The sequence below is a fragment of the Enterococcus massiliensis genome (assembly GCF_001050095.1).
In the GTDB taxonomy this organism is placed as follows: Bacteria; Bacillota; Bacilli; order Lactobacillales; family Enterococcaceae; genus Enterococcus_C; species Enterococcus_C songbeiensis.
The window spans coordinates 171,407-402,092 of sequence record NZ_CVRN01000007.1 but is presented as its reverse complement, the minus strand read 5'-3'; the positions used below and the strand labels follow the sequence as shown (position 1 = coordinate 402,092).

229 protein-coding genes, 1 tRNA gene, 2 pseudogenes, 1 riboswitch and 4 other annotated features (2 of these 237 cut by a window edge) are annotated in these 230,686 nt (G+C 40.7%); of the genes and pseudogenes, 179 read left to right on the top strand and 53 right to left on the bottom strand.

What is annotated here, in order from left to right; translation table 11 throughout:
- A protein-coding gene (locus tag BN1875_RS09225; protein ID WP_048604559.1) for a hypothetical protein crosses the window boundary here: on the bottom strand, positions 1 to 506 show its 5' portion. It extends 268 nt beyond the left edge of the window; only the first 506 of its 774 coding nucleotides appear in the window; the start codon lies at positions 504 to 506; the stop codon falls past the left edge of the window.
- A 242-nt stretch (positions 507 to 748) separates the two neighbouring features.
- On the opposite strand from BN1875_RS09225, the gene BN1875_RS09220 reads away from it, so the two are divergent.
- The 14 genes from BN1875_RS09220 to pknB all read left to right on the top strand — a co-directional run bounded on the left by BN1875_RS09220 (position 749) and on the right by pknB (position 14,162).
- Positions 749 to 1,468, top strand: a complete 720-nt coding sequence (locus tag BN1875_RS09220; protein WP_048604558.1) for a class A sortase — start codon at positions 749 to 751, stop codon at positions 1,466 to 1,468.
- A 98-nt stretch (positions 1,469 to 1,566) separates the two neighbouring features.
- The gene (locus BN1875_RS13550; protein ID WP_082147274.1) at positions 1,567 to 2,037 is read left to right on the top strand and encodes a hypothetical protein; all 471 of its coding nucleotides are present in this window, start codon (positions 1,567 to 1,569) and stop codon (positions 2,035 to 2,037) included.
- Positions 1,959 to 3,218 carry a patatin-like phospholipase family protein gene (locus tag BN1875_RS09215; protein WP_082147273.1) on the top strand — a complete coding sequence of 420 codons (1,260 nt, stop codon included), beginning with the start codon at positions 1,959 to 1,961 and terminating at the stop codon, positions 3,216 to 3,218. Before BN1875_RS13550 ends, BN1875_RS09215 begins: the two co-directional genes overlap by 79 nt.
- A 3-nt stretch (positions 3,219 to 3,221) precedes the next feature.
- Complete coding sequence (locus BN1875_RS09210) at positions 3,222 to 3,440, top strand: YdbC family protein (protein ID WP_048604557.1); 219 nt, start codon at positions 3,222 to 3,224, stop codon at positions 3,438 to 3,440.
- 79 nt (positions 3,441 to 3,519) lie between these two features.
- Positions 3,520 to 4,404: a YicC/YloC family endoribonuclease gene (locus tag BN1875_RS09205; protein ID WP_048604556.1), complete on the top strand. Its 885-nt coding sequence runs from the start codon at positions 3,520 to 3,522 to the stop codon at positions 4,402 to 4,404.
- 56 nt (positions 4,405 to 4,460) lie between these two features.
- Positions 4,461 to 4,742 (top strand): hypothetical protein, encoded by a 282-nt coding sequence (locus BN1875_RS09200; RefSeq protein ID WP_048604555.1) that lies wholly within the window; start codon positions 4,461 to 4,463, stop codon positions 4,740 to 4,742.
- Between the two features lie 182 nt (positions 4,743 to 4,924).
- Positions 4,925 to 5,539 carry a guanylate kinase gene (gene gmk / locus BN1875_RS09195; protein ID WP_048604554.1) on the top strand — a complete coding sequence of 205 codons (615 nt, stop codon included), beginning with the start codon at positions 4,925 to 4,927 and terminating at the stop codon, positions 5,537 to 5,539.
- A gap of 4 nt (positions 5,540 to 5,543) precedes the next feature.
- Entirely contained in the window at positions 5,544 to 5,849 is a 306-nt protein-coding gene (gene rpoZ, locus BN1875_RS09190) for a DNA-directed RNA polymerase subunit omega (RefSeq protein ID WP_048604553.1), read from the top strand.
- 225 nt (positions 5,850 to 6,074) lie between these two features.
- The gene (priA, locus tag BN1875_RS09185) at positions 6,075 to 8,477 is read left to right on the top strand and encodes a primosomal protein N' (protein WP_048604552.1); all 2,403 of its coding nucleotides are present in this window, start codon (positions 6,075 to 6,077) and stop codon (positions 8,475 to 8,477) included.
- 11 nt (positions 8,478 to 8,488) lie between these two features.
- Positions 8,489 to 8,980 carry a peptide deformylase gene (def, locus tag BN1875_RS09180; protein WP_048604551.1) on the top strand — a complete coding sequence of 164 codons (492 nt, stop codon included), beginning with the start codon at positions 8,489 to 8,491 and terminating at the stop codon, positions 8,978 to 8,980.
- Positions 8,973 to 9,926, top strand: coding sequence for a methionyl-tRNA formyltransferase (gene fmt / locus BN1875_RS09175; RefSeq protein ID WP_048604550.1), 954 nt, complete (start codon positions 8,973 to 8,975; stop codon positions 9,924 to 9,926). Before def (BN1875_RS09180) ends, fmt begins: the two co-directional genes overlap by 8 nt.
- The gene (gene rsmB, locus BN1875_RS09170; protein WP_048604549.1) at positions 9,919 to 11,274 is read left to right on the top strand and encodes a 16S rRNA (cytosine(967)-C(5))-methyltransferase RsmB; all 1,356 of its coding nucleotides are present in this window, start codon (positions 9,919 to 9,921) and stop codon (positions 11,272 to 11,274) included. The genes fmt and rsmB overlap by 8 nt, the downstream gene beginning before the upstream one ends.
- A gap of 15 nt (positions 11,275 to 11,289) precedes the next feature.
- Positions 11,290 to 12,030 (top strand): Stp1/IreP family PP2C-type Ser/Thr phosphatase, encoded by a 741-nt coding sequence (locus tag BN1875_RS09165; RefSeq protein ID WP_048604548.1) that lies wholly within the window; start codon positions 11,290 to 11,292, stop codon positions 12,028 to 12,030.
- On the top strand, positions 12,027 to 14,162 hold the full coding sequence (gene pknB, locus BN1875_RS09160) for a Stk1 family PASTA domain-containing Ser/Thr kinase (RefSeq protein ID WP_048604547.1): 2,136 nt from the start codon (positions 12,027 to 12,029) through the stop codon (positions 14,160 to 14,162). The genes BN1875_RS09165 and pknB overlap by 4 nt, the downstream gene beginning before the upstream one ends.
- Positions 14,163 to 14,223: 61 nt before the next feature.
- Here the strand turns inward: pknB and BN1875_RS13840 are convergent.
- The 4 genes and pseudogenes from BN1875_RS13840 to BN1875_RS09140 all read right to left on the bottom strand — a co-directional run.
- Positions 14,224 to 14,502 (bottom strand): annotated as a pseudogene (locus BN1875_RS13840) (helix-turn-helix domain-containing protein); the annotation flags it as partial.
- 53 nt (positions 14,503 to 14,555) lie between these two features.
- A complete protein-coding gene (locus BN1875_RS09150) occupies positions 14,556 to 15,485 on the bottom strand; it encodes a cation efflux transmembrane domain-containing protein (RefSeq protein ID WP_048604545.1) in 930 nt (309 codons plus the stop codon).
- A 225-nt stretch (positions 15,486 to 15,710) separates the two neighbouring features.
- Entirely contained in the window at positions 15,711 to 16,307 is a 597-nt protein-coding gene (locus tag BN1875_RS09145) for a class I SAM-dependent DNA methyltransferase (RefSeq protein ID WP_048604544.1), read from the bottom strand.
- A gap of 33 nt (positions 16,308 to 16,340) precedes the next feature.
- On the bottom strand, positions 16,341 to 17,063 hold the full coding sequence (locus BN1875_RS09140) for a GntR family transcriptional regulator (RefSeq protein ID WP_048604543.1): 723 nt from the start codon (positions 17,061 to 17,063) through the stop codon (positions 16,341 to 16,343).
- A 134-nt stretch (positions 17,064 to 17,197) separates the two neighbouring features.
- Here BN1875_RS09140 and BN1875_RS09135 point away from each other — a divergent pair, with 134 nt between their 5' ends.
- The 11 genes from BN1875_RS09135 (at position 17,198) to gshAB (ending at position 34,245) form a co-directional block, all read left to right on the top strand.
- Positions 17,198 to 18,898 carry a class I mannose-6-phosphate isomerase gene (locus BN1875_RS09135; protein WP_048604542.1) on the top strand — a complete coding sequence of 567 codons (1,701 nt, stop codon included), beginning with the start codon at positions 17,198 to 17,200 and terminating at the stop codon, positions 18,896 to 18,898.
- An 11-nt stretch (positions 18,899 to 18,909) separates the two neighbouring features.
- The gene (locus BN1875_RS09130; RefSeq protein WP_048604541.1) at positions 18,910 to 19,809 is read left to right on the top strand and encodes an ROK family protein; all 900 of its coding nucleotides are present in this window, start codon (positions 18,910 to 18,912) and stop codon (positions 19,807 to 19,809) included.
- Positions 19,810 to 19,822: 13 nt separating this feature from the next.
- Positions 19,823 to 21,055: an ABC transporter substrate-binding protein gene (locus BN1875_RS09125; RefSeq protein ID WP_048604540.1), complete on the top strand. Its 1,233-nt coding sequence runs from the start codon at positions 19,823 to 19,825 to the stop codon at positions 21,053 to 21,055.
- 16 nt (positions 21,056 to 21,071) lie between these two features.
- Complete coding sequence (locus tag BN1875_RS09120; protein WP_048604539.1) at positions 21,072 to 21,992, top strand: carbohydrate ABC transporter permease; 921 nt, start codon at positions 21,072 to 21,074, stop codon at positions 21,990 to 21,992.
- Complete coding sequence (locus BN1875_RS09115; RefSeq protein ID WP_048604538.1) at positions 21,985 to 22,812, top strand: carbohydrate ABC transporter permease; 828 nt, start codon at positions 21,985 to 21,987, stop codon at positions 22,810 to 22,812. Before BN1875_RS09120 ends, BN1875_RS09115 begins: the two co-directional genes overlap by 8 nt.
- A gap of 24 nt (positions 22,813 to 22,836) precedes the next feature.
- Entirely contained in the window at positions 22,837 to 25,407 is a 2,571-nt protein-coding gene (locus BN1875_RS09110) for a glycoside hydrolase family 38 N-terminal domain-containing protein (protein ID WP_048604537.1), read from the top strand.
- A 178-nt stretch (positions 25,408 to 25,585) separates the two neighbouring features.
- Positions 25,586 to 26,272, top strand: coding sequence for a ribonuclease III (rnc, locus tag BN1875_RS09105; RefSeq protein ID WP_048604536.1), 687 nt, complete (start codon positions 25,586 to 25,588; stop codon positions 26,270 to 26,272).
- Positions 26,273 to 26,293: 21 nt separating this feature from the next.
- Entirely contained in the window at positions 26,294 to 29,881 is a 3,588-nt protein-coding gene (gene smc, locus BN1875_RS09100) for a chromosome segregation protein SMC (protein WP_048604535.1), read from the top strand.
- A complete protein-coding gene (locus BN1875_RS09095; RefSeq protein ID WP_048604534.1) occupies positions 29,882 to 30,712 on the top strand; it encodes a Cof-type HAD-IIB family hydrolase in 831 nt (276 codons plus the stop codon).
- A 15-nt stretch (positions 30,713 to 30,727) separates the two neighbouring features.
- Positions 30,728 to 31,735: a signal recognition particle-docking protein FtsY gene (gene ftsY / locus BN1875_RS09090; protein WP_048604533.1), complete on the top strand. Its 1,008-nt coding sequence runs from the start codon at positions 30,728 to 30,730 to the stop codon at positions 31,733 to 31,735.
- Positions 31,736 to 31,992: 257 nt separating this feature from the next.
- Complete coding sequence (gene gshAB / locus BN1875_RS09085) at positions 31,993 to 34,245, top strand: bifunctional glutamate--cysteine ligase GshA/glutathione synthetase GshB (protein ID WP_048604532.1); 2,253 nt, start codon at positions 31,993 to 31,995, stop codon at positions 34,243 to 34,245.
- A gap of 53 nt (positions 34,246 to 34,298) precedes the next feature.
- Here gshAB and BN1875_RS09080 read toward each other — a convergent pair whose 3' ends face one another.
- Both BN1875_RS09080 and BN1875_RS09075 read right to left on the bottom strand, forming a co-directional pair.
- The gene (locus BN1875_RS09080; RefSeq protein ID WP_048604531.1) at positions 34,299 to 34,706 is read right to left on the bottom strand and encodes a hypothetical protein; all 408 of its coding nucleotides are present in this window, start codon (positions 34,704 to 34,706) and stop codon (positions 34,299 to 34,301) included.
- A gap of 17 nt (positions 34,707 to 34,723) precedes the next feature.
- On the bottom strand, positions 34,724 to 35,173 hold the full coding sequence (locus BN1875_RS09075) for a YueI family protein (protein ID WP_048604530.1): 450 nt from the start codon (positions 35,171 to 35,173) through the stop codon (positions 34,724 to 34,726).
- Between the two features lie 139 nt (positions 35,174 to 35,312).
- Between BN1875_RS09075 and BN1875_RS09070 the strand changes: the two genes are divergently transcribed.
- The 4 genes from BN1875_RS09070 to BN1875_RS09055 are packed head-to-tail and all read left to right on the top strand — an operon-like array spanning position 35,313 to position 38,750.
- Positions 35,313 to 36,857 (top strand): amidohydrolase, encoded by a 1,545-nt coding sequence (locus tag BN1875_RS09070; RefSeq protein WP_048604529.1) that lies wholly within the window; start codon positions 35,313 to 35,315, stop codon positions 36,855 to 36,857.
- 6 nt (positions 36,858 to 36,863) lie between these two features.
- Positions 36,864 to 37,430 (top strand): GNAT family N-acetyltransferase, encoded by a 567-nt coding sequence (locus BN1875_RS09065; protein ID WP_048604528.1) that lies wholly within the window; start codon positions 36,864 to 36,866, stop codon positions 37,428 to 37,430.
- 48 nt (positions 37,431 to 37,478) lie between these two features.
- Positions 37,479 to 37,850: an iron-sulfur cluster biosynthesis family protein gene (locus BN1875_RS09060; protein WP_048604527.1), complete on the top strand. Its 372-nt coding sequence runs from the start codon at positions 37,479 to 37,481 to the stop codon at positions 37,848 to 37,850.
- Positions 37,851 to 37,853: 3 nt separating this feature from the next.
- A complete protein-coding gene (locus BN1875_RS09055; RefSeq protein ID WP_048604526.1) occupies positions 37,854 to 38,750 on the top strand; it encodes a metallophosphoesterase in 897 nt (298 codons plus the stop codon).
- 48 nt (positions 38,751 to 38,798) lie between these two features.
- On the opposite strand, the gene BN1875_RS09050 is transcribed toward BN1875_RS09055, so the two are convergent.
- On the bottom strand, positions 38,799 to 39,530 hold the full coding sequence (locus BN1875_RS09050; protein ID WP_048604525.1) for an MIP/aquaporin family protein: 732 nt from the start codon (positions 39,528 to 39,530) through the stop codon (positions 38,799 to 38,801).
- Between the two features lie 212 nt (positions 39,531 to 39,742).
- Here BN1875_RS09050 and BN1875_RS09045 point away from each other — a divergent pair, with 212 nt between their 5' ends.
- From BN1875_RS09045 to BN1875_RS09025, 5 genes are all read left to right on the top strand, one after another.
- A complete protein-coding gene (locus BN1875_RS09045) occupies positions 39,743 to 39,967 on the top strand; it encodes a DUF2829 domain-containing protein (protein ID WP_048604524.1) in 225 nt (74 codons plus the stop codon).
- On the top strand, positions 39,946 to 40,716 hold the full coding sequence (locus BN1875_RS09040; protein WP_390622595.1) for a 3-oxoacyl-ACP reductase: 771 nt from the start codon (positions 39,946 to 39,948) through the stop codon (positions 40,714 to 40,716). Before BN1875_RS09045 ends, BN1875_RS09040 begins: the two co-directional genes overlap by 22 nt.
- A 163-nt stretch (positions 40,717 to 40,879) precedes the next feature.
- On the top strand, positions 40,880 to 41,389 hold the full coding sequence (locus tag BN1875_RS09035) for a QueT transporter family protein (protein ID WP_048604522.1): 510 nt from the start codon (positions 40,880 to 40,882) through the stop codon (positions 41,387 to 41,389).
- 99 nt (positions 41,390 to 41,488) lie between these two features.
- The gene (locus BN1875_RS09030; protein WP_048605314.1) at positions 41,489 to 42,094 is read left to right on the top strand and encodes a DUF1054 domain-containing protein; all 606 of its coding nucleotides are present in this window, start codon (positions 41,489 to 41,491) and stop codon (positions 42,092 to 42,094) included.
- Between the two features lie 99 nt (positions 42,095 to 42,193).
- Entirely contained in the window at positions 42,194 to 42,466 is a 273-nt protein-coding gene (locus BN1875_RS09025) for an HU family DNA-binding protein (RefSeq protein WP_048604521.1), read from the top strand.
- A 54-nt stretch (positions 42,467 to 42,520) separates the two neighbouring features.
- On the opposite strand, the gene BN1875_RS09020 is transcribed toward BN1875_RS09025, so the two are convergent.
- Positions 42,521 to 43,066, bottom strand: a complete 546-nt coding sequence (locus tag BN1875_RS09020) for a biotin transporter BioY (RefSeq protein ID WP_048604520.1) — start codon at positions 43,064 to 43,066, stop codon at positions 42,521 to 42,523.
- A gap of 396 nt (positions 43,067 to 43,462) precedes the next feature.
- Here BN1875_RS09020 and BN1875_RS09010 point away from each other — a divergent pair, with 396 nt between their 5' ends.
- Positions 43,463 to 43,846: a hypothetical protein gene (locus BN1875_RS09010; RefSeq protein WP_048604518.1), complete on the top strand. Its 384-nt coding sequence runs from the start codon at positions 43,463 to 43,465 to the stop codon at positions 43,844 to 43,846.
- A gap of 69 nt (positions 43,847 to 43,915) precedes the next feature.
- On the opposite strand, the gene BN1875_RS09005 is transcribed toward BN1875_RS09010, so the two are convergent.
- Entirely contained in the window at positions 43,916 to 44,359 is a 444-nt protein-coding gene (locus BN1875_RS09005) for a DUF2798 domain-containing protein (protein ID WP_048604517.1), read from the bottom strand.
- 158 nt (positions 44,360 to 44,517) lie between these two features.
- Positions 44,518 to 45,123, bottom strand: coding sequence for a 30S ribosomal protein S4 (gene rpsD, locus BN1875_RS09000; RefSeq protein ID WP_048604516.1), 606 nt, complete (start codon positions 45,121 to 45,123; stop codon positions 44,518 to 44,520).
- A 253-nt stretch (positions 45,124 to 45,376) separates the two neighbouring features.
- Here rpsD and BN1875_RS08995 point away from each other — a divergent pair, with 253 nt between their 5' ends.
- From BN1875_RS08995 to pepT, 5 genes are all read left to right on the top strand, one after another.
- On the top strand, positions 45,377 to 46,015 hold the full coding sequence (locus tag BN1875_RS08995) for a DNA alkylation repair protein (RefSeq protein ID WP_048604515.1): 639 nt from the start codon (positions 45,377 to 45,379) through the stop codon (positions 46,013 to 46,015).
- 28 nt (positions 46,016 to 46,043) lie between these two features.
- Entirely contained in the window at positions 46,044 to 46,820 is a 777-nt protein-coding gene (locus BN1875_RS08990; protein ID WP_048604514.1) for a Cof-type HAD-IIB family hydrolase, read from the top strand.
- Between the two features lie 33 nt (positions 46,821 to 46,853).
- Positions 46,854 to 47,495 (top strand): hypothetical protein, encoded by a 642-nt coding sequence (locus tag BN1875_RS08985; protein WP_048604513.1) that lies wholly within the window; start codon positions 46,854 to 46,856, stop codon positions 47,493 to 47,495.
- 114 nt (positions 47,496 to 47,609) lie between these two features.
- Positions 47,610 to 48,032, top strand: coding sequence for a methylglyoxal synthase (gene mgsA / locus BN1875_RS08980; RefSeq protein WP_048604512.1), 423 nt, complete (start codon positions 47,610 to 47,612; stop codon positions 48,030 to 48,032).
- A gap of 73 nt (positions 48,033 to 48,105) precedes the next feature.
- Positions 48,106 to 49,329, top strand: coding sequence for a peptidase T (gene pepT, locus BN1875_RS08975; RefSeq protein ID WP_048604511.1), 1,224 nt, complete (start codon positions 48,106 to 48,108; stop codon positions 49,327 to 49,329).
- Between the two features lie 41 nt (positions 49,330 to 49,370).
- Here pepT and BN1875_RS13735 read toward each other — a convergent pair whose 3' ends face one another.
- Positions 49,371 to 49,532 carry a hypothetical protein gene (locus tag BN1875_RS13735; RefSeq protein ID WP_171000772.1) on the bottom strand — a complete coding sequence of 54 codons (162 nt, stop codon included), beginning with the start codon at positions 49,530 to 49,532 and terminating at the stop codon, positions 49,371 to 49,373.
- 114 nt (positions 49,533 to 49,646) lie between these two features.
- Positions 49,647 to 50,168 (bottom strand): signal peptidase I, encoded by a 522-nt coding sequence (lepB, locus tag BN1875_RS08970; RefSeq protein ID WP_048604510.1) that lies wholly within the window; start codon positions 50,166 to 50,168, stop codon positions 49,647 to 49,649.
- Positions 50,169 to 50,324: 156 nt separating this feature from the next.
- Here lepB and BN1875_RS08965 point away from each other — a divergent pair, with 156 nt between their 5' ends.
- Genes BN1875_RS08965 through msrB form a run of 6 tightly spaced genes read left to right on the top strand, consistent with a single transcriptional unit; the run spans position 50,325 to position 57,115 of the window.
- Positions 50,325 to 51,122, top strand: coding sequence for a TIGR00282 family metallophosphoesterase (locus tag BN1875_RS08965; protein WP_048604509.1), 798 nt, complete (start codon positions 50,325 to 50,327; stop codon positions 51,120 to 51,122).
- Between the two features lie 18 nt (positions 51,123 to 51,140).
- On the top strand, positions 51,141 to 51,527 hold the full coding sequence (locus BN1875_RS08960; RefSeq protein ID WP_048604508.1) for a YlbF family regulator: 387 nt from the start codon (positions 51,141 to 51,143) through the stop codon (positions 51,525 to 51,527).
- Positions 51,511 to 54,063, top strand: coding sequence for a DNA mismatch repair protein MutS (gene mutS / locus BN1875_RS08955; RefSeq protein ID WP_048604507.1), 2,553 nt, complete (start codon positions 51,511 to 51,513; stop codon positions 54,061 to 54,063). The genes BN1875_RS08960 and mutS overlap by 17 nt, the downstream gene beginning before the upstream one ends.
- A gap of 15 nt (positions 54,064 to 54,078) precedes the next feature.
- Positions 54,079 to 56,091 carry a DNA mismatch repair endonuclease MutL gene (mutL, locus tag BN1875_RS08950; RefSeq protein WP_048604506.1) on the top strand — a complete coding sequence of 671 codons (2,013 nt, stop codon included), beginning with the start codon at positions 54,079 to 54,081 and terminating at the stop codon, positions 56,089 to 56,091.
- Between the two features lie 3 nt (positions 56,092 to 56,094).
- Positions 56,095 to 56,649 carry a Maf family protein gene (locus tag BN1875_RS08945; RefSeq protein WP_048604505.1) on the top strand — a complete coding sequence of 185 codons (555 nt, stop codon included), beginning with the start codon at positions 56,095 to 56,097 and terminating at the stop codon, positions 56,647 to 56,649.
- A gap of 28 nt (positions 56,650 to 56,677) precedes the next feature.
- Positions 56,678 to 57,115 carry a peptide-methionine (R)-S-oxide reductase MsrB gene (msrB, locus tag BN1875_RS08940; protein ID WP_048604504.1) on the top strand — a complete coding sequence of 146 codons (438 nt, stop codon included), beginning with the start codon at positions 56,678 to 56,680 and terminating at the stop codon, positions 57,113 to 57,115.
- A gap of 129 nt (positions 57,116 to 57,244) precedes the next feature.
- Here msrB and BN1875_RS08935 read toward each other — a convergent pair whose 3' ends face one another.
- Complete coding sequence (locus tag BN1875_RS08935; RefSeq protein ID WP_048604503.1) at positions 57,245 to 58,132, bottom strand: LysR family transcriptional regulator; 888 nt, start codon at positions 58,130 to 58,132, stop codon at positions 57,245 to 57,247.
- A gap of 120 nt (positions 58,133 to 58,252) precedes the next feature.
- On the opposite strand from BN1875_RS08935, the gene BN1875_RS08930 reads away from it, so the two are divergent.
- The 8 genes from BN1875_RS08930 (at position 58,253) to BN1875_RS08895 (ending at position 64,092) form a co-directional block, all read left to right on the top strand.
- A complete protein-coding gene (locus tag BN1875_RS08930) occupies positions 58,253 to 58,816 on the top strand; it encodes a DapH/DapD/GlmU-related protein (protein WP_048604502.1) in 564 nt (187 codons plus the stop codon).
- A 73-nt stretch (positions 58,817 to 58,889) separates the two neighbouring features.
- Positions 58,890 to 59,636 carry an SDR family oxidoreductase gene (locus tag BN1875_RS08925; protein ID WP_048604501.1) on the top strand — a complete coding sequence of 249 codons (747 nt, stop codon included), beginning with the start codon at positions 58,890 to 58,892 and terminating at the stop codon, positions 59,634 to 59,636.
- 223 nt (positions 59,637 to 59,859) lie between these two features.
- Positions 59,860 to 60,450 (top strand): Holliday junction branch migration protein RuvA, encoded by a 591-nt coding sequence (ruvA, locus tag BN1875_RS08920; protein ID WP_048604500.1) that lies wholly within the window; start codon positions 59,860 to 59,862, stop codon positions 60,448 to 60,450.
- Between the two features lie 12 nt (positions 60,451 to 60,462).
- Positions 60,463 to 61,470 (top strand): Holliday junction branch migration DNA helicase RuvB, encoded by a 1,008-nt coding sequence (gene ruvB, locus BN1875_RS08915; protein WP_048604499.1) that lies wholly within the window; start codon positions 60,463 to 60,465, stop codon positions 61,468 to 61,470.
- 11 nt (positions 61,471 to 61,481) lie between these two features.
- Entirely contained in the window at positions 61,482 to 62,054 is a 573-nt protein-coding gene (locus BN1875_RS08910; RefSeq protein WP_048604498.1) for a TetR/AcrR family transcriptional regulator, read from the top strand.
- Complete coding sequence (locus BN1875_RS08905; RefSeq protein WP_261795778.1) at positions 62,051 to 62,518, top strand: low molecular weight protein-tyrosine-phosphatase; 468 nt, start codon at positions 62,051 to 62,053, stop codon at positions 62,516 to 62,518. The genes BN1875_RS08910 and BN1875_RS08905 overlap by 4 nt, the downstream gene beginning before the upstream one ends.
- A gap of 70 nt (positions 62,519 to 62,588) precedes the next feature.
- Complete coding sequence (locus BN1875_RS08900; protein WP_048604497.1) at positions 62,589 to 62,957, top strand: hypothetical protein; 369 nt, start codon at positions 62,589 to 62,591, stop codon at positions 62,955 to 62,957.
- A 112-nt stretch (positions 62,958 to 63,069) separates the two neighbouring features.
- Positions 63,070 to 64,092 (top strand): D-alanine--D-alanine ligase family protein, encoded by a 1,023-nt coding sequence (locus tag BN1875_RS08895; RefSeq protein WP_048604496.1) that lies wholly within the window; start codon positions 63,070 to 63,072, stop codon positions 64,090 to 64,092.
- Between the two features lie 135 nt (positions 64,093 to 64,227).
- Here BN1875_RS08895 and BN1875_RS08890 read toward each other — a convergent pair whose 3' ends face one another.
- Positions 64,228 to 64,806, bottom strand: a complete 579-nt coding sequence (locus BN1875_RS08890; protein ID WP_048604495.1) for a GNAT family N-acetyltransferase — start codon at positions 64,804 to 64,806, stop codon at positions 64,228 to 64,230.
- Positions 64,807 to 65,058: 252 nt separating this feature from the next.
- Here BN1875_RS08890 and BN1875_RS08885 point away from each other — a divergent pair, with 252 nt between their 5' ends.
- Positions 65,059 to 66,708, top strand: coding sequence for an ATP-binding cassette domain-containing protein (locus BN1875_RS08885; protein ID WP_069959641.1), 1,650 nt, complete (start codon positions 65,059 to 65,061; stop codon positions 66,706 to 66,708).
- A gap of 286 nt (positions 66,709 to 66,994) precedes the next feature.
- On the opposite strand, the gene ypfJ is transcribed toward BN1875_RS08885, so the two are convergent.
- From ypfJ to BN1875_RS08850, 7 genes are all read right to left on the bottom strand, one after another.
- On the bottom strand, positions 66,995 to 67,882 hold the full coding sequence (gene ypfJ, locus BN1875_RS08880; RefSeq protein WP_048604494.1) for a KPN_02809 family neutral zinc metallopeptidase: 888 nt from the start codon (positions 67,880 to 67,882) through the stop codon (positions 66,995 to 66,997).
- Positions 67,883 to 67,896: 14 nt separating this feature from the next.
- Positions 67,897 to 69,399 carry a helix-turn-helix domain-containing protein gene (locus tag BN1875_RS08875; protein ID WP_048604493.1) on the bottom strand — a complete coding sequence of 501 codons (1,503 nt, stop codon included), beginning with the start codon at positions 69,397 to 69,399 and terminating at the stop codon, positions 67,897 to 67,899.
- Positions 69,400 to 69,497: 98 nt separating this feature from the next.
- Positions 69,498 to 70,850: a branched-chain amino acid transport system II carrier protein gene (brnQ, locus tag BN1875_RS08870; RefSeq protein ID WP_048604492.1), complete on the bottom strand. Its 1,353-nt coding sequence runs from the start codon at positions 70,848 to 70,850 to the stop codon at positions 69,498 to 69,500.
- A 155-nt stretch (positions 70,851 to 71,005) separates the two neighbouring features.
- Complete coding sequence (locus tag BN1875_RS08865; protein WP_048604491.1) at positions 71,006 to 72,352, bottom strand: amino acid permease; 1,347 nt, start codon at positions 72,350 to 72,352, stop codon at positions 71,006 to 71,008.
- Positions 72,353 to 72,481: 129 nt separating this feature from the next.
- On the bottom strand, positions 72,482 to 73,225 hold the full coding sequence (locus BN1875_RS08860) for an amino acid ABC transporter ATP-binding protein (protein ID WP_048604490.1): 744 nt from the start codon (positions 73,223 to 73,225) through the stop codon (positions 72,482 to 72,484).
- A 64-nt stretch (positions 73,226 to 73,289) separates the two neighbouring features.
- On the bottom strand, positions 73,290 to 74,888 hold the full coding sequence (locus BN1875_RS08855) for an ABC transporter permease subunit (RefSeq protein ID WP_048604489.1): 1,599 nt from the start codon (positions 74,886 to 74,888) through the stop codon (positions 73,290 to 73,292).
- A gap of 135 nt (positions 74,889 to 75,023) precedes the next feature.
- Positions 75,024 to 75,197, bottom strand: a riboswitch (Lysine riboswitch).
- A gap of 215 nt (positions 75,198 to 75,412) precedes the next feature.
- Complete coding sequence (locus BN1875_RS08850; RefSeq protein ID WP_048604488.1) at positions 75,413 to 75,709, bottom strand: hypothetical protein; 297 nt, start codon at positions 75,707 to 75,709, stop codon at positions 75,413 to 75,415.
- Between the two features lie 161 nt (positions 75,710 to 75,870).
- Here BN1875_RS08850 and BN1875_RS08845 point away from each other — a divergent pair, with 161 nt between their 5' ends.
- The 5 genes from BN1875_RS08845 to BN1875_RS08825 all read left to right on the top strand — a co-directional run bounded on the left by BN1875_RS08845 (position 75,871) and on the right by BN1875_RS08825 (position 80,203).
- Positions 75,871 to 76,782, top strand: a complete 912-nt coding sequence (locus tag BN1875_RS08845; protein ID WP_048604487.1) for an EamA family transporter — start codon at positions 75,871 to 75,873, stop codon at positions 76,780 to 76,782.
- Between the two features lie 137 nt (positions 76,783 to 76,919).
- Complete coding sequence (locus BN1875_RS08840) at positions 76,920 to 78,023, top strand: PQQ-dependent sugar dehydrogenase (protein WP_048604486.1); 1,104 nt, start codon at positions 76,920 to 76,922, stop codon at positions 78,021 to 78,023.
- A 114-nt stretch (positions 78,024 to 78,137) separates the two neighbouring features.
- Positions 78,138 to 78,836, top strand: coding sequence for an NAD-dependent protein deacylase (locus BN1875_RS08835; RefSeq protein WP_048604485.1), 699 nt, complete (start codon positions 78,138 to 78,140; stop codon positions 78,834 to 78,836).
- Positions 78,837 to 78,849: 13 nt separating this feature from the next.
- The gene (locus BN1875_RS08830; RefSeq protein ID WP_048604484.1) at positions 78,850 to 79,686 is read left to right on the top strand and encodes a chorismate mutase; all 837 of its coding nucleotides are present in this window, start codon (positions 78,850 to 78,852) and stop codon (positions 79,684 to 79,686) included.
- A gap of 1 nt (position 79,687) precedes the next feature.
- Entirely contained in the window at positions 79,688 to 80,203 is a 516-nt protein-coding gene (locus BN1875_RS08825) for a transcription repressor NadR (RefSeq protein ID WP_048604483.1), read from the top strand.
- Between the two features lie 60 nt (positions 80,204 to 80,263).
- Here the strand turns inward: BN1875_RS08825 and def (BN1875_RS08820) are convergent, their stop codons facing one another.
- Entirely contained in the window at positions 80,264 to 80,827 is a 564-nt protein-coding gene (def, locus tag BN1875_RS08820; RefSeq protein ID WP_048604482.1) for a peptide deformylase, read from the bottom strand.
- A 218-nt stretch (positions 80,828 to 81,045) separates the two neighbouring features.
- Here def (BN1875_RS08820) and BN1875_RS08815 point away from each other — a divergent pair, with 218 nt between their 5' ends.
- The 7 genes from BN1875_RS08815 to BN1875_RS08785 all read left to right on the top strand — a co-directional run bounded on the left by BN1875_RS08815 (position 81,046) and on the right by BN1875_RS08785 (position 89,991).
- Positions 81,046 to 82,119 (top strand): DUF871 domain-containing protein, encoded by a 1,074-nt coding sequence (locus BN1875_RS08815; RefSeq protein ID WP_048604481.1) that lies wholly within the window; start codon positions 81,046 to 81,048, stop codon positions 82,117 to 82,119.
- The gene (gene murQ / locus BN1875_RS08810; RefSeq protein ID WP_048604480.1) at positions 82,106 to 83,011 is read left to right on the top strand and encodes an N-acetylmuramic acid 6-phosphate etherase; all 906 of its coding nucleotides are present in this window, start codon (positions 82,106 to 82,108) and stop codon (positions 83,009 to 83,011) included. Before BN1875_RS08815 ends, murQ begins: the two co-directional genes overlap by 14 nt.
- Positions 83,012 to 83,014: 3 nt before the next feature.
- Positions 83,015 to 84,967 carry a glucose PTS transporter subunit IIA gene (locus BN1875_RS08805; protein ID WP_048604479.1) on the top strand — a complete coding sequence of 651 codons (1,953 nt, stop codon included), beginning with the start codon at positions 83,015 to 83,017 and terminating at the stop codon, positions 84,965 to 84,967.
- Between the two features lie 203 nt (positions 84,968 to 85,170).
- Positions 85,171 to 86,022, top strand: a complete 852-nt coding sequence (locus BN1875_RS08800; protein WP_048604478.1) for a MurR/RpiR family transcriptional regulator — start codon at positions 85,171 to 85,173, stop codon at positions 86,020 to 86,022.
- 178 nt (positions 86,023 to 86,200) lie between these two features.
- Positions 86,201 to 86,470 (top strand): 30S ribosomal protein S15, encoded by a 270-nt coding sequence (gene rpsO / locus BN1875_RS08795; protein WP_048604477.1) that lies wholly within the window; start codon positions 86,201 to 86,203, stop codon positions 86,468 to 86,470.
- A gap of 220 nt (positions 86,471 to 86,690) precedes the next feature.
- Positions 86,691 to 88,805 (top strand): polyribonucleotide nucleotidyltransferase, encoded by a 2,115-nt coding sequence (pnp, locus tag BN1875_RS08790; RefSeq protein ID WP_048604476.1) that lies wholly within the window; start codon positions 86,691 to 86,693, stop codon positions 88,803 to 88,805.
- A 181-nt stretch (positions 88,806 to 88,986) separates the two neighbouring features.
- Positions 88,987 to 89,991 (top strand): helix-turn-helix domain-containing protein, encoded by a 1,005-nt coding sequence (locus BN1875_RS08785; RefSeq protein WP_048604475.1) that lies wholly within the window; start codon positions 88,987 to 88,989, stop codon positions 89,989 to 89,991.
- A gap of 54 nt (positions 89,992 to 90,045) precedes the next feature.
- Here BN1875_RS08785 and BN1875_RS08780 read toward each other — a convergent pair whose 3' ends face one another.
- The gene (locus tag BN1875_RS08780; RefSeq protein ID WP_048604474.1) at positions 90,046 to 90,363 is read right to left on the bottom strand and encodes a DUF960 domain-containing protein; all 318 of its coding nucleotides are present in this window, start codon (positions 90,361 to 90,363) and stop codon (positions 90,046 to 90,048) included.
- Between the two features lie 192 nt (positions 90,364 to 90,555).
- Complete coding sequence (locus tag BN1875_RS08775; RefSeq protein ID WP_048604473.1) at positions 90,556 to 91,170, bottom strand: 50S ribosomal protein L25/general stress protein Ctc; 615 nt, start codon at positions 91,168 to 91,170, stop codon at positions 90,556 to 90,558.
- Between the two features lie 294 nt (positions 91,171 to 91,464).
- Here BN1875_RS08775 and BN1875_RS08770 point away from each other — a divergent pair, with 294 nt between their 5' ends.
- The 9 genes from BN1875_RS08770 (at position 91,465) to BN1875_RS08730 (ending at position 99,512) form a co-directional block, all read left to right on the top strand.
- A complete protein-coding gene (locus BN1875_RS08770; protein WP_048604472.1) occupies positions 91,465 to 92,181 on the top strand; it encodes a 16S rRNA pseudouridine(516) synthase in 717 nt (238 codons plus the stop codon).
- Positions 92,182 to 92,193: 12 nt separating this feature from the next.
- Complete coding sequence (locus BN1875_RS08765; RefSeq protein ID WP_048604471.1) at positions 92,194 to 92,874, top strand: YjjG family noncanonical pyrimidine nucleotidase; 681 nt, start codon at positions 92,194 to 92,196, stop codon at positions 92,872 to 92,874.
- A 77-nt stretch (positions 92,875 to 92,951) separates the two neighbouring features.
- A complete protein-coding gene (gene udk, locus BN1875_RS08760; protein WP_048604470.1) occupies positions 92,952 to 93,575 on the top strand; it encodes a uridine kinase in 624 nt (207 codons plus the stop codon).
- 117 nt (positions 93,576 to 93,692) lie between these two features.
- Positions 93,693 to 94,538 carry a YitT family protein gene (locus tag BN1875_RS08755; protein ID WP_048604469.1) on the top strand — a complete coding sequence of 282 codons (846 nt, stop codon included), beginning with the start codon at positions 93,693 to 93,695 and terminating at the stop codon, positions 94,536 to 94,538.
- A gap of 11 nt (positions 94,539 to 94,549) precedes the next feature.
- Positions 94,550 to 95,269, top strand: a complete 720-nt coding sequence (locus tag BN1875_RS08750) for a GntR family transcriptional regulator, LSA1692 subfamily (RefSeq protein WP_048604468.1) — start codon at positions 94,550 to 94,552, stop codon at positions 95,267 to 95,269.
- Positions 95,270 to 95,287: 18 nt separating this feature from the next.
- On the top strand, positions 95,288 to 96,586 hold the full coding sequence (locus BN1875_RS08745; RefSeq protein ID WP_048604467.1) for a Sapep family Mn(2+)-dependent dipeptidase: 1,299 nt from the start codon (positions 95,288 to 95,290) through the stop codon (positions 96,584 to 96,586).
- 204 nt (positions 96,587 to 96,790) lie between these two features.
- Complete coding sequence (locus tag BN1875_RS08740; RefSeq protein ID WP_048604466.1) at positions 96,791 to 97,738, top strand: glycosylasparaginase; 948 nt, start codon at positions 96,791 to 96,793, stop codon at positions 97,736 to 97,738.
- Between the two features lie 57 nt (positions 97,739 to 97,795).
- Positions 97,796 to 98,410 carry a zinc-binding metallopeptidase family protein gene (locus tag BN1875_RS08735; RefSeq protein ID WP_082147270.1) on the top strand — a complete coding sequence of 205 codons (615 nt, stop codon included), beginning with the start codon at positions 97,796 to 97,798 and terminating at the stop codon, positions 98,408 to 98,410.
- 16 nt (positions 98,411 to 98,426) lie between these two features.
- Positions 98,427 to 99,512, top strand: a complete 1,086-nt coding sequence (locus BN1875_RS08730; protein WP_048604465.1) for a M42 family metallopeptidase — start codon at positions 98,427 to 98,429, stop codon at positions 99,510 to 99,512.
- A gap of 178 nt (positions 99,513 to 99,690) precedes the next feature.
- Here the strand turns inward: BN1875_RS08730 and BN1875_RS08725 are convergent, their stop codons facing one another.
- Entirely contained in the window at positions 99,691 to 100,536 is an 846-nt protein-coding gene (locus tag BN1875_RS08725; RefSeq protein ID WP_048604464.1) for a helix-turn-helix domain-containing protein, read from the bottom strand.
- 378 nt (positions 100,537 to 100,914) lie between these two features.
- Here BN1875_RS08725 and BN1875_RS08720 point away from each other — a divergent pair, with 378 nt between their 5' ends.
- On the top strand, positions 100,915 to 102,480 hold the full coding sequence (locus BN1875_RS08720; protein ID WP_048604463.1) for an ATP-binding cassette domain-containing protein: 1,566 nt from the start codon (positions 100,915 to 100,917) through the stop codon (positions 102,478 to 102,480).
- Between the two features lie 10 nt (positions 102,481 to 102,490).
- Here BN1875_RS08720 and BN1875_RS08715 read toward each other — a convergent pair whose 3' ends face one another.
- Positions 102,491 to 103,021: a hypothetical protein gene (locus BN1875_RS08715; protein ID WP_048604462.1), complete on the bottom strand. Its 531-nt coding sequence runs from the start codon at positions 103,019 to 103,021 to the stop codon at positions 102,491 to 102,493.
- Between the two features lie 53 nt (positions 103,022 to 103,074).
- Positions 103,075 to 103,419, bottom strand: a pseudogene (locus BN1875_RS08710) (transposase); the annotation flags it as partial.
- A 524-nt stretch (positions 103,420 to 103,943) separates the two neighbouring features.
- On the opposite strand from BN1875_RS08710, the gene BN1875_RS08705 reads away from it, so the two are divergent.
- The 4 genes from BN1875_RS08705 to BN1875_RS08690 all read left to right on the top strand — a co-directional run bounded on the left by BN1875_RS08705 (position 103,944) and on the right by BN1875_RS08690 (position 107,071).
- Positions 103,944 to 104,546, top strand: coding sequence for a TVP38/TMEM64 family protein (locus tag BN1875_RS08705; RefSeq protein ID WP_048604461.1), 603 nt, complete (start codon positions 103,944 to 103,946; stop codon positions 104,544 to 104,546).
- 75 nt (positions 104,547 to 104,621) lie between these two features.
- The gene (locus BN1875_RS08700) at positions 104,622 to 105,017 is read left to right on the top strand and encodes an OsmC family protein (protein ID WP_048604460.1); all 396 of its coding nucleotides are present in this window, start codon (positions 104,622 to 104,624) and stop codon (positions 105,015 to 105,017) included.
- A gap of 39 nt (positions 105,018 to 105,056) precedes the next feature.
- Positions 105,057 to 106,013, top strand: a complete 957-nt coding sequence (locus BN1875_RS08695; protein WP_048604459.1) for a Gfo/Idh/MocA family protein — start codon at positions 105,057 to 105,059, stop codon at positions 106,011 to 106,013.
- A gap of 296 nt (positions 106,014 to 106,309) precedes the next feature.
- A complete protein-coding gene (locus BN1875_RS08690; protein ID WP_048604458.1) occupies positions 106,310 to 107,071 on the top strand; it encodes a MurR/RpiR family transcriptional regulator in 762 nt (253 codons plus the stop codon).
- 49 nt (positions 107,072 to 107,120) lie between these two features.
- Here BN1875_RS08690 and BN1875_RS08685 read toward each other — a convergent pair whose 3' ends face one another.
- Complete coding sequence (locus tag BN1875_RS08685) at positions 107,121 to 108,443, bottom strand: 6-phospho-beta-glucosidase (RefSeq protein WP_048604457.1); 1,323 nt, start codon at positions 108,441 to 108,443, stop codon at positions 107,121 to 107,123.
- 325 nt (positions 108,444 to 108,768) lie between these two features.
- Between BN1875_RS08685 and BN1875_RS08680 the strand changes: the two genes are divergently transcribed.
- The 10 genes from BN1875_RS08680 (at position 108,769) to BN1875_RS08635 (ending at position 117,959) form a co-directional block, all read left to right on the top strand.
- Positions 108,769 to 110,094 carry a PTS sugar transporter subunit IIC gene (locus BN1875_RS08680; RefSeq protein WP_048604456.1) on the top strand — a complete coding sequence of 442 codons (1,326 nt, stop codon included), beginning with the start codon at positions 108,769 to 108,771 and terminating at the stop codon, positions 110,092 to 110,094.
- Positions 110,081 to 110,320 (top strand): hypothetical protein, encoded by a 240-nt coding sequence (locus tag BN1875_RS08675; RefSeq protein ID WP_048604455.1) that lies wholly within the window; start codon positions 110,081 to 110,083, stop codon positions 110,318 to 110,320. The genes BN1875_RS08680 and BN1875_RS08675 overlap by 14 nt, the downstream gene beginning before the upstream one ends.
- A gap of 108 nt (positions 110,321 to 110,428) precedes the next feature.
- Complete coding sequence (locus BN1875_RS08670) at positions 110,429 to 111,130, top strand: GntR family transcriptional regulator (RefSeq protein ID WP_048604454.1); 702 nt, start codon at positions 110,429 to 110,431, stop codon at positions 111,128 to 111,130.
- 124 nt (positions 111,131 to 111,254) lie between these two features.
- Positions 111,255 to 112,589 (top strand): PTS sugar transporter subunit IIC, encoded by a 1,335-nt coding sequence (locus BN1875_RS08665; protein ID WP_048604453.1) that lies wholly within the window; start codon positions 111,255 to 111,257, stop codon positions 112,587 to 112,589.
- 52 nt (positions 112,590 to 112,641) lie between these two features.
- Positions 112,642 to 112,899 carry a hypothetical protein gene (locus BN1875_RS08660; RefSeq protein ID WP_231586079.1) on the top strand — a complete coding sequence of 86 codons (258 nt, stop codon included), beginning with the start codon at positions 112,642 to 112,644 and terminating at the stop codon, positions 112,897 to 112,899.
- Entirely contained in the window at positions 112,896 to 113,984 is a 1,089-nt protein-coding gene (locus BN1875_RS08655; protein WP_048604451.1) for a DUF871 domain-containing protein, read from the top strand. The genes BN1875_RS08660 and BN1875_RS08655 overlap by 4 nt, the downstream gene beginning before the upstream one ends.
- Before the next feature lie 8 nt (positions 113,985 to 113,992).
- Positions 113,993 to 115,099, top strand: a complete 1,107-nt coding sequence (locus BN1875_RS08650) for an amidohydrolase/deacetylase family metallohydrolase (protein ID WP_048605309.1) — start codon at positions 113,993 to 113,995, stop codon at positions 115,097 to 115,099.
- The gene (locus BN1875_RS08645; protein ID WP_048604450.1) at positions 115,089 to 116,180 is read left to right on the top strand and encodes a DgaE family pyridoxal phosphate-dependent ammonia lyase; all 1,092 of its coding nucleotides are present in this window, start codon (positions 115,089 to 115,091) and stop codon (positions 116,178 to 116,180) included. The genes BN1875_RS08650 and BN1875_RS08645 overlap by 11 nt, the downstream gene beginning before the upstream one ends.
- A gap of 13 nt (positions 116,181 to 116,193) precedes the next feature.
- Positions 116,194 to 116,934: a 2-dehydro-3-deoxy-phosphogluconate aldolase gene (gene dagF, locus BN1875_RS08640; protein ID WP_048604449.1), complete on the top strand. Its 741-nt coding sequence runs from the start codon at positions 116,194 to 116,196 to the stop codon at positions 116,932 to 116,934.
- An 11-nt stretch (positions 116,935 to 116,945) separates the two neighbouring features.
- Positions 116,946 to 117,959 carry a sugar kinase gene (locus BN1875_RS08635; RefSeq protein WP_048604448.1) on the top strand — a complete coding sequence of 338 codons (1,014 nt, stop codon included), beginning with the start codon at positions 116,946 to 116,948 and terminating at the stop codon, positions 117,957 to 117,959.
- Between the two features lie 62 nt (positions 117,960 to 118,021).
- Here BN1875_RS08635 and BN1875_RS08630 read toward each other — a convergent pair whose 3' ends face one another.
- Entirely contained in the window at positions 118,022 to 119,329 is a 1,308-nt protein-coding gene (locus tag BN1875_RS08630) for a sensor histidine kinase (RefSeq protein ID WP_048604447.1), read from the bottom strand.
- A 10-nt stretch (positions 119,330 to 119,339) separates the two neighbouring features.
- Positions 119,340 to 120,017, bottom strand: coding sequence for a response regulator transcription factor (locus BN1875_RS08625; protein ID WP_048604446.1), 678 nt, complete (start codon positions 120,015 to 120,017; stop codon positions 119,340 to 119,342).
- Positions 120,018 to 120,255: 238 nt separating this feature from the next.
- On the opposite strand from BN1875_RS08625, the gene BN1875_RS08620 reads away from it, so the two are divergent.
- The 6 genes from BN1875_RS08620 (at position 120,256) to BN1875_RS08590 (ending at position 126,704) form a co-directional block, all read left to right on the top strand.
- Positions 120,256 to 121,752, top strand: a complete 1,497-nt coding sequence (locus BN1875_RS08620; RefSeq protein WP_048604445.1) for an ABC transporter permease — start codon at positions 120,256 to 120,258, stop codon at positions 121,750 to 121,752.
- Positions 121,753 to 122,169: 417 nt separating this feature from the next.
- Positions 122,170 to 122,835, top strand: a complete 666-nt coding sequence (locus tag BN1875_RS08615) for an ABC transporter ATP-binding protein (protein ID WP_048604444.1) — start codon at positions 122,170 to 122,172, stop codon at positions 122,833 to 122,835.
- Positions 122,836 to 122,935: 100 nt separating this feature from the next.
- Positions 122,936 to 123,439, top strand: a complete 504-nt coding sequence (locus BN1875_RS08610) for an RNA polymerase sigma factor (RefSeq protein WP_048604443.1) — start codon at positions 122,936 to 122,938, stop codon at positions 123,437 to 123,439.
- Positions 123,408 to 124,283 (top strand): sigma factor regulator N-terminal domain-containing protein, encoded by an 876-nt coding sequence (locus tag BN1875_RS08605; protein WP_048604442.1) that lies wholly within the window; start codon positions 123,408 to 123,410, stop codon positions 124,281 to 124,283. The genes BN1875_RS08610 and BN1875_RS08605 overlap by 32 nt, the downstream gene beginning before the upstream one ends.
- A gap of 50 nt (positions 124,284 to 124,333) precedes the next feature.
- Positions 124,334 to 124,780, top strand: a complete 447-nt coding sequence (locus BN1875_RS08600; RefSeq protein WP_048604441.1) for a YaiI/YqxD family protein — start codon at positions 124,334 to 124,336, stop codon at positions 124,778 to 124,780.
- A 148-nt stretch (positions 124,781 to 124,928) separates the two neighbouring features.
- Positions 124,929 to 126,704 carry an IS1182 family transposase gene (locus tag BN1875_RS08590; protein ID WP_390622593.1) on the top strand — a complete coding sequence of 592 codons (1,776 nt, stop codon included), beginning with the start codon at positions 124,929 to 124,931 and terminating at the stop codon, positions 126,702 to 126,704.
- Here BN1875_RS08590 and BN1875_RS08585 read toward each other — a convergent pair.
- Complete coding sequence (locus BN1875_RS08585; RefSeq protein WP_048604439.1) at positions 126,613 to 128,343, bottom strand: ABC1 kinase family protein; 1,731 nt, start codon at positions 128,341 to 128,343, stop codon at positions 126,613 to 126,615. The two genes, BN1875_RS08590 and BN1875_RS08585, sit on opposite strands and share 92 nt — an antisense overlap.
- Before the next feature lie 204 nt (positions 128,344 to 128,547).
- Between BN1875_RS08585 and BN1875_RS08580 the strand changes: the two genes are divergently transcribed.
- From BN1875_RS08580 to BN1875_RS08540, 9 genes are all read left to right on the top strand, one after another.
- Positions 128,548 to 129,630, top strand: a complete 1,083-nt coding sequence (locus BN1875_RS08580; protein ID WP_048604438.1) for a D-alanine--D-alanine ligase — start codon at positions 128,548 to 128,550, stop codon at positions 129,628 to 129,630.
- 80 nt (positions 129,631 to 129,710) lie between these two features.
- Positions 129,711 to 131,066: a UDP-N-acetylmuramoyl-tripeptide--D-alanyl-D-alanine ligase gene (locus BN1875_RS08575; protein ID WP_048604437.1), complete on the top strand. Its 1,356-nt coding sequence runs from the start codon at positions 129,711 to 129,713 to the stop codon at positions 131,064 to 131,066.
- A 410-nt stretch (positions 131,067 to 131,476) separates the two neighbouring features.
- The gene (cshA, locus tag BN1875_RS08570; RefSeq protein ID WP_048604436.1) at positions 131,477 to 133,003 is read left to right on the top strand and encodes a degradosome RNA helicase CshA; all 1,527 of its coding nucleotides are present in this window, start codon (positions 131,477 to 131,479) and stop codon (positions 133,001 to 133,003) included.
- 119 nt (positions 133,004 to 133,122) lie between these two features.
- Positions 133,123 to 133,473 (top strand): holo-ACP synthase, encoded by a 351-nt coding sequence (gene acpS, locus BN1875_RS08565; protein ID WP_048604435.1) that lies wholly within the window; start codon positions 133,123 to 133,125, stop codon positions 133,471 to 133,473.
- 15 nt (positions 133,474 to 133,488) lie between these two features.
- Positions 133,489 to 134,610: an alanine racemase gene (gene alr, locus BN1875_RS08560; protein ID WP_048604434.1), complete on the top strand. Its 1,122-nt coding sequence runs from the start codon at positions 133,489 to 133,491 to the stop codon at positions 134,608 to 134,610.
- A gap of 13 nt (positions 134,611 to 134,623) precedes the next feature.
- Positions 134,624 to 134,992: a type II toxin-antitoxin system PemK/MazF family toxin gene (locus tag BN1875_RS08555; protein WP_048604433.1), complete on the top strand. Its 369-nt coding sequence runs from the start codon at positions 134,624 to 134,626 to the stop codon at positions 134,990 to 134,992.
- A gap of 60 nt (positions 134,993 to 135,052) precedes the next feature.
- Positions 135,053 to 135,337, top strand: a complete 285-nt coding sequence (locus BN1875_RS08550; protein WP_048604432.1) for a DUF2500 family protein — start codon at positions 135,053 to 135,055, stop codon at positions 135,335 to 135,337.
- A gap of 223 nt (positions 135,338 to 135,560) precedes the next feature.
- Positions 135,561 to 138,266, top strand: a complete 2,706-nt coding sequence (locus BN1875_RS08545) for a YhgE/Pip domain-containing protein (protein ID WP_048604431.1) — start codon at positions 135,561 to 135,563, stop codon at positions 138,264 to 138,266.
- A 221-nt stretch (positions 138,267 to 138,487) separates the two neighbouring features.
- The gene (locus BN1875_RS08540; protein WP_048604430.1) at positions 138,488 to 140,311 is read left to right on the top strand and encodes an APC family permease; all 1,824 of its coding nucleotides are present in this window, start codon (positions 138,488 to 138,490) and stop codon (positions 140,309 to 140,311) included.
- Between the two features lie 51 nt (positions 140,312 to 140,362).
- On the opposite strand, the gene BN1875_RS08535 is transcribed toward BN1875_RS08540, so the two are convergent.
- The 4 genes from BN1875_RS08535 to BN1875_RS08520 are packed head-to-tail and all read right to left on the bottom strand — an operon-like array spanning position 140,363 to position 143,757.
- Positions 140,363 to 141,028, bottom strand: coding sequence for an ABC transporter permease (locus tag BN1875_RS08535; protein WP_048604429.1), 666 nt, complete (start codon positions 141,026 to 141,028; stop codon positions 140,363 to 140,365).
- A 4-nt stretch (positions 141,029 to 141,032) separates the two neighbouring features.
- On the bottom strand, positions 141,033 to 141,953 hold the full coding sequence (locus tag BN1875_RS08530; RefSeq protein ID WP_048604428.1) for an osmoprotectant ABC transporter substrate-binding protein: 921 nt from the start codon (positions 141,951 to 141,953) through the stop codon (positions 141,033 to 141,035).
- Positions 141,950 to 142,588, bottom strand: coding sequence for an ABC transporter permease (locus BN1875_RS08525; protein ID WP_048604427.1), 639 nt, complete (start codon positions 142,586 to 142,588; stop codon positions 141,950 to 141,952). The genes BN1875_RS08530 and BN1875_RS08525 overlap by 4 nt, the downstream gene beginning before the upstream one ends.
- Before the next feature lie 5 nt (positions 142,589 to 142,593).
- Positions 142,594 to 143,757 carry a betaine/proline/choline family ABC transporter ATP-binding protein gene (locus BN1875_RS08520; RefSeq protein WP_048604426.1) on the bottom strand — a complete coding sequence of 388 codons (1,164 nt, stop codon included), beginning with the start codon at positions 143,755 to 143,757 and terminating at the stop codon, positions 142,594 to 142,596.
- A gap of 317 nt (positions 143,758 to 144,074) precedes the next feature.
- Here BN1875_RS08520 and BN1875_RS08515 point away from each other — a divergent pair, with 317 nt between their 5' ends.
- The 4 genes from BN1875_RS08515 to BN1875_RS08500 all read left to right on the top strand — a co-directional run bounded on the left by BN1875_RS08515 (position 144,075) and on the right by BN1875_RS08500 (position 149,242).
- Complete coding sequence (locus BN1875_RS08515) at positions 144,075 to 145,721, top strand: peptide ABC transporter substrate-binding protein (protein WP_048604425.1); 1,647 nt, start codon at positions 144,075 to 144,077, stop codon at positions 145,719 to 145,721.
- 20 nt (positions 145,722 to 145,741) lie between these two features.
- Positions 145,742 to 146,812 (top strand): dipeptide epimerase, encoded by a 1,071-nt coding sequence (locus tag BN1875_RS08510; RefSeq protein WP_048604424.1) that lies wholly within the window; start codon positions 145,742 to 145,744, stop codon positions 146,810 to 146,812.
- Positions 146,813 to 146,827: 15 nt separating this feature from the next.
- Positions 146,828 to 147,712: a C40 family peptidase gene (locus tag BN1875_RS08505; protein WP_048604423.1), complete on the top strand. Its 885-nt coding sequence runs from the start codon at positions 146,828 to 146,830 to the stop codon at positions 147,710 to 147,712.
- Positions 147,713 to 147,767: 55 nt separating this feature from the next.
- Positions 147,768 to 148,011 (top strand) — a binding site (T-box leader).
- A gap of 145 nt (positions 148,012 to 148,156) precedes the next feature.
- The gene (locus BN1875_RS08500; protein ID WP_261795777.1) at positions 148,157 to 149,242 is read left to right on the top strand and encodes a 3-deoxy-7-phosphoheptulonate synthase; all 1,086 of its coding nucleotides are present in this window, start codon (positions 148,157 to 148,159) and stop codon (positions 149,240 to 149,242) included.
- Positions 149,243 to 149,348: 106 nt separating this feature from the next.
- On the opposite strand, the gene BN1875_RS08495 is transcribed toward BN1875_RS08500, so the two are convergent.
- Positions 149,349 to 150,236 carry a VOC family protein gene (locus tag BN1875_RS08495; RefSeq protein WP_048604421.1) on the bottom strand — a complete coding sequence of 296 codons (888 nt, stop codon included), beginning with the start codon at positions 150,234 to 150,236 and terminating at the stop codon, positions 149,349 to 149,351.
- 142 nt (positions 150,237 to 150,378) lie between these two features.
- Between BN1875_RS08495 and queA the strand changes: the two genes are divergently transcribed.
- The 11 genes from queA (at position 150,379) to BN1875_RS08440 (ending at position 161,535) form a co-directional block, all read left to right on the top strand.
- A complete protein-coding gene (gene queA, locus BN1875_RS08490) occupies positions 150,379 to 151,410 on the top strand; it encodes a tRNA preQ1(34) S-adenosylmethionine ribosyltransferase-isomerase QueA (protein WP_048605307.1) in 1,032 nt (343 codons plus the stop codon).
- Positions 151,411 to 151,891: 481 nt separating this feature from the next.
- Positions 151,892 to 153,034 carry a tRNA guanosine(34) transglycosylase Tgt gene (tgt, locus tag BN1875_RS08485; RefSeq protein ID WP_048604420.1) on the top strand — a complete coding sequence of 381 codons (1,143 nt, stop codon included), beginning with the start codon at positions 151,892 to 151,894 and terminating at the stop codon, positions 153,032 to 153,034.
- 82 nt (positions 153,035 to 153,116) lie between these two features.
- Positions 153,117 to 153,482: a preprotein translocase subunit YajC gene (gene yajC / locus BN1875_RS08480; protein ID WP_048604419.1), complete on the top strand. Its 366-nt coding sequence runs from the start codon at positions 153,117 to 153,119 to the stop codon at positions 153,480 to 153,482.
- A gap of 37 nt (positions 153,483 to 153,519) precedes the next feature.
- Positions 153,520 to 153,786 (top strand): post-transcriptional regulator, encoded by a 267-nt coding sequence (locus BN1875_RS08475; protein WP_048604418.1) that lies wholly within the window; start codon positions 153,520 to 153,522, stop codon positions 153,784 to 153,786.
- Between the two features lie 207 nt (positions 153,787 to 153,993).
- Entirely contained in the window at positions 153,994 to 156,588 is a 2,595-nt protein-coding gene (gene adhE, locus BN1875_RS08470; protein WP_048604417.1) for a bifunctional acetaldehyde-CoA/alcohol dehydrogenase, read from the top strand.
- A gap of 146 nt (positions 156,589 to 156,734) precedes the next feature.
- The gene (locus BN1875_RS08465; RefSeq protein ID WP_048604416.1) at positions 156,735 to 157,211 is read left to right on the top strand and encodes a hypothetical protein; all 477 of its coding nucleotides are present in this window, start codon (positions 156,735 to 156,737) and stop codon (positions 157,209 to 157,211) included.
- 110 nt (positions 157,212 to 157,321) lie between these two features.
- Entirely contained in the window at positions 157,322 to 158,089 is a 768-nt protein-coding gene (locus tag BN1875_RS08460) for an IclR family transcriptional regulator (protein ID WP_048604415.1), read from the top strand.
- Between the two features lie 101 nt (positions 158,090 to 158,190).
- Positions 158,191 to 158,838, top strand: coding sequence for a bifunctional 4-hydroxy-2-oxoglutarate aldolase/2-dehydro-3-deoxy-phosphogluconate aldolase (locus tag BN1875_RS08455; RefSeq protein ID WP_048604414.1), 648 nt, complete (start codon positions 158,191 to 158,193; stop codon positions 158,836 to 158,838).
- Entirely contained in the window at positions 158,839 to 159,846 is a 1,008-nt protein-coding gene (locus BN1875_RS08450; protein ID WP_048604413.1) for a sugar kinase, read from the top strand.
- 10 nt (positions 159,847 to 159,856) lie between these two features.
- Positions 159,857 to 160,699 carry a 5-dehydro-4-deoxy-D-glucuronate isomerase gene (gene kduI, locus BN1875_RS08445; RefSeq protein WP_048604412.1) on the top strand — a complete coding sequence of 281 codons (843 nt, stop codon included), beginning with the start codon at positions 159,857 to 159,859 and terminating at the stop codon, positions 160,697 to 160,699.
- A 32-nt stretch (positions 160,700 to 160,731) separates the two neighbouring features.
- Positions 160,732 to 161,535: a gluconate 5-dehydrogenase gene (locus BN1875_RS08440; protein WP_048604411.1), complete on the top strand. Its 804-nt coding sequence runs from the start codon at positions 160,732 to 160,734 to the stop codon at positions 161,533 to 161,535.
- A gap of 51 nt (positions 161,536 to 161,586) precedes the next feature.
- On the opposite strand, the gene fni is transcribed toward BN1875_RS08440, so the two are convergent.
- Genes fni through mvk form a run of 4 tightly spaced genes read right to left on the bottom strand, consistent with a single transcriptional unit; the run spans position 161,587 to position 165,619 of the window.
- Positions 161,587 to 162,624: a type 2 isopentenyl-diphosphate Delta-isomerase gene (fni, locus tag BN1875_RS08435; RefSeq protein ID WP_048604410.1), complete on the bottom strand. Its 1,038-nt coding sequence runs from the start codon at positions 162,622 to 162,624 to the stop codon at positions 161,587 to 161,589.
- The gene (locus BN1875_RS08430) at positions 162,608 to 163,705 is read right to left on the bottom strand and encodes a phosphomevalonate kinase (protein ID WP_048604409.1); all 1,098 of its coding nucleotides are present in this window, start codon (positions 163,703 to 163,705) and stop codon (positions 162,608 to 162,610) included. The genes fni and BN1875_RS08430 overlap by 17 nt, the downstream gene beginning before the upstream one ends.
- Positions 163,702 to 164,691, bottom strand: coding sequence for a diphosphomevalonate decarboxylase (gene mvaD / locus BN1875_RS08425; protein ID WP_048604408.1), 990 nt, complete (start codon positions 164,689 to 164,691; stop codon positions 163,702 to 163,704). The genes BN1875_RS08430 and mvaD overlap by 4 nt, the downstream gene beginning before the upstream one ends.
- Positions 164,684 to 165,619: a mevalonate kinase gene (gene mvk, locus BN1875_RS08420; RefSeq protein ID WP_048604407.1), complete on the bottom strand. Its 936-nt coding sequence runs from the start codon at positions 165,617 to 165,619 to the stop codon at positions 164,684 to 164,686. The genes mvaD and mvk overlap by 8 nt, the downstream gene beginning before the upstream one ends.
- Positions 165,620 to 165,888: 269 nt before the next feature.
- Between mvk and BN1875_RS08415 the strand changes: the two genes are divergently transcribed.
- Together BN1875_RS08415 and BN1875_RS08410 are read left to right on the top strand one after the other, a co-directional pair.
- Positions 165,889 to 166,548, top strand: a complete 660-nt coding sequence (locus BN1875_RS08415) for a deoxynucleoside kinase (RefSeq protein ID WP_048604406.1) — start codon at positions 165,889 to 165,891, stop codon at positions 166,546 to 166,548.
- A 105-nt stretch (positions 166,549 to 166,653) separates the two neighbouring features.
- Entirely contained in the window at positions 166,654 to 167,559 is a 906-nt protein-coding gene (locus BN1875_RS08410) for a magnesium transporter CorA family protein (protein WP_048604405.1), read from the top strand.
- Here the strand turns inward: BN1875_RS08410 and BN1875_RS08405 are convergent, their stop codons facing one another.
- A complete protein-coding gene (locus BN1875_RS08405) occupies positions 167,560 to 168,189 on the bottom strand; it encodes a pentapeptide repeat-containing protein (RefSeq protein ID WP_048604404.1) in 630 nt (209 codons plus the stop codon).
- A gap of 267 nt (positions 168,190 to 168,456) precedes the next feature.
- On the opposite strand from BN1875_RS08405, the gene nox reads away from it, so the two are divergent.
- From nox to arsC, 19 genes are all read left to right on the top strand, one after another.
- On the top strand, positions 168,457 to 169,788 hold the full coding sequence (gene nox / locus BN1875_RS08400; protein ID WP_048604403.1) for a H2O-forming NADH oxidase: 1,332 nt from the start codon (positions 168,457 to 168,459) through the stop codon (positions 169,786 to 169,788).
- 88 nt (positions 169,789 to 169,876) lie between these two features.
- Positions 169,877 to 170,398, top strand: coding sequence for a GNAT family N-acetyltransferase (locus BN1875_RS08395; RefSeq protein ID WP_048604402.1), 522 nt, complete (start codon positions 169,877 to 169,879; stop codon positions 170,396 to 170,398).
- Positions 170,399 to 170,469: 71 nt separating this feature from the next.
- Positions 170,470 to 170,591 (top strand) — a sequence feature (ribosomal protein L20 leader region).
- Between the two features lie 54 nt (positions 170,592 to 170,645).
- Complete coding sequence (gene infC / locus BN1875_RS08390; protein WP_048604401.1) at positions 170,646 to 171,167, top strand: translation initiation factor IF-3; 522 nt, start codon at positions 170,646 to 170,648, stop codon at positions 171,165 to 171,167.
- 109 nt (positions 171,168 to 171,276) lie between these two features.
- The gene (gene rpmI, locus BN1875_RS08385) at positions 171,277 to 171,477 is read left to right on the top strand and encodes a 50S ribosomal protein L35 (RefSeq protein WP_048604400.1); all 201 of its coding nucleotides are present in this window, start codon (positions 171,277 to 171,279) and stop codon (positions 171,475 to 171,477) included.
- 66 nt (positions 171,478 to 171,543) lie between these two features.
- Positions 171,544 to 171,903 (top strand): 50S ribosomal protein L20, encoded by a 360-nt coding sequence (rplT, locus tag BN1875_RS08380; protein WP_048604399.1) that lies wholly within the window; start codon positions 171,544 to 171,546, stop codon positions 171,901 to 171,903.
- Positions 171,904 to 172,109: 206 nt separating this feature from the next.
- Positions 172,110 to 173,147 carry an ROK family transcriptional regulator gene (locus BN1875_RS08375; RefSeq protein ID WP_048604398.1) on the top strand — a complete coding sequence of 346 codons (1,038 nt, stop codon included), beginning with the start codon at positions 172,110 to 172,112 and terminating at the stop codon, positions 173,145 to 173,147.
- Positions 173,148 to 173,164: 17 nt separating this feature from the next.
- Complete coding sequence (locus BN1875_RS08370) at positions 173,165 to 174,424, top strand: ABC transporter substrate-binding protein (protein WP_048604397.1); 1,260 nt, start codon at positions 173,165 to 173,167, stop codon at positions 174,422 to 174,424.
- A 24-nt stretch (positions 174,425 to 174,448) separates the two neighbouring features.
- Entirely contained in the window at positions 174,449 to 175,306 is an 858-nt protein-coding gene (locus BN1875_RS08365; protein ID WP_048604396.1) for a carbohydrate ABC transporter permease, read from the top strand.
- Between the two features lie 13 nt (positions 175,307 to 175,319).
- On the top strand, positions 175,320 to 176,138 hold the full coding sequence (locus tag BN1875_RS08360; RefSeq protein ID WP_048604395.1) for a carbohydrate ABC transporter permease: 819 nt from the start codon (positions 175,320 to 175,322) through the stop codon (positions 176,136 to 176,138).
- 17 nt (positions 176,139 to 176,155) lie between these two features.
- Positions 176,156 to 177,139, top strand: a complete 984-nt coding sequence (locus BN1875_RS08355) for a Gfo/Idh/MocA family protein (RefSeq protein WP_048604394.1) — start codon at positions 176,156 to 176,158, stop codon at positions 177,137 to 177,139.
- Between the two features lie 16 nt (positions 177,140 to 177,155).
- Entirely contained in the window at positions 177,156 to 178,151 is a 996-nt protein-coding gene (locus BN1875_RS08350; RefSeq protein ID WP_048604393.1) for a Gfo/Idh/MocA family protein, read from the top strand.
- Positions 178,152 to 178,182: 31 nt separating this feature from the next.
- On the top strand, positions 178,183 to 179,202 hold the full coding sequence (locus BN1875_RS08345) for a Gfo/Idh/MocA family protein (protein ID WP_048604392.1): 1,020 nt from the start codon (positions 178,183 to 178,185) through the stop codon (positions 179,200 to 179,202).
- Positions 179,186 to 180,337 (top strand): glycerate kinase family protein, encoded by a 1,152-nt coding sequence (locus tag BN1875_RS08340; RefSeq protein ID WP_048604391.1) that lies wholly within the window; start codon positions 179,186 to 179,188, stop codon positions 180,335 to 180,337. The genes BN1875_RS08345 and BN1875_RS08340 overlap by 17 nt, the downstream gene beginning before the upstream one ends.
- Positions 180,338 to 180,488: 151 nt before the next feature.
- A complete protein-coding gene (locus BN1875_RS08335; protein WP_197076052.1) occupies positions 180,489 to 181,190 on the top strand; it encodes an MBL fold metallo-hydrolase in 702 nt (233 codons plus the stop codon).
- Positions 181,165 to 181,743, top strand: a complete 579-nt coding sequence (locus tag BN1875_RS08330; RefSeq protein ID WP_048604389.1) for a TetR/AcrR family transcriptional regulator — start codon at positions 181,165 to 181,167, stop codon at positions 181,741 to 181,743. Before BN1875_RS08335 ends, BN1875_RS08330 begins: the two co-directional genes overlap by 26 nt.
- Before the next feature lie 16 nt (positions 181,744 to 181,759).
- Positions 181,760 to 182,500 (top strand): tRNA pseudouridine(38-40) synthase TruA, encoded by a 741-nt coding sequence (truA, locus tag BN1875_RS08325; protein WP_048604388.1) that lies wholly within the window; start codon positions 181,760 to 181,762, stop codon positions 182,498 to 182,500.
- A gap of 45 nt (positions 182,501 to 182,545) precedes the next feature.
- Positions 182,546 to 183,133: a nucleotidyltransferase family protein gene (locus BN1875_RS08320; RefSeq protein ID WP_069959640.1), complete on the top strand. Its 588-nt coding sequence runs from the start codon at positions 182,546 to 182,548 to the stop codon at positions 183,131 to 183,133.
- 142 nt (positions 183,134 to 183,275) lie between these two features.
- Complete coding sequence (locus BN1875_RS08315; protein ID WP_048604387.1) at positions 183,276 to 183,839, top strand: TMEM175 family protein; 564 nt, start codon at positions 183,276 to 183,278, stop codon at positions 183,837 to 183,839.
- A gap of 87 nt (positions 183,840 to 183,926) precedes the next feature.
- Positions 183,927 to 184,337 (top strand): arsenate reductase (thioredoxin), encoded by a 411-nt coding sequence (gene arsC / locus BN1875_RS08310; protein ID WP_048604386.1) that lies wholly within the window; start codon positions 183,927 to 183,929, stop codon positions 184,335 to 184,337.
- 40 nt (positions 184,338 to 184,377) lie between these two features.
- Here arsC and BN1875_RS08305 read toward each other — a convergent pair whose 3' ends face one another.
- Together BN1875_RS08305 and BN1875_RS08300 are read right to left on the bottom strand one after the other, a co-directional pair.
- Positions 184,378 to 185,991 (bottom strand): ABC transporter permease, encoded by a 1,614-nt coding sequence (locus BN1875_RS08305; RefSeq protein ID WP_048604385.1) that lies wholly within the window; start codon positions 185,989 to 185,991, stop codon positions 184,378 to 184,380.
- Positions 185,992 to 186,014: 23 nt separating this feature from the next.
- On the bottom strand, positions 186,015 to 186,896 hold the full coding sequence (locus tag BN1875_RS08300; protein WP_048604384.1) for an ABC transporter ATP-binding protein: 882 nt from the start codon (positions 186,894 to 186,896) through the stop codon (positions 186,015 to 186,017).
- Positions 186,897 to 187,217: 321 nt separating this feature from the next.
- On the opposite strand from BN1875_RS08300, the gene BN1875_RS08295 reads away from it, so the two are divergent.
- Positions 187,218 to 187,817: a TetR/AcrR family transcriptional regulator gene (locus tag BN1875_RS08295; RefSeq protein WP_048604383.1), complete on the top strand. Its 600-nt coding sequence runs from the start codon at positions 187,218 to 187,220 to the stop codon at positions 187,815 to 187,817.
- Positions 187,818 to 187,908: 91 nt separating this feature from the next.
- On the opposite strand, the gene BN1875_RS13730 is transcribed toward BN1875_RS08295, so the two are convergent.
- Both BN1875_RS13730 and BN1875_RS08290 read right to left on the bottom strand, forming a co-directional pair.
- Entirely contained in the window at positions 187,909 to 188,079 is a 171-nt protein-coding gene (locus BN1875_RS13730) for a hypothetical protein (RefSeq protein ID WP_171000770.1), read from the bottom strand.
- 127 nt (positions 188,080 to 188,206) lie between these two features.
- The gene (locus tag BN1875_RS08290; protein ID WP_048604382.1) at positions 188,207 to 188,632 is read right to left on the bottom strand and encodes an acyl-CoA thioesterase; all 426 of its coding nucleotides are present in this window, start codon (positions 188,630 to 188,632) and stop codon (positions 188,207 to 188,209) included.
- A gap of 160 nt (positions 188,633 to 188,792) precedes the next feature.
- Positions 188,793 to 189,003 (top strand) — a binding site (T-box leader).
- 109 nt (positions 189,004 to 189,112) lie between these two features.
- Here BN1875_RS08290 and hisS point away from each other — a divergent pair.
- From hisS to BN1875_RS08270, 4 genes are all read left to right on the top strand, one after another.
- Positions 189,113 to 190,411: a histidine--tRNA ligase gene (hisS, locus tag BN1875_RS08285; RefSeq protein ID WP_048604381.1), complete on the top strand. Its 1,299-nt coding sequence runs from the start codon at positions 189,113 to 189,115 to the stop codon at positions 190,409 to 190,411.
- Between the two features lie 54 nt (positions 190,412 to 190,465).
- Positions 190,466 to 192,238, top strand: coding sequence for an aspartate--tRNA ligase (gene aspS, locus BN1875_RS08280; RefSeq protein WP_048604380.1), 1,773 nt, complete (start codon positions 190,466 to 190,468; stop codon positions 192,236 to 192,238).
- 100 nt (positions 192,239 to 192,338) lie between these two features.
- Entirely contained in the window at positions 192,339 to 193,214 is an 876-nt protein-coding gene (locus tag BN1875_RS08275; protein ID WP_048604379.1) for a YitT family protein, read from the top strand.
- A gap of 228 nt (positions 193,215 to 193,442) precedes the next feature.
- Positions 193,443 to 195,305 (top strand): acyltransferase family protein, encoded by a 1,863-nt coding sequence (locus BN1875_RS08270; RefSeq protein WP_048604378.1) that lies wholly within the window; start codon positions 193,443 to 193,445, stop codon positions 195,303 to 195,305.
- Between the two features lie 60 nt (positions 195,306 to 195,365).
- Here the strand turns inward: BN1875_RS08270 and BN1875_RS08265 are convergent, their stop codons facing one another.
- Positions 195,366 to 196,190, bottom strand: a complete 825-nt coding sequence (locus BN1875_RS08265) for an NAD(P)H-hydrate dehydratase (protein ID WP_048604377.1) — start codon at positions 196,188 to 196,190, stop codon at positions 195,366 to 195,368.
- Positions 196,191 to 196,375: 185 nt separating this feature from the next.
- On the opposite strand from BN1875_RS08265, the gene pepV reads away from it, so the two are divergent.
- Positions 196,376 to 197,782, top strand: a complete 1,407-nt coding sequence (gene pepV, locus BN1875_RS08260) for a dipeptidase PepV (protein ID WP_048604376.1) — start codon at positions 196,376 to 196,378, stop codon at positions 197,780 to 197,782.
- Positions 197,783 to 197,849: 67 nt separating this feature from the next.
- On the opposite strand, the gene BN1875_RS08255 is transcribed toward pepV, so the two are convergent.
- Both BN1875_RS08255 and BN1875_RS08250 read right to left on the bottom strand, forming a co-directional pair.
- Entirely contained in the window at positions 197,850 to 198,191 is a 342-nt protein-coding gene (locus BN1875_RS08255) for an iron-sulfur cluster biosynthesis family protein (RefSeq protein WP_231586078.1), read from the bottom strand.
- A gap of 148 nt (positions 198,192 to 198,339) precedes the next feature.
- A complete protein-coding gene (locus tag BN1875_RS08250; RefSeq protein WP_048604375.1) occupies positions 198,340 to 198,681 on the bottom strand; it encodes a hypothetical protein in 342 nt (113 codons plus the stop codon).
- Between the two features lie 201 nt (positions 198,682 to 198,882).
- Between BN1875_RS08250 and pepA the strand changes: the two genes are divergently transcribed.
- From pepA to BN1875_RS08205, 9 genes are all read left to right on the top strand, one after another.
- Positions 198,883 to 199,959, top strand: coding sequence for a glutamyl aminopeptidase (pepA, locus tag BN1875_RS08245; RefSeq protein WP_048604374.1), 1,077 nt, complete (start codon positions 198,883 to 198,885; stop codon positions 199,957 to 199,959).
- Positions 199,960 to 200,191: 232 nt separating this feature from the next.
- Entirely contained in the window at positions 200,192 to 200,440 is a 249-nt protein-coding gene (locus BN1875_RS08240; RefSeq protein ID WP_048604373.1) for a GlsB/YeaQ/YmgE family stress response membrane protein, read from the top strand.
- A gap of 133 nt (positions 200,441 to 200,573) precedes the next feature.
- Positions 200,574 to 201,509 (top strand): NADP-dependent oxidoreductase, encoded by a 936-nt coding sequence (locus tag BN1875_RS08235; protein WP_048604372.1) that lies wholly within the window; start codon positions 200,574 to 200,576, stop codon positions 201,507 to 201,509.
- Positions 201,510 to 201,761: 252 nt separating this feature from the next.
- Positions 201,762 to 203,486 carry a putative basic amino acid antiporter YfcC gene (yfcC, locus tag BN1875_RS08230; RefSeq protein WP_048605304.1) on the top strand — a complete coding sequence of 575 codons (1,725 nt, stop codon included), beginning with the start codon at positions 201,762 to 201,764 and terminating at the stop codon, positions 203,484 to 203,486.
- A gap of 138 nt (positions 203,487 to 203,624) precedes the next feature.
- Complete coding sequence (locus BN1875_RS08225) at positions 203,625 to 203,855, top strand: DUF1858 domain-containing protein (RefSeq protein ID WP_048604371.1); 231 nt, start codon at positions 203,625 to 203,627, stop codon at positions 203,853 to 203,855.
- Positions 203,855 to 205,198 (top strand): DUF438 domain-containing protein, encoded by a 1,344-nt coding sequence (locus tag BN1875_RS08220; RefSeq protein WP_048605303.1) that lies wholly within the window; start codon positions 203,855 to 203,857, stop codon positions 205,196 to 205,198. Before BN1875_RS08225 ends, BN1875_RS08220 begins: the two co-directional genes overlap by 1 nt.
- 53 nt (positions 205,199 to 205,251) lie before the next feature.
- Entirely contained in the window at positions 205,252 to 206,247 is a 996-nt protein-coding gene (locus tag BN1875_RS08215) for an aldo/keto reductase (RefSeq protein ID WP_048604370.1), read from the top strand.
- Positions 206,248 to 206,362: 115 nt separating this feature from the next.
- Positions 206,363 to 206,965, top strand: coding sequence for an NAD(P)H-dependent oxidoreductase (locus tag BN1875_RS08210; protein WP_048604369.1), 603 nt, complete (start codon positions 206,363 to 206,365; stop codon positions 206,963 to 206,965).
- 3 nt (positions 206,966 to 206,968) lie between these two features.
- On the top strand, positions 206,969 to 208,627 hold the full coding sequence (locus BN1875_RS08205) for a peptide ABC transporter substrate-binding protein (protein WP_048604368.1): 1,659 nt from the start codon (positions 206,969 to 206,971) through the stop codon (positions 208,625 to 208,627).
- A gap of 41 nt (positions 208,628 to 208,668) precedes the next feature.
- Here the strand turns inward: BN1875_RS08205 and BN1875_RS08200 are convergent, their stop codons facing one another.
- Positions 208,669 to 209,397 (bottom strand): DUF554 domain-containing protein, encoded by a 729-nt coding sequence (locus BN1875_RS08200; protein WP_048604367.1) that lies wholly within the window; start codon positions 209,395 to 209,397, stop codon positions 208,669 to 208,671.
- 129 nt (positions 209,398 to 209,526) lie between these two features.
- Between BN1875_RS08200 and BN1875_RS08195 the strand changes: the two genes are divergently transcribed.
- From BN1875_RS08195 to lpdD, 4 genes are all read left to right on the top strand, one after another.
- A complete protein-coding gene (locus tag BN1875_RS08195) occupies positions 209,527 to 210,399 on the top strand; it encodes a LysR family transcriptional regulator (RefSeq protein WP_048604366.1) in 873 nt (290 codons plus the stop codon).
- A 100-nt stretch (positions 210,400 to 210,499) separates the two neighbouring features.
- Complete coding sequence (locus BN1875_RS08190) at positions 210,500 to 211,975, top strand: UbiD family decarboxylase (protein WP_048604365.1); 1,476 nt, start codon at positions 210,500 to 210,502, stop codon at positions 211,973 to 211,975.
- A gap of 62 nt (positions 211,976 to 212,037) precedes the next feature.
- Complete coding sequence (locus tag BN1875_RS08185; protein ID WP_048604364.1) at positions 212,038 to 212,604, top strand: UbiX family flavin prenyltransferase; 567 nt, start codon at positions 212,038 to 212,040, stop codon at positions 212,602 to 212,604.
- On the top strand, positions 212,597 to 213,010 hold the full coding sequence (gene lpdD / locus BN1875_RS08180) for a prenylated flavin chaperone LpdD (protein ID WP_048604363.1): 414 nt from the start codon (positions 212,597 to 212,599) through the stop codon (positions 213,008 to 213,010). Before BN1875_RS08185 ends, lpdD begins: the two co-directional genes overlap by 8 nt.
- A 48-nt stretch (positions 213,011 to 213,058) precedes the next feature.
- On the opposite strand, the gene BN1875_RS08175 is transcribed toward lpdD, so the two are convergent.
- Positions 213,059 to 213,454, bottom strand: a complete 396-nt coding sequence (locus tag BN1875_RS08175) for a GNAT family N-acetyltransferase (RefSeq protein WP_048604362.1) — start codon at positions 213,452 to 213,454, stop codon at positions 213,059 to 213,061.
- 231 nt (positions 213,455 to 213,685) lie between these two features.
- On the opposite strand from BN1875_RS08175, the gene BN1875_RS08170 reads away from it, so the two are divergent.
- The 6 genes from BN1875_RS08170 (at position 213,686) to upp (ending at position 219,145) form a co-directional block, all read left to right on the top strand.
- Entirely contained in the window at positions 213,686 to 214,696 is a 1,011-nt protein-coding gene (locus tag BN1875_RS08170) for a lipoate--protein ligase (RefSeq protein ID WP_048604361.1), read from the top strand.
- A 42-nt stretch (positions 214,697 to 214,738) separates the two neighbouring features.
- The gene (locus BN1875_RS08165) at positions 214,739 to 215,458 is read left to right on the top strand and encodes a methionine ABC transporter ATP-binding protein (RefSeq protein WP_048604360.1); all 720 of its coding nucleotides are present in this window, start codon (positions 214,739 to 214,741) and stop codon (positions 215,456 to 215,458) included.
- Positions 215,455 to 216,126, top strand: coding sequence for a methionine ABC transporter permease (locus BN1875_RS08160; protein WP_048604359.1), 672 nt, complete (start codon positions 215,455 to 215,457; stop codon positions 216,124 to 216,126). The genes BN1875_RS08165 and BN1875_RS08160 overlap by 4 nt, the downstream gene beginning before the upstream one ends.
- A gap of 75 nt (positions 216,127 to 216,201) precedes the next feature.
- Positions 216,202 to 217,017, top strand: a complete 816-nt coding sequence (locus tag BN1875_RS08155; protein ID WP_048604358.1) for a MetQ/NlpA family ABC transporter substrate-binding protein — start codon at positions 216,202 to 216,204, stop codon at positions 217,015 to 217,017.
- A 123-nt stretch (positions 217,018 to 217,140) separates the two neighbouring features.
- Complete coding sequence (gene glyA / locus BN1875_RS08150) at positions 217,141 to 218,379, top strand: serine hydroxymethyltransferase (protein WP_048604357.1); 1,239 nt, start codon at positions 217,141 to 217,143, stop codon at positions 218,377 to 218,379.
- Between the two features lie 136 nt (positions 218,380 to 218,515).
- Positions 218,516 to 219,145 (top strand): uracil phosphoribosyltransferase, encoded by a 630-nt coding sequence (upp, locus tag BN1875_RS08145; protein WP_048604356.1) that lies wholly within the window; start codon positions 218,516 to 218,518, stop codon positions 219,143 to 219,145.
- A 127-nt stretch (positions 219,146 to 219,272) separates the two neighbouring features.
- On the opposite strand, the gene BN1875_RS08140 is transcribed toward upp, so the two are convergent.
- Positions 219,273 to 219,345, bottom strand: a tRNA-Thr gene (locus BN1875_RS08140).
- Positions 219,346 to 219,482: 137 nt separating this feature from the next.
- Here BN1875_RS08140 and BN1875_RS08135 point away from each other — a divergent pair.
- The 12 genes from BN1875_RS08135 to sufB all read left to right on the top strand — a co-directional run bounded on the left by BN1875_RS08135 (position 219,483) and on the right by sufB (position 230,177).
- Complete coding sequence (locus BN1875_RS08135; protein WP_048604355.1) at positions 219,483 to 219,719, top strand: hypothetical protein; 237 nt, start codon at positions 219,483 to 219,485, stop codon at positions 219,717 to 219,719.
- Between the two features lie 177 nt (positions 219,720 to 219,896).
- Positions 219,897 to 221,081, top strand: coding sequence for an FtsW/RodA/SpoVE family cell cycle protein (locus BN1875_RS08130; RefSeq protein WP_048604354.1), 1,185 nt, complete (start codon positions 219,897 to 219,899; stop codon positions 221,079 to 221,081).
- Entirely contained in the window at positions 221,078 to 221,452 is a 375-nt protein-coding gene (locus tag BN1875_RS08125) for an arsenate reductase family protein (protein WP_048604353.1), read from the top strand. The genes BN1875_RS08130 and BN1875_RS08125 overlap by 4 nt, the downstream gene beginning before the upstream one ends.
- On the top strand, positions 221,434 to 221,772 hold the full coding sequence (locus BN1875_RS08120) for a glycine cleavage system H family protein (RefSeq protein WP_048604352.1): 339 nt from the start codon (positions 221,434 to 221,436) through the stop codon (positions 221,770 to 221,772). Before BN1875_RS08125 ends, BN1875_RS08120 begins: the two co-directional genes overlap by 19 nt.
- Before the next feature lie 59 nt (positions 221,773 to 221,831).
- Positions 221,832 to 222,086 (top strand) — a binding site (T-box leader).
- Between the two features lie 68 nt (positions 222,087 to 222,154).
- Positions 222,155 to 223,189: a methionine ABC transporter ATP-binding protein gene (locus tag BN1875_RS08115; RefSeq protein WP_048604351.1), complete on the top strand. Its 1,035-nt coding sequence runs from the start codon at positions 222,155 to 222,157 to the stop codon at positions 223,187 to 223,189.
- Positions 223,182 to 223,868, top strand: a complete 687-nt coding sequence (locus tag BN1875_RS08110; RefSeq protein ID WP_048604350.1) for a methionine ABC transporter permease — start codon at positions 223,182 to 223,184, stop codon at positions 223,866 to 223,868. Before BN1875_RS08115 ends, BN1875_RS08110 begins: the two co-directional genes overlap by 8 nt.
- Positions 223,869 to 223,888: 20 nt before the next feature.
- Positions 223,889 to 224,740, top strand: coding sequence for a MetQ/NlpA family ABC transporter substrate-binding protein (locus tag BN1875_RS08105; protein WP_048604349.1), 852 nt, complete (start codon positions 223,889 to 223,891; stop codon positions 224,738 to 224,740).
- Between the two features lie 188 nt (positions 224,741 to 224,928).
- A complete protein-coding gene (gene sufC / locus BN1875_RS08100) occupies positions 224,929 to 225,702 on the top strand; it encodes a Fe-S cluster assembly ATPase SufC (RefSeq protein WP_048604348.1) in 774 nt (257 codons plus the stop codon).
- Between the two features lie 13 nt (positions 225,703 to 225,715).
- On the top strand, positions 225,716 to 227,011 hold the full coding sequence (gene sufD / locus BN1875_RS08095; protein ID WP_048604347.1) for a Fe-S cluster assembly protein SufD: 1,296 nt from the start codon (positions 225,716 to 225,718) through the stop codon (positions 227,009 to 227,011).
- Positions 227,008 to 228,243: a cysteine desulfurase gene (locus BN1875_RS08090; RefSeq protein WP_048604346.1), complete on the top strand. Its 1,236-nt coding sequence runs from the start codon at positions 227,008 to 227,010 to the stop codon at positions 228,241 to 228,243. Before sufD ends, BN1875_RS08090 begins: the two co-directional genes overlap by 4 nt.
- Positions 228,230 to 228,712 carry a Fe-S cluster assembly sulfur transfer protein SufU gene (sufU, locus tag BN1875_RS08085; RefSeq protein ID WP_048604345.1) on the top strand — a complete coding sequence of 161 codons (483 nt, stop codon included), beginning with the start codon at positions 228,230 to 228,232 and terminating at the stop codon, positions 228,710 to 228,712. The genes BN1875_RS08090 and sufU overlap by 14 nt, the downstream gene beginning before the upstream one ends.
- Before the next feature lie 73 nt (positions 228,713 to 228,785).
- A complete protein-coding gene (sufB, locus tag BN1875_RS08080; protein ID WP_048604344.1) occupies positions 228,786 to 230,177 on the top strand; it encodes a Fe-S cluster assembly protein SufB in 1,392 nt (463 codons plus the stop codon).
- A gap of 95 nt (positions 230,178 to 230,272) precedes the next feature.
- Here sufB and BN1875_RS08075 read toward each other — a convergent pair whose 3' ends face one another.
- Positions 230,273 to 230,686, bottom strand: the end of a protein-coding gene (locus BN1875_RS08075; RefSeq protein ID WP_002301919.1) for a tyrosine-type recombinase/integrase. The gene runs 729 nt beyond the window's last position; the window shows 414 of its 1,143 coding nt (coding positions 730-1,143); the start codon falls outside the window, past its right edge — the gene reads right to left on this strand; its stop codon occupies positions 230,273 to 230,275.

Sequence of the window (230,686 nt, the reverse complement as noted above, 5' to 3'; positions counted from 1 at the left end):
TTGCGGAAAAAAGACCGTCGATCATTGATTCGTTCCAAAACAATCCGAGTCAGCTTGTCGGCCAAGATGCGATAAAATTCATCCAAATAGCGGTAATAAATCCGAGCTAAATCATCTTTGAGATCAAAGTAAACAAAATTATTTTGTAATTTATAAAAAAATGGGGAATGGAGGTGCGTCTTCATGTGACCAAAATACAACAATTCAGAAATTTCAAGAGGTGTCAGTTCCTTGATCATAGAACCGTCACTAAAATCGATCCATTTGATTTCTTCTTGCACCCGCCCGCGACTGATCGTCGTAAAAAAGTGATCAATTGCCTCACTGCCTCGCAAGACTTTCATACCGGTATGTGCTTCATATTCGCCATAGTCACTGGAGGGATCAAGCAGTAGGATATTCTTGGGTTGATGAACGATTCCGCGAGTGAAATCTGCGGTCGTAATTCCCCGTGACAAAACGGCGTTGCTGGTTGTGTCGATATGGACATAGACCATTTTTGTCATTTTCACCTACTCCTCCTTTTCACTGTGTGCTTTTATTTTACAACAAAGCCGCTATAAAAGCTTGTTTCTTTTCCTTTAAAATTTTATTACAAAAGGACAATTTTATGAAATTTTTCTTTTTTTGTTTTCATTTTTAATAAAAAAACAAATGATTGCTCCTTACTGGGAGAAACACGCTTAAGTAGGCTCTTAGTGGGAAAATATGATATAGTTAGCCTATCAAAAAAATGGAGCGTAAAAGGATGGCAAAGAAAAAAAAATCTCGTGTGAAAAATTGGCTGATCAATCTGCTTTTGGTTTTATTATTGGTCGTTGGTTTGGCACTGGTTTTCAGTAATCAGATCAAGAATTTTTTGATCAAGTCCAATGGAGAAAAGTATGCCGTTTCGGCGATGACGCAAAAAGAAGTGGAAAAAAATCTGGAGGCAGATGCGCCGTTTGATTTTGATGCGATCGAATCCGTTTCACCGGAAGCGGTCTTGCGGGCGCAATTCAGCAATAAACGGCTATCGGTGATTGGGGGAGTCGCTGTGCCGCGGGTCAAGGTCAATCTGCCAATTTTTAAAGGACTGTCGAATGAGGCGCTGTTGTGGGGAGCAGGTACTTTAGACCCTGCGCAAAAAATGGGAGAAGGCAACTACGCCCTTGCCAGTCACCGGGCATTGGAAGAAGGACTGCTGTTTCGCCCGTTGGAAGATGTCAAAGTCGGTGATATTTTTTATCTGACGGACTTGAGCAAGGTGTACACCTATAAAACCCAAATCAAAAAAACTGTCGCCCCAACAGCGGTGGAGTGGCTGGACATCATTCCCGGAAAAAAATTGGCAACATTGATTACTTGTAACGATGATACGGGCACCAATCGAATCGTTGTGCAGGGCGAATTACAAGAAATTACCCCCATTAATGAGGCGACCAAAGAAATGAAAGATGCCTTTAACTTAGAACAAAAAACCTATTGATTTGAATAACGGATGCGAATGAAACCTTTAAACAGTTTTCTTCGCATCTTTTTTCAGCTATCTGCTTTTTTGTTATACTGGAAAGGGGAGGGAATTTGATGATTATTGAACGAATTTATCCTTCAGAATTTATTGAATACCAAACAAATTTTCAGAAAAGTCAATTGGCGCTGCCTTTTTTTACGAGCCATTCTGCGGGACGGGCGGGCTTTTTACAGGCGGTCAAAGAGGGAACCGCTTGGCAAATCACCGTACAGCAGCATACCTTTTATTTAAGCGGCACCCTTCACGAAGAGGCATTGGTGGTGACCAATTTGTTGCAGCATCCGGCAGAAAAAGTGACTTGGCAGGAAACGTTTGACAGCATTGAAGTGTTTGCCAAAAAAAATTTCAGCAAACAAATCCAGTTGAAGGTCACAGTGGAAAAGACTTTGCAGCGTTGGTTAACGGTTTATGGCTATACCGTTGAAGGAAAAACACTCGTCAAACGTTGCCAGTATCATACTGCATTGGTTCTTGGCGGTGGGGTGCGCGGGGAGCTTATCAGATTGGCGTGTGGCAGGCATTAAAGGAACAAGGAGTTGCCATTCAATTGATTACCGGCACCTCTGTAGGGGCGCTGAATGGTGGATTGATTCTGCAAGGTGACAGTGAAGCGGCACGAAATCTTTGGTGGCAGATCAATACCGGCTCAGTGCTGCAATTTCCGGCGGCAGCGGCAGAAAGTCGCACCTTAGTGGCTTTGTTGAATCAGATTCGTTCATTGACTGCGACGGCTTTGCGGGAAAACGGAACAAGCACGGAGCCGTTAAGGCAGTTGATCCAGCAAAATTTTTCTCCAGAAAAAGACCAAGAACAAAAAATTCAGCTATACGTTTGTAGTACCCGATTGCCGGATTTTTTTGAGGTAGTGGTGCCCTTTGATTGGCAAAATTTGCCGGAAAGCTTGGATTGGCTGATTGCGTCGGCCTCTTTTTATCCGGCAATGAAGGCCAAGGAGATTGGCGGGCAACTATACATGGATGGCGGCTATCGGAATAATTTGCCGGTGGATGTGGCGCTTGCGCAAGGGGCAACGGAATGTATTCTGGTGGATGTGCAGGGACCGGGTTTTGTCAAAAAAACCACTGTCCCGCAATCTGTGGCAGTTATTGAACTGCATTCCCCATGGACGCTGGGCAGTTTTTTAGTGTTTGACGGGGATCGGTCCAAAAAAAATTATCAGTTAGGCTATTATGAGACCCAAAAGTATTTTGCGCGTTTTCAAGGCTACTGGTATACTTTTTTTAACGAAGAAAATCTGGAAAACGATTGGCAGCAGTTTTGCCAAAAAATCCGTAAAACGCAACCTCGACTGTGGCGCTTGATTAAAAGAAAAGAAACGTGGCAAAAAATGCGTAAGTTTTATCAGGGCAAGGTTACTTTTGAAACAGCCGGTCTGGCGCTGATGGAATGGATGGGTCTGCTGCTGTCTTTGGAGCCGGCACACGTTTATCGAAAAGCAGATTTTTGTCGGGCTTTGTTCACCGCTTTGGAAAAACAAGAGCCCCTTGAAGGTGTTTATTCGGTTCAAGAATGGCTGCGGATGTATCGGGAACGATTGATTGCTTGGTCAGAAGTCAATCAATTCATTTATTTTTACCGAATGTTCCGGGAACAAAGACAGGAGTTGCCGGTCCATTTATTGGAGCGGCTGCCGATTCCGCTGATTGCGGCAAGATTTTTGATGTATTTAGACGAAGGAGAATAAAACATGGCGCAAGAATTTAGTTACGAGATCGTAGAAGAAATCGCAGTTTTATCTGAGAATCCAAAAGGGTGGAGAAAAGAGCTGAATCTAGTCAGTTGGAACGGCCGTCCGCCAAAATTTGATTTGCGGGATTGGAGCCCGGAACATGAAAAGATGGGGAAAGGTGTCACCTTGAGCAACGAAGAATTTGATGCGTTGAAAAAAACAATTCAGGCAATGTAACGGTAAGCAGTCCTCTTCTTTAACCAACAGGAAAAGGGGAAATCTTTTAGTAAAAAATGAATACGAAGGAGCCTTGTCCATGAAAAGCATGACCGGTTTTGGTAAAGCAATCAGCGAATCGGACCAGTATCAAATCGAAGTAGAAATCAAAAGTGTCAACCACCGCTTTTTGGATATTCAGCTGCGCAGTCCTAAGCAACTGAACAGTTTTGAAGGAGCGATTCGGCAAAAGGTAAAGGAACATCTGCAAAGAGGACGGGTAGAAATTTACGTGACCCTGACCGAAAAAGGCGACACGGACAAAGAAATCCAAGTGCACTGGTCCTTGATCGAGCAACTGGTCAAAGAACTGCAGCAAGGCAGCAAAGAACGCTTTGGGGAAACGGATTTTTCACCGGCACGGTTGTTGGAAGAGTTGGCGGTGTTGCCGGATTTTGTCGAGGTCAAGCAAAAAAAGGCAGAAGATGAGTTGTTGGAATCGTTGGTTTTGCAGGCAATTGACCAAGCCTTGGCCGCAAATGTCCGCTCCCGCACAACGGAAGGGGAGCAATTACGGCAGGTGCTTGCGGCAAATGGTACCGAGTTGTCCAATCGATTAGCAGATTTAATGCAATTTTCAGCCGAATATGAAACGGATTTCCGAGGGCGATTTGAAAAGAAACTGCAGGAATATTTGGGAGAAAGTGTTGATCAGGAACGACTACTGACGGAAATGGTGTTACTGCTGGAACGCAGCGACATCCACGAAGAGATTGATCGTATGGCGATTCATTTGAAAAAATTTGCCGTTCTAGTCGCACAGGATATCCCGGTTGGCCGGGAGCTTGATTTTTTGATTCAAGAAATGAACCGAGAAATCAATACGATTGGTTCAAAATCCAGTCCGATTGAAATCAAAGAATTGGTCGTACAGATGAAAACAATCGTGGAAAAAATTCGTGAGCAAGTTCAAAATATTGAATAAAACCAGCTTTACTTTTATCAAAGAAGTTTAATGCGAAGAAAGAGGAGGAACAAAAAATGAAGTATTATGATGTGACATTTCAAGGATTAAGCGGTCGCGGAATCATCAAACGAACGGTTCCCTCTGAAAAAGATCCCTTTGATGCTTGGGAAGACGCCTGTGTGAAAATCACGGAGGATGAATTGCAGTTGCTGGTAAATGAGACGTATATCGTAGTCAAACGGCAATACCTTGCCCGTATTGATATCGAAGAAGTCAAAGACCCGATTGACGAAGCGATGGAGCGTAAAGACGAATTGACCAGTGTGATTAACGCCTTATCAAATATGGGTTTTTGATTATTGGTTGTTTGTCAAAAGATGGGAAGCTTGTTGGAAAAACAGGCTTCTCTCTTTTTGCCATTTTTTTAAAAGTGGCTTTTTGTGAGAAATACCGCTATAATAGTAAAGTAACTCTTGAAACTTACAGAAAAAAAGTGCAAAATAGACGTTAAGCAAATGATCAGTGAAAGGACGTCCCTATGTCAGACCGAGGTTTATTAATCGTATTATCCGGGCCTTCAGGTGTTGGAAAAGGCACTGTACGCAAAGCCATTTTTGAAAGCAAGGACAATGATTTTCACTATTCTGTTTCCATGACCACTCGCAAAATGCGAAAAGGGGAAGTAGAAGGTGTAGATTATTTTTTCCGTACAAGAGAAGAATTTGAAAAATTGATCGAATCAGGAGAGATGCTGGAGTACGCCGAGTATGTCGGTAATTACTATGGCACCCCGCTTTCCTATGTTCAAAAAACGCTGGATGACGGCAAAGATGTCTTTTTAGAAATCGAAGTCCAAGGCGCACAGCAAGTAAAAGAAAAAGTGCCGGATGGTGTGTTCATCTTTTTGACCCCACCAGATCTTCATGAATTGAAATCACGAATCGTCGGTCGGGGAACGGATGCACCGGATGTGATCGAAGAGCGCATGCAGGTGGCCAGAGAAGAAATCGAAATGATGGCGCTGTACGACTATGCCGTCGTTAATGACGAAGTACCAAAGGCTGTGGAACGAATCAAAAAGATCATTGAAAGCGAACATTATCGTGTTGATCGAGTAATCGGAAAATATATCAGAATGTTAAAGGAGATGTAGTCTTATGATGTTGAAACCTTCTATCGACTCATTGTTAAATCAAGTAAATTCCAAGTATTCCCTAGTAATCCTTGCCAGCAAACGAGCTCATGAATTAGATGCCGGCGGGCAAGCAACCTTGGACAGCTTCGATTCTGTTAAAAGTGTCGGACAAGCATTGGAAGAAATCGATGCAAGAACTGTTATCAGTGATCCTCATCCAGAAATCAAACGAGCACGTTTGAAAATGGAAAAGGAAGAAAAAGAAGCACAAAAAGATCGAAATCAAAAAGAACTGGAAGCACGGATTCGCGACGAACAAAAATTATAGACATTTTCAAGGTGAAAGCTGAAACTGGCTTTCATCTTTCTTTTTTGTGCAAAAAGGGAAATTAAGTTTTTATTTCAGCCGCGCCAAGCTACAGACAAAGGACCATTTCTCTAGTAAAATAGAGCAAGATACTTTGCGTGGACCAAGTTTTGGACGAGGAACAACTGCAAAAGCAAGAGTCAAAAAGCAAAGAAACATCACTAATTAACAAGGAGGGACCCATGCATGGAATTAGCGGAAGTCATTGTTGATGTACCAACGATGCAGACCGATCAACCATTTACCTATTACATTCCGGATGAACTAGCGGATGTCGTGACAGTGGGCATGCGTGTGGAAGTTCCATTTGGTAATGGCAATCGACATATTCAAGGCTTTGTAGTAAACAAAACCATCTCTGATCGTGTGGACTCGTTGAAACCCATCATTCGGGTTTTGGACTTGGCACCAGTTTTGAACACAGAGCTGTTGCAATTAGCCGATTATATGAAAGAAACGACATTTGCCTTTAAAATCACCTGCCTGCAAACGATGCTGCCTAGTGTTTTAAAGGCCTCTTATGAAAAGCAAATCGTTTTATTGGTGGAAGATAATGAAACAGCAAACTCTTTTTTTGGGGAAGAGAAGGTTATTTCGTGGTCAGCAGCAGAGGAAAAAGGTATTTTGCCGGCACTGATGCGCTTACGGGAAAAACAAATTGTTGATATCCAATATTTAGTCAAAAAGAAAAATAACGTCAAGACCAGACGAATGGTTCGCAGTTTGTTGGATCATAAAGAAGCGGCGGCTCATCAAACAACCTTGCGAAAAACCGCTGTTCGTCAGCATCAGTTGCTGACAGTTTTAGCGGAGCAAAAGGAATTACTTCCCGTCACCTTTTTTACGGAAGCTGGAATTTCGACCGCTCAATTAAATCAAGGACAAAAAAATCACTGGTTGGCATTTGAAGAAGTGGAAGAATACCGGGACCCCTTCAGCGACCATCAGTTTCAAAAAACGACAGCGTTACAACTAAATGCAGAACAAGAATACGCTGTTCAAGCGGTGCTGAGTGCTGAAGCACAAGGCGAAGCCAAAACTTTTTTGTTGGAAGGAATCACCGGTAGCGGAAAAACCGAGGTTTATCTGCAAACCATCGCTTCAGTATTGCAAAAAGGAAAGACGGCAATCATGCTGGTACCGGAAATCGCGTTGACGCCACAAATGGTTCACCGTTTCAAAAGTCGATTGGGAGATGCTGTTGCTGTTTTACACAGCGGTTTGTCGCAAGGAGAAAAGTATGATGAGTGGCGGAAAATTGAACGAGGAGAAGCCCAGGTTGTTGTGGGAGCTCGTTCAGCCGTTTTTGCTCCCCTAGAAAATATTGGTGTCATTATTGTGGATGAAGAGCATGAAGCTACCTACAAGCAGGAAGAAACCCCACGGTATCACGCGCGGGAATTAGCTATTTGGCGGGGAGATTACCATCATTGTCCCGTCATCTTGGGCAGTGCTACCCCATCATTGGAATCTCGGGCACGGGCGCAAAAAAAAGTCTACCAATTGTTAACTCTCACCCAGCGGGCAAATCCGGCAGCCAATCTTCCAACGGTTGAAGTGGTGGATATGCGGGAAGAATTTGCGAAGAAAAATACCAGCTCCTTTTCGCTGACGTTGAAGGAAAAAATCAACCAACGTTTGGCAAACCAAGAACAGGTGATCTTGCTATTGAATCGGCGAGGCTATTCTTCGTTTATCATGTGCCGGGATTGCGGCTTTGTTTTGCCTTGTCCGAACTGTGACATCTCGTTGACACTTCATATGGATACCAAGACCATGCGCTGTCACTATTGCGGGCACGAAGAACGAATTCCCCACCGCTGCCCAAATTGCGGCGAAGATCGGATTCGCTACTATGGAACCGGCACCCAAAAGGTGGAAGAAGAACTAAAAGATGTTTTTCCAACAGCAAGGATTTTGCGAATGGATGTCGATACGACTCGGCGCAAAGGCGCCCATGAGAAAATTTTAGCTGCTTTTGGTGAAAGAAAAGCCGATATTTTATTAGGTACTCAAATGATTGCGAAAGGATTGGATTTTCCGGAAGTGACTTTGGTGGGTGTCTTAAATGCAGACACCGCATTGAATCTGCCAGACTTTCGTTCCAGTGAACGGACATTCCAATTGTTGACGCAGGTGAGTGGTCGGGCAGGTCGCGCACAAAAGCCCGGTGAAGTAGTTATCCAGACTTTTAATCCAGAGCACTATGCAATCAAGCTGGCACAGGCTCAAGACTATGAAACTTTTTATCAGCAGGAAATGATCGTTCGTCATCGTGGCGGCTACCCGCCATTTTATTTCACGGTGAAACTTACCGCCAGTCATGAAGAAGAACAACAGGCGGCACAAAAGATGTTTCAAATCGCTCGGGAGATTCAGCAGACAGTTGGGAACCAAAGCATTCTGTTGGGACCAACTCCGGGAGCGATTCTGCGGGTGAAAAACCGCTACTACTACCAATTGATTATCAAGTACAAAAATGAACCCAAGCTAGCCCAAGCCTTGCAGAAGATTTTGACAGTCAGTCAGAAGGAACAACGACAAGGACTTTTGGTGACTATTGACAAAGAACCCCTACACTTTATTTAAAGGAGCAGTCCATGCGATACCCAATTATTCTTCAGCCGGATAAGCGGTTGAAGACCCCCTGTCAGCCAATTGAATCCATCACGGATGAGCTGGTAGATTTATTAGATGATCTTTATGAAACGATGGTGGCTCATGATGGTGTCGGCATTGCCGCACCTCAGATAGGAAAAACGATTCAAGTTGCTCTGGTGGAAGTCGAAGAAGGAGATTGTTTTGAACTAATCAATCCTCAAATCATTGAAAGCCACGGCACGACCATTGACGTAGAAGGCTGCCTGAGTATTCCCCATGTGTATGGAACCGTTGAGCGGGCAGCAGAGATCACTGTCCGTTATTACGATCGCGAAGGGGACGAGATGGAGGTCCAAGCCTTTGATTATTTGGCACGGGCGATGCAGCATGAAATCGATCATTTAAACGGAATTCTTTTTACGGAAAAAATGATCGACAAAATTCCTGAAAGTGAATTAGACCAATACATGGAGGAACATGAAAATGACTAAACTTGTATTTATGGGCACCCCCGCCTTTTCTGTACCGATTTTAGATGGTTTGGTGGCAGCGGGCTATGAAATTTTAGCGGTCGTTACCCAACCAGATCGTCCAGTCGGGCGCAAAAAAACCATCACACCGCCTCCCGTAAAAGAAGCGGCGTTAAGACACGGTATCCCAGTACTGCAGCCGGAAAAAATCTCCGGTTCACCGGAAATGGCGGAAATCGACCGCTTGCAGCCAGATCTAATCGTGACGGCAGCATTCGGACAATTTTTACCAGAAAAATTATTGCAGATCCCCCGCCTTGGTGCGATCAATGTTCATGCCTCTTTGCTGCCAAAATATCGTGGCGGGGCGCCAGTTCATTATGCCATCATCAATGGGGAAGAAAAAACTGGTGTGACAATCATGGAAATGATCAAAAAAATGGATGCCGGCGGAATTTATGCCCAAGCAGAAATTCCTATCAGTAAAACAGATGATGTGGGCTCAATGTTTGACAAATTAAGTCTCGTTGGTCGGGATCTTTTGTTGGAAACTTTGCCACAATTAATAGCCGGGAAACTGGAAAAAATCCCTCAAGAAGAAAGTCAGGTCACTTTCTCGCCAAATATCACTCGGGAACAAGAAGCCATTGATTGGCAAAAAACGGCACCCCAGATTGATCAGCAGGTTCGTGGGATGCGTCCGTGGCCGATTGCCTTTACTACTTTTGAAAATACCCGCTGGAAATTATGGCAAGTCACGCCTCTGGAAGAAACCACAGAAGCCGAAGCGGGAACGATTATCTATCGTGACAAAAAACAGCTTTGGATCGCCTGCGGGAAGCAGACGGTTTTAGCAATCAATGAGTTACAGCCAGCAGGAAAAGCCAAACAAACCATTCAGGCATTTTTAAATGGGGTAGGGCAAACCGCTACCGTCGGCAAGAAGGTAGGCGTTGTCAATGGCTAGAACCCCCAAAGTAAAACGTTCCGTTCGGTACACGGCATTGCAGATTTTAGAACGGGTGGAAAAAGGCGGCGCCTATTCCAATCTGCTAATCAATGAGGGCATCAAAAACGGTCGCTTGAATGAAAAAGATGGACGTTTATTGACAGAATTAGTCTACGGAACCATCAGCCGTCAGCTTTTATTGGATTTTTATTTAAAAAAATTTATCAAAGATGCAAAAAAAGTGGAGCCGTGGGTTCAACGTCTGCTGCGTCTATCTTTGTATCAAATGCTTTATCTGGATAAAGTGCCCAGCCATGCGATTTTAAATGAAGCAGTAGAAATCGCCAAAGCAAAAGGCAGTGTCGGGGTGAGCAAATTTATCAATGCTGTTTTACGAAATGTGCAGCGGCAGGGAGTCGCAGATATTTCTGAAATTTCTGACCCAATCCAACGCTTGGCGACAGAAATCAGTATGCCGAAATGCTTGACTCAAAAATTTGTGGCACAGCTGGGTGAAGAAGAAACCCGTCGTTTAGGTTTATCTTTATTTACCCCAAGTCATGTCAGTGCCCGAGTCGACCTGCGGAGAATTTCCAGAGAAGCGGTGTTGGAAAATTTGGCTGAAGAAGAAATCAACGCCAAAAACAGCGTGGTTTCTCCCTATGGCGTGGTTGCAGAAAAAGGCTATCTAGCAGGAAGTACTTTGTTTCATGAAGGATTGTTGACGGCACAAGATGAAAGCTCGATGCTGGTTGCCCCAGCTTTGCAATTGCAGCCTCACCACAAAGTATTGGACGCATGTGCGGCACCGGGAGGAAAAACAACCCATATTGCCACTTTTTTGGAACACGAACAGGGTGGAGAAGTAATTGCTTTGGATATTCACCAGCACAAGGTCCAATTGATTGAAGAAAATGCGCAACGTTTAGGTGTTGACGATGTAGTTGTAGGGGAAAAGATGGATGCACGGCAGGCCCATGAACAGTTCCCGCCGGAAAGTTTTGACCGGATTTTAGTGGATGCTCCTTGTTCTGGATTAGGGCTGATGCGCCGCAAACCGGATATTAAATACCATAAGAAACCGGAAGATTTTCTGCAGCTGCAAAAAATCCAACTGGCAATTTTGGCGAGTGTTTCCGGCACCTTGAAGAGGAACGGTATTTTGGTATATAGTACATGTACAGTAACAGAAGAAGAAAATCAGCAGGTAGTGGCTAAATTTTTGGCAGATCATCCTGAATTTGAGTCAATTCCTGTCGCTGTCAATGAGCTCGTTGGAGAGACACTTCAAGAAAATCTATTGACGATTTATCCGCAGCAATTTATGACGGACGGCTTTTTTATCAGCTGTCTTCGAAAAAAGTAACGAAAGGTGAACACAATGGAAATTCGATTTCGTAGTGATGTTGGTAAAAAGCGCAATACCAATCAAGATTACGCCGCCGTATTCAAAAATAAAGCTGGCTATACGTTGGCTTTGTTAGCGGACGGTATGGGTGGTCATTTGGCAGGGGATGTTGCTAGTAAACAAGCAGTCCACGAGTTAGGGGATGCTTGGGCACAGGGAAGCATTAAGGATTCTGATACCGCAGAAGAATGGCTGGTAGAAAAAATCCAAGCTGAAAATACCGCGATTTTTGAAAAAGGACAAGAAAATCCCCAAATGAATGGAATGGGCACTACTGTCGTAGCAGTTATTTTATTTGATGACCAGTTTACGTTAGGTCATGTCGGTGACAGCCGGGTCTATCTTTTCCGAGAGGGAGAATTGATCCAATTGACGGAAGATCATTCATTGGTCAACGAACTGGTGAAGTCTGGGGAGATTACCAAAGAAATGGCGGCAAATCATCCCCGTAGAAACGTATTGACCCGCTCTGTCGGCATGCCGGGAGAGGTCGAGGTAGATGTGGATACCCATTTCTTGGCAGTAGATGATTACCTGCTTTTGGCGTCAGATGGATTGACAAATATGGTCAGCGAGACAGAAATCACGGAGGTCTTGGCATCGGATTTAGTGCTGGATGAAAAAATCCAAGTGCTGATCGACAAAGCCAATGCAGTCGGTGGTGTCGACAATATTACGGTATTGTTGATTGAAATCGGAGGAGAACGCCCATGATTGAAATCGGCAAAAAACTAAGTGGACGATACCAAATTCTTGGAAATATCGGCAGTGGTGGAATGGCGAATGTTTATCTGGCCCACGATTTGATTTTGGATAGAGAAGTTGCAGTCAAGGTTTTGCGCTTTGACTTCCAAAATGATCAGACCGCGATTCGCCGTTTTCAACGAGAAGCGCTGGCAGCAACGGAGCTGGTCCACCCCAACATCGTCACGGTTTACGACGTTGGCGAAGAGGATGGAATGCAGTATCTTGTGATGGAATATGTCAAAGGAATGGATTTGAAACGCTATATTCAATCCCATTACCCGATTCCCTATTTAACCGTAGTAGAAATCATGCAGCAGATTTTGTCTGCAATTGCATTGGCTCATCAACACCGAATCATCCATCGGGATTTGAAGCCGCAAAATATTCTGATCAATGAAGACGGCGTGATCAAAATCGCCGATTTCGGGATTGCCATTGCACTCTCGGAAACCTCAATTACACAAACCAATACGATGTTGGGTTCAGTGCACTATCTTTCACCAGAGCAGGCACGGGGCAGTATGGCAACGAGTCAGTCGGATATCTATGCTATCGGAATCATTTTGTATGAAATGCTGACGGGAAATGTGCCATTTGATGGGGAATCCGCAGTGACCATCGCATTGAAGCATTTTCAAGAGGAAATTCCTTCTGTGAGAATGTATGATCCGAATATTCCTCAATCGTTGGAAAATGTTGTGTTGCATGCTACCGCCAAAGAACCGGCGGACCGCTATAAAAAAGCAGAAGAAATGAGTGCAGACTTAGATACCGTCTTGTCACCGGAACGATTGAATGAACCTCGTTGGCAGCCTCATGCAATGGCAGATGCTACACGAGTACTTACACCGATTTCTGATGAAATGCTCACGAAAGAACCGGAACCAAACATCGAAGAGCCACAAGAGAAACCATCGAAAGAATCAAAAAAACCAAAAAAACCGAAGAAGAAACGAAAATGGTTATTGGTTTTTCTCGTTCTATTGATTTTGGCATTAGCTGGCGGACTGGTAGCCTTTCTTTCCAGTGGTGGACAGCGGGAAATTGCTGTGCCGGATACAGTCGGTATTACTGAAGCAGCTGCACGGGAAAAACTGCGGGAAGTCGGCTTGACCCCGGCAACGGAAACCGAAGAAATTGCCAGTGATGAAGTTGCAGAAGGTCGAGTCGTCAAGACGGACCCAATCAGCGGGAATGTTGTGAAAAAAGGCACTGAAGTAACGATTTATTTGAGTTCCGGCAGTGAAACCATCGAAATGAAGGATTATGAGGACTGGACTTACGATGAGGCATTGACGGATTTAAAAAATCTGGATTTTCCTGAAAAGAACATCGAACCAAAATACGAATACAGTGATACAGTGGAAAAAGATAAAGTCATTCGCCAATCTCCAGAGGCCGGAGAAAAGGTGTCACCGAAAGAAGATTCGGTGACATTGGTCATCAGTCAAGGTGTAAAACCGGTGGAGATGCCGGACTTTGTCAGCCAAGTATACGGCTATTCGGATGCCGTTAGTGAGTTGACAACTTTGGGAATCGAAGAAGGGCAGATTCAGCAGGAGGAAGAATACAGCGATACGGTTGATGCAGGAATAATTATGGATCAATCACCTAATGCCGGCAGTGAAGTAATTCCGGGGCAAACGAAAATCACATTGACTGTGAGTCTTGGAAAAGAACCGCCAAAACCAATCAAAATGCCGGATTATGTTGGTTCTACGTATGAAAGCGCGGTAAGCAGTCTGGCTGCCAAGGGTATCTCAGACGATCAGATTACCCGCAAAGAAGAAGCCAGTGACAAAGTCGACGAAGGAAACATCATCAGTCAATCCCCTGATAAAAATGGCGAAGTCGTTATTGGCGATACGCAGATCATACTGACTGTCAGCAGCGGTTCCAATAAAGTCACGTTGGATGATATCAGTGGATATTCCAAGAGTGATGCTCGAACCTATTTGAGAGAGTTGGGTTTGAAATATACGGAATCGACCGAAGCAAGTTCAACTGTTGCCAAAGATCAAGTAATCCGAACAGAGCCGGCAAGCGGTTCTGTAGAAAAAGGATCCACAGTAAAAATTATTTATTCTTCAGGTTCGTAATAAAAAGTGAAGCAACAGTCGCATCAAGTGCGGTTGTTGCTTCACTTTTTTTGTTGAAGAATCACGGCTTCTGTTTTTTGTTCGCATGTTTTTGTTTTACAAAAGAAATGTAATCCAAAATGTCTTCCAGTTCTTCTTTTGTGGTATTTTCGTCGATTTGGCTGGCGATTTTTTTTTGCTTGTCAGAAAAGAAATCACTTGTTTGTTCTCGTCCCAACAAGTAATCAATGGACACGTCAAAATAGTCTGCTAAGGCAGTCAACGTTTCGCGGTCTGGGCTGCGATCTCCCCGTTCGTACCCCGAAATAGAAACCTTTGATACGTGGACGAGTTCTCCTAACTGCTGCTGTGTTCATTTTTTGATAGCTGGCAGTGAAAAGGATTTTTAGTCGATCAGTTTGCCTTTTCTTCTCCGATTGCCCAACGGACGTCGGCGGTAAAATTGACATTTAGCCAAAGCTTCCAATCAGCGGCGGCTGTCTCCACCAGTTGAAGAAGATTTTTTCGTAAATGATCCTGCTGAGTCACGGTATCCAAAAAGGAATCAGGCTGAATGATTACATCCAATTCAACGATCAATTGATTGCCGACTTTTGCAGTTCGTAAAAGGTAAGAGTCGATATCTTCTTTTTGTAGGCGGCTGTCGATCAGCTGGTGCAGTTTTTCCCGCAGAACTTTTTTTGGTGTAGCAGAAGTTAACTCCAAAATGGCTTTTTTCAGCTCTTGGATTGCTTTGAGGATAAAGGCAATAGTAATCAAGAGAGCAAAAATAGGGTCAATATACCTACCGATTGCAGACAGACCGACAAGGGAAAAAAGTTCAGACAAAAGAAAAGAGGAAAAAACTCCCAGACTAAAAAAGAAAGCAAAACGCCATTGTTCCATCTCTAATTTGAAAAAGGGATGGCTATTTTTTTGATTTTTGAAACGAGACCAAAAAGCAAAACAGTAGAGAGTTCCAAATAAGGAAAAAAATAAACCAACCGACAAATTAGCGGTAAGTGGGGGATGCAGCAGGGTATTGACCGCTCCCATGACACCGTAAAGCGAAATGACCAAAACAATGCTGTATTGGACAAAGATAATCAATGGCATCAAGGATTCCTTACCAAAAGGAAATTTGTCAAAATCTTGTTTCTCGATATATTTTGCAACGTAAAGTGTAATCAAGGACATGGCCACACCAATTAGCGTGTAACTACCATCTAAAAGCAAGACATTTGCCTGGGCGAGCAAGCCAAAGGCAAGGGCAAAGCTACCATATAAACTGCCAGCGACAATCGATTGCAGTAAAAATTTTTTGATGTTTTGTTTTTCAGACACGGGAACCTCTTTCTAAAAATGAATTAAATAACATATAACCATTTTGACATAGAAAAGGAAGCTTCGCAATATCTAAAATAGAATGAATAATCGGCTTTATTAAAAAACATAGTAAATAAAAATGATTTTGTTTTATAGAAGCTTCGGAAAGTTGTATTTATAGTAACCCTCCAAAGTTAGCTTTTTGGTCCAACTTTTTTTTGCGAGTCATTTCAACAACCTTTTTTATTTTACGGCTTCTGCCAAAAAGACAGATGCAGCTTGATTCATAAAGAGAGAATCATCCTGATGAAAAACATCGTATTGAATAGAGTGGAACCCAGTTGATTGCAGCTGGGTTTTTAATTCGTCCTGAGAAAAACCGTTATGAACTAGCGGATGCTGGATTGCTTCATTTTTTACAAAATCAACGATCAGCAAACGCCCGTTGTTTTCTAAAGTATCATAAAGTTTTTGTAAAATCTTCTTTGTGTCAGGAATATGAAGTAATACAAGAGAAACGAGAAGAATATCCGTTTTTACAGGACTGTTTTCTTTTGTTAGATCAATCGTTTGCGCTTGAACGTTAGGAAAACTTTGCTGTGCGAGCTTCTTTTTTGCAATGCTAGTCATCTTTTCGGAAGCATCTAAAAGCAGTAGTGAGTGGACTTGCTCTGTCAATTGTAATCCGACTAAGCCAGTCCCGCTGCCGTAGTCAATCATGGTTTTGTCTGTTGTTTCTTTCAAATTCTCTTTAACTTTTTTTGCAATTACATTAGCGAGTGCAATTCTGTCAGGTGTATCGTAGTTTTCTGCTATGTGATCAAAAATGGATTGGGTCATGGTATAACTCCTATCTTGTTTTTATTTATAGGGTTAGGCAGTAAAATCGATGAAGTATTTGTATTCACTGCCGATATAATAACATTCTGTGTATTCATAGAAATGGTGATGCGCATCTGAAGTAAAACGACATCTTCTTAGAATGGGTGTACTGCTGCTGACTTTTAGAATACTTGAAATTTCTTTTGTTGGAAGAATTGCTTCTACAACTTCACTATTATTCGTGATATTTATTCCCAGTGAATTCAAGTATTCATAAAATGACTCTTTGTAATTATTGATATCTAATGAAAAGAACTCTTCATATTTGAAATAAGTAATAAAGTACCCAATAGGTTTATTTTTGATGCCACGTAATCTTTTTAGAATGATAATTTTTTCGCCCGGTGAAATTTTTAGAAAGTTAGCGATCGTATAATCAGCATGTGAAACGATAACATTCACTTTTAAGGTCTCAATGCGGATACCTAATTCCAGCATTTCTTTAGTAAAGCTTTTGACAATTGTATAATTTTGACTATCATCAAGCAATTTTCTATGTTTGACAAAAGTACCTACAGCTTTTTTTCGAGTCAACAGATTTTCTCGGACTAATTCTTCAACGGCTTTTCTTATAGTGATTCGACTAACATGAAAAACATCGCAAAGTTCAAATTCTGTAGGGATTTTTTTTCCTTCACTCCATTTTCCGATGCGAATATTATGTCGCATTTCTTCAGCAATTTGAATGTATAATGGTTCAGCTGTAGTTCTCATATGCCCTCCTAATGTTATGACATTAACTGAAAATGTAGACGTATCAAGGTTTAAAAATGTACACATAATACTGTTGTAAGCGATTTACAATAGTATTATACTATTGTCATAACAAAGATACAAGGAGAAAAATTATGTATAGATTACGTCCTAATGTAGAAGTACCAACATCTTTAGAAGTAACAATTGGAGAGAAAGCAATTTTTTCTGAATTATTGAAAATGGGGCATAGAAAACGAATCGCCATTGAAACCTATCCAGGAGTAGACAAAAAAATTTTTATTGACGAAATCCAAACACACTACTCGGAGTATAAAGTGATTGATACTGATAATTTGTTTCTTTCAAAACAAAAGATTTTTACAATTATTCAGGATGATTTGACAGAAGATCAGTCTTTTGGTCGCTTTTCCCACAAGGATTTTAATGAGTTTTTTGATTTCAAAAAAATTAAAGAGCACCCCTTTCTTCAGTCGATAGATGAAAACGTTATCGTAATAGGCGTGGGAGCAGCCGATATTATTCACTATGATACCCTTATTTATGCAGATATCACACGTTGGGAGGTTCAACTAAGATATAAAAAAGGATTAAACAATTGGATGGGCTACAGAGAAGAAGGCTTCTCTGAGAAGTTGAAACGAGCGTATTATTTTGATTGGCCTGCAGGTGATTATAGAAGAAGTTATTTGTTAGACAAGAGTGAATATTATATTGATGCCACAGTTAGCGACAGACCTAAGTTGATTAGAACAGAAGATTTAAGAACGGCGGTCTTAACATTTACCAAACAACCATTTCGCTTGGTTCCTTATTTTGATCCGGGAATTTGGGGTGGAGATTGGATGCAGGAAAAATTTTCTGTTGGTCAAGATAAAATAAATCTTGCTTGGAGTTTTGATGGTGTCCCAGAGGAAAATAGTATTATTGCTAATATCAATGGTGTCGAAGTTGAAATGCCGGCTCAGGTCTTAGTGAATATGTATCCCGAAAAATTATTGGGCAATCGAGTGTTCGGTAGATACGGACGAGATTTTCCTATTAGATTTGATTTCTTGGATACAATGAATGGGCAAAATTTAAGTTTACAGGTTCATCCGACAATTGATTATGCCTATAGAAAATTTGGTGCCAAGTATACTCAAGATGAAAGTTACTATATTTTGGATTGTAAAGACGATGCTTGTGTGTATCTTGGAGTGAAGGATCAAACGGAGAGAGATGAGTTGGTTGCTTCCCTTGAGGCAGCACAAGAATCAGGGAGTTTTGATACGGAAAAATTCGTAAACAAGTTTCCGGTGAAAAAGCATGACCATTTGTTGATTCCGGCGGGAACGGTTCATTCAAGCGGAAGAAACTGTGTCGTTTTAGAAATCAGCTCTACACCAAATCGTTTCACTTTTAAACTATGGGATTGGGGAAGAACGGATTTAGACGGAAAGCCACGACCAATTGCTATTGATCATGGAAAACATGTTATCAATGAAAAGTTCGATGAAACATTTGCAAGAAAAGAACTATTTAATGCAATCACCATACTTCATGAAGAAGAAACTTTTACAGAAGAAAAAACAGGATTGCATGAATTAGAAGCTATCGAAACCCGTCGGCTGACATTTGATAAACCAATCCTTCAGTCAACAGCTGGTAGTGTCAATATGCTTAATTTGGTTGAAGGAGAGCGGATCATCATCACCTCACCAAAAGATGATTTTAAACCGTTTGAAGTTTTTTACGGGGAAACGTTCATTATCCCAGAGGCAATCAAGGAATTTATTCTCACTCCAGATGACGAGAATAAACCTTGCAAGGTAATGAAAGCGTACATTAGATAGAGGATGATTAGATGAAAAAAGTATCAATTTGCCTGGATGTTGGGGGAACCTATATCAAAGGAGCTTTATTTTCAACCGAGTTTGAAAATAAATATACAGAAATCCATTATTATCCAGCAAAATCAGAATTATCGAAGGAAAAAATAGTAGAAAATTTTGAGTATGTATTTTCAGATTTGCTTTTTAATTATGATGAGAATGACTGGTATGTAGAAAAGATCGCAGTAGCATTTCCAGGCCCCTTTGATTACGAGAATGGGATCAGTTTGATTAAAGGACTAGGAAAGTTTGCTTCGTTGTACAAGATCAATTTATTACAGGAATTCAAAAAAATACAACAAAAAGAAGAAAACAGAAAAATTAAGCACGCAATGATTTTTTTCAAAAATGATGCCGAAGCCTTTGCTTTTGGTGAGAATCATTATTCTGGGGTAAAAAAAGGCGCCTATTTTACGCTAGGAACTGGGTTAGGTTCCACCTTTATTGAAAATAAAAAAGTTGTTGCTGGTACAAAAGGGATACCTGAAATAGGTATGATTTATAATCAGCCATTTAAAGATAGCATTATTGATGATTATGTGTCAGCCAGAGGGTTAAAGAAGATTATTCAGCATTACTATTTCAATAATTTGACTGGAGCTGAATTATTTAAACAAGCAGAGGAAGACACTTCTGCTGCTTTAGAAGTTTTTAATGATTTTGGAAGTACGGTCGGAGAAGCAATCTCACCCTTTGTTTCAAGCTTCTGTCCAGATGAAATAGTGCTTGGCGGACAAATAAGCAAAAGTTTCAATTATTTTAAAGACTCACTGATTCATGTACTAGAAAAAGAAAATCAAAAAATCACAGTGAGAATCAGCGAAGATACGACGTTAAGGACACTGGAAGGTTTGTTTATTTTAGATAAATAGGAGGAAAAGAAGGATGAAAAACTTTACTAAACTTATTGTAGGAGTTTTAGGTGTATTGGCTTTAGCAGGTTGTGGTAGTTCCAATAGCAGCAAAGATCAGGTTGAGTTGACCGTCTGGGGAGATGCCGATAACCAAGCTATACAGGAAGAATCATTTACAAAAATAAATGAAGAGTTCATGAAGAAGAATCCAGATATTAAAATAAATTATCAATATTCAGGTACTTTAGATTCAATCAATGTGGCTCTTCAATCAGATTCATTACCGGATTTATTTTGGGTACAAGGAAATAAATCAACAAAAATGGAAGAAATGGCAAAAGAAGGCTATATTTTACCAATTGAAGATCAAAACTATGATCGTTTCCCACAAGAATCGATCGACTATGCAACGGTAAATGGAAAAGTTTATAGTTCGCTACCTTCCTTTATTTCGTATGTTACTTTCTATTACAATGTGGATCTATTTAAGAAATATGATATCAAGGTACCGACCACATGGGATGAATTTGATGCAGCAGCACAAAAGCTTGCGGAAACGGAAGTTACACCGATTGCACTTGGCGGAAATGGCGACTTTGATCGTTATTGGTATATTCAAGCAACAGTGGCAGCCTTGGCAAATAAAGATATTCTTAGCATAGTAGATGATAAAACAACTGCTTCTTTTGAAGAGTTGAAACAAACGTTTGATAATTTCTATAACTATAGTAAAGAAGGTATCTTTGGGAAAGATTTTGTCTCCACAGATGGAAATGGTGCTAAATTATTGTTTACGAACGGAAAAGCAGCGATTATTCCTGATGGTACATGGAATAGTAAAGCTTACTTTGAAAGTGGTCTAAATGTGGATACCTTTATTTTACCGGGGACGGATGGAAAGACCTATGCACAAAGTGGACCAAACAACATCAATACGTATGCTATTTCTAAGAAGACGAAACACCCTAAAGAAGCAACTAAATATATTGAATTTTTGAATAGTAAAGAAGCACAACAAATCATTGAAGATGCTACCGGAGAAGTTCCATTGCTTGATGATATCGATCCTAAAGATGAAAAAGTTTCAAAAATGGCTTCTTTTGATGAGGTTGGGGAGAATATTTATCATCGGTTGTCGCAGGTTGCTACTGAAACATCAAAACCTCAAGACTTGTTATTGACTTCAATCTTACCTGATTTAATGCAAGGAAAAATTACTCCAGATCAAGCGGTTGAATTATTAAAAGCAGAATTAGAAAAATAAACGAGGATGAACGACTATGAAACAAAAAAGATCATATTTATGGTTTATTGCTCCGGGATTTCTATTTTATTGTCTCTTTGTAATTTATCCAATTATTTCAGCAGCAAAGATCAGTTTTTTCAGATGGAACGGCATCGGAAAACAAGTATTTGTTGGATTGAATAACTACAAAGAGCTATTTTCTAATCCCGTGCTTCTAAACCAACTAGTAAATGCTCTAAAAAATAGTTTGATCATCTTTATTCTGACTATTTTAATCATGATACCCTTACAGATAATATTTGCTTATATGATTTATTCCAAAACTAGAGGACACAATGTTTTACGGACAGTTCTTTTTTCGCCGCAGTTTATTTCAACGCCTGTAATAGTCTTTCTATTCACGTTGTTACTGGATTCTAATATTGGTTTGGTAAATGAATTTCTAAATAAGATTGGTTTGAGCTTCTTAGCTCAACCTTGGTTGGGAATGCCCAGTATCGGCATTTATGTGATATGGTTAATGATTTCATGGGCCGGTTTTGGTGTAGGAATGATGTATTTTATCGCTGCAATGAATATGGTTTCTGAAGATAGTATCGAGGCTGCTTATATGGAAGGAGCTGGATATTGGAGAAGACTTTGGCTAATTGTTATTCCTCAAATCAAAAATACAATTTTGAACTTAGGGTTGATTTCATATATAACTGCTATGACTATTTTCGATTATAGTTACATTTTGGGCGGTGTTTCTGGTGGTGTTGATGGAAGTGTTGATGTTGTAAGTCTATTCTTCTATCGGATTGCCTTTGGAGACAACAATCCTTTGGGCGGAAATCTGTCAGAAAATTCTATGGGGATGGGTACGACGATTGCAGTAGTGCTGTTCTTGATTATTTTTGTAGTAGCAACCTTGCAAATGTATTTTGTAATGAGAAAGGATGAAAAAAATGGTTAAACACAAAGGAGTAGTTGAAAAAATTGTCAATGGTGTCATGTGGTTGGCTTCTGCGTTTATCATTTTTATATTGGGATACCTTCTCTACAATTCATTCCGGAATAAAGCCAATTTTATGACCAACACGATAGGACTACCTAAAGGATTTACTATTCAAAACTATATTAAGTTATTTGTTAATGATCATTTTGAAAAATATTTCTTTAACAGTCTTATTATTCTGTTTTTTTCAGTCATCCTACTTGTGCTTCTTTCATCTTTTGTCGCATACGGATTGGGAAGATATAGATTTAAAGGAAATCGATTTTTACGTGTTTTCTTTCTTGTAGGTATGATGTTCCCAGTCCAGTTAGGGATAGTTCCAATCTTTTTATTAATTAAAAATGTTGGATTGATGGACTCATATACAAGTGTAATTTTAATTTTGGGAACAGCGATCAGCATGCCTGTTTTGATGTTGACAGAATTTTTCAGTAAATTACCCGATGAACTCTATGAAGCTGCTACATTAGATGGTGCTGGCGAGTTGAAGATTTTTTGGAAAATTATGTTTCCGATGGCACGACCAGTTGTTTTCTCTGTATGTATTATTAGTTCAGTAAACATATGGAATCAATTTTTTATACCACTGATATTTTTACAAACGGATACTAAGAAAACAGTCCCACTCTTAGTTGTTAAGTATACAAATAATCTGTTTAATAATATGGATAGTGCATTGGCAGCATCAGTATTATCAACGATTCCCATCTTGATTATATTCGTAATTTTTTCTAGAAAAGTTCTTTCTGGTTTTATGAACGGAGCAGTTAAAGGATAAATAAGAATGGAGAAAAAATAAAGCATGAGTAAAATTAAAAAGATTTATTGCATTCATCACAGTCACTTTGACTTAGGCTATACGCATCCTCAAGAATTAATATTGGAACATCAAGAAGACTATATTTCTCAAGCAATTGAGTTATGTGAAAAGTATAAAGAGGAAGAACATCCTTTTCGGTGGACGATAGAAGCAACTTTGCCATTAGTAAATTGGCTAGCAGATGCAACAATAAAAGAAATTAATCAAGTAAAACAATTGGTTAAGAACAATTTGCTTTCGATTACTGCATTGCCTATGCATACAACCCCACTCAATGATGCCTTTCAATTAAAAAAATTGCTGGAATATAAAAAAGTGGTGGAAGACAAACTGGATTGTAAAATTACTACTGCGATCAATCATGACATTAATGGACAGGCGTGGTCTTTTGCGGATATATTACTGGATTCGGGTGTAGACTTTTATTTGACGGGAGAAAACATTCACTTTGGAGGAATTCCGTTTTCGAGACCGAAAGAATTCTATTGGGAAGCACCAAGTGGAAGAAAATTACTTAGTTTTTTAGGAGAACATTACTCTCTTTTTAGTCAATTTATGGAAACTGATAAACGAGACGTTTCTCTTATGAAGAGTGGACTCGAAAAATATATCGATCACCTTGATAAAAAAAACTACCAAAAGGATTTTGTTATTTTAACCGCAACAAATCCACCACTATTAGACAACAATTCACCCGACTTTGGTCTATTTGATCTAATAACTGAATTTAATAAAACGGTAGAAGAGTATCAAATTGAATTTATTACACCGGAGATGCTCAAGAAATTCTTATCAAGAACTGATGAAATTGAATCTGTAAAAGGTGATTGGACAGACTTCTGGAATTTTGGGGCAGGAAGCACACCATATGAAGTCAAATATAGTAAAGTAGCAAATCAAAATATTAAAAAAGCTAATTTGTTTGAGGCTTTTTCTAATAAGGTGACCAATCATTATCAACGAGTAAAAAAATCCGCATTATTGAATGCGCTGATCTACAATGAACATACTTGGGGTGCTGCGAATTCAGTGACAGATTCTTTTTCGTTGCAAGCTGTTATCGGCAAAAATAAAAAAGCTGGTTATTGTTTTGATGCTTTATCTCAAAGTGCATACATTCTCAATAAAATAGTTGACCAATACCACCATGTAGAGGACCAAAACGAGGAAATCAAATTTATCACGGCGACAAATACATCCTCCCATGTACAAGTTCAAGAAGCTAAAATACCTCAATATTTACTAGATAATACACCATACCTATCCTCTTTCAAATCAAATATCTATTTACATGGTGAAAAGGAATCGGAATATTTGTATGGTCCTTCACTGAAATTAGCACCGTATGAAACGATTGCGATTCCAGTGGATGAATTTAAGAAAAAAAGCTTAAAGAAAGAAATGGTTATTTCAACAGCTGAATATCAAACAAATCACTATAAACTGGTTGTTGATGGAAAAACCGGCTCAATTAAAAGCTTGTTCTCTAAAGATCTCAAAGAAGAGTTAGTTGACTCTAGCAAATATGGATTTTTCGATCTTGTTGTAGAAACAATTGATGAGACGAAAAACAAAGCAGAAAGAGCAACATTTTTCCCACGAGACATTGAGTTGGCAAACTATTCAATCAGTGTATGGAACCACCAGTGGGAGGGGAAGAGAGCATCTTTTATTGGAAAGACACAAACCTTTGCTTATCAATCAGATGGGAAACTTGTTGTAGAAACAATCCAAGATGGAGCACATCCAAGCATATCTTGGGTGAAAAGAAAAATAACGCTTAACGATTTTGATGGAACTGTTAAAATAAGCATGCGTATCAAGAGAAATTCTTATAGTGAACCAGTAGCGCATTATTTAACAATTCCTACGACACTACAAAAGAATTGGCAAGCTGTGTTTGAATCAGCAGATACTTTATATGAATTAGATGATGAACAATTAGGTGCTGTGAGCAAAGATTGGGTAACAATTGGTAATAGTGCAGCCTTTTATGATAAAAATAAAGGATTATACTTTGCGAGTTCAGATGCCCCATTAATGCAAGTGAATGGATTTTCTTTTGGAAGAGAAAGCAAGAGTATTGATAGAACGACTCATCCGCTATTCTTGTCTTGGTTGTATAACAATTACTGGGATACTAATTTTTCTGCCACAGATGATAATGAAATCGAACATGATTTTATAATCAAACCATTTACTAAATATATCAAAACAGAACAAATAGAATTAGGGGATGCTGCAAGTAATCCGATAGAATATTCTTGGTCGTCTACAGACGAGATTCCTCAACTACCATTGGAAGTCGACTGTACAAATGTAAGTATTCTGTCAGTTGAAAAGACATCAGAAGATTCTATCCAATTATTTATCAAAAATTATTCCAATCAATTGGGTAGTTTGGCGTTGTCTAATGTAACGAATAAGGTCAGTGAAATCTTTAAAACTGATTTAGCAGGCGAAGTGACTGAAAAAATTGATCTTTCAGAGACAGTTAATTTAGACGTTGCTCCAAACAGTTTTGGTTATTTTGAAATTAAAATAAAAAACTAATTAAACACCCTTTCAAAAAAGGTAGTTCTGCCATTTACCCGCAGACCTATCTTTTTTGTTTCGACGAGATAAGAAAGTTTTCCTTTAGACGGGGGAATTCTTTCTTGAAACATTTCCTAAATGGCGAAAAATCAGTATAATAGGAGAGTGTCGAATAAAAATCAAAGGACTGTGATTCATGGATAACCAGTTGACAACAGAACTAAAAGAAAAGTTCGGCATCGTTTTTCACGATGTCAATTTATTGGAACAAGCCTTTACCCATTCATCTTATGTGAATGAGCATCGTCATTTGCAATTGTCAGATAACGAACGTTTAGAATTTTTAGGCGACGCAGTATTGGAATTATTGGTTTCGCAATATCTTTATCGCGAATTGCCGCTGCCGGAAGGAAAGTTGACAAAATTACGGGCAGCCATCGTTCGGGAAGAAAGTTTGTCGCAATTTGCGCGGGAATGCAATTTTGATTCGTATATCAAATTAGGCAAGGGAGAAGAAATTTCCGGTGGGCGCACACGTCCTTCCTTGTTATGTGATCTATTTGAATCTTTTCTAGGTGCATTGTACTTGGATCAAGATTTGGAAACCGTAAAAAAATTCCTGGAAGTCGTAGTTTTTCCTAAAGTTCAAGCAGGTGCTTTTTCACATGAGATGGATTACAAAACGCGGTTGCAAGAAGTTCTTCAAAAATCAGGGGATGTCGTGATTGATTATCGTTTAATCAAAGAAGATGGTCCTGCTCACGAACGAATTTTTGGGACAGAAGTTTATTGTGACGGGAAATTAATTGGTCAAGGCCAAGGAAAATCAAAGAAATTAGCGGAACAAGATGCTGCAGCAAATGCTCTGGCACATCTTGGGTAAGGAAAGGAGCAGGAAGCTTTCGTGTATTTAAAGCGAATTGAAATTGCCGGATTCAAATCTTTTGCGGATCGAACAGCCATTGATTTTGAAAATAGTGTTACAGCCGTCGTCGGTCCGAATGGTAGCGGAAAAAGCAATATCACGGAAGCGATTCGCTGGGTTTTAGGAGAGCAATCTGCTAAAAGTTTACGGGGAGGAAAAATGCCGGATATTATTTTTGCCGGCTCCGATTCCCGTAAGCCGCTGAATTTTGCGGAAGTGACTGTCATTTTAGATAATAGTGATCACTATTTGCCGATGGATTATACGGAGATCAGCGTGACCCGCCGATTACGTCGAACGGGAGAAAGTGATTTTTTTATCAACAAACAAAGCTGCCGATTAAAGGATATCCAAGATTTATTTATGGATTCAGGATTGGGCAAGGAATCCTTTTCGATTATTTCACAAGGAAAGGTCGAAGCAATTTTCAGCAGCAAACCAGAGGATCGGCGGGGAATTTTTGAAGAAGCCGCCGGAGTCTTGAAATATAAGCAACGAAAGAAAAAAGCGGAACAGAAGTTGTTTGAAACCGAAGACAATCTTAGTCGGGTGCAAGACATCATCTATGAGCTGGAAGAACAACTGGCACCGTTGGCAGAACAAAGCCGCTCAGCCAAGGAATTTCTGCGTTTAAAAGCAGCACTGACGAAGGTAGATGTTGCCTTTACGGTAACAGAAATCAAGGAAAGCAAGGCAGACTGGGAGCAGGCAACTGAGGCGCTGGCAACAGTGGATCAAGAGCTTGACCATCTTGCCGCTGTTTTGAAAACGGGGGAAGAACAGGTTCAAGTACAGCGACGGAAACGGACACAATTGGACGAATGGTTAGAGGAAGCCAATCAGCAGTTACTGCATTTAACCGAAGCATTAAAACAAGCAGAGGGACAGCGGGAAGTTCTCCTTGAACGGTCAAAGCATACACAAAAGAGTTCACAGGAATACCAAACCGCTTTGGCGGAAAATCAAGAGCGCTTTGACCAACTGTCTGAAAGCAAGACGACCTTAATCCATCAGATGTCGGAAAAAAATCGGGAATTTCAGTTACTAGAAGAACAAACGTTGCAGATGCAAACGGAATTTGAGAAGTATCAGAAATCGACGAAGGAAGTCATCGAAGAATTACGCGGGCAGTATGTAGAAAAAATGCAGGAACATGCGAATGTCGGTAATGAATTGAAGCATTTAGAACGACAATATTTGCAAGAAACTGCGAAAAATCAGCAGGCGGTAAAAAAACAAGAACAACTGACGGCAACAATCGAAGAATTCCGTCAACAACAGCAACAAACACAGACCGCATTGCAGTCGGCGAAACAAACCCTGAAGGAGCAGCGCAGTCGATACCTTCAACTACAGGAAGCTGCTAAACAGTCCCAACAGCAATTTGCTGAGGAACAAAAAAAGATGTATCAGCTGATGAGCCAGTTACAACAGGCACGGGGGAAACAAAAGAGCCTGCAGGAGATTCAGGAAAGTTATGCAGGCTTTTATCAAGGCGTTCGCTACGTTCTGAAACATAAAGAACAACTTACTGGAATCGTGGGGGCGGTCGCGGAATTGATTGAGGTACCCACTGCGTATACCACAGCCATCGAAACGGCACTGGGTGGTGCGGCACAGCATATCGTTGTTGAAAAAGAAGCGGATGCCCGTAACGGAATCACGTTTTTAAAACAGCAACGAGGGGGTCGAGCGACCTTTTTACCGATGACGACGATTCAATCTCGTAAAGTTTCTGCGGCAGTGGAAAATCAAGCTGCCAGTGTCGCCGGTTATCTGGGGGTTGCCAGTGACTTGGTGCAGGTGTCGGATGAATTGCGAAAAATCTGCGAAAATTTGTTGGGGAGTGTACTGATTGCCGAAGATTTAGCCAGTGCAAATGCTTTGGCAAGAGCTGTTCATTATCGCTATCGGGTGGTGTCTTTGGAAGGAGACGTCATGAATGCCGGCGGGTCGATGACCGGGGGAACCAATAAAAAAGGGCAGAGCAGTTTATTTACCCAAACTAACGAATTGCAGCTTTTGATCGAGCAGGTCGCTAGTTTTGAACAACGACTGCAAACGACAGAAAAACAAGTGCAGCGTTTTGAAAAAAAAGCCAAGGAAAACCAAACTCAGGTGGAAGTTTTGCGGACGACAGGTGAAACGGCCCGTCTGAAGGAACAAGAACTGGAAAATCAAGTCCAAAACGTGACCCATGAATTGGCACGACTGGAAAAAGAACAAGCGGCATTTGCGTTTGAAAATCGTGAAATCCAGCTCTTTTTAGCCGAATATGAGGAACAAAAGACTGATTATCTGCAACGGCAAAAAGAAGTAGAAGCACAGCGCGAAGCCATCAATCAAGAAATCCAGCAGCTTAGTGCGCAAGAAGATCTGATTGAAGAAAAACGATTGGAAACCAGTCAAAAATTAGCCAAACTACGTGCTGAAATGGCAGTTGCTAAAGAACAGATTGCTCATCTTCGCCAACAGTTGGAAAGCAACGAGGAACGTCTTGGGGAAACCGAACAGCGGGAGAAAGTCTTAAAAAGTCAACTGCAAGCCTTGACGATGGATGTTTCCAGTCATGAAGTGACGGAAGAATCGCTGGACAAACAAGTCCAATCACTTCGAGAAAAAAGGGACGAAATTCAAACAGAACTGACGCAACGGCAACAAGACCGGCGATTGATTCAAGTGAAAATCAGCGAGACAGACGAAGAAATTAGTCAACAACATCAACTGCAAAAGCAACTTTTGTCACAAAAAACGCAGGCGGAAGTGAAGAAAAGCCGTTCCGATGTTTTATTGGACAATCTGCTGCATTATTTACAAGAGGAATACAGTTTGACCTTTGAAGCTGCAGCTGCTGCCTATCCAAGCTATTCTTTAGCGGAAAAAGCAAGCATCAAACAGGACATTAAACAATTAAAACAGGAAATCGAAGGGTTGGGACCAGTCAATCTCAACGCCATTGAGCAGTATCAGCAGGTTGCCGAACGTCATGAATTTTTGACCAGTCAGCGGGACGATCTTGTAGCGGCAAAGGATCAATTGTTTGATACGATGTCGGAAATGGATGAGGAAGTTAAAATCCGCTTTGCAGAGGTTTTTGCTGGTATTCGTCAAAAGTTCAAGGAAGTTTTTCCCAATATGTTTGGCGGCGGTCGGGCAGAGCTGTTGTTGACCGATCCGACTGATTTGTTGAATACCGGTATTGAGATTGAAGCTCAGCCTCCAGGGAAAAAATTGCAGAATCTAAGTCTGCTTTCCGGTGGCGAACGAGCGTTGACGGCAATTGCTTTGCTGTTTTCAATTATTCAGGTACGTCCAGTTCCGTTTTGTGTCTTGGATGAAGTGGAAGCGGCACTGGATGAGGCCAATGTCAATCGGTTTGGTCGCTACCTCAGTGAGTTTCAAAATGACACGCAGTTTATCGTGGTAACTCACCGTAAAGGAACGATGGAAGCTGCAAATGTGTTGTACGGAGTGACGATGCAAGAGTCTGGGGTTTCCCGGATCGTTTCGGTTCGGTTGGAAGAAGTCAATGAAGGCGGAAAAATCCAGCAAAAGGGAGTAAGTTAATTGATTAAATTGATCGCTATCGATTTAGATGGCACTTTATTGAATAATGAGAAAAAAATATCGGAAAAAAATCGGCGAATCTTGGCCCAAGCTAAAGCGCGGGGAATCAAAGTCGTGATTTGTACCGGACGGCCATTGCGGGCGATTCGTCCTTATTTGGAAGAATTGAATTTAAAGGATGCCGGAGATTACAGCATCACCTTTAACGGCGGGCTTGTCCAAAAAAATGATACCGGTGAAGTAATGGAAAAAGCGGCACTGCAACTAGCGGATGTGCAGCATTTAATCACTTTAGCAGAAAAATTGGATCTGTCTTTGGATGTGTTGTCGGATGAAATCGTCTTGAATTTACCGACATCCACAAACCATCCATCGATTTACGGTTCACTGAATCCGTTGTTGGATTGTCGTCCGTGTGAAATCGCCGATTTAACGGAAAATCGACTGTATAACAAAGCAGTCATTGCCTATCACCAAGAATTTTTAGATGAACAGATCAAAAAAATTCCGGCAGCTTTTCGGGAAGCCTATGAAATCATCAAAACCCGAAACAATTTGTTGGAATTCATGCCAAAGGGAATCACCAAAGCCTATGGAATTGCTTTGTTGGCAAAAGATTTGGGCATTCAACAAGCCGAAGTAATGGCGATTGGGGATGAAGAAAATGACTTGCCGATGATCCAGTATGCCGGCATCGGAGTGGCGATGGATAATGCGGTGCCAATCGTGAAAGAAGCGGCAACAATCGTCACAGCTTCCAACGAAGCCGACGGAGTTGCTTTAGCTATTGAAAATTATGTACTGAATAAAGCAGAAGAAATTTTATCCTAAAATAGGAGGGGTCTCATGGGATTTTTTGACAAGATCAAAAAAGCTTTTACCGGCGAAACGACAGAATCGGTGGAAGAGCAAGATGCGGTTCAGGAAAAATACGACAAAGGACTGGAAAAAAGCCGAAAAACCTTTGGCGAACGAATGAATGAACTGTTTGCCAATTTTCGGACAGTCGATGAGGATTTTTTTGAAGAATTAGAAGAGACGTTGATTGGTGCGGATGTCGGTTTTGAGACAGCCATCAAAATCAGCGAATCATTGCGGCAAGAAGTCAAGCTGCGGAATGCTAAGAAACCGGGAGAAATCCAAAATGCAATCATTGAAAAACTGGTTGATTTATATGAAGCAGAAGGTGTGAATGAAGTAAACGACCTGAATCTGCAGCCAGAAGGATTGACGGTCATGCTGTTTGTTGGTGTCAATGGCGTAGGGAAAACGACCAGCATCGGGAAATTGGCCCATCAATACAAGCAGGAAGGCAAAAAAGTGTTGCTGGCAGCAGCCGATACGTTTCGTGCCGGTGCGATCGATCAGCTGGTGGTCTGGGGAGAACGGGCCGATGTAGAAGTTGTCCGTGGAAAAGCCGGCGGTGATCCGGCAGCCGTTGTTTTTGACGCAATCAAAAAAGCTCAGGCACAGCAGGCGGATGTTTTGCTGGTAGATACAGCGGGACGTTTGCAAAACAAAATCAATCTGATGAATGAACTAGAAAAAATCAAACGGGTGATCCAACGGGAAATTCCGGAAGCCCCCCATGAAGTTTTGCTGGTGTTAGACGCCACCACGGGACAAAATGCGATGGTTCAAGCAAAGCAGTTTAAAGAAACCACCGATGTTACTGGACTGGTTTTGACTAAATTGGACGGAACCGCAAAAGGCGGCATCGTGTTGGCGATTCGTAATGAATTGCATCTGCCGGTCAAATTAGTTGGTCTGGGAGAAGGAATCGACGATTTAGAACCTTTTGATCCCAATGAATTTGTCGTTGGGCTGTTTAAAGGATTGTTGCAAGACGAATAAGCAGGACACTTTCTTTTCCAAGACGATTTTTCGTTGTTTGGAGAAGGAGGTGTTTTTTCATACCATTGCTTTTTCTATCAAAACACTGGGTTGCTCCTTTTTATTTTATGGTAGAATGGGAACAACTTAGATAAAAAAATCTTGAGCAATTCCGTTTTGTTTCTCGTTTTTTTCCTCTATACTGTGAGGGAATGTTCCCTTTGCACAGAAAAAATGAGCAGCGGTGAGCAAAAGAAGTCAGCGAAGGATGCAAATATATGAATTATCAACAACTATTAAAAAATGAATTCGTCCAACCCTACCTGCTTCAAGCACGGTTTGGTGTAGAAAAGGAAAGTCAGCGAATCGATCTAGAGGGAAATTTGGCAACGACCGACCATCCGCAAATCTTGGGTAATCGTTCGTATCATCCGTATATCCAAACTGATTTTGCTGAAACACAAATGGAGCTGATTACTCCGGTCGCTACGTCTTCCAGCGAATTGATGCGCTGGTTGGCAGCAATCCATGATGTCGCCTATCGTTCTATGTCTGAGATGCTTTGGCCTTTGAGTATGCCGCCAGCATTGCCGGAAAAAGAAGAAGCAATTATTTTGGCAAAACTGGATGCTTTTGAAGACGTGTTGTATCGCCGATATCTGGCAAAAGAATATGGTCGGCGCAAGCAAATGGTCAGCGGCATCCACTTCAATTTTGAATTTGCCGAAAAGCTGATTATGGCGCTTTTTGACCAGCAGACAGAAATCAGCGAATGTGAAGCGTTTAAGACGGAGTTGTATTTACGGGTAACCCGTAATTATTTGCGTTATCGTTGGCTGATTACTTATTTATACGGCGCATCGCCGGTAAGTGAAGCCCGTTATTTCCTAAAGGATGGTCCCAAAGAACCTGTTCGCAGTATTCGCAGCAGTGAGTATGGGTATACCAATCATGAGAATGTACAAGTTTCTTACAGTAGTTTGCCGACCTATTTAGAAAATATCGCGCAAATGGTGGAAGAAGGCAAACTTTCGGAGGAAAAAGAATTTTATGCACCGGTTCGTTTGCGTGGGGGAAAAAAAGTTGCCGATTTGAAAGAGACCGGTATTCGCTATATTGAATTGCGAAACATCGACCTAAATCCCTTTGCCCCTTATGGAATCGACCAGGAGCAGGTAGATTTTCTACACATTTTTATGCTTTTCATGTTGTGGAAGGAAGAAGAAAAAACTGCCGATGAATGGGTTGCAGAAGGCAATGAAAGAAATAATCGCGTCGCATTGGAACATCCCGCTTCGGCGACTGAATATTTGGCAGAAGGGCAACAGATTCTTTCTGAGATGAAACAAATGGCAGCGGCACTGCATTTACCGTTGAAGGCTGATTTTTTCCAATTTATGGAGGAAGCCCTGCAAGACCCTAGTCAAACACTGGCGGCAGCTTTGTACCATGCCAGCCAAGAAACATCACAAACGGCAGTAGCCACCGCTTTAGCAAAGCAAAACCATGAAAATGCCTGGAAAAAACCTTATCAGCTGGCAGGATTTCGACAAATGGAATTGTCTACACAAATTTTTATGTTTGATGGGATTCAAAAGGGAGTTCTCGTGGAAGTTTTAGACGAACAGGATCAATTTTTGAAGTTGCAGTTTGCCGAGCATGTGGAATATGTCAAAAATGCCAATATGACTAGCAAGGATCGCTATGTCGTTCCATTGATGATGGCTAATAAAACGGTGACGAAAAAAGTGTTGGCACAAGCCGGTTTTCGAGTGCCGGAGGGAGAAGAGTTCACGGAGAAGCAAGAAGCTTTGCGGGCCTATCCCCGTTTTGCCAAGCAAGGGATCGTAGTGAAGCCAAAATCGACGAATTACGGTTTGGGAATTTCGATTTTCAAAGACGGAGTCAGTGAAGAAGATTATGAGACGGCGGTTGCGATTGCTTTTGCGGAAGACCGCGCAATTTTAGTGGAGGAATTTTTGCCGGGAACAGAGTATCGTTTCTTTGTTTTAGATGGCAAAGTTCAGGGAATTATGCTGCGGGTACCCGCCAATATTGTGGGGAACGGTAAGCAAACCATCGCGGAATTGGTGGCAGAAAAAAATCGGGATCCATTGCGGGGGACGAATCACCGGGCACCGCTGGAATTAATCAAATTAGGAGAAGTCGAGAAGCTGATGTTAAAAGCGCAAGGCTACACCCCAGAGAGCATACCGGAAAAAGAGGTCGTGGTCTATCTGCGGGAAAACTCCAATGTTTCTACGGGTGGAGATTCCATCGATGTCACCGACGAATTTTCTAACGATTACAAACAAATCGCTGTAGCCGCCGTCAACGCACTGGGGGCGAAAATCAGCGGTATCGACCTAGTGATCCCAGATAAAACCCGTCCGGCAAATGAAAAGCAGGCTTACGGAATTATCGAAGCCAACTTTAATCCGGCGATGCATATGCACGTGTATCCTTATGCCGGTAAAGGACAACGGTTAACGCTGAAGGTTCTGAATTTTCTCTTTCCAGAAATAAATTAAAAAAAATCCTTTGTTAGGCGCCATTTCCAACCGGCGACTGACAAAGGATTTTTTTAAAATTCAAAACTTTTGATTTCAATGGTTTGCTTGGTTTCTTCCACTTCCAGACCAGTCAAGGATTCCCACCACTGCTTCATTTCTTTTTCATAAGTAGTTGGAAAATCATTGACGATCGCCAATAGACTTTTATGATTCAGCTGGGCGTAAGAAAAATTCAAAGCAAGGTTGTATTTCAGCTCCGTCAACAAGCTGTAATATTGAAACATCAGGTAATTCATTTCTTCCGGGTCTTCTTCTTGCAAAACTTTTGGTGCGCGGTCAAGCATGAAACCGAAGCTGCGCATCATGAAAGTAATTCCGTCCAAATGCTCTGAATCGATAGTAGAAACGTCTTTCAAAATATCAATGTGAGTATCAAGCGCTTTCAACAATTCTTCTTTTAAAACCGTATAGCTGGGCATACAAATTCCTCCTGACATTAGTGAAACAATTTTTTCCAAAAACTTTCTTTGTCGGGGTCTTCCGGCTCCGTTTCCTTCACGGGTTCTTCTGGGTATTTTTTCTCCACATCGATCTCTGGTTCATTGACCGCTTCTTTGGCGGTGAGCAGTAAACCGAAAGAGTCGGGCTTGTTGTCCACGTCATTGACGATCGTAAACTTGGCTTGATGTTTGGTTGCTAATTGGATGTATTCTCCTTGTAGAGTAGCCGGGAGTTGTCCATTTAAAAGAATCGTGACATCTTGGTGTTTGTCCAATTCAAGCACCAATTTTTCTTGGTTTGTTTTCTTTTTCATTTCGGCGATGGTCATGCTAAGGTAGCAGCGTTCACGAAAAGTTCCCATGTATTTGTGCTGTTCTTCGGGTTTGACTAAAGGTGCGCCATACCGTCCCTTATCTAAATGCTGTTGCAACTGATCTTCAGCCATTTTCTTCCCCCTCTCATTCAGATACTTTATTATACCATGATTTCCATCGGAGTTTAATGACAGAAATAAGGGATGAGACGTGAGTTTTTTTCTGCTTTCAGTATAATGAAAGAAAAAGCCAAGAAGGAGATTTTCTTTTATGCAGCTATTTATCAACGGCAAAATTTATCAAGAAGAAGGTTTTGTTTCAGCGATGATGGTGGGAAACGGGAAAGTGATCTGGCTGGGAAATCAGCCGGAAGCTGCGGCAGATGAAGTAATTGATCTGCAAGGAAAAACGGTTTTACCGAGTTTTTGGGATATCCACACGCACCCCCTTTGGCTCAGTGAAACCTTAAACGGGGTAGCATGCACACCGCCGAATGTGACTAGTATCAAGGCAATGATCGCTGCCTTAAAAGAGGCTTCCCCCAATCAAAGTGGCTGGATTGAAGGCTGGGGATATGACGAATCAAAATTAGCCGAAGGACGTACGCCAACTCGCCACGATTTGGATCAAGTCTCCTTGACACAGCCGGTCTATGTGATGCGTTCTGACTGCCATTCTTGTGTCGTCAATTCTGCAGCATTGCAGTTGGCGGGAATCACACAGGAAACACCGGAGCCGATTGGAGGCAAGATTGGGCGGTTTGCAGACGGCACGCCCAATGGGGTCATGATTGAAAATGGTGCTAGTCAATTGATCAAAAAAGTCAAAAATCAGGAGACGTTTGAGGCGGCAGTTGCTCGTACCTTACAGTTGGGCAGCCATTACCGGCAGCGGGGAATTGGTGTGATTTCCGATATGATCAGTTTACGCCAGCCGTTTGATTACGGTGAGATTTATAGTGAGGCGTGTCGTCAAGGCCTGCCACAAACAGTTTATTTGTATTATTCCTGGGATGAGGTGAAAAACGGAAACCTGCCGCAAGCTACCCATCCTCAGGTTCATGTGGCAGGAATCAAACTTTTTATGGACGGCACGATTTCCAACCAAACTGCCCATATGAAGGAACCCTTTAAAAATTCAGAAACGACTGGTTTTACCATCAACACGAAGGAAGATTTACTTACTGCCTATGATTTTGCCAAAGCCAATCATTGCCAAATTGCGATTCATGCGATGGGAGATGCTTCTCTTCAGTTGATTTTAGATACGTTAGGAAAAAAAGAACCTTGGCTTGCGATTCCTTCCGTTCGAATTGAACATGCCACGCTATTATCCGATGAACTATTGGCAGCATTTGCCAACGCAAAAATGAATTTTGCCTTTGTCACACAAATTATTTTTTTGTATGCAGAATATGCGTCTTATTCTCAAAACTTAGACACCAAACGGTTGGAGGAAACGTATCGGTTAAAGAGTATGAAAAAAAGCGGCATTCCAACCGCACTTTCTTCCGATGCTCCGGCAACTGCATGGCTGGCGCCGGATGATGTATTGACGAGTTTAACTGCGGCAGTGACCCGCAAAGGAGCAAAGGGTGAAGACTTAAATCAGGAGGAGCGTCTCTCTTTACGAGAAGCTCTGGGACTTTATACAACGGCTGCGGCAGCAATTGTTCCGACAACGGCCACTGGACAGCTGACAGTCGGACAATCGGCGGATTTCATTGTCTTATCCGAAGATATTTTTGAAGAAGCGGCGGAAAAATGGCCGGCTCTAACAGTCGAAGCATTGTATTTACAAGGAAAGCAGGTGTGAAAATTTATGGAACAAGAAGAAAATAGGGCATTGGTTTTTGCAGAGCATCAGGAAATAGTGACACCACGTCTGCGCCTGCGTCCAGTAACATTGGCAGATGCCCAAGACATGTTTGCCTATGCCGGTGACGAAGAAACCACTCGTTTTGTTTTTTTGGCCCACCAAACGCTTGTAGACACGAGAAAAGCCATTGCTACGTATTTTATGGCGGCTCCTTTTGGCAAATATGGCATTGAAGAACCTGGTTCGGGAAAATTGATTGGGACGATTGATCTGCGGGTCCAAAAAAGTGCCGCCGAACTTGGCTATGTACTGAACAAAACCTATTGGGGAAAAGGCTACGTGCCGGAAGCGGCGCAAGTATTGTTGAAATTAGGCTTTGAAGAAATGAATCTGGCACGGATTTTTGCTTTGCGGGATGTTCGGAATCAGGCGTCCAAGCGGGTGATGGAAAAAATTGGGATGAAGCAAGAAGGAGTCCTTGCCTCTGCCGGAATCCGTAAAGGGGAAATTCTGGATGTGGCGATTCACGCCATCACCCACGAGCGTTGGATGCAACAAGCCATCGTTTAACAGAAGTTTTCTAAATTTTTATTTGTGAAAAAGCAAAGGAGGAAGCGTATGATTTTACATTTAAGCAAAGAAGTTCAGAAAAAACTGACTGATAAAAAACAAGCCGGTGATCGGCTCTTTCTTGATTTTGAAGATGGAGAAGGACCGTTTGCCGCAACGGCTATCACTTGTCGTTTGGATGTCAGCTTTCGTTTTTTACTGGTGGCGCAAGGACACAGCAGTGATACGGCCATCTATGACGAACGATTGACGACTGAGATTGGGGAAATTTATTTTAAGCATTCCGCAGAAAAATATTTGGAACCAGAAGTCGAAGCTGTTTTTAATTCTGCCTATGGAACGATTCAGCTTAAAGGAAAAAGTGGTGTATTGGCAGATAATGTTCCGATCATTTCCGTCGATCAGAAGTTTGCAGGCTGAAAAATGGGAAAACTTGCCGTAATCAGTGACCTGCATGTAGATATCAATCGCCTGACCACCGAAGATTTGGAAAAAATTGCTGGGGTCCTGCAGGCTGCTCAAACCACTCGGGTACATTTTGCCGGCGATACCGCCAATCACATTCATGCGGCATTGGCCGTATTTGATTTTTTTCAACAACACTGGCAGACGACCTTTAATTGGGGCAATCATGAAATGGCAGATCTCTCAGAAAGCGGGATCGAAGAATTTGACGATGCACGCTTTTTGAATTTTCGAACACTGCCTCTTTCTGAAAATACTGTTCTTTTAGGGATGAATGGCTGGTACGATTACCAGTATGCAACAAATTTGGACCCACAAAAGATTTTGCGAATGAAGCGATTGTATTGGTATGACCGTATGATTCAGCGAAAAGCCAGCGATCCTGAGATTACGCAACAAATCATCACGCAATTGCGACAATCCTTGGATCAGTTGTCTCAACAAAAGAAACAAATTATTTTGGCGACTCATTTTGTGCCGCGACGGGAATTTATCGTTTATCAAACCAATCCTAGTTTTTCACGGTGGAATGCCCTGAATGCTTTTCTGGGTTCAGAAGCTATCGGGGAAGTTTTGGACCACTATCCAAATGTAAAACAAGTGATTTTTGGGCATACTCATCGGCGTTTTGCCGACAAAACGATTAATGGGATTGAATACAGTTGTCGTCCCTTTGGCTATTTCTATGAATGGCAGCTGACCCGACAGTTTATGTCGGAATACCAGTTGATTGATCAGATAAATCCCTTGAAATTTCGCGGGATTATTCGACAAAACCAGCCGCTTTTTGATGCATACAAAGAACAACATCTGGTAGAAGAAATTCAGCAGGCAATCACCTTTGTCCCCTACTAAAAAAGGCGTGAAAATCCGCAGATTTTCACGCCTTTTTCTAGCTAAATTTTATAAGAAGAGTGCTTTATAAAATAGAATTGCAACGATGCTGGCTAAAATCGGCGCAACAACGGGTACCCATGAATAGCTCCATTGGGAATCGCCTTTATTTTTCAAAGGCAGTAAAGCGTGAACCAAACGAGGACCGAAGTCACGAGCTGGGTTCAATCCGGGGCCAGTTGGTCCACCTAAGGAAGCAACCAGTGTCCAAACCAAGAAACCTAAAGCAAAGTGGGCTGTTCCCAAATTGTCTTGGAAGAAAGGTGCTTTCGTGATTCCGATGGCACCAAGAAACAAAATAAATGAACCAACAAATTCATTAACGAATCCGTTGAGTTTTGAACCAACACTATTGATTGTCGAGAAAGTTCCCAAAATGTGTTGAGGATTTTCTGTTTGATCGTAATACGGTTTGTAGCAGGCAACAATAATTAATTGACCAACAATGGCACCAAGTAATTGTGCGATGATATAAGGAACAACTTCTGCCCAAGGGAACATACCGGCTACGGCTAAACCAATCGAAAAAGCGGGATTGATGTGGTTTCCACTGATCGAACCGAACATCATAGCTGGAATCATAACCCCACAGCCATACCCTACAGCAATCAGCATCCAGTCACTGCCATATCCTTTTGTGCCTTTCAAGTCTACGTTTGCTACTGCACCATTTCCTAACATAATTAACAGAGCAGTTCCGACAAATTCCGCTGCCAGACGAGTCATTAATGAATAATCCAAAATATACTTCCTCCTAATATTTTTTGTCAGTGATGCAGAGCAATGCAATCAGTGCAAATAGAAAAAATCAAATGATCGCTCGGAAAACACCAAACATTACTATGTAACCAAAATTTCTGAAAATTTTCAAGTAGAAATACATTAAAATTGCAAATTGTTTTTTGTGAAGGGAAAAGGTATAGTGGGAACAAAGAAAAAAGGAGGAAAAAAAGATGACATTTGAAGAAATTTTACCCCAACTAAAAAAGGGAGCAAAAATCATCCGGGAAGGCTGGGGTGGTTTTGAATTATACGTGACATTCGTTGCCGGGGATGAATTTGAAGGACATCCAGTAACACCGTATCTATTGATTAAAACCTCAGATGAAGGTTTTTCAAGTTTTGCACCGACAGTTTGTGACATTTTAGCAGAGGATTGGAAGATCGTGACCCCATGAAGCCAAACGAATTTACCGGAAAAGTCGTTTTCGTAACGGGAGCAGCTTCAGGCATTGGTTTGGCACAGGCAAAAGCTTTTCTAACTGCCGGAGGAATCATTTTTGGTGTGGATAAAAAACCACTGGGAGCCGAATTAAAGGAAGAATTCCCCGCCACCTCGTTTTTTCTAATGGGTGATCTTGAAGAAGCCGAATTTTGCCGACAAGCTGTTGCGCAATGTCTGGAAAAATTTGGTCGGATTGATATCTTACTGAATACCGCCGGCGTCTTGGACGATTACCGTCCGCTGATGGAAACCGACGAAACACTATGGCGTCATATTTTAGGAACAAACCTGGATAGCATGTTCCATTTAACAAAAGCCGTTTTGCCGACGATGCTTGCCCGAAAAAATGGGACGATCATTAACATGGCTTCTATTGCCAGTCTTGTGGCTGGTGGTGGCGGAATTGCCTACACAACCTCTAAACATGCGATTGCCGGATTTACCAAGCAATTAGCGCTGGATTACGCAGCCAGCGGTATTCACGTCGCTGCAATCGCTCCTGGTGCAATTCAAACACCGATGAATGCAGCGGATTTTGCCGGTGAAGGAAAGATGGCCAAATGGGTCGCCGACGAAACACCAGTCAAACGCTGGGCACAGCCGGAAGAGGTTGCCAATCTAACCTTATTTTTGGCTAGTGAACAGGCTAGCTACCTTCAGGGAAATATCCTGCCGATCGATGGCGGCTGGCTGTTAAAATAAAAGAAGAAAAAAACAGCGAAGCCAATCTTTTTTGACAATCTGCTCTTGCCAGATGCGGTTTTTTGATTAAGATAAAAGATAGCGGAAATTTCCGCACTGCGGCACTTCAATCCTTTGGTCGCAGTTATTACCAAGTCATTGACTTGTAAAGGAGTGTCGAAAAATGAATAATCATGAAGTACGTTCAGCTTCCCGCTGGACCACGAAAGAAACTGCTAAGATGGCGCTGGTTGCCAGTTTATATGTGGTAGTCACGGTTTTTCTGGCAGTCATCAGTTTTGGTGCTGTACAAATTCGCTTATCAGAAATGTTTAACTATCTGGCGTTGTATAATAAGCGGTACATTTGGGCAGTAACCGTTGGCGTGGCAATCGCCAACATCGCTTCACCCAATGGATTGATCGATGTCGTGGTAGGGAGTGTCTGCACGCTTTTTGTGCTGTTGTTTAATCAATGGCTGACAAAGCGGATGAAATCAATGAAAAATAAAATGGTGGTCACAGCGCTGGTTTTTGCTGTCTCTATGTTTACCGTTGCCGGTCAGTTGACTATTTTATACCAAGCACCATTTTTCTATAATTGGCTGATCATCGGTTTAGGGGAATTGGTCTCCATGACGATTGGCGGGGTCATCATTCATTTTATCGGCAAACGAATCGACTTAACGAAATAAAATGTCACAGCTCATTTCGATTGAAGGATGAGCTGTTTTTTGTTGTCTGAAAAAGAAAAGACGACTACAATGATGGAAAAAGTAAAAGAGGGATGTTTGTTGTTCACGGAAAAAAGTTTTGCAGTTTTTACTATTGACGGGTTGGAGCCAAGAATGGCTGCTATTCGTGCAGAAATCCAACCGGTTTTTCATTCATTACAGGCTGAATTTCAGCCGATAATCGAGGAACGGATTCAAAAAGAGCTGTTTCTTCATATTGCCCAGCATCGCCGCCGAAGCGTGTACCCACCGGAAAGTACCTTGTCAGCGTTGAGTCAAAAAAAGCGGGGCTATAAAATGGAGCCCCATTTCCAATTAGGCATTTGTGAAGAGTATGTTTTCATGTGGCTGTCCTTGATTGATCAGCCACCGCAAAAAAGTGAAATGGCGGAAAAAATGTTGACGCATCATGAGCTGTTTGAAGAACTGCCAAAAGATAGCATCCTTAGCCCAAACCATATGGAAAATGCTGTGCTGCCGCTGGAAAGTACAACCTTGGAAAAAACCTTACGGCGCTTGCGGGATGTGAAAAAAGGGGAATTTCAAGTAGGGCGTGTGCTTCTAAAAGACAGTGAGCTGTGGCAACATCCGGAAGAAGCCAAGGCTTATATGCTAGAGAGTTATCTTGCTTTAGTCCCTCTGTACAATTTGTTAATGCAGGTGTGAAAAGGTTTTGATTGTAGTGTTTATAGGATTTTGATAGAATAAGAAGCAGGAGTTGCTAATGCACTTCAAAAAGTTATTTTCAATCAGGAGGAAAGTTACATGAATAAAGCAGATTTAATCGCAGCAGTAGCAGAAAAATCCGGATTAACGAAAAAAGACGCGACCGCCGCTGTAGGAGCTGTTCTTGAAACAGTTGAAACTTCTTTAAAAAACGGTGAAAGTGTTCAAATCATGGGATTTGGAACGTTTGAAGTACGTGACCGTGCCGCAAGAAAAGGCCGTAATCCACAAACTGGGGAAGAAATCACCATTCCAGCTTCAAAAAATCCAGCTTTCAAACCAGGCAAACAATTAAAAGAATCAGTGAACTAAAAACAAAAACCTGAAACCTAGCGGACGAAAAAACGTCTTTGGTTTCAGGTTTTTTTATTTATTCAAACGAAGCAAATAGCTGCTTAAACGGTTGTGGATCATGATGCCGATTCCCCCGGCTGCTACAGCTTTGATCACTCCCGGCAGTAAGAAAGGTACCATTCCGGCATTAAATGCTCCCAGCCAATTCATTTCTGTACTGAGCTTTAACCAGAGGGTACCAAAAAGCAGAGTGACGAAAGCCCCAAGAATATTTCCCAAGAAGCCCCCAAGGTAGGAATAGTGCATTTTTTCCACGAGCCATCCTGTCAGCAAACCGTTAAAAATAAAGCCAATCAAAAACCCTCCCGTGGGTCCAAACAGCACACCGATTCCGGCAGTTCCTCCCGCAAAAACCGGCAAGCCCAAAAGTCCCAATAGTAAATAAATCAACACTGCCCAGGTTCCGTTTTTTGCGCCTAAAATTGTCACGGTCAACCCCACAGCAAATGTTTGCAGGGTCATGGGAATCAGACCGAATGGAATTGTTATTGGCGATAATGCTGCGATAATGCCCGCAAAAATTGCGGCAGTGAGTTGTTCCCGTAAAGTGAATTGCATAAGTAATCCTTCTTTCGTTAACTTTTATTTTTTAGTTAGTTGACGTTCGTTAACGAAATTATATTATTTGGTTTACGAAATGTAAAGTTTTTTTCGTGTTTTTTGTAAAAATCGGTAAAAGGCTTTTTTTCTTTTGGATGCTTTGGTTAAGAAATTTTTGAAGATGTACCAAGGGAAAACCAAAAGCGTTGTTCTCGGCTGTACCCACTATCCGTTTTTAGCGCCGGAAATCAAACAGTATTTTTCTGATGAAGTGATAATCCACAGGGGGTATCAAGAAGTGGGGAGTCATCTGGAAATTATTTTACGGGAGAGTAATCAGCACCAGAAGACCCTATCATTTTTGGTCTGACGGCTTTCTTGCTATACTTTTAGTAAGAGATGGAGCAGAAAGGGGTGGGGAAGTTGCTTTTGCTGTATCGTTTGCTTTTGTTTGTCAATACGGGGATCAGCGGTTTTTTCTTATTTGATTCCTCAATAAAAATGGCGCAACCGTCAACCTTTAGTGAAAGAGCGTATCAGATTCAAATCTTGTTGCTGGTGGTGATGCTCTGCTTGTTTGTGGCAGGTACAATCATGAAAAAAGCACTTTCCTCCCGGGTCCTTTGGGGGATCGCCTATGTGGTGCTTTCCTTTTGGACGACGGAGATTATTTTTCACTGGTGGCATTATCCGGAATTTTGGCAATCTTCGTTGGTCCAGACAGTATTTTTTATTGCTGAGGTGCTGGTTTTTGCGGTTCTATGTAAAAATGATTTTGAAAAAAATTTTTTGTTGTAACCGTTGAGAACTTTATGTAAAGATGCCGTTTTGGCAGTGTCTGGTCAAAGAGACCAAACACTAAAAAAATTAAGCCGTTTGTATTTGTTGCAAGACTTTACGGGAAATTGGTCCGACGATAAGTAATTGTAGCGGCAGTGCAACAATGACATTCATTTTCCAGGCGGTCAAGTATTGGCTGAAAAGCTGTTCGTTGAGTCCGTTTTCCATTAAAATTCCGAATAAAGACATACAAGTGACCATGCCTAAAATCATCAAGGTAGAAATCGTCAGGATTAAAATCAGCTTTTTTTCAGGATTAATCGGTAAAGAAAAAGCGATTTTTTTCGCCAGTCCACCGACAACGAAAACATCCAAAATAAAAGCGACGATAAAACCGGGAATCAAGCCGATAAGTAGCTCCGTTAGTGTCAATGAATCATGCAGCCAAAGATTATAGATACTCATTCCTAAAACCATGAGAAAGCACATCATCGTGGTAAAAATAATTCCTTCTTTTTTGTTTGTTGGCAAGTAAATTCCTCCTTCAATTTTTGTTGCGAAGGTTAGCCTAACATATTTTAGCGTTTCTCGTAAGTTTTTTTTGAAAAAATGCGATGAAAATTTTCTGTTTTTTATTTCAAGATAAAAAAAGAGCAGCCTCGAGAGGTTGCTCTTTTTTGAAAAGACGCTTATCTGTTGTAGAATTCAACGACAAGGGCTTCATCGATGTCTGGGTACATTTCGTCGCGTTCTGGTAAACGAGTCAATGAACCTTCTAATTTTTCATCATCAAAGCTGATAAACGCTGGACGTCCAACGATTGCTTCAACAGCATCTTTGATTGTTGAGATATTTTTTGATTTTTCACGAACGGAGATCACTTGACCCACTTCAACGTGGTATGAAGGGATATCCACACGTTTGCCATCAACTAAGATATGACCATGGTTGACTAATTGACGTGCTTGACGACGAGTTGTTGCAAGACCTAGACGGTAAACAATATTGTCTAAACGTTGTTCTAGGTAGATCATGAAGTTAACACCATGTTTTCCTTCTTTGACCTTGCTTGCTTTAACGAACAAGTTGTTGAATTGGCGTTCGTTCATTCCGTACATATGACGAAGTTTTTGTTTTTCAGCTAATTGCAAGCCGTATTCAGATTTTTTGCCACGGCTGTTTGGTCCGTGTTGACCTGGTGCGTAAGGGCGACGTGCTAGTTCTTTACCAGTTCCTGACAAAGAGATACCTAGACGACGGGATATTTTCCATGATGGTCCAGTATAACGAGACATTAAAGATTCCTCCAATAAAATAGTTTTGGAGTAAAATAATCCGATGAAAAATTCATATTCGTGCAGTCCGTTCTTCAATCTTCACCTTTGCAGCCGCGGTTACACAATTGAACCATTCTGGCAACGAACTGGTGACGAGTTATTATCTTTCTGCTGCATTATTTTACACAAATGGTAGTATACTTTATTTAGACAGCTTATGTCAAGGAAGGCAGCGGAAAAACGCTGGAAAATAAGCAATGGAGGAATGAGCATGGAGCAAGTAATCTTTCCGAAAAACGAAGAAAATGCTATAGCAATGGCACAATATATGAAAAACCGGTTTCTTTTTGCCGGTGTACCAAAACCGCAACGGGCATTCCTGCAAAAATCGCTTCTAACTGCCAGCAAAAATTGGTCGGTAGAGGACGTTTTGGTGGAGATCACGACCTATTATCAAAAAGAGGAACGGGAATACCAGTATTTGGCAATCGATTTGGCACAAAAAAATGTCCGTCGATTTTCCTTTGAGGAATTGGAAAAACTGCTTGTTTTGACTGCGCAAAAGGAATGGTGGGACAGTATCGATTCCTGGCGAAAATTTTTTGGTACCTGGGTCTTGCAGTATCCGGAAAAACTGGAAGCGGTTTTCTTGTTGTTTGATCAGCAACCAGACTTTTGGCTGCGGCGAATCGCTATCACATTGCAGTTGCAATTCAAGGAAAAAACTGACCGAGAGCTGTTGAAAAAAGCCATTGAGTATGATATGAATACAGAAGAGTTCTTTATTCAAAAAGCCATTGGATGGGCATTAAGAGAGTACAGCAAAACGAATCCTGAATGGGTCCGACAGGTGCTTTTGAACCAGCACTTCAGCAAGTTGGCGACTCGAGAAGCTAGTAAGTATCTATAGAATAAGAAAGTGAGACGACACAACCCTTATGAAACGAAAACTTTTTGCTTTTGATATTGATGGGACCCTTCTTGACAATGAGAAGCAACCGCTGGACAGCACGATGGAAGCACTGGAAGAACTGCGAAAAGCCGGGCATTTGGTGACAATAGCCACTGGTAGAAGTCGGTTTCACGCTAAAGATGTGATTCGCGATCTTGGATTTACCAATTATGTTTTATGTAACGGTGCCGCCGCTTTTTTGGATCATCAACAAATTTATAAGAATCTTTTAAACCGTTCTGAATTGGATCAATTCGTAGAAGAAGCCAATCAATTGGCAATCGATACCGCCTTTATCAGTATGGATGTTGCGAAACGTTCCACATCAATTAATGTAGAGGTTATGGACGAAGCGATGAAATCCTTTGGGGCGACATTACCGGAATTGGATCAATTATTCGTAGAAGATCAAGAGGTTTATCAGGCACTGGCTTTTTATAGCCGACAATACGAAGGTTATTTTGATCAAAAATATCAAAAATTACGCTTCATTCGTTGGCATGAAAATTGTGTTGATGTTGTGCCGAAAAACGGTTCAAAAGCGGCAACGATTTTAAATGTTGCTAATCGTCTAGGGATTGATAGAGAAGATGTTGTCGCATTCGGTGATGGATTAAACGACCGGGAAATGTTGCGAGAATCCGGCTTAGGGATTGCGATGGGCAATGCCACTGCAGAAGTGCAGGCAGAAGCGGATTTTGTCACGGCATCAAATGAACAAGACGGTATTTGGAAAGCACTGAAAGAATTACATTTGCTATAAACTACCCCGTTAAGTTTTGAGAGGAGCTGTTTCATGGATTTTGTAAAAGAGGACTTTGACTATTATCGTCGTTCCATTCAACTGATGTACCAAGGATATTATCGGTTGCGTTTGAGTTTGCTGGCAGTTTGCGGACTGTTGTTGGCTGTCTATTCAGCAATCACAAGAGATAGCTTGTTGATAAATGGTTTTTTGTTGCTGATACTCATCGCTTTATTCGTTTATCTGGTACTTCAAAGCCGTAAATTTGATGAAATCTACGACGCTTTTTTAAGAAAAAATCAACCGGCTCAAATTTATCAGTTGGTGGAGGATGAATACAGCTACACCGCAAAAGAAACCGGACAAGAGGAAATACACATCAAGAAAGCCAAAGTTCGCAATTTTCCTTCCAGAAACAAACAGTTCACGCTGATGGTGGGCTTTGAAAAAGCATTTTTCTCCTCCCAACCACTACAAATGGTTTATTATGACATGTTGGAATTAACCTACGAAGAAAGTTTTCGTTTAAAACGAAACGGCTACAGTCGGCTTCCCCGTTTCTTGCGGCGTTTTTCTTTGACAAATATCAAAGGATCAATCACCGATTTGTTTCGTTTTATTTTTGGGAATATTTTCTTATTGTTTTTAGTCTATCGCCTGATTCGCTATTTGCTTGCACTGTTACGGATGTGACGAAAGCAAACTTGCGAAAAGGAAGTTGTAAAAGCGTAGTCGGATAATAATCTGGCTAGGCTTTTTTTGTTGTGTGTGATACCGTTAAGGAAAAGAAAGAGCGGAGGAAACGAGATGAAGATTGCATTGATTGCCCATGACCGCAAAAAGGACATGATGGTCAAGCTGACGACAGCATATCGGGAAATTTTAGTGAAGCATGAATTGTTTGCCACGGGAACGACCGGAAAACGAATTGAAGAGGCAACCGGCTTGCCGGTTCATCGCTTCAAATCTGGTCCATTGGGAGGAGATCAGCAGATTGGCGCGATGATTTCAGAAGATGCACTGGACATGGTGATTTTTTTGCGGGACCCATTAGCGGCACAACCCCACGAACCAGATGTGACGGCACTGATCCGCCTGTCGGATGTGTATGAAATTCCCTTAGCTACGAATATTGGCACCGCAGAAATTTTATTACGGGGACTAGATGCTGGTTTTGCTGATTTTCGTGACATTGTACACGAGCTGGAAGAAAAGCCGATTTCTTTTTGAAAAAGAAGTCGTCTTCCATGCATAGGGTGATTATTTTAATTTTAGAAACGCATTTTTAGAATAGGGTGAAAATATGTCAGAATTATTAACCGATTTTTTACGTTATGCCAAAATCAATACTCGTTCCGATGAAACCTCAACTACGATTCCTACGACGCCTGGTCAAGTTGATCTAGCATTGCTGTTGAAGGATCAATTACTCGACTTGGGGTTGGAACAGGTTGCCTATCACCCGAAGAATAGTTTTACCATCGGGGTTTTGAGAGGTGATCCGAAAAAAACAGCGGTAGGTTTTATTGCCCATGTGGACACCGCAGATTTTTCTGCGGAAAATAGTCAACCGCAAGTCCATGAAAATTATGATGGGCAGGATGTTGTCCTGAATGAGGGCAAGCAGATTGTGTTATCGGTCACGGAATTTCCTAATTTGTTGGATTATGTAGGAGAAACGTTGATCACAACTGACGGCACGACTCTTTTAGGAGCAGATGATAAAGCCGGGATCGCCGAAATCATTGACGGAATTCGATTGTTAAAACAGGTTCCAGCTGCTGAAAGAGGTGATGTCTGGGTGGCATTCGGTCCAGATGAAGAAATCGGTCGAGGAGCAGATTTGTTTGATCCTGACGATTTTCCGGTGGCGTTTGCCTATACTTTAGACAGTGGACGCGTAGGGCATTTTGAATATGAAACCTTCAATGCGGCAAAAATCGAAATTTTTATTGATGGCACGAGTGTTCATCCCGGAACAGCCTACCAGCAAATGGTCAATGCCATCAAAATTGGGGAGCAAATCGATCAACAACTGCCTCAAGCAGAAGTTCCGGAAAAAACACGGGAATATCAGGGCTTTTATTTGCTGAATAAATTTATCGGGGATATCAGTCATGCAGAGCTCCACTATATTATTCGGGACCATGATCGGGAAAAATTTGAAGCCCGCAAGCAAAGGATTTTGCAAATCATTACCGAACTTAATGAAGAATTGCAGCAGGAACGGATTAGCTATCGTTTGTTTGACCAATACTACAACATGCGGGAAATTATTGATCAAGATCCCCGCAGTGTCACCTATGCCAAACAAGCGATGGAAAATTTAAAAATTCCCATCAAGATCACTCCTTTTCGCGGGGGGACAGACGGCTCGAAAATTTCCTATAAAGGAATCCCAACACCGAACTTATTTACAGGGGGCGAAAATTTCCATGGGCAATATGAGTTCATTACCTTGGAAGCTATGGAAAAAGCCCGAGATACGATTGTTGAAATCGTTCGCCTGGCGAGCGGAGGGAAATAAAAAGCAGGCAGAAAAGGAAAATTCCTTTCTGCCTGCCATTTTTATTTTTTGACAGTCGACTCTTTGACAAATTTAAAATGCAGCGTTTTTCGCTCCGGCATGTTTTCTTTGTGCTCCTGCACTGCGGCCTTCACGATTTTTTCGCGTTTCTTTTTGTATTCGTTGATGCGACGTGCCAAAACTTCCTCGTTACTTTTTTTCATGAAGAATCCCTCCAGTTAGTTCTGATAATGCTTACAATGTTATTCTATCATGCTTTTACAACGAAGAAAACCGCTTTGTTTGTGATGGAATACACGATTGTAAATAATTCCGTGTTATTCTATCCCGCCGAAACGATCCAACGGCCACAAAACGATTCGAGCGACACCTTCAATCTCCTCCTTAGAAATCGCACCAATGTAACGGCTATCAGTGGAATTGGTTCGATTGTCGCCTAAAACGAAATAACTGTCCGCGGGAACTTCAAAAACAAAGTCCTCGGTAAATGTTTCACGAGTGGTTAAAACTTCTTCACTTAATTTTGGATCAAGGTATTCTTCGGTGTATTTTTTTCCGTCAATTACCAGCTGATCTTTTTGAATTTCCACCGTTTCTCCCGGCAGACCGATTACTCGCTTGATGTAATTCCGATCCTCATTTGGTGCATCGAAAACCACAATGTCGAATCGTTGGATATTGTCAGTATTTTTGGACATCAACAAGCGTTCATTATTGATTAGTGTCGGCAGCATAGATTTTCCTTGGACGATAATTGGAGTAATGATATAGTGACGGATCAATAGAATAGCGACAACAAATAACGCAAGCAATCCGATTCTTTTCAAAAATCGCGCCATAAGCCTCCTCCTTTTCGTTTGTTAATCTTATTCTAACCAAAATTCAATAAACTAGATAGCAAAGTGTCTTTTCCTTTGAAAAAGGAGGCGGGCTTTTTTTTCCACCCAAAAACAACTATAATAAGGAAAGATGTCAAAAAGAGAAGAGGAAAAATTGTGCGGGTATTGTTTATTGGGGATGTTGTCGGTGCTCTTGGCCGCAAAACCATTACAGAATATGTACCAAAATTAAAAAAGAAATACCGTCCGCAAGTCACGATCTGCAATGGAGAAAATGCAGCTTCTGGTCGGGGAATCACCGGGAAAATCTATAAAAAATTTTTACAAGATGGAATCGATGTCGTCACGATGGGAAATCATACGTGGGACAATCGGGATATTTTTGAATTTATCGGAGAAGCGAAAAAAATGATTCGACCAGCCAATTTTCCTGAAGAAGTACCGGGAATGGGGATGGTTTTTGTCAAGGTCAATCAAGTAGAGCTTGCGGTGATCAACCTGCAGGCACGAACCTTTATGGTGGCGTTGGATGATCCCTTTAGAAAAATCGATGAGCTGTTGGCAACGGCACGGGAACGAACATCCTTGATTTTTGTTGATTTCCATGGGGAAACAACAAGTGAAAAACAAGCGATGAGTTGGTATCTTGATGGACGTGTTTCAGCCGTCGTCGGAACCCATACCCATGTGCAAACCAATGATGCTCGAATTTTACCGCAAGGAACCGCCTATTTGACAGATGCAGGCATGACCGGTCCTTATGATGGTATCTTAGGCATGAAACGAGAACCCGTGATTGAACGATTTTTGACGACGTTGCCTCAGCGGTTTGAAGTAGTGGAAAGCGGCCGAACCATTTTATCCGGTTGCCTGATTGATATTGATGAAAGAACAGGCAAAGCAACTGCAATCCATACGATTCAAATCAGTGACGATCGACCATTTGACGAATAAGCGAATAGGATGAAAGCCATGGATGCATTAGAACGGGAACCAGAAGTAAAAGCAGCCCTTGAACAGTTAACAGAATTACTAGCTGCTCACGAAACAATCCGATCTTTCAAGCGGATCAAAGAAAAAATCGAAAAAAATCAGCATTTGCAAGAGTTGGAAGAAAAAATTAAAACCGCACAAAAAAAGGCCGTCAATTTTGCTCATTATGGAAAACCAGAAGCAGAAAAAGCTGCTATTGCTGCGGCAAATCGCTACACAGCAGAGTTTGAGGAACAGCCGCTAGTGATTGCTTATCGGGAAAAATTGTTGGAAGCCAACGATCTGCTGCATTTTGTGACGGATTCGTTGCAAAGACAAGTAAATGAAACAATCGAGGAGGAAAAACCGAATGCCTCAAAAGACTAAAAATACGCCTATGATGGAACAGTATTTGGCAATCAAGGCACAGTACCAGGATGCATTCCTTTTTTACCGCTTAGGGGATTTTTATGAAATGTTTTACGAGGATGCTATCAAAGCCGCACAAATTTTGGAATTGACTTTGACCAGCCGCAACCGTAATGCCGACGACCCCATTCCCATGTGCGGAGTTCCTTACCATGCTGCCCAAGGATACGTGGATACGTTGATCGAACAAGGCTATAAAGTCGCAATCTGTGAACAAGTCGAAGATCCCAAAACGGCTAAAGGGATGGTTAAGCGAGAAGTCATTCAATTGGTGACCCCCGGAACCGTTATGGAAAGCAAGGGGCTTTCGGCTAAGGACAATAATTTTTTGACGGCGCTGACCTTTACCGGTAAAGACTACGGATTTGCTTATGTGGATTTGAGTACCGGTGAACTAAAAGCCACCGTTTTAAAAGATGAAGAAGCCATCATTAATGAAGCTTCTGCGCTGCAAACCAAAGAAATCGTTTTTGGCAGTGAAATTTCAGATGAGCTGAAAAAACAATTGAAGGATCGATTGAACGTGGTTTTCTCCACGCAGGAAACCATTGAGGAAAATGCAGAATTTCAATTTTTGACCAGTGAACTGACTAATTCAGTGGAAAAAGAAGTGGCGGGAAAACTGCTGTGCTATTTATCCATCACTCAAAAGCGTAGTTTGGCACATTTGCAAAAAGCTGTGGACTATCAACCAGATCATTTTTTGAAGATGGATTATTATTCGAAATTTAATTTAGAACTGAGCCAATCAATTCGTACCGGAAAAAAACACGGCACCTTATTGTGGCTGTTGGATGAAACTAAGACGGCAATGGGGGGACGTTTGCTGAAACAATGGTTGGATCGACCCTTGATTCAAAAACAAGCAATCCTTGCCCGACAAGCAATGGTCGCTTCTCTGCTGAATAGTTATTTTGAACGGGCTGACCTGCAGGAAAATTTGACCAAGGTTTATGATTTGGAGCGTTTAGCTGGACGTGTGGCCTTTGGAAACGTCAACGGGCGGGATTTGATCCAATTAAAAACCTCTCTGCTGCAAGTTCCGCTGATTCGCGAATTGCTGACTGGAATCAATCAAGGGGAATGGAATGACCTGCTGGTAGATTTGGAACCGATGGAAGATCTAGTCCAATTGATTGAAGGTGCCATCAATGAAGAGGCACCGTTGCAGATTACAGAAGGCAATGTTATCAAGGACGGGTTCAATGAAACGCTTGACCAATACCGTTTAGCGATGAGAAACGGCAAACAATGGTTGGCGGAATTAGAAGCCAAAGAACGAGCAGAAACCGGCATCCGTAATTTGAAGGTCGGCTTCAATCGGGTGTTTGGGTATTATATCGAGATCACGAAGGCCAATTTAGGCAATTTAGCAGAAGGCCGCTATGAACGAAAGCAAACTTTGGCAAATGCCGAACGTTTTATCACACCGGAACTGAAAAAATTGGAAACGCAAATTTTAGAGGCCGAAGAAAAATCAGTTGATTTGGAGTATCAATTATTCTTAGAGGTGCGGGAACAAATCAAGCAGGCTATCGAACGACTGCAAACCTTGGCAAAATCCCTCAGCGCGGTGGATGTTCTGCAAAGTTTTGCGATGATCGCCGAACGCTACCAATATGTACAACCGACTTTTGGCAAAGAGCTGAAAATTTTAGAAGGTCGCCATCCCGTTGTGGAAAAAGTTTTGGGGCATCAAGAATACATCCCAAATTCCATCACGATGGATCAAGAAACCCTGATTTTACTGATTACCGGTCCAAATATGTCAGGGAAAAGCACCTATATGCGGCAATTGGCATTGACTGTCATCATGGCGCAAATGGGGTGTTTCGTCCCCGCAGAAACGGCAAAGTTGCCGATTTTTGACCGGATTTTCACCCGTATTGGCGCCAGTGATGATTTAATCGCTGGACAAAGTACTTTTATGGTGGAGATGATGGAGGCCAATCAAGCTTTGCGTCATGCAACACCGAACAGTTTAATTTTATTTGATGAATTGGGACGGGGAACAGCAACCTATGATGGTATGGCGTTGGCGCAAGCCATTATTGAATATATCCATAAAGAAGTGAAAGCCAAGACCTTATTCTCTACTCATTATCATGAATTGACGGTTCTGGATGAAGCCTTGCCTCAACTGCGCAACATCCATGTGGGAGCAGTTGAAAAAGATGGCGATGTGGTTTTCCTTCATAAAATGATGGAAGGACCTGCGGATAAAAGTTATGGTATCCACGTGGCAAAAATTGCCGGATTGCCGACAAACTTGCTGGAACGAGCTGCAACAATCTTAAAGGGATTAGAAGCAGATACACCAGCTGTCCTGCAAGCTCCTCCTGCTGTCACTGAAGAAATCGAGCAGATGTCCTTATTTAGCGAAGTTTCTACCAGTGAATTAGGTGTGATTGATACGGTGAAAAAATTGAATTTATTAGAAATGACCCCAATGGAAGCATTGAATACATTGTACGAGTTGCAGAAACGGATTTAGAAAGAAGGCGTATCTATGGGAAAAATCCAAGAATTATCTGAACGTCTTGCCAATCAGATTGCTGCAGGGGAAGTGGTGGAGCGCCCCGCATCGGTGGTTAAAGAATTAGTGGAAAATGCGCTAGATGCCGGCAGTACCCAAATTGATATTCTAATTGAAGAAGCAGGTCTGCGTAAAATTCAGGTGACAGATAACGGTGAAGGAATCGCTGATGATGATGTGGTGAATGCATTTAAACGACATGCCACCAGCAAAATCCACAATCGGGATGATTTATTCCGGATACGAACACTGGGTTTTCGTGGCGAAGCCTTGCCAAGTATTGCTTCCGTATCCGAAGTGACCGTCGAAACAGCGGTGCAAGGAACGGAACAAGGAACCTTGCTGAAATTAAAAGGCGGTGCTGTTGAATCCCATACTCCTTCTGCTTTGCGGCAAGGAACCAAGATTACTGTGGAAAACTTATTTTTTAATACGCCAGCGCGTTTGAAATATGTTAAAACGGTTCAAACGGAATTGGCGAATATTGGGGATATCGTCAATCGGTTGGCACTGAGCCACCCCTCTGTTGCATTTCGTTTGGTTCACGATGGTAATAAAATGTTGGCGACTGCCGGCAATGGCGATCTAAAACAGACCTTGGCGGGAATTTACGGCATTACTACGGCTAAAAAAATGTTGAAAATCCAAGCAGAAGATTTAGATTTTAAAATCGAAGGCTATGTTTCATTACCGGAAGTTACCCGGTCCAGTCGGAATTATTTGTCAACAATTATCAATGGCCGGTATATCAAAAATTTTGCACTGAACAAAGCCATCGTCGCAGGTTATGGCTCAAAATTAATGATTGGTCGTTTTCCTTTAGCAGTGATCGAGATCACGATGGACCCGCTATTGGTAGATGTCAATGTGCACCCAACCAAGCAGGAGGTCCGTTTATCAAAGGAAAAAGAATTGACAGAATTATTGAGCAAAGCCATCAATAATGCCTTGCGGGAAGAAAATCTAATCCCCAATGCAGCTGACAATTTAAGTTTTAAAAAGAAACAGACTCCTCAAGAAAAAACGGAACAGTTGGCGATGGATTTTGCTGAACCAAGAAACACTAAAGGTTTGTCTTACGATGCCACCAGTGGAAAATTTTTTGTGGAGGAAAGTTATCAACAGACTGTGGAAAACCCTGTGGATAATCTTGTGGATATTGGTGGAAAACCAGCACCAGTTTTTTCACAGGAATCTAAAAAGGATGAATTTGTGCCGTTGGAGTCAGACGTGGTCACAGAAAAACCAAATGCTGCCAATGTCGTATCGGACTTCTCCGAGGAAGAGATTCGGCTACATCCGGAATTTGATTTGGCCAATAAAGAATGTGAAACTTTGTTAGATAAAGTATTGGCTTCAGATGATCGTCCCACAGAACGTTTTCCACAATTGGATTATTTTGGTCAGATGCATGGAACCTATTTGTTTGCCCAAAGTGAGCAGGGATTGTACATCATCGACCAGCATGCGGCGCAAGAACGGATCAAATACGAATATTATCGGGAAAAAATTGGGGATGTCACCAATGATTTGCAGGAATTGCTGGTGCCTTTTGTTTTAGATTACCCCAACAGTGATGCGCTAAAGCTGAAGGAAAAAGCTGAACTGTTGGAAAATGTAGGGATTTATTTAGAAGAATTCGGCGCCAACAGCTTCATTGTTCGAGCTCATCCTGTATGGTATCCGAAAGGACAAGAAGAAGCGATTATTCGTGAAATGATCGATATGTTGCTGGTAACCGGCAGTGTCAGTGTCAAAAAATTCCGAGAAGCAACTGCAATCATGATGAGCTGTAAGCGATCCATCAAGGCCAATCATCATTTGAACGAGGCTCAAGCCCGCGTGTTGCTGCAGGATTTAGCGACCTGTGAAAATCCCTTTAACTGTCCCCATGGACGCCCGGTACTGATTCACTTCACTAACAGCGACATGGAAAAAATGTTTAAACGAATCCAAGATCCGCATAAAACGAAGGAGACGATGTAAAAAATGGCGATTATTTTAGCGTCGCAATCACCACGGCGAAAACAATTGCTTGCCCATATTGTCGATAATTTTACGGTTGAACCTGCCGACATTGACGAAACAGTTCACGAAAAGGATCAGCCAGAAGAATACGTCATGCGAATGGCAAAAACCAAAGCAAAAACCGTTGCAAAACAGCATGAGAATGATTTAGTGATTGCATGTGACACCATCGTAGTGGCCGGTGGGAAAATTTTAGGAAAACCCAAATCTCGGGAAGAAGCATTTGAGATGCTCAGTCTGATGAGCGGTCAAATGCATCATGTATATACGGCGGTGGTTTTGCGTAAAGGTCGGCAAATGCTCACCAAATTGGTTCCTGCCAAAGTTCTCTTTTTTGACTTGACGGATGCAGAGATTAATCAGTATCTCGATGAAGGAGATTACGTGGATAAAGCTGGTGCATATGGAATCCAAGGAAAAGCCGGGATGTTTGTAAAAAAGGTGGATGGCGATTACTATAGTATTGTGGGCTTTCCTGTAGGCGCAATTTATCAGATGATGAAGGAAATTAAGTAGGTTTGCTTCCACTAAAGGAGGATTTCCAATGGCAGAATATTCAAAAGAAGAATTGAAAAAGCAACTTTCACCAATGGCTTATGCAGTTACGCAAGAAAGCGCAACGGAACAGCCATTCACGGGAAAATACGATAATTTTTATGAAAAAGGCATTTACGTGGATATTATCAGCGGCAAACCGTTGTTTTCTTCTACCGAAAAATTTGATGCCGGCTGTGGCTGGCCTTCTTTCAGCAAGCCGATTCTTCGAAAAGAAATCAAAGAGAAAGCCGACTTTTCTCATGGAATGCACCGAGTTGAGGTTCGTAGTGATGAAGCGGATGCGCATTTAGGACATGTTTTTTCAGATGGACCGGAAGAAAAAGGCGGCTTGCGCTACTGCATCAACTCCGCCGCTTTGCGCTTTGTTCCGTTAGAGGAAATGGATCAACAAGGCTATAGTGAATACAAAGAATATGTGGAATAATAGGAAATAAAGCCCGCTTTTGAAAAGGGGCTTTATTTTTTTTGCTGACGATTGTTGAGCAGTAATCAAGCCAATCTTTCATTTTCTAAAAAGTTTGAACGTGATGGAGAAATAAAAGTTCTCCGCTAATTATACGTCAGTGTGTTGAATATTTTTTTGAATCGTTTCTAGAAATAGTTTGCTGACGTTGGGCAAGCTTCGGCTTTTACTCCAAATCAGAATATTGGGATCAGTTAATTGAGGTTCCAAAGGACGAAAGACGAGTCCGCTCTGTTGGGAGGTTTCGACTAAATTTTCATAGGTCAATGCCATGCAGGCACCGGTTTTAATCAACAAACTAGCGTTGAAAATCAGATTGTAGGTACCGATAAAATTAAACTGATCAAATAGTTCGTTGCTCCATTCTTTAAAAATCCCCCGCTGCTTTGCCTGCGCAGAAACAATTAAGGGGCGACCAATAAGATCAGCGGGAGAAATGGTTGAATGACGGGCAAGCGGTTCATCGGCTCGCATTAAGAGACCCCAACGATTTTCCTCAGGTAGAGTGAGAAAGTTATAGTTATCCAACTGTCGCCGTCCCATGATGACTCCAAATTCTAAAATACCACTATCTAATTGCGGTTCTATCAGGCTGGCATCTCCACTTCTTAGATTGATATGAATTTGGGGATATTTGTGAATGATCTGCTGAATTGTTTGCATGATGTAGGTCATGGCATGACTTTCACCAGAACCGATATCCAACGTTCCGCTAATGATGTCTTGCTTTTGTAAATTATATGTTGTCTTGTCAAACAAACGAATAATTTCTTGTGCACGTTCCAGTAGATAATAGCCTTCTTGAGTCAAGTTTACTTGGCGATGGCTCCGTTCAAACAGCTTAACATTTAATTCAGTTTCCAAATCGATAATTTGGCGGGATAAAGCTGGCTGTGACACATGCAGGGACTGTGCTGCGTGGGAAAAATTTTGTTCTTGTGCAATGGCGACAAAATAGCGAAGAACACGAATATCCATGGAACCACTCCTTTTTCCATAACTAATTATTATAGTAATTAATACATTATAAGTATTTAACATTAGTATAATTTCCCAGTATACTGTAGTCAATCAATAAATAAGAGATGAGGGAAGTCAATGAAGTCAAAGATGGACTTGGGGACTGCGGCGTATGATCAGGTTGAAGAAATCAACGAAATTAATCAACCGTTACTCCAACAATTAAATACCGGTACCCATGACCAAGCAGAGATTCGTGAGCGAATCAGCAAAATTACCAATGAGACGATTGATGGAACAACTGAAATTCGTTTGCCATTTTGGTCGGATTTTGGTCGCAATTTACACATTGGGAAGCATGTTTTCATTAATAGCCATTCAATGTTCACCGATTTAGGCGGTATTTTTATTGGCGATCATGTGTTGATTGGACCGAATGTTACGATCGCCTCTGTCAATCATCGAATAGAACCGGCAGAACGGCGGCATTTGGAATTGCAATCAGTGTATATCCATGAGAATGCATGGTTGGGGGCAAATGTCACAGTGACTCCAGGGGTGACGATCGGAGAGAATGCAATCGTCGCAGCCGGGGCAGTAGTGACGAACGATGTACCAGCAAATACGATTGTGGGTGGCGTTCCAGCCAGATTTATCAAAGGTATCAACTCTAATTATAAAGAACAACAGCCTTCCCAGTAATGTGACAACAAAGGTGTGACACATTTTTGGTGCTAAGCAAAATAATCATAGGTTCGAGAAAGGAATGTTTATTATGGCAATTCAAGACAAAGTAGTAGTAATCACAGGCGCATCATCAGGAATCGGAGAAGCAACGGCAAAATTATTAGCAAGCAAAGGAGCAAAAATTGTTCTGGGCGCTCGTCGTGAGGAAAAATTGCAAAAAATCGTTGAGGAAATCAAACAAGCAGGTGGCGAAGCTGTCTTTCGGGTCACCGACGTAACCAAACCAGCAGATAATGAAGCATTAGTTAATCTTGCAAAAGAAGCCTTTGGAAAAATTGATGTTATCTTTTTGAATGCCGGCTTGATGCCAAACTCACCGTTATCTGAATTGAAGACGGACGAATGGGATCAAATGGTGGACGTGAATATCAAAGGTGTTTTGAACGGGATCGCCGCTGTTTTACCAACCTTCAAAGGGCAAAAATCTGGGCATGTAATCACCACTTCTTCGGTTGCCGGGTTAAAAGCCTATCCTGGTGGCGCAGTTTACGGTGCCACAAAATGGGCTGTTCGAGATTTGATGGAAGTTTTGCGCATGGAATCAGCACAAGAAGGCAGCCATATCCGTACGGCAACGATTTATCCAGCCGCAATAAAAACGGAATTGTTAACGACGATCACCGATAAGGAAACAGAAAAAGGCATGTCCTCTCTTTATGAAACCTATCAAATTGGACCAGAAAGCGTTGCAAATATTGTTGCTTTTGCAATTGACCAACCAGAAGACACAAACGTTAATGAGTTCACCGTTGGACCTACCGATCAACCTTGGTAAAATGGGGCAACCAATTCCTTTGTTTCAAAAAGTTAGTAAGCACAAGTAAAAAAGTTCGGAGAATTTTTGCTGATTCTCCGAACTTTTTTGTCGGCTCAGCTTAAAAAATTTTCCGCTGATTTAGCTAAACTAGGCAGAGAAAGAGCCAATCATTTCTCTGCCTTTTTTGTCGATGAAAACTGTGATACAATAAGGGGAACATATGTACAGAAAGGGTTAGGGCATGTACGAATATATCATTGGACTTGTAACGGCGATCAATCCAGCTTATCTTGTATTGGAAACGCAGGGCATCGGCTATCAAATCGCATTGGGAAATCCCTATCGTTACAGCAGCAAAATGAATCAAGAAGTCAAAATTTATGTCCATCAAGTGATTCGGGAAGATGCGCATCTACTTTATGGTTTTGGCAAATTAGAAGAAAAACAATTATTTTTGCGCCTAATCAGCGTTTCTGGAATCGGACCGAAAAGTGCTTTGGCCATCATGGCAAATGAAGAGCACGATGGCATGATCGCAGCCATTGAATCTGGTGATGCTACGTATTTGACGAAGTTTCCCGGTGTTGGTAAAAAAACAGCGCAACAAATGATTTTGGATTTGAAGGGGAAATTGGGCGAATTGGCAGGAGAATTGCCGGCAATGCCGATTTTATCCGAGAATCAAGCCTTGGAAGAAGCTATGGCAGCTTTGTCTGCTTTGGGTTACAGTGAGAAAGAAACCAAGCGGGTAGAAAAATTATTGCCTGTTGATCCGCAAAAAACAACCGATGAATATTTGCGGGAAGCTCTAAAATTAATGATGAAAAAATAGGAGGAACGGTCAATGACAGACGAACGGATCGTTTCACCGGAAACGACAGAGACGGAAGAAATCCTCGAAAAATCGTTGCGACCACAATACCTTTCACAGTATATCGGTCAGGATAAGGTTAAAGAAGAGCTGCGTATTTATATTGAAGCGGCGAAAAATCGTGAAGAATCCCTCGATCATGTGCTACTTTATGGACCACCGGGATTAGGAAAAACCACGATGGCCATGGTGATTGCTAACGAAATGGGTGTCAATATCCGTACCACCAGCGGACCGGCTGTTGAAAAACCGGGAGATTTGGTGGCGATTTTAAATGAATTGGAACCGGGGGATTTATTGTTCATTGATGAAATCCATCGTTTGCCGCGAGTTGCAGAAGAAATGCTGTATTCGGCGATGGAGGATTTTTATGTGGATATCATGGTTGGACAGGGAACCACGGCTCACCCGGTTCATTTTCCTTTGCCACCCTTTACACTTGTGGGGGCGACGACTCGTGCCGGGATGCTTTCAGCGCCATTACGGGATCGCTTTGGAATTATTAGTCACATGGAATATTATCAAGAGCAGGATCTGCGGGAAATCGTGTTGCGTTCGGCGGATATTTTTCAAACAGAAATTGTTACAGAAGGTGCAATCGAAATCGCACGACGATCAAGGGGAACCCCGCGAATCGCCAACCGTTTGTTGAAGCGGGTTCGGGATTTTGCTCAAGTACAGGCCGATGGAGTGATTGACCGCTTGATTGCCGATCGGGCGTTGAGCTTGCTGCAGGTGGATAAAGCCGGCTTGGATTATGTTGATCAAAAATTGATCAAAACGATGATCGAAATTTATGGCGGCGGACCAGTGGGATTAAGCACCCTGTCTGTCAATATTGGAGAAGAAACGGAAACGGTCGAGGACATGTACGAACCCTATCTGATCCAAAAGGGATTTTTAAAGCGTACTCCCCGTGGGCGAATTGCCACTCATCTTGCCTATGAACATTTTGGCTATTCATATCAAATTTCAGATTGAGGAAGAGGCTTATGACAGAAGGAAATCAGACAAAACGGGCAATTGGACGAGCCTTAGTCGCTTTGACACAAACCAAGCCCTATGAAAAAATCAGCGTGCAAGATATCGCTAAAAAAGCAGAAATCAATCGCCAGACGTTTTACTATCATTTTTCCGACAAAGCAGAATTACTGCGTTGGATTTATCTGAACGATTCCTTAAAATATTTGACCTCAGCAGAATTGTCCATCGATAATTGGGAAGAACAGGCATTAAAAATGCTGAAAACAATGAAGGAAAAAAACGTGTTCTATCAAGTGACGACTGAGAAAAATCGAGATGTTTTGATCAAAGAATTTTCATTGATCGTAACGAAATTATTCCGCAAATTGTTTGAACAGGTAGATACAGAAGGTGTATTGACTGAAAAGGACAAAGATTTTTATGGCCGTTTTTTTTCCTACGGCTGTAGTGGCGTCCTGCTTGCTTGGATTTCCGGCGGGTACCAGGAATCACCTTTAGAAATCGCTACTCAACTTTTTCAACTGGCAAAAGATGTTGAGTTTTTCTCTTTTCGGATGTATCAAAAGGAGGAGATAGAGTGAAGGTTTTATTTGTCTGTTTAGGAAATATTTGTCGCTCGCCCATGGCAGAAGGACTGATGCGGCAACGGGCACAGGAAAAAGGAATCGAGCTGTTTGTTGATTCAGCAGCAACCAGCAGTTGGGAAGCGGGAAATCCGCCCCATGAAGGAACACAAAATATTTTGCGGCAAGCCGGTATCGATTTTTCAAAAATGCATGCCCGACAAATCACGGAGACAGATTTTCATACGTTTGATTTTATCATTGGAATGGATCAAAACAATCTTCGAGATCTGCAGAAAATTGCTCCCGCAGGTACAGAAAAGAAAATCCATTTATATTTGAGTGTCGTTCCCGACAAAAAAGCAATGGCCGTTCCTGATCCGTGGTATACCGGAGATTTTCAAGAAACCTACCAACTGCTAAAAGAAGGTCTGGATAGTTGGCTTGCCGTTTTGCAAGCTGAGCGAAACAGCAAGGCTTGAGTTTTAGCAGAAAATTATTTAGAATAGGCTTTACAAAAGCTGATTTGCTTGAAGCAGAAAGGGGTTTGCAATGGAAAAAAAATCGAAAATCAAAAAAATTCGTCAATTCGTTGCGCTTACTTCTAATACTTTACTCGATACATTTTTAAGTGATACTGCCGAGAATCGGCAACAAGAAAAAATCTCCGTAGAAATGCGGGATGCTATAAAAAAAGCAGCACGTCAGCACAGTCTGGTGGTTCTTCAAGTGGATAATCCCGATGCTGAACGAAAATTTGAAACAATCTCCGGCTGGTTGGTGGCTAAAAATAAAGATCGGCGACATTTGTTGATCAAATTACAAAAAGACAAGCAGCAGATTCGGATGGTTCCCTTAGAATCCGTTCGAAAAATCAGCATTCTTGCTCCAAATGGTCACCGAGAAAACATCTCCCGTTAAAAAAATAGTAGAAATCATCCTGAATCATTTCGTGGATGATTTTTTTGTTGGTAATTTTCTCAGTAAGAAAGTGGTAAAATAGGTGAAAGAAAAACAGAAATGAGGAAATAAAATGAATATAGTTGTATTGGCCGGCGGATTAAGTGATGAACGGGAAGTTTCTCTTTCTTCTGGAAGTCAGATTGCGAATGCATTGATGGCAAATGGTCACCAAGTAGTTTTGCTGGATGTGTACGAGGGAGCAGCAGATTGTAAAACCTTTGCCGAAGCCTTTGCGCAACACCGTATGGAAAAATATACGCATACAATCGATGAAAAAGCGCCAGATGTAGCTGAAATGAAAAAAATACAAGCTGATTTGGTAGGACCTAATGTGATTCCTATTTGTAAAACCAGTGATCTTGTTTTCCTGGCACTGCATGGAGGAATTGGAGAAAATGGACAGCTTCAAGCGTTATTCGATATGTATTCGATTGCGTATACTGGCTCCGGTTACAAAAGCAGCCTACTGGCAATGGATAAAAAGATTTCAAAAGAATTGCTAACGTATCATGGCATCAAAACTGCTCCTTGGCAAATACTTACGAAAGACAGTCCGGTTACAATCGATGGACCGGTGGTTGTCAAACCCAATGACAATGGTTCAAGTATCGGTGTTGAAATCGTAGAGAATCAGACGGATCTGGCGGATTCTTTGGCGGCGGCTTTTCAGTATTCAGAAACGGTTTTAGTGGAAGAAAAAATTGAAGGCAGAGAATTTTCCGTAGGCATTTTAGGGGAACAAGTTTTACCGATTATCGAGTTGATTCCCAAAGAAGGATTTTATGACTATAAAAATAAATACCAACAAGGCATGACTGAAGAAATTACACCAGCCGTTTTATCACCGGAGTTGACAGAAAAAATGCAGGCTTGTGCATGGCAAGTACATCAGCTGCTGGGACTTTCTGTTTATTCACGGGTGGATTTCATGTTGAGTCGTGAAAATGAAGTGTATGTGATTGAAGCCAATTCATTGCCGGGCATGACTCCACACAGTTTGCTTCCCCAAGAGGCTCAAGCTGCTGGAATTTCTTATCAAGAGCTATGCGAGAAAATCCTGCAGTTGTCGTTGGAGGGGGTTGGAAGAAATTAGCCGATAAGGGAGAACTTGTCGCTTTTGTTAGAATTGATTAAAGAAAAAAATGCTCAGGTCTAAATGTAGGAACCTCTAAATGGTAGATTTTTGGTCTAACTTTTGAGGGGCGTACAGAATAGCCGAGCATTTTTTTCAAAACTCCTGCCCATACAAACGCACTTCCTGTATGGATTCACAAATTGGAAGCAATGCTTGTTTATCGGTCAACGGTGCTTGAAAAAGATAATTATCCACATAGTAGGTTGGATTAAACGTTTCAGTCAATGGAAGGGAATAAGTATTTGGTTTTAAGCTGCATCGCAGATAGGTAGATTCTGGTAATAGTTGAAATTTTTGCTTGCGATAAAACGCATTCGCGGCAGGATCTTCCTGAGTCCATAATTCACAGTAATGAATATCCTGTTCCAGCATAAGTTGTCGAGCGGTATACCACAATTGTTGCGCAATTTTTCTTTGGCGGAATTCTGGAAGAACGCCCATATGCCAAATAACGCCACCCGCTTGGTTTTTATTTGTTTGTAAGGCAGAGTGCAATTCGATATCCAAAAAGCCTACAAGCTGCCCATCTTCTTCAGCCACCAGTTCAATAGCTTCCTTATACTGTTCTTTTTCCCATCGGATATCTGTGGCATAACTAGTATCAAAAAATGCTAGCAAACGACATTTTATCCATTCTTTTTCATCACTAGTCAGATAATTTCGAATAATCAAATTGTGCAACTCCTCTCTCTCTTATTTTAGCATATGGAACAAGCGGTAAAAGGAATAGGAAACTGCTTTTTAATCAATAATTAGTAAAAATCCGTGGATTTTAAGCTAGAAATCATAAGAAAAAATGATGGTTAAAAAGATTGAAACCGAATGCAAATGAACATATAATGAGACCATGTTCATTTGAATAATTATACGGAAAAATAAGTATTTAAGTTGTTTGAAGGTATTTTTTGGAAAGGAGGAATTTTATTGAAAAAATATTTTAAGCAATATAAATTATTGTCGGTCACATATTTTAGTTCTGCCATATTTGCTGCTTTTATGACAGTATGTATTGCTTTTGTCTATCAGTTTTTATCTGAAGCAGCAACGAAAGGGGACCTCAATCATTTTATAAAAATCTCTTTGCTGGCTATTGTTTATTTTATAGTAGAAGTTATTTCAGATTATTTGCCCCGACTAACATCCACTAAATTAGTCCAAACAATTATGGATGCTTTAAGAAATGATCTGACTACCCGTTATTTAGATGAAGACATTCTGAAGAGCATGAAAGAACCTTCTTCTTCAAGAATCGCTCATATGACAAATGATTTACAGATTTTGGAGACAAATTATCTTAGACAGATAGTGTTTTCAGTACAGGTAATTGGCGTGTTCATCATTGCATTTATTTCTTCTTTTATTGTAAACGGTCCTTTAGCAAGCGTCATGATTCTTTTAGCCTTTGTACCATTTTTCAGTCCACTACTAAGCAAACATGTCTTAAAAGGGAAACGTTCTTTTTGGCAAGACAATAAGAATACGTATTTAGCAAGGTATGAGGAATTCTCAAAAAATTTAGCTTATCTGAAAATAAGTAATGCTGCCTTTCGTTTTAAACATAAACTACAAATTACCAGTGGGAAAGTCAAAGATGCCGCTGTTGATTTTGAAGCATCTCAGGGAAAGACTTTCACCATCATCTATGGTCTTGGAAATATCGTCTATTCAGGAACTTGGATCGTCGGTGGTTTTTTTGTATTAAATAATCGAGCAACTTTACCAGAACTGATTGCGATGACTACGCTAATGGGAACAATAGCCGGACCGATTCAGGCTTTTTCCAATTGTTACACGGAAATTACTTCCAGTAAACCGATTGCAGATAGAATACTGAGTTTATTGAAAGAGGAGCAACAGCAGCAGGATAGGGACTATGAAGTTACAGGAATAGAAACGATTTTACTTGATAACATAACGTTTGATTACAATAAGGTGCCTATCATTAAGGATATAAGTTTTACCTTTGAAAAAGGAAAGACCTATGCAATAAAAGGACGCAGTGGAACAGGGAAAAGCACATTACTGGAAATAATCATGGGCATAAGAAAACCAAAAAGCGGCAGTGTTTTCGTCAATAATAGAAACATTGCTTCAATCAAGCAAGCAACAGTTTTTGGACAGATAGCGTATATTCCACAAAAAACAGCAATTTTTGAAGGAAGTATCCAAGAGAATGTTGCGCTCTTTCAAAATTTGGATGATGGACAATTTAAAGAAGCAATGAAAAAAACAAATCTTCAAAAGTATAGCGAAAACAAAGAGACCTATAAACTCGATATGGAAAATAAATTGAGTGGTGGGGAGGAACGCAGGCTAGATATTGCTAGAGGGATTTATACCGATGCAGATGTGTTTATTTTTGACGAACCCACATCTGGATTGGATTTGGAGAATGAAAATTTGATCTCCAAAATTATTAGTGGAATAAAGAATAAAATCGTCATTGTTGTCACACATTCAGAAAATGAACAATTTATTCAGTCATTTGATTATGTAGTAGAGTTACGGGATGCTCACTTGCAAATGATAACGGCTGATGAAGCAACCCACAAAAAAATACCCGTCAGTGGGTAGCTGACGGGAAAGGGAGTAAAAAATGAAAAAGTGTTTTGTTAGGGTTGTTTATTGGGATGAGTATAGATTAACCAAAAGATGTGAACAAATCGTGACGAAAATGTTTCAAAAAATAAAAATTTGTTTTTAATCAAAAAAATACCCGCCAGTGGGTAGCTGGCGGGAAGGAGTTAAAAATGAAAAAGTGTTAGTTAGGGTTGTTTGTTGGTATGCTTATATAGTAAGGAATAAATGTGAATAAATTGTGACGAAAGTCTTGGAAAGTTGTTAAGATTAGTTTAGAAATCTAAAGATCCAGATTGGCGGCAGAGAAGGTGTCGCCGTGTTCAAAATCACCGTACTGATAACCCCGTTCAAACCAAGCAACCCGTTGAGCAGATGTTCCGTGGGTAAAACTATCCGGCACAACATAGCCCTGTGCTTGTTTTTGCAAGGTATCATCTCCAATTTGGTTGGCAGCATACATCGCTTCTTCGATATCCCCTACTTCTAAAATCGGTTGCCCGTTATAGGTTTCTCCAGCAAGATATTTAGCAAAAGAACCGGCAAAATAATCGGCTTGCAATTCTTGACGGACACTGTATTTGTTGAATTCCGTTTCAGAAAGTTGCTGGCGCAATTTTTCGATTTGCTGTGTGATTCCTAACTCATACTGGACATGGTGTCCGACTTCATGGGCAATGACATAAGCCATGGCGAAATCACCGGAGGCTCCGAATTGATTGGCTAATTCATCTGCAAAACTTAAATCCAAATAAACTTTTTGATCGCCGGGACAATAAAAGGGACCGATGGCTGAGCTGGCTTGTCCACAAGCTGAGCGAACACTGCCGGAATATAAGACAAGGGTTGGGTTCGTATAGGAACGCCCACTTTCTGAAAAAGCAGCGGTCCAGTAATCTTCCAAGTGAGCAAAAACAACGGAAGCAAATTCAGAGGTTTCCGAATCAGCGGCAGGATCGGCTTGCTGAACAATCGTCGTGTCGTAATTTCCACCGGCACCTTCACCTTCGAGAATAGAACCGAGGTCAACGTTGCCGCCGGAAAAAAGCAGCGAGAAGATGACTAGAAGCAACATTCCAATACCTCCACCACCAAGAAGCTTTCCTGAAACTGGCGAGGAACTGCGGCGGTCTTCAACGTTTGAGCTGCGGCGATCGCCTTTCCAACGCATGTCATCACATCCTTTTAATGATTGATTGCAGAGCTTAGATTACGAAGTGTTTTATACAAAATAATAAATTGTTCGTCTTCTCCTGAATAATCCCATAAGAAAATGTTGATGTCTGGATAACTGTCTTTTAATAGCAAGGAAGAGCTGATAACAAGATCATAGGCGGATTTTTGCTGCCGATCATAGCGTTCGACGTCAACAAAATGCAGGTCCTCCAAAAATTGATACAATCCTTTGACCAGCAAGTAGTTGTGTTCTAGCGCAATACCTACTTTGACTTTTTTCGTGTGTTTTGCCCGATCATAGAAAGGAAGCAAGACATCTTTGAAAGCTTTGGTCATCAGTTCTTGTGTTTGTTCGGTGATATAGCCGGTTTCTGCGTTTTCATTTGTCGCTTTGTAGTCCGTAAAAAAGGCAGAGATTTTTTGTTCGATCTCCCGAATCGTGCCATCTTTTTTCCGTGGGGCAACCACTAGACGTTGGATGATTGGGAAGGGTTGTTTAAAAATGTAAAAAGCAAACGTAATGTTTATCAAGTTGCCCAAAATAATCGGCTGATCTAAAATCTGTGGCCGTTCGTTGAAAAAATTCTCTTTTGCAAAAGCAATGAAAGCAGTGACTAACGGATAAATTGGGTTTTCTCTTGTGGAAAAATCCTGGATTGTCTGCTGCAAAGTCGGATCATCTTCGCGGGTATAAAACGGCATAAAGTGAGCGAGAAAATAGATATAGCTGGTCTCTGCTTTGACTTGACGCGGTGCCAAGGAATCCCCAAAATGCTCTTTGAATTTTTTGAAATCATAATAAGGATTGTTCAACATCAAAAAATTATAGGCTTTGTCATACTTAACAAAATGTTTTTTTTCGATTCGAGAAAGGACGATTGCGGCAAAATAGCGCAGTTCCAATTGTCCCATGTACGTACGTGACAAAGGAAAGTAATTGCCGAAATCTTTGACCAAGGCATCGGCTTTTTTTTCAGAAATGGCAAAGGGCCAGTCTAATCCCCGTGCCCCCAGCCAGACGATATTAAACAAAGCCAACCGAACCAGCCGTTCATCGCCTACCATACTTGCTTCGGTGTAGGTGAAGCGGATGTTGAATTTTTTTAAATGACGTTTCAATTTGTCAATTTTACGAGAAACCGTTGACCGACTGGAGTGGTAACGGACACAAAAATCATCGATAGATGGATTTTCTTCGTTTAAAAAATAGAGAACAAATTGAAACGGAATCGAGCTTTTTAATAAATGATAGCGGTACTTATCGATGGTAAAGGATAGATTCAAACAATTCACTTTTCCGGCACCCACAAAAATCGACTGATAGTGAGGATCCAGCTCACTCAATTCTGCATCGATTTCTGTCAAGTCGATCACTGTTTGTTGGTAATTCAAGTTCATCTCCGTGGCAATTTGCGATACGGGATAGCTTGTCTGCCCCACCGACATCAGTTTTTTATATAATTGATATTTTAATAATGTGGTTGAATCCATTATTAATTCTTCGTACAACATAAAACACCCTCCTATGAACCTTACTCCCTACAAATATTGTACCGTTTTTTTTTATTTGCTGTCAGTTGAAAACCTCGCAAAATGATCAAATACTGCAATTAATTTTCTTTTTCTGACCGTTTTGTCAAACTCAAAAGAATTCCAAGGAGAAAGCCCAGTCCTGCTGGTAAGATCCAGCCCATTCCGATAGCGAAAAAAGGCAGGTAGTTTTCAGCGGCAGAAAGTAAAAATTGTACGAAGGAAGTTTCTTTGATTAATGCAGGAGAAGCATTCAGCCCATCCAAAATCGAAGCAATCAGCGTGAAAGCTGTTGTCATTTGATAAACGATTTGATGGTGCCCAAACAACGGACTCAACAAGGCGAGTAAAATCAAGGTCATCGCCAGCGGATAAATAAACATCAAGACCGGTGTGGAAAATTCAATGATCTTTGTTAAGCCAACATTGGCAAAAATGCCCGGTAAAATACTGGCAACTGCGATAAAAAGTTGATAGCTTCTACGGGGAAACAATTCGACAAAGGTTTCAGCAAAGGCGGTAATCAATCCAATTGCTGTTTTTAGACAAGCAGTGATTACAATCAACGCCAAGAGAAAACTTCCCGTTCGTCCCAGATAGTGATTGGCGATTTGCGCCAATGCCACACCGCCATTTTCACTAATAGGAAATTTTCCTAAACTCATGGTTCCCATGTACGCTAGCAAGGTATAGATGATTCCCATCAATAAAATACTGATGGAACCGGATTTTACTGTATCAATAGCAATCGTTGCCGGTTTTGTAACCCCCATCCCTTTGATAGTGGTAACGATAATAATCCCGAATGCCAAGGAAGCTAAGGCATCAAGGGTGTTGTAGCCTTGCGTAAAGCCGGTGAAAAAAGGATGAGTATCGTAAGAAACTGCGACGTCAGCAGAAGAGACCGTACCCATCGGGTTTAAAAAGGCGAACAACAATAGAATGCCCAGCAATAGTAAGAATAGGGGATTTAAAAATTTTCCTACGTAATCCAGCAATTTTGTTGGTTTGCGGGAAACCCACCAAGCCAGTGCAAAAAAGAGTAGACTGAATACCGCTAAAAAAAGAGTATGAGATTCCTGTGGGACAAACGGAGCGACTCCGATTTCAAACGAGGTGGTAGCCAGTCGAGGCAAAGCAAAAAAAGGACCGATTACAAGATAAAGCAAGATGGTAAAGACCATCGCATACTTTTTATTAATCCGGGTGGCTAAGTCATACAAGCCACTGCTTTGTGACATACCGATCGCCACGACACCAAGAAAAGGCAGTCCAATCCCAGTGATCAAAAAGCCCAAATTGGCAAAGAAAATATTCCCGCCGGCTTCTTGTCCCATGTGAACGGGAAAAATTAGATTTCCTGCACCAAAAAACAAACCAAACAGCATGGAACCGATGAATAAATAATCTTTAAACGTTAATTTTTTCTCCATTTTCTACCCCCTAAAAGAAATGTATTTCTCCAAAAATAGCAAAATTCTTCAATTTTCGCAAGAATTTTCTAAATTTTCTATACAAATAAGCGTTAATTAAACCCAAACTAAAAAGAACGCCTGAAATCATTTTAACAGATTTCAGACGCAAAGAGCTATTTCTTTTCGAATTTGAGGTAGTAGATACCTAGTAAAATAAGGAACCAGACTGGCGTGACCAGTGCGGCTAAACGGGTCTCCGGTGAAAGCAGCAAGACAACGAAAACAAAAAGCAAGAAGGCAAATATCAAAATATTGCTTAATGGATAAAACGGCATTTTGAAGGAATGATTCTTTTTGCCAATCATGCTGCGGCGATACTTCATGTGAGTAAAGACCAACACGCCCCAAACAAACAAGAAACATGTCGTGGCAATACTTGTTACGACCGTAAATACTTGATCCGGCATAAAAAAGTTTAATACTACGGCAACAAAAATTACCAATGCCGAGAAGAATAAAGCTTTTCCGGGAACTTTGTGGGTGGTCAACTTGGTGAAACTCTTAGGGGCACTGCCTTCTTGTGCTAAAGACAACAGCATCCGACCGGTACTGTAAATTGCGCTGTTACAGGCAGAAGCGGCGGCGCTCAAAACGACGACGTTGATCACCGTTGCAGCGACAGTGATTCCAATCTCAGAAAAAACTTCCACAAAAGGACTTTCGTTGGTTGCCAAACTATTCCATGGATAGATGGCCATAATTGCAAACAACGAACCAAGGTAAAAGAGAATAATCCGAATCGGGATATTATTGATGGCTTCCGGCAAAACTTTTTTAGGATTTTCCGTTTCTCCGGCAACTAACCCCACGAGTTCGATGCCCACGAAGGCAAAGGTCACCATTTGAAACGAAAGGATGAAGCCTTTTCCGCCTTTTGGAAACCAACCGCCGTGGCTCCAAAGATTTGAGACTTGAACCGGACCGGCAGAAGTTTGAAAGCGAGTCACGATCATGTAACCGCCGATTGCAATCAAGGCGATGATTGCCACGACTTTGATCAGGGCAAACCAAAATTCCAATTCACCGAATAACGAAACGGCAATCAGATTTAAGGAAAGGAGCAGAGCAAGGGCGATGATTTCCGGCAGCCATTGTGGAATTGTAGGGAACCAATACTGCACATAAAGGCCCATTGCAGTCAAATCCGCCATTGCAATCGAAATCCAGCAAAACCAATAAGTCCAGCCGGTGATAAAGGCCCATTTTTTTCCTAAATATTCAGCAACAAAATCTAAAAACGAGTGATTCTCTACATTTGAAAGCAGCAACTCTCCTAAAGCCCGCATAATCAAAAAACAAATTCCGCCGGTAATCATATAGGCAAATAAGATGGAGGGTCCCGCCAATTGAATCGATTTACCTGATCCTAAAAACAACCCGGTACCGATCGCTCCGCCAATCGAAATCAATTGGACGTGACGATTTTTCAGCCCGCGTTCTAATTCTTGTTTCTTTTCCATAGTTTTTTCATCCTAACATTTTGTCATACCTGCCATTTTAGCGAAATTTTCTGAAAATTTCAATCAGAATCGTGAATTCGTTAAAATCTACAAAAAAATCGGCTGATAGATAATCAGCCGATAAAATGGTTATCTTTCTTTTAATACCCGATGTAAAAATTCTTTGGTTCGTTCTTCTTTCGGATGAACAAAAATGTCTTCTGGCGTTCCTTCTTCGGCAATGACCCCTTTATCCATAAAGATCACTCGGTCAGAAACTTCTTTGGCAAAGCTCATTTCATGGGTCACAATCAGCATGGTCAATCCGGTGTGTGCCAAATCATCCATGGTTTTAAGAACTTCTCCCACCATTTCCGGATCAAGAGCAGAAGTCGGTTCATCAAAAAGCATAACATCCGGTTCCATTGACAGCGCGCGGGCGATTGCCACCCGTTGTTTTTGTCCACCAGAAAGCTGTGACGGACGAGCATCGACAAACCGTTCCATTCCGACTTTTTCCAAGTTTTCTAACGCTACTTGTCGCGCCGCAGATTTGTTTCTTTTCAATACAGTAGTTTGTCCGGACATACAGTTTTCCAGAACGTTCATATTATTGAATAAATTAAAGGATTGAAAAACCATCCCCAAATTTGTGCGGTATTTTGACAAGCTGTAATCTTTGCCTAAGACATTTTCTCCTTTATAAAGAATGTCGCCGCCAGTAGGTTTTTCCAGTAAATTGATGCAACGTAAAAGGGTAGATTTCCCGGAACCAGAAGAACCGATGATCGTTACTACTTCTCCTTTGTTGACTTTCAGATTGATATCTTTTAACACTTCATTTTCACCAAAGCTTTTTTGCAGGTGATTGATTTCGATAATTGTATTCGACATGTACTGCCTCCTCATTCTTAGGCAGAAAAGTTCAACCGATTTCTGCCGGTAATCTTGTCTCGCTTTATTTTTCTTGGGGAAGAACTTCTTCTTCATCTAATTGAACATAAGAAGCTGGACCATCGATCCGTTTTTCCACCAGACGCAAAATCCGAGTGATCGTAAAGGTCATCACAAGATAAATGATGCCGATAATCGTAAAGACTTGGAAGAATTGGAAGTTCGCACCTGAGGCGGAATTTCCTTGGAAGAACAGGTCAGCAACACCAATAACACTTAAAACGGAAGTATCTTTAATATTGATTACAAATTCATTTCCGGTTGCCGGTAAAATGTTTCGTAAAACTTGCGGCAAAACAACTTTGCTCATGGTTTGATTATGGGTCATTCCGATGGCTTGCGCCGCTTCAAACTGTCCTTCATCGACTGCGAAAATTCCTCCCCGAACGATTTCGGACATATAAGCACCAGTATTGACGGAAACGATCAGCAAAGCAGCAACGGTTTTGTTTAAATTCAAGCCAAAGGCCAATGCCAAACCGTAGAAGATAACCATTGCTTGTACCATCATGGGGGTTCCTCGGAAAATTTCAATGTAAAGAGACAATAGCCAGTTAACGATTTTTTGGAAAATAAAAGTCAGTTTATTTTCCGATTTCGGTACGGTCCGAAAAACGCCAATCAGCAAACCAATCGTTGTTCCAGCAATCGTACCAAACAGCGCTACGCCCAATGTTAATAGGGAGCCTCGTAAGAACAACATGCCGTATTGGCTGAGGATTTTTTTGAAATCTCCTAAAAGTCCCGCATCTTCTTCGCCTTCATCTGTAGCGGCAGGTTGATCTTTGATGGCTTGATCCATTGTTTCAATTCGAGTGGCTGAAGAAATTCCAGCTAAAATCCCGTTGACCTTTGCTACATCCGGATCGCCTTTACGCATTCCGACAGCGATTTGAACGTCTTCTGGATTGGTTTCAAATCCTTGTCCATCTTCAAACTCGATCATTTTCATTTTTTTATCAACACTCTCAGCGGTGATGCCTTCTGGACGTTCGCTGACATAGCCATCGATCACACCGGAGGATAAGGCAGTTCGCATGGCAGAAAAATTATCCATCGCCTGTTCTTTTTTAACATCAGGAATTTGATCGATCACATTGTAATGGAAAGTATTTAATTGGGCGGTCAGTGCTGCACCGGCAAAATCCTCGATACTTTTTGCGTCTGCATATTTGCTGTCAGCTTGCGTAACAATAACCAATTGAGACTCGTAATAGGGGTCCGTAAAATCAATTTCTTTTTTTCGTTCCGCTGTTGGAGACATTCCGGCGATGATTGCATCGATTTTTCCTGATTGTAGGGCAGGTGCTAAGCCATCCCATTTGATTTGTTGAATGACTAATTCTTTTCCTAATCCTTCAGCAACTTTTTTGGCAATTTGGACATCATAACCGCCTGCATAGGCTTGTTGCCCACTGATTTTCACTGCACCATTGGCATCCGTTTGCTGGGACCAGTTGAAGGGAGCATACCCTGCCTCCAACCCTACGCGAAATTCATTTTCAGGTGTTTTTTCATCTGCCAAAGCGGTTAAGGTTCCCCCTAATCCAATGATTGACAAAATGAACGCAAATAATACTGTTACCGAAACCTTTTTTTTCATAACTTTCTCCTTTTTTCCATTTTTTTGAACGAGATAAAGGGTATCAATTGCTGGCATCGTCGAAAAAAAAGACAGCCGTACCCTATGAAAAGGAACGGCTGTGGACTGACTGGTGATTAGTCGACAAGCCTCTCACAAAAACATAGCGCATCTTAGCAAGTTGCTAAGACAGTCCGCAAGCTATTGACTTGCGTCCCAACAAATAAACCAAGCAAAGATTTATTCATTTCGGCGATGTTCCCTAGTCCTGTTTCTGCGCATTTGCTTTGCTCCACAGGGGTAATGAACCTCGCGACCTCTACCTCAGTGAATGAGGCATCTCGTATTCAGTTGTTTCGTACACCTAAAAGACTACCCGAATAAAAAGGGCTTGTCAATCGATTTGCGTATAAAAACGCAAGAAATATTATAGTGATGGATGCTAATCCTTTGTCAGAATAGTTTCACATTGGTAGTATTGATAATTATGCATAAAAATTGTATATAAAAAACAAGCGAAACAAATCTTCCGCTTGTTCAAAAGTCTAAGCTGCTTTAGCTTTAGGTTCACGACCTAAAATTGCTTGAACAACAGTCAAACCGATCAATAATCCTAGAATCAAATAAATCAGGCTTGAATATTGTGTGATGCCCCAACCCCATGTACGATAAACGGCTAATGAGATCGCCAACACGATAGCTGCGATTACGTTGAACAAACCAAATGCCCAAAGATTGCCATTTTCTTTGCGAGCTAGATAAAAAATTGAAAAGAAGACGCTCAATGCTAACCAAGCGATACAAACAAGAATGATTGCCCAGTAAATAATAAATGGTACCATATAGATTCACCTCACTTTTATTCCATGGTCATTTTACCACGTTTTCCAAAGGGTGTCATGAGGGGATCGGTGAAACCTGCAAGAAGTTAAAAAATTGATTGACGATTTCGATGCTTTAGGATAGTTTTTAAGAGATAAATTGAAAAAAGGGAGTGTTTGGTATGTGGTTTGCTTCGGCGATCATTACGATTTTAGCGTGGGGGGCAGCAGATCTTTTCTACAAAAAAGGCAATCAGGAAGCAGATCGCCACAGTGCGATGAAAACCACGATCATGGTGGGGCTGGTTATGGGTCTGCACGTGCTGTTTTATTATGTGGTCTATCAAGGAATCAGCTATGATTGGAAAAATCTGTTGCTGTATTTGCCGGTTTCTGGCATGTATATTTTATCAATGGCAATCGGTTATTTCGGGTTGCGTTACATTGAAGTATCCATTTCTTCTCCTATCAGTAATTCTTCTGGTGCAGTGACTGCCGGATTGGGCTTTTTGATTATGGGCAATCGCATCAATGGTATTCAGTTGGCAGCAATTCTGTTGATATTGGTGGGGATTTTGTTACTGTCGATTTTTGAGAAGCAGCAAGATGATGCCGAATTGGTGGCAGAAGGGGTCCGTGTTGAGAAAAAATATCGGATCGGTGCGATTGCGATTTTGTTTCCCATTTTATACATGGTGATTGATGGACTGGGTACATTTTTAGACAGCTATTATTTGGAATACAAAAAAATCATGCCGGAAGATCAGGGTTTGATGAGTTACGAATTGACTTTCTTTATTGTTGCGCTCCTTTTATGGGGGTATTTGGAAATCGTGAAAAAAGAAAGTGTTCTTGTTTTTCGGGAGCGGGATAAGGGGATTGCGGCTTTGCTTGAAACGTTGGGCCAATTTTTTTATGTGGGAGCGATTTCCACCAAAGAGGCGGTTACTGTAGCACCTGTGATCTCAGCCTATGCCGTAGTTTCTATCCTTTTAGGTCGAATCTTTTTAAAAGAAAAATTAACTGCTAAGCATTATCTTGTGATTGCCGCAATTATGATTGGTATCATGATTTTAGGATTTTATGACGCCTGATAAAAAGAAATAGTTCTTCTGAAATAAGCCGTATCCAATGGGGGACGGCTTATTTAGGCAGAATCATTTACAGGAAAAAACGGCGATGGTAGGGTAGAAGAGAGACGTTGCGAAGCCAAAAAACGGGAGGAAGACGAATGAAAACAATCCTGCTAGTGGGTATTTTAGGCATAGTATTTCTAAGCGGCTGTAGCAATCAACCGACCCAAGAGTCAAGTTCTACGGAAATGACCAGTGACTCCTTGTCAACCGTACCTTCCACCACTGAGAGTGAAGAAATCACCGTTTTAGCAGAAAATTTGACGATTCCCTGGGCAATTGAAAAAAGCGGCGAAACATTTTATGTCTCCGAACGTGGCGGCACTATTGCAAAAATCACCGATGGAAAAGTAGAACGGCAAAAAGTGGATTTAGCCGAACCCTTGTCTGATGCAGCCGAAGCTGGCTTTATGGGATTTGTTTTGAGTGAAGATTTCGACGAATCACAAACGGCTTACGGATATTATACCTATGAAAATAGTGCAACCTTTAGTCGTGTGATTCAATTGAAACTGGAAGAGAATCAGTGGAAAGAAACAAATGTTCTTTTGGATCAAATTCCAGCAGGGAGTTTTCATCATGGTGGACGTTTAAAAATCGGTCCGGATAAAAAATTATACGCCACAGTCGGTGATGCGTTGGATGAAGAGCGTGCACAAGAGGAAACTTCATTGACGGGTAAAATTTTGCGGATGAATTTGGACGGATCGATTCCTGAAGACAATCCGTTTGCTGATTCCTATGTTTACAGCTATGGTCATCGTAACCCGCAAGGTCTGGCGTGGGGGGAAGATGGGCAAATGTACGCCAGTGAGCATGGTGATTCTGCCAATGACGAAATCAATGAGATTGAGGCTGGAAAAAATTATGGTTGGCCGGTGATCCAAGGAAATCAGACACAAACCGGAATGAGAAAGCCGTTGTTTACTTCCGGCAGTGACCAAACATGGGCACCTTCAGGAATGGCTTATCACGAAGACAATCTTTATGTAGCGGCGTTGCGGGGAACGGCCGTGTTGGAAGTGAATTCACCGGGCAAGAAGGTGACGGAACGTTTGACCGAGTACGGGCGCATTCGCGACATCTATATTATGGAGGACCAATTGTATTTTGTTACAAATAATTCTGACGGTAGAGGAACCCCGAATGAAAATGATGATCGCCTTGTGCAGGTTCCTTTGACGAGACTAGCTACTGAGTAACAAAGAACCAACTAAATGGAGAACCAAAAAGTCGGCAGAATTTTTGTCGATTTTTCTTTTTTTATCTGTATCTTTTTTTTAGAAACGGTATACTAAAAGAAGAGGTGATTCAAGATGGAGAGTCAGTTAGAACAGGCGGCAGAAAAGATCCGTCAAGCGAAAAAAATCACGTTTTTAACAGGTGCCGGTGTCTCCACGGCATCAGGGATTCCCGATTACCGTTCGCTGCAAGGGGTTTACCACGGGATGGAACGTCCGGAATATCTGTTGAGCCATGAATGCATGCTGCGGGAACCAGAAAAATTTTATCACTTTGTTTTACATCTCTATCATCCGGAGGCACAGCCAAATGTCATCCATCAAAAAATCACGGAACTAGAACAAACAAAAGAGGTATGGACAGTTTCGCAAAATATTGACGGGTTGCATCGCAAATCCGGCAGCCAAAAATTAGTCGATTTTCATGGAAGCCTGTATCACTGTTTTTGCCGAAAATGCGGTCAAACGGTGCCTTGGCAGGAGTATTTAAAATCAGATCGTCATGCAACTTGTGGCGGACAGCTTCGCCCAGATATTGTTTTGTATGGAGAAGGTTTTTCAGATGAGACCTTGCAGCAAGCAATTGACGCTGTTGCTAACGGGGAGTTGCTGGTGGTTGTAGGGACGACTTTTCAAGTACATCCTTTTTGCGACTTGATTCATTATCGTCAAAAAAATGCCGAGATTTTGGCAATCAATCAAACAAATTTAAGAATGGATGCCCCCTTTACCATGGTGAAAAGTACCGGTGAAGCGGTATTCCAGCTTATTTAATGGAGGAAACGAAATGAAAACAGAAAAAGAAAAAATGATTGCCGGCGAATTGTATTTTGCCGAAGATCCGGTATTGGTTACTGAACGAAAACATTCTCGGGAGCAAATGCATCTGATTAATCATGAATTAGATGGCGATATCCGCAGTCAATTATTGAAGGAAACGTTTGGCCATGTTGCAGGGAAAATCTACATGGAACCAACTGTTGCCTTTGATTATGGCTACAATATCTCAGTAGGAAAAAATTTCTACGCAAATTTTAATTGCACTTTGTTGGATATTTGCCCAATTACGATTGGGGATGCCTGCATGATTGGTCCTAATGTACAATTACTGACGGCTACCCATCCACTAGAACCGGTGAAACGCAACAGCGGACTGGAAAGCGGCAAGCCCATCACGTTGGGAAATAATGTGTGGCTTGGCGGCGGCGTGGTGATTATTCCCGGGGTGACGTTAGGTGACAATGTTGTTGTCGCAGCCGGCAGTGTCGTGACAAAATCATTTGGAGACAACGTGGTGCTGGGAGGGAATCCCGCTAAAGTTATCAAACGGATTGAAACAGAAAAAACGGAAGAACCTTTGACCATTCAACGAAAAAAAATTGATACCTTGGACCGCAAAATCGCCCAATTATTAGAAGAACGAATGGATGCGGTGGCAGAAATCGGCGCAATCAAAAAACAAACAAATACCAACGTGTTAGACAGCAAGCGAGAAGAAAAAGTGCTGGACAATGTGCGTCAAGCAGTCAACAACCCAGCTTATCGGGAAACTATCCAACATTCTTTTGAAGATATCATGAAACATTCCCGTGCATATCAGGCACAAATCAAAGGAGCTGAATGATTTGGAGGGAACTTTGCGGCGAGAAGAAATTTTGAAACAATTACAGGTAGCTGAAAAACCAATCAGCGCAAGTAAATTTGCTCAACAGTTCGGTGTCAGTCGTCAAATTATCGTAGGAGATGTCGCGCTGATGCGGGCAGCAGGGGCGGCGATTATTGCTACTGCCAGAGGATACAAATTTCAAAAAGAGGGAATCGGAAAAACGACTAAAATTGCCGTGCAGCACGATGCTTCTCAGATTCGTGAAGAATTTGAAACGATTTTGGCATTTGGTGGTGAAATCATCGATGTCATCGTGGAACATGAGCTTTACGGCGAATTAGTCGGTGGTCTTTACATTAAAAATGAAAAAGACATCGCTGATTTTCTCAAGAATTATCAAAAAACCAATGCCAGCCTGCTGTCTGAACTGACAAATGGTATCCATCTGCATACCATTTGCTATCAAAAAGAGGAAGATTTGGTCAAAATCAAACAGGCGTTGGCAGACAAAGGAATTTTATATCAGGAAAATTAAGTGAAAGCCAATATACGTAAAAAAGCTGCCGAATATTCGGCAGCTTTTTTGTTCTGTAGCTTATTCGATGACCAATACACCTTTTTCAATAGCGAAAGGATTTTTTTCGTTGATATGATCGTAAAACATTACACCGTTTAAATGATCGATTTCATGTTGAACAACGATTGCTTCGTAATTTTTCAACCGGATTTTTTGTTTTTCCCCTTTTTCGTTGGAATAGCTCACGGTTACACGGGCATGACGAACAACGTAGCCGGGCACCTCGCGATCCACGGACAGACAGCCTTCGCCATCTCCCAAACAAGCACTTTGGACCGAATGGCTCAAAATTTTAGGGTTGTACATGACGGCACTTAAAACAGGCTCGGAACTTTCTGGATCTTCTGATGGCACGTGCACCGCAATGATCCGTTTTGAAATATCCAGTTGTGGTGCGGCTAAACCGACCCCGCCCCGTAACGCCAATTCTTCTGCTTTTACTGGGTCTTGACTATTTTTCAAAAACTCCAGCATATCATGTCCTAATTGAATTTCTTCATCAGTAGGAGGTAAAGGGACTTCTTTTGCAACTTCTCGTAAAGTTGGATTACCTTCCCGAATAATATCATCCATTGTTATCATGTATCTTCCACCTCTAGGATTGTTTTCTTGATTATTGAATAGTTTAACACAAAATTTTTATGCAAGGCAAAACGTTATGAAAATCTTTACGGATTTTAAACGCTAGTGAAATGATATTTCATACATTTGTATAAATAATAGAAAAATCATTGCTTTTTTTGATGGGGTGAAGTATACTCTTTTTGTAAACGGTTGCCATAGAGAAAGGATCGAGAGATATGTTTGGTTTTTCTGTTTTTATGAATGAAGAATTAACACAAGAAATGTTTGATTATATTGAAGAAATGGCACAAGCAGGCTTTAAAGGAATCTTTACGTCCATGCACATTCCCGAAGATGATGCTGCCCATTATCGGCAACGTTTATCTGTTTTAGGAAGACAGGCAAAAAAACGACAACTGGACTTGATGGTAGACATTTCTGGAGAGGCTTTACAACGGGCAGGATTTTCTTTTGAGGGCATAGAAGAATTATTGGCGTTAGGTGTAACTGGGTTGCGTATGGATTATGCCATCAGCAATCATCAAATCGCAAAACTTTCTCATCAATTAAAGATATCGTTGAATGCCAGTACCGTTTCTAAGCAAGATATCGAAGAACTACAAGCAGAACAAGCAGATTTTACAAATTTAGAAGCATGGCATAACTATTATCCACGACCAGAAACAGGGTTGGAAAGACATTGGTTTGAGAAAAAAAATCAGTGGCTCAAGCAGGCTGGATTCACGGTGCAAGCCTTTGTACCCGGGGATGCGCACCTTCGCGGCCCGTTATTTGCCGGCTTACCAACTTTGGAAGAACACCGCTATCAACATCCTTTGGCCAGCGCCTTGGCGATGAAGTCAGTTGGTTCCGTTGATTTGATTTACATCGGGGATGGTGGGTTAACTCAAAAAACAAAGGAACAATTCAAACGGTTTCAAGAAGAGGAAACGATTTTATTGCATGTGGAAGATGCAGGGACGAATTATTTTAACTATATTTTAGGTGCTCATGAGAATCGGCGAGATGAAGCGCGAGATGTAATTCGCAGTGCAGATGCACGTTTTCGGGAAGTGCCATTGATAACCCAACAAAACACAGTGAAAAGAACCTGTGGCAGTGTGACTATTGATAATGATAAATATTTACGATATATGGGAGAAATTCAAATTTGCAAGAATGAATTGCCGCAAGATGAAAAAGTAAATGTTGTCGGTAGAATAATTCCCGAAGATTTACCACTGATCCAGCAAATCAAAGCTGGTACAAATTTTTATTTAGAAAGAGTAGATGACTATGGAAAAAATTAATTTAGATAATTTAACAACAGAACGAAGAAATCAAGAGACATTTGGTTTGGATGAAATGACGGTAGCGCAAGCTTGTCAAAAAATGAATGCAGAAGATCAGAAAGTTCCGTTAGCTGTTGAAAATGAATTAGCAAGTATTCAAGCAGTAGTTGAAGAAACCATCAAAGCCTTCAACAATGGGGGGCGACTGATTTATATGGGTGCCGGAACGAGTGGGCGGCTGGGAGTTTTAGATGCAGCCGAATGTGTGCCGACCTTTGGGGTTGATCCAAGTATGGTGGTCGGATTGATTGCCGGTGGAGAAAAAGCAATGACCTTAGCAGTCGAAGGGGCAGAAGATTCCAAAGAATTAGGTGGTGAAGATTTAAAAAATCTGGCACTTACGAAAAATGATTTGGTAATCGGGATTGCCGCTAGCGGCCGCACACCGTATGTGATCGGTGGGTTGGATTATGCAACGACTATCGGTGCAACAACAGCTACGATTTCCTGTAACAAAAATGCAGAAATTTCTAAACATGCCCAATTTCCTATTGAAGTAGATTGTGGACCGGAATTTCTAACTGGATCAACACGATTGAAATCAGGTACAGCCCAAAAACTGATCTTGAATATGATTTCGACAATCTCTATGATCGGTATCGGAAAAGTTTATAATAATCTGATGGTTGATGTGAAGCCGACAAATGAAAAATTGGTTGAACGCTCCAAACGAATCATTATGCAGGCGACAGAAGTTGATTATGACACGGCAGCAAAATATTTTGAAGCGGCAGAACAAGACGTTAAATTGGCAATTGTTATGATTTTAACCAACAGCAGTAAAACCGAAGCAGCAGCCAAACTGAAGGATGCCAACGGTTTTGTGAAAAAAACAATGGAAGGAGAATAAAAAATGGCAAAAGAAGAATTATCATTAGAAGAATTGGCAAAAGAAATTTATAAAGGTGTCGGCGGCATGGGGAACGTTGAAAATGTGACTCATTGTATGACTCGGGTCAGAATGTCAGTACGGGATCAATCTTTAGTCAATGATGAATCATTGAAAAAAATTCCTGGGGTTCTTGGTGTAGTGGATGATGAACAACTCCAAGTAATCATCGGACCAGGAAAAGTTAATAAAGTAGCAAAAGAGATGGCAGATCAGGCGGGTGTTCAATTAGGAGAAACAATCCCTGTTCATACCAGCGGAAAAGATGCAGTAAATGCCAAAGCAGCCGAAGTAAAAGCAGCTCAAAAAGCACGACAAAAGAAATCACCTATAAAAGCAATTTTAAAAGATATTTCTAATATATTCGTACCAATGATTCCAGCATTTGTTGGTGCTGGGTTAGTTGCTGGTATTGCTTCCATCTTGGCAAATAATGTCACTGCAGGAAATTTAGATGCAGCAACATGGCAACAATATATTGACGTGTTGAATATTTTGAAAAATGGGTTGTTTACTTATTTAGTTATCTATACTGGGATCAGCGCGGCACAGGTTTTTGGTGCGACACCTACCCTTGGTGGGGTAATTGGTGCCGTAGTTACATTGACCGGAATGAATCCAGAAGCACCCCTTACAAATTTGTTTACTGGACAACCATTGATTGCACAACAGGGCGGGATTTTAGGTGTAATCTTTGCAGTTTGGTTACTGGCACAATTGGAAAAACGTCTGCATCATATTGTACCAGAATCAATTGATATTATTGTGACACCAACTCTTTGTTTATTGATTATCGGATTAGCAGAAATTTTCTTGATTATGCCACTTGCTGGATTTATATCAAATAGTCTAGTTGGGGCAATTAATTGGGTCGTAGAAGTGGGTGGAGCGTTCTCTGGTTTTGTTTTGGGTGCAACCTTCTTACCATTGGTTATGTTTGGTTTGCATCAAATTTTGACACCAATTCATGTACAAATGATCGAAGCAACCGGTAGCACACAATTATTGCCAATTTTGGCAATGGCTGGTGCAGGACAAGTTGGTGCAGCCTTGGCATTGTGGATTCGCCTACGTAAAGATAAAGAATTGAGTGAAATGATTAAAGGTGCATTGCCAGTCGGAATTCTAGGAATCGGTGAACCATTGATTTATGGTGTGACACTCCCTCTAGGAAAACCGTTCATCACTGCTTGTATCGGTGGTGGTGTCGGTGGTGCGATTATCGGTGCAATCGGCAGTGTTGGTGCAATCGCCATCGGTCCTTCCGGTGTTGCCTTGGTTCCGTTAATTGCTGATGGCCGCTGGTGGGGATATGTTTTAGGTTTACTTGGTGCATATGTCGGTGGATTTATCGCTACTTATTTCTTTGGTATTCCTAAAGATAGACAAGCAGCAGTTGAAACAGTTGAAACAAATGAAAATAAAGCAAGTGAAAATGAAAAACCAGTAGTCTCTGCAGGAACAACCGAATTATTTGCTGTTGTTAAAGGTATTGTAAAACCAATCACAGAATCTACAGACAGCGTTTTTTCCCAAAAAATGATGGGCGATGGGTTTTTAGTAATACCGGAAAATGGAACGATTTATTCACCAGTTGAAGGTGTCGTTTCTTCCATTTTTCCAACAAAACATGCAGTTGGTATTCAAACAACAACTGGATTGGAAATTTTACTTCATATGGGTGTCAACACAGTGGAGTTAGAAGGAAAACCATTTGATATCAAAGTTTCTGAAGGGCAAAAAGTAACACCGACAACGATTATTGCTGAAGTAGATTTAGCAGCAATCAAACAAGCCGGCAAAGAAACCGATATGTTAGTGATTATTACCAATATGGATGCGGTAGCTAGCAATGTGCTGGAAACAACTGGATCGGCTGAACCTAACACTCCTGTTATGTCAGTAAAAACGGTATAAATAAAAGGTCAGTGATAGAAAGTAGTAAATAAAATAATCCGAACAATAGTCAGAAAAATTCCGAACAGTTGCACTATTGCAACAAGGGTCAGTACCCGTAGGAATCATCGCGCTATCGTCCGGGTTATTTCTTTTCTAATACAATTTTGTCAAAATATTTTATGCTATAATTAATGGAAAATAGACTGGAATAAGGTGAAGACATGAGTGTTATTTCTCGCATTGAAAGTATCCAAAGTGAGCTTTCTGCTTCAGAAAAAAAACTTTTTCATTATATCAAAAAAAATCCTGAAAAAGTCCCATCCATGACGGCAGAGCAGTTGGCGATGGCAACAAAAATCAGTGCACCAACCGTTGTCCGATTTACCAAAAAAATTGGGTATCAGAGTTTGACTGATTTCAAAATTCAATTATCGACAGAAATTCATCAACCGATCCATTCCACTGGATATTCAGACGTTGATCCAAATGAGTCAATCGAAATTTTGAAAGCGAAAATGAGTCACAATGCACAAATTACGATTCAAGAAACGGCAGATATCCTTAGTGAAGAAGTGTTACTAACAGCTATTTCACTGCTAGAAAAAAAAGAAAAAATCTTTTTAGCCGGAATCGGTGCTTCCGAATTGGTTGCAGAAGATATTTTGCAAAAATGGGGACGGATTGGTAAGACTGTACGGATTGAAAATGACTATAATAACTTGCTTCCCCACCTTATTAATAATCAAGAGAACTCAGTCTTGTGGTTGATTTCCAATTCTGGACTCACACCTGAGATTGTCCGCTATGCAGAGTATGCAAAAAAAATAAAAATTCCAGTTATTTCCTTAACGCGTTTTGGAAATAATCCATTATCTAAACTGGCAGACGTAGCCATTCAAGTTTCTCGTCCGAAAGAGACAGATCGGCGAAGTGCTGCCACCAATTCGATTATCGCTCATTTTTTAGCAGTGGATATTTTGTTTTATCTATTTATTAGTCGTAACAATGAAAACGCAGATAAAATTTATCGTTCTCGAGAAGTAATCAAAGAATTTCGGGAGGATTTTCTTTGAACCGCAGAATCCTACAATTCCCGTGAAAACAGATGAATACCAGCAAGAAAAACTTGCTTTTTTTCAACGAATCAAGTAAAGTAAACTTGTGTATTATGCACCACCTGTCACTTGGTTTGGCGAATCACCAACGCGATACTCAGTCATAGGGAGAATTTTTTAGGAAGAGGTGAAAAACATGGCAATTTCAAAAGAACGTAAAAATGAAATCATCAAACAATACGCCCGTCATGAAGGAGATACTGGTTCTCCAGAAGTACAAATCGCTGTATTGACTGAAGATATCAACCACTTGAATGAACACGCACGCGTTCATAAAAAAGACCACCATTCTTATCGTGGACTTATGAAAAAAGTTGGTCACCGTCGTAACTTGTTAGCTTACTTACGTAAAACTGACGTTCAACGTTACCGCGAACTGATCCAAGCTTTAGGATTACGTCGTTAATCAAAACGCTAAAAGTGAGATTCACACGAATCTCACTTTTTTTGCTACGAATTTGTTTTTTCGATTCTAGTCTGTGGTGAAGGACGGAATGAAAAATAACTACAAAAAAAGCATTCTGTGAATCGTGGTACGGCTTACTACTAACCAAATGAAAGAAGTGAAAGTGTCACTGTTTTCATTTGTTTAGTAGCAGCCCGCTGTTCACAGGGAAGGAGCATTTATGACAAAGCAAGTATTTAAAACAACTTGGGGCGGACGTCCCTTGGAAGTAGAAGTTGGTCAATTAGCCAAGCAGGCAAATGGTGCCGTATTAGTTCGTTATGGCGATACCGTCGTATTAAGTGCCGCTGTTTCCTCAAAAGAAGCAAAAGACACAGACTTTTTCCCACTGACAATCAACTATGAAGAAAAAATGTATGCTGTCGGTAAAATTCCTGGAGGATTTATCAAACGGGAAGGCCGCCCAAGCACAGAAGCAACATTGACTGCTCGTTTGATCGATCGTCCGATTCGACCAATGTTTGCCGAAGGATTTCGTAATGAAGTACAAGTAACTAATATCGTGATGAGCGTGGAACAAGATTGTTCTCCAGCGATGGCAGCGATGTTAGGGTCATCATTGGCATTATCAATTTCAGATATTCCTTTTGACGGACCAATCGCCGGCGTTGAAGTTGGTCGTGTGAACGGTGAATATATTTTGAACCCCACCGTTGAACAAGATGGCGTGTCAGATATCAATTTGACAGTTGCCGGAACGAAACAAGCCATCAATATGGTAGAATCCGGTGCACAAGAAGCTTCAGAAGAAGAAATGCTGGGAGCATTGCTCTTTGGCTTTGATGCTATCAAAGAATTGGTGGCTTTCCAAGAAGAAATCAAAGCAGCAGTCGGCAAAGAAAAAATGACAGTAACTTTACTACAAGTCGATGAACAATTGAAAAAAGATGTTTATGAAGTATATTACCCAATCATGAAAACTGCCGTACTGACAGAAGAAAAATTAGCACGGGAAGATGAAATTGAAAAGGTAAAAGAAACCGTCAAGGAAGTTTATGCCGAAAAATTTGCCGGTGATGAAAATGAAGGTCAATTAACAAAAGAAATCAAACAAATTGCGGAAGATCTTGAAAAAGATGTCGTTCGTGAATTGATTACGATTGATAAAATTCGTCCTGATGGCCGTAAATTGGATGAAATTCGAGCATTGGATTCTGAAGTCGGTTTATTGCCTCGGGTTCACGGATCAGGTCTCTTCACTCGTGGACAAACGCAAGCCCTGTCTTCTTGTACCTTAGCACCCCTTGGGGAACATCAAATTATTGATGGCTTAGGCGTTCAAGATTTCAAACGGTTTATCCATCATTACAATTTCCCACAATTTTCTGTTGGGTCAACCGGTCGTGCCGGTTCTCCAGGTCGTCGTGAAATTGGTCATGGTGCATTAGGTGAACGAGCATTGGCACAAGTGATTCCATCAGAAGAAGATTTCCCTTACACAATCCGTTTAGTTGCAGAAGTATTGGAATCAAATGGTTCCTCTTCACAAGCAAGTATCTGTGCGGGAACTTTGGCATTAATGGATGCAGGTGTCCCAATCAAAGCACCTGTAGCTGGTATTGCAATGGGACTTGTTTCCGATGGCGAAAATTATACGATTTTAACGGATATCCAAGGACTAGAGGACCATTTAGGCGACATGGACTTTAAGGTTGCCGGAACAAAAGACGGTATCACTGCGTTGCAAATGGATATCAAAATCCAAGGAATTACAGAACAAATCTTAAAAGAAGCTTTGGCACAAGCGAAAAAAGCTCGGATGGAAATTTTGGCACAATTAACATCAACTCTTGCTGAACCACGGAAAGAATTGAGCCAATACGCACCGAAAATCGAAATGATCCAAATCGAACCTGCCAAAATCAAAGATGTTATTGGTAAAGGCGGCGACACGATCAACGGAATCATTGAAGAAACAGGCGTTAAAATCGATATCGATCAAGAAGGAAATGTTTCGATCGCTTCAGCAGATGCTGAAATGATCAAAAAAGCCATCAAGATCATTGAAGATTTAACCAAAGAAATCAAAGTCGGTGAAGTTTACTTAGGTAAAGTTGTCCGCATTGAAAAATTTGGCGCTTTTGTCAACTTGATCAAAGGAAAAGACGGATTGGTTCACATTTCCCAATTGGCAAATGAACGGGTCAACAAAGTCGAAGACGTCGTGAAAGAAGGCGACGAAATCCTTGTGAAGGTAACAGAAATTGACAAGCAAGGACGGGTAAACCTTTCCCGCAAAGCATTGTTGAAGGAAGAAAATAAAGACGAGAAGTAAAATAGGAAAGAGATGGTGCAATCAAGTGCCATCTCTTTTTTTCTGTTTTCTTCTACCCTCCTACGCACTCCATCACCAAATCTGTGAAAGAAAAATTCCAAAAAATAGTCATCAGCATCCAAGATTTTGGAAAAAACCACGACTGTTATTATGGTATTTTTTTTTATGAGAGGTGAAAAAAATGTTTGACTGTTTATTAGAAGAAAGAGATCGGGTGTTAGTGAAAGTTTATCAAAAGTTGGCAGTGGAGAAAAAGTATTCTCTGGAAGATGCCGCCAGTGAGTGCCAGCATCCGGTCCGCTACATACGAGAAACTGTTAATGACTGGAGAGATAGTGGAAGTCATCTGCAAATCGGAATTGATGTGATAATCAAAAAAGAACATTTAGTGCTACAAAAGGCGACGGACTTTGATGACCGGTATTTTTTTGCCTTCTTACTCAAGCGGAGTATCAAAATACAGCTCTTAGAAAAATTATTGGAACATCCATCTTGGGGTGTGAGGGATCTTGAGAAGACGCTCTATCTGAGTCCAAAAATCATTCGCCGGCATTTTCATGAATTAGGCAAGCTGTTTAAATGGTACGGATTGACTGCCAGTTTTAAGAAACAGCCGGTTATTTGTGGCGCAGAGGCACAGCAACGTTTCTTTCGATTTCATATCCGGTTGCTGTTAGAACCACCAAAAATGCCAATCACGCCAGCTGCCTATTTTCAAATACTTGAAGAAATCAGTCGGAAACGGCGGCAACAAGGATATGCCATCGATCCAAACTGGTTTGATCGGAAGTTTATCAGCCAAATAAACGGGATTCCTGATTTTGAAATAAATGAACGAGGTTTTTGTTTTTTATGGCGGCAGTTGTTGGGAGTAGAAGAGATTTGGCCAATGGGAATCAGTGATGAATTGCTAGGTGAGCAAAAAATCTATCCTCTCGATCAGCGTTATTCGTCCCGGAGAATTCGACAAAAAATCCTGCAAGATATTTTTCGCTTGCATTTGTTGTGCTACTTATTCAAAGGACCGTGTATCCACCAGCTCGCCCCCTTAAAAACATCACAAAAAAATCAGCAATTACTGACAGCCCTCAACGAACTTCTACCCTATCACGCACAATTATTGGTGAATCATCCAGAATTAGAGCTCGCCTATGAGACGGTTTTTCAACAACACCTTGAAAAATGAATCACGATAATGCAGAACAAAAAAATTCCAGCCAATAACATGACTGGAATTTTTTTAATTTGTTTCACTAGGCAATAAAATTGTTTGTCTGGTGCCATCATCATAAGCAAAAATTTCTTTTGGCAGGTCGGATGAATAAGGAAACGGCAAATCGATATCCATTTCTACCTCACTATCTTCTTGTGAAAAATGCATCGTGACTTTGCCATTTTTATTGATTAAATCAAAGGCAATCAAGTTATTTAAAGGAATCACTCCTTTTAAATCTAAATCAATAATGAACCAAATACTATCGATCAGCTCGCCGGGCATACTGGAAACAACGCCTACGGAAGCGTAACGACTGCGATTACTATCAAAGACTTCATACATTGTCCTGACCTCCTTGTAACATTATCATACTTCTATTATAGAAGAAATGAAAAAATGTTGCTCATTTGAACACTTATTTTACGATTGAGCCGCCAAAAATGCAACTAAGGAGCCAAAAGAAATTGGGTCGTTAATTAAATTTTAATCAACGACCCAATTTCAGGTAAAAAGAGTTAAACTAGTTTTCGTTTGTTATTCTGCTTCTGTTGAACCGATGACTTCTGGTTCAGCTGCTTCAGCAGTATCGTCTTCAGAAACTTCTTGTGCTTCCGTGATAGAAAGAACTTGTTCATCTGCATCTGTGACGATTGTGTAATCTTCATGACTTGGCAATTCTGCAACAGTCAAGGTACTGCCGATTTCAAGTGGTGTCACGTCTACTTCGATACGTTCTGGTAATTTATCAGGGGTTGCAGAAACCACAACAGTGTATAATGTTTGGTTCAAGACGCCGCCTGCTTTCACACCGGCTGCTTCGCCGACAAGCAAGATTTCTGCTTCTACTTCAGTTACTTCAGACATGTTTACTGACAAGAATTCGATATGGGTCAAATGTCTGTTAAAAGTGTCTGCTTGTGTTTGTTTTACTAGAGTATTGACTGTTTTTCCATCTAACTCCATTTTGATTACTGCATTTGCGCCATGTTCCCGCAAAATCTTGTCTAAGTCACGCGCAACAACAGAAATCGGTGTGCTTTCCACTTGATAACCGTTTACTACTGCGGGGACTTTTCCTTCGTGACGCAATTGATTACGCAACGAACGGGGACGAACTTCTCTCTTACTTACTTCTAATGATACTGCCATAACTTAATTCCTCCTAAAATTTTTCTGTCTGACGACATTCATTTTAAAAGCAAATCTCGCTAGTCTGCACATTGAGTGGTACGTGAGAACACGCAAAAGGGTAGCCGAAATACAGCTACCCAAGAAAGTTTTGGTTCAACTTTTCTCCACCAGGTCATAACGCTGTGTAGAAGAACTTTATTTACTTTACTCTCTAACCATAGGACGAATAATGAATTAAGTCAAGGATTTCGCAGATTTTGTGTTTTGCTGAGAATAAATTCGCGCTATAATGTGTCAGAAAGGAAAAAAGCGATGCGTTTAGACAAATTGATTGAAAAAGAGCTGAAAACCAGCCGTAAAGAGATGAAGCGGCTTTTTTTACTGGGTAAAGTAAGCGTTGACGGTCAGATTCAACGACGGGAAGCCCGCAATGTGGACAGTGATCTCCATCAGATTTTAGTGGATGGCAAGTCATTGGCGACGGATGAGGCCTATTATTTGGTAAATAAACCACAGGGCATCGTAACAGCTAACCAGGATGCACAGCACCAGACAGTTTTGGATTTACTTGCTGAAGCTGATCGCCGAGAAAAATTAGCTGCAGTAGGACGTTTGGATCGTGATACGGAAGGTCTGGTTTTTTTGACGACAAACGGACAATTGGCTTACGAATTACTTCATCCGGTAAAAAAAGTGACAAAATGTTATGAAGCAACAGTCAATGGACGGGTGACACAGGAAGATCAGCAGGCATTTCAACAAGGCATCGTGTTTCATGACGGGACCATTTGCCAACCCGCAGAATTAACGATTCTTTTTGCTTCTGATGAAAAAAGTACCATTCGCTTGGCTATCCAAGAGGGAAAATTTCATCAAGTGAAAAAAATGTTTTTGGTTCGTGGAAAAAAAGTGGTCTTTTTAAAACGGACGGCGATTGGACCGCTACGGTTGCCTGAAACTCTCGCACTGGGAAAGTATCGTCGGTTGACCGTGGCAGAATTGCAACAATTGACCCCCTATTTTCGTTAAAAGGAGAAAAAAATGAAATATAAAAATTTATTGTTTGATGTAGATGACACGTTATTGGATTTTCAAGCGGCAGAAAATGAGGCGCTAAAGGCGTTGTTCCAAGAAGAAGGCTTGCAACTGACACCGGCGATCAAGACAAGCTACCAAGCATTGAACCATCAGCTATGGCAAGAATTTGAACAAGGCAAACGTCAGCGAGATGAAGTCGTCAATCAACGCTTCAGCCTGTTGTTTCAACAATTTGGCAAGCGAGTGGATGGGACAAAAATGGAAAGCCATTACCGTCAATTTCTCAATCAAGGACATCAACTGCTGGGAAACAGCCGGGAAATCATCGCTGATTTAGCAGATAAAGCAGAATTATATATCGTGACGAACGGGGTTTCTGCTACGCAATATCAACGGCTGACGGATGCAAAACTTTTGCCTTATTTCAAAAATGTATTTGTTTCTGAAGATACCGGCTTCCAAAAACCCATGAAGGAATATTTTGATTTTGTTTTTGAGCGAATCCCGCAATTTGAGAAAAAAGAAACCGTCATTATCGGTGATTCTTTGACTTCGGATATTGAAGGGGGGATTCAAGCCGGGATCGATACGATTTGGTTGAATCCTGCAAAAGCGGCGGCTTCCATTGCGCCGACGTATCAAATCAGCAAGCTGGATGAGATTTATACGATTTTAGCGGAATAGATTCACGAGAAAGCATAGTATTTTCTTGGATTTTCGCTATAATAATAGCTAGTATAAAATGAAAGAGGTTTTCTTTAATGACGAAAAACAAGCCGATTATAATAGGAGTGACTGGTGGCTCTGGCAGTGGTAAAACCAGTGTTAGCCGAGCAATCTTTAATAATTTTCCTAATCATTCCATTATGATGCTTGAACAAGATTCTTATTATAAGGATCAAAGCCATCTAGCGTTTGAAGAACGATTGAACACGAATTACGATCATCCCTTTGCTTTTGATACGGATTTGTTAATTGAACACTTAGAAAAATTATTAAAATATGAAGCAATTGAAAAACCCGTCTACGATTACGTTGCCCACACCCGCAGTACAGCAACAGTGATTCAAGAACCAAAAGAAGTGATTATTTTGGAAGGTATTTTGATTTTAGAAGATGAACGTTTGCGGAATTTGATGGATATTAAATTGTATGTCGATACTGACGATGATATCCGTATCATTCGCCGAATTAAGCGGGACATGGAGGAACGGGGACGGACGCTGGACTCTGTCATTGAACAATACCTTTCCGTGGTGAAACCCATGTACCATCAATTTATCGAACCGACAAAACGCTATGCAGATGTTATCGTTCCAGAAGGTGGCGAAAACCACGTGGCCATCGATTTGATTACGACAAAAGTTGCTACTTATCTGAAATAAAAAACGGAAATCAAAGAATTTTTCTTAGGAGAAATTTTTTGGTTTTTAATTTTGAAAAAAAGATGACAGTATATACTCAATAGTATATACTGTAAGCGTATTCTTTAGGAGGTCGTCATGAATCAACAAATTATTCATAAACTTGGGATTGCTGCTGCGTATGCTTTTTTATCCTCTGTCGCATTAAACTTTTTTTGGCTGCCAGGAAAAATCTATGCCAGCGGAATCACGGGACTTTCGCAATTGTTGTCGGAACTGTTAGCTGATCGACTGCAAATCACATTATCAATTCCAACACTTGTCTTACTTTTTAATCTACCATTGCTAGTAATAGCTTGGCGGAGGATCGACCGTTCCTTTACAATCTACACGATTTTTGCTGTTCTACTCACTTCCTTTATGATGAAAATCATTCCTGTGTATCCTTTGACGACTGACCCGGTTATTTGCGGGATTTTTGGTGGGGCACTGCATGGATTATCAGTAGGGTTGACATTAAATAGCGATTTTTCTACTGGTGGACTGGATATTATTGGTATACTAGTAAAAAAAGCGACGAAAAGAAGTATCGGTTCTTTTTTTATTGTCTTTAATATTTGTTTACAATTTTTTGCTGGATGGATCTATGGGTGGCAATATGCTTTTTACAGTGCATTGTCCTTTTTTATTAGCGGTCAGATGGTAGATTATGTGAACGCAAAGCAAAAACGGGTGCAGTTGATGATTGTAACAGAATCACCCATTGCATTGACTGCAAGTTTGCAGACTTCGATTCAACGAGGAATCACGGTCATCAATGATGTAGAAGGTGCCTTTGATCATCATGAAAAGAAATTATTGTTGCTGGTAATATCCCAACGAGAATTGAAAATGGTCAAACAACTGATTCATCAAGTCGATGAAAAAGCTTTTATCAGCATTGCACCGGGTGTTAGTACGAACCGAACTTTTTTTGAGTGGTAGGAGAGAACAAAATGAGAAATAAAACAATTTTTTTGACAATTGCCAACGAATTACAAAAACGAATCAATGACGGAACTTACGTGACCAGCCAAAAACTGCCCTCTGAGTATGATCTTGCCGCAGAATTTGGAGTTAGCCGGTTGACTGTTCGTAAAGCGATTGACAGCTTGATCGGTCAGAATATCTTGGTTAAGGAAAAAGGTAAGGGAACCTATGTGATGAAACAGCCAAAAATCCAAAGCGGCAGTGGTGGGTTGTATGGTTTTACAGAAGCGGCAAAACGACAAGGAAAACAGTCAAAAACGGAAATTCTGACCTGTGAAATCACAGAAAAACTGCCGGAAAAAGTGAAACAAGCTTTTGGAAAATATGCGAATGAAAAAGTGATTCATTTGGTTCGTCGCCGTTTTTTGGAGGAGGAACCAATGACAATCGAAAACATTTACGTTTTGCAGCGATATTTAAAGGATTCTTCCATTGAACAGCTAGAGGAAGGTTCTTTGTTTTCAGAAATCGAAAAAAATATTGAAATCGGCTACTCTCATCAAGAAGTTGCAGCGATCCTAGTGACAGAAGACATGAACAAATTGTTGGAGGTAGAGAAAGGACAGCCGCTGCTGTTGGTTCATTCTCTGACATATTCTCCTTCTGCAAAACCGATTTTGTATGATACATCTTTCTATCGAGCAGATAAATATACCTTCAAAAATACCCTACAACGAAAACACTAGAAGAAAAAGGTGAAAAAAATGGACGAAATCAAAACGATGGTGGAACAAAACTGGGAAGGTTTTTTGCAAGATCTCCAGCAGGTTATGCAGGTGCCCAGCGTAAAAGGTGAACCGAAAGAACAGGCACCTTACGGAATTTATCCTAGAAAAGTGTTGTCTTTGGTATTGGAAATGGCAGAAAATGATGGGTTTACGACAACGACTATCGATGATGCAATCGGCTATCTTCAATGGGGGGAAGGGTCAGAATATATCGGTATCTTAGGACATTTGGATGTGGTTTCTGCCGGTGAGGGCTGGGATTATCCTCCATTTGATTTGACGGAAGATGATGGGGTGCTTTATGGTCGGGGAATCTTAGATAATAAAGGCCCGATTATGAGTTGTTTTTATGGATTGAAATTGTTAAAGGATAGTGGTATTCAACCCAAAAAACCGGTGCGTATTATATTTGGAACGGACGAAGAAAGCGGTATGTCTGACGTTCCTCATTATTTAAAGTCAGAACAGCCACCAACATTTGGCTTCACCCCCGATTGCAAGTACCCGGTGGTCTATGGGGAGCGGGGGATTGTGAATGTGCGGATTACCACTGATTTTGAGAAGGGGGAATTAGCAAATCTGGGAGAATTTATTGGCGATCAAGCGCGGGATCACGTCCCGGATAAACTGTCGGTGTTGGTTGACGAAACAAAAATTTCGGTAGAAGGAGTACGGGCTCCTAGCAATGCACCTGAAATGGGAAAGAATGCAATCACATTATTGGCTCGTCGCTTAAAAACTAACCAACAGCTTTCTGTGAAAACGCGGGCGTATTTTGACTGGTTATTTACACATTTCCACGAACAGCATACCGGAGAAGGGATTGATTTAGCGTTGGAAGATGAAGATTCTGGTAAATTGATGTTGACACCGGTTATTCTTTCCAAAAACGAAAATCAGCTACAATTGGAAATTGCTTTTCGCTATCCGGTTTCTTTTCAGGAAGAAGAGATAGTTTCGGGAATCACCACAGTTATTCCTGCGCATTCGACAGTTGAAGTGGTTCGAAGTGTTCCCGGCATCAATTTAAATAAAGATCGTTCAGAAATTCGTTTACTGGGAAATATTTATCAAGAAATCACTGGAAACGATGGAACGCCTGTGACAACGACGGGTGGCACCTATGCGCGAAAATTACCGAATATTGTCGCCTTTGGCCCTTCTTTTCCCGGACAAAAAGGAATCGCTCATAATAAAAATGAATGGATGACAGTTGCGGATTTAAAAACCAATATGGAAATTTATATGCGTAGTATTCTTGCGTTGATTCAATGATAAATGGCGTTCATGGAAAAATTTTTCGATGGACGTCATTTTAGTATAGACATTATGGTATATACTATATATAATGCTAATGTAAGCGCTGCATACAAAAGATCTATTGTTTTATATTTAGTAAGAAAGCTGATAGGAATGGAATCCTAGCTGAGTATATTGACAGAAAGTGCAGTCCATTAAAACGAAAAAGGAGCTCATATTATGTGGGGAATTATTGCAACATGGCGGATGGCGCACGATGGTGTTTTGGCTGCCAAAAAATTATTGCTGGAAAAACAAACGGCAGGGGATGCCGTTGAAACGGCGATCAAAAAAGTAGAGGACTATCCCTACTATAAATCAGTGGGGTACGGCGGGTTGCCGAATGAAAAAGGAATTCTGGAAATGGATGCCGCTTTTATGGATGGCAATACGTTTGAAATCGGTGCCGTAGCCGGTATTGTAGACATTAAAAATCCTATCGCAGTCGCAAGAAAACTAAGCAAAGAAAAATTCAACAGTTTCCGAATCGGTGCAGGTGCATCGAACTATGCCAAAGAAGAAGGCTTTGAAGAAAAAGTGATGCTGACTGAACGGGCAAAAACGATTTGGGAAAAACGAGTAGAGGAGGTCACCAAAAATCATCTAAATCCTTATGATGGACATGATACGGTAGGAGTCGTTGCGTTGGATCAATTAGCAGGAATGGCTGCCGGAACTTCAAGCTCTGGTTTATTTATGAAAAAAAGCGGACGAGTCGGCGATTCTCCTCTTTCAGGTTCTGGATTTTATGTAGACAGTGAAATCGGCGGAGCTGCTGCAACTGGGTTAGGAGAGGATTTGATGAAAGGGTGTCTGTCCTATGAAATTGTTCGTTTGATGAGTGAAGGCTGCACACCGCAAGAAGCATGTGACCAAGCCGTATACGGATTTAGTGAGCGGTTAAAAAAACGATATGGAAAAGCTGGTGCCTTTTCTTTAATCGCATTGAATAAGGAGGGACAATGGGGCGTTGCCACAAATGTTGAATTTACATTCAGCGTCGCAACCGAAAAAACGGCAGCCGCAATTTTCATCGCACATCCCGGTGAAAATCAGACAACTGTGATTGAACCAATCACACAGGAATGGCTGGATGCGTATGAAAAACGAATCAAAGCACCGGTTTAGAAATGGTTGTAATTATTTTGTTATTTTTTAGAAAGAAGGGAAAAATATGTTTGGTAAATTAGAAGATGTTTTAATGCCGTTAGCAGTAAAACTAGGTCAAAAGGACATCTTTTTAGTCATAATTGGAATGGACGTATCAATGTCAGCCAAACTGTAGACATCCTAAAGCAAGTTAATCAACTGAAGGGTTCTCTGCCATTTGATCTTTATGTGGGCTGTACGGTTCAAGAACAAGTTGGTCTTCGAGGAGCACAGACCGCAACAAATCTTGTGCAACCAGATTTGGCAATTATTCTCGATACACAAAAGGAAATGAATTACCAAGAAATCAAAGAAAAATCAGGAACTATCGGGAGAGGTCTTTTATTAACCTATTACGATACAACTGTATTACCTAATCGGTATTTATTGCGATCAATGAAAGAAGCGTGTGAAGCACATGAAGTTTCTTATCAGCTTCATTATTCGTTGGAAGATTCTGATGCAGGTTGGATAAATAAATTGCGGACAGGCTGTCCCACGCTGCTGCTAGGATTATCTGTAAGAAATATGAATACACCAAGTCAGATTGTTTCATTGAAAGATTATCAAAGCCTAGTAAGAGGTCTTATGTTTTTCATTCAAGAATTAACTGTTGAGAAAATTCAAGCTTTTAAGGAAGAAAATAGATAGAAAAGGGGCTTGAAGAATGAAAATCAAGGATATTGATATTGAATTATTGAAAAATTTAAGTGAAGCAGACGGAATCGGCGGATGTGAAAAAGAAGTTTCGCGCATCGTAAGTAGCTATGGAAAACCCTTTTCCGATACGATCATGTATGATAATTTAGGCTCTGTCATTCTAAATAGAAAAGGAAATGGACCTAAAGTTATGTTGTCCTCACATATGGACGAAGTTGGTTTTATGGTTAAGAACATCACAAGTGAAGGATTTGTAGAACTATTGCCAATCGGTGGTTGGTGGGGACATGTAATGCCTGCACAAGAAATGCGTGTCACGACTATCACAGGTGAAAAATTTGTTGGAGTTGTTGGAAGTCGTGCGCCACACGGAATGTCTACAGAAGAAAAAGATCGAGTGATTTCAGCAAAAAATTTCTATCTGGATTTAGGTGTTGAAAATAGTGAAGCTGTTAAGAAGTTAGGAATCGATATCGGTGATATGGTAACACCCCATACGCAATTTCGCCAAATGAATAATCCCGATTATATCATGGGAAAAGCTTGGGATGATCGAGTTTGTGTTGGTGTTGGATTAGAGGTTTTAAAAAATCTAGCGTTTCTGTCATCTGAAGCAAATGTCTTTTTTGCAGCAAGTGTTCAAGAAGAAGTTGGCATTCGTGGTGCCAGAACTGCGACACACGTTATCAAACCGGATGTTGCGATTGCATTAGATGTGACAACGGCAGAAGATACTCCTTTTGATCAGGGGGGATTAACCCTTGGGGGAGGCTGTGTTCTATCTTTTTTAGATTCGTTGACCATTGCTAACCGTGGATTATTTGAAAAAATGGAGAAAATTGCCAAGCAAGAACAGCTGAATATTCGTTTTGATTTTATGACAGTAGGTGGGACAGATGCTTGTAATATTCATAAAGCGATGGATGGTGTCGTAACAATGACACTATCTATTCCAACAAGATACATGCATTCTTCTCGTTTGATTGTTCATCTGGAGGATTACCGGCAGACAATCCGTTTATTGACCAATTTTATCTGTTCATTAACTTATGAGGATCTTTCTCAGTTTAAAGAGGCGTTACATTCAAGATAAGAACCCTCTCATCACCCGTTCATCTTAAAAATGAACGGGTTTTTATTTTGTGCAACACGATGTGAAAAAGAAGTTTCGCGCATCGTAAGTGGCTATGGAACCCCTTTTCCGATACGGTCATGTATGACAATTTAAGCTCTGACATTGATTTAAAAGAGAGAAATTATTCAGAAATGAATTAATAAAATAAATTTTTTTCTTCCTGTATTAGATTTTCTAATTCTGTATCGGAAAATAGCTTACTGATTTGTAATCCTCTTTGAATTAATTCTTCGGAATGTTTAATCAACCCTTGTCTGGAAATTGATAATGCATAATAATCATATCTTTTTGTGTTTTTAGACAATATAAGGGCTTGAGTAATGGGTTTTTCTGCATAATGGTATTGTCCGTTCTGTAATAATAACAAAGATAGGTTTAAATAGATTGCGCATTTTAATGTTCTAGTTTCAGTAAAATTATCATATTTGTTTAGCTGTACAAGTAATTGATTTGCAATATGAGTTGCAGTTTCCAATGGAAATAGGTATAAACAACAATTTAATATTTTTATATCATCTAAACTCCAAAAAGAATATAGCTGTATCTCTTGCCAAATCTTTGAGATTTGTATTTTAGGAAGATAAGGTATTTCTTTTTTCGAATTATTATATAGCTCAATCTGAGAATCTAAGACTGGAATAACTAAATCAATTATCCGACTGTAGCTTTCCTTTTGAATCAAAATGCAATGATTACGAATAGAGTATAAAGTATCTATATTTTGATTTGAAAAAAGCGAAAAGAAATCTTTAATTATTTTATTCTTATTACTAAGTTCATATCCACGGCAAATATACATAAATTCATCAAAAGAGATATCAAGTCGATCTAATAATAAAATAAATGTCTCAGCAGAAGGGATTAGCTTGCCGTTTTCAAACTTTGAAAGCGTTGTTCTGGATATAATATTTTTACAAATTTTTGATTGAGTAATACCTTTACTTTTTCGTAATTCCCCAAAAAAAGAACCTAGGTTATCCATAATTAACCCTCCTTCAAAATAAAAATGTGATTATAGTTTACAAAATGATTTTTCCTCTGTCAACGTAAGATAATAACCTTACAAAAAGGGGACGTTAAACTATGTTTGATATTTTAACTGAATGGGTTATTGGTGGATAATTCTATTGAAGATGGTACCTGCGGTTTAATCATAGTATTACTAAACTATCTAAATCGACTCGAAAAAAATGATAATCATATTTATACGTATGCTCCGATTTTCAACAATATTGGATTAGATATAGGATATGGGATAAGTGGATTAACATATTTTTCAAAGGAGTTGTTGACTGCAATATCTACGGGGGAGCGTGATTAATTGAACAAGCATATGACTAGATATTTAAAGAGAGATCGTTTGAATAATTTTATTTATTGTGTCTATACGTTAGCTTTTACTATTTTCTTATCCTTATCAACGATTACAATGACATTCATGATTGATGCATTAGTAGCGTTTGATTTCGTACTAGTCGTCCAACGACTCGCCATTAATTTGGTAGTCATATCTGTTGCCTATACCTTCAGTTACTTACGAAATGTAAAAAAAGAGAGGTGCATCCAAAAAGCAATCTTCCATATCAAAATGGATATTTTAAAAAATTTGGAGGATGTTTCCTATACTGAATTTTACAAGAAGAATTATACTGACTATGCCGCTTGGCTGAGTACCGATGCGGCGATCATAGAAGACAAAGGATTCAGACAATTTTATGATGTAATTTATTGTATTTGTATGATCTTCAGTAGTTTTATCTCGCTAATTTTTTATAATGTTTGGTTTATTGTATTAAGTTTGGTTACTGCAGTCCTGATCGGCGTTATTTCTAAAAAATTCCAGACCAAAATGAATCAGCGGACCATGTATGTTTCCAAAGAAACTGAAAAAGCGGTCTCCAATTCGATCCAGCTGTTGAGAGGATTTGATATTCTCTTTTCTCTCAACAAACGGAAGCTATTGAGTCAATATTCTAGCGACAGTTTTCAACTGGTCCGAGAAGCAAAAACCGCCCAAGCGAAAACACTGCGAAAACTCTATTTCGCCCTTCAAATGTCACAGGTTGCCGGCGAGACTTCAGTGATGCTTCTTTCGGCATTTTTGGCTATCCAAAAGATCATCCCGGTAGGAAGTGTGGTCTCGACCACGACTCTTTCCGGCAATCTATACGACACGCTAGTCCAAGCAAATACCTTATTATCAGAGATTAAATCGATTGATCCAATTTTTGACAAAATCTTCCCTGAAAGACCGTTGCCTGTAAAAAATAATCATACAAGTAGCTTCACTTTTGAAAAAGAGATTCACTTGAAAAATCTGTCTTATACTTATGACAAGAATACGACGATTGCTTTCCCGGAAATGACCTTCAGAAGAGGCGGCAAATACGCGATTGTGGGTCAAAGCGGAAGCGGGAAAAGCACGTTGTTGAATCTCTTAGCGGGATTGATCAATGAATACAACGGAGAATTTTTAGTTGATGGTCAACAGAAGAAAGAACTAGATCCCAGCGTATATCGTGAAAATATTTCTTATATTACGCAAAATCCTTATCTTTTTAATCTGAGTATCAAAGAGAATCTGCTCTTGGAAGATGACTACAGCGAAGAAGATATGCTGAGTGCCGTCACCAGATCTTCTTTCCAAGAAGATCTTCAGACATTACCTTTAGGTCTGGATACGCCGATTAAAGCTGGCGGTGCTAACCTCAGCGGCGGCCAAGTACAGCGTCTTTCGATCGCCAGAAATTTTTTACGCCTGAAAAGCATCGTAGTCATTGATGAAGGAACTGCCCACTTGGATAGCAAAAAAGCAGTGGAGATTGAAGAATATTTGTTGAACAACACGGAGCGTACTGTGATTATGGTCACGCATCAACTAAGACCAGAAATCAGCCGCTTATTGGATAAAATTTATGAGCTTTAGTTTTATATTGTTAGCGGCAGTAACCGGAGGAGAAGAGTATCGTAGTTTTATTACGACATATTCTTCCAATTATTAGCGGATTATAATAAAGAATTCCCCAAATTAAGAATCTGATTTTTCTTCCTTGGTCTAATCCTTCAGCTATGATACCCCCTAATGACTTACCAGCGATGGTTAGTACGATTGCTATTGATGATCCAACCCAAGAAGCTGCGCTCTTGCCTATATATTTTATAATTTGTTTTTCTACAGCACGAGTAATATTTCTTCTATATGCTCTTAAAACACTGACTACAGCTGAAGTCGTTTTATATGTTGCACCAATTCCTATTGCAATCATTGCAACATCGATCGCTGTAGCAATATTCCCGACTTTATTATACCAATGTTTTCCAAGTCTTACCCAATTAGGATCTGCAGTAATGGGTAAAAAATTTTCTTCGTCAAACTCAATGACCTGTGTTACTTTATTACCATCAATTTTGTAGTAAGTCGGTACAGCGTTCCCTTCTGAATCTTTCGCCCAAGGTGCTTCTATCATGTCAGTTGGTATTCCTTCACTATCAACAATAAAAATTGATCCTGTACCAGCTGCTTTGTTTTCAACAATGGAACCGTTCCTTTTGCACGAAAGTTTCTCATCCAGTTGGCAATTAGCGTAGAATTATTCATCCCAAATTGATTTGCCACTTCACGATAGGACAGATCACTTGTTTGATAGAACTCTATCGCAGCCATCTTAAATTGAACAGAATAAGTTTGATTTTGTCGTTTTCTAAGGAGCCCTTCTTCACCGAATTCTAGGTAAGCGTTCATCCATCCGCGTAACTGTTCTTTTGATTTTACCCCATATTTCTTTGATAAATACAGCGTTCCACCTTTTCCCTCAAGATATTCTTGAACGATTTTCAACTTAAATTCAAAACTATATTTAACCATAAAAATACCGACCTCCAGAAGTTAGATTTTTGGTCTAACTTTTGGGGGTCGGTTCACATACTTGGTTTAATGGTCTTTTTTTGTTTTAATCATAATTTGGCGGATTATAATGGTACAATATAAAAATACATAATGAAAAAGGCACTCTTTGGACGTATTGACCAACTAGTATAGATAAAAAAACTGGAAAAAAGTGAGAATTTCTAGATGCGGTTTTAAAACAAAGTTGGAAGTGCGAAAAGATTTTGCTAGAATGTTGCTGAGTGAACAGGATGGATCAGTAAGTGAAATTGTTAAGTTTCAGGTGAATATCCTTCCAAAATTTGCCGCTTCGATGCCAAAAGGGTCATAATGGGGTCAAAAGAAAATTTTTTTTATTTTAAAAGCAATAACTGTTATTGTTACTTGATAATTGATAGATATAAGTAATGATTTATTTTAAAATATAGTGATTGGCTTGTTATTAAGAACAAGAATGACGCTGAACACTAGGTATACTAAGGATATCTTTTTAAGGGTGGTGTATGATGGAGGAAAATTCAAAACGAAACCGGCTATTTCAATGGCTGCCGATTATTGGGCTGCTCTTTTTCTTTGGTCTGGCGCTTTATGGGCGGCACGTGGGAATTTTTGATTCGGCACAATCGCTACAGGCCTTTATTGGGCGCTTTGGCAATTATGCTGTGCTGGTTTTTATTCTGTTACAATTGATTCAAGTAGTGATTCCGATTCTTCCCGGCGGTATCTCAACGGTAGCTGGAATGGTTATGTTCGGACCGCTTTTTGGTGTTATCTATAGTTATATTGGTCTGGTGATTGGGGAAATTATAGGCTTTTTATTGATACGCAAGTACGGCATCGAGGTGGCAAAACTTTTTTTGACTGCCAAAAAATTCAATCAATTTCAAAAAATATTGGATAATAATCAAAAAACCATCAAACGTTTTTTGGTTATTACCTTGCTGATTCCTTTTGCTCCGGATGATATTGTTTGCTTAGTCGCCGGTTTAACAACGATTTCATTTAAAGATTTTTTGAAAATCATTCTCTTTTTTAAACCATGGTCTATTGCTATCTATGGACTTTTGATGTTGTATTTGTTCCAACAAATTGAAGGTCTGCTCTGAGGAAAAGCAAAATTTTTGCTAAAATACGATGGCTTGTTATACTAAAGAAAATTTCTAGCAAAAAGGAGAAGCTATATGATCAAACGACATTTAGATTTAACTGCTGATGAGCAAGGGATGATTGGCACAAATCATAAAGGAAATCAGGTACGAATCGGACACGGAGAACAAGACATCAGTCCGGTTGAACTGCTGGCGACATCAATTTCCAGTTGTAGTTTTGGGGTGATGCGAATTATTTTAGAAAATCGCAAAATTACCTATGACGATCTGCGGGTGGATGTGGATTGGTTGATGGAGGATGAAAAACCGAATATTGTTCGCGAAGTCAATGTTCATTTTAAAATCAAGAATCCATCTACCGATATCGAGGTTTTGGGACGGGTTTTGAATCAAACAATCAAAAGCTGTACGGTAATCCAATCCGTCAAAGCAGCCATCAAAATTGATGAAAAATTATCGATTGTTTAGGTGAATTGCGCCGAACCAAAAAGAGTATAAGGAGAAAAGATGAGTATTCGATACGGTATCGTCAGTACAGCAAGGATCGTCCCTCGGTTTGTTGCCGGAGTTAAGGAAAGCCGTGAGGGGGAAGTGGCGGCGATTGCTGCTCGTGAATTAGAACGGGCCGAAAAAATGGCAAAGGAACTTGAAATTCCGACAGCCTACGGTAGCTATGAAGAATTGTTTCAGGATTCAACCATTGATATCGTCTATATTGCCACCTATAATAAAACCCATTATGAAATCTGCAAGCAGGCGTTGCTGCATGGAAAGCACGTTTTACTGGAAAAGCCTTTTACCTTGAAAGCCCAGGAAGCAAAAGAATTATTTCACTTAGCAAAAGAGCAACATGTTTTTTTGATGGAAGCACAAAAAGCGGTGTTCTTGCCGGTCATTCAAGAAGTGAAAAAACGAATCGAAAATGGTGAAATAGGAAAAATTCGTTTACTGCGGGCAACGATTTCTTCTCCTAATGCGGAGGAAATCTCATGGTTTTGGCGGTTGGCAGCAGGCGGTGGTGCTTTTCGCGGCTCCGGCAGCTATCCATTACAGGTGATGCAATTCTTATTAGGTACACTCACTAGCGAGGCAACAGGAACGGCTTCCTTTACACAAGAAACGGATTCTCAATGTGATGTAAGTGTTCGCTTTGGCAACGAAATTTTAGGCAATCTTTTTATTACCGTTGATTTTTTATTGCCAAACGAGTTGGTGATTTATGGGGATCAAGGCGTTATTCGGATTCCAAATTTCTGGAAATCTGCGGAAGCAACGATTGAACTATCGACTCATCATGAAAACTTTTCATTCCCACAAGAGAGTGAATTTGTTTTTGAAGTCGATCACGTCAATGAGTGTTTGAACAAAAAGCTGCTGACAAGTCCATGGATGACGGAAGAATTGACAGTACACACGGTGGCGACCATGGAAAATTTGTACAAAGAATGGACAGCTTTCCAGTAATCTGCAAAAAAGGGTAGTATCAAAAATAAATCTGTGTTACAGTAAGTGACATGCGATGAGCCGAAGCAGCTAGTTTACTAGCTCTTTCAAACAGCAGCACAGGAGTTTATCTCGCCTACCGGATTTGTAGGGTGCTGGAGTGGACTTTTGTGGAGAAGGAACACTCTGCCAGCAATGGTACTGGAGACAACGGAAGTAATATTCCGTTGTCTTTTTTTTGTAAAAACTTATCAAGTTTTCTTTTATGTGATAGATTAGAACTATAAAAAAGAGAAACGAGACGAGAAGGAAAAAGTATGCTGTTTTTAAATTACACACCAGAATTGAGTAACATTGATTTGGAAATCTATAAATATGTGGCGACACATTCCGATCAAGTGATCTATATGCGAATTCGGGATTTAGCACAAAATACCCATACCAGCACAGCAAGTATCCTGCGTTTTTGTCGGAAATTCGAATGTGAAGGATTTTCTGAATTTAAAATCAAATTACAGATATACAGAGAATCGTTGACGGAAGATACTGCTATCCATGCAGTAGATGAAAGTGCATTCATCAATTTTATTCATCGTACGAGTGAAAGTCAGTTTCAGGAGAAGATCCATGAAGCAGCCACGATTTTGGCTCAAAAGGAGCTGGTCCTCTTCATTGGTTCGGGCTCGTCGAATATTATTGCCGAATATGGTGCTTTGTATTTCTCTTCCATTTTCAACATGGCTTTTCGGATTGAAGATCCGGCCAATCATCCAATTGACTTTTTTAGTAAAACTATTGCAGAAAAGGTTTGTGTCATTGCACTTTCAGTTGGGGGAGAAACGAAGGATATTGTGGGGTATCTGAATCAGTTTATTGCAACGAGAAGTTCGATTATCTCAATCACAAATAGTGCAAATTCCACCGTTGCCCGCCTGTCAGATGTGAATTTGGCTTATTATATTTCAACAGAAAAAAGAGGCACCGCAGATATTACTTCGCAGGTTCCGGCGCTTTATACGATTGAATATTTAGCAAAGGAAGTTAGAAAAATCAAGCAACTGAAAAAAGAAAACAAATAGAAAATCCTCAAAAGCAGATCACTGGGATCGCTTTTGAGGATTTTGCTATTTAGTCTTTAAAAAAAGCGGGAAGATATTTTTTATGTGCCGTTAATAGTTCATCCATTACAGTTTTTGCGATATTTCCACTGGTGATCAAAGGATTTAATGTGAAGGCTTGAAGAAGTGTTCCGTAATCTCCAGTGACAGCTGCTTCAATCGTTAATTGTTCCATGGATTTCATCAGTTGCAACAATCCTCGTTCTTTTGGTGAAAAGCTGCCAAAGTTGAAAGGTACAGGACCATCCCCGGTGATCATGCAAGTTACTTCTACCGCACAATCGTCTGGAAGATCGGTGATTGTGCCGTTATTTTTTGTGCTGACGGTCATAAGGGTTCCTTTATTATTTGCGATAGCGTTGATGATTTCACAGGCAGCTTCACTGTATCTTGCACCGCCTCGTTCAGCTAGTTGTTGTGGTTTGTAGTCAAGTTTAGGATCCTTATACAGCTCAAATAGTTCTTTTTCGATTTGCTTTACTTTTTCGGCGCGGGTGCCGTTTTCTTTAAAACCTGTCAGTTCTTCTTGCAACATTTCGTCTGTCATATAGTAATACCGATGATAAGGACAAGGAATCATGTGTAAATTTGCGACTTGATCAAATAAAAGACTATTTTGTTTGATATTGGCAACAATTGTCTTCGCTTCGCCTTCGCCGTACATTTTTTTTAGTAATTCATCCGTGCGATCATTTCCGAATTGGTCGCGAACCGTATGCCAATGAAGGTGATTGATTCCGGCAAATTGAAAGAACAGGTTTTCTGCTTTTTCATTCAATAATTCGGATTCTTCTGCAACAGCATTGACAGGAATATTACATAAGCCAATAACTTTTTTCCAGTTACCGTAGCGTAAGACGGCTTCCGTCACCATTCCGGCAGGATTAGTAAAATTAATCAGCCAAGCATTTGGACATAATTTTTTCATGTCTTCAACGATTGACAAAATTACGGGCACTGTTCGTAAGGCTTTAAAAATTCCGCCAGCACCATTTGTTTCCTGACCAATCATTCCATGACTTAATGGAATTCGTTCATCCAAAACACGGGCATCAAGAAGACCAACCCGAAGTTGCGTCGTAACAAAATCCGCATCTTTCAAAGCTTCCTTGCGATCAAGGGTAAGATGTACCGTACAATCAATCCCAGCTGCTTTGACCATTCTTTTTGCCATTTCACCCACAATTTCAAGTTTTTCTTTGCCATCTTCAATATCCACCAGCCAAATTTCTTTTACTGGTAACTCGTGGTAACGATTGATGAATCCCTCGATTAATTCTGGTGTATAGCTTGATCCGCCACCAATAGTAACGATCTTTATTCCATTTTTCATACATAGGCCTCCAAGTTTTTTGATAGTTTTAGTATAGTCCGAATTTTTATTAGTGAAATCCTTTTAATAAAAACGGTTACAAGAAAAAGAAACGGTTATTTGTAACTGAAATAAAACACTGTGTGACAAAAAAATGATAAAAAAGAGCCATCAAGGTTCGTTTTATCGAAGCGTTTTCTTAGAAAAGATAAAAATTGTGTCAAACTGTTACAAAGTCGTAGAAATTTTACAGCGATAGCAGGGAAAGGATCCAGAGCGCCTCTTGTGTATAAAAAAATTGATGGTACGATACAAATGTCAAAATAAACCACGGAGGAGAAAAATAATGACAAAAATTATGAGCTTTTTAGAGAAGTACTTTTTACCAGTCGCAGATCGAATCGGCAAGCAACGTCACTTAATGGCAATTCGCAATGGGTTGATTTCAACACTACCTTTGACAGTTGTAGGATCGATCTTTGTGATCTTTTTAAATCTGCCTTTTGCAGGTTACGAAGAATGGATTGCTGATTTTCGACCTATTTTGGATGTCCCTTTTCGTTTTACTGTTGGTGTAATGGCCTTGTATGCAGCATTCAGCGTGGGTCATTTTCTGGGAGAATCTTATCGCGTGGATGCGTTAAGTGCCGGATTACTTTCAACATTGGGCTTTTTGATTAGTGTAGTTGTTCCAAAACAAGTAACAGAAAATGTAGACGGTGTCATTGATGCTGGTCGTTATCTGGCGGTTTCGGATTTAAGTTCTACTTCTTTATTCGGTGCAATCGTAACTGCAATCATATCAGTAGAAATCTACCGCTTTTTATTACAAAAAAATATAACCATCAAGATGCCAAGCAGTGTGCCACCGGCAGTATCAAAATCTTTTGCAGCATTGATTCCAACCTTTGTGATCATCATGCTTTTTTGGGGAATCAGATACGGATTAAATTTTGATATCAACAGTGCAGTTTCAGTTTTGGTAAGTCCGCTGAAATCGCTACTAGTTGGAAATAGTTTATTTGGCGGTATCATTACAGTATTTCTGATTCAGCTTTTCTGGTCATTTGGAATTCATGGAGAAGCAGTACTGGGGCCTATCATTCGTCCAATGTGGGATTCAGCAATTTTGGAAAACATGGACGTTTTTCAACAAACAGGAAATGCACATCAACTACCTAATTTGTTCACAGAACAATTTTTACAATGGTTTGTTCAAATCGGTGGTTCCGGAACGACTTTAGCATTGGCGATTCTGTTCTTGACTTCGCGCGTAAAATTTTTGAAACAAATGGGAAAATTAACGATTATTCCAGGAATTTTCAATATTAATGAACCAATTGTTTTTGGGACACCAATCGTTATGAATCCAATCTTGATTATCCCATTTATTTTTACACCAATTATTCTGACAATCGTTTCATATGTAGCAACGATTTTAGGAATCGTACCAATGATGATGGCTAAACTGCCATTTACAATGGTTGGTCCAATTGGTTCAATGATGAGTACAGACTGGAGTATTCAAGCGGCTATTTTGACCATCATCAATTTTGCGATTTCTCTGGCAATCTACTACCCGTTCTTCAAAATCTTTGAAAAACAACAATTGGAAATAGAACAAAAAAATGAAGAAGAAATCATTGCAGGTGAGCAAGTTGGAACTAATTAGTTTAGTCATCGGGTTTGTCGGAACACAGGTTTTTTTGCGGAGAAACAATTTCTTAGAGCAACTGTCATTTAGAAAAATTCTAGGTATGGGTGGTCTACTAGTTCTTGCCATTTTAGTATTTTGTGTGTTATTTCGATTGAAAGTTGTATTAATCTTAGCTGTTACTATCTGGGGAACTATTTTAACGACAAAATTCAGTTCCCGATTGACCAGTCGAATTTCTTAAACAGCTATCTTTTTAATGGGGAGTAGAAAGCAGAACACCTATTTTATTTTGCAAACTCATTTTGCAAATGGTATTCTGTCCATAAAGAAGGATGAAAAAGGTGACAGCATGAAAAGAAACCGTGTGTTATATCTAGAAGTAGCTGAGAAAATCAAGGCAGATATTTTTTCAGGAAAATATCCCGTGGGCTCAATGCTTCCTACTGAATCAGAATTAGAGGCACTCTTTGATGTCAGCAAAATTACTGTGCGTAAGGCAATCGAATTGTTGGCAGCAGATGAATACGTGGAGAAGAAAAGCGGCAGAGGGACCACCGTCCTCAGTGATCGCCCCTACAACAAGTTATCCAAAGCAGCCAGCTTTACACAAATTTTGGAAAAATCCCATCTTTTCGTTGAAAAAAAAGTCTTGGGTCTCAATAAAATTCAGTTGGAAAAAAATTCGCCCCTTGCCCGTTTTTTTGGCGAAAAATGTATTCACTTTCAACGGTTGTATTTATTAGAAACAAAGCCTTATATTCTGTTCGACCATTACTTGCCGATTGATTTTTCCGATATAAGCAAGGAAGAATTTGAAAAAGAATCATTGTATCGTTTGGTTCATCGAAAAGGCTACGAGATTCAAACTTTCTCAGATGATTTTGCTGCCGTGCATTTATCTGCTGAGCAGCAAGAAATCTTAAATACAACAGAGACGATTGCCATCAAGCGGATTCGAAAATCTGTTGATCGAATCGGGAAAGTCGTGGAGTATTCCGAAGCTGTCTACAATACGGCGCAGCATCCGTATCACATTGAATATGAAGCTTGACTCATCCAACTGACTTTTCAAGGATGAGTCGAGTCAGATTTTTATGAAACAGCGTTTACATTATAATGTTATTATGTTAATATCTAGGTGGAAACATTATAATATTATAAACGGAGGAAGAAACATGGATAAATTTGTAGGCATTATTGAACAAAAGATTATGCCGGTTGCAAATAAAATCGGCACACAGCGGCACATGACAGCAATCAGAAAAGGGATTATTGCAACGATGCCGTTGACGATCGTGGGGTCATTCTTTACGATCATTCTGAATATCGAAGCATTGGCACCATTGATTGAACCGTATCGGGAAGTTTTAGATATTCCTTTTCGCTATACAATCGGGATTTTGGCATTATACGCAACATTTGGTATCGCTTCTTCATTAGCAAAAAGTTATAAACTGGATTCACTAACCGCAGGAATTTTAGCACTTATGTCATTTTTAATTACTGCAGCACCTCCTTTGCGCGTGTTAGAAAATGTGGATAACGTCATCGACGCTGGACGGTATATGAACATTGCAAATTTAGGTTCGGGATCATTATTTGGTTCCATCGTTACTGCTATTGTTTCTGTTGAAATTTATCGTTTCTTTATTGAAAGAAATCTGACGATTAAAATGCCTGACGGTGTACCACCAGAAGTAACCAATTCCTTTTTAGCCCTGATTCCCGGTGCTGTGATTTTGGTCTTTTTCTGGGCAGTACGTCATTTATTAGGATTTGATATCAATGGTTTTTTGAGTAATTTATTGATGCCGTTGAAAGATGTTTTAGCCGGCAACAGTTTGTTTGGCGGATTACTGACGGTCTTCTTGATTTGTTTCTTCTGGGTATTGGGAATTCACGGACCTGCAATCATGGGTCCAGTCATTCGTCCTTTCTGGGATATTTCTATTGCAGAAAATATCGAAGCTTTCCAAGGCGGCGCCAATGCGCATAATTTGCCAAATATTTTTACAGAACAATTCTTACAATGGTTTGTTTGGATCGGTGGTGCCGGAACGACATTAGCACTGGTTGTTCTACTCATGTTCTCAAAATCAAAATATTTGAAGAGTTTAGGTCGCTTGTCCTTCTTACCAGGTTTATTCAATATCAATGAGCCCGTGATTTTTGGGGCACCAATTGTAATGAATCCTGTCTTGGCAATTCCTTTTATCGTTGCACCATTGATTACGACGACACTTTCCTACTTCTTAACAATCTCCGGAGTGGTACCGATGATGGCTGCCAGACTTGGCTTTGCCATGCCAGCACCGATTGCTGCTTGGATGAGTACCAACTGGAGTGTAGCCGCAGGTGTGCTTGTGGTGGTTAACTTCCTGATCGCCCTGGGAATTTATTACCCATTCTTCAAAGTGTTTGAAAAACAACAATTAGCGCGTGAAACTGCAGAATTAGAAGCAGAAGCTGCTGCGAATCAAGAAAAATTGAGTGGGATTACTCAAAATTAATTAAAGGGAGAGGATAGGTAGTTTACTTATCCTCTTTGGTGATGATATGACAATGATTTATTTATTTCTGCTTTTCCTAGGCTGTCACATTTACTTGGAAAAGAGCGGATTACCGCAATTTTTAGAAAAAAGCAAATTACGTTATATTTTATTAGGTTCGATTGGTATCATTGGTTTATCAATGATTCTCGGAGTATTATTAAATATAGCAACGTTTTGTGTGATGACCGCGACCGTTATGGCAAGCTCACTCATTGCGTACAAGTATCGCTCAAAATTTGAAAAGATGGAACGAGGAGAAAATGTATGAAACGTAAATTAGGTGTTTCAGTGTATCCAGATCACAGCGAAATGGAAGTAGACAAAGCCTATTTGAAACAAGCACAAAAATATGGCTTCAGCCGAATTTTCATGAGTATGTTGGAAGTGACGGAAGGAAAAGAAGCGGTACAGAAAAAATTCAAAGAATTGATTTTCTACGCAAAGGAATTAGGCTATGAAACAATTTTGGATGTGGCACCCAATATTTTTTCTGAGTTGGGAATTTCCTATGATGATTTGACCTTCTTCCATGAATTGGGTGCGGATGGTATTCGTTTGGATATGGGATTTGATGGCAACAAAGAAGCAATGCTGACGTATAATCCTTACGGTCTTGCAGTTGAGTTGAATATGAGTAATGATGTGGCTTATTTGGATAATATTTTGACCTACCAAGCCAATACGCCTTTTCTTTACGGTTGCCACAATTTCTATCCTCAAGAAGGAACAGCTTTGCCTTACGACTTTTTCGAAAAATGCAGCCAACGTTTTAAAAATCAAGGTATTCGAACAGCAGCATTTATCACCTCTCAATCAGGAAAAATCGGACCATGGGATATTAATGATGGCTTGCCTACATTGGAAATGCACCGACACGTACCGGTGGAAGTGGCAGCGAAACATTTGTTTGCCACTAATTTGATCGATGATGTAATTATCGGCAATGCATATGCTTCAGAAGAAGAATTAAAAGCATTAGGCGCAATTGATCGCTATCAAACCGCATTTACCGTTGAATTTGTTGCCGGAGTCAATGAAGTGGAGAAAGAAATCGTGCTTAAGGAACAACATTTTCGTCGGGGAGATATTACCGATCAAGTGATTCGTTCCACTGAAGTACGAAAAAAATATAAAAACCAAGCCAATGCTCCTCACGACAACCAAGAGGAATTTCAAATTGGGGACATCGTTATCGGTAATGACGGCTTTGGCAAATACAAAAATGAGTTGCAGGTTGTGTTAACGCCTCATCGTGATGAACGGAAAAACAAAGTGGGACACATTCCTGAGCAAGAACAACTGCTCTTACCTTTTATTCATCCATGGTCAAAATTCAAATTTACAGAGAAGTAGGAATGAAAATGTTAGACTTAATTATACGCAACGCCAAAGAATTGAATCAAGCACCAGTTGAAATCGGTATACAAGACGGTAAAATCAGTCAAGTTGCAGAAAAAATTTTGGAAGAAGCCAAGCGGGAAATCTTTCTTGGCGAAAATCAGTACCTTTCTGCCGGCTGGATCGATGACCACGTCCACTGCTATGAAAAAATGAATCTGTACTATGATTATCCTGATGAAATCGGGGTGTCAAAGGGGGTAACTACCGTGATTGACGCGGGAACCACTGGTGCAGAAAATATCGGGGACTTTTATGAAATTACCCGTGAGAAAAAAACCAATGTCTTTGCTTTAGTAAATATTTCCAAATGGGGGATTGTGGAGCAGGACGAATTGGCTGATTTGACGAAAGTACAAGAAAAACTAGTTCAGCAAGCATTGATTGATTATCCGGATTTTATCGTGGGCATCAAAGCACGAATGAGTAAATCTGTTGTTGGAAACAATGGGATTACGCCGCTAGAATTAGCCAAAAAAATTCAAGCAGACAATGAACATTTGCCCTTGATGGTGCATATCGGTTCCGCTCCACCAGAATTATCAGAAGTTTTGGCAAAAATGGAAAAAGGCGACGTGTTGACCCACTGTTTTAATGGAAAATCAAATGGTATTTTAGATAAAACAACAAACAAAATCAAGGACTTTGCGTGGGATGCTTACCGTAAAGGTGTCGTGTTCGATATCGGTCATGGCACAGACAGTTTTAATTTTCAGGTTGCCGAAACAGCATTGCAAGAAGGGCTGAAAGCCAAATCCATCAGTACGGATATTTATGTACGAAATCGCACCAATGGACCGGTCTTTGACATGGCGACAACCATGGAAAAACTCCATGTCGTTGGCTATTCTTGGGAAGAAATTCTTGAAAAAGTGACGACTGCACCAGCAGAAAATTTCCATTTAACGACAAAAGGGCGTATCGAAGCTGGATTTGATGCGGATATCACTGTCTTTGAATTGGTCGAAGAAGACAAAGAATTGATCGATTCCAATGGGTTTAAACGAACAACCAAACAACAAATCAAGCCGATTAAAACGATTATTGGGGGAGTTGTTTATGACAACTAGTTACGAAAAATTTGGATTAAAAGAAGTCATCAATGCTTCAGGAAGAATGACGATTTTAGGCGTTTCCAAGGTTTCTGAAAAGGTGTTGGCTGCGCAGCGTTTTGGTGGAGAGCATTTTTTTGAAATGAGTGAGTTGGCGATTAAAACGGGGGCGTATTTGGCGGAATTATTAAAGGTAGAGGACGCTCAAATCGTTTCTTCTGCATCTGCTGGAATCGCTCAATCAGTGGCTGCATTGATTGGAAAAGGGGACAGCTACCATTTGTATCATCCTTACACAACAAAAATTCAAAAACGGGAAATTATTTTGCCTAAAGGACACAATGTGGATTACGGCACACCGGTTGAGGTGATGGTTAATCAAGGGGGCGGACGTGTTGTAGAAGCAGGCTATGCCAATATGTGTTCCCCAGAGCACATCGAAATGATGATTACAGAAAATACAGCAGCGATTTTATATATCAAAAGCCATCATACAGTTCAAAAAAGTATGTTAACGGTGGCAGAAGCTGCAAAAGTAGCCCAAAAACATGATTTACCATTAATCGTGGATGCGGCGGCGGAGGAAGATCTTTTCAAATATATCCAAGCTGGCGCAGATTTGGTGATTTATTCTGGGGCAAAAGCAATCGAAGGGCCTAGTGCCGGCTTAGTGATTGGTAAAAAAGAATATGTTGAATGGGTTCGTCTACAAAGCAAAGGTATCGGACGAGCGATGAAAATCGGTAAAGACAATATTCTTGGATTTACGCAAGCAGTTGAAGATTATCTAAAAAATGGCAGCGAGGCGGGCACGGCGATGAAGGAACGCTTGCAGCCATTTGTGGCAGCGATTAATGAAATTTCCGGAGCTGAAGCAAAAATTGTTCAAGATGCAGCGGGTCGGGATATTTACCGAGGGAGCGTTAAAATCACTGGTAAAAAAACCGCAAAAGAAGTAATCAAAGAACTAAAAGCGCAGGATCCTGCCGTGTATACACGGGAATACCAAGCCAACAACGGCATCATTGAATTCGATGTACGTTCGGTCAATGAAAAAGAATTACAAAAAATCGTTCAACGATTACAAGAAATCATGTAGAGGAGCAAAAAAAATGTCACTAACACCGAACTATTTAGAAAATCGCATTTGTTTAAATGTTTTAGCAAATTCCGTAGAAAATGCCAAAGCTTGCTATGAAGCCGCAGAAGGGCATGTGATTTTGGGCGTTTTATCAAAAAATTATACCAGCGACGAAGCAGCGATTGAGGATATGAAAAAATACCAAGCAGAAACCAATAACGCTTTGTCCGTTGGTTTAGGTGCCGGTGATCCTAATCAAAGCCAAATGGTTTCCCGCCTTTCTGGTGTTTTGCAGCCACAACACGTCAATCAAGTATTTACCGGCGTAGGAACTTCTCGGGCGTTATTAGGGCAAGATGACACCATCATCAATGGGTTGGTTTCTCCTACTGGCAAAGTCGGTTACGTCAACATTGCTACGGGACCACTAAGCTCGCAAGCACCTGAAGCTATCGTCCCTATCGAAACAGCCATCAAATTATTGCAAGACATGGGCGGCAGCTCGATTAAATATTTCCCAATGAAGGGCTTGGCACATAAAGAAGAATACCAAGCAGTTGCTGAGGCCTGTGCAAAATATGATTTTTATTTGGAACCTACCGGCGGCATTGATTTGGAAAACTTTGAAGAAATTTTGCAAATTGCGGTGGATGCTGGCGTGAAGAAAATCATTCCTCATGTTTACAGCTCGATTATCGACAAAGAAACCGGCGATACCAAAATTGAAGACGTGAAAAAACTACTACAAATGATGAAAAATACGTTGAAATAAAAGGAGCGGCTATGAAAATCGGAGCATTTGGCGAAGTCATGCTGCGGCTGACACCGCCGGAACACTTATTATTGGAACAAACCCATAGCTTGCGAATGGCTTTTACCGGGACGGGAGTGAATTTGGTGGGAAACCTCGCTCATTTCGGTCTGCCTAGTTATTTGCTGACAGCATTGCCGGACAATCGGCTAGGCGAAGCGGCGAAAGCTAATTTAAAGGCGCTGGGAATCGACACACGATTTATCGTGAGCCAACATCAGCACATGGGAACCTATTTTGCAGAAATGGGGTATGGTCCGCGACCAACGCAGGTTACTTACCAAAATCGCATCAGCAGTTCGTTTGGGCTATCCAAAGCCGCAGATTATGATTTTTCATCCTTTGTGGAAGCCGTAGATTTGGTGCATATCTGTGGTATTTCTTTAAGCTTAACAGAAGAAACCGCCGAAGCAGCAATCCAATTAGCAAAAACTGCTCACGAAAAAGGAAAGAAAGTTTGTTTTGATTTTAATTTCCGTCCTAGCTTGAACCAAGAGTCGGGAAAAAAAGAAATCATGAAAGCACGCTATGAAGCCATTTTGCCGTACTGCACAATCGTCTTTGGCGCAATTCGTGATTTAACCGATTTGTTGCGGCGAGTAGAACGTTCTGCGCTTCAAAGTCCGGAAGACGAAATTCTAGCTATTCAGGCTTTTCTCAAAGAGTACGGCATCGATTGGTTTGCCGGTACTTCTCGAAAAATCAGCAATCAACAAAAAGCAATCGACGGCTATGTAGTTACTGAAAAAACAGCGGTTCGATCAGCGGTATTTCCTTTGACCGTCTTAGATCGGATTGGCGCAGGAGATGCGTATGCAGCGGGTATTTTATTAGGCTATGCCGAAAAATGGTCACTGGAACAAACCGTTGCTTTTGCAATTGCTAATTCAGTTCTAGCCCATACAATCCAAGGAGATGTTCCACTAACCACTCGAGAACAAGTGGACCGTCTACTGACAGAACCTGAAACAGATTTGGTTCGATAAAAAAATGCTTGTAAGAATTCTGCCTTTAAGAAAGCAGAGAGCTTACAAGCCTTTTTTGTTTTTTACTTTCCTTTTGGCAATTTGATTTGAAAGACGACTCCCTGAGGCTGCCAATCCCGTACGCTGATTTTACCTTTGTGCTCCGTCACGATTTGTTTGGCAATCGCAAGCCCTAATCCATAGCCGCCGGTTTCTTTTGAACGGGAGCGGTCTTCCCGATAGAAACGTTCAAAAATTTGCTTTTTGTCGGTATCACTGATGGAAGGGCCGGTATTTTTCACTTCCAATAACCACATATCATTTGAAAATTCCGATTGCAGCAGGATTTTATTGCCTTTTTCGGTATATTTTAACGCATTGTCTAATAGAATCACTAAGACCTGATGGATTTTTTTCTCATCAATGAGGACCGGCTGTGTTGCATAATTTTCTAAAATGAATTGCTTTTCTTCCATCTCCGCAATTTCTTGAAAAGGTTTCACTAATTGCGTGATAAATTCAGTCGGATCGACGGCAGTTTTATTTAAAACCAGTTGATTGGAATCACTGCGGGCAATTGTCAACAGATCGCTGGTCAAGCCGGTGAGCCGTCGGGTTTCATTCAGCGCCTGTGCGATTGTTTCAGATTCATCAAGAATCGTGTGGTTTGGTTTCGTGAACAAACGTTGCAAACTGTTTTGAATAATTGTCAGCGGTGTCCGTAATTCATGGGAGGCATTTTCTACAAATTCCTGTTGTTTTTTCCAGGCTGCCCAAATCGGTTTCATATTCATTTTGGAAATGTAATAACTTAAAGCAATCGACAAGAGCCAGAAAATCACCATGCAGATAATCAGAATCGAACGGAAGGTACTCATGGAAGAACTGATCTGATCGGTATTTGCCAGAAGCTGAATATAGGCCACTTCGCTGTCGGTTGTGGCAGCCAGTGTAATCGAATGAAAGCTGGTCGTGGTTTGCGAATCCGCCACGGTGATTGGCAGAATCTTATCTAATTTGCTGGTGTCCAGCGATAATGCCTGCAATTCATTGAAGCGTCCGCCTAAAACTTCTTTATTCAAAATCTCGCCATCTTTTGACCAGAGGATAACTTGAGTGTTGAAACGATTACCGGCAGGTTTTTCCTTGCGGGTCTCTTCTTCAATCGTCTGATTTAAAAAGGGATCATCTTTTTGGAAACGATCGATTTCCATTTGCAGCAGTCGTTCATCTTGCGCCATTTTCTCTAAGGATACATCAGTTTGTCGATAGGCAGAACGATTCAGCAGTTGCAAGATAATAAAGCCCAACAACAGAAAAATGATCGCAAAGGCACTGACGTTAACGCCAAAGAAATGCCAACGTTGTTTTTTCGATAATTCTCGATTCATAGGCCTACTCCTACTCCTGCTCTTGCAGCATATAGCCGACATTGCGCAAAGTTTTGAACGCCTGATCCATTCCACTGATCTTTAGATGTTTCCGTAAATGACTCATATAGACCTCCACCACAGTGATGGTTGTTTCAGAGTCAAAGCCCCAGATGCGGTCAAAAATTTGTTCCTTAGTTAAAATGACACCTTTATTTTGAATAAAATACAGCAGCAATTCAAATTCTTTTCCTTGGATCGGCAAAACTTCTTCTTGGTAAAGTACTTGATTGTTGGCAAGGTTGCACGTTAGAGTACCGAAAGTGAGAATATTCTCGTCGTATAATCCCAAGGCACGTTTTAACAAGGCTTTGACTCGTAGAATCAATTCCTCACGATAAAAAGGTTTGGTCAAATAATCATCGGCACCTTTTTCAAAGCCCTCGATTTTGTCCTCCAACCCATCCTTTGCCGTTAAAATCAGCACAGGTGTCATGATTTTTTTCTGGCGCAATTCTGCTAAGACCTGATAGCCATTTTTTTCCGGCAACATCAAATCCAGTAAGATTAAGTCGTAAACACCGCTTTCGGCTTCAAACAAGCCCTCTTCTCCATCGTAGACCTGCGTGACTTCTCCAAGGGTGGAGATAATTTCTTTAATGTTCTCGGAAAGAACTTGTTCATCTTCAATAACTAAAAATTTGATCATCGCTTTCACCTCTCGATTATTCTACCATTTTTACCATAAAGATATCTTAACAAACGATCAAAGTCATTCTTTTTCGTTTCTTAAGCTTCAGTTAAGCAAAAAAACATACGCTTGCTACAAGAAAAGCAAGAATGCCGAATGTTGCGGAAATTTTTTTCGCTGAGACCGGTGTTGACTGCAAATTAAACACGTAAGCATTCGTAAGAGGCTTATAACTACTAGCTAGGGAGGAACAGAAATGAATTTTATGAAACGCGGGCTACAAAGCATCTGGGCAAAAAAAGGACGTAGCCTGCTGCTGATTGCTGTTTTTTCTGCGATCTTGATCTTTGTATTGGCAGGATTGACGATCCGCAGTGCAGCAGAAACAGCGGTAAATAATGCCAAAAAAAGTGTGGGAGCAACGGTAACTCTGTCGGTAAATCGTGAATCGATGTTTAAGCAAAAGGAAACTTCTTCTAGCGGCGACACGGAGAGTGAACGACCTGATCCGGGTAGTTTTTCCATGACACCGGTCAATTTGGCGGATGCCGAAAAAATCGCAGCGTTAGCTGGTGTGAAATCCTATTCCTTTGAATCCAGTGCATCTGCGGATAAAAGTACGGGCATTGAACCCATTTCCAGCGAAGAAACCGAAAGTACAGAAACGGAAAGCACAGATACCGAGAATCAAATGGGGGGACCTGGCGGAATGCAGACACCCGGCGGGGAAACAAGTCAGGGAGATTTTCAAATCACCGGCGTTTCTACCAGTGCTTCTTACAGTGATTTTTCTTCCGGTACCGCAGAATTAGTGGATGGAGAAGCCATTACTACCGAAGATGAAGGCACCAACAATGTTTTGATTGAAAAAGCGTTGGCGGATGCCAATGAATTGGCGGTAGGAGATACATTTAAAATTAAAAACAGCGAGGACGAAGATGCCGAAGTTACTGTCAAAGGCATTTACGAGACCAGCGAGACCGGCGATAGTATGGGAATGAAATTCAACTTCATGAATCCGGCAAATACGTTGATCGCCTCCTATACTTTTGCCAATGACTTAAACGGCGAAGATAGTTCAGATACAATCGATTCAGCAGTATACAACCTAGAAGATCCTCAAGAAATGGCTGCTTTTGTTAAAGAAGCAGAAAAATTAATCGATACGGACACCTTTAGTCTGCAAACCAACGATCAAATGTACCAACAAATGCTGCAACCATTAACGAATGTTTCCAGCTTTGCTAAAAATATTGTTTTACTGGTTGCTGCAGCCGGTGTAATTATTTTGACACTGATCGTGATGATGTCAATCCGCGAACAAAAATATGAAATTGGTGTGTTGCTTTCTTTAGGGGAATCACGGGCAAAAGTTATTTGGCAATTTTTTGTCGAGATTGTAGTTTGTATGGTGGTGGCTTTAGGAATCGCCAGTGTCAGCGGCAATCTTGTCGGTAATGCAGTAGGCAATCAATTGTTGGCACAACAAAGTGAAACCACAACTGCCGCACAGACCCCAGGGCAAGGACAAGAAGGCGGTCCTGGCGGACAAGCGCCAAGTGGTGGTCGAGGTGAAATGAAGGGCGTCTCAAGCTTGATGTCCAGTCAAGAAGTGGAAGAGTTGAACATCGCCGTAAAACCAATGGAAATTTTAAGCTTGGCGGGAATTGGTTTAGGCATCAGCATGTTCTCAATCCTACTATCCTCAGCAGGAATCTTACGCTTGAATCCCAAAAAAATATTGATTTCGTAGACTGTCTGTTCCGCTCATTCTATGTTTCATACTGGGATAGGGCGAGAGAATAAAACGAAATTTTCTGTAGGAAAATTTAATACAATAAAACGAACAAGGATGTCAGTTCCACTAATTTCAGGATGTCTAGTGGAATGATATACGGTGTGAGAATAAAACGAAATTTTCTGTAGGAAAATTTAATACAATAAAACGAACAAGGATGTCAGTTCCACTAATTTCAGGATGTCTAGTGGAATGATATACGGCGTGAGAATAAAACGAAATTTTCTGCAGGAAAATTTAATACATTAAAACGAACAAGGATGTCAGTTCCACTTATTTCAAGAAGTCTAGTGGAATGATATACGGCGTGAGAATAAAACGAAATTTTCTGTAGGAAAATTTAATACATTAAAACGAACAAGGAGGAACATCATGACCTTAAAAACTGAAAATTTAAGCTACTGGTATGAACCGGAAGGCCCGCTTTTTGAAAATGTTTCACTGACCTTTGAACCGGGAAAAATGTACGCAATCTTGGGTTCCAGCGGTTCAGGAAAAACGACTTTTCTCTCATTGATTGCTGGGTTAGATACCCCAAAAGCCGGTACGATTTCATTCAATGACCAATCATTGAAGCAAATCGGATTGCGGGAATATCGTAGAAAAGATGTATCGATCGTTTTCCAAGCATATAATTTACTGCCCTATTTATCTGCATTGGATAATGTTGTGACGGCAATGGCGATTGCTGGTTCTCAACAAGCAGATAAAAAAGCTTACGCACTGGCGAATTTGGAAAAGGTCGGCATCTCGGAGGAATTGGCAACAAAAAAAGTACCTCTTCTTTCGGGAGGACAACAGCAACGAGTGGCGATTGTCCGTGCTTTATGCTGTGAGCACGAGTTGATCGTTGCGGATGAACCCACCGGAAATTTGGATGAGACAACTTCGCAAGATATCGTGAAACTGTTCCAAGAAATTGCCCATGAACAAAAGAAATGCATCGTCTTGGTGACACACGAACAAGAAGTTGCGAAAGCTTGCGATGTGGTGTACGAATTGAAAGACAAAGAATTCAGCGAGTTGGCGCTCGTTTAAGCAACAAACCGTTCCTTTTTTATGAGGGACGGTTTTTTTTTTGAAAAAACGGTATACTTTGGAGCAGATAATACGTTGTATGGGTGAAGGAGGCGAAGAGGTGAAGCAAACCGATGCATTGGATGCATATCTGTTGGAGTTGGGGGAAGAAGTACTGGGAATACTTAAAAAGAAAGGCTTTACGAAAGAAGACGCAGAAGATGCTGTTCAGACAACATTTTATAAAATCTATACACTATTGCCTTCTATCCAAGAAGACACACTGCGACCATGGTTTTTTCGAGTTGCACTGAATGATGCAATCGATCTGTATCGAAAGCAAAATCGATTTCAGTCGTTGACGATTGATATTCCTCAAGAAGATCCAGCGATGGAGAAAACAATCGCTGACAAAGAAACCTTGCAACATCTCTTAGAGCCGTTATCCAAGGAAAATCAAGAATTGCTGCTTTTGAAATATTATTATGGGTTTTCTTTAAACGAAATCGGCGAATTTCTTCATATCAAACCAGAAAGTGTGAAAACACAATTATTCAGGCTTCGTAAAAAAATCAAAGAAAGTAGGGAGAAAAATGGATTTAACAAAGGTACTGAAAAAAGCTAAGCGGAAGCAGACCCTTAAAATCATTGCTATTTCATTGGGGGTAGCTTTACTGGTATTAATCGGTGGATATCGGGGGTTAAATTTTTTTGCTGGTAGGAATTCTCAGGAATTGGATCAGGAACTGGTTTTGCACAATATGGTAGCAGAACCAAATGTCAATGTGGATTCTCGGGTGCTGGGGCAATCCAGCAGTACGGGAGGAACCATCGTGACCCATCGTTCAAAAAATATAAATGGGTATCTGGTTCCATGGAGTACATTGATGAGTTCGTATTCTTTGTTCAACTGGGAGTTAGATTACAATGATCTAGTACCGGGAAGAAAAGGGGAAACCTATGCGTATGATAAGCAAACAAAGCAAAAGCAAGCTGTTTTCTCATTAGATGAAGGAGACAAGAAAATTTATCCCGATGAACTTGCAGATTTAGCGAAATTAGAAGATCAGGTGGCAGAAGTGGCATTGACCTTCGATAAAAACTATACCTATGCGGACATTCAAGAAAAAATTCCAGATACACTTACTGTCGTTTGGCTTTATTTATTTGAAGAAAGCGGCTCGAAGCAACCATTCGGCTTTCAGTTAGAAGAGGAAATACCAACGGAAGATCAATTTTCAACGTTTATTAAAAATTTGACCGAATACGACAAAGGGAAAAAAATTGCCAGTATTCAAACCTTCTTGAAAAAAGCCAAAGGAAAATCATTTGCTGAGATGCCGATCAAAGGAGTCGTGGTCACTGGGCAAACAAAGAATTTTTCCGGATTAGTGGATGCCAGTTTTATCAAAGGATCATCGGTTGGCGTAACAACGGACATTCTTCCCTATATCACTCCGGAGAAATAATTGAAAAAATCGCTTTTTTCCGTCATACTTAAAACAGGAGTGTGAAAAAAATGCGTTTAGTCATTGACGGAGATGGGTCACCAGTAAAAGAAGAAGTAATTCAATTAGGTAGAGAATATGATTTGCCGGTTTTGATCGTTACTAGTGTGGATCATTATACGCGCAAAGAATACCCGGATTTTGTTCAATTTATTTATGTGGATAAAGGAGCAGATCGTGCAGATTATCGCATCGTGAAGGAAATCCAGCCAGGAGATGTCGTGGTTACGCAAGATTACGGTCTGGCTTCGCTTGTTTTGGGAAAAAAAGCCCATGTGTTTCACCATAGCGGCAAAGAATATCAAATAGAAACCATTGATGAGTTGTTGATGCAGCGGTATCTAGGTGCTCAGATTCGAAAAGCTGGCAAGCGAACGAAGGGACCAAAACCCTTCACCTTAGAAGACCGCCAGCACTTTAAACAGCAGCTGAGTCAATTTTTGCAGTTAAAAAGATAAAAAAATCCTGAGCTTGGGACATAAGTCCTAATGAAAAATCCAGATACCAGTCAAATTGATTGGCATCTGGATTATTTTTTTGTATTAAAATAAGAACACCTTTGCTAAAATAAAAGTGACTAAACAAATAAAAAAGCGAGGTGTTCTTATGTTTAAAAATTATACCACAAATCAAGTCGTTCTTCCTCTAGATTTTAGTTTTCAGTTAGAAAAAAATGATATTGCGTTCGCTATTGATGAGTTAATTGAAAGTATTCCCGAACAGCGTTTCATTCCCTTTCATCATCAAATGGGACCTTCTTCCTATCATCCAAAAATGATGATGAAGATGATTTTATGTGCCTACACACAATCCGTGTTTTCTGGTCGAAAGATTGAAGTATTGACGAAAGACAGTATTCGCATGATGTGGCTTACGCAAAGTTATCAACCTAGTTATCGAACAATTAATCGGTTCCGTGTGAATCCTTTGGTGAACACACTCCTTCGGGAGTGCTTCGTTCAGTTCCGTAGCCAATTGGTCAAGGAACAATTGATCGATGAAGAAGCCATTTTTATCGATGGGACAAAGATTGAAGCAAATGCCAATAAATACACCTTTGTTTGGAGAAAATCGATTGATAACTTTGATAAAAAGCTTACTGAAAAATCAGCTTTTCTTTATGATGAATTGGTAAAAAATACGATTATTCCTGAAATTGAACGCGAGTCCACAAATGAATTATCTCCAACTGAATTAAGTCAGATTGAAGAACACCTCACGCATGTTGTTGATAAATTTACAGAAAAAATCACACAAGAAGAAGATGGAACGACTCGAAAATCGTTACGTTCGAAACGGAAAATCCCGAAAAAGATCAGAAAACTATTTCGTGACTTCAAAGAAAGAAAACTTGCCTATCAAAGACATAGACAGATTCTAGGAAAACGAAATAGCTACTCTAGAACCGACCTAGACGCGACGTTTATGCGCATGAAAGATGATCCTATGAAAAATGGTCAGCTAAAAGCTGGCTACAACCTTCAAATTGCCACAAACAATCAGTATATTTTAGGCTATGATCTTTTCTCAAATCCAACGGATACACGAACACTGCGCCCTTTTTTAACTACCTTAAAAGAGTGTTTCTTTGAGCTACCAACCTATATTGTCGCAGATGCTGGTTATGGAGGAGAAGAAAACTATCAAGCTATTTTAGAAGACCATGAACGGATACCGCTCATTACCTATGCCATGTATCATAAAGAACAAAAGAAAAAATTCAAACAAAACCCATTTCTTCCCGCAAACTGGTCGTATCAAGAATTAGATGATACATTTCTTTGCCCTAATGGACGGAAAATGAGGTTTCGCAATTATTCTATTCGTACAGATAAATATGGATTTAAACGATATTTAAAACGGTATGAATGTGAAGATTGTTCGAATTGTCCTCTTCGAAGCCAGTGTACAAAAGCAAAGGGTGACAAGAATCGTGAGATTCAAAAGAACATGAACTGGGAATACTTTAAAGCAACGATTCAACAGCTACTTTCAGAAGAAGAAACCGGTAAAATCTATCGTCAACGAAAAATTGACGTTGAACCAGCTTTCGGACATTTGAAGGCTTGTTTAGGTTTTACTCGGTTCTCTGTTCGAGGAAAACAGCAGACACACAATGAGATTGGGTTTGCACTAATGGCGATCAATTTAAGGAAGTATAGGTTGAACATGCCCGCAACCAAGGAAGATTCTTCCAATAATCTAAAAAACAGACGACCGAAAATTCTTTTTACGATTTTCGGTCGTCTGTTTTATGATTCTTGGGACTTATGTCCCAAGCTCAGGATTTTTATTTTCGAAAATAGTGATACAGCAGGCGTAAAAGAGCCAGAAAGAGGAGCGCAAAAACGAAAATATAGCCGCCGATGCCCAAGCGGGTGATCCATTCAGGCTGTTGGGCGGTATTGGTCAGTAACAGGGAAGAACCAATTAAAAGTGCGGAAAGAAAGATTCCTATCACTAGTTGCAGCAGCATTCTTTCTGCTCGTCGCAAAATTTGTTCCTGCTCTTTGAATGCCAAACGGATTTGTCCTTTTCCATGGATTAACGTTTCCAACGCAGAAAGGGTACGATCCGGTAGCTTGGGTAAGGCTTTGCCGGCTTTTAAAAGATCCAGCGCAGAACGTTTCGTTGATTCCTGCAAGTCAATCCGTTGCAGAAAATATTTTTGGGCAAAGGGCTGAGTAACTTCCATCAAAGAAAGAGAGGGATCTAATTCCTCCACCAGACCTTCTAAGGTACTGAAGGCTTTGATCAGGAGGGTCACTTCTTGGTTCAGTTGCAGATTGTTGGTGTGACAAATAGCGATGACTTCTCCCAGTACTTCCTGCAAATCAATTTCTTTGATGGCTAAATCATAATAATTTTCCAAAAATTCTTCGAGTTCCTGATAAAATTTTTCTTCGCTGAAGGAACCTTCTTTTTTACAAAGACGCAAAACAGCTTTACCGACTTCTTGGGAATCTTGGGTATAGATAGCGATCAGGGTATCTGCCAACCGTGAGCGGAGGTTGTCGTTTAATCGTCCCATCATCCCAAAATCCAGATAAATCAGTCGATACGGAGGCAGTTCGCTGGTATCTTGCCATTTTAAGGAATAATCCACTCCGCCTAACACACCAACCCGCTTTTTATTGACAAAGGAATGGGCTGCTTCGTCTGGGGTGAGCAGATGGAGAAATAAATTGCCGGGATGAGGATCAGCATGGAAAAAGCCGTCTTCAAAAATTTGTTTCATAAAACTTTCCACTAGCAATAAACCCAACTCTTTTTTCATTTGTCGGTTAGTGACGTTGGAATAAGCAAATTCATTTGCTTCCGCCTCTAAGAGATAGCGGATGCTTTTTCCGGGCATCCATTCCAGCAGAATCACTTTTTTCGTGCAATATTCCGGGTAGACTTTGGGAACTTCAACTTGTTGCCAATGATGATTTTTTTTGTAAAATTCTTCGGCATTTTGACTTTCCTTCAAAAAATCGGTTTCGCTATCCAAAGAATGCCGCACCTCTTTTAATACGCTTTTGATATCGACGACATTGCTTTCTGGAATAAATTTAATCAGCGGCAGTGCTTTTTCAAAAAGTGCCAGATCCACAGCAATTGCTTCGATAATCCCGGGATGCTGTACTTTTACCACCACGACTTGTCCGCTTTTTAATACTGCTTTGTGAGCTTGTCCAATTGAGGCAGAGGCGAAGGGAACCGAATCAAAAGAAGTGAAAATATCCTCTAACGGCAAAGACCATTCCTTTTCCAACAATTGTTTAACCTCGGAGAAATCATCACTGGGAACATTGTCTTGCAGAGATTTAAAGGTTTGCAGGTAAGCAGGATTCAACAAATCAGTTCGTACGGAAAGCATTTGCCCGATTTTAATAAATGTCGGACCTAATTCTTCAAAGGCACGGCGAACCTCTTGGGGATTTTGTTGCTGGCTTAAATTTTGCACTACCCGATACTTCATAAAGACCCGCAAAATTTCTTTCAGGCGTTTGCTTTTTGATTGGGGAGTAGTGGTCATGTGGATAACCTCCTTGCTGGTAGGCGTAGTTTTTGTCTCTTTTCTCAATCATAAGTAGAAAGTGATAATTTTACAACTCATCACCATTTGAACAAGGTGGAAATAAAGCGCTTTTTTCAATTTGGTTGTTCCCATTCGTTATTTTGTGCTAAAATGTGAAAGAATCAAATGAGAAATAACTCTGAGTTACAGGAGGAAAGACGTTTGAAAATCGTTTTATTATATGGCGGTCGCAGTGCGGAACATGAGGTATCCATCTTATCTGCTTATTCCGTTTTACAAGCAATCTACTATGAATATTATCAAGTACAATTAATCTTTATTGCAAAAGATGGAAAATGGATCAAAGGTCCTCTGTTAGAGGAAAAACCAACATCAGAAGACGTGTTGCATGTAACATGGTCTGAAAATGGGGATTCGGGAGAATTTACTGGAACTGTGATCCAACCGGGAATCGAAAAGGAAGAAGGCACGATTGTTTTTCCTTTGCTTCACGGACCAAATGGTGAAGATGGTACGATCCAAGGCTTTTTAGAAACGTTGGATGTTCCTTATGTGGGAGCGGGAGTGTTAACAAGCGCTTGCGGAATGGATAAAATCATGACCAAATACATTTTACAAGCAGCGGGAATTCCCCAAGTGCCATTTGTACCGGTCTTGAAAAACCAATGGAAAGAAAATCCAAAACAAATTTTTGAACAGTGTGAAGGCACCTTGTTGTATCCAATGTTTATCAAACCGGCAAACATGGGCTCAAGTGTCGGTATCTCAAAAGCTTCAAATCGGGAAGAATTGCAAAATGCGTTGCAAGAAGCGTATCGCTATGATACACGGGCAATCGTGGAACAAGGGATCGAAGCACGGGAAATCGAAGTGGCGATTTTAGGCAATGAAGATGTTCGAACGACTGTACCGGGAGAAATCGTTAAAGATGTCGCTTTCTACGACTATAATTCTAAATATATCGACAACAATATTGTGATGCAGATTCCGGCAGAGATACCGGAAGAAGTGCAGAAAAAAGCACAGGACTTTGCAAAAAATGCTTATATCATGTTAGGCGGCAGCGGTTTGAGTCGATGCGACTTTTTCCTGACGAACAAAAATGAATTATTTTTGAATGAGTTGAATACAATGCCAGGCTTTACCCAGTTTAGTATGTATCCGTCTTTATGGGAAAAAATGGGACTGCAATATGGCGATTTAATCGAAGAGCTGATCCAATTAGCGTTGAATCGTTTCAAACAACGGCACCAATTTTTGACAGATGTGAATGAACAGGCGTGAGGAATAATCCTCTACTAATCGTAGCAATGAGGCACAACAACAAAATTCGTTGTGCCTTTTTTTAGTCAAAGGAGAGAACGATGAAATTAACAATCAAAGAAATTGCACAGGTATTAGGATTACCGGAAAGCAGCGACGAACGTGAATTGACGACCGTCGAATTTGACAGTCGCAAAATCACGGAGGGGGCACTGTTTATTCCCTTAGCCGGGGAGCGAGATGGTCATGATTTTGTTCAAGCAGCAAAAGACAATGGGGCAATTGCGACGCTTTGGAGTAAAAAGGAATCGGCAGAAATCAACGGGATGACAGTTTTTGCCGTAGAGAATACATTGGCGGCTTTTCAAAAACTTGCTGAGTATTATTTGAAAAAAATTGGTCCCCGGGTTGTCGGCATTACCGGCAGCAATGGCAAAACCACAACCAAAGATATGACAGAATCTGTTTTAGCACAAAAATTCAAAACGTATAAAACCCAAGGCAATTACAATAATGATATCGGGTTGCCTTACACGGTTTTTCATACACCGGAAGATTGCGAAATCCTGATTTTAGAAATGGGGATGGATCGTTTTGGTGAAATCAGTGAACTGACGAATTTGGCCCATCCGGAAGTGGCGGCAATCACATTGATCGGCGAAGCCCATATTGAAAATCTCGGTTCACGAGAAGGAATCGCTAAAGCTAAAATAGAAATCCTTGAAGGCTTGAAAAAAGATGGATTACTGCTGATTCCTGAAAATGAACCCCTTTTAAAACCATTGGTGGCAGGAATTTCTCAAACCCTGAAAACGTTTGGTGAAAAAGGAGAAATCTCTGGAAAAATCATCGAAGAAACACCAACGGAAACAACCTTTGAGATTGCTGGTGAAGAATTTACGATTCCGGTTTTAGGCAGCTACAATGTCAACAATGCCTTGATTGCTTATGGAATTGGGAAATACTTTGGTTTGACTATTCAACAAATCAAAAAAGGGTTGGCAGAATTTCAATTGACGAAAAACCGTACCCAATGGTTACATGCCGGTAATGGCGCAAAAATTTTAAGCGATGTCTATAATGCCAATCCTACCGCAATGGGCTTGGTTTTAGATACCGTCGGAAATTTAGCGACAGAAGGACGGAAATTAGCTGTTTTAGCGGATATGTTGGAATTAGGACCGGATTCTTCAGCGATGCATGCCGCAATGTACCAACATCTTTCCTCTGCCTTTTCTGTTGTTTTTCTCTACGGCACAAAGATGCATGCTCTGGCGCAGGAAGTGAAAAGCAATTTGCCGGAAGTTGAGGTACAGTATTTTTCTAAGGAAGAAAGACCTCAGTTGATTCAAGCAATCCAAAAAGAATTACTGCCAACGGATATGATTGTTTTAAAGGGCAGTAATGGAATGGGTCTGAACGAAGTTGTGGAAGAATTGCAAAAAGCGCAGAAATAATTTGAAAACTTGCTGAAAATTTCATAATGTGTTAGAATTGTCTAATGCCGAAAGATGAAGTAAAAATTGGAATACAATTAAGTAAGAATGCTTTTATGATAATAAAAGGCCGAACGGGAATCGTTTGGCTTTTCTAATGCCTTCGAGAAGCGGATTTTTCGGTGTTGAAGTGTTTGCTGGATGTGTAGGGACCATCTCCGGGGAACATGGAAAAAGATGAACGCTTCAAAAAAAAGAGCGAACGGAAAATCCGGAAAGCTCACAAAAATGGCGTACGAACGCCTGCAAAAAATGAAAGTGCCTGTCGATGAGAATTTTTTTTGAGAAATCCCGCAGACATGTAGTAGATACTCTGGCAATTATTTTTTGCTGCAAGCGAGTGACGTGCGACCTTACCTAGGAGGATACATTTGAAATTTAAAGAACTAGATTTATCACCAGAATTGTTGAAATCTGTGGAGCGTGCCGGCTTTGAAGAAGCAACACCTATCCAGGAAACAACGATTCCCCTTGCATTAGACGGAAGAGATGTTATTGGACAAGCTCAAACCGGTACTGGGAAAACAGCGGCGTTTGGTTTACCAATGCTTGAAAAAATTGATACTACAAACCGTGACCTGCAAGGATTAGTTATCGCACCAACGCGGGAACTAGCTATCCAAACACAAGAAGAACTTTTCCGTTTAGGCAAAGACAAAAAAATTCGCGTACAAGCAGTTTATGGTGGCGCAGATATCGGCCGTCAAATCCGTGGCTTGAAGGATCATCCACATATCGTTGTGGGAACTCCTGGCCGGATGTTGGACCATATCAACCGCCACACATTGAAATTAGCAACAGTTGAAACATTAGTCCTAGATGAAGCGGACGAAATGCTGAATATGGGCTTTTTAGAAGATATTGAAAAAATTATTGCCCAAGTCCCTGAAAAACGTCAAACGTTGCTCTTTTCTGCAACGATGCCACCAGCAATCAAGAGTATCGGTGTCAAGTTCATGAATAATCCTGAACATGTCAAGATTAAAGCAAAAGAAATGACTGCTGACTTGATCGATCAATACTATGTACGGGCAAAAGAATTTGAAAAATTCGATGTTATGACTCGTTTATTCGATGTTCAAACCCCTGAATTGACAATCGTCTTTGGTCGGACCAAACGCCGGGTAGATGAATTGGCTCGCGGTTTAGAAGCGCGGGGCTACAAAGCAGAAGGAATCCACGGTGACCTTTCTCAACAAAAACGGATGAGCGTTTTGCGTTCCTTCAAGAGTGGTCATTTAGATATTTTGGTAGCGACAGACGTAGCTGCTCGTGGATTGGATATCTCTGGTGTCACTCACGTGTACAACTATGATATTCCTCAAGATCCTGAAAGTTATGTTCACCGGATCGGTCGGACAGGACGCGCCGGTAAAGGCGGAATCTCCGTAACTTTTGTTACTCCAAATGAAATGAGCTACTTGCATGTCATTGAAAATCTAACGAAAAAACGGATGACACCTTTACGTCCACCAACCGAAAAAGAAGCCTTCAAAGGACAACTTGGGGCTGCTATGGAACAAATTGAAGAAAAAATGGATGAAAACGGCTTGGATAAATATTTGCAAGCTGCGGATGATTTAGTGGAACGTTATTCAGCACAAGATTTGGCTGCTTTATTGTTAAAAACAGTCGCAAAAGATCCTTCTGATGCCGTACCGGTTAAAATTACGCCAGAACGTCCATTGCCTCAAAACAAAAAAGGCGGATTCAATAAAGGCGGCAATGGTCGTCGCAGCAACAGCAGCAATCGTGGACGCAATGATGGAAACGGTGGCGGAAGCGGCCGTAAACCAAACAAGAGCAACTACAACAGCAATAAAGAAGGCGCGCGTAAAAACAGCCGCCGCAGCAACGACAAAAAGCGCGGATTTGTTATTCGCAACAACCAAGACTAATCGTTGAAAGTAAGCAAATTTAATCATTTGCTTACTTTTTTTGTTTTCAAGAGGTATTTTAATGGTTTTTGAAAAGAATTTTGGTAGAATGGGAGTAGTTTTAAAAGGAGTCGAACCGAATGATCAAAGGAATCGGCATTGATGCGGTGGAACTACATCGCATCAAAAAAATTATTGAAGAAAAGCCTCAATTTATCCGACGGGTGCTGACGGAAGCGGAACAAGCCGCTTTTTCACAGTTGCCCATAAAACGACAGATCGAATATCTGGGGGGGCGGTATGCCTGCAAAGAAGCTTTTTCAAAAGCTTGGGGTACCGGTATCGGAAAATTAGCTTTTCACGATTTAGAAATTTTAGCGAATCAAACAGGCGCACCGGTCGTGACACGGTCCCCCTTTAGCGGCAAGGTCTTTGTCAGTATTACCCATACTGAAACGACGGCGATGGCGCAGATTATATTAGAAGAGTAGAAGGAAGGTTTTTCGATGAGCGTTTCATACCATCGACCCACGCAAGCGATTATTCATACAACAGCAATCACTGAAAATGTGGCAAATGAACGCAAACGAATGCCCAAGGAACAGGATTTGTTTGCTGTTGTAAAAGCAAATGGCTATGGACATGGCGCAATTGAAACAGCGAAAGCTGCAAAAAAAGGTGGAGCAAGCGGTTTTTGCGTAGCTACTATTGATGAGGGCATTGAATTACGAGAAGCGGGCTTTACAGAACCAATTCTGATTTTGGGCATCGTTGAAGTGATGTATTTGTCGGTGGTTAGTGAATACGATCTTTCCTTCCCTGTTGGAACGATGGATTGGCTTGAAGCTGCGGCAAAAAAATTAATGGAAGCTCCTGTAAAAAATCCGTTGAAGATTCATATCAAGGTGGACACCGGCATGGGGCGAATCGGATTTTTGACACCGGCTGAAGTTGACGAAGCCGCGACTTTTGTCGAAGCACAGCCCCAAATGTTGTGGGAAGGAATCTTCACCCATTTTTCTACAGCAGATCAAGCAGACGACAGCTATTGGCAAATGCAAAATCAACGGTTCCAAGAGGCATTGAAACCATTGGCTCATCTGCCGCGTTACGTGCATGTCAGCAACAGTGCAACGGCTTTGTGGCATGAGGAACCGATTGGCAATATGGTTCGATTTGGAATCGCGATGTATGGCTTAAATCCTTCCGGACATGCCTTGACAGAAACCTATCCTTTAGTACCGGCAATGGAGCTGACTTCGGAATTGATCCAAGTAAAGCACCTGAAAAAAGGAGAAGGCATTGGTTATGGGGAAACTTATGTCACTCCTGAAGCAGAATGGATCGGTACGGTCCCTGTCGGCTATGCAGACGGTTGGCTGAGAAAAATGCAGGGATTCTACGTTTTAGTAGCAGGACAGCGCTGTGAGATCGTGGGACGGGTTTGCATGGATCAGTTTATGATTCGTCTGCCGCAGGAATTTGAAGAAGGAACGCTGGTGACCCTGATTGGCAGCAACCAACAGGAAACAATTACAATGCAGGATGTTGCGGATCATTTAGGCACGATCCATTACGAAGTTGCCTGCACGATTTCCCAACGTGTTCCTCGAAACTATACAAAATAAGGATGATAATGAGATGGTGAAACGTGGAGATGTTTATTTCGCGGATCTTTCTCCGGTGATTGGATCAGAGCAGGGGGGGATTCGCCCGGTTCTTGTGATCCAAAATGATCGCGGCAACCATTTTAGCCCAACGGTTATTATTGCGGCTATTACGGCGAAAATGGCCAAACCCAAGCTTCCCACCCATATCGGGATCAAAGCGATGGAAAAAGGAATTGGCAAAGATTCAGTGATCTTGATGGAGCAAATCCGCACAATAGATAAAAGTCGATTAAAAGATAAGGTCTGTCATCTTGATGTTCAAATCATGGAAGAGGTCGATCGCGCCTTGCGAATCAGCGTGGGGATCGAGGAATACGCTCTTGTCGATAGACATACATAATAGAGCTGGACACTTGTGTTCAGCTTTTTTCTTAGATATAAAAAAGAAAGGAAGAAAATGATGGGGATAGCCGTTGTCGTTTTAACAGGAGTCTTGCTGCTGGCTTTTAGTTGGCAAAAGATTAGACAGCTAAAAAAAGGACCAGAGCAGCATATCTATTGTCTGTTTTCAGCAACGGAGGAACAGCCGGAAACAGAAAATTTTTCTCGTTATTATGGAATCTTCCAAGTAGCTGAGCAGGAGATTCGCTTAGAGATTCCCTACCAACTATTTTTGCAGCATCAAGGACCGGAGCGGGGAGAATTGATTTTTCAGAACGACCGATTTATTGCCTTCAAAAAATGAGTAATTGGCAGGAGACGAGTGCCTAAAAACGACTGTCAAAAAAACAGCAGAAAAAGTAAAAAAAGTCTTAAGAAATCAGCAAAAGAAACAACTTGAAAAGGATTTCATCTTTGACAGATTTCCTAAATTGTCAAAAAAATTTTGACCGGTGATTGGGAAAAGTTGGAATGATCTAAATTTCGTGATACAGTATGACAGCTGGAAAAAATAAAGGATGAGATAGATGAATCATATAAAAAACACATTGCACTTATACAAATTAGATTGGAAACGAATCTTTAAAAATCCTATGGCAACCTTTTTAATCATTGCGTTGGCCATTTTGCCTTCTCTTTATGCATGGTTCAACATTAAAGCCTTGTGGGACCCGTATTCAAATACAGGAGAGCTACCGATTGCGGTTTATAGTGCCGATCAGTCGACGACTTTTCAAGGAAAAGAAATCGCCATTGGGAAAGAAGTTCTTGATGAACTCCACGACAATAAACAGCTTGGTTGGCAGTTTGTTGATTCTAAAAAAGCGTTGACTGAAGGGGTAAAATCCGGGAAATACTATGCCGGAATTTATCTGCCGAAGGATTTTTCGGAGAATTTGTTGAGCTTTGTTTCAGGAGAGATCAATAAACCAAAAATCGAGTATTATATCAATGAAAAAATCAATGCCATCGCTCCTAAAATTACAGATAAAGGGGCTTCTAGCTTACAGGACCAGATTTCAGAAAACTTTATCAAGACAGCCAGTTCCACCCTGTTAAAGGTATTCAATGAAATCGGGTATGACATTGATTCAAATCTGGTCAGCATCAACAAAGTGAAAAATCTGATTTTGGAAACAGATGAGAACATCGATACCATCGACGGCTACACGAAACAAGTTGTTGAACTGCAAGAAAAAATGCCTGAGATTAAAGAAAAAATCGCAAAAGCCGAAGAATTTGTCGATTATGTGCCAAAAGTTGATGAAATGGGTGACAAGCTGCTGGCATTGAATGAAAAAATGCCGGAATTAAAAAAACAGGCAAGCATTATTTTGACTTTGCAGGAAAAAATTCCTGAAATCCAAAATGCCGGCAAACAATTGGCAGCAGTCGATGCCGACTTTGATGACATTGAACAAACCATGACTGAAGGAATCAGCGAAGCCAAATCTGGGTTGGAGATTATTCAACAAGTCCAAACAATCCTTCCTGATATAAAAAAATTAGGAAACCAAGCAGATCAGTTAGCTGCGACAACGGAAGAAGGAGCAACGAAGCTGCAAGAAGCAATCCCAAGTATTACTTCCAGCGTTTCGGTAACCTTAAATGCTATTAGCCAAGTGGCTACGACGACCTCCTCCATCGTAAGCAGTATCAATCAAGCGTTAACGGATAATCAACTGACAGACGTCGAAAAACAACATATCAGTCAGGTTATTCAAGATTTTAAAGACAACATTGCCCGTCAACAAACGGCAATTACCGATTTAGTGACCTTTCTGACCCAACTGCAAGAAGCGGCTGGAAATCAGTCCTTGCAAGGAATCATCGAAAAATTGAATCACGCCAATGATTTGCTGGGAGACTTATCTGGACGTTTAACAACATTGGATGGTTTGATAAAAAATGGAAATAGTACCGCTATTCAAAATTATCTGAGAGAAATTGAATCTGCCGCAACTGCAGTGGCAACGTTTGTTGACAGCATTGATGTTGACACGGTTGGAAAAACCGTGAGTGATATTTTGACAAAATTAGTAGCCGCTTTGTCAACAGCACAAGATGCATTGGAAAAAGCACAAAAAATTGATTTCGATTCTCTGCTGAATGCTACTGAAAAAACGGTTGCGAATGCCATCGGCTTATTAGAAAAATACCAAAAAGATATGCCTGCGATTCGTCAGGAAGTCCATGATGCTAATACGATGTTGAATGGGCATATGACAGAAATCGTGGAGGGCATCAATAAAGGTGCCGATTTATATAAGAATGAATTGCCTGTTTTGGAACAAAAATTAGGTCTTGCTGCTGATTTTCTTGAAAACGACTGGCCAACAGTGAAAAAAGAAATCACTTCAACAATGAACATGGTGGATGAAAAACTACCGGAAGTTGAATCAGCATTAAATGCCGCCGTAGAATTAATCAATAATGACTGGCCTACCTTGAAGACCGGACTTCATAAGGCTGCGACTACTATTCGTGCAGGAGAAGAGGAAGTCGATCTTGGGGAAATTATTAAACTATTGAAACTGGATGCTCAAAAAGAGAGTGATTTCTTTACCAAACCGGTGGAATTGCAAACCAATCAAATCTATCCTATTGCCAACAACGGTTCGGCAAGTACACCTTTTTATACGGCACTGTGTTTATGGGTAGGTGCATTGCTGCTGTCTAGTGTAGCAACTACGGAGTTTCATTTGGAAGGCTCGGACAAAAAGAAATACACCAAACGTGAAACCTTTACAGCGCGGATGTTGACCTTTTTGACGATGGCACTTTTCCAAGCCTTGATTGTTACATTGGGAAATTATTTCTTGTTGGGAGTAGATGTTCATAATCCCTTCTATGCGGTACTCTTTGCTTTGATTGTCGGGCTGGCCTTTATGATGATTGTGTATGTTCTATCAGCCCTTTTCGGCAATATTGGTAAAGGAATTGCGATTATTTTGCTGGTGCTGTCGATTTCTGGTGGTGGTGGAAATTATCCGATTCAAGTATCCGGTAAATTCTTCCAATTTATCAATCCTTTGTTGCCTTTCACTCACGCAGTCAACCTTTTGCGAGAGCCGGCAGGAGGTATCTACTGGCCAAATGCAACAGCCAATATTTTGATTATGGTCGCATTGTTCGTAGTATTTGGATTGTTGGGAACATTCGTTTATCCTTATCTTTCTGAAATGACGCGAAAATTGGCGAAGGTTTCCAAAGAAAGCCATTTCTTCCATTAATAAAAACAAGCTGAAAATCAACGTGAGAAACGGATGATTTTCAGCTTGTTTTTTTCGATTAACGATTTTTATTTTTGCTTGTATCGGGAGAATTCTTTTTTTCAAAAATGAAAGGTTTTTTCTGCGGATTTTCATTGACATTTTCAAGAGGGAAGCGTAGCATACAGTCTTGGCTGTGGGAAAAAACAGTCTTTTGTGTAAAGAATATTGGAGGGAGAAAAGTGGAATATTTAAAACGTTTGCTGGTAGGACGTCCGCTGAAATCGGCTGAAAATGATGAGCACAAATTAAGTCGCTTTGCCGCTTTAGCGTTGTTATCTTCTGATGCCTTGTCGTCTATCGCTTATGGTACAGAACAAATTGTTGTCGTGTTGGTGGCTCTTTCGGCAGCCGCTATCTGGTATTCATTGCCAATTGCCGCCTTTGTTATTATTTTATTGATTTCATTAACCTTATCTTATAGACAAATCATACATGCTTATCCTCATGGCGGGGGAGCATATGTTGTAAGCAGCGAGAATCTGGGGAAAAATGCTGGTCTGATTGCTGGTGGCTCATTATTGATCGATTATATGCTGACGGTGGCAGTTTCGGTTTCTGCTGGTGCTGAAGCCATCACGTCGGCGATACCGGCGCTGTATCATCATCAAGTAGCAATCTCGGTAATCATCGTTTTATTGATTATGATGATGAACTTGCGGGGGTTGCGGGAATCCGCCAGCTTCTTAATGCTGCCGGTGTATACCTTTATTGCTGTGATTACGATTTTGATTCTGGTGGGCTTATTTAATATTGTGACCGGTGCACAACCTTTACAGGCAACAGCTTTGCCTGGTGCAACAATTCCCGGGATTTCGATTGCTTTGATTTTACGGGCATTTTCTTCTGGTTCTTCTTCCTTAACCGGGGTGGAGGCCATCAGTAATGCGGTACCTTTCTTTAAAAAACCCCGGGCAAAAAATGCTGCGGGAACGTTGGCATTGATGTCATCAATCTTAGGTTTCTTCTTTGTAGGAATTACGTTTATCAACTACTGGTACGGAATCGTTCCAAAAACAGAAGTAACCGTGTTGTCACAAATTGGACAAGCCGTGTTTGGTCATGGCTTCATGTTCTACGCCTTACAATTTACGACAGCACTGATTTTAGCGGTCGCTGCCAACACTGGGTTCTCCGCTTTTCCGGTTTTGGCCTATAATTTGGCAAAGGATAAATTCATGCCGCATATGTACCAAGATCGCGGGGATCGTTTAGGTTATTCCAATGGGATCATGACATTGGCAGCCGGCTCGATCGTGTTGTTGTTTATTTTCCAAGGATCTACGGAACGATTGATCCCGCTTTATTCCATCGGGGTGTTTATTCCCTTTGCTTTATCACAAACCGGAATGGTCATCAAGTGGCACAAGGAAGGAAAAGGCTGGCTGTCAAAATCGATTGCCAATATTGTCGGGGCATTTATTTCTTACGCGATCATTATTATTTTATTTGCCTATCGTTTAGGAGACATTTGGCCTTTCTTCATCATCATGCCAATTTTATTGCTGATCTTTTATAAAATTCATGACCATTACAAAAAAGTTGCGGAGCAATTACGTTTGGAAGATGATGTTGCGTTGCACACCTACGATGGCAATACTGTTATTGTTTTAGTGGGGAATGTTACTCGGGTAAATGTCGGTGCGTTGAATTATGCCCAATCGATTGGCGATTATGTGGTGGCGATGCACGTTTCTATGGACGAAGATATCGAAAAAGAGCGGGAGATCGAAAAAGAATTCAAGGAACGTTTTCCAGAGGTTCGCTTTTCAGTCGTTCATTCCTCCTATCGTTCGATTGAAAATCCAATCATCCGCTATGTAGATTTAGTAAGTAAGAATGCTGCAAAACACAACTACACCACAACGGTCATCGTGCCGCAGTTTGTTCCACGGCGAGGCTGGCAAAATATTTTGCATAACCAAACCAGTTTGCGTCTACGCCTGCGACTTTCTTGGCGGGAAAAAATCGTAGTGGGAACATACAGCTATCATTTGAAAAAATAAAAACAAAAAAAATTCGCGGGATTCCCTGCGAATTTTTTTGTTTCTTCAATCTTAAGAACGTTTGCTGGCAGGATCAAGTTTACGCTCGATGATCCCCAAGCCCCAATCAGTGATAATTGCCATCAAAGCAGTTGGCAGTGCACCGGCTAAGATAATCGAAGCACCATCTGTGGCGTTGGTTCCGCGAATGATGATATCTCCTAAACCGCCGGCACCAACAAAGGCTCCGATGGCGGTGATTCCGATTGCTACCACCAATGCATTACGAATTCCCGCCATGATGACGGAAACAGACAAAGGCAGTTCGATCATATAAAGACGTTGGAACGCCGTCATACCCATGCCTTTACCGATATCCAATGCATTACGATCCACCTGAGTCATGCCGGTGTAGGTATTCTTGATGATTGGCAGCAAAGAATAAAGAAAGACCGTAACAATTACGACATTTACCCCCAGTCCTAAGCCAATCATCAAAATGGAAATCATGGCTAAGGAAGGAACCGTTTGGATGATATTCGCAAAACGAATCACCCAGTTTGCCAAGCGGCGTCTTCTGGAAATCAGAATGCCGATGGGAATGGCAACGATGGCCGCAAAAATCACTCCATAGATCGATAACAAGAAGTGACGGATAAATTGACTGAATACATAGGCGCCATTTTCTCTAAAATAATAAACAAATTGTTCCAGCAAGTTCATATCTTGTAAATTCATCTCATCACTCCTCTTCAAAATAATTATTTTTTTCTAAAAATTCTTGGGCAACAATACTTGGTTCGACCAAATTGTTGTCAGCCTCGTAATTCAACTCTTGCATTTGTTTCGTATCGATTTTTCCGGCAAGTTTTTCAATTGCCGCGTTTAATTCTGGTGTGTCCTTTAACAATTGATCGTCAACAATCGGCGCAGCATCATAAGGGGGGAAGAAACGCTTGTCATCTTCCAACATCACCAAATCATAACTGCCGATCCGTCCATCGGTGGAGTAGCCCAGAACGATATCCATTTTTCCGGCAGCTACCGCATCGTAGACCAAACCGATTTGCATCGGCAAAATCGAATCAAAGGCAAAGCCATATTCTTCTTTAAAGCCTTCGTAGCCGTCCCCTTTTCGAGTGATCCAGGAAGTATCCACACCTGCCACCAATTCATCCGCTACGTCCTGTAAATCGCTGACGGTTTTTAAATTGTATTTTTCCGCAGTATCCTTACGAACTAAGAAGACATAGGTATTATCAAAGCCATAGGAAGGAAACCAAGTTTGATTGTAGCGTTTTTCAAATTCCGTTTTCACTATATTGAAAGCTTCTTTGGGATCTTTTACCGGGTCCATTCCCAAAGTGGAGGTTAAATCGGTCCCGGTATAGCGGGCAGCCGAAATTTGTGCATCCCCGTTCATCATCGCTTGGTTATTGATGGTAGTAGTAGCCAAGTTGTTGATGATTGTGGTTTTTTTATCGGTATAATGTTCCACCATTCCGGCAACTAAACTTGCCAGAATTTGTGACTCCGACGTGATTCCACCAGTAATTGCGATTGTGTTTTCATCCGCATTTGATGAAAGCCCCGGCAAGGAACAGCCAGCCAGTAACAGCACTGTGCTGAAAGCCAAAAGGAATTGTTTTAATTTTCGTTTCATTCGTCTGCCTCCCTTAACGCTTTAGGAGTCAAGCGTGTTTCTAAAAGTCCGAGTAAAAAATCTGCCAATAAGGCTAAAATCGTTACCGGGATCGTTCCGGCAAAAATCAAATCCGGTTGATAGTTGTTCAATCCGCTAAAGATCATATCACCCAAGCCGCCAGCTCCGATGTAAGAAGCCAAGGTTGCCCAAGCGATAACGTAAACTGCGGCTAACCGAATTCCCGCCATGATGGTCGGTGTAGCGATGGGCAACTCCACACTTAAAATGGATTGGATATTGGTCATTCCCATGCCTTTGGCGACATCTCGATAATTGCTGTCGACATTTTTCATCCCGATATAGGTATTCCGCAAAATCGGTAATAACGAATAAATGAAGAGGGCGATGATCGCAGGTGTTTTACCAACCCCGAAAAAGGGAATCATCAAAGCAAGCAATGCTAAAGATGGAACAGTCTGCAATGCACTGGTGACACTGATTACTACGCTGGCAACTCTTGGCAGTCGTGTAAGAAGCACGCCTAATGGAACGGCCAACAAAATACCCAGCCCCAATGAAAAAGCAGAAATATACAGATGTTCGGAACCTCGGGCTAGAATCTGGGGACCGTAAGTAGAAAAGAAATCTGCCATGAAAATCAGGCCTCCTCTTTCGTTGATTCTGCCGCTTGGCTAAGGGTATTCTCCTCACCCCAAATAACATCATAAACAATATCAACAAGGGAAGCACGGGTCAAAATACCCACCACGCGATTTTGATCGTCCACTACCGGCACGTATTTCAACCCGCGTTTTAAAATCCGTTGCAAGGTATCACGCAGCAATGCTGATTTTTTCACATAGAAAACATCTTTATTTAAAATATCGCCAACACTGGAAACTTTGCTGCGTTTACGATCAAGAGTTTCTACATCGATGAAGCCTTTAAGAATATTCGAGTTATCGGTGACCAGCAAGGTATCGACACGTTTTTCGCGCATCAAACGGATGGCTTCTTGCAGGGATTTTTCAGGGGTGATGGTAATGGCTGTGTTCAGCATCACTTCGCCGACTGTGGTGACGTCCGGCTTGGTTTGAAGGAGTCGGTCTTCACCGATTAGTTCTTCAACAAACTCATTTGCTGGATTGCGTAAGATATTTTCCGGTGTATCAAACTGGATTACTTTGCCTTCACTCATGATGACAATCCGGTTTGCTAATTTCAATGCTTCATCCATATCGTGGGTAACGAAGACGATCGTTTTCCCTAAACGTTCTTGTAAATCTTTGACTAAATCTTGCAGGGAGTCCCGAGTGATGGGATCAAGCGCGCCGAAAGGTTCATCCATCAGCATGATATCTTGATTGGCTGCCAATGCCCGAACAACACCAATCCGCTGCTGCTGACCACCAGAGAGTTCATTTGGGTACCGATCCAGCATTTCCCGCGGCAGTTCCACTAAGTCGATCATTTTTTCTGCGGTTTTATTCCGCTCATCATCACTGACCTTCAATAATTTTTGTACCAGTGTAATGTTTTCCCGAATCGTCATATGGGGCATCAATCCGATATTTTGGATGACATAACCGATTTTCCGGCGTAATTCAACAGGATTGATCTCTTGGATATCCTTGTCATTGATTAAAATTTTTCCTTTGGTCGGTTCGTTCATTCGATTAATCATCCGCATGCAGGTAGTTTTTCCGCTGCCGCTGGTTCCGATAAAACAGATGAACTCACCCTTTTCAAAGGAAAGGTTAATATCTTCGACGGCTACTTTTCCGCCCTTGTAAATTTTTGTTACATGTTGAAATTCAATCAACGTCTCTCACCTCTATTTTTACTATTTCCAATTAATGCTTTCCTTACTAGTATGCACGAAAAAAGCGTTTCTCACAAATCTAATGATTTTTCTCGTTATTTTTCGCCAAAAATAAACGTGTATTTTTTTATTTTTTAGCGAAATGCAACCGTTTTATAAAAGTGAAAAAATGAACAAGCCGAAACATGAAACAACACGTCAGACAAGGGTTCAAGTAACATGCGGGGGTGAGCTTTTGTTTGACAAGCAGAAAGGGGTCGGCTAAACTTCAACTAACAAATTTTTAGAAAATTCAAAAATCGACGGGAGAAGATGAGATGAGTAGAAAAGGGATTTGGGCTAAGGTAATCGTTTCTGGTGTCATAGGTACGTTGTTTTTGGCAGGTTGTGGACAAAAAAAAGAAGCCGGTAAGGATAAAAAAAGTGAACAGATTTTCAGTCAAACGGTACCTACTGAATTGACGTCTGCCGATCTTTCTGTCGTTACCGATACAATCAGTTTTGGAATTTTGAATAATACCAATGAAGGCATTTACCGTTTAGATAAAGACAATAATCCGCAACCGGCAGGTGCCAAAGAAATGGCGGAGGTTTCGACCGATGGAAAAACCTATACGATTCATTTGCGGGATACCAATTGGTCTAATGGCGATCCAGTCAAGGCTGGAGATTATGTGTATGGCTGGCAGCGAACCGTCGATCCAAAAATGGCGTCACAGTATGCCTTCATGTTTAGCTCGGTTAAAAATGCCGATGCCATCAACCAAGGAAAAGCGGAATTGGATACATTAGGTATCAAAGCCTTGGATGATACCACCTTAGAAATTCAATTGGAGCAGGCAACACCGTATTTTCCATATTTGTTGGCTTTTCCCTCCTTCTTTCCACAAAATAAAGGCGTTATTGAAGAATATGGCGATCAATATGCCGCTACTAGCGAAAAATTGGTTTCAAATGGTCCCTTTGTTTTGACGGATTTTGACGGACCAGGGGTAGATACAGATTGGACACTGAAAAAAAATAAGGAATATTGGGATGCCGACACGGTCCAATTGACTGAAATCAATTATACAGTGGTCAAAGAGGCCTCCACCGCCTTGAATCTTTTCAATGACGGACAGGCAGAAGACGTGACGTTAAATGGGGAATTGGCCCGACAAAAAGCCAAGGATCCGGAATATGTTTCTTTGCCCATCGCTTCGACCACTTATTTGGAATTCAATCAAGCAACGCCAGATTCTCCTTTTAAAAACAGCAATGTTCGAAAAGCAATTTCCTATGCTCTCGACCGTAAAAGTATCGTCACGAATATTTTAGGCAACGGCTCGATTGCCTCTACCGGTTTTGTTCCCAGTGGAATGTCCTTGAATCCAGAAACCAAAGCTGATTTTACTGAAGACACAAAGGCAACCTTGAGCTACGATGAAAAACAAGCCCAAACTTATTGGGAAAAAGCCAAAAGTGAACTGGGTATTGAGAAATTGTCCTTCAAACTTCTTTCTTCTGATGTGGATTCAACCAAAAAAATTACGGAGTATATCAAAGGACAGTTGGAAGAAAAATTACCGGGAATAACTATCGATTTAAATCCTGTCCCCATCAGTGTGCGGCTTGAACGGGCAAACAGCGGGAATTTTGAAGTGGTGATGAACAACTGGGTGGCCGATTATGCCGATCCAAGTTCTTTCCTTGATTTATTTGTGACTGGTAGCCCTTATAACCGAGGAGATTATTCCAGCAAAGCCTATGATAAAGCTGTTGAATCAGCTTCGTTAGCGGATGCTACCGACGAAGCTGCCCGCTGGCAGGATTTACTGACAGCTGATCAGATTTTAAATGAAGATATGGGTATCGTTCCGATTTATCAATCAACAGAAGCCCATTTGCGTTCAGAAAAAATCAAGGGAATCGTAACCCATGCGGCAGGTGCTCAGTATGACTATAAATGGGCCTACGTCGAGTAACAAGAAGGAGATCATGGCAAGTGAAAATCAAAGAAATAAAAACGCAACTCATCCCGATTCAACTTAATGCACCTTTTAAAACCGCCTTGCGGGAAGTCAATGCAGTGGATGTGATTCGAGTAAAGATTTATTTTGACAACGGGGTGGTTGGTATCGGGGAAGCCGCGCCGACAAAAGCAATTACCGGAGACACCGAAGCATCGATTTTAAAAACCATTAACGAAAGTTTTAGCCCATTTCTAATTGGAAAAGAAGTTGATGGAGAGCTGACAATTTTAGACGAAATGAAGCAATTGGTCACCGGTCAAACCAGTCCCAAAGCAGCGATGGATATTGCTTTGTTTGACGGATTGGCAAAAGCGGCGAAACAACCGCTATATCGCTACCTTGGTGGAAATACGCCACAACTGACAACTGATTTTACCATCAGCATTGCCAGCCGGAAAAAAATGGTGGCTGATGGGGTTGCCAAGGTCAATGACGGGTTCACGTCGTTGAAAATCAAACTGGGTTTGGATGATGTGGCAGAAGAAGTTGCCAAGATCCGTTGTATGAATGAAGCTTTAGAAGGGAAAATTCCTTTTCGTATTGATGCCAATCAAGGGTGGACAAAGGAAGAGGCGGTCCAAATTTTAGCTGAATGGCAGGATATTCCAATCGATTTTGTAGAACAGCCGGTGAAAGCACATGATTTTGCTGCACTGAAATATGTGACAGAACGTTCCACGATTCCCATCATGGCAGATGAAAGTTTATTTGGCTTTACCGATGCAAAAAAACTGCTAGAAGAACAGTGCTGTGATCTATTGAATATCAAGCTGATGAAAAGCAGCGGCATCAAAGAAGCCATCCAAATTTTTCAATTGGCACAACACTATCGGATTCCCTGCATGGTGGGTTCCATGATCGAAGGCTATGGCGGAATGGCTGCCGCCGCCCATTTCGCAGTCGGTATGAAAGACATGGCTTATTGTGATTTGGATGTACCGTTCATGTGGCAGCAAACTGCCGATTTGGCAGAAAAAAGCGGCCTGCACATTCGTCCCGGGAATTTAGCGTTAACAGATGGCGTTGGTCTAGGAATCAAATAGGTAGAAGGTGAAAAAGTGAAAAAAGTCCAAGTTCCCCAAACGTTTTTATGGAAACAGCCAGAAAATAATGCTGTCCTTGCAGAAATCAAAAATAAAGCCGCAGAAAAACCGTATTTTTTAACAGCGGATTCCGCCATGACCTTGTATCGGGAAAAGCTGGTGGATTCCCAGTTGTTGTATGGTGAAGAAGTTGAGGTGCTTGCTAAAACGGGTGAGTGGACACAGGTTCTCGTGCCTACACAGCCGGTAGAAAAGGGTGCTGGCTACAAAGGGTGGATTCCCAGTAAGGATTTGCTGGAAGTCCCTGCACCAAAAAAAGACTTCCCTAAAGTCGCCGTTGTCTCACCCAGTGCCACACTTTCTTTTGACGAGAAAAATGATAAGAAAAAAATCCAAGTAGTTTTTGGCACCGTTCTGCCATTGCTTTCGGAAGAAACGGATTTTGTTGTGGAGACCCCTCACGGTACAGCGCATTTGGCAAAAAAAGAGGGGCAGCGCTTGGATCAGTACAGCGGCGTGCAAAAAGCACAAAATATGATTCAGCTCGCGCAGTATTTTTTAGATTTGCCTTATGTTTGGGCGGGAATTGGCGGCACGGGTTTTGATTGTTCCGGTTTTGTGTATAGTCTGCATCGGGTCAACGGGATGCAACTGCCTCGTGATGCCCATTTGCAAGCTATTGCCGGGGAAAAAATCGAGTTTGCGGATGCTCAAGCCGGTGATTTACTATTTTTTGCCTATGAAGAAGGGAAAGGCTTTGTCCATCACGTAGGTATGTATTTGGGAAATGGAGCAATGATTCATTCTCAAACGCCCGGCTCGAAGGTAATGATCACAAAAATTGCCGGTACGAAGTATGAAACCGAATTGAGTGAAATCAGAAGGTTTTGGAAAATGTAGAAAAAGACTCTTGACATTTTCAGAAAAAGTAATTAGAATATTCAAAACAATAGTGATAAAAGTAATGATAAGAAGTAGTAGATTATCCCATGAATTCAGAAAGCTGCCGGTTGATGAGAGGCGCATTCATCTAATAATCGAATTCCTCTTTGAACTTCGCACCGAATGGAGTAGGCTGCGACGGATGGTGAGCGTTCGTTATAATGCCAGGGTATTATGAATGTACCTGTTAAGGTGGATTGTGTGAGCAATCGACAAAAAAAGGTGGTAACACGAGTCTTTCAGGCTCCGTCCTTTCCAATTTGATTTGGAAAAGACGGGGCTTTTTTTATTGCTTTTCGCAATTCCTGACAGTGATTCATAAGTTTCTGACAAAACGAATACTTATTATCTGACTGAAAAAAATGTTTTTGAAGGAATAGTTTCATTGGTTTAAATCTTTTGGTGAAAGAAAAGAGACGATCAAAAAATGAAACACTTAAAAAAGAGGAGTGGAGAAAAATGAGTTTCAACGCATTAAGCAAACGAATCAACATGGAAAGTGTCAAATCAATTGGAAAATTATCCGATGAAGTAGCGGCGAAAAAAGCGGCACGGGATGAAGAACTAAAAGGAATCATCGAAGGAAAAGATCAACGAATTTTATTAATTATCGGTCCTTGTTCTGCCCATGATGAAGAAGCAGTGATGGAATATGTGCGACGTTTGGCAAAATTACAGGAAGAAGTAAAAGACAAAATTTTCATGGTACCACGAGTGTACACTAATAAACCTCGGACCAACGGTGATGGGTATAAAGGACTATTGCACCAACCAAGCCCAACCGGGGAAGTCAATCTCGTCAGCGGAATCATCGCTGTTCGAAAATTGCATAAACGGGTCATTACAGAAACCGGTTTGACTACTGCCGATGAAATGCTTTATCCGGAAAATTTGGAGTTTGTGGAAGATTTAATTAGTTACATTGCTGTTGGAGCCCGTTCGGTGGAGGACCAACAACACCGTTTTGTTGCCAGCGGAATCGATCAACCCACCGGAATGAAAAATCCTACCAGCGGCAATTTGAAGGTGCTTTTCAATTCCTTGCATGCAGCACAACAAAAGCAAGAGTTTATCTACAATGGGGCAGAAGTGGAATCAAGTTCTAATCCTTTAGCGCACGTGGTTTTACGTGGAGGACTTAATGAACACGGAGAAAACATCCCAAACTATCATTACGAAGATCTGTTGAAAACCGTTCAAGCATATAACGCAGGAAGCTACCAAAATCCATTTGTCGTAGTGGATACCAACCATGATAACTCCGGCAAACAGTATGAAGAACAAATTCGGATCGTAAAAGAAACATTGACGAATCGTACCTACAATGAAGATATCAAAAAAATGGTTCGCGGCTTCATGATTGAAAGTTATTTGGAAGATGGACGTCAAGAACCAGATGGCACAGTTTTTGGTCAATCCATTACCGATCCTTGCTTGGGATGGGAAAAAACAGAAGAACTTGTTCGCTATATCGCAGCACACGCATAAAATTGATGAAGTCTAACTAGCAAAAAAAATCCGAATGATCGTTTTTCGTACAGTGTAACGAGCGGGATCATTCGGATTTTTATTTTTACTTAGGGCTGGAAGAATGCTAGTCTTCCGGATAAATGTTGGCTTCGATTTCTGCTCGTTGTTCCGCAAGAAACGGTGGTAAAGCGAAACTTTCTCCCAATGTTTCTAAAGGTTCATCAATCGTAAATCCGGGAGCTAATGTGGCAAATTCCATTCGATTGCCGCCGGGTTCGCGAATATAAAGACTCTTAAAATAACCGCGGGAAACGATTTTTTCGATAGTCCACCCCTGTTCCTTTGCCCGTTCGTGTAAGGCATCCAAAGCCTCGTCATTTTCTACTGCAAAGGCGATATGATCGACACTGCCGCGACCCATATGACTCATGTCTGTTGTTTCATTTGGTAAAATGCGGATAAAATCTGTTTCATTAAAGGAAATTTGTTGTTTTTTTGTTTGCCAGCCTAATAATTTTTCGAAAAATTCACTGGTTTTTGCCGGATCGCTTACATGAATCTCAGTGGAGCGCAACCCTAAAATTTGATAGTTTTCAGGAATTTCGTTTTGGACGACATGTTCCATGGCTAAGGGTGCTCGATCTACTTCCTCCAAAATTAAGTCCACTCCGTCGTTATCAGCAAAAAATAATTCTTTTCCTTTGCGGGTGAAGGCAATCTCTTGGGCTTGTAGTCGTTGTTCCCAATAGCTGATACTTCCGCGGGGAATTTTTAAACCGATGGTTGCAATAAAATGATCCTTGTCGTAACGATTGCCTAAATGGGGAACGACAAAAAAAGTAACGACTGATCCCGGTGCGCCTTGGTAATCGCCATAGTAGTAGTGGAGCATTCGATGGTTGTCTTGATTAACCGTGTTTTTTACAAAACGCATGCCAAGTAGTTTCGTGTAAAAGGCAACGTTGTCTTTGCTGTTTTTAGTTAATAATGAAATATGATGAAGTGGTGGCATAAGGGATCCCTCCTAATTAGTAGCTTACTTATTGTAAGTATAATAAGAATGCCTAAAGGAAGCAAGCAACTTGTCTGCGGGTCGAAAATCTTTTCAAAAAATGGTAGAATGGCAAAGACAAAACCTGAAAAGAGTGAAAAGAATGTTAACTACGGAAGATTTTGATTTTGATTTACCAGAAGAACTAATCGCCCAAACACCGTTAAAAGATCGTGCCAGTTCTCGTCTGTTGGTTTTAGATTCTAAGACAGGAGAAATGCAGGACAACCATTTTCATGACATTATCAATGAACTGCATCCCGGCGATGCCTTAGTGATGAACGACACACGGGTCTTGCCTGCACGTTTGTATGGGGAAAAACCAGATACCGGCGGACATTTGGAAGTCTTGCTGCTGACGAACACCCATGGAGATACGTGGGAAACGTTGATTAAACCAGCAAAACGAGCAAAAGTCGGTACAGAGATCGTTTTTGGTGATGGTCGTTTGAAAGCTGTTGTCGAGGAAGAATTGGAACATGGCGGACGGATTATTACCTTTAACTACAAAGGAATTTTCTTGGAAATTTTAGAATCGTTGGGAGAAATGCCCCTGCCACCTTATATCAAAGAACGTTTGGAAGACCCGGATCGTTACCAAACCGTGTACGCCAAGGAAAATGGTTCTGCTGCTGCACCAACAGCTGGCTTGCATTTTACGAAAGAATTATTGGCAGAAATTCAGGCAAAGGGAATTGAACTGGTGTATTTGACGCTGCATGTTGGTTTGGGCACATTTCGTCCAGTAAGCGTGGATAATATCGAAGAACACCACATGCACAGCGAATTTTATCGTTTGACAGAAGAAGCTGCTGCTGCTTTGAACAAGGTTCGTCAAAAGGGCGGCCGGATTGTTGCGGTAGGAACCACCTCGATTCGAACATTAGAAACTATTGGAACAAAATTTGATGGAGAAATTAAAGCTGACAGCGGTTGGACGGATATATTCATTACTCCCGGCTATGAATTTAAAGTTGTTCAAGCTTTTTCAACGAATTTTCACTTACCAAAATCAACGCTGGTTATGTTGGTAAGTGCCTTTGCCGGTCGAGAAAGAACTTTGGCTGCCTATCAGCATGCAATCGAGGAACGCTACCGTTTCTTTAGCTTTGGCGATGCCATGTTTGTGAAATAAAAATAAGACGAGGCTCTCGAGGGCCTCGTCTTTCTATCTTATGGAAGGGATTTGCTGAAAAGGGTTTGCTGTTTATACATGTAAAGCAATTCTCTTATAAACAAAAAACTTTGTCTTCGCTACATTTCTACGCTAAAACATGTGAGTCTTTTAAGTCGTATTTCCTTGTTCGTTACGTATACTCATTACTTCTCTTGTTGATTGTTTCTCAACCAGTTGATACGCATTCACTATTCGTCTTACTTCACACATATAAATCTAGGTGAATTTTGTACGTCTAACATCTTTTACTTGTTTATTCTTCTTAAAACTTTTTCGAGAGTACCTTTCCAACAAATAAGCTTCCTTCCTTACAAACAAAGTATAGCACGGAAATGAAACGCTTTCAAGTTTAAACTCTCGGATTACCGATTGCAAAAAAGGCGACTAGCCTTTATTATGTATAAAGCTCGTTAATTTAGTGAAGAAAGTAGGGAAATGAATGTCAGATGCCATTCGTTATCGTTTAATTAAAAAAGAAAAGCATACCGGTGCCCGTTTAGGTGAATTGATTACCCCTCATGGAACGTTTCCAACACCGATGTTTATGCCCGTAGGAACCCTTGCCACTGTTAAGACCATGTCCCCGGAAGAATTAAAAGAAATGGGTGCCGGCGTCATTTTAAGTAATACGTATCATTTATGGCTGCGCCCCGGCGAAGATATTGTTGAAGAAGCAGGCGGTTTACATAAATTTATGAATTGGGATCAACCGATTTTGACTGATTCCGGCGGTTTTCAAGTGTTCTCTTTGGCCGATATGCGAAATATTGTGGAAGAAGGCGTTCATTTTAGAAATCATTTGAACGGTTCACCTATGTTTCTTTCCCCAGAAAAAGCAATTGGCATCCAAAATAAATTGGGTTCTGATATCATGATGAGTTTTGATGAATGTCCGCCATTTGATGAAAGCTATGACTATGTCAAGCAATCCGTTGAACGGACTTCTCGTTGGGCAGAACGGGGCTTAAAAGCCCACGCCAATCCTGATCGTCAAGGATTATTTGGCATTATTCAAGGTGCTGGCTTTGAAGATTTGCGTCGACAAAGTGCCAAAGAATTGGTAGGTCTTGATTTCCCCGGATATTCCATCGGAGGTCTGTCAGTAGGAGAACCAAAAGCAGAGATGAATCGGGTGCTGGAATTTACCACGCCATTGATTCCAGAAAACAAGCCTCGTTATTTGATGGGAGTGGGAGCAGCAGATTCCTTGATTGACGGCGTTATTCGTGGAGTAGACATGTTTGACTGTGTATTGCCGACACGAATCGCCCGCAACGGAACCTGTATGACTTCTCGTGGTCGATTAGTCGTGAAAAATGCCCAATATGCGCGGGACTTCCGACCAATTGATGAAAATTGCGATTGTTACACTTGCCGCAATTATTCTCGGGCTTATGTCCGCCATCTGATTAAATGCGATGAAACATTCGGTATGCGCCTAACCTCTTATCATAATCTATACTTCTTATTGGATGTGATGAAAAAAGTTCGCCAAGCAATCATGGATGACAATTTATTGGAATTTCGCCAAGATTTCTTTGAAGCATACGGCTTTAACAAAGAAAATGCCAAAAATTTCTAATATTTTTGGGAAAGTGCTAGTTAAATCAATAGGATTCTGATAAAGTATTTCTTGTGAATGAATTTAAAACGAGGTGAAAAGAATGAGTTCTCCATTTTTTACAATTATCATGTTTGTTGTCCTTTTGGGTGCGTGGTGGATGATGTCTCGATCATCTAAAAAACAACAACAAGAACGTCAAAATACGCTGAATGCTATGAAACCTGGCGATCGCGCAGTAACGATCGGCGGTTTACACGGTGTGATTTCAGAAATCAATGAAGCAGAAAAAACAGTAACTCTTGACTGTGAAGGAATTTATCTAGAATTTGATCGTCAAGCAATCCGTACGATTACGCCTGGTCAACCAACTGTAGATACAGCAGAAACGACAGAAACAGAAAAACCTGCGGATGCACCGCAAGTTGGCCCAACAGATGCTGAATCAACTGAAGAACCTAAAGAATAATCCCCATTGCGGGATTTTTCTTTTTTTGGAGAAAAAAATGAACCAACTAGAAAAAATCTATTTTTATCCAGCCTGCAAACAGAAATTGCGGGAATTTGCTGCGGCTGGGTATTCATCGGTAACAAAAGAAGAATTGCTGCTTTTTTGCCAAAACTATCTTTGGAAAAAGAAGCAGGCGGTTACCTTCCCTCAGAAAAAGCAGTTGTTGCTTGCAACGACGCCCAATGATTTTTTTGATTATCAGCAAATTCAAGCCCAAACACGGCAGCAATCCTCATTGGATGATTTTTCAGATTTATTTTGATAGAACAAAGGCATTGATCCTCAGTGGTTTGAGAATCAATGCCTTTTTTTGAGCCGTTTTCTTTCTGGTAAAAGTAGAAAAAAACTAAGAAATAAAAAAGTTGTGAAAAAAATCACAAAAATTCTTTACAAACAAAAAGGAATAGTGTAATATCATGTATGTGAAATAGTTAACAAAGAATTTTAACCAGAAACCGGGAGGAAGACCATGGCTAAAACATTAGATAAAGAAATTAAAACAATTGACGTACAAGCGATGATTGACGAACTTGCTGCAAAAGGAAACATTGCATTGAAGGAAATGGAAGAATTTGACCAAGAAAAAGTAGACCATATTGTGCATGAAATGGCAATGGCAGCTTTAGACAAACATATGCCTCTTGCAAAAATGGCAGTAGAAGAAACCGGTCGCGGCATTTATGAAGACAAAGCAATCAAAAATATGTATGCTTCAGAATATATCTGGAATTCTATCAAACATGACAAAACGGTTGGCGTAATCAATGAAGATAAACAAAAAGGTCTGATCGAAATCGCAGAACCAGTCGGCGTTGTCTGTGGTGTGACACCAACAACCAATCCAACATCAACAACGATTTTTAAAGCAATGATCGCTTTGAAAACACGGAATCCAATTATCTTTGCTTTCCATCCAAGCGCACAAAAATGTTCTGCTGAAGCAGCACGGATCGTTCGTGATGCAGCGATTGCCGCTGGTGCACCAGAAAATTGTGTCCAATGGATCGAACACCCATCGATTGAAGCAACCCAATCTTTAATGAATCATCCGGGAGTAGCCATCGTTCTTGCAACTGGGGGCGCCGGCATGGTGAAATCAGCTTATTCAACTGGAAAGCCAGCATTAGGCGTTGGACCAGGAAATGTACCAGCTTATATTGAAAAAACAGCGAAAATCAAACGAGCAGTCAACGATTTGATTGTTTCAAAAACGTTTGATAACGGCATGATTTGTGCTTCTGAACAAGCAGTGATCGTGGATAAAGAAATCTATGCAGCAGTAAAAGCTGAATTTCAAGCGCATCAAGTTTACTTTGTTAAACCAAGTGAATTAGGCAAACTTGAAGATGCTGTAATGAACGAAGGAAAATACGCAGTAAATCCAGCAATCGTTGGTCATTCTGCTATCGATATCGCAAAATTAGCAGGAATCAAAGTTCCGGAAGGGACAAAATTATTGGTTGCTGAACTTGAAGGCGTGGGCGCAGATTACCCATTATCTCGTGAAAAACTTTCTCCAGTATTGGCGATGATGAAAGCTGATACAACGGCACATGCGTTAGACCTATGCGAAGCAATGTTGAATCTTGGCGGATTGGGACATACAGCGGTGATCCATTCAGAAGATGAAGACCTGCAACTAAAATTCGGTTTACGAATGAAAGCTTGCCGGATCTTAGTAAACACCCCATCAGCAGAAGGCGGAATCGGAAACATCTACAATGAAATGATTCCATCACTGACATTAGGTTGCGGCTCTTACGGAAAGAATTCAGTTTCTCGAAACGTATCTGCTGTAAACTTAATTAATGTAAAAACAGTTGCGAAACGGAGAAATAATATGCAATGGTTCAAACTACCGTCAAAAATTTATTTTGAAAAAAATTCCTTATTGTACTTGGAAAAAATGGAAAACGTGGAACGAGTAATGATTGTCTGCGATCCTGGAATGGTTCAATTCGGCTATTGCGATATCGTTCGCGAAGTACTTGCTCGTCGTAAAAATGACGTGAAAATTGAAGTATTCTCTGATGTTGAACCAAATCCATCAACAAATACTGTATATGCCGGAACAAAAACAATGGTAGATTTCCAACCAGATACGATCATTGCTCTTGGCGGCGGGTCCGCAATGGACGCAGCAAAAGGCATGTGGATGTTCTATGAACACCCAGATACTTCATTCTTTGGCGCAAAACAAAAATTCTTGGATATCCGGAAACGGACATACAAAATTGACAAAGCAGTAAAAACACAATTTGTTTGTATCCCAACAACTTCTGGTACAGGTTCAGAAGTAACCCCATTTGCCGTAATCACCGATAGCGAAACGCATGTAAAATACCCATTGGCTGACTACGCGTTGACACCAGATGTTGCCATCGTTGACCCGCAATTTGTTATGTCAGTTCCTGCCTCTGTTACCGCAGATACCGGGATGGATGTATTGACGCATGCCATCGAATCTTATGTTTCGGTTATGGCATCTGATTACACACGAGGGTTGAGTTTACAAGCAATCAAGATCGTCTTTGATTATTTAGAAAAATCTGTGAAGACTCCTGATATGGAATCTCGGGAAAAAATGCACAATGCTTCGACCATGGCTGGAATGGCCTTTGCGAATGCTTTCTTAGGAATCAGTCACTCAATCGCCCACAAAATCGGCGGAGAATACGGAATTCCTCATGGACGGACCAATGCGATCCTTTTACCACACATTATCCGTTACAATGCGAAAGATCCGCAAAAACATGCTATGTTCCCTAAATATGACTATTTCCGCGCTGACACAGATTATGCAGATATCGCTCGCTTCTTAGGGCTAAAAGGCGATACCACTGCTGAATTAGTTGCAGCTTTAGCAAATGCTGTTTATGAGTTGGGAACATCAATCGGTATTGAAATGAACTTGGAAGCACAAGGCGTAACGAAGAAAACGCTGGATGCAACGGTTGACCGGATGGCTGAATTGGCTTACGAAGATCAATGTACAACAGCAAATCCAAAAGAACCATTGATTTCAGAACTAAAACAAATCATCATTGATGCTTACGCAAAATAAATAGTAAAGGAACTGTGACAGGTCTCGCACTACAAGGAGATCTTGTCACAGCCTTTTTTGTACAAAAAGCGACTTGTACTTTGATAAAAAATTGGTATAGTGAAGACACAAAAGAGAAATAGATTAGCAAAAGGGCGGTGTCATATATGGCAACATTGGAAGAAGCAACGAAACAGCTCCAACAGTTGGCTCACACGCAACGACAAATGCACCAGCTATTACAGAGCATGGATAGAAAAAACGAAGCAACACAAACGTTTATTTTTGATTTGACTGATTATACGCAAAGTTTAACCTTGATGACAGATCTGATTCCCGAAGAGGGTACGGCAGAACCAATCACCGTTTCAGAAATCGGCACGGTGGTGTCCCAGCAACGAGAATTATTGATGACGCTAAAAGGGTTACTGGCAGAATATCTGCAGACGACACCACAGCCGCCTCTGTGGTTTCAACAAACAAATGGGGGCTTGAGACGAATCGTAGCCAGCATAGATGGAATACTTGAGATGAACGGCTATTTATTGAAGGACAATCACGCCTTTCAACAGGAATACCCAATGGCTGAACAACAAGTAGCACCAAGAAAAGAAAGTTTTTTTAAAAAATTATTTAAAAAATAAACAATCCAACGATAGAAGCCGGAAAATCGGCTTCTATTTTTTTGAAAAAGACTATTTTTTTTGACGAAAGCTTGTTATAATTTTCTTATAAAGAAATAGGAGTGTTTTATATGGAAAATTCTAAACCTTACGGAACAGTCTTGATCCGAGCGGCTCATATCTTAGATTATTTAGCAGATCATCCGGATTTATCCCTGCAGCAGCTCTCCCGAGGAACGGAAATGACCGCTTCCACCACGCTGAAAATTTTAGATACACTCGTTTTGATCGGATATGTCAATAAAAATCAGGATAAAACCTATCGTCTGGGATCGAAATTAATCCGCTATGCCAATAAGAACATCGATCAGTTGGATCTGGTTGAATTGTCCCTACCTTACTTAGAGCAATTACAAAAATCGATTGATGAAACAATCCACTTGGGAATTTTGAACAATGCCGAGATTTTGTACGTCAACAAACTGGAGCCAAAAAATCAAACGATTCGTATGTCGTCAAAAATCGGAATCACCCGGCCGCTTTACAGCTCTGCGATGGGAAAAGCTGTGCTGTCGGAGTTTTCTGAGAGTGATTATCAAGACTATCTTAACCAGCACGAATTAGTAGCTTACACGGAACACACCATCACGAACTCGTTGAAACTGGCAAGTGAACTGAATAAAACCAAAGAATCAAAGGTCGCCTACGATGACGAAGAAATGGAAAAAGATATTTTTTGTATCGGGGCTGCCATCATGAATCAAGAAAAAATTATCGGTGCTTTCAGCGTCAGTATGCCGAAATATCGCTTGAATTCAGAGACAGAAGAAAAAATCATTACGAAAATCAAAGAAACAAAAACTGCCATTGAAAAAGAAATCGCAAAAGTCGCCAATTAATTTGTAAAAACCGTTTGCATTTTTAGAAGGTTTACGTATAATGAAGGTATAGATTTCCAATTTGTAAAAATAAATTTCTAAATAAGAAATGAGTGTGAAAGATGAAACGTGTCTCAATTTTATCCCGTCTAGAACAAACAGGTGTTGTTGCCGTCGTTCGTGGGGCAACCAAAGAAGAAGCATTGAAAGCAAGTCATGCTATCGTTGCTGGTGGATTAAAGGGCTTGGAATTAACGTTTACTGTTCCTCAAGCCGACGAAGTAATTAAAGAATTAGTCACTTACTATCAAGACCGTCCCGATGTTGTCGTTGGTGCTGGAACCGTTTTGGATGCAGTAACTGCTCGTTTAGCTATTATGGTCGGTGCAGAATATATCGTCAGCCCAACATTTGACAAAGAAACAGCAGAAATTTGTAATTTGTATCAAATTCCTTATTTACCTGGCTGTATGACGATTACCGAAATGAAAGAAGCCTTGAAGAGCGGAGCAGATATCGTGAAATTGTTCCCAGGCAGTGCGTATGGGCCTAAAATCATTTCAGCATTTAAAGCCCCATTGCCTCAATTAAACATCATGCCTACTGGCGGAGTTGGTTTAGACAATATGGAAGAATGGTTTAAAGCAGGTGTCATCACAGTTGGTGTTGGTGGAAACTTGTTGGCTCCAGCAGCAACAGGTGATTTTGACAAGGTGACGGAAGTTGCGGCACAATATGCAGCAAAATTGGCTGAGATTAGGAGCAAGTAGATGGGAAAAGTTGTAACCTTAGGCGAAATTATGTTGCGTTTATCTACACAGCAGGGTCTACGGCTAGCACAAAGCGAAGGTTTCGAAGCCCATTATGGCGGAGGCGAAGCCAATGTCGCGATTTCCTTGGCAAACTACGGGCATGAGGTTGCCTTTGCCAGTAAAGTACCAGAAAACTCATTAGGAGAAGCCGTCAAAAGACATTTGCAACGGTACGGTGTAGCCACAAATTTTCTGCTGCAAGGCGGGCCTCGACTGGGTACCTATTATATGGAATCTGGAATTGGCGAACGAGCCGCATCAGTAATTTATGATCGTGCCGGTTCAAGTTTTGCTGGAATGCAGGAAGTTGAATGGGATATGGCAAAACTTTTTGATCACGTGGATATTTTTCATATCTCCGGTATCACACCCGCTCTTTCAGCAAATTGGCGCAAGCTGACCTTGACCTTGATGCAGGCAGCAAAAAAAGCCGGCTGCAAGATCAGCTTTGATATTAATTATCGGGGAAAACTTTGGACACAAAAAGAAGCCGGCGAAACCTTGCAGGACTTATTGCCGTTGGTGGATTATTGTTCTGCAGGTAAAATGGATGCGCTCTATTTGCTGGGAATTCCTGAAATGCCAAAAGAGCAACCGAACGAAGCGATTTATTATTACCAAAAAATGCAGGAACTGTTCCCGAACATCCAAGTATTTTATTCGACGAAACGGGAAGTTTATTCTGCCAGTGCCAATCAACTGATCGGCACATTATGGATGGAAAATCAGTACTATGAATCCCAAGCACATAGGATCGATCCGATCGTTGACCGTGTTGGGGGGGGCGATGCCTTTTCTGGCGGCGTGTTACACGGGTTGCTGAATAAAGATGCTCCACAAAGCATCATCAATTTTGCGACAGCCGCTTCGGCATTGAAACATACAATTCATGGCGACTGCAATCAATTTAGTCAAACGGAAGTCGAAAGCTTTTTAGCTGCCGGCTCTGGAAAAATTATTCGATAGGAGAATGAACATGCAAAATATGGAAACAAGATATACCCACAGTCCAGTAGACATTCGTCACTATTCAACCGAAGAACTGCGTCAAGAATTTTTAGTAGAAAAGGTTTTTGTTCCCGGAGCTATCAGCTTGACCTATACCCACAATGACCGCATGATCTTTGGTGGCGTAACCCCAACAGACAAAGCGCTGGAAATCAAATTAGACAAAGAATTAGGTGTTGACTACTTCTTGGAACGTCGTGAATTAGGTGTCATCAATATTGGCGGACCTGGTTTCATTGAAATCGACGGCACCAAAGAAGCCATGAAGAAACAAGATGGCTACTATATCGGGAAAGAAACACAGCACGTGGTTTTCTCCTCAGAAGATGCCGCAAATCCGGCAAAATTCTATATCAGTTCAGTTCCAGCTCATCACAAATATCCAAACGTGAAAATCAGTATTGATGATATTAAACCAATGGAAACCGGTGAAGGCTTGACCTTGAACGAACGGAAAATTTATCAATATATTCATCCAAATATCTGTGAAAGCTGTCAATTACAAATGGGGTACACCATTCTAGAACCAGGCAGCTCATGGAATACAATGCCTTGTCACACTCATGAACGTCGGATGGAAGCCTATGTTTACTTTGATTTCCCAAGTGACGATACCCGTGTTTTCCACATGATGGGCAAACCAGATGAAACCAAACATTTAGTTGTGGATAACGAACAAGCGGTTATTTCACCAAGCTGGTCGATTCACTCCGGTGTCGGTACAAGCAACTATTCCTTTATCTGGGCAATGTGTGGCGAAAATATCACGTATACCGATATGGATATGGTCGCAATGGATCAATTGAAATAAACAATCAAATGAAACGAAAAGAGGGAAAAAGAATGGATTTTACAATGGATATGTTCCGTTTAGACGGAAAAGTTGCACTGGTTACCGGTGCGGTTTACGGTATTGGTTTTGAAATTGCCAAATCATTAGCAGCAGCAGGAGCAACGATCGTTTTTAACAACTTGGATCAAAAATCAGTGGATGAAGGATTGGCCCACTACAAAGAAGTAAACATTGAAGCAAAAGGATATGTCTGTGACGTAACCAATGAAGAAGCAGTGCAAGCAATGGTTAAACAAATCAAAGAAGATGTGGGCTCTGTGGATATTTTGGTGAACAATGCCGGAATCATCAAACGGACACCAATGATCGAAATGGCTGCCGCTGATTTCCGTCAAGTGATCGACGTGGACTTGAATGCACCCTTCATCGTAGCCAAAGCAGTTATTCCTGATATGATCGAAAAAGGCAGCGGTAAAATCATCAATATTTGTTCTATGATGAGTGAATTAGGACGTGAAACAGTCAGTGCCTATGCAGCAGCTAAAGGCGGACTGAAAATGTTAACGAAAAATATTGCGTCTGAATATGGTCAATACAATATTCAATGTAACGGCATTGGCCCTGGCTATATTGCGACACCGCAAACAGCGCCACTACGGGAAACACAAGAAAATGGCGAACGTCATCCATTCGATCAATTCATCGTTGGACGGACACCAGCAGCACGTTGGGGTACACCAACTGATTTAGCTGGTCCAGCAGTTTTCTTAGCTTCTCCTGCTTCTGATTTTGTCAATGGACATATTTTATATGTAGACGGCGGAATCTTAGCTTATATTGGAAAACAACCTTAATAAAATGAAAAAGAAGTCAAAATTCCGCGAGGAGTTTTGACTTCTTTTTGTTTATCGAAAGGCATAGCTGGTTTGATCGATCATTCGGCTTTCGCACCACTCTCTGACTTCCCCGTGAAAAATCAACGGGACTGTTTTTAGCTGGTCAACCGTTGTTTTTCCAGTCATCGCGCATAAGAGGCGTACTTCTTCTTGCCACTGTTTGATCAAAGCAATCGTATGCTCTTCCCCGTGGGTCAATAAATCGTTCAAAATTTCGCCGGAAATACCTACCGCAGAGGCGCCCAGACACAAGGCTTTGAAGATGTCGTACGCATTGCGGATGCCACCGGAAGCAACCGTGGTGAAGTGTTGGTTGATCTCGTTGGCTTCCAACAAGGAGATCACAGTGGATTGGCCCCAATCGTCCAGATACGCCAATTCCCGTTTTTTCCGCCGGGCATTTTCAACTTGGGTGAAACTTGTTCCACCGGTGCCGCTGACATCAACGGTTTGGACGCCGACAGAAACCAACTTTTGAATGGTTTCTCGGGTCATGCCAAAGCCGACTTCTTTGACCAATAGAGGAATCGAAAGATGATTTGCCAGCTTTTCAATATTTTTCAGCCAAAAAAACGCACGATCTCCTTCAGGCATCACTAATTCCTGCGGAGCGTTAAGATGCAGCTGTAACCCATCTGCGGGAAAGAGGTCCAAGGCTTTCTGGGCTTTTTCCACTGAAACTCCTGCACCAAGGTTGATTAAAATTTTTCCTTGCGGATATTCTTCCCGCATAACGGTATAGCTGGACAATAGGTCGGAATCTTTTAAGGCCGCGCTGATAGAACCGGTGGCAATCAGTAAATCGGTCTCTCTAGCGACAATCGCCAGTTTCCGATTGATTTCCTTGGTCTTTTCACTGCCGCCGGTCATGGCATTGATATAAAAAGGAGAGGAAAGTTCATAGCCCAGTAAATTGGTTCGTAAATCAACGGCCTCAAGGGAACTTTCCGGCAGGGCGTTATGAAGAAGCCGGACAGAATCAAAATCATTTTCTCTTGGTTTATGAAACGCCTTGGCTAATGAAACGTGTTCATCTTTTCGATTCATCGGAAGTCCTTTCTTGGTAGTGATAAACGTGAAGGGGAAGCGGCGTAATCGCAGCCTTTTCCCAAGCACTCATCAATGGTAAAATCCCTGATTTTTGATCGGTGATTACGATGCCGCAGTCTCCACCGCCAGCACCTGAAGATTTAGCGGTACCACCGTAAGTTTCCGCCAAGTCACAAAGCTTTTTCAGCGCAGGTGTTTCAATGATAACCCCGGTAATTGATGAAAGCTGATTTAGCAACTGTCGGTTTTGATGAATCATTTGTTTGATGCAGGCTACATTTTGAGTTTTAAAGCCTTGGATCATCGCAGTGACACAGGCTTTACTTTCAGCTAAAAATTGGGCATAGGCTTTTTGCTTTTCTTCTTTTGATTCATGAACTTGGTCGACTAAATCTGAAGTAGAAGCCGGGCTGCCGGTCCAACCAATCAATAAGCGCATTTTTTTCGGTACGGGCAAGGATTGGATTGACAGATAAGGCCAATCGGTGTTCAGCAATTCTGCTAAGGACAGTTGTTTTTTTTGTTGCCGTACCCATAAATGGTCAAAAGTGGAAAAGGCAATCCAACCACCGTAACAGCTGGCGGCGATATCTCCGCAGGAGCCATTGCCTTGCACATCTAAATGGGCAAGGGCGGCGATTTTGAAGATTTCCATTTGACTGAGATGCAACTCATAGAAACTATTTAGCGCTTTGACGGTGGCTACAGTTACGGCACCGCTGGAACCAAGTCCGTATTTACGACCGTTGGAGCTGTCCAGCTCACTGGTTACTTTTAAATCATAAAAAGAAAGTGCAACTGCATTTTCTTGGGCATATTTTTCTGTTAAACGAATCGCCGCTAAGATGTAATGAAAGGGATTTTCCCGAATATCTAAGGTTAATTCACCATTACGACGGGTCCAGCGAATCGGCAATTCACTGTATTGTGTCGATTGGATACTGCCGTTTTTTTTGGCTGGCTCAATAGTCACCGTGATAAATTGATCAACGGCCGCAATGATGGCGGGATGACCTGGTTCAACGACGGCATATTCGCCAGCGATGTATAATTTGCCGGGGGCTGTGACTTCGATCATTTGAATGCTCCTTCAATCGTTTGGATTCCTGTTCCAGCGTAAGCAGTGATGACTTGCTGCTCACTGAAAATTTCTTGTAATGCGGCGGTAATTTTTGCCACATGTTGGCGTTGACAAAGAACTTTGACGTTCGGACCGGCATCCATAGTGAAGTAGCAGGGAATCCCTTTTTTACGCAAGTCTCTGACTGCATTCATTGCCGTCAAACTTTGAGGCGACCAGTAGGTGAATGGTGGTTGAGCGGCTAAAGTCGTCCCGTGCATTTTTAATCCATTGGCTTCCATGACTTCACCAAGCTGTTGGAAATTTTTTTGATGAATCGCTTGTTTTAATTGGTGCAAATCGTCATCAACAGTTGCCAACCAACCGGGATAAAAGCTGGAAGTAGCGACCGTTCGTTTCATACCGTCACGACTGGAAACATCTTTTTGCTGGTCATTGATCAAAACAAAAACCATGGCTAATTCTTTTTCCCAACCCGCCGCCTCGATTGGTTGAGCGAAGGAAGTTTCATCGGAGTTTCCTTTTTCCCATTCGACAAAACCACCGAAAATACTCCGACATGCCGATCCAGAACCGCGACGAGCTAAGCGCGACAAATCTTTATCGTTTAGTTTCATCTGTAGGGCTTCGTTGCAGGCGCCGGCTAGGGCAGCCAATCCGCTGGCAGAAGAAGCCAATCCAGCGGCGGTGGGAACAAAATTATGACTTTCTACCTTTGCAAAAAGGGGAGAGCCGGCTTGTTTTCTAACCAATGTTAAAAAATCGCTGACTTTTTTTGTTCCTTTGGCACTTTGTTCGAGGCCATCCAAATAAAAAGTATCAGCAGAATATTCTTCGGAAAAACAAACCGTTGTTTCAGTATAAAAAGCGTCCAGTGTCAAGGACAGACTATTGTTCATTGGTAAAATCAGTTCTTCATTTTTTTTGCCCCAATATTTTATCAGCGCAATATTGGTATACGCCCGGGCACTTCCCTTATACATGTTGATAAACTCCTAATTCTTGGACCCAGGTCGCAGTTGCCCCTTGGTCGCTTAATTTTTTCGCAATGTTTTGCGCCTGCGTTTGATCGGCTGCTAATGCAATCAAGCACCCTCCACGACCGCCACCGGTCAATTTAGCTCCTAATGCGCCGGCGGTTCGGGCAGTTTCGATCAAGTGATCTAATGTTCCATCGCTGACCTGCAAAGCCTGTAATGCGGTTTGCGCCAAGTTCATCACCTCTCCTAGAACTAACGGCTGGTTTTTACTGATGGCCTCTTTGGCTCTTTCTGCTAAACTTCCCAGTTGTTGAATGGTGTGGGCAGTTTCCTGTCGATTTTGTTCAAAGGCTTGAGCAACTGCACGAACGGTATCACGGGTACGTCCTTTTTTTCCCGTATCGGCAACAACAAGGCACGCATCAATATTTAATAGAAATTCCTGAAAAGGTGCGCCCTTTTGAAAATAAATCGGCATTTCGCCGCTGGTCGCCGCTCCGTCAATACCGCTGGGGTTGCCGTGGGCGATTTTTTCTGATTGATTGACATAATAAAGCAGCGTCGATTTATCCAGCGGCAGATTTAGCCAATCGAAAAAAGCACGAGTGATCGCCACTGCTGTTGCAGCGCTGGAACCCATTCCCCGTTCAGCAGGGATCGTGCTTTCTAAAGTTAATGTCAGATTTGGTGCAGAATATTTCTGCTTTAATGTTTGCAGCAGATGTTTGATATTTTTTAAGGCAGAAGGAGCATTTTTCAGCTGCCCATTATAATAGACAGAAAATAAGGTATCTTCCCTGTCTTCTGTGATCGTAGCTTGGATACAGGCTGCTTTAAAAGGGAAGGCGATTGCCGGTTCACCGTAAATAACGGAATGTTCACCCATTAAAATGATTTTTCCATTGGCGATCCCCGTACCGCGTGTCTTCATTTCTTGACCCCTTTTCTTAAAAAAATAATTATTGATAGATAATATTGAACTAAAAAATGACTCTTGCCTGTCTATTCTACTAAATAAATTTGCATCCGTTAATAGATTATAAAAAAATCACGATTTTTTACGGTATTTCTTAATAATTTTTTTGAAAAACTAGCCTATTTTTTACTTGTTTTTTTGATACTGATACTATATATTGGGTGATGTACTTATTGAAGTAAGTGAAAAATACAATATTTAGTGATGAAGTGAGTTGGAGGTCTATGAGCGTGATAGTTTTAGCGGGTACCATCGGAGCAGGTAAATCCAGCCTGACAGCTATGTTGTCAGATTATTTGAATAGTGAAGCTTTTTATGAATCAGTAGATGATAATGAAGTCTTGCCTTTGTTTTATGCAGATCCAAATAAATATGCATTTTTGCTGCAAATTTATTTTTTAAACAAACGGTTTGAATTGATCAAACGGGCATTGACGAATGAAAACAATGTATTGGATCGTTCGATTTATGAAGATTCGTTGCTGTTTCATCTGAATGCTGATTTGGGACGGGCAACAGACACGGAAGTACGGGTCTATGATGAATTGCTGGCAAATATGTTGGAAGAATTGCCTTATGCCGCTCATAAAAAACATCCGGATCTGCTGGTGCACATTCGGGTATCCTTCGAAACGATGTTGGCACGTATCCAAAAACGTGGGCGGGAATATGAACAATTAGAATTCGACCCAACCTTATACGATTACTACAAAGAATTAAATCGCCGCTACGATCAATGGTTTGAAGACTATAACGAAAGTCCGAAAATTCAAATTGACGGCGACAAATATAATTTTGTTGAAGATCCACAAGCCGCTGAGATGGTGTTGAAAATGATCGATGAAAAGATTGCTGAAACACGCCAATTGCAAGCAGCAGGATAACTAAGTAACGGATTCCTCCAAATACCGCCAAATGGTTCAAAGTAGCCATTTTGGTCGTTTTTGGAGTTTTTTTTGTTATTCTGTTTAAGAAAGGGAGCGAGAAAAGTGGAACAAACACGCAGATTTAATCAGGAAAAATCAATCTGGATCCATGTCAACCAACAAGACACAGCAGAGATCCGTAAGTTACAAAGTCAATACCAAATCAGCGATGAAATGCTGCGGTATTCTTTGGATAAAAATGAACGGGCCCGAGTGGAATATGATTCCGAGGAGTCGGCATTTCTTTTGGTGTTCAATGTTCCTCATCAGGAAAAGGAGGACAATCACTATGAAGCCAGTCCCATGACCTTCATCATCAAAGAAAATTGCGTTTTTTCCTTCGCTTCTGAGCAGACGGACTACATTCAACCGCTAATGGCTTCAATTTTGCAAAAAATGCCGGAACAAAGCCAGTTTAGCTTTCTGTTCCATACATTGTTTTTGATTGCCGATGCCTTCTTTCCGCTGATCGAAGAAGTCAATGGGCAACGTGTCCGGCTGAATAAACGGTTACGAGAAAAGACGACCAATAAAAATTTATTGGAGCTTTCAGATTTAGAGGTCGGTTTGGTTTATTTAGTGACGGCGACCAAACAAAATGCTGTCTTACTGCAACAAATCAAAGCCTTGAGCTTTTTCCGACAATTAAACGCCACAGAACAAGAACAGTTAGATGATGCATTAATCGAAGCACAACAAGCTGTAGAGATGACACAATTAGCTTCTCAGGTATTGGAGCAGCTTTCCGGGGCATACAATAATCTATTGAACAATAATCTGAATGACACGATGAAATTTTTGACTTTGTGGTCACTGATGCTGACGGTGCCGACAATTGTTACCGGCTTTTTCGGTATGAATATGCCGCTGCCGTTTTCAAAATCAGCATTTGGCTGGGGAATCGTCGTTTTAATCAGCTTGTTTCTAGCTATTTGGATGTTTATCGGTTTTTGGCGGCGGATTCGCTGATTAGACAATCACCAATCCGAGACCGGCAGCAATCGTAAGGGCTTGTTCTTGATTGACGATTAGACCTGTCATGTGTTCCTGAGATAAGGCAATCTTGTCGAAAGTATTAGTAGTAAAGTCCAGACCGTTAAGGGGCGTGCGAAACCAATTGCTGCCGGTCAATTCATTTTTCGTCAGAGTCAGTTGTTTCCAGTTGATTTCATAAAATTCACTGTCTACCAATTGACAGTCGCTAAAATCAACCGTTTTTAAATTGGTATTGCTGAAAGAAGCGAAGGTGGCTACGCAATTGCTGAAGGTACAGTCCCGCAGAAAACTTTCGGCAAAATTCGTGCCGATTAGTTTGCATTGGTCGAACCATACTTGATGGAAACTGCCGGCAAGCCATTCCAAATTAGAAAAATCACAATTTTTAAAAAGAACATTACTACATTCGAAACGTTCCAAACGGGTCTTTTGCATAGTGATCCGTTCGAGTGTTGTGTCCCGCAAAATCAAGTTATTACAAGTTAGATAGCTGTAGTCCAGATTGCTGGCGGACAAGCCTTCAAACATCATTTCATCCTCTAAATAAAAGTCGGATGTAACCGGTTCGGTGAGTTGGGGCTTGATTGGTGTTTTCTTTTTCAATATTTTTTCCTCCTGGAAGGTTTATTGGTGTAAATAATAGCAAATCTTGCAAAAAATGTCACTTTTTTAAAGAAAAGTCTTAAAAACTGACATGTGAAAAAATTTTCTAGAGAAATTCTTAAGAAATTTATTGCTTGATATATCAATCGTTTGAAAGATAACGTTTTTTATTTTTAGAGCAAGAAGGATTCACAAGCAAAAAGATGGCTTTGTGACGGATTGTGCAATAAAATGAAACCGCAATCAACTAGAGGAGGAATTTTTTTTATGACAAAGACAGTTATTGTCGGCGCAAATCACGCTGGGATCGCCGCAGCGAATACTTTATTGGACAACTTTGAAGAGCAAGAGGTCGTAATGATCGACCGCAATACGAATCTAAGCTATCTTGGCTGTGGGACTGCCTTATGGGTTGGTCGCCAAATTGATTCTTATGAAGGACTTTTCTATACAAAACGAGAAGATTTTGAAGCAAAAGGCGCTAAAATGTATATGGAAACGGTGGTCAATGAGATTGATTTTGACAAGAAAGAAGTCCATTGCCAAACAAAAGACGGTGAAACCTTTACAGAAACCTATGACAAATTGGTGTTAGCAACCGGTTCAGTTCCTATTTCACCAAAAGTTCCTGGACGGGAATTACAAAATATCCATTTCTTGAAGCGATTCCAAGATGGTCAAGTTGTGGATAAGGAATTGGGTGCGGAAGAAGTAAAAAATGTTGCCGTTATCGGAGCCGGCTATATCGGAGTTGAAATCGCCGAAGCTGCAAAACGCCGTGGCAAAAATGTGCTGCTGTTTGATATGGCGGAACGTTCTCTGCCTAGCTATTATGACAAATGGTTCACCGATGACATGGACAAAAATTTGGCTGAGCATGGTATCGAACTTCATTTAGGTGAAGTTGCCAAAGAATACAAAGGAACTGAAAAAGTGGAAGCCGTTGTGACAGATAAGGGAGAATATCCTGTTGATTTAGTCATTAACGCCATCGGTTTTTTACCAAATAATGAATTAGGCAAAAACCATTTGGAATTGTTTGCAAATGGTGCATATCTTGTGGATCGTCACCAACAAACAAGTGACCCAGATGTCTACGCAGTGGGAGACTGTGCAACAATCTATTCCAACGCATTGCAAAAGACCACGTATATTGCCTTGGCAACCAATGCCGTTCGTTCCGGATTAGTTGCCGGTTACAATATCGGTGGAGCACAGGTTGCTTCTGAAGGCGTGCAAGGCTCAAACGGCATCTCGATTTTCGGCTTTAACATGGTTTCGACTGGCTTATCCGTAGAAGCTGCTGAAAAAAATGGACTGACAGTCAAATATACAGACTTTGAAGATTTGCAACGCCCTGGATTTATGAAACACAATGCAAATGTAAAAATCAGAATCGTTTATGAGGCAGAAACCCGCCGAGTAGTAGGTGCGCAGTTGTCTTCGACAGAAGATATTTCTATGGTGATCCACATGTTCTCCTTAGCCATTTCAGAACAAGTGACTATCGATAAACTGAAACTATTGGATATTTTCTTCCTGCCTCACTTCAACCAACCGTATAATTATATTACGATGGCAGCTTTGTCCGCAAAATAAGCAACCTACCAGTTTGGAAAATGGCAACATTTTTCAGACTGGTATTTTTTTTCTTCTTAGCAGATAATGAAAAAAAGGAGAGTGGCAAATGGACTACCAACGGATAACTGAAACACACGCAGCAGATTTACGTCTGCCTAATGATACCTTTGAACTGTTTGGTCGCATGATCGTTAGTCGAATAGAGGAAAAATGGCAATACCGAACAGTTTTTTTTGATACCGTTGAAACGATGGTTTTTCCGGATGAGAACTACACGTATAAAGAAGTGAATGAAAAAGGCTTTGCCGTCGGTGCCTATGATGGGAAAAACTGCATTGGTTTGGCGATTTTTGAACATCACTGGGCAGGATATGCCTACTTGCAGGATTTAAAAGTTAACAAGGCGTATCGAAAACAAGGTGTCGCAGGAGAATTGATTGCAAAGGGGCTTGAACTTGCCAAAGAAAACGGCTATCACGGTTTATTTACCATCGGACAGGATAATAATTTGGCGGCTTGTCTTTTCTATCTCAAACAAGGGTTTGTGATCGGTGGTTTGAACACGAAAAGCTACCAACATACACAACAAGAAGGCAAGTCGGATATTTATTTTTATTTGGAAGGATAGGAAGATTTTTGTTGTTTTCATGAAAATGAGTTGACAAGAAACAGGAAAAATAGTATGATGTTAAAGTTGAGAAATGAAAGCAGAAGCACCCGCTTCTCGCCTTAGTGAGGAAATTACTGGGCAGAATAGTAATTCATCTGTTGAAGATGAGCTGCGTGCGGGTTCTGAAAAGAACTCGTTTTTTTATTGCAAAATTTCCTTGTGAAATCCTGCAAGCTTTTCTTTCTCGCATAAAACTTGGAGGTGAATGACCATAGCAAAGGATATGATGGTAAACGACGGCATTCGTGCGCGTGAGTTGCGTTTGATCGATCAAAATGGCGAACAATTAGGAGTAAAAACAAAGGCAGAAGCATTGCAAATTGCAGAACAAGCAAATTTGGATGTTGTGCTGGTTGCTCCCGGTGCGAAACCACCAGTTGCTCGGATTATGGATTACGGGAAGTACCGTTTTGAACAACAGAAAAAAGACCGTGAAGCTCGTAAGAAACAAAAAGTGATCAACATTAAAGAAGTTCGCTTAAGTCCAACAATCGACATCAATGATTTCAATACAAAACTTCGTAATGCACGCAAATTCCTAGAAAAAGGGGACAAAGTGAAAGCTTCGATCCGTTTCAAAGGTCGTGCCATTACCCATAAAGATATTGGTCAGAAAGTCCTTGATCGTTTAGCTGAGGAAACTGCCGATGTAGCGACAGTTGAGCAAAAAGCGAAAATGGACGGACGCAGCATGTTCTTAGTTTTAGCCCCTAAAGGTGAAAAATAAGAACCGCGAGTCAGTCAAACGTTAGATATGGAAAATTTTGAGGATGTAGGTTTAGCTGTTGTCTTTTAGTTGAACTATATGCGAAATGAAATGTAGGAGGAAATTAGTTATGCCAAAACAAAAAACACACCGCGGATTAGCAAAGCGCGTCAAACGTACTGGTAACGGCGGATTAAAGAGATTCCGTGCCTTCACAAGCCACCGTTTTCATGGGAAAACAAAAAAACAACGCCGTCAATTGCGTAAAGCAAGTATGGTATCTTCTGGCGATTACAAACGTATCCGTCAACAATTATCCCGCATGAAATAATTGCGTACCCATTGCTTTGCAAAATGAAAAATTCAAATCAGAAAGATTTATTAGGAGGAATTAAACATGGCACGTGTTAAAGGTGGAACAGTAACTCGTAAACGTCGTAAAAAAGTGCTTAAATTAGCAAAGGGTTACTACGGTTCTAAACATACCCTATTTAAAACATCAAAAGAACAAGTAATGAAATCATATAGCTACGCATACCGCGATCGTCGTCAAAAGAAACGCGACTTCCGTAAATTGTGGATTGCTCGTATCAACGCAGCAGCTCGTATGAATGGCTTAAGCTACTCAAAATTGATGCACGGCTTGAAATTAGCTGAAATCGACATCAACCGTAAAATGTTGGCTGACTTAGCTGTCAACGATGCAGCAGCATTTACTGCATTGGCTGACCAAGCTAAAGATGCATTGAATAAATAATTTTAAAACATTGATATATTAACGTTTATCCCTGCTCAATTGAGTAGGGATTTTTTTGTTTTAGAAAACCATAAATTTTTTTTAATTAGGGTGTGAGTAACTGCAAAAAAACATTGACAACGATTACATTAATGATATACTAACTTCATAAAATACATTTAAAAAGTATTTTAAAAACGAAATAATAAGAATTAGAGGCGAATTTTATGGATGCACGGCTAATAAAAACTAAAAATATTGATCTAGTACTTAGAAGCCTTTTGAAAAATGAATCTTGCTCACAAAATGAATTAGCTCATAATACAGGGTTATCGATACCAAGTGTAGGTAAGATATTAAAAGAGCTTATTGAAAAAGGGGATGTTCTAGAGGTGACTATTGGGGAATCATCTGGAGGTAGAAAACCAATTTTATATTCTTTGGATATGAGTAAATATATGGTAGGTGTATTTTATATAGAAAAAGATCAAAGTTCATTAACTTTGAAGACCCCATTTCATGAACTGATATTGTCTGTAGAGCTAAAAAATATTACGGATGGAATAGACTCGTTAAAGAACAATCTACAAGAACTAGTCGAACAAATTAAGGATAATGGTATTGATGTTGAGCTAATTCGTTCATGGGCCATTATTGTACCTGGAATAATTAGTTTAGAAAATAATGAAATCATTTATTCTAAACCATTAAATTTAAAGCACGTTTCTGTGAATTCTGATCTTTTTTTACATAAAGTTGTAAATAATATTTATGTGTTTCAAGATTCAGATGCATATTTATTGGGATATAAACCGTTGAAAATGAATAATAGAACAGCTTTTTTATTGTTACATGAAGGATTAGGATTCTCTCTAATTAACAATAATGAATTAATGAAAGAACAAGTCGGTGGTTTGGAAATTGGACACACAATTTTTATTGATTCAAAAGGCCGACTAACAAAATTAGGTGATATTTTTAGAAACAAACAAATTATCATAAAAGGAGAAGATGAAGCTACTAGAAAAAAAGCGTTGGCAGTTTGTTTAATTAATATCATTAATCTGTTCAATCCAGACTTGCTTCTTGTAGGAGGTGATAATGTAAATGATTTGATGGACGATAAATTAATAAATTCTGTGGAAGAAGAAGCTTTATTACCTTATATGGAAGCTACTGAAATTAAAGAAATTAGTTGTAGTCGAACGGGTGCGATTAGAGGAGTCATTGATTATATAAATAATAAAGCGTTTCAAGTAGAGTAAAGAAGGGAAAATATAAAATGAAAAATAACAAATTATTGTTAGCATTTGCTGTTCTGGGTTTGGGATTTTTTTCTGCATGTGGAAATAATAAGTCAAATAATAGTGGGCAGGAGAATGATACTAAAGAAATTACCTACTGGCAACATTCTAGTGTAGCGAGGGATGATTTAATTAAAGCCATTGCAAAAGACTTTGAAGATAAAAATCCAGGGGTAAAAATTAAATTAGAATTTATTCCTGAAGCTGATTACAGCCAGAAGTTAATTACTTCGCTTGCAAGCGATAGTGCTCCAGATGTTTTCCAAGTTCAATCTGGAATGATATACAAATTGGCTAAAGCCAAAAGTATCCAACCATTAGATTCTTCAGTATTATCTAATGAGTCAATTGAAAGCGATTTTATTGAAGCTACTGTAAAACCTCTCAATTATGATGGAGATTATTATGGACTACCAACAGATACACAAACAATTCTTTCATTTTGGAATAAAAAACTAGTTTCTGATATCGGAAAAGATACTGAAAATGCACCAACTTCATGGGAGGATTTTTTTGAATATGCAAAAGCTATGACAAAAAATAAAAATGGCAAAATGGTACAAGCAGGATGGGGAACAGTTGGATATGATCGTGAGGTAGAAGCATATGTGCTACAAAACGGTGGTAAATTATTTGATGATGAAAAACAAAAATTTGTTTTCGCTGACGACGATAATGCAATGAAAGCAATCAAAAAAATGGCTTCTTTATATAGGGATGATAAAGTTTATTCCACTGATTTAGGTGCAACTTGGCAAGGATTTCGTCAGGGTCTTGTCGGAGAAATGTTGGGACATCCTGCTATGATGGGGAATTTGCCACAGACAGCTCCTGACTTAGATTTTGGGGTTGGATTAATTCCAGCAGAAAATGGCGAGCATTTAACAACGCTAACTTCTTGGGCATATACATCAAGTAAAAATGCGCCTACAAAACTTGCTTCGCAGTTCATTGAATATCTTAGTAGTGAAGAAGTTCAAAAAAAATGGACACAAAAAACCGGGGAACTACCTGCTCATAAATCATTGCTTGAAGACAAAGACTTAATTGCAGATCCTGAAACTGCAATTGCATTAGAGTCATTAAAGAACTCAGTTTCTTCTAATCTTCAAACAGGTGCTCTTAATAAAATCTGGACAACACAATATGAACGGATTCTATTAAGTGATGAGTCAGTAGAAACAATTATGAAAGAGTGCCAAGATGAATTGAATAACGAATTAGAAAAAGATTTATAAAGAGGTAGAAATGGAGAGCAGACAATGAAAAGTAAAAAATCTATTATTCCATATGTATTTGTCGCTCCAGCTGTCATATATATTTTCATAGTTACAATAATTCCCGTTCTCATGGCACTTCCAATCAGTTTTACTGATTGGAGTGCTTTAAGTCCGGAAAAAAATTTTGTGGGATTTGATAACTATATACGATTACTATCAGACAAAAATTACTGGATTTCTTGTTTGATAATGGCAAAATTTTTTATTTATGTTCCTATCGTAATGGCAGTTGGTCTTGGGATGGCTATTCTTCTAAATAATAAAATCAAAGGCATCAAAATCTTTCGAGTATTTCTATATTCACCAGTAATAACCTCAACTGTAGCAGTTGCAATCCTGTTTGATTGGTTTTATCAGCCGACATTTGGGTTGTTTAACTCAATTTTAGAAAATTTAGGTCTAGATGGCATTGGTTGGATATCTGATCCTAACACAGCCGTAATGGCAGTTATTATTTTTAAGGTATGGAAAGACTTTGGTATGTCTATGTTGATTTACTTAGCAAGCTTACAAGATATTCCTTCAGAAGTTTATGAAGCAGCAAAAATTGATGGTGCGAGTGAATGGCAGTATTTTAAATCAGTAGTATTTCCATTATTGAAACCCGCACATGTATACTTATTAATCACCAACGTCATTAATGTATTCATGATTTTCCAAGAAACTTACATGTTAAAAGGTCCTTTGAATAGTACTAGAACAGTAGTTAACTATATTTTTGAAGCGGGATTTGAGAGATCAGAAATGGGATATGCATCGTCTATGTCATTCGTATTATTTTTAATTATTATGATAATTACGATTATTCAATTTAAGATAACAAAAAGTGAAATAAGTTAGTGAGGTGATAAATTTGAATAAAAAAGTAAAAAATATTAGTGTTGTAGCTCTATTAGTTATTTTATCGTTTATTGCTATTTTTCCATTTATTTGGATGATTTTTTCTTCATTCAAAGAAAACACGGAATTTTATCAAGTACCACCATCTTTATTACCAAAAAAATTTCAACTTAGTAACTTTATAGATTTAAATGAAAATTTTGATTTTACAAAATATTATCTAAATAGTATTTTTGTGACATTTGTTCAAGTAATATCTAATATCGTCATTGTTTTATTAGCTGGGTATGGATTTGCAAAATTCAAATTCAAGATGCGCGGTCCTTTTTTCTCAATGATACTAGCATCGACTATGGTTCCTTGGGTCGCAACAATTATCCCGTTATATATAATGGCGAATAAAGCGGGATTGATCGACTCATATTTAGGCTTAATAATTCCTGGGATGGCAGATGCTTTTTCAATATTTCTTGCCAGAAATTTTATAGCAGGAATACCGGATCCATTACTTGAGGCGGCTAGGATGGATGGTGCGAATGAACTGACAATTTTCAGGAAAATTGTTTTACCATCCTGTAAACCAATTATTGCTGTTATTACAATAACTAAGTTAGTGGCAAGTTGGAATGCATTTCAGTGGCCACTCTTAGCAGTAAATTCAGAGAAATATAGAACAGTTCCTTTAGCAATATCATTGTTATCTGGGCAATATAATGATGCATATAATTTGAAACTTGCAGCCGCTGCAGCTGCTGTTATACCAATTTTAATAGTATATATTGCGTTTCAAAAATATTTTGTTGAAGGAGTTTCCTTATCGGGAATTAAATAAGAAAAGGGAGAGTTATCATGTTAAAAATTGGTTTAATTGGATGTGGAACTATGGGTAGTACACATTCAAAAGCGTACAAAAGTATTGCTAATGCAAAATTAACTCAAGTGTTTGATATTAGAATTGAGAAATCAAAGGTAGTAGCAGATGAACATGGCGCAAATATCTGTAAAAATTTTGAAGAAATGCTAAAACAAGAAATTGATATTCTTGATATTTGTTTGCCAACCTATTTACATGCAGAATATGCAATTTCTGCGATGAATGCTGGGAAGAATGTATTTTGTGAAAAACCAATGGCTATTTCAACAGAAACAGCTTCTCAAATGATTAAAGTCGCAAATCAGAATAATGTAAAGTTAAGTATTGGACATGTTCTCAGATTTTTTCCGCAATATGATAATGCTATTAAGTTAATTAAGCAAAATAAAGTGGGAGTACCTAAATTAATTCGGACTATCAGAAATCAAGCTTTACCAGAGTGGAGTTGGGAGAATTGGTATTTAGATTATGAAAAAAGTGGTGGACCTATATTAGATTTAATTATTCATGATATTGACTGGTGCATTAATAATTTTGGAGATGTTGATTACGTTTATTGTCAAACAATTAAAGAGAGAACTCAAAAAGATGATCATACACAAGCGCTATTGAAGTTAAAAAATGGAATGATTTGTTATTGTGAAGGAAGTTGGGCTCTACCAGCTGGAAGTCCATTCAGAATGGCATTTGAAATAATCGGAACAGAAGGCCAGATAGAATACGATAACACAAAAAATTTTGCGAATAAAATTCAAAAAAATACTGGTAATTATTCAGAGATAAATCAGACTGTTTTTTCTATGAATGAAGAACCTTATTGCAAAGAGTTGCAATTATTCATAAACTCTGTAGTTAATCACACTCAGCCAGTCGTTAAACCAGTTGAAGCATTGAAAAGTTTAGAGGTTGCTTTTGCATGTATTAAATCTGCGAAAACTGGAAAGCCAGTATTTTTATAGAAAAAGGTGGAGACAAATGAATTCAAAAAAAATTAAAATTGGGATAATCAGCTTTGAACATATGCATGCATTAAGCTATACAACTGCTCTTTCCGAGATGGATAATATTGAAATTGTAGGTATTTTTGATGAGGATGAATTTCGTGGTACAGAAATGGCATCGAGATTTGAAACAAAATATTTTCGAAAAGGCAGTGAGCTATTCAGTGAAACTTTAGATGGCATTGTAATTTGCTCAAATAATAAAGATCATGTCAAATATGTTGAGAAATCAATAGAGAAAAAAATTCCATTTATTGTTGAGAAACCTTTAGCTAATTCTTTTGAGAACGGGAAGAAAATTGTTGATATCGTTAAGAATAGTAATGTACTCGGAATGATAGCCTTTCCGATGAGATTTAATCCTGGTATTTTAGAAGCAAAAAGATGTATTGACAATGGAGAAATTGGTGAAATTCTTTCTATTACCGGAATTAATCATGGGAAAATTCCTACGGGATGGTTTCTTGAAAAGAATCTGTCAGGAGGAGGGGCTATTATAGATCATACTGTACACATAGCAGATTTAATTCGATGGTTTACTAGATCGGAATTTAGTCAAGTATTTGCTAGTGGTGGTGAATTATTACATCACAGAGGAATAGACGATACTGGAATAATTCTCGGTAATTTGGAAAATAAAGTTAAGATAAGTATTGATTGCAGTTGGGCACACCATACTAATTATCCAATTTGGCCACAAGTTGATTTAGACATTATTGGAACTAAGGGAAGTATGCAAATAAAAGGATTTAGTCAAGTGCTTGAAGTGGTCAATAAAAATAGCGGTGTAAACGAAGAAATCGTTTGGGGAGATGATGGAGATGGACAAATGATGGAAGCGTTTGTTCATCTGTGTCATAGTCATGAAATGAAATCTGATTATCCCACTGTTCAAGATGGATTTGAAGCATTAAAAGTAGCTTTGGCAGCGTATCGGTCTATAGATGAGAAAAATAGTATTCAGATTTAGTAGTTAATGCGTGGAATGGAGGTTCCAAGGTATGAGAGTAGGTATTATTGGTTGTGGAAAGATATTTCCGATGCATGCATATTCACTAAGAGAATTAAATGAAGTGGAACTAGTTGCTATCGCAGATATCAATGAAGAGAAGTTGCGTTATTGGAAACGAGAACTAGATGTTGAAACATATGTAGATTATAAAGAAATGATTAAAAAAGAAAGGCTTGATGCGATTCATATCTGTACGCCGCACAATTTGCATAAGGAGATGACTATTTACGCATTAGAGCATGGGTTACATGTATATACAGAAAAACCATCAAGTATTACCCTGAAAGATTCTATAGAGATGTTAGAAGTAAAAAAACGTGTGGATAAGGCCTTGGTCGTCAGTTTTCAGAATAGGTTTAACCAAAGTACTCTTTTTGTTAAAACGGAGTTCGAAAAAGGTAAATTAGGTAATTTTATTTCTGCAAAGGGAATATTGAATTGGTCAAGAAGTAATGAATACTACTTAAAAAGCGGATGGAAAGGCACTTGGAATCGTGAAGGTGGAGGTTTGATTATTGATCAAGCTATTCATACTATTGATATTGTTCCTTGGATTTTAGGAATGAATATGAAAGTTTCAAAAGTTTTTATGGATAACTGGTATCATAACTCAATTGAAGTTGAGGACATTGCTAATATCTCGTTTGAGTTTTCGGAGGGTCAAAAATTTACTTTTGCAGGTAATAATTTTTACAGTGAGGATGCACCCATTCAACTACAACTAATTTTTGAAAAAGGAAAAGCAACTTTTACAGGTGACAGTGTGGAAATACAGTATCACACTGGTATTACTATTGCAGTACACCCAGAAGATTCTCCACTATTTGATTTTGCTGGACATAAGCAGTATTGGGGAACAAGCCATCTAAAAGCTATTGCTAATTTTTATAGAGAAATTCTATTAGGAAATACTAATCCTAAAAATTCAATTGAGGAGTGTATCTTGACTCAAAAATTAATTGATATAATCTATAGTATGAGTGAGTTTTCAAATGAAAAAAGAAAATGAATTAAATTTTTTTGTTGCAGTTGACTCATTTAAGCAGTCGTTATCTAGTCGAGAAGTAAATGAAGTTATAAAAAGAAGTATAGTAGAAATTTTACCCGACTCAAATGTAGATACTCTCTGTATTTCTGATGGTGGAGAAGGAGCTTTGGATTCAATTTATTCTTCTGTTGGAGGGGAGTATATCACAGTTCAAGCCCATGATTCTTTAATGAAACCGAAAGATATACGTTATTTAAAGACCGAAATTGATCATAATGTTGTAGCAGTGATAGAGTCAGCAAAAGTAATTGGACTTGATCTTGTTGATGTATCAGAGAACAGTTTTTTAGGGGGTACTAGCTTTGGTTTGGGTGAAATTTTACACGATGCTGTAACCAGAGGATTTAAAAAAGTTATCGTTTTTATAGGTGGAACTTCGACTGCAGATTGTGGTCTAGGATTGTTGGAAGCGTTAGGATATGTAATAGAATATAATTCAAAATACGGAAATCCTTTAATTTCGTTTTCAGATATAAAAAAAGGGAAGCAATCACTTGATCTGAGTGGTATAGAGATTATTATAGCAACAGACGTAAATAGCGAAATCGATAACAAAAATAACAATTCATTTGTGCAATATAATAGGCAAAAAGGAAGTACTGAGGAATTAGACAAATTAGTATTAATATCCTCAGAAAAATTATTTAAAAAGCTAAAAGTTGTCTCCAAAAGAGATATAAGTGGAATATCAGGGACTGGTGCTGGTGGGGGAATTGCTGGAGCATTAGTGTTTTTAGGCGGAAATATTTATTCTGGATTTGAACTAATTGCTAAAATATCTGACTTCGAAAAAAGAATAAAAAAAGCAGATATAGTAATCACAGGGGAAGGTAAAGTAGATACACAAACTAATAATGGCAAAGTGCCTTATGCAATCTCAATTATAGCAAAAGAAAATGAAATTCCGGTGATTGTAATTTGTGGTAAAAATGAGCTAGATGTAGTAAATATGATTTCTTCAAATTTTGCTGGAATATTTTCAATTCAAAGTGGACCAACTTCATTGAATGAAGCCCTTAAACCATCAATAGCTATAAAAAATATTGAAAAAACTATAATCTCGATCATCCAATTTTTACGAGTCGTTATTAAATGAAATTTGTATAGAGTCGTTATCCCTACTCCGAGGAGTGGGGATTTTTTTTGCAAAATAGGAAATACTTTACAAAACTAATTCAATTAGTTTATAATCTAATTAAATTAGTTCATTGGGAGTGATAAAGTTGAAGGTTACTAAGTATGGAAATTTGTATCAAATTACCTTTTTGCCAATGCTTTTTCCAATTAATGCTTTTTTAGTTGAAGAAGAAGAGTATTTTATTGCTGTGGATGTGGGGGTAAAGAATTTTATTCCTGCATTTAGAAAAATAAGCCAGTTAGTTGGAAAACCAATTCATATGCTTTTATTGACTCATGCTCACGGCGATCATGTCAATGGTGTTCCCGCGTTTAGACAAGCATTTCCGAATGCGACAATTGGTATATCGAAGAGAGATGCTCGGTTGCTGAATAAAGATTTTACTTTAACGGAAAAAGAAGGTAAGGAAAAAATAAAAGGGGGCTTTCCTAAAGAGAAAATTCCGATTGATTTCACATTTGTTGAACAGGATAGTTTTGGTTCACTTGTAGTTATTTCCAGCCCAGGGCATACGCCTGGTTCAGTTTCTTTTTATGATTCAAACAGAAGAATGCTGATTGCTGGCGATGCGTTCCAGGAAAGAGGCGGGCTGGCAGTAAGTGGTGACTTTCGATGGCGTTTTCCTTTTCCTGCACTGGCGACTTGGGATAAAAAAAGAGCATGGTCTTCTGCCAAAAAATTAGCAGAGTTAAAGCCAAAATTAGTAGCAGTTGGTCATGGAAATACGCTGGTTGAGCCTATGGAAAAAATGCGAGAAGCGATTATGCGAGAGGAAAGAAAACTGTATGGGAAAAAAGATAACAACGGATAAAATACTAATAACCGCTATTGATTTAATCAATCAAAGAGGGGTAGATCAACTGACTTTAAAAGAGGTTGCCGCAACTTTAGGAATAAAGCCCCCCTCTTTGTACAATCATTTTGCGAATCTAGAGGCACTGATTGATTCAATTGCATTAAAAAGCATGACGGAACTTTATGACTTGTTAGTGACCGATATGATTGGATTGGCTGGAGTGGAGGCGCTGGAAAAAATTGCATTTACTTATCGAAACTATGCTAGGACACATCCGGGACAATACGAAGCTATTCAGCGTGTGTCCTTGTGGAAAAGTACAAAGACAATAGAATTATCTGAGAAATTGGTTCGGCTTTTTGAGAAAATCGTGCAAAACTATCTTCCTTTTGAAACGGAACAAATTCACTATATTCGCACTTTTCGCAGCTATCTGCATGGATTTATTCTCTTAGAACTAGATGGCTCATTTGGAATGGAACAAGATATCGAAGAAAGTTTTAAGTATGGTGTAAATCAGCTATTAAAAAGTTTACAAATAAAAACACAGGAAAAAATTAGGAAATAAGAGAAGGACGGATACTATGCGAAACATAAAATTAACGATGGAATATGACGGGAAACGCTATTTGGGATGGCAAAGACTGGGAGATTCAGAGAAAACGATCCAAGGCAAGATCGAGAATGTTTTGACCCAAATGACCGGAGAAAAAATTGAGATCATTGGTTCAGGACGGACAGATGCCGGGACCCATGCTCGCGGACAAGTAGCAAATTTCAAATCAGCAACTACCATGACCGAGGCAGAGATGCTCGATTTTTTAAATCGGTATTTGCCTAGAGATATCGTGGTAAAGAAAGTCGAAGAAGCATCCGAACGATTTCATGCCCGCTACAATGCTTCTGGAAAACAATACAGCTATTATGTATGGAATAGTCCGATTCCTTCTGCCTTTGAGCGAAATTACAGCTTTCATGTTCCACAAAAATTGGCGATCAATAAAATGAAGGAAGCCTGCGAAAAATTAGTAGGTACTCATGATTTTATCGGCTTTTCAGCACTTAAGAAAACTAAAAAATCAACGATCCGGACGATTCGCCAAATTTCAATTCAGCAAGAAGGCGGTCTGCTACACTTCACTTTTGAAGGAGATGGCTTTTTACACAAAATGGTCCGAATTCTCGCTGGAACTCTTATAGAAATCGGTGCGGGAAATATGGATATAGAAGCAATCGACGAAGTTTTTGAAACGAAGATTCGAAAAAATGCGGGAGAAACTGTGCCGGCACAAGGCTTGTTTTTGGATGAAGTATTTTATCATTGATAGAAGTATTGATTGCATCTCGTGTAGAAAGGAAGCGTAGAGAAAGTGAATGGCGCAAATCTGCCACTGGCTCAGCAAATAGCCTTGTTAGAAAAAATTGTAAAAGAAAATACCTTGTTGTTTCCGCTTCTCCAAAAGCTTGCCCAACTTGAACTTCCCAATTATTATGTCGGTGGCGGCAGCATCGTCCAAACGGTTTGGAATCATCTCTATAACAAACCGCTTCATTATGGTATTAAGGATATCGATATCGTTTATTTTGACGAGGATTTAAGGGAAGAAAAAGAAAAAGCTGTTATGGCGATGCTTCGAAAAACAATTGGCGACTTCCCGGTAAAAATCGATATTGCAAATGAGGCAAGGGTTCATTTATGGTACGAAAAGGCATTCGGGTATCCGATTGCACCTTACGAAAGTGTCGAACAGGCAATCAGTACATGGCCGACGACCGCCACATCTGTAGGAATACGATTGGAGAAGGGGCAATTTGTCATCTTTGCGCCATTTGGATTAAATGATTTGTTTTCGGGAACGATTCGTCCAAATAAGACCTTGATTTCAGAAGCAATCTACCAAAAAAAAGCCGAAGCTTGGCATCAGAAATGGCCAGAAACAATGGTACAAAAATGGTGAGTACTCGTTTTTTGTATAATTAGTAGCTGTTTTAGGCGTTTTCCTGCGCCATTGAGGGGGATTTTTTCTGTAAGAAAAACAAATTGCTGTCTTTGCTTTTTTGGCGCATAATGCCAGTAGATAAAAGTAGGGGGATAATTTCATGACGAAGACTCGTTTGGAAGCCATTACTGATGGCGTGACAGCAATTATCTTAACATTAATGGTTTTGGAATTACGGGCACCGATGACGACCAATTTGAAAGGGCTTTTGGACTTAAAAGAAGTGTTCATGACCTATACCATCAGCTTTATTTATATCGTGATTATTTGGAATGCCCACCATTATCTATTCAGTCGCGTAACAAAAATCAATCGAAGGATTATTTGGGCGAATTTTTTCTGGATTTTTTGGCTGTCTCTATGTCCTTTTGCGACAAGTTGGGTCAGTCGTGATTTTTCTGCCTTTTGGCCGGAATTTGTGTATGCAGTAATTTTTGCCATGTGGACATTTTCTTTTGCTCTAATCGGTTATGCGGCTGGAAAGGCAAATCCAAGAGTGAAAATAGCCCGCAAGCGAGATTGGCGCAATCGTTTGTCAATTGCGATCAATCTCCTCTTGCTGACGATTGTACCGTTTTTTCCTCCTGTTGCATTGATTGGACGTGGAATCGTCGCATTGTTTTGGGTTTTACCAGAAGGTTGGTTTATTCAAAAGAAGAATTAATTTTTTCCTCGCCTTCCTATGTAAAATCAAGTATGCTAAATATAATCAAACAATTTGTTAAAGAATTTTTTCAAGGGGAATTAGCGAATGAAGAAAAAAATTTATTTTTTGTGTACTGGAAATTCTTGTCGAAGTCAAATGGCAGAAGGATACGGGCATCTGTTACTGCCTGCCGAGGAAGTAGAAATCCGTAGTGCCGGTATCGAAACTCATGGATTGAATCCACGAGCAGTCGCCGTCATGCTGGAAGATGGTGTGGATATTCGGCAGCAGACTTCTGATTTGATTGATCCGAATTATTTTGCCAATGCGGATTTGATCGTGACCTTGTGTGGTGATGCCAAGGATAAGTGTCCAGTAATCCCCCAATCCGCTACCCATCTGCATTGGGATCTGCAAGACCCGGCACGAGTGACCGGCTCAGAAGAAACGATTATGGAAGCTTTTCGCGAAACCAGAGACACAATCAAAGCTCTGGTCGCTGGATTAAAAGATTAAAAAAACGGGAAAGCTCGAAGTTGAGCTTCCCGTTTTTTTGTTAGGCGCCTTCCACCATATCACGTTTTTTATATCCAACGTAACCTAAAAGGATCAGAACCAAACTGATCGCAGTAATCGTGAGGAAGGTAGGCGCATCAAATTTTTCCAATGGCATTTGAGGTATCCAACTTTGGATAGCCGTTTTCATAAACCAATCAGGCAAATCCAAGATGCCGCCAAAATAATTCAGCATGAAGGAATAAGCAAGGTAGGCATAAATCAATTTTCCAACTTTAGGTGCCCAGCCCAGCGCAAGAGCAGCAAGACCTGCGCAGAATAAAACAGCAGGATAAAAATTAAATCCAGCAGCTAAAAAGTCCCCCATGTCCATGGAAGCACCATCTCCCATAGCCGCAAGTGCGGTACCACCTAAACTGCCGGCACTCAACAAGACACCAAACACGCTGGCGATAAGTGCCAAGGCAATTGTGGTCCAGTATAATTGTCCACGGGTGATCTTTGTTGAATACAGTTGGCTTAGATGCAGACGAACTTCTTCTGCAAATAGCTTGTTGATGATTGCAACTGGCAAAATCGTTGCTAAACCAGTCAGCACAATCATGATTGTACCGGTAAAGGATTCTTCAATCGAAGCTCCGGTTGCAGCAAACATTTGTTTCATCAAGTCATTGCTTTCAAGGAAGGTTTGCATATCGCCATAGATTGAGCCATAAGCAGCCCCCATGATAACAAAAGCAATCAACCAGCTAATCGTTACACCTTTGTTCAGCTTGATAAATAAGCCGTGAACAGAAAGCAGTGATTTTTTTGCGGTTGCCCGACCTTCTCGTTCAGGAAGATAACCAGCATTCATGTCACGACCCCCTTCAAGAGCAAAGGCGAGAATGACCATCACCAGAATAAAAAGCAATCCCCAAAGCAATGGCAACCAATTATTTTCAGTAAAAGGATAGGTGAGATAGGTCCAGCTCATTGGATTAAAAGCGGACAAATCTAGATTGGAAACATCGGTCCCCGCTCGCACAATGTACAACAAGCCGACGATACCAAGAGAAGCACCCGTTGCACCGGAAGAAGTCGGCATGATTTGCGCCATGACTAAGGCGATGACCGCCCCAAGGACACCGGCGAAGGCGATGGACAAACCGAAAAGTATCGCGCCGGTAGTTGTGATGGAATCCACACCGAAGCTGATCATTGCGCCGCTGATGACAACTGCCATCAAAAGATTGATCAAAATTGTTTCTGCTAAAACCGCTAACGAATTTGCCTGACGTCCTACACGGAAGGAGCGCACCAATTCAGTAAGACCTAAATCTTCTTCTTTGCGGGTGTGACCCACAACATGCAAGGCGGAAATAATCATTGCAAATAATCCACAAAACAGCAGCATTTCATGAGCGTACATGGCACCAATCGTGTAATCTGCCCCGTTTGTGATCGGTGTTGGACCTACCATCGAGATCATTGCCGGATTTTGCATGGTTTCAAACATACCGGCAGCACCTTGCCCTTTGGCGATTTCTTCAAAAGCAGGAACATATGCTCCGGAAAACAACCCAATTCCCAAAACCCAAAAAATAATTTTTTTCCAATCACGTTTTAGGTACTGTACAAAAAGTACGCCCCAACGTGCAAATTTTTCATTCATCTTTTTTTCCTCCGTTCCACCACTTAGCCTTCATAATGACGCATGAATAAATCTTCAAGCGTTGGCGGCACTGATTCAAATTTTTTCACGCCTAATTTAGCCGCAGCCAGCAAAATGTCATTGATATATTGATTATCTACTGAGAATTTAGCCTGGTGCTCTTTTTGTACAAAATCGTGGACACCTTGCAGAGAAGCTAAAGAAGACACATCGCCGTCTGCTGTTAAAGTAACAGTAGAACGGGTCAAGTGGCGCAATTCGTCCAGTGTACCTGTTTCCACCACTTTTCCTTGGCGGATAATTACGACTTTGTCAGCCAGACGTTCTACTTCACTTAAAATATGAGAGGAAAGCAGAATCGCTTTGCCGGCGTTTTTAATTTTTTCCACTTCATCTTGGAAGACTGCTTCCATTAGAGGATCAAGTCCGGAAGTTGGTTCATCAAAGATATACAAATCAGAATCAACGGACAATGCGGCAATCAAGCCGACTTTTTGACGATTTCCTTTTGAATATCCCTTGGCTTTTTTCTTAGGATCTAATTCAAAACGTTTGATCAGGTGATCTCGTTTGGCTTTGTCCCCGCCGCCATGAAGTTTAATGAACAAATCAATGATTTCGCCACCGGTCAGATTTCCCCAAAGAGCGACATCTCCGGGAACATAAGAGATTCGTTTATGAATATCCAAACTATCCTTCCAAACATCTTTGCCAAAGATTTCTGCCGCTCCGCCGTCACGATTGATAATGCCTAGTAACGTCCGGATAGTTGTTGATTTTCCTGCACCATTTGGTCCGATAAACCCAACCACTTCGCCCGCACCGACTGTAAAAGAAACATTATATAGTGCTTGGAACTTTCCAAATTTCTTTTGCAAACCTTGTACTTTCACAATTTCTGCCATAACCCTATAACTCCTTTTTATTTCCAAATTTATAACGTGCTTTCCGGTTTGTCCCAAGAGAAAGATAAACAAAAAGAAAAATTATTGCGATAGATAGTTTATTTTCTTGCTTATTTTCCGTTGTTTTAAACTAAAGTTCATTTACAAGGTATATAATATTCCTTTTTCATCGGATAGTCAACGGAAATACTATAAAAATAAAACTATTTTCCACTTGATAGTTTATAACTTACTATATATAATAGGAATAGAAAACTTATGGACGAAATTAATGTTTAAAACCTTTATTTTATATCCATTAAATAGAAAGTTGGCATTCAAATGAATGGCTTTGAAAAACGAACGGAAGAAAAGAAGCAACAAGTGTTACATGCGACCTTTGAGCTGATGAATTCAAACACAGGAATCGAAAATGTGACGGTTGAAGAAATCGTCAAACAATCTGGAGTCAGCAAGGCGACGATTTTTAAGTATTTTGGTAATAAGGAAAACTTGATCAGCGAAGTATTCAAGGATTTTTTGAATCGGATGGGAGATACTGCCCGGCAGATCATGAAGGAAAACCGACCTTTTGAAGAAACGATTATTGCTATGAGTAAAAATAAGATTCATTTTTTTGAGAAGGTGAATAAACGATTTTATATCGATTTGATGGACCATGTCACTCAAAAAAAAGATGATGATCTCTCCACCTTGATGGAAGAATATAGTAAGGAAAGTTTTACGATCATGTTGGATCTTTTTCATCGGGGACGAAAAGAAGGCAAAGTTGCCTTGAAATATTCAGATGAATTTCTGTTGCTGTATTTTGAAGCTTTGGTGGAGGGAATTTCTAATCCGCGGATTTATGCAAAAATCATGCCTTATACGCAGGAATGGACAGAAATGATTTTAAAGGGTATTGCACCGGACGAAGGGTAAAACAAAAAGGCGAAAACATTCTCGATTTTTCTTAGAGAGTGTTTTCGCCTTTAATTGTTACGAATCGTTTCTGAGAACAACCACCAGCCCGTCAGCATTGCTTTTCCCTGAGTTCGATTTGTTTGACACGACCGCCGATGCGTTGTGCAAACAGCTCTGATTGTCTTTTGTCAGAAAAAATCATCAGCTTTTCTGGCGACTTGTCCCGCGTACGATGACCGTCTTTTGCGATATAGCCGTGAAAGACTTTGACTGCATACATCCAGGTTCCCCCTTTTCTTTAGATTACTTCATATTATAGGAAAGCGGTTGAAAATATGCAAGATGTCTGCCTGTTATTTCTATGATATGCGCTTTTTTTAAGGTTTTTTGAAACTTTCAGAAAAAAATCAGTGCAATTTTGCATATGTCGCAAAAATTTGGTGCATTTCCGGTTGGGTTTTCTTTAATTGAATTAGACGACCAGTTTCCCGATTCAAAAAACAGTGTTCACTGGCACCGGTGGTCAGAAGTTGTTCTTTAGTATTGTAAATCTCGTAACGAAAATCCAATCGAGTACCGGTATAGTTTTCGACAAAAATTGCAATGCGAATTGAATCCTCGTAGCGAATCATCTGCTTGTACTGACAACTGACCGCTAAAACGGGAACGATGATTCCAGCGGCTTCCAATTGTTGATAGGGCAGGTGTAAATAGTCCAACAATGCTACGCGGGCTTCTTCAAACCAGCGAATGTAATTGGAATGGTGAATGATTCCCATCTGATCAGTTTCGTAATAATGAGGGGTACGGACATAACCGGGATATAGATTCATAGGTGATTTCTCCTTAAGCAGGACAAGCAAAGCTCAGCTGCAGTTTGTAATTGTCTTTCATTTAGTTTAAAGCAAGTTGGCAAAAAGAAAAACCTTGTTTTGAAAATTTCCATGAAACATCTTGACATTTCTAGTATAATTTAGTAGGTTAATGGTAATATGAAAATCGCTGAAAGAGAAAGTACGTTGCAGGCAGCTTTCAAGAGAGAACTAGCGTGGCTGAAACTAGTTTAAGGGTTGCAACAGAAGGACGCTCTGGAGATGAACGGGAGAAAAGCCGTTCCGTGTGCAAACGTTATTTGCTTAGAGGAAGACAGCTTGCTGTTTTCAAATTTAGGTGGTACCGCGTATGACAGTCATTCGCCCTTGTTCAATGAACAGGGGCGATTTTTTTATTGAAAAAATTTGCCGACACGTTTTTTACGAAGACACTGTTCGCAGGTGCGTCTTTGGCATAAGACAATTATAGGAGGAAGAAAAATGAGTTATCAACGTCCAAAAGGAACCAATGATATCTTGCCGGGAGAATCAGAAAAATGGCAATTTGTAGAAGAAACAGCCCGTTTGTTGTTTCATGATTACCAGTATAATGAAATTCGGACACCGATTTTTGAACATTATGAAGTGATCGCCCGCAGTGTTGGCGACACGACCGATATCGTATCAAAGGAAATGTATGACTTTTTTGATAAAGGAGAACGTCATGTGACCCTGCGCCCAGAAGGTACAGCGCCCATCGTCCGTTCTTTCGTGGAAAATAAATTATATGGTCCAGAATTTGCAAAGCCGTTTAAAACTTTTTACATCGGCCCAATGTTTCGCTATGAACGTCCGCAAAAAGGGCGTTTACGTCAATTTCACCAAATCGGTGTCGAAGCATTCGGTAGTGAAAATCCGGCGACGGATGTGGAAAGTATGGCGATGGCTTTAGATTTCTTCAAACAACTAGGTATTCAGCAAATTCGTTTAGTCATCAATTCATTAGGGGACAAAGAAACTCGGGCAGCTTATCGACAAGCGTTGATTGATTACTTGATGCCTCATAAAGCAGAGCTTAGTGAAGATTCACAGCGTCGGTTAGAGGAAAATCCATTGCGGGTTTTAGACAGCAAAGACCGACAGGACAAACAATTTGTTGCGGACGCACCATCGATTTTGGATTATTTGAGCGAAGACGCCCGCAAGCATTTTGACCAAGTGGTACTGATGCTGGATGCGTTAAATATTCCTTATGAAATTGACAGCAACATGGTTCGGGGATTGGATTATTACACCCATACGATTTTTGAAATCATGAGTGACGCACCGGGAATGGGGGCGCAGGCAACGATTTGTGCCGGCGGACGTTACGATCAATTGGTAGAAGAATTAGGGGGACCTGCGACGCCAGGCTTTGGTTTTGCCATCGGAATCGAACGGGTCTTGTTGACCTTGGCGGCAGAAGAAGTCGTTGTGCCGGCATTGAATGAGTTGGATGCCTATGTTGTCAGCATTGGCGAAGCAACAAACGTGGAAGCGTTGAAGGTTGTCCAAGCCATCCGTAATTTTGGTTTTTCTGCTGATCGGGACGTGATGCAGCGTAAAGCCAAGGCACAATTTAAAACAGCCGACAAAGCTGGTGCCAAATTGGTCTTGACTTTAGGTGAAGATGAATTGGCAAAGGGCGTTATCAATGTTAAATCAATGGCTAGCCGAAAAGAAGAAACCTTCCCGTTAGTTGATATTTATCAAAATTTTGATGATGTTTATGATGAAATGAGTTTACTTGAAGAAAAATAGTCGTCAGAGTCACTGACACTATCGGAAATTTACCACCAAAAAGGAGCAAATGAAATGGCAAAACGTACAGTATATTGCGGTCTGGTCTCAGAAGAACAAGTAGGTCAGACAGTTACATTAAAAGGTTGGGTTCAAAAAAGACGGGATTTAGGCGGCGTGATTTTTATTGATTTGCGAGACCGTGAAGGCATCGTTCAAGTTGTTTTCAATCCGGAAAAATCAAAAGATTCATGGGAAATTGCAGACAAATGTCGGAGTGAATACGTGATTGAAGTGACCGGTGAAGTCATGCACCGGTCACCAGAAGCAATCAATCCTAAGATGGTAACAGGTCGTTTTGAAGTAATGGTTTCTCAAATCACAATTTTGAACAAGGCAAAAACACCGCCATTCATGATTGAAGACGATCAAAAGGTCAATGATGAAATTCGGATGAAATATCGTTATTTGGATTTACGCCGACCAAAAATGACGCAAAATTTGATTTTGCGGAATAAAACAACGCAAGCCATCCGTCACTATTTAGATGAAAACGACTTTTTGGATATTGAAACGCCTTATTTGGCAAAATCAACACCAGAAGGCGCGCGGGACTATTTGGTTCCTTCTCGTGTCCATGCCGGGCATTTTTATGCGTTGCCACAATCGCCACAGATTTTCAAACAATTATTGATGAATGCCGGCTTTGATCGTTATTATCAAATCGTTCGTTGCTTCCGTGATGAAGATTTGCGGGGAGACCGACAACCGGAATTTACCCAAGTGGATATTGAAACGACCTTTTTAACAACAGAAGAAATTCAAGAGTATACGGAAGGCCTGATCGCCAAAGTGATGAAGGACGTAAAAGGAATCTCCGTTACCTTACCTTTCCCTCGGATGACTTATGATGAAGCAATGGGACGTTACGGCAGTGACAAACCGGACACCCGTTTTGGAATGGAATTAATTGATTTAAGCGACGTAGTGAAAGAGGTTGATTTCAAAGTTTTCCAAATGGCCTTGGAACATGGCGGCGTTGTTAAAGCGTTGAATGCAAAAGGTGCAGCTTCCCGTTATTCTCGTAAAGATATGGATCAATTAGGACAATATGCCAGCCAATTTGGTGCTAAAGGATTGGCTTGGTTGAAGGTTGAAGAAGACGGCTTGAAAGGCCCAATTGCAAAATTCTTAACGGAAAAACAAGAAGCCATCATCCAAGCAACCGATGCCGAAGTCGGCGACTTGCTGATGTTTGGTGCGGATAGTTTTGGTATCGTTTCTGCAACATTAGGCGCAATCCGTACCCGAATGGGGAAAGAATTAGGCTTGATTGACACGACAAAATTCAATTTCTTATGGGTAACTGATTGGCCTCAATTTGAATACGACGACGAAGCAAAACGCTACGTTTCTGCTCACCATCCATTTACGATGCCAAAAGAAAGCGACATTCCGTTATTGAGTACCGATCCGGCTAAAGTGTATGCAGAAGCTTACGATATCGTGTTAAACGGATATGAACTTGGCGGCGGCTCATTGCGGATCCACACCCGGGCTATTCAAGAAAAAATGTTTGAAACACTGGGCTTTACCAAAGAAGCGATGGAAGAACAATTTGGTTTCTTATTGGAAGCGTTGGATTACGGCTTCCCTCCTCATGGCGGAATCGCTTTGGGACTTGACCGTTTTGTAATGCTGTTAGCCGGTGAAGAAAATATTCGAGAAGTGATTGCCTTTCCTAAAAACGGAAAAGCAGTTGATCCAATGTCTTCTGCACCAAGTACTGTAGCACCTTTACAATTATTTGAGCTAAATATCGATGTTACGTCAATCGAAGAAGAATAAGTTTTTATGAAAAGGACGACTTTTATTAGTTGTCCTCTTCTTTTTGCAGAAAATTTTCGTATAATAAAAGGAGAATGTTTGAAACGAGGGCCCGTTTTCCATGAATAAGCTATTTAAATTTTTACCCCATCCCGATTATGCAACAAAATTTTCCTATTCGATCGTGTATGCTATTTTAGCGTCGATCTCAGTGAATTTTTTTTATCAGCCGGGAAATATTTATTCCAGTGGAATCACTGGAGTAGCGCAGATTTTGACGACATTGTCGAAAGATTTGATTGGGATTTATATTCCCGTGTCTGTCACTTTGTTGTTTTTGAATATCCCGTTGTTTTTCTTGGGCTGGTTTAAAATTGGTCATAAATTTACAATTTTTACCGGCATCACGGTTGTTTTAACATCGATTTTCATGCAGATTATGCCGGAAGAGGTATTGTCGGATGATCCGATTATTTGCGCAATTTTCGGCGGGGCAATCATGGGAGCGGGCATCGGTTATGCCTTAAAGAGTGGTCTGTCTTCAGGAGGTCTGGACTTTATCAGTATCGCCATCCGCAAAAAAACGGGCGGCACAGTTGGCTCCATCTCGATTTTTTTTAATTTGTTTATCATGTTGGCTGCCGGAATTTTATTTGGTTGGCAGTATGCCTTATACAGCGCGTTGGCTATTTTTGTCAGTGGCAAGGTAACAGACGCTGTTTTTACCAAACAGAAAAAAATGCAAGTAACGATCATCACCCGTTATCCGGATCGCGTGATTCATACGATTCAGCATCGGATGCGGCGGGGAATCACGATTATCAATGAAGCAGAAGGCGCCTATCATCACGACAAACAAACGGTGTTGCTGACGGTCGTTACCCGTTTTGAACTGCCGATGCTGCGTAATGCCATGAAGGAAGCTGATCCAAAGGCTTTCGTCAGTATCGCTGAAAATGTACAGATTTTGGGTCGTTTTTACGAAGAAGAATTATAGGGGAAATTTTTTCTGTAGGTCACACAACTTCACCCTTCGCCAAAATCGAACAAATGTTTAAGTTTTTACGAAAGTGTTTGAAATTCTTTAAAGAAATGTGCTATTTTTCATAGGAATATGGCATGATGAAAAAGCATACCTATTGGGGAAAACGGGGAATCAAAAATAGCTGATTTTAGCCGTAAACAGAGGTATCAAGACTAAAAAAAGGAAAAGTTGGAATGTAGGATGCAGCAAAAAAAACGACTAAAAAAAAGCCGCTACATCACAGGATTTGATGGAATCCGTACCCTTGCTGTGATCGGCGTCATTTTTTATCATTTATTACCAACAAGAATGCGGGGAGGTTATTTAGGAGTACCCGTATTTTTTGCGGTATCAGGTTATTTGATTACAGACTTACTCAGGCAAGAATGGGATCAAAACGGTAAAATTGCTATGTGGCAGTTTTATGTTCGTCGAATGAAGCGGCTCTACCCGGGGCTGGTCTTTTTGATGGTCACAGCAACGGCATATATTACACTGTTTCAACGGAATTTATTGAATAATTTAAAAGGAATTTTTTCCAGCAGTTTGCTGTACTTCAATAATTGGTGGCAAATTCAGCACGGGATGTCCTATTTTGACCGCTTTGCTAATGAGTCACCCTTTACCCATATCTGGTCACTGGCAGTGGAGGGACAAAACTATCTTGTTTGGCCTTTGCTCTTTGTCCTGCTGATGCTGCTGGTAAAAAAACGACGCTACATTTTTTATACGGTGTTTGCTTTATCTTGCGTTTCCGCAATTTGGATGGCCGTTAAATTTGTACCAGGAGCGGATCCTACACGGGTTTATTATGGTACGGATACGCGAATGTTTTCCATCTGGTTGGGTTCTGCGCTGGCATTTATCTGGCCCAGCACACATTTGAAGGAAGAAATTCCCCGACAAGCCAAACACTTGCTCAATTCAGTGGGGATTGTTTCATTTCTCCTTTTAGTGGCAGCCTTCTTCTTTTTAGATGCCCACTATACTTTTGTGTATTATGGCGGGATGTTTTTGATTAGTTTGTTGTGTGTGCTTTTAGTGGCAGTGGTCGCACATCCTGGTGCCAGTTTGAACAAATGGTTGACCAATCCGGTTTTCAGCTATATTGGCAAACGCAGCTACGGCATCTATCTGTATCAGTTTCCAGTGATGATTTTTTATGAAGCAAAAATCAACAGTATTGCCGAAAATGTTTGGTTGCACACCTTGATTGAATTAGCTTTGATTTTTGGAATCAGTGAGTTAAGCTACCGCTTTATTGAAAATCCATTGCGCCGCTTTGACTATCGCAAGAGTTGGCAAGTTGTCAAAGGCTGGTTCAAAAAACCATTCATCAGTTGGCAAAAACCTTGGTTAGTGCCGGGAATTGCCGTTTTAGTGGTTGCCATTGTGGGGTTAGTGATTGCGCCAACAAATTATGTGGACGCAGATCAAAAACAACTGCAAGAAAAAATCGCAGCAAATAAAGAGGCGGCTGAAAAATCCAAACAGACCAGCACAACTGCTTCTTCGGAAGAAAATCAAAATCTGACAGAAGAACAAAAAGCACTGACGCAAAAGTATGGATTGACACAAGCACAAGTTAAAAAAGCACAATCGATGGACTTAACGGCTTTTGGTGATTCGGTTATGCTGGATGCTACTACCGATCTAAAAGAGATTTTTCCAAAGATTATTGTTGATGCGGATGTCGGACGACAGCTTTACGAGAGTGCCGAGTTAGTGAAGCAGTTGCGAGAAGATGATTTGCTAAAGGAAAATGTCTTGATTGGTTTAGGCACGAACGGTTCTTTCACTGAAGCACAATTTGATGCCTTCATGAAAGAAATTCGTGACCGCAATGTCTATTGGATCAATGTTCGAGTTCCGACACAACGTTGGCAAAATGAAGTCAATACGATGCTGGAAAAAATGGCGAAGAAATACAAAAATATTACACTTTTGGACTGGTATGGACTGAGCAATGAGCAGGAAGACTGGTTCTATAATGACCGGGTCCATCCCGATGCGGACGGTATGATTGAATACTGCAAACTGGTTTCACAAACAATTTTAAAATAAAAAAAGGAGTCCTTTTTGAACCGCCCCCACTTAACGTTGCAGGGCGGTTTATGGAAGGGCTCATTTTTTATTGGCAAATTTTCGCATCCAAAGAGGCAACTGGCGACTGATTTCAGTAGGGAGTACTACATAATTTTTCTCTGCCAAGCTGTCGCCAATCAAGCTGTGAAGATATACCGCAGCGCCAATCGTTTGTTCATCTGACGGAAATTGAGCTAAGAAACCGGCAATCATTCCCGCTAAAGTATCCCCCATACCGCCGGTAGCCATCGCCGGATTACCGAGAGGATTTGTATAAATCTGGTCCGCTGTATAAATTTCTGTGCGGTGACTTTTCAACACGATGGTGGCACCTAGTTTTTGTTGGGCTGCCTGATTTTTTTCTGGGGTTTGTTGGGCAATCTCTAAACCGCTGAGACGTTGCCATTCCATTTGATGGGGCGTAAAAACGATTCGGGCAGGATTATTTAAGGGCAGTGGATCGGCCGCAAACAAGGTAATTCCTGAACCGTCGATAATCAGCCATTGTTCATTCTGTTTTTGGAGGACGACCTGCAAGAGTCTTTTACTGAAATCAGACAGACCTAAACCAGGACCAATGACGACAACATCAGCTGTTTCAAGCAATTCAGTGACCTCTTCCTGCCAATCGACCACCATTACTTCCGGCAAACGGCAGTGCAGCGAGGAATGGTTTTTGGTAGCTGTCACGACGGTTGTTAGTCCGGCACCAGCATGGACACAGGCTTCTGCGGACATGATGATTGCACCACCGTATTGCGAGTTTCCTCCAATCAGGACAACACGCCCATAATCACCTTTGTGACTTTCCAATCGGCGGGGACGAATCACTTTCGTCACTTGTTCTTCTGTTAATTCGATCATTTTCACGTGCTCCCTTCGTTTCCTTCATTATACCGAAGATCCAACAAACGGGAAATATTTCGAAAATTGGCACGATTCTTTTTCAATTCTTAAATAGAAATGGTATCATGGAACACGAAGGCATTTTTTGAATGCCAGTACCGTCTTCGCTTTTTGAAGAGGTAGATGAACAAGGAGGAATGGATATGACAATCGATTGGCAAAAAGAAGTCGATGCAAGAAAAGACGACTTATTAAAGGATCTTTTCGATTTATTGCGCATCAATAGTGAACGTGATGACGCGAAAAAAACAGTGGATGCGCCTTTTGGTCCTGGACCACGGGATGCGTTGCTGCACATGCTGTCTTATGGGGAACGTGACGGCTTTACGGTAAAAAATGTGGACAATTATGCGGGACATATTGAATTTGGCGAAGGTGCTGAAACGTTGGGAATCTTCGGACACATGGATGTCGTTCCCGCTGGAGACGGTTGGGAAACAGATCCTTATGAACCAGTGTTAAAAGATGGCAAAATCTTTGCACGCGGTTCTTCTGATGACAAAGGACCAAGCATGGCAGCTTATTATGCGTTAAAAATCATCAAAGAATTGAATCTGCCTTTATCTAAAAAAGTTCGTTTTGTTGTGGGTAGTGATGAAGAATCCGGTTGGGGAGATATGAACTATTACTTCCAACATGAAGAAAAACCCGATTTTGGTTTTTCACCTGATGCAGAATTTCCAATCATCAACGGGGAAAAAGGAAACGTAACCCTTAAACTACATTTCAAAGGAGAAAATGCGGGAGAATTTACACTGCATTCTTTTACTTCCGGACTACGAGAAAATATGGTTCCTGGAACAGCAACAGCAAAACTTACAGCTTCTTCAACGGAAGCAGCATTAGAAATGGAAACTGCTTATCTAGCTTATTTGAAAGAAAATCCAGTTTCTGGAACGATTACGACGGAAGACGCAGAAGTATCCATTGAGTTAGTCGGCAAAGGGGCACACGGTGCGCATCCTGAAATTGGAATCAATGCGGGAACCTTCTTGGCAGCCTTTTTAGATGGCTTTGCTTTTGGTGGACAAGCCAAAGACTTTGTACATGTTTTAGGAACAGTCGCTCATGAAGACTTTTATGGAGAAAAATTAGGCGTTGCTTACGAAGATGAAAAAATGGGTAAACTAACGATGAACGCTGGTTTAATCAGCTTTGTTGAAGGAAATGACGATAACGTGACGACCTTGAATTTCCGTTATCCAAAAGGTATGACGGCAGAAAAATTAGTTGCAGGTGTGACAGCTACGGCTAAAGGAGCGGTTGTTTCTCAAGGAGATCGCAACATGCCCCCTCACTATGTACCACAAGATGATCCATTGGTAGCAACTTTGCTGGCTGTTTATGAAGAACATACCGGTGAAAAAGGCTTTGAACAAATTATCGGTGGCGGAACCTATGGCCGTTTATTAGAACGAGGCGTTGCTTATGGTGCCATGTTCCCTGGATATACCGATACAATGCACCAAGCCAACGAATTTATGGAACTAGATGATTTATTGCGGGCAACCGTGATTTATGCAGATGCTATTTACAGATTAGCAAAATAATTGAAAAAAACTTTCCCAATTAATTTGGGAAAGTTTTTTTTATCTCTATCTAGTTAATAAAAAATTTTCAGCTTGCCGTTAAGAATACATTGCTGTCTAGAAGACCACCATCATTTTTTAAAATCAAGGTATGAAGTGTTTGATTAAAATCAAGGATGGGATTTTCTCCAAGAAAGACTGTTTCATAGTCAGAAGTGAAGACTGAAAAGCGGTCGTTATCTAGTTGTTGGGTAAATGGGGACACTGGTGCATCAACCAATACAAGTTGAAAACGATCACCAATCATACAACAGCCGGCAGCTGATGAAAATTGATTGGAGCCATCGTTTAAAGTGAGTAAAATACTCTTTTTTTCTTCCTGTTTTGTTTCCAAAAAAGCTTGTGCGGTTGGAGTAATGGTTAATTTCAAGAAAGATTCCTCCTTTTTCGACTGTCGGTAGTGAAAGGGGCAGCCGTGATTTGAGTATAGTTGGTGACTGGTTTTTTGTGAAATACTTTGCCTGACAGAAAAAAACCACCGGGAGTTTTTGTCCACAGCGGTTTTATCAATAGTCAGGTTAATCTTTTAAACGTTGGATATCCAATACCGTTCCGGTTTGGGCATCAGCTAAAAATTCGTAGGTAATCAATTGCCCATCTTCTAAGCGGGTGATTCCTCCTGTGTAGCCTTGAGAGTGAACGGCAAATTTGCGCAAAGGTTGTTTTTCAAAATTAATCCATGAGCCTTCAATGGGTCCTTCTTTTAAAAATGCTCGTTTCACGGTGGTCAAAACATCATCCGGTGAAAGAAGCTGCTTGTTTTTGAACCATAAGGCAGAGGCGACGCCACCTACTAGACCCATACTCATCCCTAATGCTAGGCCGCCTTTAAAATAATTAAATTGATTGTCATTGTCCATAGGTGTTCCTCCTTATGTCGAAAACTGCGATAGTTTGTTTTGTTATTTGAAGGGTTCACTAGTATTTTACCATAAAAATAAAAAATGTTTAGAGGAGAGGCACTTGTTTTTCTGATTTTGCGCTATAATGAAAGGTGTTTTTCAGAAGGATGAAGAAAAAGAAGCAAGGGAGGAATTACCTGAATTTCAGGTGAGCATTTGATGGAAGAAAAAACATTTCAACGGATCAAAGAATTGACTGAACTCCAAGGAACCAGTGGATTTGAACAAGAGGTCCGCACCTATATGCGAGAAAAAATCACTCCATTAGTAGATGAGGTACAACAAGACGGCTTGGGAGGGATCTTTGGGATTCGTCATCACGAAGAAGCCGATGCAAGACGGGTGATGGTAGCGGCACACATGGACGAAGTCGGGTTTATGCTGACACAAATCACCGAACGTGGGTTGTTTAAAGTCGTTCCTCTAGGTGGTTGGAATCCGTATGTTGTTTCTGCGCAACGATTTACGTTAAAGACAGCTGGCGGGAAAAATTATCCTTGTATCTCTGCATCAATTCCACCACATTTATTGCGGGGAACAGCCGGACAAAAAGCATTGGAAGTAACGGATGTTTTATTTGATGCCGGATTTGAATCAAAAGAAGAAGCCGAAAGTTTCGGTGTCAAACCGGGAGATACGATCGTCCCTCAAGTTGAAACAATCAAAACAGCGAACGGCAAAAATATCATTTCAAAAGCTTGGGATAATCGCTATGGCTGTACGGTGGTGTTGGAAGCACTAGAAGCGTTGCAAAAGGAAAAACTTGGGCACACCCTGATTGCTGGGGCAAATGTGCAAGAAGAAGTCGGTTTGCGAGGGTCAAAAGTGGCAACTACAAAATTCAAACCGGATTTATTTTTTGCCGTTGATTGTTCTGCGGCAGATGACACGGTTACGAAAAACGGCACATTCGGGCATCTGGGAGATGGCACGTTGATGCGTATTTATGATCCAGGCTTGATTATGCTGCCACGTTTGAGAGAATATTTATTAGATACAGCTGAAAGCAACCATATCCCATATCAATATTTTGTTTCAAAAGGCGGTACAGATGCTGGGGCTGCTCATCTTTCAAATGAAGGGATTCCAAGTACGGTTATTGGTGTAGTGGGACGTTACATCCATACCCATCAAACGATGTTTAGTATCGCTGATTTTGACGCCGCACGGGAAATGCTGATCCAAACATTGAAAGGCTTGGATCAATCCACAATCGATACGATTATTCAAGGTTAAAATAAAAACTGTGATTTCTCATGATTTTGTTGAGGAGTTGCAGTTTTTTTAAATTTAAAGGAAATTACCTTGTATTACACCGGATTTTGATTCGAAAATAAACAAGAAAAGTGAATGCTTTTTATTCTTTATAATGAAAATAATTGAAGATATAAGCATAATTTTTGCGGTAATTAGAGAACAAAGGTAACATAATAGATGTAAGAAAGAAACAATAAAGGAGGAAAAGATTATGCATTGGTTATGGGTATTGATTGTCGGCGCTATTATTGGATTAATCGCTGGTGCTATTACAAATAAAGGCGGATCAATGGGCTGGATTGCAAATATTGTCGCAGGTCTAGTTGGATCGGCTGTCGGACAGGCATTGTTAGGAACTTGGGGTCCGCAAGTTGCAGGAATGGCGATTGTTCCGTCAATTATTGGCGCGGTGATCGTAGTTGCTGTCGTTTCCTTTATTTTGGGACGTTCAAAAAGCTGATTTTTCACAGCCAACCTGAAAGTCTGGAGCAAAGTGCTTCAGGCTTTTTTTGTAGTCGAAAAGTAATCCAAAATAATGTAAAAATTTTTGTTTTGCAGGTATACTTGTGAAATCAGTAAATGGAGGAATGAAGATGAAGACACGAGCAATTGTAATCAATCATTATGGAAACGAAGAACAACTGGTAGAGGAACACGTTTCTTTGCCGGAAATCAAAGAGAATCAAGTTCTACTAAAAGTTAAAGCCTCAGGAGTGAATCCTATCGATTGGAAATTACGGGAAGGATATCTAGCAAAAATGTTTCCTTGGCAATTCCCTATTATTTTAGGTTGGGATGTTGCCGGCGAAATTGTGGCAATTGGGGATAAGGTAACTAAGTGGGAAGTCGGCGAGGCAGTTTTTGCTCGTCCTGACACGACACGTTTTGGTACCTATGCAGACTATACAATCGTTGATGCTGAGCTATTGGCGAAAAAACCAGAAAACACTTCTTTTGCCGAAGCGGCGGCAGTACCCTTAGCAGGATTGACAGCGTATCAAGCTTTATTTACCCATGGTCAGCTGCAAGCAGGAGAAACAGTGTTGATCCATGCCGGGGCTGGTGGTGTTGGTCTCTTTGCCATCCAATTGGCAAAACAAGCTGGGGCACGGGTTATTACAACAGCCAGTGAGCAGAATCGTACTTTTTTAAAAGAACTAGGTGCAGATCAAGTGATCGATTATCGTCAGGAAGATTTTTCTGAAGTTCTTCAAGGAATCGACCTTGTGATCGATACGATGGGCGGCGAGATTCAAGCCAAAAGTTTTCATGTTTTGAAACCTCATGGCCGTTTGATTTCAATCGTTGGTATTCCACCGCAAGAAGATGAAAAGCAAATCACTGCCAAAAGTATTTGGTTAAAACCAGACGGCGTACAACTGCAACTTCTTGCTGATCTATTGGAACAAGGAAAAATCCGCAGCATTGTCGGACAGACATTCCCATTAACAGCAACGGGTGTGAAACAAGCCCACCAATTAAGTGAGACACACCATGCAAAAGGAAAAATTGTTTTGGTGAATGAATAAGGAGAAGATTGACTCATACAATCAAAAGCCAATCCCTTGAGGAAATCATCCAATTGAAACCAAAGACAGCAGTCGATCCAGTGACTGCTGTCTTTTTTTGAAAAGATGACTGGAAAGCGATTTCTTTCCGATTTGTTGCGAGAAATATGCAAGAAATCATGATAAAAGCGGATAAAAACTAATGAATTTATCATGTTGTTTTTTTATCAGTCGATTATAATATAAGCATTGTTAAAAGAAAGGACTAATATGATGGAAGTGAAACAGAAAAAACGTGATTTAACTAAAATGAAAACACCTCACACCTATGTCATTATTTTTATCGTTGTTGTTGCGGCGTGGTTGTTGACATTTGTTGTTCCTGCTGGGAAATTTAGTACTACTGAAGTTCAATACAAAGATGCGAATGGCGAAACAGCTTCTCGAACAGTTTTGCAGCAGTCAACGTTTCGGTATGACTATCCTTTAGACAAAGAATTTGTTTTTGACAAATTAGAAGACTTGGCACAAGATCCACAAGAATTAGAAAAATTGGAAATATCCGAAGCAGATGTACAGACGGTTCTCGACGAAGGAGAAAAAAGTTTAAGTCAAGAAAAATTGGATGGTATCGCTCTGACCGATGATGCCTTGTATGATTTGTATGGGGATAAAATTTATGATAAATCGGAAAAACTTCACAAAACCGCAAAATTGTGGGGGACCGATGATTTTGGCGGCTTTGGCTTTTTGAACTTTGTATTTGAAGGCTTGGTTTCCGGTGACAAGTACGGCTCGGCTGTCGGTATTGCCGCACTGATTTTAGTGGTCGGCGGTGCTTTTGGGATTATTATGCGAACAGGAGCCATCGATGCAGGAATTTACGCTTTTATCTCAAAGACCCGCGGAATGGAAAAATTTGCAATTCCGCTGTTGTTTTTTGCCTTTTCACTAGGGGGAGCAACTTTTGGGATGGCAGAAGAAGTTATTCCTTTCTCGATGGTGATGGTGCCTTTCGTCATAGCATTGGGCTATGATTCCATCGTTGCGGTTACCGTAACGTATGTCGCTTCTCAGGTAGGGAACGCGACTTCTTGGATGAGCCCCTTCAGTGTTGCAGTAGCACAAGGAATCGCAGGTATTCCAGTGCTATCTGGAGCAACCTTCCGTTTGATTATGTGGGTGGTAGTTACTGCGTTGTCAGCGGGCTATCTGATGATTTATGCTGAACGAATTCGGAAAAATCCACTGCGTTCAGAAGTTTACGAATCAGATGAATATTTCCGTAGCCACATTGAAAAAACAGCGAATGAAAACAAACCATTCTTATGGGGACATAAGCTGATTTTATTGGAAATGTTAGCAGTTCTTGTCTGGATTATTTGGGGCGTAACGCAAAAAGGCTACTACATTCCAGAAATTGCCTCTCAATTCTTTGTTATGGGCTTAGTTTCCGGAATCACTGCGGTTTTATTCAAACTAGATATGGGCTGGAATGACATTGCCAAAAGTTTCCAAAATGGTGCTGCCGATTTGGCGGGTACGGCAATTGTCGTAGGGATGGCAAAAGGAATTCTGTTAGTTTTAGGCGGTTCCGATGCCAATGTTGCTTCGGCATTGAATACGATTTTGCATAGCATCGGCGGCTTATTAACCGGTGTACCGGCGATGATCGGTGCTTGGGTAATGTACATTTTCCAAAGTTTATTCAATTTAGTCGTTACCTCAAATTCGGGACAAGCAGCTTTGACTATGCCGATTATGGCACCTTTAGCAGACTTGATCAATGTACCACGACAAATTGCCGTTTTGGCGTATCAATTAGGTGCTGGTTTTGTGGATGCCTTCACGCCAGTTTCTGCAAGTTTGATTGGTGTGCTAGGTGTGGCACGGATTGAATGGGTGAAATGGGCGAAATTCCAAATCAAAATGCAAGGATTCTTCTTTGTTTTAGGAACCATCTTCATCATGATTGCTATTGCGATTGGTTTACAATAAATGACTAATGAGACAGTTTTCGCTGAGTTTGGCGAAGCTGTCTTTTTTGTGGCGAAAACTTAGTGAAATCTTGCTCATTTCGTACTATAATACCCCTAGTTGAGAAACTTTCTCACTTTTCTTGAAAGGAAGATGTACATGAAAACAATCGATTTTTCCCGTTCGTTATTTGACTTAGTTTCAGAATTTCCTGAAATCAAAGATATTATGTATAGCATCGGCTTCGAAGCCATCACCAAACCGGGAATGTTACAGACGGCTGGACGTTATGTGACGATTCCTAAAGGTGCACAAATGAAAAAAATTCCTCTTGAAACTGTCGTGGCAGCTTTTGAAGCACAGGGATTTACTGTGGAGGGAGCAAAATGATGGAACCAACAGCAAAAAAACGGCAGGAGCGGATCGTAGAAATTCTTTCCCTTTTGCATGAAGGTGGCTCTTTTGAAGAAGCCAAACGATTATTTAACGAGGAATTTGATGGCGTGGACGTGACAGAAATCACTGCCGCAGAAAAAGCCTTGATTCAAGGGGGCTTGAATCCCAGCGAAATCCAACGCTTGTGCAACATCCATGCAGCCGTTTTTAAAGGATCGATCAATGAGATTCATCGCTCCAACTATGACCATGAACAACCCGGGCATCCCGTCCATACGCTAAAATTAGAAAATCAAGTCTTACAGTCCTTGCTGACAGATGAAGTCGATGGCGTGTTAGCAAAAATCAAAAAAGGAGATTGGTCACAAAAAGATCGTCTGCTTTTGGCATTGACGGATCTCTTACAAATCGACAAGCATTATGCACGCAAAGAAACCCTGATCTTTTCTTACATGGAAAAATACGGCATCAGCGCGCCGCCAAAAGTAATGTGGGGTGTGGATGATGATATCCGTGACATGATTAAAAACTTGATCCAAATGTTGCAATCGGAAAAAACCGCCTTCAATCCTTTGTCAGAAAAATGGGCTGCCGTAAAAAATGAAATTGAAGAAATGATTTTTAAAGAAGAAGAAATTATGATCCCGATGACTTTAGATGTATTTAGTATGAAGGATTGGGAAAAAATTGCCGCTGATAGTTTTGATATCGGGTTTGCCTTTATTCCAGAACCATTGCCTTGGAAAGCCAGTCAAGAAGCACTGGAAAAAGAAGCAGAAAGAGAACCGGCACGGCAATTAGCTATCAAGCAGGCAAAAGAAACTACAGACGGAATTGCTGCCGGTTTAGCTGCCGACGGGCAAGCAGAACCGTTGGAAACCCACTATGACTGGGAAGACCAGACCTCGGCAGATACGGTCGTTTTACCAACGGGTGTCTTGCAGTTAGAACAAATGATCGCAATGTTTCAAGTTTTGCCAGTGGATTTAACATTTGTCGATCAAGAAGATCGGGTTCGTTTTTATTCAGAAGGAAAAAGTCGGGTCTTTCCTCGAACCACGTCGGTTATTGGTCGAGAAGTCGTCAATTGTCATCCTCCAAAAAGCATGCACATCGTTCAACGAATCTTAGATGATTTTCGTTCAGGCGCTCGAGATCATGCAGATTTTTGGATCGACATGCGGGGTAAAAAAATCTATATTCGTTATTTTGCTTTGTATAATGAAGCCAAAGAATATTTGGGTTGTTTAGAAGTGACCCAAGACGTGACAGAAATCCAAAAATTAGAAGGTCAGAGCCGTTTGCTGGATGAAGAAAAACAACCCTCCAACGATTGACAGACGAGACAATAAATCGTATCGTTAACAGTAAGAAAGGGGTTGCATAAGAAATGTATTTAGCAAATCCACAACGGTATAAAAAAATGGTTTACAATCGTGTAGGCAATTCTGGTTTGAAATTGCCAGCGATTTCTTTAGGGTTATGGCACAATTTTGGTGATACTGATCCGTTGGCAAAACAGCGGGAAACGATATTAGGGGCGTTTGATATGGGAATCACCCACTTCGATCTTGCCAATAATTACGGTCCGCCAGCCGGCTCAGCCGAGGAAAATTTTGGTAAGATATTCCGGCAGGAGTTAAAAAGTTATCGGGACGAAATGATTATTTCTTCAAAAGCGGGATATTACATGTGGGAAGGACCTTATGGTGAATGGGGATCAAAAAAATATTTGACCGCTAGCTGTGACCAAAGTTTGCAACGGTTGGGATTGGATTATGTGGATATTTTTTACCATCACCGTCCAGATCCTGACACACCAATGGAGGAAACGGCCCATGCATTGGATCTATTGGTTCGTCAAGGTAAAGCATTGTACGTTGGTGTTTCAAATTATTCGGCGGAACAAACGAAAAAAATGGCAGGCTTGTTAAAGGGATTGGGCACACCGTTTATCATTCATCAACCCCGCTACAATATGTTTGATCGATGGATTGAAGATGGATTGACTACCGTTTTAGAAGAAGAACAGCTAGGTGCTATCGTCTTCAGTCCGTTAGCACAAGGTCTACTGACGGATCGTTATCTGCATGGAATTCCTGAAGATTCCCGTGCCCATCGTTCTGACAGTCCATTTTTGACAGAAGATAAAGTCGAAGGAACCCTTTCCGTCGTTCGCAAGTTAAATGCAGTAGCTGAAAATCGGGGACAAACCTTAGCGGAAATGGCTCTTGCGTGGAATTTGCAGCAAAAAACAGTGACCAGTGTACTGGTGGGTGCTTCCCGGTTGAGTCAGTTACAAGACAATGTCAAAGCGTTGGATCATTTGGCGTTTACTCCAGATGAATTAGCAACCATTGATCAACTGTTAAAAGAAATGAAGTAACAAAAAGCGGCGGATTTTTTTCGCCGCTTTTTTCGTGAGCATGAAAATCTTTGTGAAAATAGAAACAAAATGAGGTATAATGTGCTAGGAAATAATTATTTATAGGAGGATGAAAATGAAAGCACTAATCGTATTTGCACATCCAAAAAAAGAAAGTTTTTCACATGCTTTGGTAGCAACCCTTGAAGAAGCATTGAAGAAGAAAGGGTATGAAGTCAACGTTCGAGACCTGTACCAAATGAATTTTAATCCGGTTTTATCTGGACCAGACGCGATCCATATCGAGAATGGAAAATTTGTCAGAGACAATGAGACGTTTCCTGAAGATGTTCAAGTGGAACAAAAATTTATTGAAGAGAGCGATTTGTTAATTTACGTTTTCCCAAGCTGGTGGAATGGCATGCCGGCAATCATGAAGGGCTATGTAGATCGGGTTTTCCAACACGGATTTGCCTACAGTTTTGAATCAGACGAACCGAAAAAACGCTTTGCTGGAAAACGGGCATTGTTCTTTACCCCAACAGGTCAACCACAAAACGAAGACGGCAGCGATTCACCAATCGATCGTGCAATGAAGACGGTCACTTCAGAATGGATGTTCAACAGCAATGGAACCGAAGTGATCGATCACGTATTTTATGGTCGAGTTCCTTATAAAACGCGGGAAGAATTAGCCGAATATTTGGCAGATGCCCAACGAAGAATTGAGGAGCTGTAAAAAATGAATTGGAAAAAGTTTGCGGGAATTGGGGTAATTTTAGGACTGTTGATTGGTTTGACTGCTTGTGCCGCGGGAGCGGATACGAAAAAAGAGAACGTCCAAGCAGATAGCGACAATCAAGAAAAAATCATCAATATGATGGAGATCAATGAGATTTCTTCCATGGATTCTGGCAATGCGCTGGATGGGGGCAGTTTTATTGCTATCACACAGGTTATCGAAGGACTCTATAATTTAGATGACGAAGACAATATTATTCCCGGTGTTGCGGAAAAATTGCCGGAAATTAGTGAAGATGGCTTAACGTATACCGTTTCCCTTCGAAAAAATGCTACTTGGTCAAACGGTGATCCGGTAACAGCTCACGACTTTGTCTATGCTTGGCGCCGGGTAGTCACGCCTTCTTTTGGCTCACCAAGTTCATTTTTATTGGCAGATATTAAAAACACCTCCAAAATTTTAGAAGGAAAAGCTGAACCGGAAACCCTTGGTGTTGAAGCAAAAGATGATTATACCTTGGTGGTTACCTTGGAACATCCGGTGGCTTATTTTACCTCAGTGATGACTTTTCCAACCTTGTTTCCACAAAACCAAAAATATGTGGAAAAACAAGGAGAAAACTATGCTTTGGATAGCGACCATCTAATTTATAATGGACCTTATCGTTTAGCTGAATGGAAACACGGCAATCAAAAATGGGTTTATGAAAAAAATGATCACTATTGGAACAAAGAACAAAGCAATGTCAAGGCAGTCAATATCCAAGTTGTTAAAGATACGAATTTAGCTGTCAATCTGTTCAAAGATGGACAACTGGATCGGGCAGTCCTTTCCGGTGAGTATGCCAAACAATACAAAAAGGATAAAAACTACACGACTCAGCTTGATTCTTGGGTCCATACACTGGAATTGAATCAAAAGAAAGAGGATAAAGCAACGATCTTTGCCAACAAATCGATTCGCCAAGCTATTGGCCTTGCCATTGATCGGGAACACATTGCCAATACACTGCTGGATAATGATTCCCGAGCTATTTATGGCTTAATTCCAAGTGAATTCGTGAAAAATCCAGAAAGTAACGAAGATTTCCGTAAAGAAAGCGGCGATATTCAAAGTTTTGATGTTGAAAAAGCCAAAACCTTGTGGCAAAAGGGCTTAAAAGAGTTGGGAGAAAAAACAGCTACCCTTCAACTGTCTGCTTCAGATCAGGATGAGAACAAAGCAATCACGGAATACTTGCAGTACACCCTACAGGAAAACCTGCCGGGCTTAACTGTCGAAATTTCTTTGGTTCCGGAAAAAAATCTGTTGGATAAAAAACAATCCCATGATTTTGATTTGATGCTGACACGCCAAGGTCCGGATTTTCAAGATCCTACCACGTATCTGAATACCTATCAAACAGAAGCCTTCAATAATCCTTCTGTTTATAGCAATGAAACCTATGATAAATTATTGGCGCAAGCCCAGACAGAATCCAATCAATTGGAAACCCGTTGGCAAACGTTGATCAAAGCAGAGCATACCTTGTTGGAGGATGCAGCAGTAATTCCAATCTATCAATCTGCTAACACAGCTTTATTGCGGGACAATATCACAGGAATGATCCATCACTTGTTTGGACCGCCAAATTTCTACGGAAAAATTATGTTGAAATAGAAAAAAACCGATACTGATTTCAGTATCGGGTTTTCTTTATCCTAGAGTAAAGGCATCAGCCAATTGACCCAAATCCAGCTTAAAGGCATGATCAAAATCATGGCTGGAATCATATCGGCAATGGGGAACATTTTTAGTTTGACCATTCGAAAACCAGTTGCCAACATCAAGAATCCGCCACAAGCTTTGAAGTCGAAAATCATATCCGGCGTTGTCAGTGGGAAGACGAATTTTGCCGCTAAAAAAAGAACATAGAAAATTAAAAATTGTGGAATCGCAATGACTGAAACTACATAGCCCAAATTACAGGCAAAAATCGCAGCAGTGAAGAAATCTAAAATCGATTTGGAAATCAAAATCGTACTGTCGCCAGTCATTCCTGCGTCCAAACTTCCATAAATACCGGTTCCGCTAGCACAAAAAAGAACGATTACGGTCACAAGCGTATTGATGAATTCTTCGTGAGACATCGTTAAATTTTCATTTGGAAAGAGTTTACTAATGGGCTTTTGCATCAGCATGGCCCCTTTGTTGATGTATTCCCCCAAATGAATCGCTAACCCGATTCCAGTACCAATGACTAAAGCAAAGATAACCGCCGGCATATATTTCATCGGTGCAATGGCAAAAATTCCCATTCCCATCGAACAAACACCGAAAATCATCGTGATCTCCGTTTTAAATTTCTCCGACAATTTGTTTCCTAAAAATCCGCCCGCTAATCCGCCAAAGACAACAGACAGGGCGTTGATAATAACACCAGTTGGCATGTAATTGCTTCCTCCCTTATAAATGAATAACTGCTTACTTGCGGGTTCATTTTACCAATCAAAGATGGTTTCGCCAATTTAAAATTCGTGCTAAAGTATTCTCAAATGGAATAGAACGGAAGCGAAATAATGGACATCAATAAACTGCAAGCCTTCATTGATTTGACGAAAACCTTGAGCTACACCGAGACGGCAGAACATCTTTTTACTACCCAAGGCAATATTTCTAAACAAATTTTGAATTTAGAAAAAGAATTAGGCGTAGAATTATTTCAACGAGAGCATCGAAAAATCCAATTGACCGAAGCGGCTAAACTTGCGTTGCCTTTTGCTCAATCTATCGTGGAGCAATCTGAAAAATTACAGGAGACTTTGGCAGATTATGAAGCAGAAACCAATCTGGCGCTGCATGTGTTTACCATTCCGACGATGCCAAGCTATCGCGGCTTTGCGAAAATCACGGATTTCTTGAAGAAGCATCCGGAAATCAAAATCCAATTGACCGAAGCGGAGAGTTTTGAGCTTTTTCCTGCACCGTTGGAAGGAAAGAACAACATTGTTTTTGCCCGAATCTTTGGAGAAAAAGCAGACATGTGGGAGTGGTTGATTACAGAACAGGATCGATTTGTCGCTGTTTTACCAAAACGACACCCTCTGGCAAAGGAAAAGGAACTACCTCTCGTTGCGTTGGCACAGGAAAATTTTTTGCTTTTGGGAAAAGAAACCAATCTGTATCTTCCGGTAATGGAAATGTGTAGGCAAGCGGAAATCAATCCCACTATCACATATGAAGGTACCCGAATCGACTTGATTTTAACAATGGTTGCCAGTGAACTAGGTATTACCTTAGCGATGGAAAAAACGGTTCTCAATCTTCTTAACGAAGAATTAGTGGCAATTCCGGTGACCCCGAACCAAATTAGTTCGCTTTGCTTTGTGCGAAAAAAAGGAGAACACTCCAAAGCCTCCAATCTGTTTTGGTCCTATTTACAAGAACAGTAAATTAATATTCCATTTCGGAATGTATTCTTCCGGAAGTTGAATTGTTTGCGACAGCGGGAACTTTTACAATGATGATGAGTTAAGGAAAGGGGAAATCATCATGACACAAGAACCTTATGATTTAAGAAAAGTTCTCGCTGAACTAAAAGAACTGCCGGGACAATACCATGAGACAGCAATCGAAATTGATCCGGAGGCAGAATTATCCGGTGTTTACCGCTATATCGGTGCGGGAGGAACCGTCAAACGTCCAACACAAGAAGGACCAACGATGATGTTCAATAAGATAAAGGGATTTCCTGACAAACGGGTGCTGATCGGTATCATGGCCAGCCGCAAACGTGTAGGGGAAATTTTTCATCACGATTATAAAACCTTAGGACGTTTATTGAAAGATTCAGTAGAAAATCCTGTGAAGCCAGTTAAGGTCGCCAAAGCAGACGCACCCGCACAAGAAGTCGTTCATCTAGCTTCTGATCCGGCATTTGATATTCGCAAAATTTTACCAGCACCAACCAATACGGAATATGATGCCGGACCATACATTACGATGGGTGTCGTTTTTGGCTCTGATCCGGAAAAAACCATGAGTGATGTAACAATTCATCGAATGGTTTTGGAAGACAAAGATACAATTGGTATGTATATCATGCCCGGTGGTCGACATATCGGACATTTTCAAGAGCAATTTGAAAAATTAAATAAACCAATGCCGATCACGATCAATATCGGACTTGATCCTGCCATCACAATTGGTGCAACCTTTGAACCGCCTACCACGCCTTTAGGCTACAATGAATTATGGGTTGCCGGTGCCCTGCGGCAGGAACCTGTGCAATTGGTTGATGGGGTTGCGGTGGATGAAGTGGGCATCGCGCGGGCAGAATTTATTATTGAAGCCGAAATCATGCCAAATCAACGAATGCAAGAAGATATCAACACCCATACTGGTAAAGCGATGCCGGAATTTCCTGGTTACAACGGAGATGCCAATCCTGCTGTTAATGTCGTCAAGGTTAAAGCAGTGACCCACCGCAAGGATCAACCAATCATGCAAACAACCATCGGTCCAAGCGAAGAACATGTGTCAATGGCTGGTATCCCAACGGAGGCGAGCATTTTAGAATTGGTGGATAAAGCAATTCCCGGAAAAGTTGTCAATGTGTACAACCCTCCTGCAGGTGGCGGGAAATTAATGAGTATTTTGCAAATTCGCAAAGAAAATCCTGCCGATGAAGGAATTCAACGACAAGCCGCAATTTTGGCTCTCTCGGCCTTTAAAGAATTGAAAACCGTCATTTTGGTAGATGAAGACGTGGATATTTTTGATATGAATGATGTGATGTGGACTTTAAATACCCGTTTCCAAGGAGATCAGGACATTCTTGTTTTGCCTGGGATGCGGAATCACCCTCTTGATCCTTCTGAGTTGCCGGAATACGATCCAAAGTCGATTCGGGTACGGGGGATGAGTTCCAAAACAATTCTTGATGGAACCGTTCCTTTTGATATGAAAGATCATTTTATCCGGGCGCAATTCAAAGAAGTTGCTGACTGGAAAAAATATCTGGACTAAGACTACAGATGGAAAATGCCGCAACTTTTTGCTGCGGCATTTTTTAGAAGGGAGTAAAACAAATGAAGAAAATCGTAATTGGAATCACCGGAGCATCAGGAACAATCTATGCACTTGACCTAATCAAAAAATTAAAGGCGATTCCTGATGTTGAAACGCATGGAATAATCAGCTCATGGGCGAAAGAAAACCTCAAGCTTGAAACGGAAATGTCATTGAAAGAGGTGGAAGGTTTGTTGGACTATCACTATTCCAACAAAGATTTAGGAGCGGCGATTGCCAGCGGTTCCTTTCTGACCGATGGCATGGTGATCGTTCCAGCGAGCATGAAAACAGTAGCTAGCCTTTCCATCGGATTAGCAGACAATTTAATTACTCGTGCCGCAGACGTTGCCTTAAAAGAACAACGAAAACTGATTTTAGTTCCACGAGAAACACCGTTAAACGCAATCCACTTAGAAAATTTAACGAAGCTTTCACGATTAGGCGTGCAAATCATTCCGCCGATCCCAGCTTTTTATAATCAGCCAAAAACAATCCAAGATTTGGTGGATCATCACACCATGAAATTGTTGGATGCATTAGGCATCGCCAATGACAGTCAAGGAAGATGGGGTGGCGATGAGTAAAGAATTTCAAGTTTCTGCCGAAAAGTATACAATGAAAATCAGCGCAACGGTGAGAAATAAAGATTTGCTACTTCAGTTGACTGGGGGGGATTATCCTCATATTGGTACTGTGACGACATTTTCAAAAGATATTTTACCCGAAACGCTTCGTTTTCCCAGCCATGACGGACGATTTCACAAAGACGATCGTTTAGCACAGGTCATTGTACCTATGATCCAAGCGCTGTTGCCGGGAAACTGTGTTCTGTTGTCTGGTGTTCATGTGGATCAAATCACCCAAGCACAAATTGCAGTATCTTTTGAGATGGCTGCACAATTGGGAGAGCAGCTTCAGCAATGGTTGTCCACAAACCCATTTTCTGAGAAAGAACCTCAGTATTATCAAAAAAACGAAAAACCGCACTAAAAAAATCCGTCAAACAAAAAGTTTGCGGTTTTTTTGCGTTTAGCGCCTTTAATTCAGATATATCACCCCGGAAATTTCCAAATCGAAGCCACACTTTTGGTAAAATGCGGCGGTCTCTTCATCCGTTGACAAGGTCAGAATACCCAATCCTTGTTGTTTACTTTCGGTGATTAATGCATGAATCAATTGTTTTCCAAGACCTTTTCCCTGATGAGCAGGATGAACCATGATGTCTTCCAGATATCCGTGTTCCAATCCCATACCACAAACATAGCCGAATGCTACTAATTGCTTTGTCGTAGTTTCTCGGATGTCAGCATAAAAATTGCAACGTTCAAAAAGTTGGGGATAATCCTGCGGCCGACCGCCCCACCCGATACTTTCACGTAAGGCGGGAACTTCAAAAGGTTGGATGGCAGAATTGAGTGCTAAATGATACGGCATAAATTCCCTCCAAAAAAATCATTTTTTTAATTGTAGCATTTTTTTGTCTTTAGCTACAGAAAGTGTGGAATTGCTTTATATAATAAAAAATGATACAGATTAAAAACAGTTGCTTTTCGGTAAATATAGATGTTTAAACAAGAAAAATCTGTGCTGTATAGTTGACATATTTTTGAAAAATAGTACAGTAGTAAAAGTAGTGTCAATCTGACAAGAAAGGAATTCTTTGAGATGTATTATTATGTGATGCCTTCTCACGATATTCGCCGGAATTTAGCGACAGAACAATATTTGTTGGAACAAGAATTTGATGAACCATTGGTATTATTTTATATTCAAGAACCCTGTATCATTATCGGGCGGAATCAAAATGCGTTGGAGGAAATCAATCAACGCTTCGTTCGAGAAAAGGGGATCACGGTGACACGTCGTTTGTCTGGTGGCGGGGCAGTTTATGACGATTTGGGAAATGTTAGCTTTAGCTTTGTGACCAAAGCTGATGGGAATTTTGGAAACTTTAAAGAATTTACCGAACCGATTTTAAGAGCCATCCATAAATTAGGCGCAACCGGAGCCACAGTCAGCGGACGCAACGATCTGATGATTGACGGCAAAAAATTTTCAGGCAATGCCATGTATAAGAAGCGAGGAAAATTATTTTCTCATGGTACTTTGATGCTGGATGTTGATTTGGATGTTTTGCCTCAAGCATTGCAGGTTGCCAAGGATAAAATCGAATCAAAAGGCACCAAATCAGTTCGTAGCCATGTGACCAATTTGCGTCCTTATTTGTCTGAAAACTATCAGGAATTAAGTATCGAAGAATTTCGCGACGAATTGTTGAAACAATTATTTTCGGTGGAAGATATCACTCAAATTGCGGACAAGCAGATTCAATTATCGACAGAAGACGAGCAGGCGATTGATCAGTTGGTGACAAGTCTTTATGGCAATGAAGTGTGGATTTATGGAGAAGCACCTACCTACACGTTGCAACGGCGTCGTCGGTATCCGGCAGTGGGAATCATCGATGCCCGTTTGACAGTGGCTAAAGGAAAAATCACGGATTTGATTTTTTACGGTGATTATTTTGGTCAAAAGGAATCCAGCGAGTTGGCTGCATTATTTATTGGGAAAGACTATCGAAGACCAGCTTTGGCACAGGTCATTGAACAGATTCAAGCAGATCAGTATTTCAGCCATTTGACTAACGAAACGTTGTTGGATTTATTGATTGAATAGGAAAAAGTTGAAAGACGGACTAAAACTATCAAGGAGACCATTATGATCGAACTGAAAGGTATCGCAAAGGAATACAATCAGCAGTTGGTGTTAGCTCCGCTGGATTTGACGATTGCTCCCCATGAAATTTTTGGAATCGTTGGTGAAAGTGGTGCGGGAAAATCCACGCTGTTAAAAATAATGAGCCTGTTGGAAACGCCTTCTGAGGGATCGCTTTTTTTAGAGGGTAAAGAAGTAGCGAAACTGGATCAAAGAGCAATTCGTCAATTGAAACAATCGATTGGCATGGTCTTTCAGCAATACCATTTACTCTATAACCGTACGGTGTTTGAAAATATTTCTTTGCCGCTAAAATTATTGGGACGGGAAGAACCGCAAAAAGTCAAAGAGTTGTTGCATTTTGTCGGATTGCAGGAAAAAGAGACAGCTTATCCGCGGCAGTTGAGCGGAGGACAAAAACAACGGGTGGCAATCGCTCGAGCGTTGGTAAATAATCCTAAGATGATTTTGTGTGATGAACCTACTTCAGCTTTGGACGAAAAAAGCACGGCGGATATTTTGGAACTTCTAAAAAAAGTGCATCAAGAATTTCAACCAACTATCGTTTTTGTCAGTCATGAATTAGCTGCAGTCAAGGCCTTGTGCCAGCGAGCAGCAATTTTGGAAGCAGGAAAGTTAAAGGCAATTACTCCAGTTAAAAATCTTTCACTGCAAAGTACAGACAGCTATGAAGAGCGAGTGATTGCGAGGTTGCAGGAATGAATTATTGGGAAAGACTCAATGAATTTCGACCGGAAATGTTCCAAGCCATCGGGGATACATTGATTATGATGGGCATTGCGATGGCAGCGTCACTGCTTGTCGGTCTGCCGATTGGCACCTATATTTTTCTTTCACGAAAAAAAGGCGTGGCACCTAATAAAGGGGTGTACTGGGTGCTGAATCTTTATGTGGATATCGTCCGCTCCTTTCCGTTTTTATTATTTGTCGTCGCTTTGATTCCGTTGACCAGACTTGTCATGGGAACAGCTTTTGGCACCTATGCCGCTGCTTTTCCTCTAAGTTTTGTCGGAGCAGCGATTTATGCTCGTTTGGTGGAACAGGTCCTGCTGGATGTACCAGCAGAGATTTTGGAATTAGCGGCTTCTTTAGGGGCTACCCGCCGCCAGTTGTTGTTGGAATTTTTATTTGTGGAAGCCCGCAGTGGATTGGTTTTGAGCTTTACTTCTGCCTCCATCAGTCTGGTTTCGTATTCTACAGTCATGGGAATCGTGGGTGGTGGAGGAATCGGTGATTTTGCGATTCGTTACGGCTATCAGAATTATGAATACGACATCATGTACACAACGATTGTCATCATGATTCTCTTTGTTTTTGGGATTCAACTTTTGGGCACCACAATCGCCAGAAGAATCGATAAGCGAAAATAACTCCTCCTCTGTTTGTCTGCTAATTTGAAACAGGGATAGAGGATTTACTAAAAAAATTAAAGGGGTAAAAAATAGATGAAAAAAATCGCAGTAGGAATCGCAGTTTTGGGAGCAGCACTTTTATTAGGTGCTTGCGGCAACAACAGTAATAAAAGCAGTGAAGAGAAAGTCATCAAAGTAGCAAGTCAAACGTCACCAATGACAGATGTGGTAAAAAAAGCCGCAGAAGTCGCTAAAAAAGAGGGTTGGGACATTCAATTAGTCCAAGTTAATGACAACATACAATACAATGAACTATTGAAAAATAAAGAAGTAGATGCTAACTTTGCACAACATGAACCCTTCATGGAAAAATTCAATGAAGAAAAAGATGCCAATCTAGTCATGATTCAAAAAATTTATGACGCAAAAGTTGGTTTCTATTCAAAAAATTATCAAGATATCGCTGATTTGCCGGATGGAGCAACGATTGCGTTGCCAAACGATGTCTCCAATGAAGGTCGGGCATTGGCAATCTTAGCGGATGCGGGCTTAATCGAATTGAAAGCAGATGCCGGCTTCAATGGAACTCTTAAAGATGTCGTGGAAAATCCCCACAATTTCAAGTGGTTGTCGGTGGATCTTTTAAATCTTGCGGAAGCTTACAATGAAAAAGATGTAGCAATGGTCTATGATTACCCAACATATATCGCAAAAATTGGGTTGAAACCAAGTGATGCTATTTTATTGGAAAAGAAAATCGACAGCCGCTTTGCGATTTCTTTAGTCGCACGGGAAGACAATCAAGATTCCGCAAAAATCAAAGTGTTGAAAAAAGCCATGACCAGCCCTGAAGTTCACGAATTTTTAGAAAAAGAACACCAGGATACATTGATTCCTTCCTTTGATTAAAAAAATCTGTATGCATCAAGAGGTGCATACAGATTTTTTTGTCTATCCAGAGCCTAAGGTCTTCACAGTAGAGAAAACTATGGTACAATTCGAACTAACAAGGTAAGAGGGGTGTTGTTCTCAATGGACTATAAAGAATTTGATCCAGAATTATGGCAAGCAGTCGAAAATGAATTTACACGGCAACAAAACAATTTGGAGCTGATTGCCTCGGAAAATATTGTTTCAAAAGGGGTATTAGCGGCACAAGGCAGTGTATTGACCAATAAATATGCTGAAGGTTATCCCGGTCGTCGGTATTATGGCGGTTGTGAATACATCGATGTCGTTGAAAATTTAGCAATCGATCGAGCGAAAGAATTATTTGGCGCCAAATTTGTCAACGTGCAGCCGCATTCCGGCTCACAAGCTAACACGGCAGCCTATTTAGCCTTAGTGGAACCCGGCGACACCATCATGGGGATGGATTTATCCGCAGGGGGACATTTAACTCATGGTTCACCAGTTAATTTCAGTGGTAAAACGTATCATTTTGTCAGCTACGGTGTTGATCCAACAACGGAAGTGATCGATCACAATGTCGTACGGATTTTAGCTCGGAAACATCAGCCTAAATTGATTGTTGCAGGTGCCAGTGCCTATTCCCGCACCATCGATTTTGCAAAATTCCGTGAAATCGCTGATGAAATCGGTGCAAAACTAATGGTAGATATGGCACATATCGCCGGGTTAGTTGCAGCAGGCTTGCACCCATCACCCGTTCCTTATGCAGACATCACGACCACCACTACCCATAAAACTTTACGCGGTCCACGGGGCGGAATGGTTTTGACTAATGACGAAGCATTAGCGAAAAAAATCAATAGCGCTGTTTTCCCTGGTATTCAAGGGGGTCCACTAGAACATGTGATCGCCGGAAAAGCAGTTTCCTTCAAAGAAGCACTGGCACCGGAATTCAAAGAGTATGCGGAACAAGTCATTACGAATGCTCAAGCAATGGCTAAAGTTTTCAATCAAGCCCCAGAAGCTCGGTTGGTTTCTGGCGCAACGGACAATCATTTGCTATTGATCGATGTGCGTGATTTTGAAATGAACGGCAAAGAAGCCGAAGCCATTTTGGACAGTGTAAATATTACCGTTAATAAAAACTCAATTCCATTCGAATCATTGAGTCCTTTCAAAACCAGCGGAATTCGTGTGGGAACACCGGCAATTACTAGTCGTGGATTTAGTGAAGAAGATGCAGTTGAAGTAGCAAAATTGATTGTAAAGGCATTACGTGCCAAAGAAGACCAAGAAGTTCTGGCACAAGTAAAAGAAGAAGTGAAGGCTTTAACAGATAAACACCCGATTTATCAATAATCGGCAGACAAAAGGTGAGGCACCATTCAATGAATGGTCCCCGCCTTCTTTTGCGGAATTTTTAGCAAATTTAGAAGAAATGTTGTTTCTCTTCATTATTTGCTTTAAAATAGAAGAAAACTAAAGGAGAATCATCATGGGCAAATTTCAAGTAATCGACCATCCACTCATTCAACACAAACTAACTATTATTCGGGAAAAAAATTGCGGAACAAAAGTTTTCCGTGAAGTTGTCAATGAAATCGCCATGTTAATGGCTTATGAAGTTTCTCGTGATATGCCATTGGAAGATACGGTAATCGAAACACCAATCGTCAAAACTACACAAAAAACGTTAACAGGGAAAAAAGTTGCCATCATTCCGATCCTACGTGCCGGAATTGGAATGGTAGACGGTATTTTGGAATTGATTCCAGCAGCTAAAGTTGGACACATTGGCTTGTACCGGGACGAAGAAACTTTGGAACCTCATGAATATTTTGTAAAATTACCAGAAGATATCGATTCTCGTCAGCTATTTGTTGTTGACCCAATGTTGGCAACTGGTGGTTCTGCAATCATGGCAATCGATGCCTTGAAAAAACGCGGCGGTTCAAACATTAAATTTGTTTGTCTCGTAGCTGCACCAGAAGGCGTCAAGGCCTTACAAGAAGCTCATCCAGATATTGATATCTACACGGCAGCTTTGGATGATCATTTGAATGAACACGGCTATATCGTTCCTGGACTTGGCGATGCCGGTGACCGTTTATTTGGAACAAAATAGGTTTTGTAACGAGTGATGAAAAAATTCCTGTCGGAGAATTCGGCAGGATTTTTTTGGATAAGCGATAATTAAAAAAACAAAAAGCCAGCAAATCTTAGCTTCTAAGATTGCTGACTTTCTTTTGTTATGCCGGCTATAGGATTCGAACCTACGACCCCCGCGTTACGAGTGCGATGCTCTACCAACTGAGCTAAGCCGGCGTGACACAACAAGAATTATAGAAAAAAAAAGGAGGTTTGTAAAGAGAAATGTAGTAAAAAAAGAGTTTATTAGCAAAATTTCTGCAAATTTTCACAAAGTGTGCTATAATGAATATATATAAAGGGAGGTTTTGTGAATGGCAACGTTTGGTAAATTTGATGCAACAGTAATTCCTTCTGAAGCTGGAGAAGGGTTTTTAGTAGACACTCATGTGAAATTTTCAATCTATGGCAAACCGCAGACAGGGACCGTTACAAAGCAGCTGAAAAATTCTGCAGTAATCGAATTGGATGAAACTCCTGACAATCAACAGTTACTTACGCAAAGCAATGGTGTGTTAATCATCAATTATAAACATATGAAAAAGATTTAAACTTGATCACCGATTTTTTTCGGTGATATTTTTTTAGTGAAATTATACGGTCTGACTTCAATCAGTCCGCAAACGGTATTTCTAAATTTTTTCTGAATGAAGGACGGGATGTCTTTCTTTTCTGTAACAACACCTCTATAATGATAAGGTGTATCTTTGAAGGAAAAGAGAGGAATCATGGAAAAAAAACGATCAACTTCGACCGACAGCCGTATTGATTATGGCGTGATTTTGCCGGTCTTTCTATTATGTTTAGTCGGCCTTGCTTCGTTATACGTGGCTTTGAGCCAAGACCCCACCGGGCAAAATGTACTGCAAAAAATGGCGATCCAAAGTTTGTGGTACGTTATAGGAACCATTGCAATTATTGTTATCATGCACTTGAAATCAAAATGGATTTGGAAATTAACCCCGTTTATCTATGGACTGGGTTTAGCCGTTATGTTGGCGCTGTTGCGATTTTATGATAAAGATTTAGCCAATGTGACCGGTTCAAAAAACTGGTTTAAGTTCGGCTCCTTTACTTTTCAGCCGGCAGAATTAATGAAAATCGCCTTTATTTTAATGTTGGCATTAGTGGTTACCTCCCACAATGTCAAATATCGAAATCGTAATTTATCGACGGATGGTTTTTTGATTGGCAAGATGGCGTTGGTGTCATTGCCGGTCTTGGGATTAGTAATGTTGCAAAAAGATTTCGGAACGATGCTAGTCTTTTTGGCTATTCTAGGCGGTGTGTTTTTAATGTCAGGAATTTCCTGGCGAATCATTATTCCTGTTGTGGCTCTCTTTGTGGTCATTGGTGGCGGGACCATCTATCTGGTAACAACAGAAACCGGTCGGGAATTATTGTACAATATCGGCTTTAAATCTTATCAATTTGCCCGAATCGATTCCTGGCTCAATCCTTTCCATGACACATCTGGACTAAGTTATCAACCGGCACAAGGCTTGTTGGCGATTGGGTCTGGTGGAATGTTTGGAAAAGGATTCAACGTCAGTGATGTCTACGTCCCAGTAAGAGAATCCGATATGATTTTCACGGTTATTGGAGAAAATTTTGGTTTTATCGGCGGCTCTTTTGTAATTTTACTTTATTTTATTTTGATTTACCGCATGATTCGGGTGTGTTTTGACACCAACAACGAATTTTATGCCTACATTGCCAGCGGGATCATTATGATGATTCTCTTTCACGTATTTGAAAACATCGGCGCAAACATCGGGCTGATGCCGCTGACGGGAATACCTTTACCCTTTATCAGCCAAGGGGGATCTTCGATTTTAGGAAACATGATCGGAATCGGGTTGATTTTATCGATGCGGTTTCAAGCAGAAACTTCGAAGGAAGTGAAAGAATGAATCTTTATTGGTACCCCAAATGCAGTACCTGCAAAAAGGCAAGAGCCTGGCTGGATGCCCATGAAATAGAGTATCAACTGATTGATATGATTCAACAACCGCCGACTGCCGAGAAGCTGGAAGGCTGGATGAAGGAAAGCGGCTTGCCAATTCGTCGCTTTTTTAACACAAGTGGTGTAAACTATCGTCAGCTAGGATTAAAAACTATCGTGCCGACCCTCAACATGCGAGAAGCTTGCGAATTGTTGGCAACAGATGGTATGCTGATCAAGCGTCCCATTCTGGAAAAAAATGGCAAAATCCAAGCCATTGGATTTAAAGAAATTGATTTTGAAGGAGCAGCGAAAGAATCATGGAAAAGAAATGTCTAAAGAAAAAAGATAATTTGTGGGTGCTGTTTAACGGCAGCGAATATTGTGTCGGATTGACGAAGGAAGCGCAGGATGAACTTGGAAAAATCACCTTTGCCTCTTTACCTAAAGTAGGAAAATTAGTGAAACAAGGGGAAGCATTGCTGGAAGTTGAAGCAGAAAAAGCTGTCAACGAATTTCCAAGTCCTTTGTCAGGTGTCGTTTCTTCCGTGAATGAAAAAGTTGATGCATCCGTGGATATCTTAAATGATGAAGACGAAATGAATGCCTGGATCGTCGCTTTTAAAGACGTTGATCCAGCCGAATTTGATAAACTTTAAAATTATTTTCAGAAAATAATTGACACATGTAAGGTACGTTGTTACAATTTCATCAATAATTGAAAGCTTTGAAAAGAAGAGTACATGTCACTAACGTTCACAGAGAGCCCGGAATTGCTGCAAACGGGTAACGAAAATGAGATGGAAGATGGTCTTTGAGCGGATGAAGTGAGTCTAAGGACTAGCTTGATACGGGGGTGCCCGTTAACGCACAACGGTATGCGAGAAACAGTCAAGTACCGGATAAGGTTATTGTTGTAAAACAATAACGAATCAAGGTGGTAACACGAAAGATGATAACTTTCGTCCTTTGTATAGAAATATGCACAAGGACGGAAGTTTTTTTGTTTAGAAAATACGCTAAAGGAAAGATGGGAAGAGCATGTCATTGATTCAATTGACGCATGTCAAAAAAACATTTGAAGGCAAAAATGGCCGAATCGACGCGGTCAATGATGTTTCTTTAACGGTTGAACCGGGAGATATCTACGGCATTGTAGGATATTCCGGTGCAGGAAAAAGTACATTGGTGCGATTGCTCAATGGACTAGAACTACCAACTGCCGGCGAAGTAATCGTCAATAAGCAGAACATCCTTGCACTGAAGAACAAAGAATTGCGGGCATTTCGAAAAAATATCGGAATGATTTTCCAGCACTTTAACCTGCTGTGGTCACGAACGGTCATCGAAAATATCGAATTGCCATTGGAACTTGCAGGACTTGGGAAAGCTGAGCGAAAACAAAAAGCAGAAGACTTATTGCAACTGGTGGGTTTGCAGGGAAGAGGCAATGCCTATCCATCGCAATTATCCGGTGGGCAAAAGCAACGGGTCGGAATCGCCCGAGCATTGGCAAACGATCCGCAGATTCTATTGTGTGACGAAGCAACAAGTGCCTTAGATCCCCAAACAACCGAAGAAGTCTTGGAACTACTACAAGACATCAATCAAAAATTAGGATTGACGATTGTATTGATTACACATGAAATGAATGTGGTTCGTAAAATCTGTAATAAAGTAGCCGTCATGGAGCTGGGAAAAGTCGTGGAAGAAGGATTGGTCGTAGATGTCTTTCGTCATCCGCAACAAGAAGTGACGAAACGATTTGTGCAACAGGACTTCAAACCACGGGAAGATCCGGAAGAATTGTTGGAGGAATTTATCGCTGAAAATCCAACTGGACGTTTAGTGACCTTGACCTTTAATGAAGACAATGCCAATGAACCGGTAATTTCACAAGCAATTCGACAATTTGATATTGATATCAATGTGGTGTACGGGAAAATCCGTCAGGCAAAAGAAGGCTCATTCGGTTCCTTGACCGTCCTGCTTTCAGGAGAAGATCAGGCAGTCGATCAAGCAATTACCTTTTTTGCTGAACAACAAGTTGGCGTGGAGGTGATTCATCATGGATAAAGGATTTATGGAAACCTATTTCAATCTGGAAATGATTGACTGGAATACAATGAAACAAGCCTTTTATGACACTTTGTTCATGACAGTGATCTCAACGATTTTAGTAGTGATTATCGGATTGCTGCTTGGTTTGGCTCTGTATTCTCTGGGAAGAAAGCAACAAACTTCTGCCAGAATTTTTTATAATTTGATCTCCATCATCAGCAACATTTTCCGTTCCACGCCATTCATGATTTTGATGGTCTTGATTATTCCGTTTACGATGATTTTAGTTGGAACAATGTTGGGAGCTAAAGCAGCAATTCCCGCATTAGTTTTATCCGCAGCACCATTTTATGCTCGGTTAGTAGAGATTGCCTTTCGTGAAGTCAGCCCCGGTGTATTAGAAGCTGCCGAAGCGATGGGTGCCAATTATTGGCAGGTGATCCGAAAAGTATTGATTCCAGAAAGTGTTCCGGCACTGATTTCAGGAATCACAGTGACAACAATCTCGATGATCGGTTACACGGCAATGGCCGGAGCAATCGGTGCCGGTGGTCTTGGTGCACTGGCATGGCAGGAAGGGTTTCAACGTGGAAACTACACAGTAACAATGGTAGCCACGATTATTATTTTGATTATTGTGTTTATTGTTCAAGGAATTGGTGATTTCTTGACGAAAAAAACCGATAAGCGTTAAAAAAAGGGAGGAAACAGGATATGAAAAAGATTTTTGGATTAGCAACAGTATTATTAGTAACAGCGGGATTAGCAGCATGTGGAAACGGCGGAAGCAGTACTGACGGCTCCTCAGCAGCAGAAGAAAAGACAACAACCTTAACAGTAGGTGCTTCACCAACTCCTCATGCGGAAATTTTAGAAGCAGCGGCACCATTATTGGAAAAAGAAGGCATTAAATTAGAAGTCAAAAAATTTGATGACTATATCTTGCCAAATAAAGCGTTGGAAAACAAAGACATTGATGCCAACTATTTCCAACACATTCCTTACTTGAACAAAGAAATCAAAGACAACGGCTATGACTTTGTCAATGCCGGAGCCGTTCACATCGAACCAATGGGCTTGTATTCAAAAACATTGAAAGACATCAAAGATTTGAAAGACGGTGCGACCGTTATCACATCCAACTCTGAATCTGACTGGGGCCGTATCTTGACGATTTTCCAAGATGCTGACCTGTTGACCTTGAAAGAAGGCGTTGATCCAGAAACCGCTACTTTTGAAGATATCGATGAAAATCCAAAAAACATCGAATTCAAGCACGATATCAACCCAGAATTGCTAGCAACAACCTACCAAAACGAAGATGTTGATTTGGTTGCCATCAACGCAAACTTTGCTTACGGCATCGGTTTGAATCCGAAAAAAGATGCCTTGTTAGTTGAAAGCGACAATTCTCCATACGTTAACGTGATTGCTGTTCGTAGTGGCGATGAAAACAAAGATTCCATCAAAAAATTAATCGAAGCATTGCACAGTGACGAAGTGAAAGATTTTGTTGATGAAAAATGGCAAGGGTCTGTCAAAATCGTTGATGCTGACGCAAAATAATTCTTAACAAACGAACGAAATCTTTCTGACGGAGAGATTTCGTTTTTTATTTTAGAAATATTCTTATAAAAAAGAAAAGTTTATCACGAAATAGCGCGAAAATGCCAGATCTTAGCAGTGGATCATTGAACTTCATTCTCAATTAGTCTAAAATGAGTGAGAATGAATGATTATTGGAGGAATACATTATGTCAGTCTTAGAAGTGAAAGATTTACATGTATCGATTGAAAATAAAGAAATCTTAAAAGGCGTCAATCTAACGCTGAAAACCGGTGAAATTCATGCCATCATGGGACCAAACGGCACAGGAAAATCCACCTTGTCTGCTGCCATCATGGGCAACCCCAACTACGAAGTTACCCAAGGAGAAGTGCTTCTTGACGGTGAAAATATTTTGGAAATGGACGTTGACGAACGGGCACGCCTAGGTCTTTTTCTGGCGATGCAATACCCAAGTGAAATTCCGGGAATCACCAACGCAGAATTTATGCGGGCAGCGATTAATGCCAAACGGGATGATGACCATAAAATGTCGGTCATGGAATTTTTAAAAAAATTAGATAAAAAAATGGACTTGTTGAATATGCCGGAAGAAATGGCAGAACGCTATTTAAACGAAGGGTTTTCTGGCGGGGAGAAAAAACGTAACGAAATTTTGCAATTATTGATGCTGGAACCAAAATTTGCGATTTTAGACGAAATTGATTCCGGTTTGGATATTGATGCTTTGAAGGTTGTTGCAAAAGGTGTCAATGAAATGCGGGGAGATAATTTTGGTTCTCTGATTATCACCCATTACCAACGTTTATTAAATTACATCACACCGGATGTTGTTCATATCATGATGGATGGTCGTGTGGTATTAACAGGAAATGCCGATCTTGCCAAACGGTTGGAAGCAGAAGGCTACGCCGGAATCAGCAACGAATTAGGTATCGAATACAGCGAAGAAGAAGCATAGAGGGGGCGAGAGAATGAAAGAATTCAAGAACTATCTTGATGACGTCAAGGTTTTTTCTGCATTGAAAGAAGAACCAGACTGGATGCTCGCTTTGCGACAAGCTGCCTTGGCACAAGTCGATGAACTGGCTTTGCCCCATATTGAACGTGTGAAGTTTACCCGCTGGCCGTTGTTTACTATCAGTCAAGCAGCGTTACAAGGAGAAAAAAGTGCCCAATCGCTGGGAGCAATTCCTAGTTTTGATGAATTGGATAACCATCCGATGCACATTCAGATCGACGATGTTCCAGTCTTTGAACAACTTTCTCAAGAGCTTGCAGATAAAGGCGTGATTTTTACTGATCTATTTACAGCAATGCAGGAATATCCTGATTTGGTGCAAAAATATTATATGACCAAGGCTGTTCCTTTTGATGAGGATAAACTAACAGCAGCACATGCAGCATTTATGAACAGCGGTGTGTTTTTATATGTACCAAAAAATGTCGTGATTGAAGAACCGATTGAAGCAATCTTTTACCATGCCGGCAGTGATGCAGCGCATTTCTTCAAACATATTTTGATCGTAGCAGAAGACCATAGTGAATTCAGCTATTTGGAACGTTTTTCTACTATGGGAGAAGAAACAGAAAAAATTTCTGGCAATATCGTTGTGGAAGTTATTGCAAAACCGGGAGCAAAAGTAAAATTTGCGGCAATTGATCAATTAGGAAAAAACATCACTACTTACATGAATCGTCGTGGCTATTTGATGCAGGATGCGTCGATTGACTGGGCCATTGGGGTGATGAATGATGGGGATGTAATCGCAGATTTTGATTCTGACCTGGTGGGTAACGGCTCCCATGCAGAATTTAAAGCTGTTGCGATTTCTTCTGGTCGTCAAACTCAAGGTATTGATACACGGGTCACCAATAAAGCCCCTCATTCCGTGGGACATATTCTCCAACATGGCGTTATTTTGGATCACGGCACACTGACCTTTAACGGTATCGGTCATATCATCAAAGGGGCAAAAGGCGCTGACGCCCAACAAGAAAGTCGGGTATTGATGCTGTCTGATCATGCTCGCGGGGATGCCAATCCTATTTTATTGATTGACGAAAATGAAGTTGTTGCCGGGCATGCAGCCAGTGTCGGTCGGGTCGATCCAGAGGAAATGTATTACTTGATGAGCCGCGGCTTGCGAAAAGAAGATGCCGAACGATTGGTGATTCGCGGGTTCTTAGGTTCTGTAATCACTGCGATTCCTGTCAAAAAAGTCCAAGAAGAATTAATTGACGTTATCGAAGGGAAGTTGAACGCATGATTGATGCCCAAAAACTTCGAAAAGAGTTTCCTATTTTAAATCAAAAGGTCAATGACGAACCATTGGTCTATCTGGATAATGCCGCAACAACGCAAAAACCGGAAGCTGTTTTACAAACGCTAACCGATTATTACCATCAGGACAATGCCAATGTTCATCGAGGCGTCCATACCTTAGCGGAGCGGGCAACACATGCCTATGAAGGGGCTCGCGAAAAAGTCCGCCAATTTATCCATGCCAAAGAAACTGCGGAAGTCCTGTTTACGCGGGGAACGACAACGGGCTTAAATTGGATAGCCAAAAGCTTTGGTGATTTTTTCATTCAAGAAGGCGATGAAATCGTCATTTCCTATATGGAACATCACTCCAATATTATTCCATGGCAACAACTTGCCAAAAGAAAGAATGCAAAGCTTGTGTATATCGACATTACACCAGCAGGCTTTCTTGATATGGAAGATGCAAAAAGAAAAATCACTGACAAAACGAAGATTGTTTCAATCGCCCATGTTTCGAATGTATTAGGTGTGATCAATCCGGTGGCTGAGTTGGCACAACTTGCTCATCAAAAAGGAGCGGTCATGGTGGTGGATGGTGCGCAGGCAGTTCCCCACATGCCGGTAGATGTGCAGGCATTGGATGCGGATTTTTATGCGTTTAGTGGACATAAAATGTGCGGACCCACTGGCATCGGTGTATTATTTGGAAAGAAAAAATGGTTGGAAGTCATGGAACCGGTAGAATTTGGTGGAGAAATGATTGATTTTGTCCGACTACAAGACAGTACATGGAAAGAATTGCCGTGGAAATTTGAAGCCGGGACTCCAAATATCGCCGGGGGCATCGCTTTAGGAGCAGCCGTTGATTATCTTTCGGTCCTCGGTTTGGATCAGATCCATGCGTATGAAGCAGAGCTTGTGGCTTATGTATTGCCAAAGCTGCAGGCAATCGAAGGTCTGACTGTTTTTGGACCGCAAGAGGCTGCTAAACATACCGGAGTCATTGCCTTTAACCTAGAGGGCTTACACCCCCATGATGTGGCAACTGCCTTAGACATGGAAGGCGTTGCTGTACGGGCAGGACATCATTGTGCACAACCTTTACTGCAATATTTGAAGGTTCCGGCAACAGCTCGAGCAAGTTTTTATTTTTACAATACGAAAGAAGATGCCGACCGATTAGTTGAAGCAATCTACGCGACAAAGGAGTTTTTCCAACATGGCACTCTCTAAATTAGATAATTTATACCGACAAGTTATTTTGGATCATTCTAGCCATCCTCATCATCATGGTTCTTTGGCAAAAGCAGATCAAGCAGTGGAGATGAATAATCCAACGTGCGGAGATGTGATTCACTTGGAACTTGCAGTGGAAGATGGCATTATTACGGGTATCGCTTTTGACGGTAGTGGCTGTTCCATCAGTACCGCCAGTGCTTCCATGATGACGGATGCGGTTCTTGGAAAAAGTGTAACAGAAGCCGAAGAACTGATTACTGCTTTTTCAGAATTAGTGCAAGGCAATGAAACACCAAAGGAAGAGGAGTTGGGAGAAGCGGCCGTCCTTAGCGGAGTGGCAAAATTTCCAGCTCGAATCAAATGTGCAACACTTGCTTGGAAGGCATTAGGTCAAGCAGTAGAATCAAATGGTGTGGCAGAAACAGGTCATCTCCATCAACCAGAAGACAGCGATCACGCGTGAGAAAAAAAGCAGCAAATTAGCAGTGGAAATCGGTTGAACATACTTTCAACCAAAAAGAGCGAGGAGTGAGAACATGGGAGTTCCTGAATTAGAAGAATATAAATTTGGCTTTCATGATGATGTAGAACCAATTTTCAGCACAGGTACAGGTTTGACAGAGGAAGTCGTTCGTGAGATTTCACGAGTCAAAGAAGAACCGGAGTGGATGCTGGAATTTCGGCTGAAATCACTGGAAGCTTTTCATAAAATGCCTATGCAAAAATGGGGTCCGGATTTATCCGATATTGATTTTGATGCGCTGAAATATTATCAAAAATCCAGTGAGAAACCAGCACGTGACTGGGAAGATGTACCAGAAAAAATCAAAGAAACTTTTGAAAGAATTGGTATTCCAGAAGCAGAACGGGCCTATTTGGCTGGAGCTTCAGCACAGTATGAATCAGAAGTGGTTTACCACAATATGAAGGAAGAATTTACCAAATTAGGAATCGTCTTTACTGATACCGATTCGGCACTTAAAGAATATCCTGAATTGTTTAAAGAATATTTTGCAAAACTTGTACCGCCTACGGATAATAAATTGGCGGCATTGAACTCAGCGGTTTGGTCCGGTGGAACCTTTATTTATGTGCCAAAAGGTGTCAAAGTGGATGTGCCAATGCAGACCTATTTCCGAATCAATGGCGAAAATACCGGGCAGTTTGAACGAACATTAATCATTGTAGATGAAGGCGCCAGTGTCCATTACGTGGAGGGGTGTACTGCACCGACATATTCCAGCAATAGTTTGCATGCGGCAATTGTTGAAATTTTCACCCGAAAAGATGCTTACTGCCGATACACTACGATCCAAAACTGGTCCTCAAACGTGTACAACCTAGTAACCAAACGGGCGAAAGCCTATGAAGGAGCAACCGTTGAATGGATTGATGGGAACTTGGGAGCAAAAACGACAATGAAATACCCAAGCGTTTATCTGGATGGCAAAGGCGCACGGGGTACTATGCTGTCAATCGCATTTGCCGGCGCCAACCAAATCCAAGATACCGGCGCAAAAATGATCCACAACGCACCGAATACCTCCAGTTCAATCGTTTCTAAATCAATCTCTAAAGATGGTGGCGAGGTTAATTATCGCGGACAAGTTACCTTTGGCAAAAAGAGCAGCGGCTCGATGTCCCACATTGAATGTGACACGATTATTATGGACGAACTGTCAAAATCTGATACGATTCCCTTCAATGAAATCCACAACAGTCAAGTTTCATTGGAACACGAAGCCAAGGTCTCAAAAATTTCCGAAGAGCAGCTCTTTTATCTAATGAGCCGTGGACTTTCCGAATCAGAAGCCACTGAAATGATCGTCATGGGCTTTGTCGAACCCTTCACCAAAGAACTACCGATGGAATATGCGGTGGAACTGAATCGATTGATTAGTTATGAGATGGAAGGCAGTGTGGGTTAAACCTGTTATAGGAGCTAGAACCCTTGATATATAAGGTTTCTAGCTTTTTTTGTTTTGCCTGTATACTAGAAATGACCAGCTTTTGACCAGCTCTTTTACTGATGAGCCATCATATCAGCAAAGTCTTGACCTGTTTTCTTAGGTGCATTATTTGTAATATGTGCATAGATGTCTAATGTCACTTTACTATTTTCATGCCCTAATCGTTGTTGAACTACCTTGACAGATTCTCCTGCTTCTAATAATAAACTAGCATGTGTATGTCTAAACCCATGAGGTGTAATACGAGGCAAGTTATATTTTTTCAAAATATATCTTAACCAATCATTAACAGTGTTTGGAATGTATAGAGTGTTTTTAACTGTTGTAAAAACATGTTGCTCTTTAGAGCTAGTATTGTATCCAAGTTTTAAATACTCTTCTTTTTGCTGTAATTTCCAGTTGTTGAGGATAGAAAGAGTCTCAGTATCTAAAGAGATAACTCGTCTAGAAGCTCTTGTTTTCGGAGA

Coding starts and splice junctions, on each gene's coding strand:
- BN1875_RS08855 (WP_048604489.1), bottom strand. CDS start 74,888: ATGAAAAAAAAGGTTTCGGTAACAGTATTATTTGCGTTCATTTTGTCA.
- pepA (WP_048604374.1), top strand. CDS start 198,883: ATGGAAGAAAAAACATTTCAACGGATCAAAGAATTGACTGAACTCCAA.
- BN1875_RS08780 (WP_048604474.1), bottom strand. CDS start 90,363: ATGTATGAAGTCTTTGATAGTAATCGCAGTCGTTACGCTTCCGTAGGC.
- BN1875_RS08705 (WP_048604461.1), top strand. CDS start 103,944: ATGATGGAGGAAAATTCAAAACGAAACCGGCTATTTCAATGGCTGCCG.
- ftsY (WP_048604533.1), top strand. CDS start 30,728: ATGGGATTTTTTGACAAGATCAAAAAAGCTTTTACCGGCGAAACGACA.
- BN1875_RS08215 (WP_048604370.1), top strand. CDS start 205,252: ATGTATTTAGCAAATCCACAACGGTATAAAAAAATGGTTTACAATCGT.
- BN1875_RS08990 (WP_048604514.1), top strand. CDS start 46,044: ATGAAACGAAAACTTTTTGCTTTTGATATTGATGGGACCCTTCTTGAC.
- BN1875_RS08395 (WP_048604402.1), top strand. CDS start 169,877: ATGGACTACCAACGGATAACTGAAACACACGCAGCAGATTTACGTCTG.
- BN1875_RS08960 (WP_048604508.1), top strand. CDS start 51,141: ATGGATGCATTAGAACGGGAACCAGAAGTAAAAGCAGCCCTTGAACAG.
- BN1875_RS08775 (WP_048604473.1), bottom strand. CDS start 91,170: ATGGCAGTATCATTAGAAGTAAGTAAGAGAGAAGTTCGTCCCCGTTCG.
- BN1875_RS08240 (WP_048604373.1), top strand. CDS start 200,192: ATGCATTGGTTATGGGTATTGATTGTCGGCGCTATTATTGGATTAATC.
- BN1875_RS08115 (WP_048604351.1), top strand. CDS start 222,155: ATGTCATTGATTCAATTGACGCATGTCAAAAAAACATTTGAAGGCAAA.
- ypfJ (WP_048604494.1), bottom strand. CDS start 67,882: ATGCGTTGGAAAGGCGATCGCCGCAGCTCAAACGTTGAAGACCGCCGC.
- BN1875_RS08765 (WP_048604471.1), top strand. CDS start 92,194: ATGAAATATAAAAATTTATTGTTTGATGTAGATGACACGTTATTGGAT.
- dagF (WP_048604449.1), top strand. CDS start 116,194: ATGTCACTAACACCGAACTATTTAGAAAATCGCATTTGTTTAAATGTT.
- BN1875_RS08515 (WP_048604425.1), top strand. CDS start 144,075: ATGAGTAGAAAAGGGATTTGGGCTAAGGTAATCGTTTCTGGTGTCATA.
- BN1875_RS08110 (WP_048604350.1), top strand. CDS start 223,182: ATGGATAAAGGATTTATGGAAACCTATTTCAATCTGGAAATGATTGAC.
- msrB (WP_048604504.1), top strand. CDS start 56,678: ATGGCAGAATATTCAAAAGAAGAATTGAAAAAGCAACTTTCACCAATG.
- BN1875_RS08555 (WP_048604433.1), top strand. CDS start 134,624: ATGGTGAAACGTGGAGATGTTTATTTCGCGGATCTTTCTCCGGTGATT.
- BN1875_RS09020 (WP_048604520.1), bottom strand. CDS start 43,066: ATGCAATTCACTTTACGGGAACAACTCACTGCCGCAATTTTTGCGGGC.
- mutS (WP_048604507.1), top strand. CDS start 51,511: ATGCCTCAAAAGACTAAAAATACGCCTATGATGGAACAGTATTTGGCA.
- BN1875_RS08590 (WP_390622593.1), top strand. CDS start 124,929: ATGTTTAAAAATTATACCACAAATCAAGTCGTTCTTCCTCTAGATTTT.
- mutL (WP_048604506.1), top strand. CDS start 54,079: ATGGGAAAAATCCAAGAATTATCTGAACGTCTTGCCAATCAGATTGCT.
- BN1875_RS08440 (WP_048604411.1), top strand. CDS start 160,732: ATGGATTTTACAATGGATATGTTCCGTTTAGACGGAAAAGTTGCACTG.
- mgsA (WP_048604512.1), top strand. CDS start 47,610: ATGAAGATTGCATTGATTGCCCATGACCGCAAAAAGGACATGATGGTC.
- BN1875_RS08250 (WP_048604375.1), bottom strand. CDS start 198,681: ATGGACAATGACAATCAATTTAATTATTTTAAAGGCGGCCTAGCATTA.
- gshAB (WP_048604532.1), top strand. CDS start 31,993: ATGAATTATCAACAACTATTAAAAAATGAATTCGTCCAACCCTACCTG.
- BN1875_RS08845 (WP_048604487.1), top strand. CDS start 75,871: ATGTGGTTTGCTTCGGCGATCATTACGATTTTAGCGTGGGGGGCAGCA.
- BN1875_RS09060 (WP_048604527.1), top strand. CDS start 37,479: ATGATTTTACATTTAAGCAAAGAAGTTCAGAAAAAACTGACTGATAAA.
- BN1875_RS08535 (WP_048604429.1), bottom strand. CDS start 141,028: ATGAATTTACAAGATATGAACTTGCTGGAACAATTTGTTTATTATTTT.
- BN1875_RS08220 (WP_048605303.1), top strand. CDS start 203,855: ATGGAACCAACAGCAAAAAAACGGCAGGAGCGGATCGTAGAAATTCTT.
- BN1875_RS08225 (WP_048604371.1), top strand. CDS start 203,625: ATGAAAACAATCGATTTTTCCCGTTCGTTATTTGACTTAGTTTCAGAA.
- queA (WP_048605307.1), top strand. CDS start 150,379: ATGTTAACTACGGAAGATTTTGATTTTGATTTACCAGAAGAACTAATC.
- lepB (WP_048604510.1), bottom strand. CDS start 50,168: ATGGCGCGATTTTTGAAAAGAATCGGATTGCTTGCGTTATTTGTTGTC.
- arsC (WP_048604386.1), top strand. CDS start 183,927: ATGAAGAAAAAAATTTATTTTTTGTGTACTGGAAATTCTTGTCGAAGT.
- BN1875_RS08265 (WP_048604377.1), bottom strand. CDS start 196,190: ATGATCGAATTAACAGAAGAACAAGTGACGAAAGTGATTCGTCCCCGC.
- BN1875_RS08930 (WP_048604502.1), top strand. CDS start 58,253: ATGAAGTCAAAGATGGACTTGGGGACTGCGGCGTATGATCAGGTTGAA.
- BN1875_RS08090 (WP_048604346.1), top strand. CDS start 227,008: ATGATTGATGCCCAAAAACTTCGAAAAGAGTTTCCTATTTTAAATCAA.
- BN1875_RS08835 (WP_048604485.1), top strand. CDS start 78,138: ATGGAGAGTCAGTTAGAACAGGCGGCAGAAAAGATCCGTCAAGCGAAA.
- BN1875_RS09165 (WP_048604548.1), top strand. CDS start 11,290: ATGGAAATTCGATTTCGTAGTGATGTTGGTAAAAAGCGCAATACCAAT.
- ruvA (WP_048604500.1), top strand. CDS start 59,860: ATGTACGAATATATCATTGGACTTGTAACGGCGATCAATCCAGCTTAT.
- BN1875_RS08200 (WP_048604367.1), bottom strand. CDS start 209,397: ATGCCAACTGGTGTTATTATCAACGCCCTGTCTGTTGTCTTTGGCGGA.
- BN1875_RS08865 (WP_048604491.1), bottom strand. CDS start 72,352: ATGGAAAAGAAACAAGAATTAGAACGCGGGCTGAAAAATCGTCACGTC.
- BN1875_RS08350 (WP_048604393.1), top strand. CDS start 177,156: ATGAATTCAAAAAAAATTAAAATTGGGATAATCAGCTTTGAACATATG.
- lpdD (WP_048604363.1), top strand. CDS start 212,597: ATGAGTAAAGAATTTCAAGTTTCTGCCGAAAAGTATACAATGAAAATC.
- BN1875_RS08925 (WP_048604501.1), top strand. CDS start 58,890: ATGGCAATTCAAGACAAAGTAGTAGTAATCACAGGCGCATCATCAGGA.
- BN1875_RS08290 (WP_048604382.1), bottom strand. CDS start 188,632: ATGAATCTATATCCCGGTTATGTCCGTACCCCTCATTATTACGAAACT.
- infC (WP_048604401.1), top strand. CDS start 170,646: ATGACCATAGCAAAGGATATGATGGTAAACGACGGCATTCGTGCGCGT.
- BN1875_RS09075 (WP_048604530.1), bottom strand. CDS start 35,173: ATGGCTGAAGATCAGTTGCAACAGCATTTAGATAAGGGACGGTATGGC.
- BN1875_RS09200 (WP_048604555.1), top strand. CDS start 4,461: ATGAAGTATTATGATGTGACATTTCAAGGATTAAGCGGTCGCGGAATC.
- BN1875_RS09070 (WP_048604529.1), top strand. CDS start 35,313: ATGCAGCTATTTATCAACGGCAAAATTTATCAAGAAGAAGGTTTTGTT.
- BN1875_RS08815 (WP_048604481.1), top strand. CDS start 81,046: ATGTTTGGTTTTTCTGTTTTTATGAATGAAGAATTAACACAAGAAATG.
- priA (WP_048604552.1), top strand. CDS start 6,075: ATGGAATTAGCGGAAGTCATTGTTGATGTACCAACGATGCAGACCGAT.
- BN1875_RS09210 (WP_048604557.1), top strand. CDS start 3,222: ATGGCGCAAGAATTTAGTTACGAGATCGTAGAAGAAATCGCAGTTTTA.
- sufD (WP_048604347.1), top strand. CDS start 225,716: ATGAAAGAATTCAAGAACTATCTTGATGACGTCAAGGTTTTTTCTGCA.
- acpS (WP_048604435.1), top strand. CDS start 133,123: ATGATCAAAGGAATCGGCATTGATGCGGTGGAACTACATCGCATCAAA.
- BN1875_RS08650 (WP_048605309.1), top strand. CDS start 113,993: ATGTTAGACTTAATTATACGCAACGCCAAAGAATTGAATCAAGCACCA.
- BN1875_RS08615 (WP_048604444.1), top strand. CDS start 122,170: ATGACCTTAAAAACTGAAAATTTAAGCTACTGGTATGAACCGGAAGGC.
- BN1875_RS09205 (WP_048604556.1), top strand. CDS start 3,520: ATGAAAAGCATGACCGGTTTTGGTAAAGCAATCAGCGAATCGGACCAG.
- BN1875_RS08370 (WP_048604397.1), top strand. CDS start 173,165: ATGAAAAATAACAAATTATTGTTAGCATTTGCTGTTCTGGGTTTGGGA.
- tgt (WP_048604420.1), top strand. CDS start 151,892: ATGTCAGATGCCATTCGTTATCGTTTAATTAAAAAAGAAAAGCATACC.
- BN1875_RS13550 (WP_082147274.1), top strand. CDS start 1,567: ATGATTATTGAACGAATTTATCCTTCAGAATTTATTGAATACCAAACA.
- BN1875_RS08345 (WP_048604392.1), top strand. CDS start 178,183: ATGAGAGTAGGTATTATTGGTTGTGGAAAGATATTTCCGATGCATGCA.
- BN1875_RS08160 (WP_048604359.1), top strand. CDS start 215,455: ATGAATTATTGGGAAAGACTCAATGAATTTCGACCGGAAATGTTCCAA.
- yajC (WP_048604419.1), top strand. CDS start 153,117: ATGAGTTCTCCATTTTTTACAATTATCATGTTTGTTGTCCTTTTGGGT.
- BN1875_RS08745 (WP_048604467.1), top strand. CDS start 95,288: ATGGACGAAATCAAAACGATGGTGGAACAAAACTGGGAAGGTTTTTTG.
- BN1875_RS08340 (WP_048604391.1), top strand. CDS start 179,186: ATGAAAAAAGAAAATGAATTAAATTTTTTTGTTGCAGTTGACTCATTT.
- BN1875_RS08725 (WP_048604464.1), bottom strand. CDS start 100,536: ATGGATAACCTAGGTTCTTTTTTTGGGGAATTACGAAAAAGTAAAGGT.
- BN1875_RS13730 (WP_171000770.1), bottom strand. CDS start 188,079: ATGTATGCAGTCAAAGTCTTTCACGGCTATATCGCAAAAGACGGTCAT.
- BN1875_RS08625 (WP_048604446.1), bottom strand. CDS start 120,017: ATGATCAAATTTTTAGTTATTGAAGATGAACAAGTTCTTTCCGAGAAC.
- BN1875_RS09065 (WP_048604528.1), top strand. CDS start 36,864: ATGGAACAAGAAGAAAATAGGGCATTGGTTTTTGCAGAGCATCAGGAA.
- rnc (WP_048604536.1), top strand. CDS start 25,586: ATGGATAACCAGTTGACAACAGAACTAAAAGAAAAGTTCGGCATCGTT.
- yfcC (WP_048605304.1), top strand. CDS start 201,762: ATGGAAGTGAAACAGAAAAAACGTGATTTAACTAAAATGAAAACACCT.
- rsmB (WP_048604549.1), top strand. CDS start 9,919: ATGGCTAGAACCCCCAAAGTAAAACGTTCCGTTCGGTACACGGCATTG.
- pepT (WP_048604511.1), top strand. CDS start 48,106: ATGTCAGAATTATTAACCGATTTTTTACGTTATGCCAAAATCAATACT.
- sufB (WP_048604344.1), top strand. CDS start 228,786: ATGGGAGTTCCTGAATTAGAAGAATATAAATTTGGCTTTCATGATGAT.
- BN1875_RS08755 (WP_048604469.1), top strand. CDS start 93,693: ATGAATCAACAAATTATTCATAAACTTGGGATTGCTGCTGCGTATGCT.
- BN1875_RS08600 (WP_048604441.1), top strand. CDS start 124,334: ATGCGTTTAGTCATTGACGGAGATGGGTCACCAGTAAAAGAAGAAGTA.
- BN1875_RS08205 (WP_048604368.1), top strand. CDS start 206,969: ATGAATTGGAAAAAGTTTGCGGGAATTGGGGTAATTTTAGGACTGTTG.
- pknB (WP_048604547.1), top strand. CDS start 12,027: ATGATTGAAATCGGCAAAAAACTAAGTGGACGATACCAAATTCTTGGA.
- BN1875_RS08660 (WP_231586079.1), top strand. CDS start 112,642: ATGATTTATTTATTTCTGCTTTTCCTAGGCTGTCACATTTACTTGGAA.
- BN1875_RS08680 (WP_048604456.1), top strand. CDS start 108,769: ATGACAAAAATTATGAGCTTTTTAGAGAAGTACTTTTTACCAGTCGCA.
- BN1875_RS08465 (WP_048604416.1), top strand. CDS start 156,735: ATGGCAACATTGGAAGAAGCAACGAAACAGCTCCAACAGTTGGCTCAC.
- BN1875_RS08945 (WP_048604505.1), top strand. CDS start 56,095: ATGGCGATTATTTTAGCGTCGCAATCACCACGGCGAAAACAATTGCTT.
- BN1875_RS08575 (WP_048604437.1), top strand. CDS start 129,711: ATGAAATTAACAATCAAAGAAATTGCACAGGTATTAGGATTACCGGAA.
- BN1875_RS08135 (WP_048604355.1), top strand. CDS start 219,483: ATGGCAACGTTTGGTAAATTTGATGCAACAGTAATTCCTTCTGAAGCT.
- BN1875_RS08355 (WP_048604394.1), top strand. CDS start 176,156: ATGTTAAAAATTGGTTTAATTGGATGTGGAACTATGGGTAGTACACAT.
- pnp (WP_048604476.1), top strand. CDS start 86,691: ATGACAAAGCAAGTATTTAAAACAACTTGGGGCGGACGTCCCTTGGAA.
- BN1875_RS08645 (WP_048604450.1), top strand. CDS start 115,089: ATGACAACTAGTTACGAAAAATTTGGATTAAAAGAAGTCATCAATGCT.
- BN1875_RS09120 (WP_048604539.1), top strand. CDS start 21,072: ATGAAACAAAAAAGATCATATTTATGGTTTATTGCTCCGGGATTTCTA.
- BN1875_RS09130 (WP_048604541.1), top strand. CDS start 18,910: ATGAAAAAAGTATCAATTTGCCTGGATGTTGGGGGAACCTATATCAAA.
- rpmI (WP_048604400.1), top strand. CDS start 171,277: ATGCCAAAACAAAAAACACACCGCGGATTAGCAAAGCGCGTCAAACGT.
- rpsD (WP_048604516.1), bottom strand. CDS start 45,123: ATGTCTCGTTATACTGGACCATCATGGAAAATATCCCGTCGTCTAGGT.
- BN1875_RS08840 (WP_048604486.1), top strand. CDS start 76,920: ATGAAAACAATCCTGCTAGTGGGTATTTTAGGCATAGTATTTCTAAGC.
- BN1875_RS08415 (WP_048604406.1), top strand. CDS start 165,889: ATGAGCGTGATAGTTTTAGCGGGTACCATCGGAGCAGGTAAATCCAGC.
- BN1875_RS08165 (WP_048604360.1), top strand. CDS start 214,739: ATGATCGAACTGAAAGGTATCGCAAAGGAATACAATCAGCAGTTGGTG.
- BN1875_RS08605 (WP_048604442.1), top strand. CDS start 123,408: ATGGATTTAACAAAGGTACTGAAAAAAGCTAAGCGGAAGCAGACCCTT.
- BN1875_RS08620 (WP_048604445.1), top strand. CDS start 120,256: ATGAATTTTATGAAACGCGGGCTACAAAGCATCTGGGCAAAAAAAGGA.
- BN1875_RS09220 (WP_048604558.1), top strand. CDS start 749: ATGGCAAAGAAAAAAAAATCTCGTGTGAAAAATTGGCTGATCAATCTG.
- BN1875_RS08295 (WP_048604383.1), top strand. CDS start 187,218: ATGAATGGCTTTGAAAAACGAACGGAAGAAAAGAAGCAACAAGTGTTA.
- rplT (WP_048604399.1), top strand. CDS start 171,544: ATGGCACGTGTTAAAGGTGGAACAGTAACTCGTAAACGTCGTAAAAAA.
- fmt (WP_048604550.1), top strand. CDS start 8,973: ATGACTAAACTTGTATTTATGGGCACCCCCGCCTTTTCTGTACCGATT.
- BN1875_RS08685 (WP_048604457.1), bottom strand. CDS start 108,443: ATGAAAAATGGAATAAAGATCGTTACTATTGGTGGCGGATCAAGCTAT.
- murQ (WP_048604480.1), top strand. CDS start 82,106: ATGGAAAAAATTAATTTAGATAATTTAACAACAGAACGAAGAAATCAA.
- BN1875_RS08805 (WP_048604479.1), top strand. CDS start 83,015: ATGGCAAAAGAAGAATTATCATTAGAAGAATTGGCAAAAGAAATTTAT.
- adhE (WP_048604417.1), top strand. CDS start 153,994: ATGGCTAAAACATTAGATAAAGAAATTAAAACAATTGACGTACAAGCG.
- BN1875_RS08375 (WP_048604398.1), top strand. CDS start 172,110: ATGGATGCACGGCTAATAAAAACTAAAAATATTGATCTAGTACTTAGA.
- brnQ (WP_048604492.1), bottom strand. CDS start 70,850: ATGGAGAAAAAATTAACGTTTAAAGATTATTTATTCATCGGTTCCATG.
- BN1875_RS09125 (WP_048604540.1), top strand. CDS start 19,823: ATGAAAAACTTTACTAAACTTATTGTAGGAGTTTTAGGTGTATTGGCT.
- BN1875_RS08995 (WP_048604515.1), top strand. CDS start 45,377: ATGGAGCAAGTAATCTTTCCGAAAAACGAAGAAAATGCTATAGCAATG.
- BN1875_RS08730 (WP_048604465.1), top strand. CDS start 98,427: ATGAAAATCAAGGATATTGATATTGAATTATTGAAAAATTTAAGTGAA.
- BN1875_RS08850 (WP_048604488.1), bottom strand. CDS start 75,709: ATGGTACCATTTATTATTTACTGGGCAATCATTCTTGTTTGTATCGCT.
- BN1875_RS08935 (WP_048604503.1), bottom strand. CDS start 58,132: ATGGATATTCGTGTTCTTCGCTATTTTGTCGCCATTGCACAAGAACAA.
- rpoZ (WP_048604553.1), top strand. CDS start 5,544: ATGATGTTGAAACCTTCTATCGACTCATTGTTAAATCAAGTAAATTCC.
- kduI (WP_048604412.1), top strand. CDS start 159,857: ATGCAAAATATGGAAACAAGATATACCCACAGTCCAGTAGACATTCGT.
- BN1875_RS09135 (WP_048604542.1), top strand. CDS start 17,198: ATGTATAGATTACGTCCTAATGTAGAAGTACCAACATCTTTAGAAGTA.
- BN1875_RS08545 (WP_048604431.1), top strand. CDS start 135,561: ATGAATCATATAAAAAACACATTGCACTTATACAAATTAGATTGGAAA.
- alr (WP_048604434.1), top strand. CDS start 133,489: ATGAGCGTTTCATACCATCGACCCACGCAAGCGATTATTCATACAACA.
- truA (WP_048604388.1), top strand. CDS start 181,760: ATGCGAAACATAAAATTAACGATGGAATATGACGGGAAACGCTATTTG.
- BN1875_RS08195 (WP_048604366.1), top strand. CDS start 209,527: ATGGACATCAATAAACTGCAAGCCTTCATTGATTTGACGAAAACCTTG.
- rpsO (WP_048604477.1), top strand. CDS start 86,201: ATGGCAATTTCAAAAGAACGTAAAAATGAAATCATCAAACAATACGCC.
- BN1875_RS08130 (WP_048604354.1), top strand. CDS start 219,897: ATGGAAAAAAAACGATCAACTTCGACCGACAGCCGTATTGATTATGGC.
- BN1875_RS08210 (WP_048604369.1), top strand. CDS start 206,363: ATGAAAGCACTAATCGTATTTGCACATCCAAAAAAAGAAAGTTTTTCA.
- BN1875_RS08495 (WP_048604421.1), bottom strand. CDS start 150,236: ATGCCACCACTTCATCATATTTCATTATTAACTAAAAACAGCAAAGAC.
- BN1875_RS08450 (WP_048604413.1), top strand. CDS start 158,839: ATGGGAAAAGTTGTAACCTTAGGCGAAATTATGTTGCGTTTATCTACA.
- sufC (WP_048604348.1), top strand. CDS start 224,929: ATGTCAGTCTTAGAAGTGAAAGATTTACATGTATCGATTGAAAATAAA.
- mvk (WP_048604407.1), bottom strand. CDS start 165,619: ATGAAGACACGCGGTACGGGGATCGCCAATGGAAAAATCATTTTAATG.
- BN1875_RS08185 (WP_048604364.1), top strand. CDS start 212,038: ATGAAGAAAATCGTAATTGGAATCACCGGAGCATCAGGAACAATCTAT.
- BN1875_RS08670 (WP_048604454.1), top strand. CDS start 110,429: ATGAAAAGAAACCGTGTGTTATATCTAGAAGTAGCTGAGAAAATCAAG.
- glyA (WP_048604357.1), top strand. CDS start 217,141: ATGGACTATAAAGAATTTGATCCAGAATTATGGCAAGCAGTCGAAAAT.
- BN1875_RS08105 (WP_048604349.1), top strand. CDS start 223,889: ATGAAAAAGATTTTTGGATTAGCAACAGTATTATTAGTAACAGCGGGA.
- BN1875_RS08300 (WP_048604384.1), bottom strand. CDS start 186,896: ATGGCAGAAATTGTGAAAGTACAAGGTTTGCAAAAGAAATTTGGAAAG.
- BN1875_RS08120 (WP_048604352.1), top strand. CDS start 221,434: ATGGAAAAGAAATGTCTAAAGAAAAAAGATAATTTGTGGGTGCTGTTT.
- BN1875_RS08305 (WP_048604385.1), bottom strand. CDS start 185,991: ATGAATGAAAAATTTGCACGTTGGGGCGTACTTTTTGTACAGTACCTA.
- BN1875_RS09035 (WP_048604522.1), top strand. CDS start 40,880: ATGAATAATCATGAAGTACGTTCAGCTTCCCGCTGGACCACGAAAGAA.
- BN1875_RS08635 (WP_048604448.1), top strand. CDS start 116,946: ATGAAAATCGGAGCATTTGGCGAAGTCATGCTGCGGCTGACACCGCCG.
- aspS (WP_048604380.1), top strand. CDS start 190,466: ATGGCAAAACGTACAGTATATTGCGGTCTGGTCTCAGAAGAACAAGTA.
- BN1875_RS09055 (WP_048604526.1), top strand. CDS start 37,854: ATGGGAAAACTTGCCGTAATCAGTGACCTGCATGTAGATATCAATCGC.
- nox (WP_048604403.1), top strand. CDS start 168,457: ATGACAAAGACAGTTATTGTCGGCGCAAATCACGCTGGGATCGCCGCA.
- upp (WP_048604356.1), top strand. CDS start 218,516: ATGGGCAAATTTCAAGTAATCGACCATCCACTCATTCAACACAAACTA.
- def (WP_048604551.1), top strand. CDS start 8,489: ATGCGATACCCAATTATTCTTCAGCCGGATAAGCGGTTGAAGACCCCC.
- BN1875_RS08740 (WP_048604466.1), top strand. CDS start 96,791: ATGTGGGGAATTATTGCAACATGGCGGATGGCGCACGATGGTGTTTTG.
- mvaD (WP_048604408.1), bottom strand. CDS start 164,691: ATGTATAAGGGAAGTGCCCGGGCGTATACCAATATTGCGCTGATAAAA.
- BN1875_RS09140 (WP_048604543.1), bottom strand. CDS start 17,063: ATGAGAACTACAGCTGAACCATTATACATTCAAATTGCTGAAGAAATG.
- BN1875_RS08655 (WP_048604451.1), top strand. CDS start 112,896: ATGAAACGTAAATTAGGTGTTTCAGTGTATCCAGATCACAGCGAAATG.
- def (WP_048604482.1), bottom strand. CDS start 80,827: ATGATAACAATGGATGATATTATTCGGGAAGGTAATCCAACTTTACGA.
- BN1875_RS08550 (WP_048604432.1), top strand. CDS start 135,053: ATGGGGATAGCCGTTGTCGTTTTAACAGGAGTCTTGCTGCTGGCTTTT.
- BN1875_RS08460 (WP_048604415.1), top strand. CDS start 157,322: ATGGAAAATTCTAAACCTTACGGAACAGTCTTGATCCGAGCGGCTCAT.
- BN1875_RS08695 (WP_048604459.1), top strand. CDS start 105,057: ATGAGTATTCGATACGGTATCGTCAGTACAGCAAGGATCGTCCCTCGG.
- BN1875_RS13735 (WP_171000772.1), bottom strand. CDS start 49,532: ATGAAAAAAAGTAACGAGGAAGTTTTGGCACGTCGCATCAACGAATAC.
- BN1875_RS08770 (WP_048604472.1), top strand. CDS start 91,465: ATGCGTTTAGACAAATTGATTGAAAAAGAGCTGAAAACCAGCCGTAAA.
- BN1875_RS08275 (WP_048604379.1), top strand. CDS start 192,339: ATGAATAAGCTATTTAAATTTTTACCCCATCCCGATTATGCAACAAAA.
- ruvB (WP_048604499.1), top strand. CDS start 60,463: ATGACAGACGAACGGATCGTTTCACCGGAAACGACAGAGACGGAAGAA.
- BN1875_RS09080 (WP_048604531.1), bottom strand. CDS start 34,706: ATGCCCAGCTATACGGTTTTAAAAGAAGAATTGTTGAAAGCGCTTGAT.
- BN1875_RS08170 (WP_048604361.1), top strand. CDS start 213,686: ATGTATTATTATGTGATGCCTTCTCACGATATTCGCCGGAATTTAGCG.
- BN1875_RS08430 (WP_048604409.1), bottom strand. CDS start 163,705: ATGATCGAAGTCACAGCCCCCGGCAAATTATACATCGCTGGCGAATAT.
- BN1875_RS08585 (WP_048604439.1), bottom strand. CDS start 128,343: ATGACCACTACTCCCCAATCAAAAAGCAAACGCCTGAAAGAAATTTTG.
- BN1875_RS09045 (WP_048604524.1), top strand. CDS start 39,743: ATGACATTTGAAGAAATTTTACCCCAACTAAAAAAGGGAGCAAAAATC.
- BN1875_RS08665 (WP_048604453.1), top strand. CDS start 111,255: ATGGATAAATTTGTAGGCATTATTGAACAAAAGATTATGCCGGTTGCA.
- BN1875_RS08525 (WP_048604427.1), bottom strand. CDS start 142,588: ATGGCAGATTTCTTTTCTACTTACGGTCCCCAGATTCTAGCCCGAGGT.
- BN1875_RS08830 (WP_048604484.1), top strand. CDS start 78,850: ATGAAAACAGAAAAAGAAAAAATGATTGCCGGCGAATTGTATTTTGCC.
- BN1875_RS08125 (WP_048604353.1), top strand. CDS start 221,078: ATGAATCTTTATTGGTACCCCAAATGCAGTACCTGCAAAAAGGCAAGA.
- BN1875_RS08315 (WP_048604387.1), top strand. CDS start 183,276: ATGACGAAGACTCGTTTGGAAGCCATTACTGATGGCGTGACAGCAATT.
- pepV (WP_048604376.1), top strand. CDS start 196,376: ATGACAATCGATTGGCAAAAAGAAGTCGATGCAAGAAAAGACGACTTA.
- BN1875_RS08860 (WP_048604490.1), bottom strand. CDS start 73,225: ATGTCGAATACAATTATCGAAATCAATCACCTGCAAAAAAGCTTTGGT.
- BN1875_RS08875 (WP_048604493.1), bottom strand. CDS start 69,399: ATGTTGTACGAAGAATTAATAATGGATTCAACCACATTATTAAAATAT.
- BN1875_RS08910 (WP_048604498.1), top strand. CDS start 61,482: ATGACAGAAGGAAATCAGACAAAACGGGCAATTGGACGAGCCTTAGTC.
- BN1875_RS08270 (WP_048604378.1), top strand. CDS start 193,443: ATGCAGCAAAAAAAACGACTAAAAAAAAGCCGCTACATCACAGGATTT.
- sufU (WP_048604345.1), top strand. CDS start 228,230: ATGGCACTCTCTAAATTAGATAATTTATACCGACAAGTTATTTTGGAT.
- BN1875_RS08630 (WP_048604447.1), bottom strand. CDS start 119,329: ATGAATCGAGAATTATCGAAAAAACAACGTTGGCATTTCTTTGGCGTT.
- BN1875_RS08175 (WP_048604362.1), bottom strand. CDS start 213,454: ATGCCGTATCATTTAGCACTCAATTCTGCCATCCAACCTTTTGAAGTT.
- BN1875_RS08900 (WP_048604497.1), top strand. CDS start 62,589: ATGGAAAAAAAATCGAAAATCAAAAAAATTCGTCAATTCGTTGCGCTT.
- BN1875_RS08715 (WP_048604462.1), bottom strand. CDS start 103,021: ATGATAGAAGCACCTTGGGCGAAAGATTCAGAAGGGAACGCTGTACCG.
- BN1875_RS08690 (WP_048604458.1), top strand. CDS start 106,310: ATGCTGTTTTTAAATTACACACCAGAATTGAGTAACATTGATTTGGAA.
- BN1875_RS08155 (WP_048604358.1), top strand. CDS start 216,202: ATGAAAAAAATCGCAGTAGGAATCGCAGTTTTGGGAGCAGCACTTTTA.
- BN1875_RS09115 (WP_048604538.1), top strand. CDS start 21,985: ATGGTTAAACACAAAGGAGTAGTTGAAAAAATTGTCAATGGTGTCATG.
- hisS (WP_048604381.1), top strand. CDS start 189,113: ATGAGTTATCAACGTCCAAAAGGAACCAATGATATCTTGCCGGGAGAA.
- BN1875_RS09110 (WP_048604537.1), top strand. CDS start 22,837: ATGAGTAAAATTAAAAAGATTTATTGCATTCATCACAGTCACTTTGAC.
- BN1875_RS08700 (WP_048604460.1), top strand. CDS start 104,622: ATGATCAAACGACATTTAGATTTAACTGCTGATGAGCAAGGGATGATT.
- udk (WP_048604470.1), top strand. CDS start 92,952: ATGACGAAAAACAAGCCGATTATAATAGGAGTGACTGGTGGCTCTGGC.
- BN1875_RS08365 (WP_048604396.1), top strand. CDS start 174,449: ATGAAAAGTAAAAAATCTATTATTCCATATGTATTTGTCGCTCCAGCT.
- BN1875_RS09145 (WP_048604544.1), bottom strand. CDS start 16,307: ATGACCCAATCCATTTTTGATCACATAGCAGAAAACTACGATACACCT.
- BN1875_RS08475 (WP_048604418.1), top strand. CDS start 153,520: ATGAACCAACTAGAAAAAATCTATTTTTATCCAGCCTGCAAACAGAAA.
- BN1875_RS08800 (WP_048604478.1), top strand. CDS start 85,171: ATGAGTGTTATTTCTCGCATTGAAAGTATCCAAAGTGAGCTTTCTGCT.
- gmk (WP_048604554.1), top strand. CDS start 4,925: ATGTCAGACCGAGGTTTATTAATCGTATTATCCGGGCCTTCAGGTGTT.
- BN1875_RS08785 (WP_048604475.1), top strand. CDS start 88,987: ATGTTTGACTGTTTATTAGAAGAAAGAGATCGGGTGTTAGTGAAAGTT.
- BN1875_RS09025 (WP_048604521.1), top strand. CDS start 42,194: ATGAATAAAGCAGATTTAATCGCAGCAGTAGCAGAAAAATCCGGATTA.
- fni (WP_048604410.1), bottom strand. CDS start 162,624: ATGAATCGAAAAGATGAACACGTTTCATTAGCCAAGGCGTTTCATAAA.
- BN1875_RS08895 (WP_048604496.1), top strand. CDS start 63,070: ATGAATATAGTTGTATTGGCCGGCGGATTAAGTGATGAACGGGAAGTT.
- BN1875_RS08235 (WP_048604372.1), top strand. CDS start 200,574: ATGAAGACACGAGCAATTGTAATCAATCATTATGGAAACGAAGAACAA.
- BN1875_RS08455 (WP_048604414.1), top strand. CDS start 158,191: ATGAAACGTGTCTCAATTTTATCCCGTCTAGAACAAACAGGTGTTGTT.
- BN1875_RS08530 (WP_048604428.1), bottom strand. CDS start 141,953: ATGAAACGAAAATTAAAACAATTCCTTTTGGCTTTCAGCACAGTGCTG.
- BN1875_RS08330 (WP_048604389.1), top strand. CDS start 181,165: ATGGGAAAAAAGATAACAACGGATAAAATACTAATAACCGCTATTGAT.
- BN1875_RS08190 (WP_048604365.1), top strand. CDS start 210,500: ATGACACAAGAACCTTATGATTTAAGAAAAGTTCTCGCTGAACTAAAA.
- BN1875_RS08985 (WP_048604513.1), top strand. CDS start 46,854: ATGGATTTTGTAAAAGAGGACTTTGACTATTATCGTCGTTCCATTCAA.
- BN1875_RS08750 (WP_048604468.1), top strand. CDS start 94,550: ATGAGAAATAAAACAATTTTTTTGACAATTGCCAACGAATTACAAAAA.